Origin of the sequence: Rhizobium sp. SL42 (assembly GCF_021729845.1) — a bacterium.
Taxonomy (GTDB): domain Bacteria; phylum Pseudomonadota; class Alphaproteobacteria; order Rhizobiales; family Rhizobiaceae; genus Allorhizobium.
In genome coordinates this window covers 1,280,460-1,511,145 of sequence record NZ_CP063397.1, presented here as the reverse complement: position 1 = coordinate 1,511,145, position 230,686 = coordinate 1,280,460, and the positions used below count along the sequence as shown (strand labels likewise).

Below are 230,686 nucleotides of genomic sequence, written 5' to 3'. Positions count from 1 at the left end.
GGCGCCAAGCGCCAAGCCTATGGTGGGTTGAGAAGAGGAGCCCAGGGACGGAAGCGCGGTTTCGGCAATGCTATCCATGGCACCTTTTCTCGTGATCGATATCAGGCAGGCCTATAGGAAAAGAAGTACATTTTCGTGTCACCGAAGGTCCGTTCCTCGGTGAAGGCAAAAACCGGATCAACCGTGACCTGGACATCGCCGCGTTCCTCGAGAATGACCAGCGCACCCGGCGCCAGCCAGCCACCCTTGTGGGCGGACAGCAGAGCTTTCTCGCCCAGGCCCTTGCCATAAGGCGGATCGGCAAACAGCAGATCGAAGGGCTCGATGTTGTTGGAAGGCCCGAGATCCGTCGCATCACGGCGCAGGATACGCGCGCGGCCATGCAGGCCGAATGCGTCGATGTTTTCCCAAAGCAGGCTGCGGCCCTCGACGCTGTTTTCGACGAATAGCGCCGATTTGCAGCCGCGCGACAAGGCCTCGATGCCGACAGCACCCGTGCCGGCAAAGAGATCTAGAACACGCGTCCCGTCCAGGAGACCGGGATGGGCGTGCGCGAGAATGTTGAACAGGCTCTCGCGCGTCCGGTCGATGGTCGGCCGGATATCATTGGACTTGGGCGTGGCCAAAGAACGGCCACGGAATTCCCCACCGACAACCCGCATGCCGGCTTACCTCTTGCCCTTTGGCGGGCCAGCACGGCCGGCGCCCGAAGGCCTGCCTCCGGCGCCGCGTGGGCCGCCATCGGCACGCGTGCTTGGCGGACGTCCACCGGGCTTGCCGAAAGACTTGCCAGCGGGCTTTCCACCCGGCTTGCCGCCGAAGGATCTGCCCGCAGGCTTGTCGCCAAACGGCTTTGCGCCGCGCGGCTTGTCACCGAAGGGCTTTGCACCAAAAGGCTTTTCGCCGCGTGGACGGTCTTCACGAGGTCTGTCGTCGCGGGGCCTGTCATCGCGGGGACGATCCGAACGCGGACGATCACCAGCAGGGCGGTCGCCACGGGGACGGTCCGAGCCGAAACGTTCGCCGCGCGGCGCATCACTGCGCGCACTGTCGCCACGGGGGCGATCGGCGCGGGCCGGACGGTCACCACGATCGGGGCGATCGCCGAAATCACGGCGCGGGCCGCGGTCACCAGCATCGCGGCGCGGGCCGCGGTCACCGAAACCACCACGCTTCTCGCCGTCGCGGCTGTCACCACGACCACCGTCGCGGCCACCTGGCTTGGTGTCCGGGCCATCGGCGCGGATCCAGTCGCCGTCCTCGTCGCGGGCACGGCTCACCAGAACGCGCGGACCGGTATCGCGGTCGGCAAAATCCTTCCGCCCCTTGCTGTCGGGGTTGAAGCGCATAGACCCCTTGGTCGGCTTGCCATCCTTGCCACGACCATAGCGCTTGCCTTCCGGTGCACCTTCGCGACGGACGCGGGGCGCCTTGGCCTCCTCGCCTTCAACGGCAGCCTTCTTCTCGGCAACCGGACGGGCGCCGGGCGCCATCCAGACATTGGCGGTGCGGCTCTTCGGCGCCATCGGCGCGCGCTTCGGCTTGTCGCCAAAGCGGCTGGCTTCGTCGCGGGCACCAAAGCCTCGCTTTTCGCCATCGCGCTTGCCGGCCGGCTTGGCGCGGCTGTCATCGCGACGGGTATCAAGGCGGTCGAGCGCGCGTTCGCGCTTGTCGCCGGGCTTTTCGCTGAAACGCGGCTTGGCCGGACGCTCGTCGCGGCGCTCTTCGCGCGCCCATTCCGCCTTGGCGGGCTTGGCCTTGGCAACGACCTCATCGTCCTCGTCTTCGACAGCACCACCGTGGGCGAAGATCGGTGCGTCGAAATTCGCCTTGGCGTCCTCGATCAGGCGCGGCCCCAACTGGTCGCGCAGCATGCGGCCGCGGACTTCCTGGACATCACCTTCCGGCAGGTCGCCGAGCTGGAACGGGCCGTAAGAAATGCGGATCAGACGGTTGACCTCGAGGCCGAGCGCGCCGAGCACGTTCTTGATCTCGCGGTTCTTGCCTTCGCGAAGGCCCATGGTGATCCAAACGTTGTGGCCCTGCTTGCGGTCGAGCGTTGCGTCGATCGCACCATAGAGCACGCCGTCGACGGCCATGCCTTCCTTGAGCTTGTCGAGCGCCGGCTGATCGACCTCGCCAAAGGCGCGGACGCGGTAACGGCGCAGCCAGCCGGTGGTCGGCAGTTCGAGCACCCGGGCGAGGCCTCCGTCATTGGTGAGCAGCAGCAGGCCCTCGGTGTTGATGTCGAGGCGGCCGATCGACATGACGCGCGGAAGGTCTTCCGGCAGATTTTCGAATACGGTCGAGCGACCTTCCGGATCGGAATTGGTGGTCACCAGGCCGGCCGGCTTGTGATAGAGCCAGAGCCTTGTGCGCTCGATGCCGCGGATCGGCTGGTCATCGACCTCGATCTTGTCGGACAGCGTCACATTGACGACAGGGGTGTCGAGCACGGTGCCGTTCAGCTTGACGCGGCCTTCCATGATCATGCGCTCGATATCGCGGCGCGAGGCCACGCCAACGCGCGCGAGCAGCTTGGAAATGCGCTCGGGCTTCATTCCCTCCTCGCCAGCCGATGCGCCGGAGCGGGCTGCGCGTGCGGGGTTGATTTCGGTTTTGGCGGCCGGCTTGCGAGAGAGCGGCTTTGCGCCGCGATCAGAGGGCTTGCCCGCCGGTCGCTTGGACTTGTCTTTGAATGTCATTTGCTATTTGCCTGTGGTTTGGGCTGTCGTATCAGGTCGCGCGGCTCTGGTTAAGTGGAAAGTTCACGCATGACTAAGACAAACGGCTTCATGGACGCGGCTTTTGCCGAGGCGCACGCTGCCGGGGCGCGTGGCGAGGTGCCGATCGGCGCCGTCGTGGTCAAGGATGGCGCAATCATCGGGCGGGCCGGCAACGAGACGCGGGCGCAAAACGACGTCAGCGCCCATGCCGAAATCCTGGCGATCCGCCGGGCCGGAGCCATCGTCTGCGACGAACGCTTGGTCGATGCCGATCTCTATGTGACACTGGAACCGTGCACCATGTGCGCGGCAGCCATCTCCTTTGCCCGTATCCGGCGGCTTTATTATGCCGCGCAGGACCCGAAGGGGGGCGCGGTCGACAACGGCGTGCGGTTCTACGCGCAAGCCACCTGCCACCACCAGCCGGAGGTCTATTCCGGCTTTCGCGAGACGGAAGCGGCCGATTTGCTCCGGAGCTTTTTCCAGGAAAGGCGCGAGAGCTAGAGCAATTCCAGCGGAGGTGGGAACCGGCCTTGCGTCCTGAATTGCGTAAAATCAGAGAGATCGAGCATCGAAGGCGGCTGTGTTTTCGTCGGAAATGCTCCGGATTCAGTCGGCAGCAAAGGCCTTCAGCGCATCACCCGACAGACGGTAGCGGATCCATTCCGACTGCGGCTCGGCGCCGATCGCGTCATAGACCCGGATCGCCGGCTCGTTCCAGTCGAGCACGCTCCATTCGAAGCGGCCACAGCCCTTTTCGACCGCGATCTGCGCCAGATGACGCAACAGCCGCTTACCGCCGCCGCCGCCGCGATGGTCGGGCGAGACATAGAGGTCTTCGAGATAGAGGCCGTTGCGCGCCAGCCAGGTCGAATAACTGTAGAACCAGACGGCAAAGCCGGCCGGCTTTCCGTCAGCCTCGAGAATGGCAGCTTCGGTCACAGAACCATGGCCAAAGATCGACTGGCGAATGCTGTCTTCGGTCGCGGCCACTTCGTGACCGGCCTTTTCATAGACCGCGAGTTCGGTGATGAAGCCGAGAATGGTCGCAGCGTCGTCACGGGTTGCCGGGCGGATGGTGAATGTCATTGTGCCATATCCAGACGAAAAAGGCAGGTCGTTGCCGCCCTGCCCTGATCGAAGTCATCTTTGTAAATCTTATTGGAAGGGCTGCCACCAGGAGCTATTACTCTGCTGGGCGGCCTTGGCTTCCTTCTTGCGACGCTTCTGCTTCTTCAATTCCGGCTCGCCGAGATCGGTCAGCGCGGTTTCCTCAGTCTTGCGATACTCCGTCGGCGGATCCGACAGCAGGCGGCGCTGGTCGAGATAGGCCCCCTTCTGCAGCTTGCGGGCTTCGCGGAAGGCCTGCCACTTCTGGGTTTCGGTCATCGTGCCGGCTGTGCCGTAACCGGCGAGCAGCGGCGAACGGTAGTTTGGGTTGTCCGCATTCGCATCGGCCTCGGCAACGAGGCGCTCACGCGTCTGTTCAGGGGCTTCGACCCATTCCGGGTTTTCCTTGCTGGCCAGCGACTGCTGCGGCGCGACCAGGGTGGCCTGGGCGACAGACGGCGGCATGACCAGTTCCGGACGCGGATTGTATTTGGTGCCCTTGTTGGCAGGCTCCTTGCCACCGATCGAGACGGCAGAACCGACGTCATCGGCCAGCTGCTCGATCGCGGTCTTGTCGGTGCCATAGGTCGGGCTGCCGAGGCAGCCGGTCAGGCCGAGCGTTGCGCCCAGGAGACCCGCCACACCAAAGCCAACTCTGAACAGATATGCCGATTTCATGAATGCCTACCAGCCTCGCCGCATTTCGTTCTGTCTTGTCGAAATTCCCAGCGTGTCCGCTGACAGTAAATTTCGGCCATTTTCAGGCAGTTTTACCGGATGACCCGCCAAAGCGCAAACCATCCGGCAATATTTCGTCAGAGTGCTGCCGCCAGCTCGCGCAGGGCCTTGGCATCGCGGGCCGAGACATCAGGATAGTCGGCGTCGCTGCCAACGTCCTTGGTGATCCTCCACGAGCGGGCGCATTTCACACCCTCGGCAAGCTTCGGCTCGACCGAGACCCTGGTGCCGTCGTCCAGACGGAAAGCGTCCTGCGGGCCTTCGCCACCGACAACGGCGATATCCGACGTGATGCAGATCTCGGCAAAGTCTAGGCCTTCGAGCGCCGCCAGCAGGTCCGGATCGGCGACATGCACGACCGGGGCTGCCTCCAGCGACGAGCCGATGCGCTTGTCCTTGCGCTCGAGTTCCAGCGCGCCGGTGACGGCACGGCGGACGGTGCGAACCTTCTTCCACTTCTCTGCCACGGGCTCGTTCGACCATTCGGCCGGGATCACCGGGAACTGTTCCAGATGCACCGACACGGCATTCGGATCGCGCGACAGCCAGGCCTCTTCCGTGGTGAACGGCATCATCGGCGCGAACCACAGCACGAGGCTATCGAAAAGCTTGCGGATGACGAACAGGGCCGAGCGGCGCTTCAGGCTCGACGGCGCGTCGCAGTAGAGCGTGTCCTTGCGGATGTCGAAATAGAAGGCCGACAGCTCGACATTGGCGAAATCGGTGAGCGCACGGGTGATGCGCTTGAAGTCGAATTCGTCGTAAGCCTTTCGGACCAGCTGGTCGAGCTCGGCCAGGCGATGCAGCATCAGCTTTTCGAGTTCCGGCAGGTCGGCATAGGAGATCTCCTCGCCCTTGTCATGGGCGAGCGTGCCGAGCATCCAGCGGATCGTATTACGGATCTTGCGATAGGCGTCGATATTGGTCTGGATGATCGTCTTGCCGACGCGCAGGTCCTCGGCATAGTCGGACGACATGACCCAGAGGCGCAGGATATCGGCACCGGCATCCTTCATGATCGTCTGCGGGGCGGTAACATTGCCCTTCGACTTCGACATCTTCTCGCCCTTCTCATCCATGATGAAACCATGGGTGACGACGGCGTTGTAGGGCGCGCGGCCGCGCGTCGCGCAGCTTTCGAGCAGCGACGAATGGAACCAGCCGCGATGCTGGTCGGAGCCTTCGAGATAGACGTCGGCCGGCCATTTCAGGTCCGGGCGATCTTCCAGCGTGAAGGTATGGGTCGAGCCTGAATCGAACCAGACGTCGAGGATGTCGGTGACCATCTGCCACTTTTCGCCGTTGTGCCCATTGCCTAGGAAGCGCTCCTTTGCGCCTTCGGCAAACCAGGCATCGGCGCCTTCCTTCTCGAAGGCTTCGAGGATGCGGGCATTGACCTCTTCATCCTTCAGCACATTGCCCTCGGCATCGGCGAAGACGCAGATCGGCACGCCCCAGGCGCGCTGACGCGACAGCACCCAGTCCGGGCGGCCTTCGATCATGGCGCGCAGGCGGTTCTGGCCGCCGGCCGGAACGAAGCGGGTGTCGTCGATGGCGGACAAAGCGCGCGAACGCAGCGTCGTGCCGTCGCCGAAGTCCTTGTCCATGTAGACGAACCATTGCGGCGTGTTACGGAAAATGACCGGCTTCTTGGAGCGCCAGGAATGCGGATATTCATGCTTGATACGGCCACGGGCAAAGAGGCTGTTGGCCGCGATCAGCGCCTCCATGACGCGCTTGTTGGCGTCGCCCTTCTTGCCGTTGTCGTCGAGCACGCGGGCGGCACCGCCCTCGGCCGACGGGCCGAAGCCGGGCGCGTCTTCGGTGTAGAAGCCGGCATCGTCGACCGGGAACGGGATGGTCTTTTCCAGGTGTTGAGCCAACGGGGAGCCTTGGCGATACTCAATTTCCCCCTGAGCGATCTTTCGGTTCAATGTTTGAAATGCGGCATTGCTGTTCATCCAAACGTCAAAGTCTTCGCGACCATGCGATGGCGCGGTGTGGACAAAGCCTGTCCCTGCATCGTCGGTGACGTGGTCGCCGTCCAATAGAGGAACTGGGAAATAGTATCCCATGTCCCGCAAAGGATGCGCGCAGGTGATTGATGCTAGTTCTTCAGCCGAGACAGCCCGCAGCCGGACGAATTCGAGCTTGGCCTTGGCGAACGATTCCGGCGCCAGCTTGTCTGCGAAAATAAGCTTTTCACCCGGCTGCGGACCGAAATCGTTGGCGGCGGCCGTCACTTCATAGAGGCCGTATTCGACGCGCGGCGAATAGGAGATCGCACGGTTGCCCGGGATGGTCCAGGGGGTGGTTGTCCAGATGACGACGGAGGCATCAAGAAGATCCGTGATCTTGGCACCGTCGCGGGCCACGAAGAAGACCGGGAACTTCACCCAGATCGTATCGCTCTCGACCTCGTGATACTCCACCTCGGCTTCGGCCAGCGCCGTGCGCTCGACGACCGACCACATGATCGGCTTGGAGCCGCGATAGAGCTGGCCCGACAGCGCGATCTTCAGCAGTTCGCCGGCGATGCGGCTTTCTGCGTGGAAATTCATCGTCGTATAAGGACGATCGAAATCACCCTCGATGCCGAGGCGGCGAAATTCTTCCGACTGGGTGTCGATCCAGCCTTGGGCAAATTCGCGGCATTCCTTTCGGAATTCGTTGACCGGGACCTCGTTCTTGTCCTTGCCCTTTTCGCGATACTTTTCCTCGATCTTCCACTCGATCGGCAGGCCGTGGCAATCCCAGCCCGGCACATAGTTGGCATCATAGCCGCGCATCTGGAACGAGCGGGTGATGACGTCCTTCAGCACCTTGTTCAGCGCGTGGCCGATATGGATGTTGCCGTTGGCATAGGGCGGGCCGTCATGCAGCACGAACTTTTCGCGGCCGGCAGCGGACGAGCGCAGCTTCTTGTAGAGGTCCATCGACTTCCACTTGGCGGCCATCTCCGGTTCCTTCTGCGGCAGGCCGGCGCGCATCGGGAATTCCGTTTCCGGAAGATAGAGGGTCTTGGAATAGTCAAGCTTTTCAGGGGTATCGGTCATGATCTAGCCATTGATGGCGCGCCGGGAGGGCTGCGCTGAAAATATCTGGGACAGTCTTGAAGACGGTGACGCGCTCGGAAAGCGCCAAAAACCCGGACCCTCCGGCTGCTTTCAAAGCGCGCGGAAGGCCGGGCCTGTAATTCGGAGGGATATCTGCGTCCGTGCCCTTGTCATCGGGCGTTTGTCTATGTGTTTTTGCGGCAAATTGAAAGGGGGCGGGCGGAGGAATATACGCGCCGCCCCGTTGAACCGGTCGGTACCGCAGTCAGAGGCGCGGCGCGCCGGCACGTCGACCGCTCCAGCGATCGCTGGTGAAGGAACCCAGCTCGACAATATCGCTTTCGGATGCCCGGCAAATGGCACCCGGCTGTCGGTTGCACTCGCCGGCGGCAAAATGCAGCGCCGCATCCTCGGTGGCAAACAGCCCTCCCACCCTGCCCTCGCGATCATGCACGACCCACCAGCCGTGATGATCCCGACCCACAGTGAAGCGCGCGGCGGCCTGAACGTTCCAGGCTTTTTGATCAAAGCAACCCATGACAGTGAATTCCCGTTGTTCCGTGGTGTCCGTTGGTTCCTGAACGTCAGATTGGCCTGTGCATGCCACGCTCCTCCCGGAGCACGCCTCGCATGGGACCGGTCAGCAGGGACAGGGCATGCCGAATTTCCGCAACCACCGGCTCCTCCACCTGCGTCAACGGCAGGCGGACATCGGGGGCAAGCCCGAGCACGAAGGCCAAAGCCTGTTTGGTGGCGGCCACTGCCTGTTCGGCATCGATCGCCATGAAGAGCGGATAGAGCGTCTGCTGCAGGGCGCGCGCGGCCATCAGGTTGCCGCCGCGGAAGGCATGATCCATCGAAACGACCAGACGCGGCGCGACATTCGCAGCCAGCGAGAAGGTGCCATGGGCACCCATCAGGCCGAGCGCCAGTGCGGTGCGATCATCGCCCGAATGCAGCGGCATTCGGCAACGGTCCTGCTCCCTCAGCAACAACGGCCGGCTGACGTCGCCGGAATAGTCGGCAAATCCGATAACGCCAGGCAGGCGGGCGAAGCGCTCGAGCAAGGCGGGTGACACATCGATGGCGGTGTGACGCGGACGATTGACCACGATCAGCGGCAGATCGACCGCGGCTACCACGGCCTCGACATGGCGAAAAAGCCCTTCCTGGGTCGGCTTGCTGTAATACGGCAGAACCACAACGGCCGCGTCCGCTCCCAATGCCTGCGCCTCACGGGTGCGGGCGATCGTGCCTTCGGTCGCATTGGTGCCCGTGCCGACCAACACCGGCACCTTGCCGGCGGCGACCTCCACCGTGGTCGAGATCACGGCAGCGCGCTCGGTGTCGCAAAGAACCGGCGCCTCGCCGGCCTCGCCGCACACGACCAGACCGGCAACACCGGAGCGGATCTGCCATTCGATCAGCGTCTTCAGGCCGATGAGATCCAGTTCCCCCTGACGGAACGGCGTGACCAGATCGGTGAAGACACCGGTGATCCGCTGGAAAGAAAGGGTCATCGGGCCGAACTCCAGGCCGGGTTTGCCGCGATGAGTATAGCCAGCAGCATGGCGGCCGGTGCGTCGGCATGCACGGCCCTGAAACAGCGCTGCGTGCGCTCGCCCGTCTGGTCGGTACACATCACCTTGGCCCGGCAGAGCCAGACGCCGTGCGAACGCACGAGCCGTGAAAACTCGATCACCGGCGCCAATCGTCCGGCCAGAAAAAGCAAGGCCTCAAGCAGGGCGTCGCGATCCATCAACGCTGTGAAAACACGGAAATCCATCGAGTCACCACGCAGACCCGTCATCGGCTCCAGCAGCGGGATCGCGGCCCAGACCTGATGTTCGCGCAAAACCGGCGAGATCGAAATGCGCTTGGCGAGTTCATCCAGTCCACCGGTCTCGGCTGACGACTGGTGCCCACACGGCACCGGATTGTCCGTGTTTGCGGCATCGCGGGCAAACACGACAGGCAGGGAGTGGCGAGAACCGCCCGCCATCTCGTCGCGGCCAGCACACATCTCGCGCGGGGGGCTCGAAAGCACCAGTCCTGAAAATGCGCCGTTTCCAAGTCCCAATCTCATCGCTTCATTCCTCCTGGCCGCCGTCATGGGCTGCGGATGGGAAATTAGGTCGATGCAGATAAAGTCTCGATCTGGAAGTTCGGGGTCGGGTATAAAGAATTCATAAGGAAAGGAGCGTGGGCATCAGCGGAGAATGAGGCCGCTGCGGCAGAAAGAGAGCGAAACAGCTGCGTCGCTTCAGAACGCGATTTTTTCATCCAGTTCGCCGATCGGCCGGACGCCCGCGAGCAGCGCCCTCGCCTCCTGCTCGTCCTTCCTGATCTGGGCGACCAGCAGATCAAGGCCATCGAACTTCCATTCGTCGCGCAGGTGGCCGAAGAAGGAAACCGAACAGGTCTCGCCATAGAGATCGCCGGAAAAATCGAAAACGAAGGTTTCCAGCCAGGCGGCGCCGTTGTCGGTGACGGTCGGGCGGTAGCCGAAGCTCGCGACGCCATCACGGATCACGCCATCAGGACGGCGGAAGCGCACGGCGTAAATGCCGGCGCGCAGCGTCGCCTCCGGCGGAAGCTTCATGTTGGCGGTCGGGAAGCCGAGCGTGCGGCCAAGCTGGTTGCCCTTGACCACTTCGGCCTCGACGGTGAAGCGGTAGCCGAGCAGGCCAGAGGCCTCGGACACATTGCCATCGGCGAGCAGATTGCGGATGCGGCTGGACGAGACCACGTCGGCGCCTTCATCACGGAAGGCATCGACCAAGGTGACGCCGAAGCCATGGCGGCTGCCGGCTTCCATCAGGAATGCCGGTCCACCCTCGCGGCCCTTGCCGAAATGGAAATCGAAACCGGTGACGACCTCGCTCGCGCCCAACCACTCGACCAGGATGGAGCGGACGAAATCCTCGGCAGAGCGCTGGGAGAAGTCGACATCGAAGGGATATTCGATGACCGACTGGAAACCCATGGCTTCAAGTATGCGGGCGCGCAGAGGCGGCGGCGTCAGGCGAAAGACCGGCTTCTGCGGATTGAAGACCGAGCGCGGATGCGGCTCGAAGGTCAGCACGAGCGCCGGGACGCCGAGCATCTCGGCCCGCTCCAGCGCACGGCTGAGCACGGCCTGATGGCCGCGATGCACGCCATCGAAATTGCCGATCGCGATCACACCGCCACTGAGAGCCGAAGGCAGCGCTTCTTTCTTTTCGTTGCGATGGAATACGGTCATGACCTGTCAGCCTTATGCCAGACGCTGCATCCAGAATTTCGGCGCAGCGTTTTCGCGCGCGAGGAAGTCGTGCAGCGCGGGTTCGTCCGTCGTGCCCGTCGGCGAATATTCCGCCGCATGGATGCCGCCCGAAATATAGAGAAGGTCGAGGCCGGCATCGATGGCGCCGCGCACATCGGTCGGCATGCCGTCACCGATCGCCAGAACCCGGGACTTGTCGATCGCATCGCCGCGTGCCTGGCCGGCTGCGGCGAGCGTTGCAGCATAAATCGGCGCATGCGGCTTGCCGGCGATGCGGGTCTCACCGCCGAGCGTGTTGTAGTAGGCCGCCACGGCACCGGCGCAGGGGATCAACCGGTGGCCGCGCTCGACGACCAGATCGGGGTTGGCGCAAATCAGCGGCACCTTGCGGGCGACGAATTCGGTGAGCATCGCGGTATAGTCTTCCGGCACCTCGGTCTCGTCGTCGAAGAAGCCGGTGCAGACTATGCAATCGGCCTGATCGGCGGGCACCGCCTCGACATCCAGCCCTTCGAGCAGCGGCATGTCGCGCTCGGGGCCCAGCAGGAAGACCTTCTTAGGACCGGCCGCGATCAACGTGCGCGTGACGTCGCCGGAGGTGATGATCCTGTCATAGGCGGTATCGGCGACACCGATGGCGCGGAGCTGGGTGATGACGCCCGGCGCCGGACGCGGCGAATTGGTGATCAGGACGACGGTGACACCCGCAGCCCGCGCTGCCGTCAAGGCTTCCGAGGCAGCCGGAAAGGCATCGATGCCGTTATGCAGCACGCCCCAGACATCGCAGAGGATGACATCATAGTTCGCGGTGACGTCGCCTAGGGTGGAAATGCCGAGTGCCATGTTCATTCCTGACTTCAAGATCGTGTGGGCTGACATGGCAAAGGAAAGCCGGCAAGGCAAGAGCCTTGCCGGTTTCTTCGAGAAAATGACTGCCCGCGGCGCGGCTCAGGCGAGCATGCGCAGCGCCAGGCCAAGCAGCGCCGCAAGGACCAGCGTCCGTCCTATGCCCTGATGGAAGCGGAAGATCATCACGGCCGCAATAACGGCGACAGCCAAGGCCGCCAGATCGAGCGAGGTCCAGTCCGGCACGGGCAGCGACACATTCAGCCATGGAGCGAGAGGCCCGACCAATGGTCGTTCGAAGACGCCGACGCGGGCGAAGACGACATGCAGGGCAAACCAGACGGCGAGATTGAGGATGACGCCAACGACAGCGGCGGTGATCGCCGACAGGGCGGCATTCATCAGGCGGTTGCCGCGCAGCCGTTCGATATAGGGCGCACCGGCAAAGATCCAGATGAAGCTCGGAATGAAGGTCGCCCAGGCGGTCAGCGAGGCCCCGAGAAGGCCCGCCAGCAGCGGATCGAGCCCGCCGCCATGGCGAAAGCCGGCGAGGAAGCCGACATAGGAGAGCACCAGGACCAAAGGCCCCGGCGTGGTTTCGGCCAGGGCCAGACCATCCAGCATCTCGCCGGGCTTCAGCCACTGATACTGCTCGACCGCCACCTGTGCGACATAGGCAAGCACGGCATAGGCGCCACCGAAGGTGACCAGCGCCATCTTGGAAAAGAAGGCATAGAGATCCGGCAAGGCGGTATCGGCCGCCAGCAGCCAAAGGATCGGCAGCGGTGCCAGCCAGACGGCAACCCAGAACAGCAGCGTCAGCAACTGACGCAGCGCCGGCGGGCGGGCCTTCAGGTTCATGGGGGCAGGAACATCTTCTGTCGGGGTGATCCGGGCACGAACGAGGCCCGCGACCGCCGCCAGCAGGATTACCAGCGGAAATGGCAGCGACAGGGCAAACAGGGCGAGAAAGGCGAGTGCTGCGAGGATCCGGTGAAACGTGATTTTCAGCGCCCGCTTGCCGATGCGGATCACCGCTTCGATGACGACGGCGAGCACGGCCGCCTTCAGACCGAAGAAGAGGCCGGCAACGAGATCGGCCTCCTGATAGAGCGCGTAAAGCGTCGAGAGGCCCATGATGACGGCAAGCCCCGGCAGGACGAAGAGCAGGCCGGCGACGATGCCGCCGCGCACGCCATGCAGCAGCCAGCCGATATAGGTGGCCAGTTGCTGGGCTTCCGGCCCCGGCAGCAGCATGCAGTAGTTCAGCGCATGCAGATACCGGTCCTCGTCGATCCAGCGCTTCTCGTCGACACAGATGCGGTGCATCAGGGCGATCTGGGCGGCCGGACCGCCGAAGCTCAGGACACCGACACGGGCGAAGGCGGCGGTCAGTTCAGCAAAGCTCGGCGGCTGCGCGGCAGGCAGCGCCATATGTTCAGCGGTAGCGTTTGTCATTTCACTCCATCGCGCCCACCGCGCGTCACCCAATCGTGTTTTTCATCCATCGCATCGCGCGCCCATCTGTAATAGGCGTCATAGAGAAGCAAGCCCTGCTCCAGTTGCTGGAGATCCGAGGAATAGAGCCGCGACAGGCCGAGCGACACCGCCAGCAGACCGGCGGCCTGCGGCGCAAGATCGAGCCGGTTGGTATCGGCACCGCGCACGATCTCCCCTAGAGTTAGAAGTGCAGGCGTTTCCAGCTGGAATTCCGAAAGCATGGTGTCGAAGGTGCAGCGGTCGCCGCGATGGCTCCAGAACACGCCTTCCATATCGAAAGGCACGGCATTGAACCTGTCGGCAACGCCTTCGACCTCGGATGAGGCCACGAAGAGGAAGCGGGCGAAGGGATCGATGAAACGCCGGATAAGCCAGGGACAGGCAATGCGGTCGATCTTCGGCCGGTTGCGCGTGACCCAGAGTGACGAGCCGGCGCCCTGACCATCACCGAGCCGGTCGATGGGCACCTGCGGCAGGCCAGCCGCCGCCCAGGCAGAATTGCCGCCTTCCAGGACTTCGGCCGATATGCCGAGAAGGCGCAAATGGGCCGCGACGCCTTCGCTCAGCTTGCGCCCCTGGTGACAGACGACGACAACGGATGTGGGAGTGGAGGCGACTTGCGCCGCCCATTCACCGATCTGCCGGTGATCACGGCGGAAGGCGCCGGGAATGAGGAAGGGATGCGCCGCGACATCGTCGGCGATGCGGACGTCGACAATCAGGGGAGACTGGGATGAACCAAGCAGGCGAAAGAGCTTGTCGGCGGAAATTGCGCCATAGGGTGCCATGATTTGCTCCGTGACTTGAACCGGACGGATGCGAAATTGCGGCATGGCGCCTCATGGAGCTTTCGCGCACTCCACGACAGGAACCTCTCAAATTTGCAGGACGCTGTCAAACATCCCGGCATCGTTTCACCCGCCCGCTTGCCACCTTTGCTTGTTCACCTTCGCTTGTTCACCGGGAGTGCTTGTTCGCCAAGAGGCTGGCCACCGTTCACCGCTATCGGCAGGCCCGCTTTGGGGCCGAAGCTGCCGTTAATCATCTCTGCGAAAAGCTGGGGTTTCGATGCGGCCACCGTCATGCCCGGACATTGCAGTCGTGGCGTGTTCGGCATCTATAACGTCGCCAAGCCGAGACAGCGGATATTGCCGCGAAAAAGGCCGATCAACGCCTGCAGTATCGTCGCATTTCCGTGCACGATGGTCGGCGATCGAGGGGCACGGCGCGGCAATATTTTTTCGCCCCGTGCTTGACTCATCAGGGGCCTCTCCTTATCTCAACCTCGCTGGCACTCACCAAGAGCGAGTGCTAACAGTATCGATGCGGACCCGTTCTGCGGTCCGCGAATGTCATTTGATCGAGGGATTAGACAATGGCAAGCACAACTTTCCGTCCGCTTCACGACCGCGTTGTAGTCAAGCGCGTTGAATCTGAAGAAAAGACCAAGGGCGGCATCATCATTCCTGACACTGCCAAGGAAAAGCCGGCTGAAGGCGAAATCATCGCTATCGGCTCCGGCGTTCGCGACGACAAGGGCAACCTGGTCGCGCTCGACGTCAAGGTTGGTGACCGCGTCCTGTTCGGCAAGTGGTCGGGCACCGAAGTCAAGCTCGACGGCGTAGACCTTCTGATCATGAAGGAAGCCGACATCATGGGCGTTATCGGCTGATCAGCCGTTTCACCCTTCCCTTCTAGACAATTCACCAATGGGCTGATGCCCGGGAGTTTTGAAAATGGCTGCTAAAGAAATTAAATTCGGCCGCACTGCGCGCGAAAAGATGCTGCGCGGCGTCGACATCCTCGCTGACGCTGTCAAGGTAACGCTCGGTCCTAAGGGCCGTAACGTCATCATCGACAAGTCCTTCGGCGCACCGCGCATCACCAAGGACGGCGTATCGGTTGCCAAGGAAATCGAACTTGAAGACAAGTTCGAAAACATGGGCGCCCAGATGGTCCGCGAAGTTGCTTCGAAGACCAACGACATCGCCGGCGACGGCACCACGACTGCTACCGTTCTTGCCCAGGCCATCGTTCGCGAAGGCAACAAGGCAGTGGCCGCCGGCATGAACCCGATGGACCTGAAGCGCGGCATCGACCTCGCCGTTTCGGAAGTCGTCAAGGACCTCCAGGCCAAGGCCAAGAAGATCTCGACGTCTGAAGAAGTCGCACAGGTCGGCACGATCTCGGCAAATGGCGACAGCCAGGTTGGTCGCGATATCGCTGAAGCCATGCAGAAGGTCGGCAACGAAGGTGTCATCACCGTCGAAGAAGCCAAGACCGCTGAAACCGAACTCGAAGTCGTCGAAGGCATGCAGTTCGACCGCGGCTACCTGTCGCCTTACTTCGTCACCAACCCGGAAAAGATGATCGCCGACCTCGACGACGCGTACATCCTCCTGCACGAAAAGAAGCTCTCGAACCTCCAGGCAATGCTGCCGGTTCTCGAAGCCGTCGTTCAGACCGGCAAGCCGCTCGTCATCATCGCTGAAGACGTCGAAGGCGAAGCCCTTGCAACGCTCGTCGTCAACAAGCTGCGTGGCGGCCTGAAGATCGCTGCCGTCAAGGCTCCTGGCTTCGGCGATCGCCGCAAGGCCATGCTGGAAGACATCGCCATCCTGTCGGGCGGCACTGTCATCTCCGAAGACCTCGGCATCAAGCTCGAAACTGTCACGCTCGACATGCTCGGCCGCGCCAAGAAGATCTCGATCACCAAGGAAAACACCACCATCGTTGATGGTGCTGGCCAGAAGTCCGACATCGAAGGCCGCGTTGCCCAGATCAAGGCGCAGATCGAAGAAACCACGTCGGATTACGACAAGGAAAAGCTTCAGGAACGTCTTGCCAAGCTCGCTGGCGGCGTTGCCGTGATCCGCGTTGGCGGCTCGACGGAAATCGAAGTCAAGGAACGCAAGGATCGCATCGACGACGCTCTGAACGCAACCCGCGCTGCCGTTCAGGAAGGTATCGTTCCGGGCGGTGGTACGGCTCTGCTGCGCTCCTCGACCAAGATCTCTGTCAAGGGTGCAAACGACGACCAGGAAGCCGGCATCAACATCGTCCGCAAGGCGCTGCAGTCGCTGGTCCGCCAGATCGCCGACAACGCCGGTGACGAAGCTTCGATCATCGTCGGCAAGATCCTCGACAAGGACAACGACAACTACGGCTACAACGCCCAGACCGGCGAATTCGGCGACATGATCGCCATGGGTATCGTCGACCCGGTCAAGGTTGTTCGTACTGCCCTGCAGAACGCAGCTTCGGTTGCCTCGCTGCTGATCACCACCGAAGCCATGATCGCCGAACTTCCGAAGAAGGAAGCTGCTGGCGGCATGCCAGGCGGCATGGGCGGCATGGGCGGCATGGACATGATGTAATCAGACCATCAGGTCTGATTGCTGAACTGTCCGTGAAAGCCGCCCATCACCCAAGGGGTTCAGCGCGTCAAGCGCGCTGAACAGGCGGCATGGACATGATGTGATCAGACCGTCAGGTCTGACTACGGGACTGTCCGTCAACCGGTACAGCTTACAGAAAGGGCGGTCTTCGGACCGCCCTTTTTCGTTTCCTGGCGTCGCACTCCTGCGACATATTTCTGGATGTGCCGCTCCTTGACGTTCGGAAGACCAAAAAGGGATCTTGCCGGATCAGACCTTGATCCGTTAACCGTTTCCCCTTTAATTCCGCTGGCGCATCGCTTCGTGATTTACGCGATCGGTGAACAACCCCAAAATAAGCACACAACTTTTCAGAGCTGGAATTGACAAAGCTTACCCGAATATAAAAGATACCTTATAAAATCCAAGATTACATTTTCATTTTCGAACTAAAGCCACGCCGTCAATTTTCCGCAATCTTTAAATTATATTTTTCTAATATTTCATACCTGAAGATCAGCCAAAAAGGGAGGTGAATTCTCCTTTGGGAAGAACATGAGGCGTTTTCATGTGCTGTGAAACATGATATCCACCAGCCTATTCCTGCTGCCCCAGAATGGGACATGCGGGTATCAGTCGAAGCTGGCAGGGGAAGAGGCAGGCAAGACGAAGTCCACCTTGGTTCAGCGGACTCAGTTTCATTTACAACTCTTGCGTTATCGCAAGAAAATCGGTCGTTCGGCTCGCGTCATCGGGTCATTCGTATCTGAAATCGGAATGACGCAGGTGGGGACCTGAATTGTAACCTCCGGGCGAGTTGGATGGAGCGTAACGCGTCGGGGCGAAATGCGTTTCTGCCTGGGCGCCGGGGAATGAAGATCGGCAAGCATCAGGCTTGCTGGATCCGGCCATATCGCCGGAAGAGCCTTACGGGGAAGTTTGGCTCTGGAACAGACATTTGATCCGAGACTTATAGGGCCTTGTACCGGCTTTCGACTTGGGGACTACCTTGTTTAAGATTGCAAACGCAGATCTCGCCGCAAATTTCTCGTCACCCCTGCTCGAGGGCGAAAGTCCTTTGGGCGAACACGCGTCTCGTTTCGGTGTATCGGAAGACTGGACGGGTGACCTGACCAACGGGCTGTTGAAGCTCGGCGAAAAGGCGGCCCAGCTGCACGGGCTGGACGGCGCCGAATGCGGCTTGCTGACCATGATGCGTTGCTATGACCAGAGCGATCGTGGCCATATCTTGCGCCTGTTCGAACAGGCCGCCACCGCACCGTCGCGGTTCTGTTATTCCACCACCATCCTGTCCGGCAGCGCCCAGCGCCAGCCGGTATTCTGCATCGGCGAGTCCGGTGGCTTCGACGGCAATGACGGCGGCACGATCGTCGGACTGTTCATCTTTCCCCGTTTCCGACTGTCAGCGGCAAACAACGCCTAAGCATCTCCATTTCCGGCGCGATCGGCAGCACCCGTCATCCATACGGCAACTGCGGCATTTATTGTGGATGTTCGGGAAGACTGTTAGCGTCCGGAGGTCTGCGTGTTTTCGGCCTAGACACAGCCCTGAGCAGGCGCCACGGCGGACGACCAGGCCGGACGCATACAATCATTGTCTCTTATTTGTGAACGATCAGTCAATTGTCGTCAATCTATCGCATAACGGTAAAAACAGGCATCTAGAGGTCAGCTTTCTGAAGCCCACCTCGCCCGGGTTTCAGCGTCATCCATTCAAAGGAGTTCCCTCATGTCCAGCACCAACAACACCCTTCTTGTTGTCGCCCGCATCCTTCTTTCCTTCATCTTCATCCTGTCCGGCTTCGGCAAGCTGACCGATCCGTCTGGCACTGCCGGCATGATCACCGGCGCCGGCCTGCCGGCTGCGACCCTGCTCGCCTATGCCGCCGGTCTGTTCGAACTGGTCGCCGGCCTCTTCGTTCTCGTCGGCTTCCAGACCAGGCTGACCGCCTGGGCGCTCGCCCTGTTCTGCGTGTTCACCGGTCTCGTCTTCCATAGCGGCACCGTTGCCATCGAAGGCTGGCCGGAAGGCGCGCTCGGCTGGATCAACACCCTGAACCAGATCATGCTGATGAAGAATGTCACGCTGGCCGGCGGCTATATCCTGCTCGCCATCATCGGTGCCGGCGCTTATTCGATCGACGCCCGTCGCGGCGCGGCCACCGTCGCCGCCTAAGCTTTACCTGCCCTCCAGGCAAGACAACCCGCCGGACAATGTCCGGCGGGTTTTTTAGTTTGATAATTTTCGTTGTGTAGCTTGAGGCCGCCCCTCTACCCTACGGAGCGACAGCCGACCGCAAGGCAGGCTCACAGCACTCCGCGCACGGCCTCTATGATGCGGGCAACAGTCGGATTGCCGTCATGCTCGGGCTTTCGGGCGCGCACGAGGCAGGCTTCCGATTTCAAGATCACCCCATCCGACAGGATCTTCAGGTGATTGGCTCTGAGCGTCGAGCCGGTGGAGGTGATATCGACGATGATATCGGCTTGGCCGGCGGCAGGCGCCCCTTCGGTGGCGCCGAGGCTTTCGACGATGCGGTAGAGCTGGATGCCATGACTGCCGGAAAAATGCTGCTGGGTCAGGCGCCAGTATTTCGTGGCGATGGCCAGACGCCGGCCGTGGCGGGCGCGAAATTCGGCGGCGACATCGCCAAGGTCGGCCATGGTATCGACATCGAGCCAGATTTCCGGCACGGCGACGATCACGTCGGCATGGCCGAAGCCCAGGCGCGCGGCGATCTCGACACGGCTGTCGGCATCCGCCAGGCCTTCCCGGATCAGGTCTTCGCCGGTGACACCGAAATCAACCGTGCCATTGCCGATCTCGCGCGAGATCTCCGAGGCCGACAGATAGGCGATCTCAATATCGTCAGAACCTTCGACACGGCCGCGATAGGAGCGGTCATTACCGACCGCGACGATCTTCATGCCGGCGCGCTCGAAGATGGCCGACGAGTCTTCCTTCATCCGCCCTTTGGAGGGCAATCCGATGGTGATGGTCATCAGAGGCCTCTCTCGGTTTCGATGCGGTCCAGCCAGAGCGAGAAGCCGACGGCCGGGATATGGGTTTCGGCACCCAGCAGCGTCAACAGCCGGTCGAAACGGCCGCCGCCGGCGAGCACAGCCGGGCGACCTTCCGCAACAACCTCGAAGACGAGGCCGGTGTAATAATCGAGCGGACGACCGAAGGCCGCACGGTAGGTAATCGCGGACAGGTGAATGCCGGTCTTGGCAAGGGCGGCCACACGCTCTTCGAAACGCTGGACAGCGGCGCCGAGCTGCAGCCCGGCGGCATCGGCAAACCCGGCAAGGGCTGCGGTGGCTTCCGACAGTGGCAGTTCCAGCGACAGGAATTCACGCAGCAGCAGCAGAGCCGCGCCATCGAGCCTGGTTTCGGCAAGCGCCAGCTTTTCCTTCAGCCGGCGGGCGATTTCGATCGGGGTGCGGCTGGCATTGGTGAGATAACCGGTCGCCTGCATCGTCTCGTCGATATGGGCCACCAAGGCTGCTTCATCGCCGAGCGACAGCAGTTCGGACACTTCGGGATCAAGACCCGGCACCGCCGATGGCGTCGCCAGGCGTCGCAGCAGCTGATCGATCTGGGCCGGATTGCCGAACGCCTGGATCAGGCGCTTCTGCCAGCCCGCCGGCAGGCCGAGCGCCTTGACCACCGCCTCGAACACCGACTGGTCGCCAAGCATGACGGACAGACGCTTGCCGGGCAGCAGGCTGGTCAGAATCTGGACGCTGTCGGCGACAGCACGCGCATCGGCCGCGGCAATGCCGGTATTGCCGAGATCCTCGATGCCGGCCTGATAGAATTCCTGGGCGCCTTCGCGACGCTGGCGGAAGACCTCGCCGAGATAGGCATAACGCTTCGGCGTGCCGGTCGCGGTCTCGATATGGCGGAGACACACGGGAATGGTGAATTCGGGCCTGAGGCACAGGCTTTCGCCGCGCTCGTTCTCGGTCAGGAAGATACGGCGGCGAAGGTCTTCGCCCGCCATGTCGAGGAATGGGGCTGCCGGCTGGATCACCGGCGTATCGACGCGGGTCGTGGCGCGGGCGGCAAATTCGTCGAGCAGGACGCCGGCAAAATCCGGCATGTCGATCAGCGGCATGTTATGGCTCCTGCGGCGGGAGACCCCCCCCTCTGGGCTACCGCCCATCTCCCCCACAAGGGGGGAGAAGCCTCGGGGTAGGCGCTCGCGTCCACAGCAGAGCACAGCGATGGGGCGATCCCTGACGCAAAACACACGCGCCAAGCTGCCCCCTCCCCCTTGTGGGGAGGGCTGGGGAGGGGAAAAGCCACCCGCTCAGACATCAGGCACCCTTCACCCGACGCCGGTCTTCCGCCTGGGCGGCCAGGATTTCCTTCACCTTGGTCACCAGCTCAGCCTCAGGCACCACTTCCTGCGCCACGCGCGCCTCGCGCCATTCGGCATTGTCGGTGATCTCGCCGGAGAGGCGCTTGCCCTCGATCAGGTCCTTGATCTGCACCACCCCTTGCGCGCGCTCGTCGCCACCCTGGATGATGGCGATCGGAGAACCGCGACGGTCGGCGTATTTCAGCTGGTTGCCGAACTTCTTCCAGTTGCCCTGGTACATTTCGGCGCGAACGCCTTCGTTGCGCAGGGCCTGGGTAAAGCGCTGGTAGCGGCCCATGCTCTCGACATCGCCATCCATGACGGTGATCAGAACCGGGGCGAGCACCTGATCCTCACCGAGCTTGCCGAGGTTCTTCAAGGCCGTCATCAGGCGAGAGACGCCGATCGAGAAACCCGTGGCCGGCACCGGCTGGCCCATGAAGCGCGAGACGAGACCATCGTAACGCCCGCCGCCGCCGACCGAACCGAAGACGACTTTTTCGCCCTTTTCGTTGGTGACGTCGAAGGTGAGTTCGGCTTCGTAGACGGGGCCGGTGTAGTATTCGAGGCCTCGGACGACAGAGGGGTCGATCTTGATGCGGCCCGCGTCGTAGCCGGCGCTCTCGACCAGCCCGCCGATCATGTTAAGTTCCCCGACGCCTTCGGCACCCTTGGAAGTCCCGGCAACCAGATCAGCCAGTTCGGCGGCGCTGTCGGCGTAGTTCTTGATGCCAACGAAGAAGAGAACCTTCTCGATCTGCTCACCGATCAAGCCAGCACCCTTGGTAAAGTCGCCGCTTTCGTCTTTGCGACCTTCGCCGAGCAGAAGCTTCACCCCTTCCGGGCCGAACTTGTCGAGCTTGTCGATGGCGCGCAGCACGTTCAGGCGACGGCCGGCATTCTCCTCACCGCCGAGGCCGATCGCTTCCATCACGCCATCGAGCACCTTGCGGTTGTTCACCCGGATCACATAGTCGCCACGCTTGATGCCGAGCGCTTCCAGCGTGTCGGCCATCATCATGCACATTTCGGCATCGGACTGGACGCCCGGCGCGCCGACAGTGTCGGCATCGAACTGCATGAACTGGCGGAAGCGGCCCGGGCCTGGCTTCTCGTTGCGGAAGACATAGCCGGCGCGATAGGTGCGGAAGGGCAGCTGGATCTCGTTGAAATTCTCGGCGACATGGCGGGCCATCGGTGCGGTCAGGTCGTAGCGCAGCGACATCCACTGTTCGTCATCGTCCTGCAGCGAGAAGACACCTTCGTTCGGCCGGTCGCTGTCGGGCAGGAACTTACCCAGCGCGTCGGTATATTCGAACAGCGGGGTCTCGATCGGATCGAAGCCGTAACGCTCGTAGACCTCGCGGATGGTCTCCATCATCTGGTTGGCAGCGCGGATGTCACCGGCCTCGCGATCGACAAAGCCGCGCGGCAGGCGGGCCTTGAGTTTCTGCGGCTTCTTGTTCTTTTCGCTCATGATCACAACCGGATTTCTTCGTTTCAAAATGTGCCGGTGTCTTAGAGGATCAAGCTTTTGGCGGCAAGGGCGAAGGGTGGCAAAGGCTGGCGAAGAGTGGTTCGCGATGGTATATTGCGGCACGAAACCGAGGATCGGGGACATGAACGAGCGCGTGCTATTGGAGATACCTGAAGAAATGCAGCGGCTCGCACTGAAATATGCGACTGAGGCAGGCATGTCCCTGAACGCCTACATTCTGGAGACTTTGGAGCAACGCCTTGAAGATACATACTTCCTGAAGCGGGCAGAAGCCGTCATGGAGGCTCGCGAGCTCGGCGATGACAAGACCTATACTCTCGAAGAGGTCGTGAGCTCCCTTGGTCTGGACGCTTGAAATCGACGACAAGGCGCGCAAGCAACTCGCCAGGATCGCCCCCAGGGAGGCAGCGCGCATTCTCAGCTATTTAGAAAAGCGGGTGCTGTTCCTGGACAATCCCCGCCAGCTCGGCGATGCGCTTCAAGGCTCCCGGTTTGAACATCTCTGGCGCTACAAGGTTGGCGACTACCGGATCATCTGCGATATCCAGGATCACAGGTTGGTCGTGCTCGTCGTCGAGATCGGCCATCGCAGCCAGATCTACCGGTAGAGCATGATCCTTGAAGCCCTGAACTATGCCGCAAGCTGGCCGCTGACGATGCCGGCACATCGGCCTTTCGTTCGTTCCTCCGTCAATCTCTGGTCACGGGCCAATCGCTGCGCGAAACACTGGGCGGCGCATGAGGCAAACAGCAAGGCGGTGATCCTCGCGGCCTGCGACGGGTTGAGGCAGCGGCGAACGGCCGTGGTGCTCGGCTCGGGCCTGTTGCGCGACGTGCCGATCCTCGAGCTTGCCAACCGCTTCGACACCGTGGTTCTGGTCGACCTCGTGCACCTTGCCAGCACGCGGGCGTGGATCGCGACGAAGGGACTGAAAAACATCCGGCTGATCGAACGCGATCTCTCCGGCTTCGACCAATTGGCCATGGGGCAGAATCCCGAACCGCTCTCCTTCCTGCGCCAGGTGCCCTATCTCGATTTCGTCGTCTCGGCCAATCTGCTCTCACAGATCGGGACCGGCGCGCAGAAGCGGCTGGACGCCATGCCCGGCGATGCGATGCCCGCCGGTGTGATGCCCGCCGATGCGCTGGGCCGACTGATCGAAGCGCATCTCGACGGCCTTCACGATATCGCCGCGCCAACCTGCCTGCTGACGGATGTACGCTATACCGTGATCGACCGGACCGGGCATGAGCACGAAAGCGTCGATCTCCTGCATGCGGTGGCGGTGCCAGCCCATCAGACAAGCTGGGACTGGCCGGTCGTGCCGCTGGGTGAGGAAAGTCCGGACTATCAGGTCATCCACCGGGTTATCGCATGCACCACACCATGAGCCACGCCTTGCATTTGACCCAATCGCGCTTACCTTGTCAGCCATGAACATGATCATCCGCCTCATGCTTCTGATAGCAGCGCTGGCTTATGGTGCGATGCCGATCTCCGGAGCGGCAGCGATGGCTGTGAGCATGGCAGCGATGAGCGCGGACGTGTCCGGCAGTGACGGCATGGTCGTGGATCTGGGCCAACATGGCATGGTGACAGCAACAGCCGATCCGGATTGTCCGCATGCGGCCGCCGCTTCCAAGCCGATGGGCAAGGCGAACGGGGCAAAGATGATGCCAGGTGGACATTGCGCCGCCTGCGTGACACTGGCGCCCCAGATATCCTTTGCCGATGCCGGCAAACCTGCGCGGGCGGCGGAAGCGCCGGGCCTTTCTCCGCGGCTTTTCTCACGCACCCTTGCCCCTCAGGTGCCCCCTCCCCGCGGCTGATCGGTGATGTTGTGGCGGCCTGACCGCCAGACCACCATTCGATCATCCCGTATGAGAAAAGGGAAAAACCATGCTGAAGAATACCATTGCTGCGGCGTCTCTGGCGCTCTCTCTCAACTCCACGTTCGCCATCGCCCAGGACCACACGATGGATCAGAACCATATGACGCATCAGGACCATATGATGCCGATGGGCGATCAAAATATGCCGATGGGCGATGACGGCCCGTCATCGAAGGCTTTCAAGGCGGCCAATGACAAGATGCACGCCGACATGGCCGTGCCACTGACCGGCAATGCCGATGTCGATTTCGTCCGGGGCATGATCCCCCATCACCAGGGCGCGATCGACATGGCCCGGATCGTCCTGGACTACGGCAAGGATCCGGAGATCCGCAAACTGGCCGAGGGCGTGATCAATGCCCAGGAAGGCGAGATTGCCATGATGAAGGACTGGCTGGCCAAGAACGGTCAGTAGTTCCGTCCTCACACCGGGAAACATCGCTGAACAATCGCAATGGCGCGGCAACGCGCCATTGCTTTGCCGGAGTGGCAGGCTAATCTCTGGCGCATTCACATCCCGGAGGGCGCGATGTCCATTCGTCCGATCACCGTCGTCGGCTTTGACGCCGACGATACGCTTTGGCAGAACGAGCAGTATTATAAGCTGACGGAAGCGCATTTTCAGAGCCTTCTGTCGGATTTTGCCGAAGGCGAACGCGTTTCGGAACGGCTGCTGGAAGCCGAGAAGCGCAACCTTTCCCACTATGGTTTCGGCATCAAGGGCTTTACGCTCTCGATGGTGGAGACCGCGCTGGAGATCACCGAGGGCCGGGTGCCGGGCACGGTGATCGGCGAGATCCTGTCGATTGGACGCGAATTGCTGAGTCACCCGGTCGAATGTCTGCCGCATGCACGCGAGGCCCTGGAAGCACTTTCCGGCCACTATTTCCTCGTGCTGATCACCAAGGGCGACCTGTTCGACCAGGAGCGCAAGCTGGCACAATCAGGGTTGGGCGACTATTTCGACGCGGTCGAGATCGTTTCCGACAAGTCCGCGACCACCTACCGGCGGATCTTCGGCAAACATGGCGAGGGGCCGGAGCGGTCGATGATGATCGGCAACTCGCTGAAGTCGGACATCGTGCCGGCGATTGCCGCAGGCGCCTGGGGCGTGTTCGTGCCACACGAACTGACCTGGGTGCTCGAGCATGTCGACAGGCCAACCGAGGCACCGCGTTTTCGCGAGATTGCGCATCTGGGCGACGTTCCGTCCCTGATCGAAACGCTGGGTCAGTAGGAGCAACGATGCGAACTTTCGAAGACATCTGGTCGCTTGCCGTCGATCGCAAGGGCGAGGCGGAGGTGGAGGACGGACTGCAACAGCCGAAGTCGCGCGACGCGATTGCCGCCACGCCGGACCACCGTCTTCTGGCGACAATGACCCGATGCATCTTCCAGTCCGGCTTCAACTGGAAGGTCGTGGACGCCATGTGGCCGGGTTTCGAGGCGGCTTTCGACGACTTCGACATCGGGCGCTGCGCCATGCTGCATGACGAGGATTTCGAACGGCTCGTCTCCGACACACGGATCGTGCGGCATGGTCCGAAGATCAGGGCCGTGCAGCAGAACGCAGCCTTCCTGTCGGATGTCGCACATGAACACGGCAGTGCAGCGGCCTTCCTTGCCGACTGGCCGACGGAAAACTACATCGGCCTGCTGGACCTGCTGCAAAAGCGCGGCACCCGGCTGGGCGGCAATACCGGCCAGTATTTCCTGCGGTTTTCAGGCGTCGACAGCTTCATCCTGTCGCGAAGCGTCATCCACCGGCTGATCGCCGAAGGCGTGGTCGCCAAGGCTCCGACATCGGCCAAGGACAGGGCCGCTGTGCAGGCGGCGTTCAACCGCTGGCGCGAACAGTCCGGCCGTTCCCTGACGGAGATCAGCCGCGTGCTGGCGATGAGCATTGACTAGCCGTTACGGGCGCACGAAAGCTAGGCGCTTGTCTTCGATGCCCTGCCGGCAGCAGCATCCCTCGATATGGTCGTTGACCAGACCCATGGCCTGCATGAAGGCGTAGACGGTGGTCGGTCCGACGAAGCTCCAGCCGCGCTTCTTCAGATCCTTGGAAAGGCGTATCGAGGTCGGCGAGGTCGGATTGGCGCGCAGCGTCGCATAGTCCATGCGCGCCGGACGCTCGCTCGGGCCCGGTTCGAAACTCCAGAAATAGCGGGCAAGCGAGCCGAATTCGGCCTGCAAATCGATGGCATGGCGGGCATTGTTGATGGTCGAGACGATCTTTCCGCGATGGCGGATGATGCCGGCATCGGCCAGGCAGCGGGCAATATCGTCTTCGCCGAACAGCGCAACCTGGTGGAAATCGAATCCGGCAAAGGCGGCGCGGAAATTGTCGCGCTTGCGCAGGATGGTCAGCCAGGACAGACCGGACTGGAAGCCCTCCAGGCAGATCTTCTCGAACAGGCGGATATCGTCAGTGACCGGATTGCCCCACTCCTCGTCGTGATAACGGCGATAGTCATCCAGTCCGCCATGCCAGAAGCAGCGGACAAGCCCGTCCTCGCCGGTGATCAATCCTGCCTCGTCCGTCGTCATGCGAGCCTTCTCCCCCCTGCAACCGGTGCGTCGTATCTGGCGTTTACCATTTGTTCACGAAGATTCCAAACGCGGCGCTAACCCTGACGAAAGGTTTACGCGGCCGAACGCATTTTCATGAACGCTCGTTTACCAATTTGCGGGCATGGCGCTGGCACGATCCACGTCAGCAAGGCGCATGGTTTCATGCCGCCTTCCATTGTTTTCGGCCCCATGTAGCGAGTTGTCCGATGTCGAAGAAATCCATGCTGCTGGCGTTCCTTGCCAGCCTGCCGCTTGCGTTCCCGGTTGCCGCCAGCGAGCGGTACCAGAACCGTCCGCCGGTCATCGTCAGTCCTGATCTTTCTGCCCCGTGGGTGATGCAGCTGGGTGGCGTGCCACAGCAGCGGCAGCGGGCGATCGCACCGGCGCAGCGCCGCGCCACTCCCGTCTACCAGCGCCAGGTCCTGCAGCAGCAGCGCCCGGTGCAGCAACGCCAGCTCCGTCAGCAGCGCCGCACGCTTTTCGATCAGCCGGGCGCGGTTTCGCAGCAGCCTATGGTCCAGCAGGCGGCTGTTCGTCCAAACAAGCCGATCCGCACCCAGCTCGATCCGATCTATCTCCCGCAGATGGTCGCCTACGAGACCGAGCACAAGCCGGGCACGATCGTCATCGACACCAATAATCGCTTTCTCTACCTCGTGATGGCAGATGGGCAGGCCAAGCGCTACGGCGTCGGTGTCGGCAAGCCGGGTTTCGAATGGGCCGGCACGCACAAGGTGACACGCAAGGCCGAATGGCCGTCCTGGCACCCGCCGCAGGAAATGATCGAACGCGAAGCCGCCAAGGGCCACTATCTGCCGGCTTCGATGGAGGGCGGGCCGGAAAATCCACTCGGCGCGCGCGCCATGTATCTCGGCTCCACCCTCTACCGCATCCATGGCACCAATGCGCCCTGGACGATCGGCAACGGTGTCTCTTCCGGCTGCATTCGCATGCGCAATGAAGACGTGACCGATCTCTATGAACGCGTGAATGTCGGCACCAAGGTTATCGTGATGTAAAACACACACGCGGCAGGGATGCCGCCTGCGTTTCAGTTAGCACTTGCTTTGGGAGGGGAGTCGGCTAGGCTCACCTCCTATTGTTTTTCGGGGGACTATCCATGCAGACCAGCATTCGACTTCGTGCCACGGCCGCTTTACTTGCGGTCGCATTCGCCATGCCCTTGCCGGCCGAGGCCATCAACCTCAACCGCATCCAGACGACAAGCGACGTGACGCTGGTGGCGCAGCCGAAGCAGGTTCCGGAAAAGTTCAAGCGGCGCGCGGTGCGCCTGCAGACCAACGAGCAGCCCGGCACGATCATCATCGATACCAATAACAAGTTCCTCTATCTTGTCGAAGGCAAGAACCGCGCGCTGCGCTACGGCGTCGGCGTCGGTCGCGAAGGCTTCGGCTGGTCGGGCGTGGTGAAGATCGGCCGCAAGGAAGAATGGCCGACCTGGCGTCCGCCGGCCGAAATGCGCCGGCGCGAGGCGGCCAAGGGCCATATTCTGCCGGTCGTGCAGGAAGGCGGCGTCGACAATCCGCTCGGCGCGCGCGCCATGTATCTCTACAAGGGCGGCCGTGACACCATCTTCCGTATCCACGGCACCAATCAGCCCTGGACAATTGGCCTCAACATGTCGTCCGGCTGCATCCGCATGATGAACAAGGACGTCGAGCACCTGTATGAACGTGCCTCGATCGGTTCCAAGGTCATCGTCGTCGGTCCGGGCAATCGTCAGGGGGATGTAAGCTTCGAAGACCGCGGGATCGATTTCCTGCGCACCGTTTTCGGCGGCTGAATCATAGATAGCCGGCGTGGTGAAAACCCGTCACGACGGCTGAAACCGGATCATTTGATCGTGCAGAAAATCGGAGCCTCGTGCGAAACGATTGTTTCACGCGGGGCTTTTGTGTCTCCGGTCAGCCGTGCGACATTCAGGGCATAGCTTCCCTTGAAGCTTGGCTCCTGGTCCGAACGACGCTGGGTCAGGACAGACAGCTCGATCTGGGCCGTCGGCTTTTTTGCCGGAAGAAAGGCGCGGATCTGAAAGCGCATTTCCCGTCCGTCCATCCAGTATTGCTGGAGCATGTCGGAATTGATCTCGAACCGGCCAAGATCAGGCGGGGCGCCGGAGCCCTTGACCGCGGCAACGCCGCGAAAATGCACGAGTTTCTTGGGATCTTTCTTGCTGAAGCCGCTTTCCAGCGACATGTTCAGCACCGCGTCCGACGTGGCGCAATAGATGCGCCCAGCGGCATATGCCGGACCAGAGACCGCGACCAGGACCGCCAAGGCGAGAGAGGCCACCAACTTTAACATGCTTCCTCCTCGGGACTACACCGTCCCAGGTTCAGCATAACAGCAAGCACTTAATAATTTACGCCCTTGCCCGGCGATGGGCGTCGAGAGCAGCCGGCTTTTCTCCACCATAGGCCCAGTCGAGCAGTTCGACCGTGTGTACGACCGGAATGCCCGTGGCAGAGCCAATCTGGGTCAGGCAACCGATATTGCCGGCCGCAATCAGGTCCGGCTTCGTCGATTCGATGTTCCTGACCTTGCGGGCCTTCAGCCTCGCCGAAATGTCGGGCTGCATGATGTTGTAGGTGCCGGCGGAGCCGCAACAGAGATGGCCTTCGGGTGGGTCCTTGACGATGAAACCCGCTGCCTTCAGCAATTGCTTCGGTGCCATGGTCACCTTCTGGCCGTGCTGCAGCGAGCAGGCCGAGTGATAGGCGACGGTCAGGCCCTTCGGTGCGGATGTCGGCAGGTCGAGGCTGGCGAGATATTCGGTAACGTCTTTCGCCAGAGCCGAGACCCGCGCCGCCTTTTCGGCATAGGCCGAATCAAGGCGCAGCATGTGGCCATAGTCCTTGATCGTGGTACCACAGCCGGACGTGGTGATGATGATGGCGTCCAGCCCGCCGGTCGCGATCTCGCGACACCAGACATCGACATTGCGGCGGGCCGAGGCGAGCGCCTGTTCCTCGCGGCCCATGTGGTGCACGAGGGCGCCGCAGCAGCCCTCGCCTTGAGGAACAACCACCTCGACGCCGAGCCGTGTCAGAAGACGGATGGCAGCCGCATTGATGCCCGGATCGAGAACGGGCTGGGCGCAGCCTGTCAGGATCGCCACACGTCCACGACGTGCTGCCTGCGGCGCATGGCTTGCGGGCAGTGCCAGTGGCGAGGGGGGCGGTACGGTGACCGGGGCGAGCCGGAGCATGGCGGCAAACGGTTTCAGCGACGGCACGCGGTCAAACAGACCGGCCAGCGGGCGCCCAAGACCGGCGAGCCTCAGCGCCATCCTGAAACGGCCGGGATAAGGCAGGACCATGGCCAGAACGCCGCGGGTCAGGCGGTTCATCAGCGGGCGCCGATAGGTCTTTTCGATGTGAATGCGGGCATGGTCGACCAGATGCATGTAGTCGACGCCCGATGGACAGGTCGTTGTGCAGGCCAGACAGGACAAACACCGGTCGATATGGGTCACGACCTCCTTGTCGGCGGCTCGGCCGTTCTCCAGCATGTCCTTGATCAGGTAGATGCGGCCACGCGGGCTATCGAGCTCGTTGCCGAGCGTGACATAGGTCGGACAGGTCGCCGTGCAGAAGCCGCAATGCACGCATTTGCGCAGGATCGATTCTGCCTCGGCGACATGCGGATCGGCAAGCTGCTCGGCGGTAAAATTGGTCTGCACGTCGATCCTCCCGGGACGCGGCAGACGAGAGCGCCGCGAACGTCGCTCTCGTCACGCGCTTGTTTCAGACCCACCAACTGGCGGGACGTTCGATCGGCTGATTTGCCGAGACTTTCTGCAGGCCGATCACGCAGCGCACGACGATCCAGATCGCGGTAGCAAAGAGCAGGATCAGGCCGAAGAAGAAGATCGTCAAAATGGTCGATATCAGCGCATAGAGCAGACCGATCCAGAAGGTGCGGATGGCCCAGGTGTAGTGGCTGTCGATCCAGGCCGGGCCCTTGCCGCGGTTCATGTAGGCGATCACCAGGCCGATGATGCCGCTGATGCCGACGACAAAGCTGACAAGGTAGAGGCCGTAGACCAGCTGGGCGTTCAGCCGGCCCGGCGTGAACCAGCTTTCTGTCGATGAGGGTGTCGGCACTTGCGAATTCGGGTCGGTCATAGCGAAGCTCCTGGCGCCATCATTCCGGGATTGAATATCCCGTGCGGATCGAACTTTGCCCTGATGCGCTGCGAAAGCAAGGCGACAGCCGGTGATTGCGGCTCGAATGCCGGCGTAACGGCGCGAACGGCATCCGGCGCCCGCATCAGCGTGGCATGGCCGCCACCGAGCGTGCGGATGCCATGGCGCAGGACCACGGCTTCCGGGTCCGCCTCCATGCGCAACCAGATCAGGCCCCCCTGCCAGTCGTAGAAGGCATCGACGCCGGCGCGCAGGCGAAGGCCGGCGACCAGCTTCCAGCCCTCGGAGGGCGGCATGGATACGCGCCAGAGCGGCCGCTGCGATCCATCGGCATAAGGCGATACATCGCGGATTTCGCGCCACAGGCTTGCCGTCTGGTCGCTCGACAGCTGCGCGACGGCCCCTTGAGCAGACATGGCGGCCAGCAGTTTTTCGGCGCGCACGGCAACGGACGCGGCAAGCCCCTCAAGCCGCAAGACCGTGGCTGGGCCATCCGGCAAGGCGCCGCCGATGAAACGACCCGCCACGCTTTCAGGCAGATGTGCCGCGCCCGAGACTTCAACGGGCAGCGCCATGGCCACGGCCATCGCCCGTATGGCGGCCTCATCGTCGAGGCCCGACAGGACCACGGTCACAGCCGCCTTGGGCACAGGCAGGACCTTGAACGTGACCTCGGTGAGGAAGCCGAGCGTGCCATGGGAACCGGCCAGCAGCTTGACCAGATCGAGCCCGGTGACATTCTTCATGACCTTGCCGCCGGCCTTGATGACTTCGCCGCGTCCATTGACGAACCGCACGCCGAGCAGATGGTCGCGGGCAGCCCCCAAGGTGAAGCGGCGCGGGCCGGAGGCATTGCTGGCAAACAGGCCGCCGAGCGTCGGCTCGCCCGCGGTGCCCATCACGCCGCGATGGTCGATCGGCTCGAAGGCCATGCCCTGGCCGTTTTGCGCCAGCGCTGCCTCGATCTCGGCGACCGGCGTGCCGGCACGGGCGGTGATCACCATTTCCGCGGGATTGTAGGCGGTGATGCCGGTGAGGCCGGAAGCGCTGATTGGTGAGGCGCCGGTGACCGGATTGCCGAAACCGGCACGCGTGCCGCCACCGGATATTCGCAACGGCTCGCCACGTCCGGCATGGTCGCGGACGATGTCTGCGGCTTCGGTTTCGGTTGTCGGGGTCAGCATGGCAGGGGCTTTCGGGCAAAGCGACGTGTGATTGGCCGGTCGGCGTGGTGGGTGTGAATACCCCCCTCTGCCCTGCCGGGCATCTCCCCCTCGCGGGGGGAGATCAGTTGGAGCAGCGCCTTGCACACTTCAGACGCCGAAGACGCAAAGGAGCGCGTCATGCACCACGGTTGGCTCGATATAAAAGCATCACGGATTGCCAATCTCCCCCCTTGAGGGGGAGATGCCCGGCAGGGCAGATGGGGGCGCACCATCGAAGCCACCATTATCCCCTGCCCTCCAGCGGAAACACCTTGGATGGATTGAGGATCCAGGCCTCGTCGAAGGCGGCGCGCACCGCCATCTGCTGGGTGAGATCGACCTCGGCAAACTGGTGGCGCATCAGGTCGCGTTTTTCGATGCCGACACCGTGTTCTCCGGTCAGGCAGCCGCCGGCATCGACGCAGAGTTTCAAGATTTCCATGCCTGCCGCTTCCGCCCTGGCCGCATCCTCGGGGTCGTTGATATTGTAGAGGATCAAGGGGTGCATGTTGCCGTCGCCGGCGTGAAAGACATTGGCGACACGCAGGCCATAGTGATCGATGATCTCGGATGTCTTGCGCAACACATAGGCAAGCTGGCTGAGCGGCACCGTGCCGTCCATGCAGATGTAGTCGGCGATGCGGCCCGTGGCGCCAAAGGCCGATTTGCGGCCTTTCCAGATCAGTGCGGCTTCGGTGGCGGACTGGCATTCGCGCACCGTCTTCACGCCATGACGCTTGGCGATCTCGACGATCGACAGCAGCATCGCATCCATTTCGGCTTCCGAGCCTTCGACCTCGACGATCAGAAGCGCTTCGACATCGAGCGGATAGCCGGCCTTGGCAAAAGCCTCGCAGATCTCGATGGCCGGTTTGTCCATGAATTCGATCGCGACCGGCACGATGCCCGCACCGATGACGTCCGCGACACAGGATCCCGCTGCTTCGGCGCTGTCGAAGCCGAAGAGCACCGGACGGGCGCCTTCCGGCTTGGCGAGCAGACGAACGGTTGCCTCGGTGACAATACCGAGCTGGCCTTCCGAACCGCAGACGAGGCCGAGCAGGTCATATCCCTCGGCATCGAGATGCTTGCCGCCGAGATCGATCACCGTGCCATCGACCAGCACCAGCTTGACGCCGAGCAGGTTGTTGGTGGTGACGCCATATTTCAGACAGTGGGCGCCGCCGGAATTCATCGCGATATTGCCGCCGATGGTGCAGGCAAGCTGCGAACTCGGATCCGGTGCATAAAAGAAGCCATCGGCACCGACGGCGTCGGAAATGTTGAGATTGGTGACGCCGGCCTGCACGGTCGCCGTGCGATTGGCAAGGTCGATGTCGAGGATGCGGCTCATGGCCGACAGGCCGAGAACCACTGCGTCCTCCTGCGGGATGGCGCCGCCGGACAACGAGGTGCCGGCGCCGCGCGGGACGACCGGGATGGCATACCGATGGCAATATTTCATCACGGCCGCGACCTGGGCCGTGGTTTCAGGCAGGACGACGGCCAGCGGCCGGCGGCGATAGGCGATGAAGCCATCCGTCTCGAAGGGCACCAGCGCATTGGGCTCATGCACCAGACGTCCGGCCGGCACAAGCTCGGCGAGATCAGCAAGGATTTCCGCGCGGCGCGACAGGATCGCCGGCTGCGGAGGCAAAAAGGCGATGGCTTCGGACATCTGTTCTCCCCCTTACTCCCACCCTAGACGGGGACGACCGCATGCTCAACTCCGCTTAACTGGTATAATTTACTTACCACTTTAAATGCCGAACAGCAAATGCTATGCACTTATGACAATTTGGGAAACAATGGCACCTACTCATGACAAACCTCGGGGATCTTGAAGTGTTCGTTCGCGTGATCGCGGCCGGAAGCATGTCGACAGCCGCGCGCGATCTGGGCTTGTCGCCCGCCGTGGTGTCGAAACGCATCAAGCGGCTGGAGGACAAGCTCGGAACCCGACTCCTGCAACGCACGACGCGACAGATTTCCCTGACGGAGGCGGGCCAGGGGTTTCATCAGCGTGTCGTCACGATACTCGGCGGACTGGAGGAAGCGGAAGCCTTTGCGTCCGGCCGCTCGTCGGAGGTCAATGGCACGCTGAAAATCTCGGCGCCGACCTCGTTCGGCCGCATGCATATCGCGCCGCACCTGAAGCCCTTCATGCAGGCGCATCCCGATCTCGCGATCAACCTGGTTCTCTCCGACGAGTTCACCGACATTGTCGGCAGCGGATTCGATCTGGCGATCCGTATTGCCGAGCTGAACGACAGTTCGCTGGTCGCCCGCAAGCTCGCGCCGGTCCGCCGTGTTCTCTGCGCCTCGCCGGACTATCTCGCCGCGCATGGCGAACCGACGGCGCTGGAAGATCTCAAACGCCATCGCTGCCTGCCGGCGCACAATCATGAGGCCTGGCGGCTGGAGGGGCCGACCGGACCCGTCACGCTTCGGCCGGAGGGCATGCTGACGACCAATTCGAGCGAGGTGATCCGCGAAGCCGTGATCGCCGGGCTCGGCATCGCGCTACGTTCGACCTGGGATATCGGCCTGGAACTCAAGTCCGGGAAACTGGTTCAGGTTCTCCCGGGTTACGAAAGCTCGCGCAACGTGGCGCTGTCGGCGGTCTATCCCAGCCGGCAGTTCCTGCCGGCCAAGGTAAGGCTGTTCATCGATTATCTGGCCGAACTCTACGGACCAAACCCCTACTGGGATCGGTAAGCATCCACCTACATAACAGGGGCAAGGCAGGCGCTGCCCGACTTAAGGCCAGATACCCGGCACCGCGCTCCAGAAGCCATGCTTCTTTGGATGATTGCGGCGCAGGTCGTCGACGAAATCCTCATGATCCTTGAGCCTTGCATCGTCCGGCAGATGCGGTGCGATCCGGCCAAGCTCGACGAGGTAGCGGGCGGCATGGGGATAGGCGACGCCGATGCCGCGGCGGAGAATGTCGGTGATCAGCGTGCGGTAAAGGACCGTCGCCGCCAGGGGCTGCTGGTCTGCAAGAGCTTCTGCTGCCGGCGCCAGATCCTCGAAATAGCGACCTTCCCAGCGATGATCATGGCGCAGCACATGGGCCGCGGCCCGGTCAAGCCTCGGCCAGGTGACAAAAAACTCCAGGGCCGCATAGATGTCGCTGGCATTCTCGACCACGGCAAAGGCGCGGTCGATTTCATCGAATTCGGCGAAATCGTCGAGTTTCGACAGGTAGAGCTTGAGCACGGCAGGATCGAAGGTCTCGGAAAACTCGCGCCAGCGTAGCGCCTGGGCATCCTCGCGGCGCTTCAGCCGTTCGAGAATGTCCGCCTCCAGCAAGCGGCGCTCGCGGGCACCATATTCGGGACCGACGGAAACCAGCTCACCCCGGAACGGCAAGAGACGCAGGCCGTTCGGGCGCTGCTGCACCCATTCCAGCGCCTCCTGAAATCGTCCGGCTGAATGCAGGTGACCGGCCATTGCCAGCGTGTCGCGGCGGTTTTCCGGTTTGCCGTTTTCCAGCTTGAGCAATGTGTCGAGATCGCCCTGATGGATCGCCAGCGACTGCAAGAGATCCAGTGCCCCGAGCTTCAACGGCTCCTTGGGCAGGACTTCGTTCAACAGCGCCTTCCAGACGTCGGCCGCCGGTTTGGCGAGAACGCCGGTCAGCGCCGACAGGAAGCCGGTGTGTTCGCCGTAGCGATCGCGCAGCCGCAGCTTTTCGATCTGCGGCACCAGTAGCACCTGCTCTTCGGGCGCGATGGTTCCGATCAACTCGGCGGCGGCAACTTCGGCATCGTCGAAGACCTTCCACAGCCGCGCATTGTCCGACACCAGTCGCGCGGAAATCGGGAAGCGCAATGCCAGAAAACGCAGGATGCGCTCAGCGGCACCGGCCGGATCGGCAGCGCCGAGTTCGGAGAGAATGTTGCGTGACAGACCGGCGAATTCGATCGCCATGTCCTTGGCGCGGGCATTGTTGATGCGCGTTACGGCCTGATCATAGGTATCGAGGCGCTTGTCGAGCAGACGGGCCACTTCGTGCGGACCGGTTTCGCCCGCCAGCGCCGTCAGCAACCGCGCCTTCAGCGCCTTGTTGGCCGTCGCCTCCTCAAGCAGGATCTCGACCAGTTTGTCGAGACCAAGGCCGGACAAGCCCTTCTTGTCGAATTTTGCGCGTGTCTGCCTAGCCATCTAGTCCGCTTGTACCGTTCCTGCCGTTGCAGCCTATATCGACTGCCCGACAAGGACGGGCAAGCAAATTCGGCAGGACAAAATCCGGCAAGGCATTGGCATCGTTTCCGCAAGACAAGGGCTTTCAATGCCCGTCTTCGTGACTTTTCCGGACCCGCCGCACCACCCACCAAACACCGAGGACCGCAAACGGCACGGACACGCCGGTGATCACCGCCGGATCGAAGGGCAGGATATCGTGGCTGATCGCCTTGGCCGCATATCCGATCAGGCCGACGACATAATAGGAAATGGCCGCCACCGAGAGGCCTTCGACCGTCTGCTGCAGGCGCAACTGCATTTCGGCACGCCGGTTCATCGTGGTCAAAAGATCAGAGTTCTGCCGCTCCAGCTCGACATCGATCCAGGAGCGGACGAGGCCCGTCGCCCGCGACAGCTTGCGCGACAGGTTGGCCTGGCGCTCTTCGATCGACTGGCAGGTGCGCATGGCGGGTGCCAGACGCCGCTCGAGGAAGGAGCCCAGCGTCTCATGGCCCGGAACCGGGGTTTCGTCGAGCGTCTTGATGCGCTCGCGCACGATCCCGTCATAGGCGCGACTGGCACCGAAGCGATAGAGGCTGAGCGCAGCATTGGCCTCGAGTTCGGCGGCAAGACGGGTGATCTCGGCCAGCATCTCGTCGGATTCTTCGCGGGCATGGGCTTTCATGCGCTGAGTAACGGCCGTCAGTCCATCCTCGATGCGCCGGATTTCCGGCGACAAGGTCTGGGCGAGCGGCAGGCCGAGCATCGCCGTCGTGCGATAGGTCTCGATATCCAGCAGGCGCTGCACCAGCGCGCCGCGGCCGGCTTCGGTCATGCCGCGATCGATGACCAGGATCTGGGTCAGGCCGTTTCCGTCCTGGCGAAAATCGGTGAGCACAGCAGCCTGGCCGTTCTTCAATTCGCTGTAACAGAGACTGGCGGGATCGAACGCGGCCTTGGCCTCGGCAATTTCAGGGCCGTCCGGGCGCAGTTCCAGCCTGATGCCGGAAATCAGCGGACCCGGTGCGGTGAAGCCATCGCCGAAGGGATGAATCGGCACGTCGCCACCGAATTTTTCCGGCGCCGGACCATCCCAGAACCAGGTGGAAAATTCGGTGTGGCGCTCCCAGCGCAGGGTGCCCTGCCCCCAGGCCAGCTGGTGATGGCGGGCCTGGCGCTCCGGTGGCGCAATGCCGCGACCGCGCGACAGCTCGGCGATCGCGGCATGGTGCACGGCCGCGCCGCCATCCGTCATGAAAGCGAGCTGGAAGATTACCCGACCGGATTTGACCAGCGCATAGGGCCGCGCATGAATCTCGCCGAGCGCCAAGGCCCTGTCCGGCGCCAGCGGAAATGCAAAATCACCCTTCGCCACGCGTCCGTCTCCCTTGCGTCAGCCAAGACGTAGCAGCGGGAGGCACATCCGGCAAAGGCCCAATCGTCACAGCCTCAGCAAGCAACGGACGAGTGTCGCGTTTCCGCCACGAACAAAGTGGATCGATAATTTGACCAATTATGCTGCCGCTTGATAAAACGCCCCAAAGGAGACGCGGATGAGCGAGAAGGATGATGGGCTGTTCGCAGGGGTGAGCCATAGCCGGACGGCCGACGAAGTCGTGCACCAGCTGGAACTGCTGATCCTCGACGGTGTGCTTCGCGACGGCGACAGGTTGCCGGGCGAGCGCGACCTTGCGCAATCGCTCGACGTTTCCCGGCCGATCCTGCGCGAGGCGCTGAAAGAACTGGAAGCGCGCGGCCTGCTGGTCAGTCATCACGGCGGCGGCACTTTCGTTGCCGATATCATCGGCCAGGTATTTTCAAAGCCGATCACCGACCTGATTTCACGGCATGCCCGCGCGACCCGCGACTATCTGGAATACCGGCGCGAACTGGAAGGGCTGACGGCGGAGCTTGCCGCCAAGCGGGCGACGGAGGCCGACAAGGCGCTGCTGTCGCGGATCATCGACGATATGCGAAGGGCACACGCGATCGGCCAGCCTGAAGGCGAGCTTGCCGCCGATGTCGAATTTCACAACGCGATCGGCGAGGCGGCGCACAACGTGATCCTTCTGCACACGATGCGCGCCTGCTACCGCCTGCTGTCCGAGGGTATCTTCTTCAATCGCCAGGCCGTGTTCTCGCTTGCCAATGCCCGCGAACAGCTGCTCGAACAACATATCGCGATCCATGACGCCATTCTCGCCGGCGATGCGGTCATGGCGAAAAAGGCAGCTCAGGCGCATATCGACTTCGTCATGCAGGCAGCGGCCGAGACGGCCAGATCGGACGAGTGGAGTCGGGTTTCCAGGCTGCGCATGATCCGCCGCGAGGGCCAGCCGACGTCGCCCCGCAGCCAGCGCGCCGCGGCACAGGCCAAGCCGGAAAACGACTGATCCTAGCCAGATACCAAGCCCGGCTGCCTTTCCGCCGATCGGATTGCCACGTCCGATGGTCTTGCGGACGCTTGGATCACCGCCGCGGGGCCGCCAGCCAGCCTTGAGTTTTTTGTTGCTTATTTCAGCAACTTACGTCGTCAAATAATGACGCAAATGCATAATTCTGAAATTTTAATCTCACAACTTGGAACTTTTGCGTATGATGTGCGTTTTCAATCCGCTTCATACGAACACATTTTCTGAGTGGGGACCATGACAAAACATATCGACCCGCAGGAAACGCCGCGTATCGCGCTGGTTTCCACGCATGGCTACGTGGCCGCGCATCCACCCCTTGGGGCCGCCGATACCGGCGGACAGGTGGTCTATGTTCTGGAGCTTGCCAAAAAGCTCGCGCAGCTCGGTCATCAGGTGGATATCTATACGCGTCGCTTCGAGGATCAGCCGGAAATCGACATTGTCGACGACAATGTCCGCGTGGTGCGTATCCCCTGTGGCGGTCGCGACTTCATTCCGAAGGAATATCTTCATCGCCATCTGAACGAGTGGAACGAGAAGGCACTGCGCTTCATCAGGCGCGAAGGCCTGTCCTATCTGTTCATCAACAGCCACTACTGGGATGCGGGCGTTGCCGGCCAGCGCCTGTCCGAGGCCCTGGGCATTCCGCACATTCACACGCCGCATTCGCTCGGCATGTGGAAGAAGCGACAGATGGAGACCGACTATCCGGAGCGGGCCGACAAGTTCGAGACCGAATTCAACTTCAAGGAACGCATCCAGCACGAATTGATCGTCTATCGCAGCTGCCAGCTTGTCGTGGCGACCACGCCGATCCAGCTCGACATGCTGACGCAGGACTATGGCGTCGCCCGCAACCGCGTGCACATGATCCCGCCGGGCTATGACGACAACCGCTTCTATCCGGTCTCCAACGCGTCGCGGCAGATGATCCGCAACCGGCTCGGCTTCGAGGGTACGGTGGTACTGGCGCTCGGTCGGCTGGCGACCAACAAGGGGTATGACCTGCTGATCGACGGGTTTTCAGTGATGGCAAGCCGCATTCCTGATGCACGGCTCTATCTGGCGCTTGGCGGCGAAAACCTTGATCCACAGGAACAGAAAATCCTCGACGAGCTGCATGCGAAGGTCAAGCAATACGGGCTGGAAGAGCGCGTCGACTTCTCCGGCTTCATCGCCGATGATGATCTGCCGGACTACTACCGCGCGGCCGACATGTTCGTGCTGTCCAGCCGCTACGAACCCTTCGGCATGACCGCGATCGAGGCAATGGCCAGCGGAACGCCGACCGTGATCACGGTGCATGGCGGCCTGTTCCGGGCGGTGAGCTATGGACGTCATGCGCTGTTTGCCGATCCCTTCGACAAGGAGGATCTCGGCATTACGATGATGAAGCCGTTCAAGCACCCGCGGCTCTACGACCGTCTGTCGCGCATGGGCGCGCACAAGGCACGCAGCCTGTTCACCTGGACGGGCATCGCCCAGCAGCTGGTGGCGCTGGTCGAGGGGCGTCCGGTGGCGCAGGCATTGGAAGAAAGCGACTGGGCCGAACCATGGAACGACGGCGATTGAAACCGATCCGGCTTTTTTCATCCGATCTCGACGGCACCCTTGCCGGCGACTGCCGGTCGACGCTGGAATTTGCCAGGCTCTGGGATGCGCTCGATCCAAAGACCCGTCCGCTGCTCGTCTATAACAGCGGACGCCTGGTCGAGGACATCCTGGAATTCACATCAGAGGAAGGCCTGCCGTCCGCAGACTTCGTCATTGGCGGCGTGGGCACGATGATGCATGCGGCAGAGGATGAAACGCTTGCGCCACATTATTCCGGCGCGCTTGGGCGCGACTTCGACAGCACACGGATCGAAACGCTGTTGTCGGGCCTCGGCCACCTCAGTCGCCAGCCGGAACGTTTCCAGCACGGACTGAAATCGAGCTGGTTTCTGCACGATGCGACGACCGAAATGCTGGCGGAGCTGGAGCGGCTGTTGCAGGATGAGGGGCATTCCGCCCGGGTCGTTTATTCCAGCAACCGCGATCTCGACGTGATCCCGGTTCTGGCGGACAAGGGGCAGGCACTGGCCTGGCTCTGCCAAAGGCTGGCGATCGGGCTGGACGAGGTGGTCGTTGCCGGCGATACCGGCAATGATCGCGCCATGTTCGAGCTGCCGTGCGTGCGCGGAATCATGCCGGGCAATGCGCTTGGCGAACTCGCAAGCCTCGCGAAGGCCAATCCACATATCGTCCAGACGCAAGGTCGCTGCGCGGCCGGCGTGATCGAAGGCTTGCGTCATTGGCAGGTGCTTTGACTGCTCCTGCCTGGACTTGCGTGCAAACAACCAAACTTAGTCAGTTGCGTCATGACATGTCGCTTGACGGTGACCTCGTCTGGTCTGCAGCTGTTAGCAGAACGAATCTGTGTATTGACCTGTTGCTTTTGCTGCCACGTCTTCATCTTGTCGCGTTATCGTGTCTTATTCATATTAGAAAGTTAAGGTATAGGATTTTTGGCTATTTTGCGCCGTATGGCATCCGATCTGAAGCTCATGTTCCGCCGACCGCTCAGGCAGCAGTTCGCGGCGATATGCTTTCGGCTGCGCAAGAAGAACGGTGATCTCGAAGTGCTTCTGATGACCAGCCGCGACACCGGTCGCTGGGTAATCCCGAAGGGTTGGCCAATGGAAGGCAAGAAGGCCCATGCCGTTGCCGAACGCGAGGCCTACGAGGAGGCTGGCGTTAAGGGCAAGGCATGCAAGGAACCGATCGGCTACTATACTTATCACAAACGCATGGATGGCGGACTGAAGATCCTGTGCCGGGTGCAGGTTCATGCACTTCAGGTCAAGGACATGCTCGACGACTTTCCGGAAAAGGGCATGCGCCGGATGGAATGGGTGAACTGCCAGGAAGCGTCATCGCGCGTGCAGGAGCCGGAACTGAAGGTGCTGCTGCATACGTTTGAGCAGGACATGATCAACAAGGGTGCGGCGCGCAGCCGGATCAACGCCGCAGAATAAGGCCGAATAGGCCGTGACAACATTCTCCGCTTATTGAACCTCCGGCTTTTTGCGCTTACGCAAGGAGATCACATGCGCGGCCGCGTCGCCGGTTGGCGACCTGTGGTTCCGCACATATCCCAATGCCTCGGATGGCAAGACATCGGGTCATTCCATCCGAAGGAAAGCAGCACATGACCAAGCCCGACCTGAAACCGCCACCCAGAGCGCAGCCCAAACTGTCCAAGCCGACGTTGGACAAGGATCTCGACAAGATCACCTATGCCGAGGAAGCCGCGCAGCATCTGTCGCGGCGCGTGCTGCCCTTCGGCCTTGGCCTGGTGTTCCTGGTTCTGGTCATGGCGCTGGCCGGCATCTATGTCAGCGATCGTCCCGGCGCGGTGATCATGGTCGCGGCTGCCGTTCTCGGCGGCTACATGGCGATGAATATCGGCGCCAACGACGTGACCAACAACGTCGGCGCGGCGGTGGGCGCACGGGCGATCTCGATCGGCGCCGCGCTGGCGATGGCGGCCGTCTTCGAAATCGCCGGCGCCGTGATTGCCGGCGACACTGTGGTGATGACGATCTCCCGTGGCATCCTGGCGCCTGAAGCCGTCGGCAATCCACAAGACTTTGCAACCGCCATGCTTGTCGCGCTGCTGGCCGCGGCGCTGTGGATCAACCTGTCCACATGGCTGAACGCACCGGTCTCGACGACCCATTCCATCGTTGGCGCCGTCATGGGTGCCGGCATTGCAGCGGCCGGGATGAACTCGGTGAATTGGGGCGCGCTCGCCGGTATCACGGCAAGCTGGATCATATCGCCACTCCTGGGTGGCGGGCTGGCAGCCCTGTTTCTCGCTTTCATCAAGGAGTTCATCCTCTACCGGATCGACAAGATTGGTGCTGCCAAACGCTGGGTCCCGGTCCTGGTTGGCCTGATGGCCGGCGCGTTCACCCTCTACCTGACCGTCAAGGGCATCGGCCAGGTGTTCGAACTCGGACGCTATGACTCGGTGATCGCGGGTTTCTGCATCGGCCTTGGCTGCTGGCTCGTCGCCATTCCCCTGGTCCGCCGTCAGGCGGAAGGACTTGAGAACCGCAATCAGTCGCTGCGCAAGCTGTTTCGCCTGCCGCTGGTGATTTCCGCCGCCCTGCTCTCCTTCGCCCACGGCGCCAATGATGTTGCCAATGCCATCGGTCCGGTGGTGGCGATTTTCCAGGCGATCGGCGAAGATACCGCCACGGCGCGCATGGGGGCACCGATTTGGGCGACGCCGACCTGGGTGACGCTGATCGGCGCCTTCGGCATTGCTGTTGGCCTGTTGCTATACGGCCCACGCCTGATCCGCCTCGTCGGCACGCAGATCACCAAACTCAATCCTGTGCGGGCCTATTGCGTCGCGCTGTCGGCAGCAGTGACCGTCATTCTGGCCTCGTCGCTCGGCTTGCCGGTCAGTTCGACCCATATCGCCATCGGCGCCGTGTTCGGCGTCGGCCTTTACCGCGAATGGTATATCCGCAACTCGAAGCGCCGCATCGCATATCTGCGGGAGAAATTCGGCCATTGGGACGCCGAGGATGAACAGGTTGCCGAACGCGATCCGGATGAAGTCGGTCGCCGCCGTCTGGTTCGCCGTTCGTATTTCATCACCATGATCGCCGCCTGGAGCGTGACAGTGCCGTGTTCAGCCGGTCTGGCCGCACTGCTCTACGGTTCCATTTCGCTGATTTTCGGCCATATCTGAGGTTTTTCATGCGCGCCAACTACCGGATGCAGAGACTGTATGTCACCGCAGCACTCGCGGCTGGAGCCGGATTCGAGGCAACGCCCGAGCAGTTCAATTATCTGGCCAATGTGCTGCGCTTCGAAGACGGCGCGGAGGTGCTGGTCTTCAATGGCCGCCACGGCGAATGGCGTGCGACGGTCAGTTTTCCAACACGGAAGCGCATCCTGCTGACGCCCGTCGAAGAGACACGACCACAACCTGCCGATTGCGACCTGCACTTCCTGTTTGCACCGCTGAAGGTCGGCCGGATGGATTACCTGATCCAGAAGGCGGTCGAGATGGGGGCCGGCATCCTGCAGCCGGTGATCACCCAGCACGTGCAGGGCAAGATCGGTAATATCGAGCGGCTGCAGGCGAATGCCGTCGAGGCTGCCGAGCAATGCGGCGTCCTCGCCATCCCCACCGTCAGGCCGACGGTGAAGCTGAAGGACATGCTGGAGCGCTGGCCTTCGCAGCGGCGGATCATCTATTGCGACGAGGATGCCAGCACGCAAAACCCGCTGCCGGCCCTTGCCGCCATAACTGAGCGTTCGCTGGCACTGCTGGTCGGCCCCGAGGGCGGGTTTTCTGACGAGGAACGCCAGTTGCTGCGCTCTCTGCCCTTCGTTACGGCCATCCCGCTTGGGCCCAGGATCCTGCGCGCAGATACCGCGGCAGTCGCGGCAATGGCCGTCGTGCAGGCGGCGATCGGCGACTGGCGGTAAGCGGGTTTGCAAACGTCAATTTCAAGAGCATGCCGTTTCTCTTTTTTGAGCAGGCCTTGAGAGTTTTTCACTTGCACGCAACAAATTTCCGGTCCAATCACCTGTCTCTGTGGGCCTGAGCGCCCTTGCGACAAAGCCCAACAAGGTTACCTTCATGGCTCGTGACACGACCGACGATACACCCCTCGGCTCCATTGAGGACATGGCCGCCTATATGGCCGCCGGCTCCAAGCCGAAAGAGGCGTTCCGGATCGGTACCGAGCACGAAAAATTCGCCTTTTTCCGCGCCGACAACAGCCCGGTCCCCTATTTCGGCGATGCCAGCATTTCCGCGCTCTTGAAGGGCATGCAGGCAAAGCTTGGCTGGGATCCGATCATGGACGGTGAGAACATCATCGGTCTCGGCGAACAATCGGGTATGGGCGCGATCTCTATCGAGCCCGGCGGCCAGTTTGAGCTTTCCGGCGCGCCGGTGGAAACCCTGCACCAGACCTGCAAGGAATCGAACCATCACCTGGCGGTGCTGCGTGATGTTGCAGAGCCGATGGGCATCCGTTTCCTCGGCCTTGGCGGCAGCCCGAAATGGACGCTGGCCGAGACACCGCGCATGCCGAAGTCGCGCTACGATATCATGACCCGCTACATGCCGAAGGTCGGCAGCAAGGGTCTCGACATGATGTACCGGACCTGCACGATCCAGGTAAACCTCGACTTTTCGTCAGAAGCCGACATGCGCCAGAAGATGCGCGTATCGATGAAGCTGCAGTCGCTGGCCACGGCATTGTTTGCGTCCTCGCCGTTCACCGAAGGCAAGCCGAACGGGCTGGTCTCATGGCGCGGCGATATCTGGCGCGATACCGACAACCAGCGTGCCGGCGTCCTGCCCTTCACCTTCTCCAGGGATTTCTGTTTCGGCGACTATGTGCGCTGGGCGATCGAGGCGCCGATGTATTTCATCGTGCGCGACGGGCGCTATCACGATTGCACGCATGTCACCTTCCGCCAGTTCATGGATGGCGCGCTGAAGGGCGAAGTTGCCGAATGGGAGCCGACGCTCGGCGACTGGACCAACCATCTCTCGACGCTGTTCCCCGATGTGCGCCTCAAGCGTTTTCTTGAAATGCGGGGCGCGGACGGCGGTCCATGGCGCCGGATCTGCGCGCTTCCCGCCTTCTGGGTCGGCCTGCTCTACGACGATGCAGCCCTTGCCGCGGCAGACGAACTGACCGCCGGCTGGACCGTCGAGGACGTGATCCGGATGCGTGACACGGTTCCGGCACAGGGCCTCAAGGCTGCCGTTGCCGGCCGACCGCTTCTGGACGTCGCACGCGATGCCGTCGAACTGTCACGGCAGGGCCTGAAGTCGCGCGCGCGCCTGAATGGCGAAGGCCAGGACGAAAGCGTGTTTCTCGGCCCGCTGGATGAAGTGATCGCCAAGGGCACGACCCTCGCCGACGACTTGCTGTCGCTCTACAATGGCCGCTGGAACGGCCGGATCGACCCGGTCTTCGAAGAATACCAGTATTGATCGAGGGAACCGCAACAGGCCGCCTGCCTGGAACACAGGGCCGCTTTGGCAAAACCGGTAAAAACCGGTTTGCGCAGTGTTTTTTCCGGTTATAGTGCCGGAAGCCATCTGCACGTATCCGGGGAGAAAATTCCATGCTGCCACTGTTCGACATGATGCTTCAGGCGCAGAACGGGACGGCGATGGATGCCATGGCCCGGCAGTTCGGCCTTGCCCAGGAGCAGGCCGCCAAGGCCATGGCGGCGCTCACGCCGGCCTTTGCGTCGGGCTTCAAGCGCAGCGCCAGCAACCCCTATGACTTTTCCAACCTAATCTCGGCGATGACGTCCGGAAACTACGCGAAGTATTTTGAGGACATGAGTTCGGCATTTACGCCGCAGGGCGTGGCCGACGGCAATCAGGTGCTGCAGCAATTGTTCGGCTCGAAGGAAGTGTCGCGCGCGATTGCCGCGCAGGCCGCGCAACTGACAGGCATCGGCCAGGACGTGCTCAAGCAGATGATGCCCGCCATGGCAGACACCATCATGGGCGGCCTGTTCAAGCAGACGACCGGACAGTTTCCCGGCGCTGACGCCTTTACCAATTCGCCGATGAATAAGATGATGCAGCAATGGCTGGAAAGCACCGGCATGCAGCCAAAGCCGCAACCGCCGGCCAATATCTTCGACAACCCGTTCACCAAGGCATTCCAGGAAATGATGGGCGGGGCGAAAAAGCCCGAAGCCGCGGCGGGTGCCGGCAATCCCTTCTTCGACAATCCATTCGCCAAGGCGTTTCAGGACATGGCGACGGCCTATGGCGCCGCCGCGGGTGCAAAGCCGGCGGAAAATGCCGGCCAGCCAGCCAGGGAAGAACAGAAACCGACCGCAAGTGACGATCCGGCCAGCCTCACCGCCATGATGAACTCGATGTTCGACAGCGGACTTGAAGTGCAGAAGAGCTACCAGAAGAGCATGGAGCAGATCTTCGACAGCTATCTGGCCGCCAGCAAAGGCGAGACCGATGCCCCGCCGGAGAAAAAGGCGTAGCTTGCAACTCCTTGCCGCGCAATCTTGTTGCCCGGCCCCATCACATCGGAACCCTTTAAAAAAAGCCCGGCCTGAACGCGTTCAGGACCGGGCAAAATGCAGGGCTATTGGCTATCACCCTGCGGGGATGGGAGATGTCAGTCGGCGCGCACCCCGCGCAACGAATTCTCGGACCGGCGACGCGCAATGCGCTTCAGATGCGGCGAAGGATCGTCCGCATAGCTGACCAGATTGAGGACTTCGTGGATGTCGACTCGGCTTAGGCCGAGGTCATTCAAGAGCCTGTCATCCAGTTCAATCAGGCGGTTCGCAGCGCGGTGATTGCGTAGAGCAGAGCGAAGGGATCGCAGGCTCACCAGCCAGGCCGTAAGACGCGCGGCAAGCGTCGGCCTTGGTGTGACGAGGTCGAGGTCGAGGATCCGATCAGTCGTGCGCATGGTAATCATCCTTCCGATTTGGCACGAGAAAAAGCGTCCTTGCCGCAGGCGCGGAAAGGTCATGAGGTTGGGGGTTGAAACTGAGCGGCCGATTTCGGCCAATGCGATTTGCAAGACCGAGAATGTCGAAATGATATTGATCAGTCCAACGAATGTTTCTAATGATAAGCATCAACAACCCTTATGGATGCTTTTGTCATGTCGGCACCCCTCGATATCGATCAGCTTCAGACCTTCATTGCCATTGTCGATACCGGCAGCTTCACCAAGGCGGCCGGCCGCGTGTTCAAGACCCAGTCCGCGGTTTCGATGCAGATGCGTCGCCTCGAGGAGCGTGTCGGCAAACAGCTTTTCATCAAGGATGGCCGTGGCAACCGGTTGTCGGTCGATGGCGACAAGCTGCTCAACTACGCGCGCCGGATCATCCGGCTGAACAGCGAGGCGATTGCCGCCTTCGACGACAATCGGCTTGAGGGCACGCTGCGCATCGGCACGCCTGACGACTATGCCGACCGCTACATGCCGGAGATCATCGGGCGCTTTGCCAAGACGCATCCGAATGTCGAGCTCTATATCGTCTGCGAGCCATCGGTCGACCTCGCCGAAAAAATGGCCAAGGGCGAGCTCGATATCGCACTCGTCACCCACAATCCGCTGCTGCGCCAGTCGGATGTGGTGCGAACGGAACCTCTGTGCTGGGTCGGATCGGCCAACCATCCGCTGCGGGAAAACGCGCCGGTCCCGCTGGCCGTCGGGCGCCGCGACTGCCAGTGGCGGCAGCTGGCCTGTTCAGCGCTGGATGCGGACGGTCGCGACTACCAGATCCTGTTTACCAGCTGGTCGTCCACCGTGGTTGCCGCTGCCGTGCTTGCCGGCATGGCTGTGTCGATCCTGCCGGAATCGGCGTTGCGGACAGGCATGAAGGTGCTTACGGCTGCCGACGGCTTTCCGCCGCTGCCGCCGGTGCAGATCGGCCTGATGAAACGCCCCGGCCTGTCTACATCGCTGCTGAACGCCATCACCGACCACATCACCGCATGTCTAGACAACATCACGCCGGCGCAGGTGGAGGATGATCTGGAAGGCGAGCAGAAGGCATATTCACGCTTCTATCCGCGCCTCAGGGCCGGCAACATGATCCCCGGCTGGTAGGCTCCGGCAAGAGCCTAGAGGGCAAAAAGCGTCGCCTTGACGAATCTCTGCCACTGGCCAAGGTGGAGCTGCGCCTGTTCTTCCGGCAGCCCGGCAATGAAGCGAATGACCTCGCCGCTGGAGAGGATCTGCAACTTCAGGCTGGCGCGCATGCGCTCCTGATCATCGGCTGGGACCAGCTCTCCGAGATCGGCGAGAAAGGCCGTGATCAGTTGATCGTGATGGGACGTAACCAGCGCCTTCAGGTCGGGGTCCGACAATGTGGCCGCCCACATCGATAGATAGACCGGCTCCCTGCTGAATATCTCATGGAATTTTGCGAGTGCGACGACGGCACGTTCGCATGCCTCCTCGCGGGTCTTCACGCCACGAAATACCGTGGTGGTGGTTTCGCTGATCGACTTGGTAAAATGATCATGCAGCGCCCGGATGATCGCCGCCTTTTCCGGGAAGAACTGGTAGAGCGAACCAATGGGTATGCCCGCCCGCACGGCAATTTCGCTCATGGTCAGGCCCGAAATGCCCTTTTCCGTCAACAGGCGGATGCTTGCGGCCATGATGGCTTCCAGCCGCTGGATGCTGCGTTCCTGCTGGGGCTTCTTGCGCAAACGGATGCGCGATTTTTCATTGTGGTCGATCATCGACATTTCAACCGGTGTACCCACCGGCTCCCTTCAAACTCATACAAAGCCAATAAGCAACGCACCTGCCCAAAAGGTTAACGCAACCAATGCGGCATCCGCAATTGAGAGGGCAAACACAAAAAAGGTCAGCGCTGGCGGGCGCTGACCTTTTTCGCATCCTTTGGCCGAGTGTGTTCGGCCATCGGGACATTCTACAAATAACAACCTTGAGTACTCCCGGTGCTTGGCCATCTCAAAAGAGGGCGGCAAGCACCAAGCGAGCCATCACACCAGGTCGAAGCGGTCCGCGTTCATCACCTTGGTCCAGGCCGCGACGAAGTCCGCCACGAACTTTTCCTTGTTGTCGTCCTGGGCATAGACTTCGGCATAGGAGCGCAGGATCGAGTTCGAGCCGAGCACCAGGTCGACGCGGGTCGCCGTGTACTTGGTCGCGCCGGACTTGCGCTCGCGGATGTCATAGCTGTTGCTGCCGGTCGGGACCCAGGTATAGGCCATGTCCGTCAGGGTGTCGAAGAAGTCGGTGGTCAGGGCGCCAACGCGGTCGGTGAACACGCCATGGGCCGTGCCGCCGTAATTGGTGCCGATGACACGCATGCCACCGATCAACACTGTCAGTTCGGCAGCGGTCAGTCCAAGCAACTGCGCACGATCGAGCAACAGTTCTTCCGGGCTGACGACATAGTCGGTCTTCTGCCAGTTGCGGAAACCATCCGCGACCGGCTCGAGTACGGCGAAGCCATCCACATCGGTCTGTTCGGCGGTCGCATCGCCACGGCCCGGCGCGAAGGGAACGCTGATCTCGAAGCCTGCAGCCTTTGCCGCCAGTTCGACGCCAACATTGCCGGCCAGAACGATGACGTCGGCAAGACTTGCCCCGGTTTCCGTCGCAATGCCTTCGAGCACCGCCAGAACCTTGGCGAGACGCTGGGGCTCATTGCCTTCCCAGTCCTTCTGCGGAGCCAGGCGGATGCGGGCGCCATTGGCACCGCCGCGCTTGTCTGAGCCACGGAAGGTGCGGGCACTATCCCAGGCGGTCGCCACCATCTCACCAGCCGAAAGGCCGCTGTTGATGATCTTGGCCTTGACCGCGACGACGTCGTAGTCGGTGCGGCCGGCCGGGATCGGATCCTGCCAGATCAGGTCTTCGGCCGGAACATCCGGCCCGAAATAGCGGGACTTCGGGCCAACGTCGCGATGGGTCAGCTTGAACCAGGCGCGGGCAAAAACGTCCGAGAAGTGATCCTGGTCATCCCTGAACTTCAGCGAGATCTCGCGGTAGATCGGGTCAACCTTGAGCGCCATGTCGGCATCGGTCATCATCGGCATGACGCGAATCGAGGCATCCTCGACATCGACCGGCTTGTCCTGTTCGGCAATGGTGATCGGCGCCCATTGCGACGCTCCTGCCGGGCTGTGCGTCAACGTCCATTCATGCTTGAACAGCATGTCAAAGAAGCCGTTGTCCCACTTGGTCGGCTCGGTGGTCCAGGCGCCCTCGATGCCCGAGACGACCGTGTCTCGGCCGATGCCGCGACCCTTGGTATTCATCCAGCCGAGACCCTGGAATTCCGGGCCTGCAGCTTCAGGGTCGGCGCTGAGATTGGCTGCGCTGCCATTGCCGTGCGACTTGCCGATGGTATGGCCGCCGGCGGTCAGCGCGACGGTTTCCTCGTCGTTCATGCCCATGCGGGCAAATGTTTCCCGCATCTGGGCAGCCGTCGCCAACGGATCGGACTTGCCGTTGACGCCTTCCGGGTTGACGTAGATCAGCCCCATCTGCACGGCGGCCAGCGGGTTCGCCAGCGTTTCCGGCTTGGTGACATCGCCATAACGATTGTCGCTGGGCGCCAGCCATTCCTTCTCGTCACCCCAGTAGGTGTCTTTTTCCGGGTGCCAGATGTCTTCACGGCCAAAGGCAAAGCCGAAGGTCTTCAGGCCGGCGACGTCATAGGCCATGGTGCCGGCGAGCGCGATCAGGTCGGCCCAGGAAATCTTGTTACCGTACTTCTTCTTGATCGGCCAGAGCAGGCGGCGGCCCTTGTCGGTGTTGACGTTGTCCGGCCAGGAGTTCAGCGGCGCAAAGCGCTGGTTGCCGGTATTGGCGCCGCCACGGCCGTCGGTGACGCGGTAGGAGCCGGCGGCGTGCCAGGTGACGCGCGCCATCATGCCGACATAGGAACCCCAGTCAGCCGGCCACCATTCCTGGCTGTCCAGCATCAGGGCGCGCAGATCGGCCTTCAGCGCCTCGACGTCGAGCTTCTTCAGCTCTTCGCGATAGTTGAAGCTCGGACCCATCGGATTGGTCTTGGCGTCGTGCTGGTGCAGGATGTCGAGGTTGAGCGCGTTGGGCCACCAGTCCATGACGGACTTGCCAATCGCGGTATTGGCACCGTGCATGACCGGACATTTGCCGGTCGGTTTCGTATGTTCGTTCATATTGGCCTCCTGTTACTGCGTGTCGTGAGGCACAATCTCCCAATTGATCCATAATTCCCAATTGTATTTGATGGTATCTTCGATAAGGTAATCCTATCATGATTACCATTCGTCAGTTGCGCTATTTCGAGGCCCTCGCCACCACACTGCACTTCGGTCGCGCCGCCGAAATGGTGCATGTCAGCCAGCCGGCGCTGTCGACGCAGATCATGGAACTGGAGCGCCATCTCGGGGTCAAGCTGATCGAGCGAACCCGCGGATCAACCCTGCTGACGGCAAAAGGCGCCGAACTTCTGGCTCATGCAAGGGCGGTGCTCTCGTCGGTTGACCGGCTGGAACAGGCCGCCCGGCAAAACAGCGGAACACTCGAGGGCCTGCTGAGGCTCGGCATCATCCCGACGGTCGCGCCCTATCTCGTGCCGCAGGTGGTGCCCTATCTGCGGCGCATGCATCCGCTAATCGAACTGGAGCTCAAGGAGGCCGTCACGGACCGCCTGTCAGCCGACCTTGCCGAAGGGCGGATCGACGCGATGATCGTGGCGCTGCCGATCGAAGCCGAAAATTTCATCGATATCCACCTGTTCACCGACCGCTTCTTCATGGCCATGGCCGAAAACGACAGCGACGTCTTGCTGTCGCCGCTCACCGAGACGCAGGTCGATCTGGAACGCCTGCTGCTGCTCGAAGAGGGGCATTGCCTGCGTGACCAGGCGCTTGCGGTGTGCAAGGCCGCCAACCGACGCAGCCTGATCAATTTCGGCGCCACCTCCATGGCGACGCTGCTGCAGATGGTGTCGCATGACATGGGCATGACGCTGATCCCCGAAATGGCCGTCGAGACCGAGACCGGCCGCAACCACCTGCGCATCGTGCCCTTTGCCGAACCACAGCCGGCCCGCGAAATCGGCCTGGTCTGGCGTCGTTCCAATCCGCGCCGCGCAGACATGGAGGCCCTGGCGCATGCCATTATCGCCAGCCGGCGCGAGCCTTCGAAACCGCTATCGCGGGATGGTGGCACGGCACGGGTGCGGCCGATTTCGCCTCAGGACGCGGCAGCCCGCTTGTCGTGACGTTCGCGCGCCAGGTCGAAGATCTGGATGCCGTCCTTGGGCCGGCCGCGGTTGCGCCACCTGGAATGTTTGAGCGTGTAAGCCACATCGTCATAGCCGGCCTGCCAGTGCTCGTTGATCGAGCGGCGGGAGAATTCGACATCCATCGCATGGGTGGCATAGGCGGCGCGGCGATGGATCAGATGCACGATCGTGACATCGTATTCCTGGCCAATCGAACGCAGGATCTTCGCGTCCTCGTCATCGAGCAATTCCGGCGGCAGTTTTTCCAAGAGACGCTTGGCAGCGCGGCGGACCATCTGCTTTCTTGCAAAGTCATCGGTGTTCATACGGGTCCGGCTGGAATAGCGGATTTCTTTGACCCGGCTTTCCACCTCGAACTGATCCCTCGGCATATCGCCACGGGCGCTGAAGAGATCGACCTGGAAGATCTCGAGATCGCTGTTCGCCTCGTTGACCGATAGTACATGCTGCAACGGGGTGTTGGAGACCAGCCCGCCGTCCCAATAGAAGCGGCCATCGATCTCGATCGGGGCAAAGCCCGGCGGCAAAGCCCCGGATGCGGCAATGTGACGGGCGTCGAGCTTGGTCCTGCGGTTGTCGAAATAGGCGAAGTTGCCGGACTGGACATCGACGGCCCCCAGGCTCAGCCGCGTCGATCCGTCGTTTAGCAGATCGTAATCGATCAGATTGTCGAGCGTATTCATCAGGGGGTCGGTGTCATAATAACTGATCAGCGCCGCCGGATTGGCCGCGAGCTGAAACGGGGTATAGAGACGCGGCGAGAAAAAACCCGGGATACCGAAAAGAGTGCCGGTCATTGCGGCAATATCGTTGTTCACCCGGCGCAGGCTGCTCTCCTGATCACCGAAGGCAAAAATCGGGCTGGAGGAGACCATGTCCCAGAAGGCGCGGAGATTGCTGATGCGCCTGTCGCTTGGACTGCCGGCGATGATTGCGGCATTGATGGCACCGATCGAGATGCCGGCCAGCCAGTCTGGCTCAAGATCATGCTTGTGCAGCGCCTCATAGGCGCCGGCCTGATAAGCGCCAAGCGCGCCGCCGCCCTGAAAAACGAAAATGCGATTGCTGTCGGAATTGCGAACAGAATTGCCGGCGGTGGCGGACATGGGGGCTCGATATCTTTTGTTGCAACGCACCATATATAGAGATCAATCGTTTCCCGACCAGTGCCATCGGCGTAAAGCAGGTCTCCGGTTCGACCCTGCCTGGAACGCTGCGGAAATCGGTCACGACCTCCAGGCCGGGTGCAAAATGCGGCAGCCTTCCCAAAAGAGGTTCGACGCCGCCAACAAAGGCTTGGCCAAATTGCGCTCGAACTCCTAAGCTCGCGCCACATCTGTGTCATTGGGGAATACATGAACCTTCAACTGCAAGCGGGCCCCGGGTCCCGGACCATCCTTTCCTGGACACTGCTCGCTTTCGTCCTATGCGCTGGGCTGTCGCCAATGCCCGCTGCCGCAGACGAAGTCGAGGTGGACCAGCAGATCGAAAACCTGCTGGGCAATGCCGAGCTGTTCAAGGCAACGATCACCGACCTGCAGGCGCGGATCGCCGATGAAGATTCGATCGCGGTATCCGCTTTCATCGACTACCCGATCACGGTGAGGATCAACGGCAAGCGCAAGACGCTTCGCCAGGCGGAGGATCTCGAGCCGCTTTACTACGATATCTTCACGCCGGAGATCGCCGATATCATCGTCAACCAGGATTATGGCAGCCTGTTCGTCAACGGCGACGGCGTCATGTTCGGCAATGGCGAAGTCTGGATGAATGCGATCTGCCTCGATGACGGCTGCACCGAGACCGAGGCGCGGATCGTCACGATACAGGCCGCCGAATAAAATCGACCCGCTGGTGACAGCGAGTCGGCAGGATCAGGTCTGATCAGCAGGATGGCGCATTGGCGCCAATCGCCAGGTTGAAGTCTTCAGGCAGCGGGTGCAGTCACCGCTGCTGCGGCGGCGGTAGCCGCGATGCCCTTCGGCGAATATTCATTCAGCCCGAGCAGGAAGTTGATCTGCGGACGCGTCTTGACGAGGTCGTCGATCGTGTATTGCGACAGCACATCGAAGAAGGCATTGAGGGCCTTGCGCAGGGCCGAATTCAGGCCACAGCTGTCGATCAGCGGACAATCCACATCACCATCGTCCTCGAAACATTCGGCCATGGCGAAGCTGTCTTCCGTGACACGCACGACGTCGAAGAGGGTGATCTTGTCGGCGGCCCGACCGAGGCGCACGCCACCGTTGCGGCCACGCACGGTTTCCACGAGACCAGCCTTGTTCAGCGGCTGGAGAATCTTGAACAGGAAGAGCTCAGACACGCCATAAGACTTGGCAATTTCCGGAATCCGGCTCAGGTTTTCCTTGTTCGCCGCGCAGTACATGAGCATGCGCACTGCGTAATTTGTCTGCTTTGTCAAACGCATGCATGATTCCTCAGTTTCACTTGGCCCTTATATAGCGTCTTTTGTAGTTTTGAACAATTCCAAAATACTCAAGTTCTGAACTCACGTGATCGTGAGCGCAACCTAGCGCGATTGACAGGGGGAAGCAATTTATGAATATGACGGTCAAGTAATTTAACAGGGAGGCAAAACAATGACAAAAGCCCATTTCACCCGCCTTGCGCTGAGTGCCGTTTCCGCACTGTCGATGACCGCCGGCGCCGCACTTGCCGATGGCGAGGTCAACATCTATTCCTACCGTCAGCCCGAACTGATCCAGCCGCTGATGGACACCTTCACCAAGGAAACCGGCATCCAGACCAATGTGCTGTTCCTCGACAAGGGCCTGGTCGAACGCATCGCCGCGGAAGGCGCCAATTCTCCGGCCGACCTGATCCTGACCGTGGATATCGCCCGCCTGACCGAAGCCAAGGAAGGGGGCGTGACGCAGGCGCTGAACGACGAGCGGATCAACTCGCAGATCCCGGCGCAGTACCGCGACAAGGATGGCGACTGGTTCGGCCTGACCACCCGCGGCCGCGTCGTCTACGCCTCCAAGGAGCGCGTCAAGGAAGACACGATCACCTATGAAGAGCTTGCCGATCCAAAGTGGAAGGGCCGGCTTTGCATGCGCGATGCGCAGCATTCCTACAATATCGGCCTGTTTGCCTCGATGGTCGCCCACCACGGTGCTGAATATACCGAAAAATGGCTGGCCGGCGTGAAGGAAAACCTGGCGCGCAAGCCGGATGGCAATGACCGCAGCCAGGCCAAGGCAATCATGGCCGGCGAATGCGACATCTCGCTCGGCAATACCTATTATGTCGGCCTGATGCTGACCAACGAGAAGGATCCCGAGGAGAAGGAATGGGCTGCCGCCATCAAGGTGCTCTTCCCGAACTCCGGCGATCGCGGCACGCATGTGAACGTCTCCGGCATGGCGCTCGCCAAGAACGCACCGAACAAGGACAATGCGATCAAGCTGATGGAATTCCTTGCTTCGGATGAAGCGCAGGGCATCTATGCCGAGAAGGTGTTCGAATATCCGGTCAGCCCGAAGGCAAAGCCATCGGATATCGTTGTCGGCTTCGGGACGATCAAGCCCGACAGCCTGGCGCTGACCGATGTCGCAGCCAACCGCAAGGTCGCCTCCGAACTGGTCGACAAGGTTGGCCTCAACGAAGGCCCGAGCAAGTAAGCCGCGGCCAGGCATCGAACGAAAAAAGGGGCGATCTGACGATCGCCCCTTTTTCATGCGGTTAGGTTTCGACCGTCGACGCCTCAAGCGCGCGACAGCAACCCATATCGTCAGGGCGATTTGTTGCCGGAGAACTCTTTTGCATAGTCCTCGATTGCCTTGCGGCGTTCGCCGGTGCCGGGATGGGTCGACAAGAAGGAACTGTCATCCTGCATGGCGTATTTCTCTTCGATCAGCCTGAAAAACCGATTGATCGCCGCCGGGTCGCGACCGGCCTTGGTCATCAGTTCCACCGAGACACGATCGGCCTCGCTCTCGGCATCGCGCGAATAGGAGAGCGCCAGCAAGGCCGCGCCATTGGTCATGATATCCTCGCCGGCGCTGCCGATATCGCCGGCGATCAGCATGATCAGGCCCGCCGTACCCGCGGCACGATAGAGTTGACGCAAGGAATGTTCGCGTTCGACATGGCCGATCTCGTGGGCAAGGACGCCGGTGATCATGTCCAGGTCGCCGGCCGCCAGTTCGACCAGTTCATCGGTGATGACCAATGAGCCATCGGGCAAGGCGAAGGCATTCGGTCCGATCGGGCCACCCCGGCGAAAGTTCAGCTTGTAGCCTTCGACACCGCGCGCCGAGACGGCCGCGACGCTGGAAAAGGCGTCGCTGATTTCGCGGCGCTTGGTCTCCGGCAGATCGCTCTCGCTGAACACCGTCCTGTCGAGCGACAGCAAGGTGCCGCTTGCCATCCATTGCGTGACGACGGGCGGCGTGACCAGAACGGCGACCTCCACCAAAGCCGGCACGGCAAACCGATAGATCAGCCCGGCCAACAGGAAGATTGCCAGCACGACACCGATCAGGCGCGGATGGAAACGCTCCAGTTCATGGACGAAGCCGACGCGTCGATGGCTGCGAAGCCAGAGATCGACGGCATCATTGTCCTCGGTCTCGAAGAGAGACCCGTTGGCAAACGTGATGCGGCGCGGGATCCGGCCGACGCGGGCGGACACATCGACGCGGGACAGGTCGTTGACCGCCACCTGATCGCGCGCTTCACCGTCGAGGCTGACAAGCAGCGTCTTGCCGGTCGCCGACAGCGCGGCCGGAGAGGCAAGGCTGGAGCCCGGCGGATGCCAGCGGCCGCCTGCGATGCGGACAAGGTCAGAAGCCAAAATCGAACCCTTCGAGATCGAGATATTCCGCCGTCACGGCAGAACCGGACTGCTGAATGGAGGAGACAACCTCGCCCAGTTCGCCATCGACGACAATGCCTGAATGCGTAACCATGTAACGGTGCTCACGCACGGCGGCCCAGGGGCGCATCAGGCCGAGGGTCACGACCGAGACGACAAGGTTCGACACCAGGATCCAGAAATAACGCAGCCGACCGAGATCCGAAAACAGGTGATGGCGGGTATCGAGCGTCGTCGCGTTCATCACGACATTGCGCACGCCGACACGATAGAAGATCGCGGCAATGCCGAACAGCAGGAATGCGGGGATCAACACGCCATAGATCGCCATGACGATCTGGAGTGTCGGGTCGTCGTCCATGCCGAGGGCCGCGCTGTCAGACGTTGCGAAATAGGCGAGCAGGCCAAGGCCGGTGCCGAGCGCCATGCCGACCAGCATGATCAGGAAAGCGGGAAGCCAGACGCGGTACAGACTGCCGATCTTTGGATCGGTGGCGAAGAGGCGATCGCCGTAACGCAGGTTGTTGAAAATGTAGCGGTAGAGCCAGCGGCTGGCGAAGGGTGCCAGAATGCCCAGCGACAGCAGCGCGACAAGACCGCCGATGATGATGGCGACAAAGGCGCCCCAGGTCTTGCCGGTAAAGTCGAAGCGAATGTTGCGATAGCTGGTCACCCGGGCGTTGAAGCGCAGGCTTCGCATGACGATCCAGGGCAGAAGCAGCAGCATCAGCACGCCAAGCGCAATACCGACAAAAGGCATGAAGGTCAGGACGATATTGTAGATGATGATATAGGCGAAGACGATGGAGCGGCCGATGAAGATCTGCAGGCCGCGGGCGTGATATTCGAACGAGTGATCGTCAACGTAGCTGTTGCCATAGAAATAGCGGTTGCGGCGAACCTTGGCCCAGGCGGAATAGATCCCGAGGGTGACGATCGTCAGAAGAACATTGACGATCCAGATGCCGAAATACTCGCCAGCGCTGCCGCGGAAATCACCGCGCTTCAGGTTGGCTGCCCGTCCGAAGACTGCCTGTTGCATGAAATATCCCTCAAATGATCCTGGCCCAAGCGTCACCGGTCCCCCGACCGGGCCGTCCACGCCGTTCAAACCACGGCACCATGACATTCTCAAGTGCGCGATGACACGGCCCGCATCATGCAGACTCATATTGCCGACAGGAAAAAGGGGCGAAGAATAGTCCCCGCCCCTTTTTCAGGTTTTCCGCTGGATCGCTGCGCTTACTTCATCGTCGGCATGACGAATTCGGCACCGTCCTTGATGCCCGACGGCCAGCGGCTCGTGACCGTCTTGGTGCGGGTCCAGAACTTGATCGAGTCCGTGCCGTGCTGGTTGAGGTCGCCGAAGGACGAGGACTTCCAGCCGCCGAAGGAGTGGTAGGCGAGCGGAACAGGGATCGGCACGTTGATGCCGACCATGCCGATGTTGATGCGCGAGGCGAAGTCTCGGGCCGCGTCGCCGTCGCGGGTATAGATCGCGACGCCGTTGCCATATTCGTGCTTCATCGGCAGGTCGAGCGCTTCCTCATAGGTCTTGGCGCGCACGACCGAGAGGACCGGTCCGAAGATTTCGGTCTTGTAGATGTCCATGTCCGGCGTGACATTGTCGAACAGGCAGCCGCCAACGAAGTAGCCGTTCTCATACCCCTGGAGCTTGAAGTCGCGTCCGTCGACGACGAGCTTGGCGCCGGCCTCGACGCCACTGTCGATCAGTCCACGGATGCGGGCCTGGGCTTCCTTGGTGATGACCGGGCCGAGGTCGGCCTTGTCATCCGTGTAGGGGCCGATGCGCAGGCTCTCGACCATCGGGGTCAGTTTCTCGATCAGGCGGTTGGCGGTCTCTTCACCAACCGGGACGGCCACCGAGATCGCCATGCAGCGCTCGCCGGCCGAGCCGTAGCCGGCACCCATCAGGGCCTGGGCTGCCTGGTCGAGATCGGCATCCGGCATGATGATCATGTGGTTCTTGGCGCCGCCGAAGCACTGGGCGCGTTTGCCGTTCATCGCCGCCGTGCCGTAGACGTAGCGGGCGATCGGGGTCGAGCCGACGAAGGAGACGGCCGAGATGTCCGGATGCGTCAGGATGCCGTCGACGGCCGACTTGTCGCCGTTGACGACGTTGAGGATACCTGCCGGCAGACCAGCCTCGATCATCAGTTCGGCAAGGCGGATCGGCACGGAAGGATCGCGCTCCGAAGGCTTCAGTATGAAGGCATTGCCGCAGGCGATTGCCGGGGCAAACATCCACATCGGGATCATCGCCGGGAAGTTGAACGGCGTGATGCCGGCGCCGATGCCGACGGCCTGGCGGATCGAATACATGTCGATGTTCGGGCCGGCGCCTTCGGTGAACTCGCTCTTCGACAGATGCGGGATACCGATGACGAATTCGCAGACTTCGAGACCGCGAACGATGTCGCCCTTGGCGTCCTCAATCGTCTTGCCATGTTCGCGTGAGAGGATTTCGGCGAGACTATCCATGTTGTCGTTCAAAAGCTGGACGAACTTCATGAAAACGCGGGCACGGCGCTGCGGATTGGTGGCTGCCCACTTGACCTGGGCCGCCTTGGCGTTCTCGACGGCTGCGTTCAGCTCCTCGGCGCTGGCGAGCGACACTTCGCCCTGCACTTCGCCGGTGGCCGGATTGTAGATGCCCTGCTTGCGACCCGAAGTGCCGGCAACATGCTTGCCGCCGATGAAATGGCCTACCTGATACATGGGTGTCCTCCTGAATTGTTATGGAGGCAGTATGCGCTTTGATTTGCACAAATCAACGCGATGATTTACGCATCTGTTGTGCATAAATTAAAGCCATATTCCGGCATCGCGTCGTGTTCAATCCCACAAGGCTGCCTCGATCAGCGCCCGATGGGCCGATATGCCGGCCATCACACCGGCAGCACTGGCAAGCGTGGCGTTGTGCATCGGGCTCGCTGCATCGCCGGCGGCAAAAACACCCGGCACGCTGGTGCGCCCCATGTCCGCCTTGATGTGGAAGCCCTGTGGCCCTTCTTCCAGCGCAAGCCCAAGCTGCTCGGCAAGTGGCGAGGCGATGGCAACCCTGGATTGGGCAAAGAGGGCATGAACCTCGATCATGCGTCCGTCGGCAAGGCGGACACCCTGGAGGCCTTGCCCCTCGCCCAGCAGTTCGACGATGCGTTCGTTTTCCATCGTGACGCCGCGGGCGGTGAGCATCGCAATGTTTTCCTCATCGAATGTCACGCCCGGCTCGACAAACATGGTGGTCTTTCCCCAGTCCGGCAGTAGCCCGCCCTGATGCGCGGCAAGCGGCGACGAGGCGAGGATGCCGATCGGGCCGCCACCGATCTCGAAACCGTGACAATATGGGCAATGCAACACGCTTCGGCCCCAGCGTTCGGCAAGGCCCGGTATCGCCGGCAGCGTATCCTCGACGCCCAGCGCAAGCACAAGTACCGCGCTTTCGGCGCGCTCATGCCTTGCCAGTTCGAGACGGAAACCGCCGATATGGCGCTCTGCGTTTAACGCTTCGTCCTGCCAAAGAGTGAATGTCGGGTAACGGGCGAGCTGTGCCAGCGCATCGGCGCGGATGTCGGCCGGGCGGCGATTGTCCTGGCCAAGAAAGCCGTGTGACGTCGCAGCGAAGCGATTGCGGGGACGGCCGGCGTCGACCATCAGCACATGTTTTCGAGCGCGGACCAGTTGCATGGCGGCGGACAGGCCAGCGAAGCTTCCCCCGACAACGATCGCATCGAATTTCATGACTGCGCTCCATTTTTACGTATCTTTTAAAGTTACGTACTTTCATAAGTTACGAAACGGGCTGGCGTCAAGTGATGTAACTCCACTTGTTGCGTAAAGTGCTTTGCGCTAACTGATACGAGCTTAGAGCCGGAAGGATAAACCGATGCGAGGTGACACACGGCTGTCGCGCATGCTGCATGTGTTGATCCATCTCGACCGCCATGCCGACAGCATGACATCGGAGATGATCGCCAAGATGCTCAACACCAACCCCGTCGTCGTGCGTCGGACGATGGCGGGGCTGCGCGAGCGCGGCTATGTACAGTCGGAAAAGGGCCATGGCGGCGGTTGGCGACTGACGAAAGCGCTTGCCGACATCACCTTGCTCGACGTCTATGAGGCCCTGGAGCGGCCGGACCTCTTCTGCCTCGTCGCCTCGTCGGACCATGCCGGTTGCCTGGTCGAGATCGCCGTCAACGACGCGCTTGAGGACGCAAGGCGCGAGGCAGAGGCCCTGCTGCTTTCGCGTTTCTCGACGATCCATCTGTCGGATATCGCCGACAGTTTCGAAAACAAGCTCGCCTTGCTCGGGCTGGACAGCGGTTTGTCAGGGTCCCGACAGTGATGTAACAGTCGCTCGACCACACGCAGTCACTCCAAAGGACGCGGCATGAACTGGGACGACGTCCGTATCTTCCTCGCTGTGGCGCGCTCCGGCCAGATCCTGGCTGCATCGCGCCGGCTTAACCTCAACCACGCGACGCTGTCGCGCCGGCTGACGGCGCTGGAGACGGCGCTGAAGACGCGGCTGTTCATTCGCCGCACCAATGGCTGCGAACTGACGGCGGAAGGCGAGGCATTCCTGACCGCTGCGGAGCGCATGGAAACCGAAATGCTGGAAGTGCAGGCGCGCCTCGGGCGGACAGATGCGCGGGTTGCTGGCACCGTGCGCATCGGGGCGCCGGACGGGTTCGGCGTGTTCTTCCTGGCCTCGCGGCTCGGCGCGCTGATCGAGCAACATCCGGAGCTGAAGATCCAGCTGGTGCCGGTGCCGCGCTCCTTCTCGCTGTCGCAGCGGGAGGCCGATATCGCGGTGACGCTGGAGCGGCCCGACCAGGGGCGGCTGGTTTCGTCGAAACTCGTCGACTATACGCTCGGGCTCTACGCATCGCGGGCCTACGCGGAAACGCATGGCCTGCCGGCTACGGCCGAAGACCTGAAAAGCCATCGCCGCATCGGTTATGTCGAGGACCTGATCTTCACGCCGTCCCTGAACTTCACCGGCGAAGTGATGCGCGACTGGAATGCCGGCTTCGAAATATCCTCGGCCATCGGCCAGACGGAAGCGGTGCTGGCCGGTGCCGGGATCTGCATCCTGCATGCCTATATCGCGCGCCAGCATGACACTCTCGTCCGGGTGCTGCCGGAAGTCAGCCTGAAACGCGCCTACTGGACCACCTATCACGAAAGCGCGCGCGACCTGGCGCGCGTGCGCGCCGTGGTGCAGTTTCTGCAAGAGGCCGTCGAAGGGGATCGGGCGATCTTCAGCTAGCGTTTCCAGCGCGCATGAAGCCGCCTGCAAGGCGACAACGCCTGTTTTTCACGCCGGTGCGGACGCAAAAACCGCGACGTAGTTCTTCAGGTATTGCCAGCCCTCAACGGCAGGCGAGAATGGCGATGTCCGGCGTGACCAGGCCGCCGAAAAAGGCCGCCTCGGGCTTCGGCGCGATCGTGGCGGTACAGCGGCCTTGATCGCCGCGCACGATCAGCGGCCGATCCGGCGCGAAGCGAAAGGCGAGCGTCAGGTCGCGGTCGCGCAGCATCAGTTCCAGCCGCGCGCCATCCTGCAGCATTGCCGTGCCGGGAACGGCAAAGGCCATGCTCAGCACGAGATGCCCGCCCTCGATACGCGCGTCTGCGGCGATGGGTGCCGCGAGCGATACCTGTCTTCCGGCAAGCAGCATTTCGGTGAAGAAACCACGCGTGCCAAGGCTGGTCGTCATCTCGGTGGCCAGCGCCTGGGCTTCCTCGACATCCAGCGCGCCGTCGCGATCGGAATCGACGCGGGCAAGCAGCCTGGCGCTGGTTGCCGCATCGAAGGCGAGCAATTGCGCGATGCCCGCAAGCCGACCGGCACGGATGTCGAACAGCACACGCGCCGTCACCGCCATGTCCGGATGGGCAAAGGCAGGTGCTGCAAAGAGCAGGGTCGCGGTCGCGAGCAAGCCGGCCAAGACCGCGCGATGCGTCATCCTGAGGGTTGCGAGACGTCGAACGGGCTGCTTCACGGTGCGCCTCCGGTTGTGTCGAGCGCCGGCAGGACGGTCGCGATCCCGGCAGCGGCGCCCTCGCCCTGCAACACGGCAAAGGGTGGCGGCGTGAGGCTCTTGTCCCTGGCAGCCAGGTAGGCGCCACCGTAGAGTAGGCCGATGGCGATCATCCAGCTGGCAACGATGCGGCTTCCGGTCGAAAGCCAGGGCGGGTCGAAACGGCCGACCGGCAAGGCGATGGCCGCGACGAACCACAGTTGCGCCAGGAGTGCTGCGGGCAGATAGTGCGGCGCGTAGAGCGTCGGGTCGCCCAGCCGCGTCGCTATCGCGATGGCGGCACCCACGACGGGGATCAGCGGCACGGCGAGCCAGGGTCTTGCTGGACGTGGCGGAATCAGCGCCACGCCGGTCAGCACGCAGGCGAGCGGTCCCATCATGAACAGATTGGCTGCCGCCCCCGGAACAGGTGCGACCAACAGATAGACGTCTTCGCGAAACACCAGCCCGAGCAGGGCACCGGCGACAAGCAGCAGCACTGCTGCCGGCCAAAGCCGGCTCTCAGGCGGCGAAGGCAGCTGGCCAATCAGCAGGCCGAGCCCGAACAGCGGCAGGAGGCGTTCAGCCGTGCACAACCCGGCCAGAAGCCAGCTGCGGCCGGCGACGAGATCGAGCGCCAGCATTGAAAGCAGGCTAGTGCCGCCGACGGCCAGCAGCACCCATCCGGATTTTTGCATCGCCTTCCGCATCTGCACCATTCACACCGGGTCAACCGATATCAGGCGACGAGGAAATAGAGGCCGCCAAGGCCGATCAGTCCGCCCAGCGCACGCGACAGATTGCCTTCGCGCAGGCGCTGAAAACCGAGACCGACGGCGATGCCGGCCAGATGGATCAGGCCGGTCGCGACGACGAAGCCAATGGCATAATCGGCCGGATCGGTCGCATTGGGCAGTTCCGCGCCATGGGCATAGCCGTGGAAAATCGCAAAGACGCCGATGACCAGCAGGGCGAGCAGTTCCGGCGGGCGCCAGACCAGGGCGATGGCCGTGCCGAGCACGACGATCGACAGCGCAATGCCGCTTTCGACGCCCGGCAGCGGCACGCCGGCAATGCCCATCATGCCACCTGCGACCATGATCAGCGGGAAGGCGATCGGCAGCGACCACACCGAACGCCCCCCCATCTGCGCGCCCCAGAGACCGACGCAAAACATGGCAAGTAGATGGTCGAGGCCCGACAGCGGATGTTCGAAACCATGCAGAAAGCCGCCCGCCTCGCCCGTCAGGATATGGGCTTCTGCCAGACCCGGCATGGCAACAAGCACGGCGGCTGCGGCAAGGATGGACAGGCGGGAGCGGGAAACGTGGCGCGACATGAGTTCGGTCTCCGGAACATGGAAAGACTGTGGATCGACGGGTGAAGCACTTCGATTGCAAGCGGGGTCGCCTAAAGTGCGCCATTTCGCGGCTGTTGCACAGGGCGGCCGACGGGACCGCCGAGCGCTTTTGCCGGTATAGCCGCAGAGCACTTCGAGCCCTTACAGCACAAACGCAGCTTTGAGGCAAAAACGCGACGGCGACGGCAACGCATCAGGGCTTTGCCACACCTATAACCGAATCGCCGATGACGGTAGAGCAAGGGGCGGATAAAAGCCGCAAGGCCCCCTGCCCGCCTTCGACCGGAGACAATCATGAACCGCCCGTATCGACACGCGCAACGCGCAGCTATCCCGACCGGCCCGAGGCCAGCAGTGCTGCCGACAGGGTTGCCGAGATTGCTTCCGGCAGTCCTCCTGGCATTGCTCTTGTCCGGCCTGCCTTCGGTTGCCGAAGCGCATGTGATGGATGGGCCACTCGGCGGCTTCGGCAGCGGTTTCGGCCATCCGCTGGCCGGACCCGACCATTTCCTCGCCATGCTCGCCGTCGGGCTGTGGGGCGCGCAGATGGGCGGCCGCTCGGTATGGTCGCTGCCGGCGACTTTTCCGCTGATCATGTGCATCGGCGGCGTGCTCGGCATGCTGGGCCTGTTGCCGACGGAGATCGTCCAGGTCGGGATCGCGCTCTCCGTGCTGGTGCTGGGCGGAGTGATCGCGGCGGAATGGAAGGCGCCGGAATGGGCAGCGCTCGTGCTTGTCTCGGCCTTCGCCATCCTGCACGGCATTCCGCATGGCGTGCTTGTGCCGCGCGCCACCGACCCTGCGGCCTTTACCGTCGGTTTCGTCGTCTCGACCGGTGTCATCCATGTGCTCGGCATCGGCATCGGCTATGCGCTGAAACCGGTGCTTGCCGGCCGGCTTGTGCGCGGGCTCGGCGGCCTGATCGCCGCCTGCGGGATCTGGTTTCTGCTTGCGCCCCTGTTCGGCTGATTTCGCGGCTGGTCCCGTGACCGTTATCCGGAGCGTTGCTTGCGCGCGCGATTGCTGCGCTGCACCTGCGGGTTTCAGTTGACAAAACCGCCCGGAACCGCACAAACCACGGCTTCCGGATCATGTCGCAGCATGCGGGCATGGCCGACGGCATTGTCGAATTATCCAGCACAGGCTCCCCATGACCACAGATACCGCATTGCTCGACTTCACGATCTCGCCGAACGCCACGCCGATGGCGGAAGCCGATCGGCTGAAAGCGTTTGAAAATCTCGGCTTCGGCACGCTCTTTACCGACCACATGAGCGTGATACAGTGGGACATCGAAAAGGGCTGGCACTCGGCCGAGATCAAGGCACGCGGCCCCTTCCAGATCGATCCGGCCGCCAGCGTTCTGCACTATGCCCAGGAAATCTTCGAGGGCATGAAGGCCTATCGCACGCCGGACGGCCGCATCACCCTGTTTCGCCCGGAAGAAAACGCCCGCCGCTTCAACAAGTCGGCCGCGCGCATGGCGATGCCGGATGTGCCGGAGGAACTGTTCCTCAAGGCGGTCGAAGAGCTGGTGAAGATCGACGCCAAATGGGTGCCGGAAGGCGAAGGCAGCCTCTATCTGCGGCCGTTCATGTTTGCCAGCGAGACCTTTCTCGGCGTACGCCCGTCGCGCCAGTATATCTTCTGCGTCATCGCATCGCCCGTCGGCCCCTATTTCAAGGGCGGCGGCAAGCCGGTCACGCTGTGGGTCTCGGAAGATTTTACCCGCGCCGGCCCCGGTGGCACCGGGGCTGCCAAATGCGGCGGCAATTATGCCGGCAGCCTGCTGGCGCAGGCGGAAGCCACCAAGCGCGGCTGCGACCAGGTGGTCTTCCTCGATGCCGCCGAGCATCGCTGGGTCGAGGAACTGGGCGGCATGAACGTGTTCTTCGTCATGGATGACGGCACCGTCGTCACCCCGCCGCTCGCCGGCACGATCCTGCCCGGCATCACCCGCGCCTCGATCATCAAGCTTGCGACGGAAAACGGCCTCAACGTCGTCGAGCGCCCCTATTCCTTCGAGGAATGGCAGAATGACGCGACCAGCGGCAAGCTGCGCGAGGCATTCGCCTGCGGCACCGCCGCCGTCGTTGCCGCCATCGGCACTGTGCGCCATGCCGGCGGCGAATTCGTCATCGGCAATGCCGGCACCGGCATGGAGACCGAAAAGCTGCGGAACCAGCTGACCGGCATCCAGCGCGGCACCGTCGCCGACAGCCATGGCTGGGTGAAGGACGTCAAGCTGGCGTAAGCGGCTGGCGGGATTGGGAATGAGGGGAGCCCCGTCATGGCAACATGGCGGGGTTTTTTCGTTGGTGAGGCGAAGCCGGCCGCTCGCCCGTATTGTCAACGTGATACAATCATTGGGTGTATTTCAGTGATCATCATGTATCTTGGCGCGATGGCGCGCGCCATCTTCTGCATTTTTGTCAGGGGTAGCTGTCGCGCTTGAATTGCGCACATTTTTGTGCGCATACTCCTTCGGAGCGGCGGGATGAAACGCGAGCAGTTGCTGAGAGAGCTTCGCAAGCTGGCCAAGGATCAGGGCAGGCATTTCGAGGTGTTCGAAGACAAGGGTAAAGGCTCGCACTACCGGGTGAACTATGACGGCCGTTTTACGACCGTGAAGTCCAGCGAACTTACGCCCGGCTATGTGCGACTGATCAAGAAGCAGCTCGGTATCGAATAGCGTCTGCCCACGATCACCGACCAAAGAGCCTCATCGCGGCTCTCAAGCAGAAGAGTGCTCAGTTGATGCAATATGTCTATTTCGCAGAACTGGAAGCGGACCCCGATGGCGGTTTCCTCGTCACCTTCCCGGACGTGCCGGAAGCCATCACGCATGGCGAGAACAGGGCCGAGGCATTGGCCAGCGCCCGCGAGGCACTCAGCCTGGCTCTCAGGGGTATTCTGCAGGAAAGCCGTTCTCTGCCGCTGCCGGTCGCATCCAGCGGCGAGCCCGTCGCCCTCGACGCAGAAGACGCGGTGAAACTGGCGGTGATCCAGTCCTTCCGGCAAGCCGGCATCTCCAAACGTGAACTCGCCCGCCGCATCGGCAAGACCGAGAACGAGGCCCGCCGGCTTCTCGACCCCGACCACCGGTCGAAACTCGGCCCGCTGCAGGACGCGCTGCAGGCACTTGGCAAGCGGATTGTTGTGACGGTGCTGGAGGCAGCGTGAGTTGGTCTAGTAGCAACATTATGGGATAAGTCACATGGCACATGATCTGCATACTTTCATGGATCAGACTGCAGCTGAAATCGCGTCAGAGTACGACAGGATATACGCCAATGCCGCGAGCGATCCCGGAAGTGCGGGCGATGAGGGGGAGCTGAATTGGGCAGAGGTACTGAAGGGTTGGCTACCAGCAAACTATCATGTTGCGACCAAGGGAAGAATACTTGGTGCGAATGGGGAGCTATCGCCCCAAATTGACGTTGTCGTGCTCAAGCCGGCCTATCCTCTAAGACTGCGACAGAAACCTACTTGGCTCGCCGGGGGTGTTGCGGCCGCGTTCGAGTGCAAAAATACACTTACGGCGGCCAATATCAGGGATGCAGTCGAGCGATGCGTGAAGTTCAAAAGCCTATTTCCTGCACGTCAAGGCAGCCCATTTAAAGAGCTCAAGTCGCCGCTATTTTACGGTGTCCTTGCTCATTCGCATGCGTGGAAGGGTGCCGCGTCGAAACCAGAATTCAACTGTACAAAGACGCTTTCTGACGCCAGCGCTCTGGTTGCTCATCCAAGATTACTGCTCGACGCAATGTGCGTAGCTGACGTCGGCTTTTGGCAATGCAATTACATTCCAGCACAGCAAGACTTCTGGCTGGAGGGTACCAATGTCGCGCGTGGACCCATAGATCGAATGATGACGATGTTCACAGGGAGCACAGTCAACGCAAATCGCGACCGCAATGTACGATTTCAGCCTGTTGGCGCCCTAGTCCACAGAATTATGAAATCGCTGGCTTACGGCGACGTCTCCCTTCGAGACATTGCCTCTTACTATAGCGCCACCGGCCTTGAAGGAGAGGGAGAAGGCGCTATGAGACCGTGGGGCTTAGATGACGTGTACTCCTCCGCCGTCGCTCATCGTGTGCGAAGTGGATTGGAGGCAGTAAGTGTTCCCTGGGATGAATGGGGAATGCATTCGGGATTTTGATCGTATTTCGACAGCAGCACAGATCAAACAGCCGCACATATTGACAGAGATCTCGAAGTTCCAAATCCTCGGTCAAAATTCCGGTTTTACGCGGCTAGCTACAATGGACATGGAAAAATGGTACGGTTGGGGGGTCTCGAACCTCCGACCTCAGGTGCCACAAACCTGCGCTCTAACCAACTGAGCTACAACCGCACATGACCGCGTCGCTGACGCCGTCGAGGGGTCACATACGAGCAGACGGAATCTTTTTCAAGCCTTTTCTGCATTGTCTGTGAAAAGGACTGGGGGATGTGAAAAGGGCCGGGCACAAGCCCGACCCTTCAGAATTATTTCAGGCGATTATCGCGCCCGAGGCGTGGCTCAGGCGGCCTTGAAGGTCGACATGACCTTTTCGGCGGCGTCCTTGCCCGGCTTGGAGACGGTTTCGGCAACCTTCTTGGCGGTTTCCTGGATCGACTTGGCCTGTTCGACCGTCACTTCCGCCTGCTTGCGGATGAAGGAGGTCTGCAGTTCGACGAGTTCGGCAACCGACTTGACGCCGAGCAGCGCTTCCATGTGCGAGAGCGACATTTCGGCATTGGTGCGCAGCGCATCGATGGCCTTGAGGCCGATCTCGACAGTGCCGGCCTGGGCGGTCTGGACGGTGGCTTCCACGGTCTTGGTGGCTTCCTCGGTCGCGCTCTTCAGCTTGGCATAGGCATCCTTGGACTGGGCTGCGCCCTTTTCGGCGAAGTCACGGAAGCTTTCCTGCAGCTTGGACGGATCGAAGGCGGTGAAAGAGAAGATATCCTTGGTCATGATCGCATTTCCTCATCTGGTGGGGTTTTTGCGGACCCCTCTTTTGCACTGATATTGCTTATATAACACTGGGGATGGTGCATTGCAATATTATTGTGCACTGCAACACGAAAATTTTGATGCGAACATGCTTGCGGATTAACCTTACCTTCCGAAACAAAACCGCGTTGCTGGACCCCGAGGGTCTCGCTAGCTATTAAAAATCTGTTAATTTGTGCTCTGAAGGCAATGGAAACGACAGGTCCGCTGATGCCCGCCCAATACCCGTTCATCGATGTCGCCGTCCACGACAAGATCCGCCCGCGGCTTTCGCGCGGCGAGGCGCTGATGGTGTTTTCGCCGGGGCTGGAGCGGGTATTGTGGACCAATGGCGCCGGCGCGCGCTTTTTCGGCAACGCCTCGATCTATGATTTTCTCGAGGAAGGCCCCAACCGCAGCGACGTGACGTTTCGCCAGATCGAGGCGGCGGCGCGGCAATTGGTTAACACAGGCGACAGCCGCAACCTGATGCTGCGCGTCACGTCCGGTTTCCAGAAGGTGCCGGTGACGGCGCTGGCGGAGCTTGTCGAGATCCGCCGCGGCGAGCGGGTCGTGCTGGTGGCGATCCCGCCGATCGGCAAGACGGCCAGCCTCACGGACCTGGCGCAGGAGCTGATGGCCGGCTTCGACGATCCCGACACGCATATGGCGGTGTTCGACGGCGATGGCCAGGTGGTGGCGTCGTCCGGACAGTTTGCCGCCCTCGGCATCACCCCGCACACGGCCCGCACCCTGGTCAAGCTGACATCGAGCGAGAGCGACCGGCTGGTCAAGCGGCCGATCCCGACGGGCCGTGGCTATCTGCCGGCGGCGATCGGCAAGATCTCGGACACGCCGGCACTGCATCTGCTGTTTGCCGTCGAAACCATTCTCGGCCAGATGGACCCAAGCGCCGATTTTGCCGAGCCTGCCGCGCAGGCGCCGTCGTTGGAACAGCCGGCAGCGGGTCCGGTCGAGGAACCGGCAGCCGAGCCCCAGGTGGCTGACGTGGCCGAGGTGGCGGAAACGGACATGACCGTCGCGGAAGAGCCTGCGGCGGCACCGGAGGACATTATCGAGACCGAGACCCGCAACGGGCACGAGGCCGCGCCGGTGGCCAGCGACCTGAAGGGCGCCTTGGGGGACGACTTGGGGGACGACTTGGGGGACGACATGGCGAGCGATGTTGCCGGGCAACCGGACATCGCAGCCGAGGCGCCGGCCGCGACCGACATCGAGGACACAGCAATCCCCCAGGACGACCTGCCCGTCTTGGAAGACGAGTTGCCTGCCGAGGACACCGTTCCGGCGCTTGCGGAGGAACCGTCGCGCCAGGCGGCGCTGCAGGCGCTGCCCGAGGCCGATGCGGACAGCCGGATGGGCGGCTTCGCCTCTGCGCCATTCGACAGCGTGATTGCCGCGATCGGCACGATCGAGGAAATCGAGGTCTCGGCCGAGGATATCGAAGCCGACGCACTCGGCTCCGTCGAGAGCTATGGCGACGAACTGTCCGGCGACATTGCGGCTCCGGCTACAGCACCGGTTGCTGACGAGTCAGCTTCCGACATGCCTGGTGGAGACATCGTGGCGGAAGCGCAAGACTATGCGCCGGCCGAGGCCGCCGTGGAGGACGCCGCCGAGACTGTTGACGAGGACCTGCCCGAGCCGGTTGCACAGCCGGTGGTATATGCCGAGACCGCCGACACATCGAGCGACGTGACAGGCGACCTGCCGACCCACGCGCCTTCCGGATCGGCGACGGACATCGCGGCAGACGACGACGCGTCGCGCGAAGAGGCCGCTTTTGCCGAAGCTGTGGAAACTGCGGAACATTCCGGGGCACTTGCGTCGAACGATACGGCTTTCGTGCCCTCACCGGCGGACCTGCCGGGCGGCCCGATCGTAAGCGAACCGCCGCGCATGGAGATGACACCGGTCGCCGCCGAAGACCCTGAGGCTTCGCTCGACCAGCCATTCGTCTTCTCGCGTGAGCGCCGCGCCTCCCGCTTTGTCTGGAAGATCGATGCGGAGGGCCGCTTCAGCGAGGTCTCCGGCGAATTCGCGGAGGCTGTCGGCCCGCATGCGGCGGATATCAACGGCGTTGCCTTTTCCGACCTCGCCGCCCTGTTCAATCTCGACCCCGACGGCAAGATCGGCGAATTGCTGAAGAAGCGCGACACCTGGTCCGGCAAGACGATCTACTGGCCGGCCGAAGGCACCAGCCTGATGGTTCCCGTCGATCTGGCCGCCCTGCCGACCTATACGCGCAACCGAGATTTCGACGGCTTCCGCGGCTTCGGCATCGTGCGGGTCGGCGATGCGGTCGAGGATCCGAATGCCACCGGCCTGACTTTCGTGCCGCAGGCAGCCGGGGCCGCCGACACGCAAGCCACGCCTGAGGTTTTCGCAACCGAAACTGCCGACATCCTCGATGACACCGACGAGGACGAGTTCCGCGCCTATCGGTTCGAAGACGAAACGCCGGAATTCCTCGAAACGCAGGCCGAAGCGCTCGACGAGGCGCCGCAGGAATTTGTCCAAGCCGAAGCGGCGGACGACGCGGCCGAGGAACTGGCACATGCCGGCGACATCGATGGCGCCGAAACCGAAGATCAGCAGGAGAACGATCTTCCGGCCGGAGATACGGCAGAAGTGGTGAATGAGCCCAAAGCCGATGCCGAGGACCTGCCGAAGCCGCCAAGCCTCATCCCGTCCGCCCCGTTCCGCTCGGTCGAGCCGCCGGTGCTGCGCATCATGGAGCCGGTTCGGCCGGTCGTCAGGCCGGAGAAAATCGTCCAGCTGGAAGAGCGCCGCACGCGCATCCGTGACGGCCTTTCCCCAGGCGAACAGGCCGCATTCCGCGAGATCGCCCGCAAGCTCGATCCGATGGGCCTTCGTGCCAAGGTCGAAGAATCGCTGAGCGAAAGCCTGCAGGCCAAGACGAGCGAAATTGCACCCGAGCCCGAGGCTGACGACGTCACCACAGGCGCCGAACTGCCGGAAGCATCTTCGACACCTACAATTCTGGCAACACCTGCAATGCCGGCAGGCGAAGCCGATGCGCCGCGCGAAGAGCGCGCGCAGCCGACAGCACCCCTGCTTGAAGGCCTGCCGCTGAAGCGGGAAAAGAGCCTGACGGCCGAGATCGTCGACCTGATGCCGGTTGCCCTGCTTGTGCATGTCGGCGACCGGCTGATCCATGCCAATCCGGAATTCTTCTCGCTGACCGGCTACGCCTCCCTGGACGACCTCGAACAATCCGGCGGCCTCGACGCATTGATCCAGCGCCAGGATCTCGACACCAGCGGCGACCAGGCCGGGCGGGTCGTGGCCGTCCGGGCCGACGATACGCTGGTTCCGGTGACCGCGCGGTTGCAGTCGGTGCGCTTCGACGATGCCAGCGCGCTGATGCTGGCCTTGATCGTGCAGCCCGAAGCCACTCGCCCGGAGCCGGTCCACGCGCTGCCGGAGATGACAGCAGCCCAGGCTGGAGAGGCTGCGCGCCTCAGAGTCGAGGTCGAGGAAATGCGCTCGATCCTGGAGACCGCAACCGATGGCGTGGTGATCCTCGATGCGGATGGCGACATCCGCTCGATGAACCGCGCCGCCAGCGCGCTGTTCAATTTCGACGACATGGAAACACGCGGCAAACCCTTCGTCATGCTGTTTGCCCATGAAAGCCAGAAGTCGATCCTCGACTATCTGAGCGGCCTTGCCGGTCATGGCGTGGCCAGCGTGCTGAATGACGGTCGCGAAGTGATCGGCCGCGAGGCCTCCGGCGGCTTCCTGCCGCTGTTCATGACGATCGGCAAACTGACCTCGTCGAACGGCTATTGCGCCGTGATCCGCGACATCACGCAATGGAAGCGCACCGAAGAGGAATTGCGCAATGCCAAGCGTGCGGCCGAAACCGCCAATGCGCACAAGACCGACTTCCTCGCGCGGGTCAGCCATGAAATCCGCACGCCGCTGAATGCGATCATCGGCTTTGCCGACATGATGGCGAACGAACATTTTGGCCCGGTCGGCCATCCGCGCTACGGCGAATATGCCCATGATATCGTGCGCTCTGGCCGCCACGTGCTCGACATCGTCAACGACCTGCTCGACATTTCCAAGATCGAAGCCGGAGAAATGGATCTCGATTTTGCCGCGGTCGGCCTCAACGAGACCGTGCAGGCGGCCGTCTCGATCATCCAGCCACAGGCCAACAGCCAGCGCGTGATCATTCGCACGGCGCTGTCGCAGGCTGTGCCGAATGTCGTGGCCGACAGTCGCTCGATCAAGCAGATCGTGCTGAACATCCTGGCCAATGCCATCCGGTTCACGCCGTCCGGCGGACAGATCATCGTTTCGACGGCCTATGAAGCCAATGGCAGCGTGGCGCTCAGGATCCGCGACACCGGCATCGGCATGTCGCGCACCGAACTGGAGCAGGCGATGAAGCCGTTCCGCCAGGTCTCCACCGGCACCCCGCGCAGCCGCGGCGACGGCACCGGGCTCGGCCTGCCGCTGACCAAGGCCATGGTCGATGCCAACCGGGCGAGCTTTGCCATTTCGTCGGCGCCGAACGAAGGCACGCTGGTCGAGGTGAGCTTCCCCTCACCGCGCGTGCTGGCGGACTGAACAGGCGCGACAGCGGTCCAAGCATTCAGAAACCGGCTGAGCCGCATGCCTGTCTGCGGCGACCCTGGAAATGGTGGAGCGACAGGTTGCCGCGATGATCGGGAGGAGATCTCGCGCCTGCCGCTCCTTTGCGCCATCGGTACGGTGGCATGGATCGATCGGGACCGCCGCATCACGACCCGATCGCCACCGCCGATGGCTTAACGATTGCGATTGCGCCGACTGTCACGCCAGGCCTGTACGCGCAGGATAAGAGCGAGAATGAACGCTTGCATATCGGTATTCCTTCGCCAATGCTCCACAGGAGCGGCCGGGTGTGCCGACACGAGACCGATCGGGTGCCAATCCGGGAGGTGTACCGGTGGAGCCACCTGATGGATGCCGCCCTCGCTGCCGTGCCGCGCTCCCGGACGCAGGCCGGGAAGACATGGCGCACTGTTTCCCGCAGGTTGCAGACGTGATCAACACGCCGATCAAAGCCGCATAGTCATTTGCAGCTCCGCATAACTTTTGTTCGGTCATTCAACGGAACGGAGAAGCCGCACTATGGCGGGTCGCGGCCCTTCGAGCTGTCCTTGTCACGAAATGCTTTGTGCCGACCATGGCGTGTCCGTTCGCAAAGCCGTCAAGCGACGTCAGTCGATGCGCCGATGCTGTCCCGGCGACACACCAAAGCGGCGGCGATAGGCGGTAACGAAGTTGGAAAGTTGGCGGTATCCTACCATCCAGGCGACATGCTTCAAAGGGAGATAAGACCGCTCGCGCATCAGCCGATGGGCGGTTTTCATGCGCGCGTCCAGCAAAACCCCAAAGACGGTCATGCCATACAGTTGGCGAAAGGCGTGGTTGAGGCGACGCGGAGACAAGCGCACCTGATTGGCAAGCCCGTCCAGGCTGGGTGGGCAACGCAATTGCGCTATCAGCTGCTGATGGGCTTCACGGACGCGGGCAAGTTCGCGCGGGGTGAATGCCGCAGCGATCGGCGCTCCCTCCGCCAGGTGATCGAGCTGATGCGCCAGGAGTTCCATCGCCCTGCTCTCGCGCCAAAGGGCGCCCATGCTTCCCATGTAGACGGGGCTCAAGAGATCCTGCGCCAAGCGGGCCACCATACGGTTGCCTTCCAGCACCCGTGAAACAGGCAAGCGTCCATTGTCCAGCACGGCACGCACCAGCGGCGGAACCCCATCCTGCACTGCAAGCGCCTCCAACGCATCGGGTTCCAGAAGCAGTGTCACTGCACTCCAATGCTGGCCGGCCTGCAGATTATAAGCGATGTCACGTTCGGCGAGGCTGAGCAGAAAAGGACGCCCCGGCTCGTGCCAGACCTGCCTGGTATTCCCGCTCGCATCGATCGTGCCGGCACCATCGAGCATGGTGCCGAGAACCAGATTGCCGGCCGGAGAATCCCCTTGCGCCTTCAGGGTCCACGCATGGCTTGAACGGCCCCGCGAGCGATAGAGAGCGATACCCGGCCGCACCGGGACGCGCTCGATGAACCCGGCAAACGGCCCGTCGACGAACGAGATACGACCCTCGCCATCGAAGCCCTGAACGGCACTTCCGACTTCACTTTGCGTAATCCATGCCAGTTCATCCATGCATTCATCTCTCTGTGAACGGTGATGGAAAGAGAATGAGAGCGGCGATCCAGTCGATATAGTCTCGGGGAAAAAGATCCTGTCAACCAAAGCCCATGTGGTCTGGCCCTGCGTAGCCGGCCCCCAGATTGAGCAAGACAATACAACCAGTGGACGCAGATAGCGACTGCATTTTCGGCCGACTGCCATGCCCGGCGGCCTTGCATTTCTGGCAAGATCAAGGGAATACTTCGCCATCCGCGTGACTGGCGCAACAAGATGGAGCCCCATCGGGGAGCGCGGATCAACCGACCGCCGCGCGCCTGGGCAATTCCTCCCACAGTAGGACTGCGCCCATGTCCATCACCATGACGGCCACGCTTTTCAGCATTCTCGGCGCCATCGCGATCGGTGCGATGAGCCCCGGGCCGAGTTTCATCCTCGTGTCACGCCTCTCCGTCTCGCGCTCTCGTCTGCACGGTCTTGCCGCGGCGATCGGCATGGGTCTCGGCGGTGCGCTTTTCGCAACGCTTGCGCTCGCGGGACTGACCGCGCTGCTGCAGCAGGTGGCCTGGCTTTATCTGACGCTAAAGGTTCTCGGCGGCGCCTATCTCGTCTATCTGGGCATCCGGATCTGGCAGGGGGCACGCCTGCCTGTCGCCGATGCCGAAACCGGCGCCTATGAAGGACGCTCGGCCGGGCAATGCCTGGCAATCGCCTTCGCAACCCAGATCAGCAATCCGAAAACCGCGGTGGTCTATGCCAGCATATTCGCCGCCCTGATGCCGGCCAACCCGCCTGCTGCGGCGCTGCTGATCCTGCCTCCGGCGATATTCGTCATCGAGGCCGGCTGGTACGCCATCGTCGCGCTCGTATTTTCCGCCAGACGCTCACAGGCCGTCTATCTGCGCTTCAAGCTCTGGGTCGACCGCGTCGCCGGCGCGGTCATGGGCGCGCTCGGCATTCGGCTGATCAGTGAAAGCCTGGCCGCGGCCCGGAGCTGATTTCGGTGTGGTCAAGCCGGCCGTTTCCTTTGTCGGGTCTTTCCGCTAAAGCGTGACGCGTTGTTTCAGATTCGCTGAGTACGCCTTGGTCCTCGGTTTTGCGCATGTCGTTCTCGCAAAACCGCTGCATACTTTTGCGCTGCATGCTGTAGAGAACACCCAGTTTCGCTTTCGCAAGGACAGACAGATTGGCCTCTGACGTGCGCCCGATCGCCACCCCCAAGATGAAACCCGCCCGCAGCGGGATCGGTGCTGCGACCAAGGCGGCGCTGGTCGTTGCCGCCGTGGTCTTCATGCCGATCGCCGCGATCTTCGTCATCGGCTTTTCGGGCGATGGCGAGAACTGGCAGCATATGCTGATGAACGTGGTTCCGCGCGCCGGCTTGCAGACCCTATGGCTGCTGGCACTGACCGGCGCCGTGACCGCTCTCTTCGGCATCGGCACAGCCTGGCTGGTCGCGGCCTGCGACTTTCCGTTTCGCCGCTGGCTGTCGCCAGCCCTTGTGCTGCCGCTTGCCATTCCATCCTATCTGGCGGCCTATGCCTTCGGGGAGTTTCTCGACTTCACCGGGCCGGTGCAGACGCTCTATCGTACGATCTTCGGCTTCAGGACCGCGCGGGACTACAGTTTCTTCGACATTCGCTCGCTGGGCGGCGCGGTGCTCGTGATGTCTGCGGTACTCTACCCTTATGTCTATCTCGCCTGCCGCTCGATGTTCCTGATGCAGGGGCGTGCCGCGGCCGATGTCGCCCGGACGCTGGGCGCGGGACCATTGCGGGTGTTTGCCAAGGTGCAGATCCCGATGGCGCGGCCGGCGATCATGATCGGGCTGACCCTGGTGATGATGGAAACGCTGAACGATATCGGGGCGGTGGAATATCTCGGCGTGCAGACGCTGACGTTTTCGATCTTCGACACCTGGCTCAACCGCGGCAGTCTGGCGGGCGCCGCACAGATCGCCTGTGTCATGCTGATCTTCGTCGCCCTGCTGCTGCTGGTAGAGCGCCAGGCCCGCAAACGGCAGCGCTTTGCCAGCCATAAAACCACGGCCATCGTTGCCGATGCGGTGAGACTGAGGCTTGTCGGTGCACGCGGGCTCATGGCGGCTCTGTTTTGCGCCGTTCCGATCCTGGTCGGCTTCGTCATTCCAGTTGTCGTCATGGGCGGCTTTGCGCTGCGGCGTCTCGACGGCTTCCTCGAGCCCAGACTGCTCAAGGCCCTGTGGAATTCGGCGCTCGTTTCCTCTTCCGCGGCGGTCCTCACGGTCACGCTTGCCTTCGTCCTGTCCTACGCCGCCCGCACCGACCGATCGCGGCTGGCGACCGGGGCAAGCCGGCTTGCCGCACTCGGCTACGGCATTCCCGGCACCGTGCTTGGCATCGGCGTTCTGATCCCGCTTGCGGGGCTCGACAATGCGGTCGACGGCTTGCTGCGCTCGCATCTCGGCATTTCCACCGGGCTACTTCTGTCCGGCACCGGGTTTGCCATCGTCTACGCCTATACGGTGCGGTTCCTGACCATGGCGGAGGGAACGATGGACGCCGGCTTCCAGAAGCTTTCGCCGCATCTAGACATGGCGTCGCGCACGCTGGGTCGCTCGGGTCTGCAGACCTTGCGCGAGGTGCTGCTGCCCAATCTGCGGCCAGCCGTGCTCACGGCGGCACTTCTGGTCTTTATCGAGACACTCAAGGAGTTGTCGGCAACGATCCTGCTCAGGCCGTTCAATTTCAACACGCTTGCAACACTCGTCTACGAGGATGCCTCGCGCGGCATGGCACAAGACAGCTCCGTTGCCGCCCTGATCATCATCCTGGCTGGGTTGATCCCGGTGATCATGGTGTCGCGCTCGCTCGACGCGGGCAACTGACGGGCCGACCGGCCGGTCTGTCCCGGCATAAAAAAAGGGCGGCCAATGCCGCCCAGGAATTGATGCTGTTGAACCGGAGATAGAAGGCTATCAACATCATGTTTTCAGACCCCGATCAGGGCCACACCGCACAGTCATCGTGCGTCTCCAAGTTGGACCCATCTATGCCAACTGCCCCTTAACAGATCCCTAACGCATGGCGCCGTGCCACTACCCCAGAAATAGGGGGCTCATGCCGGCTAGGGACGTCAGGCGCACCAGAACCGGTCAATTCTTCAGGTCAGCCAGGTTGGCAAAGAGATCAAGAGCCTCCGGGTTGGCCAACGCTTCCTTGTTCTTCACTGGCCGGTTGTGCACGACTTCACGCACGGCAAGCTCGACAATCTTGCCCGACTTGGTCCGCGGGATATCCGCCACCTGGATGATCTTCGCGGGCACATGGCGAGGCGAGGCGCCGGTCCGGATCTTGGTCTTGATCTTCTTGTCCAACGCCTCGTCAAGGCTGAGCCCAGCCGCCAGGCGGACGAAGAGAATGACGCGCACGTCGTCGTCCCAATCCTGGCCGATGCAGATCGCCTCGACCACCTCGTCGAGCTGCTCGACCTGGTTGTAGATCTCGGCCGTGCCGATGCGCACGCCGCCGGGATTGAGCGTCGCATCGGAACGACCGTGAATGACCAGTCCGCCGTGCTCGGTCCATTCGGCGAAATCGCCATGGCACCAGACATTGTCGAAACGGTCGAAATAGGCGGCATGATACTTGGCACCGTCCGGATCGTTCCAGAACATCACCGGCATTGATGGAAAGGCCCTGGTACAGACAAGTTCGCCCTTTTCCCCACGCACAGGCCTGCCCTCGTCATCCCAGACATCGACGGCGAGGCCGAGGCCCGGCCCCTGGATCTCACCGCGCCAGACGGGTTTGAGCGGGTTGCCGAGCACGAAGCAGGAGACGATGTCAGTGCCGCCGGAAATCGAGGCGAGCTGCACGTCGTTGCGAATACCGTCGTAGACGAAGGAGAAACCCTCCGGCGACAATGGCGAGCCGGTCGATGTCATCAGGCGCAGGCCGGACAGATCGTGGGTGGTCTTCGGCGTGAAACCACCCTTGCGAACGGCATCGATGTATTTCGCCGACGTGCCGAAAACGGCAAATTTCTCCTGCGCCGCATAGTCGAACAGGACATTGCCGTCCGGATGGAAGGGCGAACCGTCGTAGAGGCAGAGCGTTGCGCCGCAGGCAAGGCCAGACACCAGCCAGTTCCACATCATCCAGCCGCAGGTGGTGAAATAGAACAGCCGGTCGCCCGCAGAAAGTCCGCAATGGAAGCGCTGCTCCTTCAGATGCTGCAAAAGCGTGCCGCCGGCGGAATGCACGATGCATTTGGGCACGCCGGTGGTTCCCGAGGAAAACAGGATATAAAGCGGGTGGGAAAACGGCAGACGGAGGTAGTCGATGTCCTTGACGGCATAAGCTGCCATGAACTGGTCGAGCGTGCGACCATCGGAAAGCGATGCGACCAGGGCCGGCGCGTCGCCCGCATAAGGCACAATCAGGACCGGCACTGCCAGCTTTACAGCCACGGCCTTGACCTTGTCAGCCACGTCCTGACGCTTGCCATTGTACCAGTAGCCGTCGCAGGCGATGAACAGCTTCGGCTCGATCTGGCCGAAACGGTCGAGCACGCCCAGTTCGCCGAAATCCGGCGAGCAGGACGACCAGATCGCGCCGATCGATGCTGCTGCCAGCATCAGCGCGATCGTCTCCGGCATGTTCGGCATCATGGCAGCAACCCGATCGCCCTCGGAAATGCCAAAATCGCGCAAGGCCTGCTGCAGCCGGGATACTGTCGCGGTCAGGCGCTGCCAGCTCCAACGCTCGGAGACCTTGTCCTCTCCCCGGAAAATCAGCGCATCGCCCTCGCCGGCCTTTGCCAGCAGGTTCTCGGCGAAATTCAGCCGGGCTTCGGGGAAGAACCTCGCCTTGAGCATGACATCGCCGTCAAGCAGGTCGACAGCGCCCTTGTCGCCCTTGACCTCGCAATAGTCCCAGACTGCCGACCAGAAGGGGCCACGCTGGCTGATCGACCAATCGTAGAACGCGTCATAGCCATCGAAGGCCTTGCCGCTGCGGTGACCGCACCAGGTGATGAAATCCGTCATGGGGGCCGATGCCTTGAAGGCTTCCGACGGCGTCCAAAGGGGCATAGTATCTGTCATGCAATCCTCCTCACATGGTCGATGTGTATATCATACCGCATCGCAATATAAAGGATGACCGGCCCTGCTGTTTGCACGGCTCCGCCAATTCCTGTATCGGGCGAGACTAGGCAATCACGGCTGGACGCGCCACCGCCTGAAGGATCTTGAATGTCCGAAATCCGGATGAGCAAAAAACTGCACAGCAGGCAACAGCCCGGTCGGCGCCGGCGCCGGTTGCTACGGCTCGTCATTGTGGTTTCCGCCGGTGTTATTCTCGCATCGGTACTGCTTCGCATCGCAGCGCCACACCTGATCTCCAGCAGCCTCGTGCGCTCGGCGATCGGATCGGCGGTCAGCGGCTGGACAGGGCATGACGTGACGATCGACGGGCCGCCGGTCATCAGCTTCTGGCCGGAGCCACGGGTGACGCTGACCGATGTCAGCGTGCACAAGCTTGACGGCGGCAGCGATCAATTGCTGGCAGAAATCGATGAACTGTCAGCCTCGTTCGGCTTCTACTCCGCCATCCGTGGCCAACCACAGTTCTCAGAATTTCGATTTGTCCGTCCGAGGATCAGAATCGAGCGCGACAGGGACGGCAAGCTCGATTGGAGCAACGAGGGCAGGCTGACCGCTGCCGTGCGCGACGCACACCGCAACGATGCCGGGCAGCAGACGATCGATCCCAGCCTGGACGCCGCGGTCGACAGCGTGCAGGTCGTCGATGGCGAGGTCACGCTGGCCGACGAAGCGTCAGGGCGGGAGTTCGTCGCCCAGGGACTGCAAGCGGACATCGACTGGCCACGGCTGTCCAGCGCTTTCGACGCCAAGGCATCCTTGAGCTTCGAGGGCCGGCCGGTCACGTTGCAGATCCAGACAGATTCACCTCTTATGCTTATCGGCGGCGACGTGGCGGATGTGGTTCTCGGGGTTGATGTCAAAGGTCTGAGCGGCCGCTTCCAGGGCAAGGCGAACCTGATGAAGGCTCGGCTCGGCGATGGCAGTCTCGAGCTCAATGCAACGGATGTCCCGGCATTTGCCGCCTTCAGCGGCCTTCGTCTTGCCGGCAGCGAGGATTGGCAAACCGCCTCACTGAAGACAAATCTCGTCACAGCGGCCAAGGAACTGCGGTTTGAAGACCTGTCCTTCCAGATCAACGGCAACAGTGGCGACGGTTTCCTCGCGCTGACGCAGCCGGACCAGACGCGTCCGACGGTAAACGGCACGCTGGCGCTTGACCGGCTCGACCTTGCCGGATTGCTGCGCGGTCTCGAAATCGATGTCGACGACAAGGCGGAAGCCCGTTTGCCGGGCTTTGTCGACTGGTTCGATTTCGATGTGACGGTATCGGCACGCACCGCGACATTAGCACCGTTCGAACTGACGGGTCTCGGCGCCAGCCTGATCGGCAAGGGGGACAGCCTGAAGCTGGTGATCGGCGATGCGGCGTTTCTCGGCGGTTCGCTGAGCGCCCGGTTTTCCCGCCCGGACTCTGCGATTGGCCAGGATGCGGAACTCAACGTGTCTCTCGAGGACATCGACGTTGAACGGCTGATGGATGGCCTGGCTCTGGACGGCACGGTGCCGGCCGGACAAGCCTCGGTCGATCTGGCGGCACGCCTGCCAAACGGTGGTCAGGCCGGTGGTCAGGCTAGTGGTCAGGCCGGCGGGCAGACAGACGGGAACGCTGGTGGGCTCAGGCAAAGCTTCGAGACCATGTCCGGAACGCTGCGGTTTCGCGCCGATGACGGGGTGTTGCGCAATTTTGATGCCGACGGTCTTCGGGCGATGGCCAAAGGGCACGCCTATTTTCAGCTCAGTGCGGCCGGCGATGCCGATTTTGCTTTCAGCCATTTCGACCTCACGGCGCGCTTCGATCATGGATCGGCCGAAATCGAGAAAGCCGAGATCGCCGGCAGCAGCGAAACACTGACATTGAGCGGGATTGCGCCCTTCACGCGTCAGGCGCTGGCCCTGCGGGGGGAACTGACCCCGATTGATGATGGCGACGCGAATGCCGACGAGTCTCTGTCATTCTTCATCGGCGGCGTCTGGTCCGATCCGGTGATTTCTCCGGTGCCGACGAATGCCCCGTCGCCCTCCGTCGCGCCACGCCTGCCCGCCAGTCCCGCGCCCTGAGCGATCAGGCCCAGTGCTTCCCATTGTTTCGGCAGTCGCTAAGATAGGCCGAATCAAGCGTGTCTGGGGGAACGGACGTTGCGGGGATTACTATCGGGATTGATAAAGATCGCGCTGGCGTCGCTGATTGCCGGCTCGTTCCTGTCGTTTTTCGGGCTCTCGCCGAGAGCCGTTCTTGACTATTTCGGCGTCACACCCGACGAGATCCACGCTGCTATGATTGCCGGGTTCGGCTGGGCCGCCCCGCGCATGCTGCTCGGCGCCATGATCGTCCTGCCGCTTTGGCTGATCACCTATATCCTGCTGCCGCCACGCGACTAGACGTGGCGGCATGGTCAGCCGGGGCTATGAAGTTGCCCGCGCCGCGACATGCTCATCGCGCTGGCGCTGCAGTTCCCTTTGCTTGGTGGTAAGGGACGCGATGATGACGCCGATGGTGACGATGCCGATCAGAATGGTGCAGACGGCATTGATTTCCGGCGTCACGCCGAGGCGCACCTGCGAATAGATCTTGATCGGCAGCGTCGTTGCGCCCGGGCCAGTGGTGAAGCTCGCGATCACGAGGTCGTCGAGCGACAGGGTAAAGGCCAGCATCCAGCCGGAAATGACGGCCGGCAGGATCAGCGGCAGGGTGATCTTGAAGAAGGTCTTGACCGGCGGGCAGCCGAGATCCTGGGCGGCTTCCTCCAGGCTGGTGTCGAAGGTGAGCAATCGCGACTGCACGACGATCGCCACGTAGCACATGGTGAATGTCGTATGGGCGATGATCACCGTGACCAGGCCGCGATCGACGCCGACGGCGACAAACAGCAGAAGCAGCGACAGGCCGGTGATTACTTCCGGCATGACCAGCGGCGCATAGACCATGCCGGAAAACAGCAGGCGGCCGGGAAAACGGCCGTAGCGCACCAGGGCGAGCGCGGTCAGCGTGCCCAGGATCGTGCCGAGCGATGCGCTTAGCAACCCCACCCTGAGCGTCACCCAGGCGGCATCCATCAGCCCGGCATTCGACCACATCTCGCGATACCATTTCAGCGAGAAGCCGCCCCAGACGGTGACGAGCTTGGAATCGTTGAACGAGTAGATCACCAGGATCAGGATCGGAATGTAGAGGAAGGCGAAGCCGAGGGTCAGGACCGTCGCGTCGAATTTACCCGATTTCATCTTGGCACCCTCCCCTCAGGCTTTCTGCTGCTGGTTCTGGAAGATCGCGATCGGCACGACCAGCATCAGGAGCAGAACGACGGCCACGGCGGAGGCGAGCGGCCAGTCACGATTGCCGAAGAATTCCGTCCACAGCGTCTTGCCGATCATCAGTGTCTCGGCGCCACCGAGCAGATCCGGGATGACGAATTCGCCGGTGATCGGGATGAAGCAGATCATCGAACCGGCGATCACACCCGGGATGGATAGCGGGAAGGTGATCTTCCAGAACGCTTTCCAAGGCGGGCAGCCGAGATCGCTTGCCGCCTCAAGCAGCGTTCCGTCGAGCTTTTCCAGCGCCGAATAGAGCGGCAGGACCATGAAAGGCAGATAGGAATAGACGATGCCGATGAAGACGGCGGTCTCGGTGCGGAAGATCTGCACCTGATCGTTCGGATCCATCAGGCCGAGCGAATGCAGCACGATGGTCAAAAGCCCCTCCGGCTTCAGGATGCCGATCCAGGCATAAACGCGGATCAGGAACGACGTCCAGAACGGCAGGATGACCAGCATCAGCAATGTCGGGCGGATGGTGACGGAGGCGCGCGCCATGGCCAGTGCCATGGGATAGCCGATCAACAGCAGAAGAAGCGTCGAGATCGTCGCGATCCGCAGCGAGGACAGGTAGGCGTTCATGTAGAGCGGGTCTTCGAGCAGGAAGAAATAGTTCTCGAAATCCAGCTGCGAGAGATAGTCGCGGATCGAGGCAAGGCCTTCGAAGACCGGCGTGTAGGGCGGCATGGCGATTGCCGTGTCCGACAGCGAGATCTTCACGATGATCAGGAAGGGTGCAACGAAGAACAGCACCATCCAGAGATAGGGAATGACGACGACCAGCCAGCGGGCCGGATCGGATTTGCTTGTCGAGACTGGTTCGGCCATGGTCGCCTCCTCAGCGGGTTAGGACAAGGCCGGCATCCGCCGACCAGGACAGCCACACCATGTCGCCGAAGGTGATCGGCCGGTCGACAAGGCGCGCGACATTGGCCTGGGCTGCACGGAACATGCGGCCGTCATCCAGCTTGACGATGAAAACGGAAAAATCGCCGAGATAGCCGATGTCCCAGACTTCGCCATGCAGGGCATTGCTCGAGATATCGACCGGCTGATCGAGCGAGATGCGCACCTTTTCAGGCCGGATGGCGAAGGCGACCGAATTGCCGGGGGATGCCGCGCAGTTCTGCTCCACGGCAACGGTTATGCCTTCGCAATCGACCTTGACGATATCGGTACCGGTTGTCGCATCGCGGCTGACCAGCTTGCCTTCGAGAATGTTGATGTCACCGATGAAGTCGGCGACATATCGGCTGTTGGGCGCTTCGTAGATCTCGGCCGGGGTTGCGACCTGGATGAGGCAACCCTTGTCCATGACGGCAATGCGATCGGATACCGTCATCGCCTCTTCCTGGTCATGGGTGACGATGAGGAAGGTCAGGCCGAGCTTGGTCTGGATGTCCATCAGCTCGAACTGGGTTTCCTCGCGCAGCTTGCGGTCAAGCGCGCCGAGCGGCTCGTCGAGGAGCAGGACCTTGGGGCGCTTGGCAAGCGAACGGGCCAGCGCCACGCGCTGGCGCTGGCCACCGGACAACTGGTTCGGCTTGCGCTTGGCAAACTGGTCGAGCTTGACCAGCTTCAGCATTTCGGCGACGCGCGCGTCGATCTCACCCTTGGGCAGGCTGTCCTGTTCAAGGCCGAAGGCGATGTTCTTTTCGACCGTCATGTGCGGGAAGAGCGCGTAGGACTGGAACATCATGTTGGTCGGGCGCTTGTATGGCGGCGTACCCGACAGGTCCTTGCCCTGCAGCAGGATGCGGCCAGAGGTCGGCTGCTCGAAGCCGGCCAGCATGCGCATCAGCGTCGTCTTGCCACATCCCGACGGCCCCAGCAGCGAGAAAAACTCGCGCTCGTAGATGTCGAGCGTCAGATTGTCGACCGCAACAAAATCACCGAAGCGTTTCGTGACATTTTCGAAGCGGATGAAGGGAACCGCGTCCGGATCGGTCCATGGTGAGAATTTACGCTTTACTGGCCCCAGAGATTTCGCCATCGCCCGATCCCGACTGTTTTGTTGCTCTTGCTTGTTGTGCTTGCTTGAAGTTCCGGCCCCACAAGAAAAAGCCGGGCGATTGAGGCGCCCGGCTGATGTTTCTGACCGTTAGCTGCCGGTCTTGATCTGGGTCCAGACCCGGTTGAGCACCCGCTGCTCCTTCGGCCCGTAGGGCGAGATGGTGAAGAGCTTCTTGACGGTCTCTTCAGTCGGATAGACGGACGGGTTCTTGATCACCGCCTCATCGAGCAATGCCTGCGAGGCAAGGTTGCCGTTGGCGTACTGGACATAGTTGGATGCCTTGGCGATCACGTCCGGCTTCATCAGATAATTGATGAATTCATGGGCCTCTGCGACATTCTTGGCATCCGCCGGGATCGCCAGATTGTCGAACCACATATAGGTGCCTTCCTTCGGGATCACATATTCGATCTCGACGCCATTCTTGGCTTCTTCGGCACGCGCCTTGGCCTGGAGGATGTCGCCAGACCAGCCGATCGTCAGGCAGATGTCGCCATTGGCGAGATCATCGATATAGGAGGACGAGTTGAAGGTCTTTACGAATGGGCGGATCTGGGAGTAGACCGCGCCACCGGCTTCGAGATCCGCGGTCTCCTTGCTGTCCGGGTCCTTGCCAATGTAGTTCATCGAGATCGCGAAGGTCTCGTCCGAGGCGTCGAGAATGTTGATGCCACAGGCCTTCAGCTTTTCAGCATTTTCCGGCTTGAAGATCGCATCCCAGCTGTCGACCTTGAAGTCGGCGCCCAGCGCTTCCTTGAGCTTGGCGGTATTGTAGCCGATGCCGGTGGTGCCCCACATGTAGTTGACGGCATATTCGTTGCCGGGATCGTATTTTGCCAGGCGCTCGGAAATATCCGGCCACATGTTGGAAAGGTTCGGCAGCTTCGCCTTGTCGAGCTTCTGGAAAACGCCGGCTGTGATCTGGCGGGCCAGGAACGGACCGGTCGGCACGACGACATCATAACCGGAGCCGCCGGCCAGCAGCTTGGTCTCCAGCAATTCGTTCGAATCGAAGACGTCATAGACGACCTTGATCCCGGTTTCCTTGGTGAAATCCTCAAGGACGGACTCATCGATGTAATCCGACCAGTTGTAGACGTGGACGACACGCTCCTGCGCCTGGACAGCCGATGCGATGAAGATCGTCGCGAGGGCCACCGACGCCGTACGAATGAAATGAGCCTTCATTTTTTCTCCTGTTCGAGCCTGGAGACCGAGGGTCCCGCATGCCATTCCCGTTGTTTTTTTAAGAGACTAGAAAGGAATTGGACGGGCGACAAGCGAAATTCTTCGCCGCTGCTAAGGCAAAATTGGGCCCGCCCGGAATTACTGGAAATCGAAGGCGCTCAATCCCGTGACCATTTCATCGAGCCCGAGCGGGCGCGTCAGAGGCGGCTCGGCACGCGACAGACAGCCGGAACGCTCGCACAACCGACAGGCCGTACCGATCGGAACGGGCGCAACCGCCGGCGCGCGGACGGCATCCGCATAAATCACTTCATCCGCCTGCGCGATGTCGCAGCCGATCAGCACAGCAGTGCGCCTTACGCGTTCGCCGAAACCCGCCTGCGGGCCCTCCAGCGTGCGCGAAACGGTCAAAAAGCCTGCGCCATCCGGCATCTGGACGTGATCGACCAGAAGCTGGGCCGGCTGGGCAAAGGCGACATGAATGTTGAGCTTGGGACAGAGGCCGCCGAATTTCGCCTGGGGAAAGCCCTGCGCGCCGCTGCGGCGGAAGCGGTTGCCGGCATTGTCCACCTCGAGCAGGAAAAACGGCACGCCCTGCGCGCCCGGCCGCTGCAGCATGGTCAGGCGATTGGCCGCCTGCTCGAACGATACATTGAAGCGGGCGCGCAGCACATCGACATCATAGCGGGCGCGCTGGGCCGCCGACAGGAAGGCACTGTAAGGCATCATCAACGCATGGGCCGCATAACGCGCCAGTTCGAAACGGCCGAGACGTCTCGCCTCGCCGGACGTCAGGGCCAGTTCATCCAGCGTCGTCTGGATCTCGTCATTCAACGCCAGCAGGCAGACTTCCATCGCCACCTCGCGCAATTGGTCGAAAGCCGACAGGCGCTCGGACAAAAACAGCCGCATGGAGTGGCGGTCGTAGCGCCGGCGCAAGGACGGCATGGCCTGCACCGGCAAGGCACGTACGACAATGCCATGCTTGTTTCGCAGCCAGGCCTTGAGGGCGACCGCGAGATCATCGCCGGCGACCAATCCGAGCGCCGCGTGAAATGCCTCGGCTGAATCCTCGATGCGGGCGTGAAAGTTTGCGCGCCTCTCGATCACCTCGCGCACTTCATCGGTCGGCAGCCTGGCGCCCGACAGCGAGGTCTCGTGTCCCTCGCGGGCCAGAAGGTCGGCGAGGTCGGAAAGCCGCGCCGCCTGCTCGCGGTAGGCGCGGTAAAGCTTGACGATGCCGTTTGCCGCGTTGGGCGCCGCTCCGGCGATCTCGATCAGCTCCTGGTCGCCGGGCAACTCGCCGGACAGGAGCGGATCGGCGAAGACCTCGCGCAGCTGGCTCGCCGTGCCCCCCGCCTCGCCCTGCAGCTCGTCCAGATCGACCTTGTAGACGGATGCCAGCTTCAACAGCAGCTGGACCGTCAGCGGGCGCTGGTTACGCTCGATCAGATTGAGATAGGACGGCGAGATTTCCAGTGCCTCGGCCATGGCCGTCTGAGTCAGCCCCAGACCATTGCGGATACGGCGGACACGCGGGCCGGCAAAGATCTTGTTTTCAGCCATTCGACAGCCCTTTTACAATATCCGACAAATCTTCAGTCCGATCAATGTTTACATAATTTACAATTTTACACTGCCGCTTTGTCAAAGACAAGACATCGTAACCTCTTTCAACGCGTTGATTTCATGTTTTTTCTAGCCTATTTGTGCGGCGCGATGTAAATCTAGTCACATCAACAGCGAGACAATTCGATCAAGATCTTGCATCGAGGAGTGGAAGGAAAAATACAATGACTGATTTTTACAATCTCGTTCCGAACGCACCGAAGGGCCGCTATGACGGCATCCAGCGCAGCTACACAGCCGACGACGTCAAGCGCCTGCGCGGCTCGGTCGAGATCAAGCATTCGCTCGCCGAGATGGGTGCCAATCGCCTTTGGAAGCTGATCCACGAGGAAGACTTCGTCAACGCGCTCGGCGCACTCTCGGGCAACCAGGCGATGCAGATGGTCCGCGCCGGCCTGAAGGCGATCTATCTGTCCGGTTGGCAGGTTGCCGCCGACGCGAACACCGCCTCTTCGATGTATCCCGATCAGTCGCTCTATCCGGCCAATGCGGCACCGGAACTCGCCAAGCGCATCAACAAGACGCTGCAGCGCGCCGACCAGATCGAAACCCAGGAAGGCAACGGCCTTTCGGTCGAAACGTGGTTCGCACCGATCGTCGCCGATGCCGAGGCTGGTTTCGGCGGACCGCTCAACTCCTTCGAGATCATGAAGGCCTTTATCGAGGCAGGCGCTGCCGGCGTTCACTATGAAGACCAGCTCGCGTCGGAAAAGAAGTGTGGCCATCTAGGCGGCAAAGTTCTGATCCCGACCCAGGCGCATATCCGCAACCTTTCCGCGGCCCGGCTGGCTGCGGATGTGATGGGTACGCCGACGCTGATCATCGCCCGCACCGATGCCGAGGCTGCCAAGCTATTGACGTCCGATATCGACGAGCGCGACCGGCCATTCGTTGACTATGATGCCGGACGCACGGCGGAGGGCTTCTACCAGGTGAAGAACGGCATCGAGCCGTGCATTGCCCGCGCGATCGCCTATGCACCGCATTGCGACATGATCTGGATGGAAACTTCCAAGCCGGACCTCGAGCAGGCGCGCAAGTTTGCCGAGGCGGTGCACAAGGTGCATCCGGGCAAGAAGCTCGCCTATAACTGCTCGCCGTCGTTCAACTGGAAGAAGAACCTGGATGACGCGACGATCGCCAAGTACCAGAAGGAACTCGGCGCGATGGGCTACAAGTTCCAGTTCATCACGCTCGCCGGCTTCCATCAGCTGAACTACGGCATGTTCGAACTGGCTCGCGGCTACAAGGATCGCCAGATGTCGGCCTATTCCGAGCTGCAGCAGGCGGAATTTGCCGCCGAGGTCAACGGCTACACCGCGACCAAGCACCAGCGCGAAGTCGGCACCGGCTATTTCGATGCGGTATCGCTGGCGATTTCCGGCGGCCAGTCCTCGACGACCGCGATGGGCGAATCCACCGAACACGACCAGTTCCGCCCGGCGGCGGAATAAATAAACCCCTCCCCACCCCCTCCCCACAAGGGGGAGGGGCCGGAGACCGCAGTGATCGATCTGCTCGAACAGACGCCTTGAGCCCGATGCTGGCAAGACCGACATTCCGGATTAAGCCCTCCCCCTTTGTGGGGAGGGTTTGGGAGGGGCCTAAAACCACGACCACCCATTCAACAACCCCGGATACAAGAGGAGAAACACCATGACCCCGCAGACACGAGTCAAAGAACGCGCAGAAGAACAGTCATCGGCCATGAGCACCGATCAGCAGGCGATGATCCGCATGCTGGCCAATGACCTGCACCGCCTGAACCATTCCATCATGAAGGCCGTCGATGCCGGCGTATCGGTCGAACTGGTACGCTCCGCCCGCCATCACGGCGGCGATGGCAACTGGGGCGACCTGCTGATCCCGGTGATTGTCACCCAGGGCACCCACGCCGCCTGATCCGACAACCGGCTACCGCCGCCCGCTTACCGCCTACCGTCCGGCCCTGACCTCCGGAACGGCTGCCCGCACAAGGATCGCCTCGGGGGAGGAGCGACGGTCGTTGTGCGGGCTTTTTACCATTCGTCACCACGGCCCCGCTTTTGACGGCCCTGCTTTGACGGCCCCCTAGTTCCGCGTTACTTTTGCAAGATTGCATGGAATGCTCTCTCGCTGCGGAGCCGAGACGATGAATATGCAGGATCGACCGGGCATGATCGGCTTTGGCCGCGATCGCTTCGACAAGCCGGTGCGTTTTCTCAACGGTCGCTTCGACTGCAAGGTTTCCGCCCGCGATACCGACGGTGCCCTGTGCATCATTGATACGTTCCGCGACAGCTGCGGCGGTCCGCCGCTGCACTATCACGCCCTGCAGGATGAATGGTTCATGGTGCTGGAAGGGGAGTTTCTGTTCCAGCTGGGCGACCAGCTGTTTCATGCGACAGCAGGCTGCTCCATCTTCGGACCGCGCATGGTGCCCCACAGCTTCCGCAACCTGACGGACAAGGCTCGCATGCTGCTGGTTTTCCAGCCGGCCCTCGACATCGAGACCTTCTTCAGCACCGGCGTCACGCTCCATCAGGCGCAGACGGACATGTTCGATGCCTTGAGCCTCGCCCATCATATCCACAATGTCGGACCGCCGCTGAGCCAGGCCCAAGCCGACGCCCTGCGGTCAACCGCCCAGCCGGAACCTCGTCCCGTCGAATAGTTCCCGATGCGCCTTGAACAGGCCCATCATGCGATCGACAACCACGCGGATCTCGGTGCGATGGCGATCATCATTGTTCATCACGATCCACTGGCGATGGCGCAGTTCGACAATCTCGTCACCCGCCCTCTGCAGCCGCGGCTCGAGATCGCCGACAAAACACGGCAGCACGGCGACGCCCGCACCCGCCAGCGCCAGATCCCTGAGCGAGCGCGGCCGATTGACGGTGGCGATGATCCGGTCCGGCGCCTGCTCATGCGGCCAGCGCAGATAGGCCGAAATGGCGTTTTCCCGATCGACCGCCAGCCAGCGTTCAGGTCCGGCATCGAAGGTGTTGCGGGCGCGGTAGGGTGCATAAGCGACCTCCCCGGCAAGCAAGGCCGCAAGGTTGAGTTCCTCCGGCTCAAAGGCACGCATGCCGATGTCGCTTTCCCGGTGCGCCAGGCTTGCACGCTGCTCGCCGATAAAGAGATCGATGCGAAAAGCGTCGCGCTCCTGGCGAATGGCCGGAAAGTTCTCCGCCAGCAGCCAGCCATTCCAGGTGCCGACCGCAATCCGCACCAGGGCATCGGATGCCTGCCCCCGACGCCAGATGTCGACTTTGCGCGATGCCGCTTCCAGCTCGCCCAGATGATCGAGCAAGGCCCTGCCGTCGCCGGTCAAGGTGTAGCCGGTCTGGCTGCGGTGAAACAGCGCGCGGCCCAGTTCCTCCTCCAGCGCGACCATGCGACGCCCGATCGTGGCAGGGCTCAGCCCGCTGGCCGACGCCGCTCCGGTCAGACCACCCAGCCGGGCGACGTGCAGGAAAAGCTGATAGGAATCCCAGGCTATGTTTTTCATGGATGAAAGACATAGCGCATTCCTGCGTGTTTATGGAGCTAAATTTAGCGGATAGATGAGGAGATGGATTGAAGAAAGAGGAGATCCATCATGGTCGAGATCTATGCGGCAATGGCCTTCGAAGCCGCGCGGGCGCGTCATGCGCGCAACCCCCGCCTCGAGGAAGAGGCCTTCTATCAGGCTTACCGGGAAAGCTGGTGGTCGCGCCTGAGACGAGGTTTCGGTGCCTGGCGGCAGAAACAGCCAGCCGAATTGTCGGCAGCGAAGCTTGACTGGTGCTGCGACGGACTGCCGGCCAAATGAATCGGCCCGAGTCATCAGTCATTCATTGCTTACATTACAGCCTGGATCGTCTCCGCGGCGGCAAGGCCGGCGCGGAGACGGTTTCCAAGATCAGACGCTGACGCGCCGACCTTCCTTGTCGGCCGACTTGCGATCGGCACCGTGTTTCTCGATGATCGCCTTGGCATCTTCCACAGAAATGCGATGTTTCTTGGCAAAGGCGATCGGCTCATAGGGTTTCTGCTCGGATGCAGAGTTTGTGTTCTTTTCGGACATGGATGTCTCCGTTCGTGCGGACTTTGGCGGGACGCCGAAGCCGGTTAAATCGTGTTGAATCGTGAGGAACGGGTCGGCCCAATCTGTCTGCGCTCTCTGCGCAGACGGCCGCCTTGACGTGTTCTCTATGTGGGAAGAGGCTGCGTCGTTTCAAGGATGATGACTTGGCGGGCGCAGCTTGTGCCCGCCCGCTTTCATCATCCGTCATGTGGCGTCTTCAACGAAGGCGCCAATTGCTGAATGTGTCAGTATTTGTTCTTGCGAACACTCTTGTTGCCGCGCGGGCCTGTCTGCACCGGTGTGCGGCTGCGGCTTTCCTCCAGCAATCCGCGCCAGCGCTCCAGACGGTCCGCGTCAAGCGTGCCGGTCTTCACCGCCGCCTGGACGGCGCAACCCGGCTCGTGGACATGGGTGCAATCGCGAAAGCGGCACGCCTCCGCCAGATCGGTGATGTCGCCGAACAGGGCTTCCAGGCCATCGGAAATATCGCTGACATAAAGGGTGCGGATACCGGGTGTATCGATCACCCAACCGCCTCCGGCAATGGCATGCAGCGAGCGCGCCGTGGTGGTGTGCCGGCCTTGCGCATCATATTCGCGGATGCCACCGGTCTTCTGCAGGCCGTCGGATCCGGCGAGCGTGTTGACCAGCGTCGATTTACCAACGCCGGAAGAGCCAACCAGCGCAACCGTCTGACCGGTGCCGCACCATGGCTTCAACGCTGCGATCGCATCTGCCGATTTGGCATTGAGCACGACGACGGACAAATCGCGCTGCAGGGCCCTGGCCTGCTGCGCATACGTTTCGGCGTCGGCAACGGTGTCGGCCTTGGTCAGCACGATCACCGGCACCGTGCCGGCCTGGTGGGCCATGATCAGATAACGTTCAAGCCGTGCCGGATTGAAATCGGCGTTGCACGAGGTGGCAATGAACAGCGTATCGACATTGGCGGCGGCCAGTTGCTGGCCATGCTTGAGTTCGGTGCGACGCTGGAGGACCGTCTTGCGGTCGAGGCGGCGGACCAGCATCTGCGTGAACGGATCGGCCAGAACCCAGTCGCCCACGGCGAAGTCTGCGGTGTTGACGTTCGAACCGATTTCAAGCTCCACCGGGCCATGCGCATTGATCGCTTCCAGGCGTGCACGATGAACGGAAGAGATGCGCCGGGGCGCCAGATCCATTTCGTCCGGCATGACCTGCGTGCTGAAAAAATCAGACCAGCCCAGCGGCTCCAGCGATGATGGATTGTTCGAACCAGTCACAGTCTTCGCATCATTCATAGCTCATCCCGATGTTTTGGCGCGGTCTTGCCAGCCAGTAATCAAGATAGGCCTAACGGCGATCCGATGGATAGCAACAAAAAAAGGCCAGGCAATCAGCCTGACCTCCCTGGGTAAACTTGCTTTCGACAGTGCCGGTACATCCGTGGTCAAAGGAAAGCAGTTTCCGATTATACAGCCTGCAGGTTGCAAGCAGACATCTTGCCCGACTTCTTGTCGCGCTCGAGGTCGAAGCCGATCTTCTGGCCTTCGACGATTTCGCGCATTCCGGCGCGCTCGACGGCAGAGATGTGAACGAACGCGTCAGCGTCGCCGTTGTCAGGCTGGATGAAGCCGAAGCCCTTGGTGGAATTAAACCATTTTACTGTGCCGGTGATCATGATGAACCCTTTCATAGCAGTATTGAGTAACCACAGTGCCGAAGCGCTGCGGATGGTGGTAGCGAATTTTGAAATGAAGGTTCGTTCAGGGCGCGCTCATAAAACGCGCGGTAACCAAAGCTCAGCAAGCAAAATATCGACAGGCCCGATATAGGCAAGCACACCGGCATTGTCAACTTTTAGTTTTTGCCAACCTGGTGATCGTCTTTTGATTGCATTAGCGATGAATACAATCCACCACATTGCCTCGACGCGCGTTGAGGCCTGCAGCCGACTTCCCCGATGGGAGAAATGCCGACTGCAGTGGCGCCTCGGACGCGATACCAAACCTTATTCCGCTTACGCCGCCCGCGCCGCGCCGGCTCGCTCGGTCTCGATACGGAATTGCTGCAGCAGGTCGCGCAACGCATCCGTCTGACCCGACAGATCCTGGGTTGCGGCTGTCGCTTCCTCGACCATGGCGGCATTCTGCTGGGTCATCTGGTCCATGCGCGATACGGCGCCGTTGACCTCCTGCAAAGCGCCGGACTGCTCGCGGCTGGTTTCGGCGATCTTCTCGACATGTTCGCTGATGGCGGAAATCTGGCTGCCGATGCGCGACAGGACTTCACCGGTCTGCTGCACATGGGTGGCACCACTTGCGACTTCCTGGGCAGAGCGATTGATCAGCCCTTTGATTTCCTTGGCGGCACCGGCCGAGCGCTGTGCGAGTTCACGAACCTCCTGCGCGACGACGGCAAAGCCCTTGCCGGCATCACCGGCGCGGGCGGCTTCGACGCCGGCATTCAGCGCCAGAAGGTTGGTCTGGAAGGCGATCTCGTCGATCACGCCGATGATGCTAGAAATCTGGCCCGAGGCTTCCTCGATCCGGCCCATGGCCGAAATCGCACTGCCGACAACGACCGCGGATTCATCGGCGTTCTTCTTGGCATCGCGCACCACGCCGTTGACACGCTCGGCACGTTCTGAGGCGGACCTGACGGCGACGGTAATCTCGTCGACGGCAGCCGCGGTCTCCTCGAGTGAGGCCGCCTGCTGTTCGGTGCGGCGGGCGAGATCGACGGCCGACTGCGCCATCTGGCGGCCGTTGTTCTGGATCATGTCCACATTGCCGGCGATCTGGCGCATGGTGTCGCGCAGGCGGGCCAGCGACAGGTTGAAATCGGTGCGCAGGGTTTCGAGACGGCCATGGAACCGGTCCTCGATCTCGAAGGAGATGTCGCCATTGGCAAGGCGTTCCAGTGCCTGGGCGAGCTTCGTTACGGCGTGGTCGATCTCGGCATCGAGTGAGCGCTTGTCGGCATCGTTGCGACGGCGCTCGGCTTCCGCCGCCTGCTGCTCGCGCTGGCGCTCCGCCTCCATTTCGATCTTGGTATGGGCATTGGTCTTGAAGACGCCAAGCGCGCGCGCCATCGCACCAATTTCGTCGCCGCGCTTGTCGCCGATGATGCCGGCTTCCAGGTCGCCTTCCGCAAGGCGCTGCATGGTGGCCGTGATGCGCGCGATCGGTCGCTGCAACGTCAGCACCAGTGCAAAGCCGCCGATGATGGCGACAACAACGCCAGCCACCATGGTCGAGATAGACAGGCGGTTGGCTTCCTGGCTTTCCGTGCCGGCCACATCTTTTTGCAGGTCGGCAAAGGCTGTCAGCGAAGCCCAGATCGTATCCATGGTCCGGCTGGCTTCGGCATAGCTTGCAATGCGGTCGGCACTGGATTTGACCAGCGTCTCACTGTCGGCTGTCAAGCCCGACAGGTGCGGGGTGATTGCAGCGGTCAGGCTTTCGTAAAATGCTTTGTCGGCGATGCTGCCGCCAAGCACGGCGAGATTGTCGCCGACCAGCTTGATCTGGCGCAGCAGCGGATCGCGCGCCTTGTCATCCTTGGCCATCAAGAAGGATGCTGTGATCAGGCGCAGGTCATAGACATCGGCGATCAGCATGCGGCTGCCCGACAGTACGTCGGCGGCCTGCACCGCGCTGGTTTCGACGGCGGCAAAGCGGCTGACGGCAAGCGCATTCTTCTCCATCGCGCTGGCCCGCAGGATGGCCTCATAGCCACGGAACTTAGCCAAGACCGAGCCGATGGCACGACCGGTCTCCAGGCTGGTATCACCGGTGGCCAGGCTTTGCTTCAATTCGGCGATCGTCGCCTGCAGGGTCTTGCCGAGGTCCTTGTGTTGGGGCGGAAGAGCCGTCGCAATCTTGCGCTGGGTCTTGACCAGTTCGGGCAGCGCCTTCTGCAAGACCGGGAATTGTGCTTCTGGCAGGCCAGCGGAAAAATAGTCTTTGGCGAGCGTGGCCATGAAGTTGGCGGCGGCGGTCAGGCGGTCTGCTTCGCGCAGCGCGCTCTTCGCATCGTTTTCACCCGAGACCACGGCGCGCTGCAATTTCTGCGCTTCGTCGGAGACACGGATCTGCTGGGCCATCAGGCCTTTCAGATGTTCGTTGATGCCGGTTGCGAGCTGAACTTCAGCCTGATGCAATTGCCACAGGCTGTCGATCTTCTGGTTGATCGCGCCGGTGCCGGCAATCGCTTCGTCGAGGAAATTGCGACCCACGCCATCCGCGCCGATTTCGGTGACGTTGACCTGCAGCGTGCCCTCCTGGGCAGACAGCTCCGCCAGCACGGCCGCGCGCGTTTCCTCCGACGTTTCGCTGAGGAAACGGGCCATCGTCGCGTTGACGTTTCTGAAGCCGTTGAGCGAACGCATGGTGCCGTTGGAGATCTCCATGCGCTGCTGCAACATGCCGGACGCATAAAGGCCCATCAGGCCGACGGCCGTGATCGACAGCACAAACGGCAGGACGAAGGCCATGACCTTGGTCGATATCGAAAAACGCGACAAAATACGATCGATCAACTTGCTTCCTCCAAGCAATTGCGACGCTTGCACGCCGACTTCCTCCCTGCCTGCAATCCATCGCCGCGCATCCTGACACAGCACACAGCGATTTTTCGGCAAGTCTCCATCGAAAAGCCTGCAACAAAAGTATCAAGACGAAGTTAAATGAGCGCGCGTGACCGTTTCATCAGCCGCGCACGGGTCCATATGCGCGCAGTCAAGAGCCGACGCGTCCGCAGGAACGGATGCGAAGCAGGGCTTGCGCCTGTGTCGTTGCTGCCAGGTGTTTGTGTTTCCGCGAGCACACGGGTCCGGCCTTTGCCGGCCGGGCGTTCATCTTGCTCCGGCAGCGATCAGTTGATCAGGCTGATGGCGAGGGCGGCCAGCGCGCTGGCGGCGTAGAGGCTGAGGATCGCGAGGTGGCGCAACCGGTCACGGTTGGCGTCGCGCGTGCGGGCAATGGCAATAGCGCGGGGTTTGCGATCGTGTCTGTTCATCAGCGCTGTCCTCATGGTGGGTCACTCGACAGGAAGCATGCCTTTCCGGGCTTGCCGGCCCGACGTCATGTCACGGATCCTTGAGGGGAGCCGCTCCGGCATTCGATCAGGATGGCGGACGCATGTTAACAAGTGCTGAATTATCATGCGAAGCTTGCGTGGATCGTTGCGGGAAACAGCGTGGCGCCGCCTGCCGCCGATTTCGCAACCTCAAAGGCTTTCGCCCGCCGCGTAACCGGATGCCCAGGCCCACTGGAAATTGTAGCCGCCCAACCAGCCAGTGACATCGACGCATTCGCCGATGAAATACAGGCCCGGCACATTCTTGGCCATCATCGTCCGGCTATCCAGATGACGGGTATCGACGCCACCAAGCGTGACTTCCGCGGTGCGATAACCTTCCGAGCCGGCGGGCTTGATCACCCAGCGGCGCAGATGCTGCTCGACGGCCGCCAAAGCCTTGTCGGACTGGTCGGCCAGCGGCCTGTCGAGCTTCAAACTGTCGGCTATATACTGGGCCAGGCGCTTGGGCAGGTGCTGGGCAAGCACCGTCTGGACCGCTTGGCGACCGTTTTCGCGTTTGGCCTGCTTCAGACCTTCAAGCACCGCGACATCCGGCTCCAGCGACAGGATGATCTCGTCGCCTTCGCGCCAGTAGCTGGAGATCTGCAGGATCGCCGGGCCTGAGAGACCGCGATGGGTAAACAGCATGGCCTCGCGGAAACTGGTCTTGCCATGGCGGATATCGGCGTCGACGGCAACGCCGGCGAGTTCGGCCAGATCGGCGAGCAGGTTCGGTTCCAGCGTCAGCGGCACCAGCGCCGGCCTTGTCTCGGTGACGGTCAGGCCAAACTGCTCGGCGATGCGATAGGCAAATCCGGTCGCGCCCATTTTCGGGATCGACTTGCCGCCACAGGCAACAACCAGCGACCTGGCCATGACCGTGCCCTCCGACGTCTGCAGGCGAAAGCCGTCGATGCCGTGTTCGACCGTGTCGATCGTGGTCGAGAGCTTGAGATCGACATGGGCAGACCGCATTTCTTCCAGCAGCATGCGGATGATGTCCTTGGCGCTGTCATCGCAGAACAGCTGGCCCAGGGTCTTCTCATGCCAGGCGATCTTGTGGCGATCGACCATGGCGATGAAGTCGTGCGGCGTATAGCGCGCCAGCGCCGACTTGGCGAAATGCGGATTGTCCGACAGGTAGTTCTTCGGACCGGCATGGATATTGGTGAAGTTGCACCGGCCGCCGCCGGAAATGCGGATCTTTTCGCCCGGCGCCTTTGCATGGTCGAGCAGGACGACCGAGCGGCCACGCCGGCCGGCGGTCAGGCCCGCCATCATGCCGGCCGCGCCTGCGCCAAGAATGGCGACATCATACTGCTTGGCCATATCTGGCTCCCGATCCACGTTGATGGCCTGTCTTTTCGATCGGGCCGCCAAAGTCAACGGTCCCCCCTCGCCAATTGGCAAAGTCTGGTTATGATGCTGGCATCAACAATCCGAACCGGTGAGACATGCCTCCTAAAAAGACAATGCTGAGACCCCAAGGCGCGGCAAAGAAAAAGGCGAGCATTCCCCCGGACCCCAGATCGATGCGCGGCGTTAGCAGCTGGAAGGAAGCGGCCGGATGGCTGCGTGCCCGCGGCATCGAAGACATCGAATGCATCACGCCCGATCTTGCCGGCGTGCCGCGCGGCAAGATGATGCCGTCGTCGAAATTCACGTCGAACACATCGCTGGCGCTGCCGTCCGCGCTCTACCGGCACACGATTTCTGGAGAATATCCCGAAGAAACTGGCAATTTCCGCTACGAGCCACGCGACAGTGACCTGAAGCTGGTGCCCGACCTTTCGACGCTGTCCGTCGTGCCATGGGAAACCGACCCGACCGCGCAGGTGATCTGCGACATCGTCGGCTCGACCGGCGAGGACGTGCCGTATACGCCGCGCAACGTGCTGAAAAACGTTGTGCGCATGTATGCCGATCGCGGCTGGAAACCGGTGGTCGCACCAGAAATCGAATTTTATCTCGTTGCCACGAATGACGACCCTGACTATCCGCTGCATCCGCCGAAGGGCCGCTCCGGCCGGGCCATCGTCAGCGGCCAGGGTTACTCGATTGCCGGCATCAACGAATTCGACGAACTGATCGACGACATCTATCACTTCTCGGAGAAGCAGGGTCTGGAAATCGACACGCTGATCCATGAAGAGGGGCCGGCGCAGCTTGAGATCAACCTGCGACACGGCGATCCGATCGAGCTTGCCGATCAGGTCTTCCTGTTCAAGCGCACGATCCGCGAGGCCGCCCTCAAGCACGGCATCTATGCCACCTTCATGGCCAAGCCGATGCAGGGACAGGCGGGATCGGCAATGCATATCCACCAGTCGGTGGTCGACATCGAGACCGGCAAGAACGTGTTCTCCAATCCCGATGGGTCCCCGTCGAAGGAGTTCTTCCAGTTCATCGGCGGCATGCAGAGCTTCGTGCCCAAGGCGCTGGTGATGATGGCGCCCTATGTGAATTCCTATCGCCGCCTGACGCCCGACATGTCGGCACCGGTCAACAATGCCTGGGGCTATGACAACCGCACCACGGCTTTCCGCGTTCCGGTATCTGACGCCGCCGCCCGGCGCATCGAGAACCGCCTGCCCGGCTCGGATTGCAATCCCTACCTGGCGCTCGCCGCCTCGCTCGGCTGCGGCCTGCTTGGCATCCTGAAAGATATCGAGCCGACGGCTGCCTCCGAAGGCACCGCCAACGAAGGTTCCGTCGATCTGCCGCGTGGACTGCTGGAGGCGGTGTCGCAGCTGGAATCGGACGATGCGCTGGCGGAAGTGCTGAGCGCCGAGTTCATCGGCCTTTATGCCGGCGTCAAGCGTGGCGAGTTCGAGACCTTCATGCAGGTGATCAGCCCGTGGGAACGCGAATTCCTTCTCCTGAACGTATAGGGAGCGCGTTGCATGGCATGGCAAAGTCCTATCGCACCCGGGCTGTCCTGGTATCAGGCCAGCGCCGGGGAGCGGCCGGAATATCCGGCGCTTGACGGGTCGACGAACGCAGATGTCGCGATTATCGGCGGCGGCTACACAGGCCTGCAAGCGGCCTATCATCTGGCGACACGCGGCGTTTCGGTCGTGCTGATTGAAGGCCATCGCTTTGGCGATGGCGCGTCGGGGCGCAATGGCGGCCAGCTCGGCACCGGCCAGCGCGCCTGGCCCGACGAAATGGAGCTGGAGCTCGGCTACGAGCGTGCCAAGGCGCTGTTCGACATGGCCGAGAACGCCAAGCAGCACCTGCTCAATTTTGCCGGCACGCATGGCATCGACATGGAATACATGCCGGGGCAGATGAATGTTTCGCACAAGAAGAGCTACGAGAACGATTATCGGCGCTCCGCCGAGATCATGGCCAGTCGCTACAACTATCCGCATGTCAGTTTCATGGACAAGGCCGAGACCGCCGAGCGCCTGGGTTCGGAGCGCTATTTCTGTGGCGTGCGCGATACCGGCACCGGCCATATCCATCCGCTGAAGCTCTTGATCGGGCTGGCACGCGTGGCGGCGGCTTCGGGCGCACGCATCCATGAAATGACGCCGGCCACGGCGATCCGCCAGAACGGCGGCAAGACAATGATCGACACACCGAAGGGAACGATTACCGCCGACAAGGTGCTGATCGCAACCAATGCCTATATCGGCAATTTGGAACCCATCACGGCGGCCCGGGTGATGCCGATCCGCTCGTTCATCGGCGCAACCGTGCCGCTCGACAAATTCCCGGATGTGATCCCGGGCTCGGAAGCCGTCGCCGACAGCCGCTTTGTCGTGCGCTATTTCCGTAAGAGCCAGGATGGGCGACTGCTGTTTGGTGGCCGCGAGGCCTATACGTCGGACAGCCCGCGCGACATTTCCACCCATATCCGGCGCCAGATCGCCGAGATCTACCCGTCGCTGAAAGACATCGAGATGACCCATGCCTGGGGCGGCTCGGTCGGCATCACGTTGCCGCGCAAGCCCTTTGCCCGCGAGGTCATGCCCGGCGTCACGTCGATCGGCGGTTTTTCCGGCCATGGCGTGATGCTGTCAAATTATTCAGGCAAGATGTACGCCGATTCGATTGCCGGAAACTCGAGCGAACTGGACCTGCTCAAGCAACTCAAAATCCCGCCTTTCCCCGGTGGCGCAAGGTTCCGAAGCCCGCTTCTGTTCCTCGCTCTCACTTGGTACGCGCTCAGGGACCGGTTCTAGTATGAAGGTTGCGTCCTGCCTGTCGGACCGGGGCGACAGCCTCGAGTGGGTTGCAACCGCTTTCGGGATCCGAGACTTTTCGGTGTCCCGCGGCTATCTTGAGGCCCATGGCATTCTGGTCGTGGCCGCGCAATGGCACGTCATTGCCAACCTGCCACATTATGCTGGCGCCATCGGAGGAATCCCGATCCGTGTCCCGGCGCGGCAAGCGCAACGAACAACTGCATTGCTGCGATCAATTGAATCCGAACAGGATCGAGGAAGTGATCCTCACGCGACCCGCTACCGCGTCTGGATTGCCATTCTCTTCATTGCACTGCTCGGTTTTGCCGCAGCACCGCCGTCATCTGGCCTGGTTATCAATGGACGTATCCAGACCCAACGCATGCCGCAAATCGATAAGTGAATGCAAATTCCATCTCTGCGGGGTGGCTTTTTTAAATCGATTAGATTACAAACCTGTCCAACTAACTTGCCGAGTGAGAGACGCCGTATGAGCAGCCAGATCATCCCCGTTGAACCTTTTGACTATGTCGTCTTTGGCGGCACCGGCGACCTCGCCGAACGCAAGCTGTTGCCGGCGCTCTATCATCGCCAGCTGGCCGGCCAGCTGACCGAGCCGACGCGCATCATCGGGGCCTCGCGCACGGCCATGACCGACGATGAATATCGCCAGTACACGCTTGCCGCGCTGAAGGAACATCTGAAAGCCGAAGAACTCGACGAGGCCGAGCTGGCGAAATTTCTCGCCCGCATCTTCTATGTCGCAGTCGACGCCAAGTCCGATCAGGGCTGGCCGCAGCTGAAAACCTTGCTCGACGCCGGCAAGGACATCGTGCGCGCCTTCTATCTCGCCGTGTCCCCGTCGATCTTCGGCGACATCGCCGACAAGATCCGCGATCACAAGCTGATCACCAAGTCGACCCGCATCGTGGTGGAAAAGCCGATCGGCCGCGATCTCGCATCGGCCCAGGCGCTGAACGACACGATCGGCAAGGTGTTCAAGGAAGAGCAGATCTTCCGCATCGACCACTATCTCGGCAAGGAAACGGTGCAGAACCTGATGGCGCTGCGCTTTGCCAATGCGCTCTATGAGCCGTTGTGGAACTCCGCCCATATCGACCATGTGCAGATCACGGTTGCCGAATCCGTCGGCCTCGAAGGTCGCGTCACCTATTACGACAAGGCTGGCGCGCTGCGTGACATGGTGCAGAACCATATCCTGCAGCTGCTCTGCCTCGTTGCCATGGAAGCGCCGTCGTCGCTCGATGCCGAAGCTGTGCGCGACGAGAAGCTGAAGGTTCTGCGCTCGCTGAAGCCGATCACCGGCGCCAATGTCGAGAAACAGACCGTGCGTGGCCAGTACCGCGCAGGCGCCTCTGCCGGCGGTCCGGTCAACGGTTATCAGGAAGAGCTGGAAGCGACCTCCGATACGGAAACCTTCGTCGCGATCAAGACCGAGATCAACAACTGGCGCTGGGCGGGCGTTCCCTTCTATCTGCGCACGGGCAAGCGCCTTGCCAGCCGCATGTCGGAAATCGTCATCGCCTTCAAGCCGATCCCGCATTCGATCTTCGGCGAGAGCGCAGGACGCATCGAAGCCAACAAGCTGGTCATCCGCCTGCAGCCGGACGAAGGCGTCAAGCAATGGCTGATGATCAAGGATCCGGGTCCGGGCGGCATGCGCCTGCGCCATGTCTCGCTCGACATGAGCTTTGCCCAGGCCTTTGAAGTGCGCAATCCGGACGCCTATGAACGCCTGCTGATGGATGTCATCCGCTCGAACCAGACGCTATTCATGCGCCGCGACGAAGTCGAGGCGGCCTGGAACTGGGTCGATCCGATCCTGAAAGCCTGGGAAGAAATCGGCCAGAAGGCGCAGGGCTATACGTCCGGCACATGGGGTCCGAGCCAGGCCATCGCGCTGATCGAGCGCGACGGCCGCACCTGGCACGAAAACGACTGAGACCGGGGATCGCGATGGCGCATCACATGCACACATTCGAAACGGGTTCGGCGCTGGCCGAGGCGCTGGCCACGCGCGTCACGTCCACGCTTTCGGCGGCGATTGCCGCCAAGGGAGCGGCAACCCTTGCCGTCTCCGGCGGCTCCACGCCGAAAGCGTTTTTCGAGGCCCTTTCCCTGAAGAAACTTGACTGGGCGAAGGTCAAGATCACCCTGGTGGACGAACGTTTCGTGCCGGCCGACAATGCAAGGTCCAACCATCTCCTGGTGGCCACACATCTGCTGAAGAACGAAGCGGCATCGGCAGAATTCGTGCCGCTCTACCGTCCGGAAGCAACGATCGAGGACGCGGCCACGGCAGCTTCCGGCATCGTTCCCGGCATGACGGAGCCCTTCGACGTCGCCATTCTCGGCATGGGAACCGATGGCCACACGGCCTCTTTCTTCCCCGGCGGCGATCATCTGGCGGCAGCGCTCGACCTTTCGAAGCCACGCCGGGTGATGACCATGGAAGCGCCTGGTGCCGGCGAGGCACGGCTGACCCTGTCATTCTCGGCGCTACAGGATGCGGGCCTTCTGGTCGTGCATATCGAAGGCGCTGAAAAGAAGGCGGTGCTGGACAAGGCGCTGTCCGGTACTGACGAGGCAGACATGCCGATCCGGGCCGTGCTTGAACGGGCTGCGACGACACCCGACATCTATTGGGCGCCCTGAGAGGCATGCCCTGCCCTGCCGGTTGAGGAGACCGGCAGGGCTTCATAACGACAAGACGATGACCGTTCGGACCTGTCGAGGTCCCCCGCGCGATGCGTACCCAAGGCGCTCGCGCCCAGTTGAGGAGCAACATCCGATGAGTGCAGATCGCCGTATCGAAGCCATAACCAAGCGCATTGTCGAACGGTCGAAGCCGACCCGCGAGCTCTATCTCGAGCGGACCCGCAAGGCGATCACCAAGGGTGTGCACCGTTCGACGCTGTCCTGCGGCAACCTTGCGCACGGCTTTGCCGTCTGTTCCCCCGGGGACAAGGCAGCCCTTGCCGGCGACGTCGTCCCCAATCTCGGCATCATCACCTCCTACAATGACATGCTGTCAGCGCATCAGCCGTTCGAGACCTACCCGGCCCAGATCCGCAAGGCAGCGGCTGAAGTCGGCGGTGTCGCCCAGGTCGCCGGTGGCGTTCCGGCGATGTGCGATGGCGTCACCCAGGGCCAGCCGGGCATGGAGCTGTCGCTGTTTTCGCGCGACGCGATCGCCATGTCCGCCGGCATCGGCCTCAGCCACAACATGTTCGATTCCACCGTCTATCTCGGCGTCTGCGACAAGATCGTGCCTGGCCTGATGATCGCGGCGTTGACCTTCGGCCATCTGCCGGCGGTGTTCGTACCGGCCGGTCCGATGACCACCGGACTGCCGAATGACGAGAAGTCGCGCATCCGCCAGCTCTATGCCGAGGGCAAGGTCGGCCGCGAGGAACTGCTCGAAGCCGAATCCAAGTCCTATCATGGCCCCGGCACCTGCACCTTCTACGGCACGGCCAATTCCAACCAGATGCTGATGGAGATCATGGGCTTCCACCTGCCCGGCGCGTCCTTCATCAATCCCGGCACACCGCTGCGCGACGCATTGACCCGGGAAGCGACCAAGCGGGCGCTGGCAATCACGGCGCTCGGCAACGAGTTTACCCCGGCCGGCGAGATGATCGACGAGCGTTCGATCGTCAATGGCGTGGTCGGCCTGCATGCGACCGGTGGCTCGACGAACCACACGATGCATCTGCTTGCCATGGCGCGGGCGGGCGGCATCAAGCTGACCTGGGAAGACATCTCGGAGCTTTCCGACATCGTGCCGCTTCTGGCCCGCGTCTATCCGAACGGGCTTGCCGACGTGAACCATTTTCACGCCGCCGGCGGCATGGGGTTCCTGATCAAGCAACTCCTCAAGGCCGGATATCTGCATGACGACGTGCGCACCGTCTATGGCCAGGGCCTGAGCGCCTATGCAATCGATCCGAAGCTGGCCGACGACGGCACCGTCAAACGCGAACCGTCATCGGAGACAAGCGCCGACCCGAAGGTATTGACGACCTTCGACAAGCCGTTCCAGTCGAACGGCGGCCTGAAGATGCTCACCGGTTCGCTCGGCAAGGCGGTGATCAAGATCTCCGCCGTGAAACCGGAGCGCCATGTCATCGAGGCGCCGGCGATCGTGTTCAACGACCAGCAGGAACTGCAGGAAGCGTTCAAGGCAGGCAAACTCGAGCGGGATTTCATCGCCGTCGTGCGCTTCCAAGGACCGCGCGCCAACGGCATGCCGGAACTGCACCGCCTGACCCCGCCGCTCGGCGTGCTGCAGGACCGCGGCTTCAAGGTTGCACTCGTCACCGACGGCCGCATGTCGGGTGCATCGGGCAAGGTTCCAGCCGCCATCCATGTGACACCGGAAGCCGTCGACGGCGGCCCGATCGCCAAGATCCGGGATGGCGACATCATTCGTCTTGACGCTATTGCCGGCACGCTGGAAGTGCTGGTCAATGCCGGAGAATTTGCCGCCCGCCCGGCCGCGACGGTCAATCTCGACGACAATGAATTCGGCATGGGCCGCGAACTGTTTGCCAGCTTCCGCCGTATCGCCGGACCGGCGGACCAGGGCGCCAGCGTCCTGTTCTAAGAAGCCGACCGATCATGGTGCAGGCCCGGCGCGGCCTGCACGTCTGTCCGGTCACTGGCAGGCTCCGGCGCCGCGATATCGGCTGCGATTTGGATCAAGCCCGCCTCAACGCGGCACCTTGGCAAACCCCTTGCCGAGGATCGGTCCGGTCGGGCGGCCGGTCGGGGAGCCGCCGAGCGGTTCGACGGTGATTTCATAAAGCTGCGCCTCCCGCGGTCCGGGCAGTCCGGGGCCTTCGACCATGACCGTGCGCCAGCTGTCGAGAACGCCGAGTGAGACCGGTCCCAAGTCCTTCGACGGCAGCGTCCAGACCTGCAGCGAGCGATCGGCGGGCACGTCGACATCAACCAGCGGTGTGACCCTTGCGGCATCATTGCCGAAATCCTCGATCATCACCACCGGCTGGCCCGCGTCATTCATGAGGATGGCGATGACCTGCGGATCAGGCTTGCTGGTCAGGGTGTAGTCAAGGCTTGCGATCAGCAGCGCGGATGCGGCGGTCGCCGCTAGTGCCATGCGTTTCCAGCGTCCGACCGCGCCAATCGCATTGTCGTTCGCCGGTGGAGCGGCGGGGGTTGCAATCCGTTCGTCCGGCGTGCCCGACTGAGCTGCATCCGGCTTCGCCAGACGGTTTTCGATGCGGGTCCATAGATCTGCCGACAGGCTGGTTGCCTTGCCCGCCAGATCGAGTTCGAGGAAGCGGTCGCGGGCAAGACCGACGGCCCGTTGCAGAGCGGCATCATCCTCCATCGCCGCTTCGAATGCCTGGCGGTCGGTCTCGTCCATCAGGCCGAGCACATAGGCATCGGCGCGTTCATCAATGTTCTGGCGGTCGGTCATGCCATGCACTCCCGCAATGCCAGGAGGGAGCGGCGGATCCAGGCCTTGGCCGTTCCGAGGGGAAGCTTCAACCGACCGGCGATCTCGCCATGGCTATAACCCGAGACATAGGCCATCAAGACGGTCTTGCGGCGCAGGGCATCCAGGCGCGACAGGCAGGAGCGCAGGCGGCTCGACTGGTCGAGGCCGTCGAACAGATCCGTGTAGAGACCGTCCTGTGCCTCGTCCTGCAGCCTTTCCAGACTTTCCGTGTCCGTCAGTTCCTCGCGACGTCCATCGCGAATTGCGTTGAGCGAGCGGCTCCTGACCACGGCATAGAGCCAGCCGCGGGCGGACCCACGCTCCGGTGCGTATTGCCCGGCTTTTCGCCAGATCTGCAGGAAGGCTTCCTGAACGATTTCCTCTGCCAAGTCGTGACGCCGCAGGATGCGTTCGGCGATCGTCACCATGCGAGCCGCCTCGCTCTGATAGATCACGGCCAGCCCCTTTCGGTCGCCGGCAGCACATGCCTTCAGCGCCGTCGCCAGCCGCTGTTGCGGATCCTCCATCCGAACTCCTTCTCGTCGTCTCTGCAAAGCGTAACGGTGCGACAGGCGAATGCAAGACCCGTCATGTGCGCCCTGCCGCCGATACTGCGCATACCCGGTCAAACCCATGTGTTCATCCCATCTACGCATGAGACACGGCGGCAGACGATTTGGATGCAGAAAAAATCCGATTGTGCTGCATCCAAACTGCATTGCCCGCGTGTCTAGGGTTCAGGAGGTGCCATTCCGGCGCCTTCCGGATCAACATATTCGGGAGAAGACCATGAAGACCTTGAGCATTCTCAGCCTTACCGCCGCCACCGCGCTGACCGCGTTTTCAGCCCATGCGGCGCCTGCCCTCGGGCTTGCCGGCGACAAGACCCTGGTCATGTTCGACACCGACAAGCCGGATGCGACAAAGACGATGGAGGTGACCGGCGTGACGAAACTGGTCGGCCTGGACTTTCGCCCCGGCACGAAGACGATCGTCGGCGTAACCTCAGATAGCGTCATCGTCACGATCGACCCCGCGACAGGCGCAGCAACGGAAGTCGCCAAGATGGACAAGCCGTTGACGATCGGAGCGGCGCCCGTGGTCGTCAATTTCAACCCGGCTGCTGATCGTCTGCGCTACATGACCGGCACCACGAACTATCGCGTTCATCCGGACACCGGTGCCGTCACCGTCGATGGCAATCTCGCCTTTGAAGAGGGCGACATGCACAAGGGCGAAGCGCCCAACACGGTGGCGGCCGCCTATACCAATTCGATGGGCAAGCCGGAAAAGACGGCGATGTACAATATCGATGCGACAATCGGCGCGCTGATCCAGCAGACCAAGCCGAATGACGGGACACTGAAGGCGATCGGCAAGCTCGGCATCGAAGGCATGCCGAAGACCTATGCTTTCGACATCCAAGCAACCGGCGAAGGCACGAATACCGCCTGGCTGGTGGCCGACAACAGCCTCTACACGGTCAATCTGGAAACTGGTGCCGCCACTAAGAACCTGACCGAAAAAGAATTGAGTGAAATCAGCCAGTTGTGATTCCTTCGGATTTGCTTAGGATTCGATGGAGACCGCAATGGGCTGGACTGATTTCACCCGTCGCCAATATGGCCGACGGACGGGGCGTTATGCAAGTGATCTGACGGACAGGGAGTGGTCGCTGATTGCTCCGTTTATGCCGATGCCCCGTAGGCTTGGTCGACCGCGCAAGACGGAATTGCGCGAAGTTTTAAACGCACTGCTATATATCGCGTCGACCGGATGCCAATGGCGGATGCTACCGAAAGATTTTCCACCCTATTCAACTGTGCAGGGTTACTTCTACGAGTGGCGGGCGACTGGCTTGTGGACGCGGATCAACCATCATCTCGTTATGGAGACGCGAGAGCTGGAAGGAAAGGAAGCCTCACCGACGGCAGGCGTGATAGACAGTCAGAGCGTCAAAACGACTGAAAGCGGCGGGATTGCGGGCTTTGACGCGGGCAAGAAGATCAAAGGCCGCAAGCGTCATATCGTTGTCGACACGCTCGGTTTGATGGTGGGGCTCGCCGTCCACAGCGCTGACATTCAAGACCGCGATGGTGCAGTGGCGGCTCTCAAAACCATCCTCAGACGCTGGCCTTGGCTCAGGCACATCTTTGCTGACGGCGGTTATGCCGGTCCGAAGCTGCGGGCCGCATTGCGCAAGGTCGCGAAGTTCACGTTGCAAATCGTCAAGCGAACAGACAAGGCAAAAGGCTTTGAAGTGCTGCCGCGTCGCTGGGTCGTGGAGCGCACATTCGCCTGGCTTGGCCGATGCAGACGACTGGCCAAGGATTGGGAAAAATCAATCGCTTCCGCTGAAGCCTGGATGCTTATCGCTCATATCCGCATTCTCACTCGGAGGCTCGCAAGGTACCATGCCTATTGAGGTCTTTTCGAGTCAGGCTCTAAGACCGGTGCGCTCGCCGGCGTCGAGATGCCGGTGCGTGCGATCACCGTGATGCCGGCAATGTAAAGCCGGCACAAAAGGATCCCTCGCCCTGCTGGGGTGGCGAGGGTCAGGGTGAGGGGCATGAGTTCAGCGCGTCGCAAGTTCGACGCTCGTCCCTCACCCGCCTCCCCTTCGCCAAGGCCCCTTCTCCGCGTTACGGGAGAAGGGTTCCTGCATTGGCTCAGCCGCGGATGAAGCCCAGGACATCGGCGTTGAACTTGTCCGCCTGCGTCTGGGCGAGACCATGCTGACCACCTTCGTAGACCTTGAAGATGGAGCCCTTGACCAGCTTGGCGGCCTTTTCAGCCGTTGCCTTGATCGGCACGATCTGGTCGTCGTCGCCGTGGATGATCAGCGTCGGCTTGTCGATCGCCTTCAGGTCGTCGGTGTAGTCGACTTCCGAAAACTCGCGGATGCAATCATACTGGCCCTTGATGCCGCCGGCGAGACCCTGCAGACGGAAGCTCTCGCGGAAGCCTTCGTTGACTGTGACGCCCTCGCGGTTGAAGCCGTAGAAGGGCAGCGTCAGGTCATAGTAGAACTGTGACCGGTTGTTTGCCGTGCCGGCCCGAATGCTGTCGAACACTTCCATCGGCACGCCTTCCGGATTGGCTTCCGTCTTCAGCATCAGCGGCGGAACGGCGCCGACTAGGACGACCTTGGCGACACGGGCCGAGCCGTGGCGACCGATATAGTGGGCCACTTCGCCACCGCCGGTCGAATGACCGATCATGACGATGTCCTTGAGGTCGAGTTTCTCGATCAGCTCGGCCAGATCATCGGCATACTGGTCCATGTTGTTGCCGTTCCAGGGCTGGTCGGAACGACCATGGCCGCGGCGATCATGGGCGATGACCCTGTAACCCTGCAGGCCGAAATACAGCATCTGGGCATCCCAGGCATCCGACGACAGCGGCCAGCCATGCGAGAAGAGCACAGGCTGCCCGTCCTTCGAACCCCAGTCCTTGTAGAAAAGGTTGGTGCCGTCCTTGGTGGTGATGGTGCTCATGATCAAATCTCCTGGGTTGGTAGAGGCGAATGAAGGGGTTGCGAATGCCGGGGCATTCACCAAAGCGAGGGCTGCGAATGCCGTTCCGGCCACCAGCGCGTCCCTGCGGGTGATGGAGAGTGCAGTTGAGTTTCGATCCGACATTTGGCAGCTCCTTTTTTGATTGTGTGCAATTTGATTGTGCGCAATCTATATCGTCAAATTTGTACGACTGTCAATTGCCATCAATTAAATGGTGCGCAATTTTTATCGACACCTGAATGCCCCCATAGCGGCGCGATCACCGGCCCGGCGCCAAGCTCCCTTGCAAGCAGGCTTGCCGGCAACAAAAACGCCCCCGACCGGGATGGTCGGGGGCGTGAATGAATGGTCAGGACGAAGGCAGAAGACGCTAGAGCATCGCCATGTATTTCGGCAGTTCGCGCATGCTTGGCACGACAACCAGCGTCTTCACGTTGCCGCGCTTGAAGGCATTGAGGAAGCGATTGTAGTCCTCGAACACGACGCAGCCGGAACTGTCACCGCGGCGGCGCAGAAGATAGGTATGCGTGAGGAAGCCATCGCGATTGTACATCCTGGAATCGCCGACCGGAGTCATGCGGATCGCCTCGATGCCATGAAAGCGGGATTCGCGCATGCGCAGGCTATAGACGTTCGGCGGGGTCGGACCCTGGTTCTTCATGTGCACAAACTTCGGTTTGTCGCGCATGTGGCCACGTCCCGAATGCGCCTCTAGCTTTTCGCCGTTCGGCATGTGAACCACGGCTTCGTCGATCACATAGACCGCGATCCGGCTACCGGCACCCGGAAGTTTCGATTTGCGGCTGAACAGGCCACCGGCACCATCATCGGTGGTGATCGGATTGTCCGGCTTCGCATAGGCCAGCATGCTGGACAGCGTTTTGGTCTTTTTCGGCTTGGCCGGCGCTGCAGGGGTCTCTGTGCTCAACGGCTCGACCACGACGGCCTTGGCCTTCGGCTTGGAACCAGGCATCGGACCATCGTCCGGCAGGGACTCGTGGTCCATGTCGGGCTCGGACAGCAATTCGACAAAGGGTTCCTCGCGCGGATCGGCAGATGCGACGACTTCGGCAGCGGTCGACGGACCGGCATAGCCGAGCGCCATGGTTGTGGAGACGGCCACGGGCGCCGGAATGGAAGCGGTCATCACCGGATCGACATCGTCGGCCGCAGAACGACGCTCATGCGCGACAGTGGCAAGACCGGCCTGCTGGCGCGTCGCCTCCGCCTCGACCAGCGCATTTCGCAACACGGCGATTGCCTGCGGATCGGTGAAGCTTTCGATGCGGGCGAGCAGCAGGCGATCGGACTTGTCGACCTCCGCAAGGCGCATGGCCGCCGGCAGCATCAGGAGACCGAGATGATCGGTCGCAGCGATCGCTTCGGCAAACCGGGCGCGCATCTTTTCAAGCGCCGCGTGCTGGGCATCAGCCTTCACGGCCTTGCGCGGGGTCAGCGTCTGCGAGAGCGCCAGTTCGGGTCGGGGCAGCGAATGGCCGGCCAGGACCGGCGCTTCGATGGCCGAACTGGACAGGCCCTTGACGATGGCGAGCGTCGCCATGGCCCAGAAGCCGCAAGCGAGACCGATGCCCATGATCGTCGGCATGCTGGAGCCGCGCTTCTTGCTGCGCGACTTTGTCTTCAAAACGGTGGTAGCATTGCCACCGGACACCAACTTGGTCGAGGACGCCATACTGTTACTCGCTACCGAACACACATGGCATCAATACGGCGATGCCAACACGCTTACAGGTCAGACAGCGGGATCGCCCGTTCTGTCGGATGCCCTAAAGAATGAAGAAGTTTGGTAACCAAGAGGTTTACGCGCCGATCTTTCTTGTCACATGGCGGGATGAATTTCGCTCACCCCGCCATCGGCCAGCGCATGACCGGCTATGCGCCGGACAAAGACTCAGACGGCGCGGGTCAGGCCACCATCCACCTTTATGTTCTGGCCGGTGATGTAGCCCGCCCCGGAAGAGGCGAGGAAAGCAACCGTTGCGGCGATCTCCTCGCTGGTGCCGTAGCGCTTCATCGGCACCCCGTCGCGGCGCTCCTCGGTCGCCGGCAGGCTGTCGATCCAGCCCGGAAGAACGTTGTTCATCCGGATGTTTTCCGCTGCATAGGTATCGGCGAAGATCTTGGTGAAAGCGGCAAGCCCGGCCCGCGCGACGGCCGAGGTCGGAAACATCGCGCTCGGCTCGAAGGCCCAGGCGGTCGAAATATTGATGATCACGCCCGCCCCTTGCGCCTGCATGATCGGCGTCACCAGCCGGGTCGGGCGAATGACGTTCAGGAGATAGACATCGATGCCCTTGTGCCAGTCTTCGTCGGAGATCTCGAGGATCTGAGCGCGTGGACCGTGGCCGGCGCTGTTAACCAGAACATCGACCCGGCCCCAGGCTGACATGGTGGCTTCGACCAGCCGCTTCAGATCATCGTTCGACTGATTTGAGCCGGTGACACCGATCCCGCCGAGTTCCCGGGCCAGTGCCTCCCCCTTGCCCGATGACGACAGGATCGCGACCTTGAAACCATCTGCGGCCAGCCGCCTTGCTGCGGCAGCTCCCATCCCGCTTCCGCCGGCAGTGATGATGGCAACCTTCTGTTCGGACATGACTATCTCTCCCTTTGTTTGCCGGGAGGATCATGAGCTTTGTACTCGATGTCCAGTCAGAAAAACTGAAGGCCGGTGCAGCTTGCGCCACACCGGCCCTCGATACCAAAAAGAAAGAGCGAGCCTACCAGCTGCGAACGTCGAGCACGCGGTCCCTGTGGGCCGGATGGGTGGAGAAGACGAAGATGCGATCGAGTTCCTTCTGGCTCAGCAGGCGCAGGAAGCGGATCTCGGCCGTGTTGTTGGAAAACGTCTTCAACAGGATGCTGCCGATCTTGTTGATGCGCGCATCCGGAATGTCGAAGTAGAATTGCTTGGGAAGATTGACCTGCGTGATCAGCGAGATGATCGCACCGCTCATCGAGATCCGGACGACGTCGCAACGGCGCGCGGCCATATGCGTCATGCCGTTCTCGGTATATTCGAGACGTCCCGCGTTCATCGTGTCTTCCATGCGATACCGGTTTTCCCGGTCGTACATGAAGGATTCTTCTTTTTTAAGAAAATGAGAGCCACTTGGCGCTGCCATTGTTCCTGTCCCTGTTTTTTTGCCGTTCTTATGAGGAAAAAGCTAGCAGCGACAGTTTAACAGTCGGTATTCCCGACCGCTCATTCCTGGGTGAAAAAAGGCCCTGTCGCAACTACGGCTAACAGGGCCTTACCAGTTTGATGGCAATAATTAGCCCCTACCGGCGATATGTCTGCCCGGCCGCGTCAAAAAGGTGCAGCTTCGGCTTGTCCGCGGAAAAGCGCAGCTTGGTGCCTTTCTTGACATCGACAATACCCGGCAGCTTGACGACGATCGGCGCGTCCTCGGCAGGCCCTTGGACGTAAAGCATCGTCACCTCGCCCAGCGCCTCGACAATCTCGACCAGGCCCTCGAAGAGGAAGGCATCGCCGGTGGCAATCGTGATGTCTTCCGGGCGGACGCCGAAACTTGCAGCCTTGCCCTTCTCGGAGGCTTGTGTAGCGATATCGACCGTCACTTCGCTGCCATCGCGGAGCTTCAAGCTGGTCGCAGCACCAGTCTCGAGGATGGTCGCCGGCAGGATATTCATCGCAGGCGAACCAATGAACTGGGCGACGAAAAGGTTGGCGGGGCGCTCGTAGAGTTCGAGCGGTGGGCCAACCTGCTCGATCCGGCCAGCCGACAGCACAACGATCCGGTCGGCAAGCGTCATCGCCTCGACCTGGTCGTGGGTGACATAGATCATCGTTGTGTCCGGCATCTGCTCGTTGAGCTTGGCGATCTCGATGCGGGTCGCAACGCGCAGCGCCGCATCGAGGTTCGACAGCGGCTCGTCGAAAAGGAAGACCTTGGGGTCACGGCAGATGGCGCGGCCGATGGCAACGCGCTGGCGCTGGCCGCCGGACAAGGCCTTCGGTAGGCGGTCGAGATAGGGGCCGAGTTGCAGGATGTCGCCTGCCGCGCGGACGCGCCGGTCGATCTCCTGCTTGCTCTCGCCGGCAATACGCATGCCGAAGGCCATGTTGTCGTAGACCGTCATATGCGGGTAGAGCGCATATGACTGGAAGACCATGGCGATGCCACGCTTTGACGGCGGGATATCGTTGACGCGCTGGCCATCGATCAGCATCTCGCCACTGGTGATGTCCTCCAGCCCCGCAATCATGCGCAGGAGCGTCGATTTTCCGCAGCCGGACGGCCCGACAAAGACGATGAACTCGCCTTGGCTGATCTCCAGATCGATGCCATGCAGGACCTTCACCTGCCCGTATGCCTTGCGAATGTCCTTGAGAACCAAGCCCGTCATTGTCTTCCTCCCCTTTTAGACATGACGCGCGAAATACGCGCCCCATGCCGGCAATTCTGCGTGGTTGCCGTTGATCTCACTTGCAAAACCATGGCCTTCGAGCGTGGCCCATTCACCAGCCGGAAGCGCGATGGCGCTTGCCTGCGGGCTCATGTTGAACAGGCAGAGCAGCTTTTCGTTGCCGAAGGACCGCGTATAGGCCAGCTGCGTTTCTCCGGCCGCATGGAATTCGATATCGCCCTTGGCGAATGCAGGATGCCGGCGACGGAAGGAAAGGAAGCGGCGGTAATGTTCGAGAACCGTCTCGTCCCTGCCGGCTTGCGTGTTCACCGAGCGCAGCACATGCTCCACCGGGATCGGCAGCCAGGTCTTGGCGGCTGTCGAGAAACCGGCCTGTGCCGCGTGATTGTCCCAGACCATCGGCGTACGGCAACCGTCTCGACCTTTGAATTCCGGCCAGAACTGAATGCCGTAAGGGTCCTGCAGGTCTTCGAAGGCAATGTCGGCTTCGGTCAGGCCAAGCTCCTCGCCCTGATAGATGCAGACGGAACCGCGTTGTGTGAGCAGCAATGCCGACATCATCTTGGCATAGGTGTCGCGGTCCAGCACGTCGGCGCCCCAACGGCTGATATGGCGAACCACATCATGGTTTGAAAACGCCCAGCAGGCCCAACCTTCCGGGGCGGCGGCGGCAAAATTGATCTGCGTCTGCTTGACCACATCCGGCGTCAGCGGTTCTGGCGCCAGGAACTCGAAAGCATAACACATCTGCATCTTGTCATTGCCGGACGTATATTCGCCGACGATCTCAAGGCCACGCTGGCTGTCGCCGACTTCGCCGACGGCGGCTATCGCCGGATATTCGTCGAGCAGCGCCCGGAAGCGCTTGAGGAAGGCGATGTTTTCCGGGCGGTTCTTGTCGTAGAGGTGCTCCTGGAAATTGTAGGGATTGACCGCCGGTGCCGTCGAGGCATTGCGGCGCTCAGGTGCCAGCGCCGGGTTGTCCCGCAGTTGCTTGTCGTGGAAGTAGAAGTTGATCGTGTCGAGGCGGAAGCCATCGACGCCGCGCTCCAGCCAGAAGCGGGTGGCGGCGAGCAGCGCGTCCTGCACTTCCGGATTGTGCAGGTTCATGTCCGGCTGCGAGGTCAGGAAGTTGTGCAGGTAATACTGCATGCGGGTCGGATCCCACTGCCAGGCCGAACCGCCGAAGATCGACAGCCAGTTGTTCGGCGGCGTGCCGTCCGGCTTCGGATCCGACCAGACATACCAGTCCGACTTCGCATTGACGCGGCTCGAGCGGCTTTCGACAAACCACGGATGCTGATCCGACGAGTGCGACATGACGAGGTCGATCATGACGCGAATGCCCAGGCGATGAGCCTCGGCGATCAGCCCGTCGAAATCGGTCAGCGAGCCGAACATCGGATCGACATCGACATAGTTCGACACGTCGTAGCCGAAGTCCTTCATCGGCGAGGCAAAGAACGGCGAGATCCAGATCGCATCGGCACCCAGTTCGGCAATATGATGCAGGCGCGCAGTGATGCCCTTGAGGTCACCGATGCCGTCGCCATTAGAGTCCTGGTAGGAGCGCGGATAGATCTGGTAGATCACCGCGCCGCGCCACCAGTCCTTGTCAGCGGTCAGCGTCGATTGCGTCGTAGAGCTCATGATAGTTCCTTATGCCGGTAAGTCGTTTTGCATGTCAGTTGGCGCATCGCAGGCTCAGCCACCCTTGACCGAGCCAGCGAGCAGACCCCGGACGAGGTAGCGCTGCAGGGCGAAGAAGACGCAGAGCGGAACGATGATGGTAATGAAGGCGGACGCTGTCAGGATTTCCCAGTTGCCGCCGCGCGAGCCGAGCAGGTTGACCAGGCGCCCGGTCAGGACAAGCTCGTTGTCGCCGGAACCGAGGAAGACCATGGCAATCAGCAGATCGTTCCAGGTCCAGAGAAACTGGAAGATTGCGAAGGATGCCAATGCCGGATAGGACAGCGGCAGGACGATCTTGATGAAGATCTCGAAATCGGAGGCACCGTCGACACGGGCCGATTCCATGATCTCACGCGGAAGACCGGCGATGTAGTTGCGCAGCAGGTAGATCGCGAGCGGCAGGCCGAAGCCCATATGGGCCAGCCAGATACCGACATAACCCTTGGCCGGGACGCCGAAGAAGGCACCGACGCCATTGTACATCTTCAAGAGCGGAATGAGCGACATCTGCAGCGGCACGACGAGCAGCCCGACAATGACCGCGAGCAGGATGGAGCGGCCCGGAAACTTCATCCAGGCGAGTGCGTAAGCAGCAAACGCGGCGACCAGGATCGGAATGATTGTGGAAGGAATGGCTACCGTGAGCGAGTTGATGAAGGATTTACCGATGCCTTCGGAATTCAGCACCGTCTGGTAGTTTTCCAGCGTAAAGCGCGGCGGGACCGCAGAGGTGAAGAAGATGCGGTCGCCGCGGGATCCTTCAAACGCCTTGGGCGATTCCAGGCGGAAATCGCCGTTTTCCTGCAGCGTCAGCTTGCTGCCGTCATTGCGCTCGGCAACGGCGCCGGGTTCGAAATCGGCCGGTTTGTTGATGTTGATGCCGAAGGCGCTGACGGTCCCGCCCTTGCCGTCGAAGACATTGCCGGCGATGACGAACTGGCCGTTTTCCTCGACCTGGGCGCTGGCCGGCGGCGCACGATAGATACCGTTCTGGCTGGAGGTGGTCAGCGCCGTCCACCAGCCGGACGCGACGATCTGGTCCTTGTCACGCAGGGACGAGATCAGCAGGCCAGCGGTCGGCAGCGTCCAGAGCGCGACCAGGAGCAGAACAGTGAGATTGACGACGATCGTCAGCGGCGAAAGCTTGGTGGCGTGCATCTCAGTGTCCTTCCATTTCGCGGCGGGCATTGCGGATGTTCCAGATCATGATCGGCACGACCATGATCATGATGACGACAGCGATGGCGGCACCCTTGCCGAAATCGCCGCCGCCGCGGAACATCCAGTCGAACATCAGGTTGGCGAGAACCTGCGTCTGCCACTGGCCGTTGGTCATCGCCAGGACGATGTCGAAGACCTTGAGGACGAGGATGGTGATCGTGGTCCAGACGACTGCGATGGTGTTCCAGATCTGCGGAACCTTGATCTTCATGAAGATCTGCCAGGGATTGGCACCATCGATGATGGCCGCTTCGATGGTTTCTTCCGGAATGCCGCGCAGCGCCGCCGACAAGAGAACCATGGCAAAACCGGTCTGGATCCAGATCAGGATGACCATCAGGAAGAGGTTGTTCCAGAACGGCAGCGCGATCCAGATCTGTGGATCGCCACCGAAGGCCACGACGATCGCATTGAGGATGCCGATCTGCTCGGAGCCGGCATCCCGGTAGTCATAGACGAATTTCCAGATGACCGACGCACCGACAAAGGAGATCGCCATCGGCATGAAGATCAGCGACTTGGCGATATTGCCCCACCAGATGCGGTCGGTCATGGCCGCGATGATCAGGCCGAACAGCGTGGCTGCGGCCGGAACGACAATCAGCCAGAGCATGTTGTTGTAGATCGACTGCCGGAATTCGCCATCCTGGATCATCCAGCGGAAATTGGCGAGGCCGACATAGTTCTCGCCGGATCGGTCGAGAAACGCATAGACCACCGAGGAAAACAGCGGATAGACCAGATAGACCGCGAGCGAGATCAGCGCCGGGCCGAGAAACAGCCAGGGGCGGACCAGCGCCGCCTTGCGCAGGTTTTCGGACGCGCGGGCCGTATCCGGAATGCGCGACGGAAAGATCATGTCCAGCAGCAGGTTCGACCCATAGAAGTAACCTATGGCTGCCGCGACACCGATCACGATCGTCAAAAATGCAAAGAATAGCTGTTCCACTTGCGTTCCCTCCCTTTACGGGGTCCCCCTCGCCAAAAGCACATGGCGCCGGACCGCAGGCATTTTTGTATATGTCGCCGGGCTCGTTTTTGCCGAGCCCGGCGATACTCCCTCTTCGGAGAGACTTACTTGAGGGCGTCCCAGGCCTTCTGGATCTCGCCGGTCACATCTTCCGCAGACTTGCCACCGGAATAGTCCACCATGCCGGTCCAGAAGGCGCCCGCGCCGATCTTGCCGGGCATCAGGTCGGAACCATCGAAGCGGAATGTGGTGGCATTAAGCAGAATGTCGCCCTGCTTGGCCATCGGGGCGTTTGCATAGGCATCCTTGTTGGCACCCTTGAACGGGGTCAGGAAGCTCGACTGCGCCATCCAGGTTTCATGCGCGATCGGGGTCTTCAGGAATTCGATGAAGGCGCGGGCAGCAGGGCTGTCCTTGGCGATCATCGCGAGCGTGCCGGCACCGAGCACCGGATTGCCGAGGTCCGCCTTTGCGGCATAGGGCGGCATGTAGAAGAAGTCCGCATCTTCGCCGACAACCGTGCCCTCAGGGAAGAAGGACGGGATGAACGAAGCCTGGTGGTGCAGATAGCACTTCGGCGGGGCGCCGAAGAGACCCTTCGGGCTGTCGCGGAAGTCGGTCGAGGCAACGGCCTTGGCACCACCATCGACAAACTTGTCATTGCGAGCGAACCAGCCGAATTCCTCGATCGCGCCGATGACGGCCGGATCGTTGAACTTGACGTCGTTGGTGACCCACTTGTCGTAGACATCCGCCGGCTGCGTGCGCAGCATCATGTCTTCGACCCAGTCGGTTGCCGGCCAGCCGGTCGCCCCGCCAGAGCCGAGGCCGATGCACCACGGCGTGCCGCCGTCGGCAACGATCTTCTCGGTCAGCGCCTTGAGGTCTTCCATGGTCTTGGGCACTTCATAGCCGGCGTCCTCGAAGTTTTCCGGCACGTACCAGACGAGCGACTTCACGTCGATCTTGTAAGGCAGTGCGTAGAGGGCCGCTGTTCCGTCCTTGCCCTTGTAGGTCGAGAGATCGACCCAGGACTGGCCGGCGGAATAGTTTTCAAGCAGCCAGTTCTTCGTCTCGTCGCCCAGCGGCGTCAGATGGCCCTTCGATGCGAGGTCGGCGATCAGGCCCGGCTGCGGCAGGATGGCGATGTTCGGCGGGCTGCCGGCCTGGGTGTCGATAACGATCTGCTGCTCGTAGTTCTCGGACGAGGAATACTGGACGTCGGCGCCCGTCGCTTCCTCGAAATAGGCAAAGATGCTCTCGAACAGAGCCTGGTCCTCGCCACGCCAGGGACCGAAGATGGTCAGCGTCTGACCCTTGAGGTCATTGGCCTTCTTGAACTCTTCGAAGCTGGCCCAATTGAACTTCGCGTCCTCGCCCGGCTTGAACTTCAACTCGGCGGCAGACGTCATCCCGGCAGCCAACGCAGCGGCAGCAACCGTGATCAAAAACATTTTCTTCATGTGATATACCTCCCATCACATATGGACGGCCAAACGTCCATTGGCTCGAAAGCCCCTTCCTCAAAGCGCTTTGGCCTACAAGTCATCCCACTCCCATCCCCGAAGAGTCAAGAGCTATCGCAAATTTGCTCCAAATAGTCGCAAAGCGCATCCTAAAATGGTGCAGGTGCGCGCAATTATGGCAAGTTCGCACTTGTCGCCCAAGCGAAAACTGCTGCATAGTCGAAGCGCTTTGAAATGCCGGAGGGAGGAAGAACCGGCGATTTCCCAGCGAGGGAGAGGAATTGCCTACCGTGAATCTCAAAGAACTGTCGCTCATGCTCGGCCTGTCGCAAACGACGATCAGCCGTGCCATCAACGGTTACCCCGAGGTCAACGAGGAAACCCGTCAACGCGTGCTGAAGGCAGCCAAGGAAACCGGCTACCGGCCCAACCGGGCTGCCCAGCGACTGGCCACCGGCAAAGCCGGATCGATCGGCCTGATCATGCCGGTTTCGCCCGATCATGCCTCCGATATCCATTTTGCCGAGTTTCAGGGTGGCCTGGCAGAGGTCGCGATCGAACACGACTTTCACTTCGTCATCATGCCGGCGCGGGTGGAGGACGAGCAGGAAGCGATCCGCTGGCTTGTGGCCAGCGGCAGCGTCGATGGCTATTATCTCGCCTATATGCGCGAGAACGATCCGCGCATCGCCATGGCGCAGTCCCTGTCCCTGCCCTTCATCGTGCATGGCCGCTCCTACGGACGCGCGACAGACTATGCTTTTCTCGACGTCGACAACGAAGGCGCATTCTATGATGCGACGCGTTTCCTGCTGCAGCTCGGCCACAAGCGCTTCGCGCTGCTGAACGGACCTGCCGACCTGGATTTTGCCTTCCGCCGGAAGCAGGGCACGGAAAAGGCCCTTGCCGAACAGGGACTGGCCCTCGACCCGGCCCATATCCGAAACACCTTCATGGGCGACGAGCAGGGTTATCGCGGCATGAAGGAAATCCTCAGCGGACCGCAGCGGCCGACGGCCGTGCTCTGTGCCAGCACCGTTCTGGCTCTGGGTGCCGTCCGGGCACTCAACGAAGCCCGCCTGAAGCTTGGGGTCGATGTGTCGCTCATCGCCCATGACGACGAATTGCCGCTGCTGAAACCGGAAAATTTCAGCGTCCCGTTGACGACCACACGCTCATCGCTCCGCCAGGCCGGCAAGCGCGTCGCCGAACGGCTGATCGCAATGATTCATACTGGTACGGAAATGCAGCAGCCGCAGCAGGAATTGTGGAAGGTCGATCTGGTCGTCAGGTCGTCGACAGGTCCGGCGCCGGCGAAAGACTGATCGCAAGTTCGATCCCTGGCCCGACCAAGATCAGAATGTCGGGGCCGTTTCGCCTGCGGCGCGATAGGCGGCAATCACGGTGTTTGCCATCAACATGGCGATGGTCATCGGACCGACGCCGCCCGGTACCGGCGAGATAGCGGCTGAGACAGACTTGCACTCGGCAAAGGCCACGTCGCCGACGAGACGGAATTTTCCTTCGCCACGCTCAGGTGCGGCAATCCGGTTGATGCCGACATCGATAATCGTCGCGCCCGGCTTGACCCAGTCCGCCTTGACCATTTCCGGACGCCCGACGGCGGCCACAAGGATGTCGGCCTCGCGGGCCAGGGCCGGCAGGTCCCTGCTCTTCGAATGGCCGATCGTCACCGTGGCATTGGCGGCCAGCAGGAGCTGAGCCATCGGCTTGCCGAACAGGTTGGAGCGGCCGATGACCAGCGCATTGAGGCCGGACAGATCGGATCCATGCACCTGGCGCACCAGGATCATGGCGCCGGCCGGCGTGCAGGACACCAGGCCGGTCCTGGTATCGCCAATCGCCAGCTTGCCGGCATTGACCACATGCAGACCATCGACATCCTTTTCAGGCAGGATCGACTGGATCACCGGATCGGAGTTCAGCGGCTTGGGCAAGGGAAGCTGGACGAGGATGCCATCAATGGCCGGGTCGGCATTGAGAGAGGCGACCAGCGCCATCAGGTCGTCCTGGGACGTGTCTTCCGGCAGCGTATGCTGGATGGAATTGAAGCCGCATTGCTTGGCCATCTTGCTCTTGGCGCCGACATAGGCATGGCTTGCCGGATCGTTACCGACGATCACGACGGCGAGACCGGGTTTGCGATGGCCGCGCTTTTCAAGGATTGCCGCCGCAGAGGTTACCGCGTCGACCACAGAAGCGGCAGCCGCCTTTCCATCAATCACCGTCGTCACTGTATCCGGTCCTCCATCGCTTTTCCGACAGGCTAGCGCGCTCGGGACGATGGCGTTGGCCTGTCTCCGTCCTATGCTGTCAAATTGCGGCATTTTGCAAGAGTTGCGGCAACGAGTTCGGTTCGCGCGATGCAAAACAGGAGGGCAATCCGCATTGCCCTCCTGTCTTCAAGCTGTGTATTTTGCGCGAGCGGGTGGCTCAGTGGCCCGAACCTGCCGCCGGCTCCTCGACCTTTTCGCCTTCGACGATCACGGTCGCGTCCAGAGGACCGCGGCTGTCGCCATCGGCTGCCTTGCGGGCAACCTCCTTGGAGACGTAGTCAAGCTGTTCGATGAGGACCTGGCTGACAAAGCCCTCGCCGAGATGGGCATTCATGTCGGTCTTGATCTTCTCGCGGAAGACAGCGACGTCAAATCCCTTGGTATTAGCAAGATCGACCATCTTGTTGCCGATCAGCAGGGTGAACAACTCATCGGTCATCAGCTCGGTCATCGGCAGTTCGACGCCGGTGATCTTCGCCTTGTCCATCATGAAGGACACGCGGGTGAGGAAGTAACCCGACACGCCGCCTTCCGAAATGACCGGAATGGTGATCGGCTCGCCCTTGACCAGTTCAAGTGCGGCCTTCTTTTCCTCGTCTGCGCTGGGGCCAGCCGGAGCCGTCGCCAGGCTGATGGCACCGTAGACGGCGCCGAGCGTGACGATGCAGACCCACAGACCAACGGCCAGAATCTTTCCCATCAGAACTCGCTATGCAGAAGGAACTGTTCCTGGGAATAGGTGCCGTCGCCATCGGCGTCGCGCACGGCATTCTTCAGGAGATCGGCCACGGCGCGCACGGCATTCATATGGGCTTCGACGCGGCGAATGTTGAGGGCGAGCTTCTTCTTCAGCGAATGCATCTGCTCGACATAGTTGACGGCGATTTCGCGCGGATCCGTCTCTCTGAACAGCATGGTCAGTTCATAGAGGCAACGGCTCTTGTGGGCATTCGACACCTTGAAATCGAATTCGCGATCCTTGCCGATCCGCTCGTTTTCATTGTCGATAATGCGTTCCAGACGACCAAGAACCGTCTTCACACGGTATTCGCTCGAAACAACTTCCATCATGTCACCTCAAAAGTATTCTAATTATTGTGCGGACTTCGTTTCAGCGGATGCGCCGAGCGTGCGCCGCTCCAGATCGGTCACCCAGCTCAGGGCCCGGCTCCGATCTCCCTCGTCCGTCTTGGCATTGGCGGTATCCTGACCACGGGTGCGGGCCAGGGCTTCGTTATACATCTGCTGAGCGATGCCGATGCCACCGGAATCCGCGATCACCGAACCCATCTGTTCGGCCATCATGCTCTTCCACATCTCACCGGCGTTGCCCTTGCCATAGACTTCCTCGCTGTCATCCGGCAGCATCGACTGGACGAAATTGGTCAGGTAGACCGCCTCGAAGTCACGGTAGACCTTCGGCGGCTCGCTGCTCTCGGCCTTGTCTGCGGCGGTTGCGCGGGCGTCGGCCGCGCTGGCCTTGTTCAGGATCTCGACAGCGTTTCCGAAACCTGCGCCCTTTTCGGCCAGGCTGGTCGCCAGGAAATTCGCACGGTTTGTCTTCAGCTTTTCCTGCGCTGCAGCAACTTGCGACGGATCAGCCGCGCGGACAACGTCCAGCACGAGATCGCTCGGAGGGGAAATGGCCACGATGACATCCTCGATATGTGTTCGGGGCGACTATCACTCGTGAAGCTTGCTGGAGGCTGGTGTGGCGAACTGCATGTCGATCAGGTCATAGATGGAATTGTCGTCTGCCTCGCGATCTTCGTGGTCACGGGCTTCCTTCATGTTCTCCTCCAGCCGGTCGCCTTTGGCGCGTTCACGCATGACCTTCATCTCCTGGACCTGCTGCAGGCCGTGGAGCTGCTTGTCCGTGTTCGACAGGCGATCGAAGCGGTCGGCATAGTTCTGCGCAAACAGGCGATGCACCGGCTCCAGCGAACCGATCGCATCCATCACCGCATCCATGGAGACCGTGTTTTCCTCGATGCGTTTGGCAGTCGTGCTCAGGTCGCTCTCCGCCATGCGTTCCATGTGGCGCTGCACGGCGACAAGGCGCTTCAGCTTTTCGGACTGTTTTTTCGGTCCCATTTCAGTGGTCCTCAGGCGCTGCCTAGAAGTCGAAGATCATTGGGAAGGACTGGGCGAACTGCATGACCATCGCAGCGATGGAGAAATAGACCAGCAGCAGTCCGCCAATCAGCAGGTAAGGCGTGGAAATGTAGAAGATCGGGATCTGCGGCGCGAGCTTGTTCACCAGGCCGACGCCCACGTTGAACATCAGACCGAAGATGATGAACGGGCTGGCCAGTCGCAGCATCAGCATGAAGGTCTTGGACAGCGTATCGCTCAGCGTGATCAACATCTTCTGGCTATCGGGAAAGCCGCCCAGCGGCATCACCGAATAAGATTCGACTAGGGCGCGGAAGACCACATGGTGGAAGTCCAGCATGAAAAGAAGCAGCAGACCGCCGAAGCTGATCAGGTTCGTCAGCTGGTTTTCGCTCGTATCTTCGATGACGTCGGCCGCACCCGGCGAATTGAAGCCGATGGCCATGGATGTCGCCGATCCGGCAAACTGCAGGCCGAGCACATAGAGCCTCGGGACGAGGCCATACATCGAGCCGATCAGCACTTCGGCGACAATCAGCTGGATGTAGGTATATCCGCCGCCGGAAACACGCGGATAGACCGTGTCGAAGAGGATCGGCAGCAAGGCCAGAGACATCGAGACCGACAACAACACCCGGATCGTCATCGAAATGCGCGCGGAGGAAAAACCCGGCAAGGTCATCATGCAGGCGCCAATGCGGCAGAAGACCGCAAAGAGTGCGAGAACGGTCCCTTCCGGGTCTGTTATCATGAAATGGAGCCCAGGATCTTAATCTCGATGCCCTTGGCCAGTTCGACGTGAGACAAAACCGGCAGCGTGGCGAACAAGCGTTCGATAATCATGCGCACATAGGACCGTGTTTCCGGCGAGGTGACAAGCACGAAAGGCAGCCCGCGGTCCATAAAGTCGCGGATAACCTGGCTCGCCTGCTCGCTGAACTCTTCGAGGCTGCGCGGATCGATGTCGAATTCGACGACTTCGCCCTTGGCATCGCGCTTCAGGGCCTGGTGGAAGACGAGGTCCCATTTCGAGCCCAGGCGCAGCACGCGCAGGACACCGTTGTCGGTCAGGTCGCCGCAGAGCTGCTGGGCCATGCGGACCCGAACATGCTCGACGATCTGTTCTGTCTTGCGCACATGCGGCGCAAGTTCCGCCACGGCTTCAAGGATCAGATGCAGGTTGCGGATCGAGACGCGCTCGGCGAGCAAAAGCTTCAACACCGCCTGCAGGCCCGAATAGGACATGTGCGACGAGCAGATTTCATCGGCCAGCTTCTTGTATTCCGGATCGAGGCGATCGATGAGGATCTTGACGTCCTTGTAGGAGAGAAGCTGCGGCAGGTTGTTGCGGATGACTTCGCTGACATGGGTGAGCACGACAGAGACGTTGTCGATCGGGTGGAAGCCTTCGCGTTTCAGTTCCTCGGTGAATGTTTCCAGGACGGAGACCGCCGGCATGCCGAAAGCGGGTTCGCGAATCTCGTCGCCGGGGACCTTGGGCTTGCGTCCTGAACCCGTGACAACAAGCACTTCGCCGACACGCAGCGCGTTCGAGGCGATCGTCGTCCCATGGATGCGGATCTGGTAGGACTTGTCCTGAATGGCAATGTCGTCGGTCACCTTGATCTCCGGTACGACGAAGCCGTACTGGCTGGCGAACTTCTTGCGCATCTTGCCGACGCGGAACGCCAGCTCCTGGTGGGCGCCGAGAAGACGGGTCGAAACCAGCTTGCCAAGCGCAAGCTCGATCTCCGCAGTCTTGAGGACAGACTTGACCGAGTCCTTTTCAGCTTCCTTGTTCTGGATGACCTTCTTTTCTTCCTGGTCGCGCTTGACCTTATTTTCGGCTTCCACCTGACGCGGAATGAACCAGGCACCAAAGGCCATCATGCCGCCAAGCGCCATGAACGGCACAAAGGGGAGGCCCGGAACGAGGGCGAGTGCGCACATCAGCGAGGCGGCAACCGACAGAGCGCGGGGATAGCCGCTCAGCTGGTTGACAACCGCTTGGTCAGTCGAGCCAGGCGTGCCGCCGCGCGAGACGAGCAGGCCCGCTGCCAGCGAAACGATCAGGGCCGGAACCTGCGAGACGATACCGTCGCCGACCGACAGCTTGACGAAGACGTCGGCGGCTTCGCCGATTTCCATGCCGTGGCGGAAGTAACCGATGATGATGCCGCCGAAAACGTTGATGCCGGTGATGATGAGGCCGGCGATAGCGTCACCGCGAACGAATTTCGAGGCACCGTCCATGGCACCGAAGAAGGAGCTTTCCTGCTCCAGTTCCTTGCGGCGATGCTGGGCTTCCTTCTCGTCGATGATGCCGGCGGAGAGGTCGGCGTCGATCGACATCTGCTTGCCGGGGATGGCATCGAGGGTGAAGCGGGCGCCGACTTCCGCGATACGGGTGGCACCCTTGGTGATGACGATGAAATTGACCGTGATCAGGATCATGAAGACGATCAGACCGATGACGAAGTCGCCGCCCATGACGAGATTGGAAAAGCCGGCGATAACGCCGCCGGCAGCGCCGTGCCCCTCGTGGCCATGCGACAGGATCACGCGCGTCGTCGCGATGTTCAGCGACAGGCGGATCATGGTTGCGATCAGAAGGATGGTCGGGAAGGACGAGAAATCAAGTGGACGCTGGATCCACAGCGAGACCATCAGGATCAGCACGGAAAAGGCGATCGAGAAGGCCAGTCCCATGTCGATCAGGAAAGGCGGGATCGGCAGAAAGAGAATGCCGAGAATAAGAACGATGCCAAGGGCAAATCCGATATCGCGTCCGCTCGGACTGACCTTCGGGATTACGAGTGCGGGAGGTTGCGCCATGTTCGTTCCATCTCTTCATGAGAAGTCATCCCGAAGCCAAGGCTTCGAGCAGTATCGGGAACAGACATAGAAGGCGAAGCTTGCGCGAGGGTGTCAGGAAGCGGTCGGATGTTTCCGCGGTCCGATCAGAAACCCGATTGAACGCGGGAAAAAACCATATTGGCAAAAAGGGAAATCTGCGCACCGGCAAACGGGGCGGTGATCCCGATGGTGATCAGGATAGCCAGGATCTTCGGGACGAAGGTCAGGGTCATTTCCTGGACCTGGGTCAGCGCCTGGATCAGCGCGATGACCACGCCGACAATCATGCCGGCGGCCACGGCGGGTCCGGACGCCATCAGGATGGTCCAGATGGCAGCCTGCATTATGTCGAGTGCGTCAGCCTCATTCATGAGACGGTGTCCTTCCGGAGCGGCGAATCAGGCCCTCCACTCCGGAAGGCTTAGCATTTTAGGTCTCGCTCGTCTCGGTATCGGTGTCCGTATCCGTGTCCGCCGCAGGCGGCTCACCGACACGAACGCCGACCGTGATCGGGATCTCGTCACCGTCTGTGGTGGTGGCAACCATGGTATCGGAATAGACGCGGACCGATTCGATGACACCGGTCGTCTTCTCGTCAGCGCTGGTGATGGTCTTGCCGATATAGTTCGAGGCGTTGGTCAGGGCGTTGCCGGTGATCAGGGTCTCGAGATTCGAGTTGGTCTGGATCGTCTGCTCGACCTGCGAGAAGGTGGCCAGCTGCGAGATCTGCTCGCTGGCATCCATCGGATCCGTCGGATCCTGGTTCTGCATCTGCGCGATCAGGAGCTTCAGGAAACTCTCGTAGTCCAGCGAGGCGGACGCCGAAGCGCTGGAAGCCGAGTTGTTGGTCGTCGTTGTCGACGTGGTGCTGGTCGTACTCGTGACTGCGTCTACCGCCATGGCGCGATCTCCTTGCGAATCTGTTCGATCGTCGCCGGGCTCATCTCATCGCTGTTCAAAATCCGGTCCTCGACCGCATAAAGCGAACGAATGGCCTTCAGTGCATCGAAGGCCCGCCCGGACGAGACCATGGCGTCGACACGCTTCAGTTCGGCGAGAATTTCTTCGTTCTGGAAGCAGTTCAGAAGCATGATGATGGACTTGCGGAACATCGCCATCGACTGTTCGCGACCCTCCGGATTGATCAGCATCATCTGCGCAATGAAATAGAGCTGACGCAGAGGTGTGGTGGCCTGGTCGGGCTGGAGAACGTGATTTTCCAGGAGGAAGGTCACGTCGTTGAGGAATTCCAAAGCAACCTTGCGGTCGACGCGAAGAACCGCTCCGTTGATAAAGATCCGTTCGCCCGACTTGAGCGAGATGCGCAAAGTGCTCTTCATTTAAGTCCATCCCTAATGATGGTTGTCACGTCTATGATGCCCTGGAAATTGTCTGACTGGCGCTTCCGTATCCGGTCGCATTCCTTCAAAATCCAAATCGCGATGGAGATCAGATTGGCGCGAACTTCGACAGCCAGCTGATTTTCGGGATGCTGCAGGTCCTCAATGAAGCGGACCCAGACCCGTCGGGTGTAGTAAAGCGCTTCAATCGCCTCGCGCGAATAGCTGGCCTTGAGTGCAGCCGCCCGCAGCAAATCAATCGTCCGATCCAGGGCCTGACGCTCGCGATCCTTCGCGTCGGCCACCCCATCTTCCATGATTTCGGCGTATGAAAACTGGTACATTCATTTGCCCTTCAGTTTTACTCAGTCCCTTTGATCATCAAAGGTAATTTACGAGACTCAGCGCCTGGATCTTGGCTGTCAGCGTGTAGGACGCCTCAACCATCGCCAGAAGACTATTGACCTTCGTCGACGCTTCGTAGGCATCGACTTCGATCTTGCTGGACAGACTTGTCTCGATGATATCGACCTGGATCTGCAGCGAGGCATCGGCCTTTTCGATCCGGTTTTCCGAAAGACCAAGCTCAGATCTGGTTTTGTTGATGCCGCTGATGGCCTTGCCAGTGTAGTCGATCGCCGAATTGATCGCCACGGTGACCGCATCGGCCGGCGCGCCTATATTCATCAGTTCCTGGGTTATGACCCCGGCGAGCGCGAAGTAGCGGAAACCGTTTTCGTTGGCGGATGCCGAAGTGTTGACCGTTTCCGACTGGGTAATCCGGCTCGTCATGACCTCGTCGGAGGCACTCGACCAGTCCGTCGTCCAGTCGGCGCCGGAATACATCGGCTCCAGGACGTTGGCGATGAAGTCTTCCATGCTCGGCGCGCCGCCTTCGGCGACGATCGTCGCCGTATCGGCCGTGCTGGTCGGCGCAAAACCGAAGTAGCTGGTGAAGGCATTGTCGAATGCCAGCTTCGCCGCCGACGTCTCGTCATAATCGGCAAGCGGCTGCACATCCGTGTTGATTCCTGAAAACAGGAACTCGCCGTTGATCGAGGAGTTGGCCATGTCGGTCATGGTGTCGAGCGAGCTCTTGACCGTGCCGATGGTCGTGCCGATCGTATCGGTATTGGTCGAACCCGAGATCGTGATCAACGACTGGTTCATTTCCTCGGCCGCCTTGGCAATCTGGCTCAGGGCCTCCTGCGAAGCAGACAGTCGCTGGGTCGCGATGCTGTTGTTGCTCAGGATCGAGGACAGGCGCAGGCTTTCGCGATTGAGATCGACCACCGTCGATGTCTTGCTGCCGAGTTCGGCGCCGATATCGGCAAAATATCCGGTGCTGACCTCCTGCTGCGCCTGCAGCAGATCGGTCTGTGCCTGCCGGATGGTCAGCCGCATGGACGTCTGTATGGAGATATTCGATACGCTCGAGGTCGACATCCTGGATTATCCCGCCATCTGCAGCACGGCTTCCAGCATCTCGTCAATTGTCGAGACGAGCTTGGCTGCGGCCTTGTAGGACTGCTCAACATCGAGCAGCAGAGAAAGTTCTTCGTCGAGACTGACTGCCGTTTTCGACGAATATGTCTGGTAGGTGCGCTCATAGAGCGCGCTCTTGTTGTCTCCTGCCGAAGTGGCAGTCGAACGATATTCCTCAAGCCAGCCGATCGAGTCGCTTGCAAAAGACAGCAGGCTTGTCGACGTGGTCAGGTCGGCATCCGCCGAAAAATCCCGGTCGGCGGACATTGCGTCGACATAGGTATTGATCAGATCGGTATAACCCGAGGCGCCGGCCGTGTTGTGAACATAGTCGGTGCCGTTGATGCCGCCATCGCGGATCAATGTGGGATCGCCGCCGGCGTCCGAACGCACGGCATCGTTGACGGTAATCTTGGCGGCCAAACCGGGTTCGACCGTTCCGGATGTCAGCGTGGTACCACCCGACCAGGTAAACAGGCCCGGAGCATCCGGCTGCCCACCCGAAGGATCGGTTTCCGCAAAAGCCTCAATCAGGCCGCGCGCCACTTCGTCGAGCTGCACCTGGAATGTAGGTGCAATGACGTCGCGCAGCTGGACCAGCGCGCTCAGCGTGCCTTGCCCGTCGGTATTGCCGCCGACGCCCGCACGGACCGGCGTGCCGTCGATATAGATCGAGTTTCCGGTGACCGATGCGTCGTAATTGTATTTGCGATCGAAGGTGACTTCGCGCGGGTCGGTTTCAAACAGCGTTGTGCCGTCCGAGGTGTAGAGCACCATGTCGCTGTTTTCGCGCATGTTGATGCTGACACCAACGATGCCGGAAATCTCCTTGACCAGCGTATCGCGGCGATCGAGGTAGTCGCTCGGCTCACCACCGGTTGCCGTCAGGCGAATGACCGAGTCGTTGACCGTCTTGAACTCGGCCAGCAGCTTGTTCAGGCTCTCGACCTGTTCGGCAATCTGGGCGTCGGTATCGGCGCGCAGCTGCTGGGTCGATGCCGTCGCATTGTTCAGAGAATTGGCAACGTCGATCGCATCGGTGACCACCGTGGAGGCGAGTGCATATTCGCCCGGTGCGGCTGCGAAAGACTGCAGGCTGCTCTGAAGGTTTGCGAGATAAGTGGATGTCGACAGTTCGTAATCGTTGCCGCCGAGCGCGCTGGAGATCGTTTCCAGGCCTTCCAGCAGCGTGCTTTGCGAACTCTGCTGCGATGTGGCGCTGGAGAACTGTCGCAGCAGAGCCATCTGCTGCGAACGTTCGTTCTGGACCATCGTCGCACCGTAAACGGTGTTGGTGACGACAGCCTGGCGCCTTACGTAATTCTCGTTTCCATCATTGGCGATGTTCGTCGTGAGCACGGAGGTCTGTTGCCCCGTGTTCCGGAAGATTCCCTGAGCAGTGCCAAGCGATGATGCAAGCGACATAAGGCTACCCTAACTTTTTCAGACTATCTCTTCAGGTTGACCAGGACTTCCATCAATTCGGAGCCGGTCTGGAATACCTTGGAGTTTGCAGTGTAGTTGCGCTGCGATTCGATCATCGCAGTGAGCTCTTCAGCCACGTCAACGTTGGAGTCTTCGAGAGCGCCGGAGATGATGCTGCCGAAGCCGCTGGAGCCGGCATAACCCATGACAACCACGCCGGAGTCGTTGGACTGGGTGTAGAGGTTGCCGGCAACCGGATTGAGGTTGTCGGGGCTCTGTACGCTAGCCAATGCGACGCGATAGGTCGGCACGAGGTCGCCGTTTTCGTAGGCCACCGACACCACGCCGGTGTCGTCGATTTCGTAACCCTTGACCTTGGAGGCGGCGTTGCCGTTGACCTTGCCGTTCTGAACGGAGAAGTCAGAGGCAAGCTGCGTGGTGCCGGCGATGCTCAAAGCGATATCCGGAACTTCTGCACCACCCTGGGTGAAGCCAGTCAGCGTCAGATCGGGAGTTGAAGTCAACTTGCCATCAACGTCAAAATCCAGAGTCTCACTCAGGATCGTATTGCCATCGGGATCTGTCGCCACGACATCCCACTGATTATCTGTCGCCGTCTTCGTGTACGTGAAGGTGACCAATCGGCTGGTACCCTGACTGTCGAAGACCTTGAGCGAGGTGGTCTTCGTATCGCCATCTACCGCCGTATTCGGCAGATTGACGGCAAGGATACCCGTATCAGATGCCACAGCAGAAATGCCGGAACCGGACAGATTGACCTCGGAGAGGCCGTCGAAGCCGTTGACGACGATCGTCGGATCGGCGGCGGAATCATATTCGTAGCCCATCAGTGTGTAGCCGGCCGAATTTTGCAGCGTACCGTCATCCTGAAGGGTGAACGCGCCAGCGCGGGTCAGGTAGTTGACACCGTCTTCGCCGGTAACGATGAAGAAGCCGTCGCCATTGATGGCAAGGTCCGTCGAGGAAGTGGTGTAGCTGAAAGTGCCCTGGCTGGAGATCGAATAACGGACATCCGTTTCGACACCGCCCGAATTATACTGGCCTGCAGTGCTTGGCAAAATCATCGATGAAAACTGGGTCGACGACTTCTTGTAGCCGACCGTGCTCGAATTCGCGATGTTATCGGCGACGGTACCAAGGCGGTTCGCCTGGGCATTCATCCCGGACACGCCGGTTCGCATCGTTCCGTAAAGGCTCATAATAAAATCCTCGCTTCAGTAGTCATCTCGGAGACTAGAAGATGGGCCTTGCGTGAGGCTGTATGACATATCGGTTGTCGTCCAATTTCATCCGACAAGCCGCCTCACGCACGCACAGGTCCGCAGGTTGCGACCTCAGTTCCAGTCGATGCAGTAACCAAGGAAACGCTTGGAATCGACAGGGTCGAAGTTGAGCTTCTTGCGAAGCTTCTTGCGCAACTTGGAGATATGGCTTTCGACGACGTTCTCTTCGACTTCCTCGTCGAAGATGCCGTAGATGGCGTTGAAGATCTGGGTCTTCGAGACGCGTCGGCCGCGATTTGCGACCAAGTATTCCAGGATGCGACGCTCGCGCCGCGGCAGAGGAAACACGTCGCCGGAAATTTCCGGATCGCGTCCATCGGAGAAAACCCGGATCGGGCCAATTTCGGTGAAGTTGGAAATTGCCTTCAGGCGACGGCGAATGGCCGCTGCCCTTGCCAGGATTTCGCGAGGATGGACCGGCTTGCGCACGACGTCATCGACGCCGCAGTCAAACAGCGCAAGCGTCGCTTCCAGGGACGGCTGATCGCTGACCGCGATCACCGGTGCCTGGGTTCTGTCCCGGATTGCCCGCGGCAGTTCCAGCGTGCTTTCGCCCTGACCGAGCAGAAAAGCCTCAACTGCCGCAATGTCGGAATCAGCCGCCGTAGTGACCCATTCCCCGAATTCCGCCGGATCAAATCCGGTGGATGGAATACCTTCCCGTCCAAATAGAGAAGTGTACCCGTCTTTCACGAGCTCGCGCTCATCAACCACGACGATCATTCAGCCGCCTCCGAATCAGTGTGGTGTTTCGATGCACTATGGGTACGAATCGGGGGATTCAGGGACAACTGGCGAAAGTTAATGATAGATATTAATAATTGATTAACGAATTGGTGCCGATTTGATCTATATATAGTGGGTACAGCCACTAGTCAGCACTATTTTTTAGTGGAAAAGTTAACGCAAGCTTCGCGCAAGCTCTTGCTTTGCCCCATTTGTCCGCAGTCTTGCCACAATTGGCAAATCGGCACTATTGTGGCTGTCAAACAACCAAAGATTGCTATTCACCGCAAAATTGACGCGCATTGGTCGTCCAAGTGCCATAGCCGGTGGCGACCAGATTGGCGATAACGCGACAGACATAGCGCTTTTGCGCCGGGTCATTGTTCGGCCCGGCATGATATCGGGCCACTGCCATAGTCCAGGTCTCGTGTCGATTGTGCAGCTTGCTGAGGAAGCGGGCGGCGTATTCGACGTTCTTCTTCGGGTCAAACATGGCCTGAACCGAGGTGAACTGGTCGCCATGAAAGTGCTGGTTGATCTGCATGCAGCCCACGTCGATCAGCTTGGCTCCCTGCCCGCGCGCCGCCTGAAACGCGCCAAGCGCTTCGTTCATGTCGCCCGAATAGACGGCCCGCCCCTCGACATTCATGGCATAGGGCTGAAGTGATCCCTTGCGACCAGTCTCGGTCAGACCGACAGAATAGAGGATGCCCTCCGGCACCCCGTATTTGGCCGCAGCAGCGCTGATTTCACGCTCGCAGATGCCAACACTGGCCGAGGCGCTAGATGTAAATGAGATCAGGACGAGTGCTGTCATCGGCAACACCCTGGTTGCCAGCTGGCTGAAGCGTCCTGTCATCCGTTATCCTCACCCTGTCGCTCGCAGCGTCACCGCGCGTCTGACGATCGCCACCGGCCTGGCGGCCCGACTGATCGGACGCCTGCTGTCCCGCCGCCTGGCCATTCTGCTGGCCATTGCCGCTGCTCTGGCTATCGGCACTGCGTTCGGCGGGCGCGACCTGAATGTTGACCTGAACCTGGTCGACCGTCAGTCCCTGCGCGCGCAGCGCCTTCAGGATCTCATCCTGATCCTTGGTTAGCTTCTGCAGCGCTGCATGGTTCTCAACGGTCAATTGAACCGAGAGTTCTTCGCCCGTCAGCTTCAGCGTCGCCGTCACGCTGCCAAGCTCGATCGGGCTCATCTGGATCTTCAGGGTGTTGACCACTTTGCCCTGGCTGGACTGCGTGGCGGCATTGGCCAATTCAGAGCCGGGCGACATGGCGCTGATCCACTCGCTGTCGCCGACCATGGCTGCGGTGATCGAAGCGGCGTTGGTGGTCGATACCGGCGCCAGGAAGCGGCGCGCATCAATGACGGTGACTGTTTCGACAGTCGAGGTTGCAGGCTCGCCGTCATCCCGCACCGACTGGGCGGCTTCGCTTCTAAGCGTCACAGGCTGTCCCTTGCCATCGGCACGAACGAAGCGAAACGACTGATCGCTTTCGCTTGCCTCAGTGCCACCAGTCTCTCCATCGCCGGGAGAAACGCCGTTTGCAGAGAGTGCGTCGACCATTTGTTCGCCATGGCCGTCGACGATCGCCTTGCCGCTCTCGCCGGCTTCGTGCGTCATGGCCTGGCCATTGGCCTGCTCGGCCCCAGCCCCCGCGGTCAGAAGCGACAGGACATCCCCGAGATCAGCGCTCTTGCCGTCCACCGTGGTACCGTCCTCGGTCGCCGAAACGTCGCTATCTGCCTCTGTGGTTTTCGCACCGTCCGACGCGGCAGCTTTCAGGCCGCCATTCTGCACGAGTGCAGCAATCTGGCTCTGATCGACGGAAGAAGCCTTGCCGTCGGTCGCGGCGTGCTCCTTCACCTTGCCCTTGGTCTTGTCCTTGCCCTCGACAGCCACGGCCTGCTGATCGACCTGCCCGGCAGCGCCATCCGTCGCTTTCGCCGAAACGGTCTTCAGCAGGCTTGCCTGAGACAGATCGATGATCGGACGCTTGGCGCGCGCGGTTTCGTCCGTTGCGGTATCTGTCTGATCGCCGCCGGAGGTTGGCTCCCCGGCAATTTCGCTGTCCTTCGCGTCGCCCTCTGCCTGGCGACCCGAACTCGACAGGGCTTCGGAAAACCCGCCCTCTCCAGATTTGTCGGCACGTCCGCCCGATGTCGCATGGGAGGCCGCTGTATCCGTCGTGGGGATCCTGGGTGCTGTATATGCATCCATCATGGTCATGGGCCTTCCTGCTTGAGAAGATCATCGATCGCATCCAACTTGGAGCGCCCGGTATCGACAAAGGTACGAACCGCCGGATCGAGATTGGCGGCACTGGCCGCGTCAGCTTCAGCCGAAACAGGCTGCGGCTCGGGCGCGGCGTCAGCGATTGGTGGTGCTGTCGGATCCTGCAATTCCGCATCATCCTCTGCTGCCGCCGTCGCCCCCACATCTGCATTCGCATCGGTTGTATTAGCGTTGGCTTGCGTCAGGCTTTCAGGCGGCGGTTCCGGTTTGCGCAGTACCTCCTTGGCAACGGCTTCCGCCGCCCGGCGTAGCGCCAGATCCTTGGGTGAAAGCGATTCAGCCGGAATGTTCATGATCGCCTGCATGGCGTCATCGACATTTTCCGTCGAGATGCTGGCGAGGCTGCCATAGAGATTGGCCAGCGCATCATCGCCTTCGGTTGCCCCGGACAAGGCCCTCGCCTGGTCTGCAGCCATGGTGGTCAGGTCCTTACGCCCGGCAATCGCCGCCTTGCGGGCAATGCGTAGATAGACCTCGCGCCGGCGATCATTGTCCATGTATCCCAGCGTTGCTTCGATATCCTCCCGCTTGATGACGTCGTAGTGCTCGACGACAAGCTGGACGAAGAGATCGGCAAACTGGCTGGCATACGGTGAATAGAGGTAGCGCCGCGCATAACGATTTGCATAACCACCTGCCTTGTCGACAATCTTCGCATCGACCGCGACCGCCAGCGAGCGTCGCAGGGCTGCCTCCTCGACGATCGTGCCGGGAGCAGTCAGCCGCGCCCAGTCATAGAATTTCAGCGCATCAACAGGGTCGCGCGTAATCGTCACATTGCCGGCGACCAGAGCAAGGTATGGCGCAAGGTCCGTATTGCGATATTCCTTGCTGATCTCGCCCAGGGACTTGGCAATGAGAGTGCCCTTGCCGCTCAGATACTTGCGCAGGCTATCGGTGATGCGATTGTCGAAATTGCCGTTGATGTCGCGCGCGACCAGGAATTCCAGCGTTGCCGGGTTACCGCCGCTCATGGCGTAGATAAGCGCCGCATCGACATTGCGTGGATCGTCGAAGATTGCCGGATCGGCGCCGCGCAGGCGTTCGTCGATGGTTCCCAGCATGAAGCGCTGCATTTCCGCCGCCGAGTGATCGCCCAGAACCACGGTGTCCTGGACAAACTGCAGCGAGCGCAGCATCTGGAAGGGCTGGATGGTATCCATGTCATTGGCACGCGCCGACACATTGCCCAGTGCGACAAGCGAAGCGAGTGCCAATAGCGAAATGGATAGCCTGCGGAGCGTCATTATCCCTGCTCCGCCTGAATCAGGATTTCAATGCGTCGATTGGCATCGGCCAGTGGGTCATCCGGCACCTGAAGGCGGCGGTCGGCAAATCCGGAGACCTGCTGCACGCGATCTTCCGTCAGGCCACCGCGCAAGAGCATGTAATAGGCGCTGTGGGCACGCGCCATCGAGAGGCGCCAGTTGTCGTTCTCGGTACCCTTGAACTGACGGCCATCGGTATGGCCACGGATAATGATCGATCCCGGCCGGGCCTGAAGCAGCTTTCCGATCTTCTCCATCGCCAGGACCATTTCGCGCTGGGGCACGGCGGAGCCGACGCTGAACATCGGCTGATCGCTCTGGTCGCTGATCGTGACCAGGAGGCCGCCTTCGGCCGGGGTGACGATCAGACCTTCGGCAAGCTTGCCGGATACGCCACCGATCTCGGCCTCTATCTGCGCTTTCAGCCTGTCGGCCGATGCCTGCTGGACTGCAAGGTCGGCCTCGGCGGTCATTTCGGACTTGCCGTCCTGCGGCTGCTCGGTCTTGCCTTCTTCAGGCTTGGCTTCCTTTGCGATTTCCGGCTGCAGCTGCGGCTTCTGTCCAGGCACGACCAGCGCCACCTGCTGGTCCGGCATTGTCGGATCTGTCGGTTCCTGCTGCTGCTGGATCTCTGCGGTTTGCGGCTCGGCCGGCGTCGTTGCATCGGTCGGCTTGCCGACCGGCGTATTGGCCGTCTGCACCTGCTGGGTCCAGAAATCCGGATCGAAGGGATCACGATAGGCTTCGCCGCCCTGGGCGCCCGTAGACGGACCGGAATCGGAGGCACCGCCCTCGCCCTTGGCGCTGACATTGGCCTGCTGTCCGACTTCCTGGGCAATCTCGGCCAGAACAGAATAGGGATTTTCGAAGAAATCGGCTTCGGAATAATTCGCCTGGTCGCCGGAGGTTGCCGTCTGGTCTTCGCCGGTCGCGGCAGCCGCACCCACGGTCTGCTCCTCGGCCTCGACTTTCGAGCGCTCCTGCTTCTGCTCGCCTTCAGCCTGATCGACAGGCTTCTTCAAACCTTTTTCGGTCGGCTTCTCGTCCGAGAGCTTGATCGGATTGAAATAGCTGGCAACGGAGGCCTTGGTCTCCTCGTTTGCAGCATTGACCAGCCACATAACGAGGAAGAATGCCATCATCGCCGTCATGAAGTCGGCATAGGCGATCTTCCAGGCACCACCATGGGCACCGTCGTGATCACCGCCGCCATGGCGTTTGATGATGATGATTTCGTTCTTGCCGTGGTGGTGATTCTCGTCGCTCATCCGATCACCTTCCTGAGGCTCGCCGTGAAGGCCGAAATACGCGTGACCAGTGCGGCCTCAGCAAACTCGGCGGATAGATCGAGATCATCCGCCTCGACATGGTGCAAAAGCCCGAGATGTTCCGGCATCTGGGTCGACAACATGGTAAACAGTGCCTTTGGACCCCGCAGTTCGATCACCCCGGCCTCGCCGGCGCTGATGGCTGTTTTCAACAGATGGGCGAGATCGCTGACGGCCTTCTCAGCAATGGCATCGGAAAACAGCGGAGCGAGAGCGACCGCCACCTGATCGCTGATCGCCAGCGAAAGTTCGTTGATGATGGCAGGCAGCTTTTCAGACAGCGCCTTCGACAGTTCCGCGCGATGCCGCTCCTCGAGTTCGGCAATTGCCTGGGAATGGGCGACTTCCATCGCCTGACGATCGACTTCGAAACGCTCTTCGGCGGCTTTTTCACCCGCCTCATGCCCCTCGGCATAGGCTTCGCGACGCTCGGCACCGAGGTCGACCGGCACGGGTTCCGGCAAGGCGGGAAAATCCATGTCGAACGGATCCGGTTCCGCTACGTCAAACTGCGCCGACATCGAAGGCGCCGGCGCGGGAGGCGCCGAAAAATCCTTCAAAAGGCGGGTCAATGGCATGCTCATCGGCGATCGCCTCCATCGGCGAAAATGACCGTTCGCGGTGAACGGCCATCGATCTCAGGCAGACTGAATTTCAAACTTGTCCGAACGCGCAGCATCATCACTTCCAATGTCGAGATCACCTTCGGATCGAGCCGGTCGCGGGCGCATCTGCCCACGGGTGCTTTGGCCGAAGCTAGGGTTTCAAACTTGCGCGAGGATGAATGCGAAGGACCGCGCCAGGATGATCGCGCGGCCCAGAAGTTCCATGCCGTGTAAACGGCGTATTCGACCATGGTGCCGTCGGCTGCGGTTATTCGCGGAACAGCGTGAGCAGCTTTTCGGCGCTGCTGTTGGCAATCGAAAGCGACTGGATGCCGAGCTGCTGCTGGGTCTGCAGGGCTTTGAGACGGGTCGATTCCTCGTTCATGTCCGCATCGACCAGACGGCCGACACCCTTGTCGATCACGTCCATCAGGTTGGAGACGAAGTTGTCCTGCATCTCGATACGGCTGGTAATCGCGCCAAGCGTTGCGGCAGCGTCGGTCAGCTGGCTGATCAGATCGTCGACGACGCTGATCATGTCATCAAGTTCTTCCGTCGTGGTGTCGACGTCGATCTCGATGGGATCACCGGTCGGTGGGACGACGGAGCCGACGTCGAGAAGATAGTATTCGCGCGCAGTGCCGGTCGGGGCTGCCAGCAGCGCATCGGCATCGATGGCCTTGGTCAGGAAGCCGCGGCTTGCGTCCTCCGTATCGATCAGGACGGAATCGGCCGTGTCGAAATCCAGCGTGGTGACCTGAACGCTGCCGTCTGCGCCGCGAACGAAGGACGAGACGACCTGCTTGGTGCCCAGTTCGTTGACATTCGTATTGTAGAGCCAGTTCTCACCGGAGAAGGACGCGGACTGGGCCGCGGAAACCAGCTGGTTCTTCAGCTGCTTCATTTCCTCGTTGATCTTGTCCTTGTCGACACCCGGCTCGCTTGCCGCGACCAGCTTGGCCTTGATCGAGGACATGACCTCGATGACGTTGTCGAGCGCGGTATAAGCGGTATCGACCGTGGCGGCACCCAGTCCGAGCGCATCGGAGACGGTGGACAATGCCGCGTTGTCGGAACGCATGGTGGTGGCGATCGACCAGTAACCGGCATTGTCCGACGCCGTCTCGACCCGATAGCCCGACGAAACGCGGCTCTGGGTGGTCTCCAGGTTCGTATCGATCGAGCGCAGAGTCTGCAGTGCCGCCATAGCGGCAGCGTTGGTCATGATGCTGGTCATTGGGGTGCCCTTAATCGTCAATCCAAAAGGCCGGAAACATACCGGTGGAAACGGAGGGGCATCATGCAGACCAGCATACCGCTGGTCCCCGTAACCATTAACAAATCGTTAACGGTGCCAGTTAACAAACGCGACCGCGATTTGGCAAGGTCGGAAATCCGCTTCGACGCAAAACCGCAATATTCGGCCAGCCTCACGCAAGGCACAAAAAAACCGCACCCATTTCTGGGTGCGGTTCATACCGAATACATCCGACTTGTCAGCGCGGGACGAAGTCGCCCCTAGCCAAGGCGCCCTTACTGACGGAAGAGAGTCAGGATGCTTTCGGAAGCGGTGTTGGCAATCGACAGCGACTGGATGGCGAGCTGCTGCTGGGTCTGCAGGGCCTTCAGGCGGGTCGATTCCTCGTTCATGTCTGCGTCAACCAGACGACCGATACCGGAGTCGACGGAATCGGTAAGCTTTCCGACGAAATCTTCCTGCAAATCGATACGTGTCGAGATCGAGCCGAGATCGGCAGCTGCACTCGTCATGGCAGCAAGGCCAGCGTCCACCAGCGTCAGGGCTTCCTGCATGTCAGTGGTGGCGAAACCGGTGATATCCAGAGTATAGACGGACATGGTCGAGACGAGACCAGCCGCAGCGTCGATTGTGCCAGCGGTACTCGGGTCAAAGTCGGTCGCGCTCCAGTCGGATGCGACTGTGCCAAGGATACCGGTCGTGTCAACGATAGCACCGTCCGCATCACCACCAAACAGAACAGTCATTTCACCAGCTGTCGTGGCGTCGAGCGTATAGGAGGTTGACGTAACGGCAACATTGTTGCTGCTGTCTCGGACGAAGCCGGAAATAACGGTTACGTCTTCGGGAGCGTTCTCGGTGTCAGCACCACCAGCAACCCAGTTTTGGCCACTGAAAGATGCGCCTTGAGAGATAGACATCAACTGCTGCTGGAGCTGGCTGATTTCTTCCTGAACCTTGTTTTTATCGACGCCCTCTTCGGTTGCCGTTACGATTTTTGCCTTAATTTCCTTGACGACTTCGATGGCACTGTCCATCGCTGCATAAGCAGTGTCGATCTTCGCCGCACCAAGGCCGAGGGCATCCTGCACGGCCGAGAGGGCCATATTGTCTGATCTCATGGTGGTGGCGATCGACCAGTAAGCGGCGTTGTCGGATGCATTGCCGACACGCAGGCCCGACGATACCCGAGCTTGTGTGCCTTCCATTGAGGCATCGATTGAGCGGAGAGTTTGGAGTGCAGTCATAGCTGCATTGTTGGTCAAAATGCTGGTCACTTTCGCGTCCCCTAAAAATGGCTAGTTTCTGGGACATCCCGGCTTGTCCGGGAACGATGGTCTTGCCTAATGCTATTAACCGCTTCTTCGTTTTGGTTAATCCATCGTTACTTGACCTTCATGTAATCCGGACATGGTTAATGCATGGTTAACACGCGCAGAAGATAAATAAAAAAGCCGCCCCGAAGGGCGGCTTTCCAAAATCGATATCTTGCTGTTGACCGAAAGCCTAGGCTTAACGGAAGAGCGACAGGATGACTTCCGAAGAAGAGTTGGCGATCGAGAGCGACTGAACAGCCAGCTGCTGCTGCGTCTGCAGAGCCTTCAGGCGGGTCGATTCTTCGTTCATGTCGGCGTCAACCAGACGGCCGATACCGCTATCCAGCGAGTCCGAGAGCGTGGAAACAAAGTCTTCCTGCAGTTCGATGCGAGTGGAGATCGAACCCAAGTCTGCGCCGGAGCTCGTCATGTTTGCAAGCGCCGCGTCTACCAGGGTCAAAGCTTCCGCCATATCGACGTTGGAGAAGCCGTTAATATCCAGGTTGTAGACTGACATGCCGGCAACAGCGCCCGTGGCACCGTCAACACCTGCGGTAGAGCTGTCGAAGTCTGTTGTCGACCAATCGCCACCGACGGTGCCGAGGATGCCGGTTGCATCGTCAATTGCACCGTTGCCATCGCCGCCGAACAGCATTGTCATGCTACCTGGGGTGTTGGCATCAAGCGTGTAGCTGGTGGTCTTGACGGAAACGTTGTTGTTGGCGTCGCGGACGAAGCCGGAAACGACCGTGACGTCTGCCGGAGTGGTGGCAGTGTCCGTACCGCCAGCGATCCAGTTCTCACCGCTGAACGAAGCGGATTCAGCGATCGACATCAGCTGGCCCTGCAGCTGCGAGATCTCTTCCTGAACCTTGGCCTTGTCGACGCCTTCTTCAGTCGCCGTTACGAGCTTGGCCTTGATTTCCTTCACGACGTCGATGGCGGCTTCCATACCGGCATAAGCGGTATCGACCTTGGAGGCGCCGAGGCCGAGGGCGTCGGAGACAGCCGAGAGGGCCATGTTGTCGGACTTCATGGTCGTTGCGATCGACCAGTAAGCTGCGTTGTCAGATGCTTCGCCGACGCGCTCGCCGGAGGAAACGCGCGACTGTGTTTCTTCCATGCCGCTGCTGATAGAGCGCAGGGTGGAGAGCGCCGACATTGCGGCGACGTTTGTCAAAATGCTCGTCATAGTAGTGTGCCCCTTAATGGCTGAATAGGAAGGGCATTCCGGTATCACCGGTAGGTGCGCACAGCGTCATGCCTGCTAACCGGCTGAATTTGAATGGTTAGCTCGCCCCTTCGATGCGTTCAGATAAACGCATGTTGGTTAACGAAGGCCTAAGGCAATTCGAAGGGAAGGCTGATTGCGATAATAATTTGCAATCTTCGCGTGCACGCGCGCGTAACAAAAAATGCTTAATAAAACGAAAAGGTCGCGTCTGTTTCCAGACGCGACCTCCGTAGCCACTTACCCGGTTCAGCCTCCGAGCAGTCAAGCTTTCCCTTCGCGCGCCTCTGGTCAGCCACCAAGGCATATCGGCGTCGGGACAGTTTGGTCGGCCCTCAAGGGCCGGCCCGTTCTTGCGATTAACGGAAGAGCGACAGGATGTTCTGCGAGTCGCTGTTGGCGATCGACAGAGCCTGGATCGCCAGCTGCTGCTGCGTCTGCAGAGCCTTCAGGCGGGTCGATTCTTCGTTCATGTCGGCGTCAACCAGACGGCCGATACCGGTTTCGACGGCGTCGGACAGCTTGTCGGCAAACTCCGACTGCAGATCGATACGGCTGGACAGCGAGCCGAGCGTCGCGCCGGCGCTGACCATGCTGGTCAGAGCGGTTTCAACGTCCGTGAGCAGGTTGTCGAGCGTGTCGGAGTCGGTGTCGTTGTCGATTTCGAAGCCGACGATGCTCGACGACGAGGCAGTGCCGTTCGCGCCCAGGATGCCGGTTGCTTCGTCGATAACGCCAGCTGCGTCAGCGCTGAACAGCATGTTGGTGTCGTCAAGCGTGATCGTGCTCGACTTGACCGTGACCGTGTTGTCAGCAGCGCGGACGAAGCCGGTGATGACAGTCACGTCGCCACCTTCATTCGCCAGCCAATTCTGGCCGTTGAACGAAGCGGATTCAGCGATCGAGGTCAGCTGCTCCTGAAGCTGCGAGATTTCTTCCTGGATCTTTTCCTTGTCGACACCCTGTTCCTTGGCGGCGACGAGCTTTGCCTTGATTTCCGTTACGACGTCGATTGCTGCGTCCATACCGGCATAGGCAGTATCAACCTTGGCAGCGCCGAGGCCGAGCGCGTCGGAGACAGCGCCGAGAGCCATGTTGTCGGACTTCATCGTGGTCGAGATCGACCAGTAAGCAGCGTTGTCGGAGGCGGATGCAACGCTCTTGCCCGTGGAGATCGCGTTCTGTGTCGCTTCCATGTTGGAAGAGATCGAACGCAGCGTGGAAAGAGCAGACATAGCATTGGTGTTGGTCAGAATGCTGGCCATGTTATTTTGTCCCTTAAAACAAGATACTATTGGGGACATACCGGACTGGAAATTACCGGCTACGACAGTTCGGCATCATGCCATTCGGTAGCGAATTTTTCGTCTACCAGACCCTTCGTGTGAGGACCAAACTGACCGTCAAGTATTGCCAACACCTTAACAAATTAGGGATCGATAAAGCTGGATAAATCCTTGGTAAACAACGCAGCAAGGGAAGTGGTAAACAATTCTCTAAGCGTCAGACGAAGGAGCGCACGAGGCTGCCGACGAGCAGGTTCCAGCCGTCAATCAGGACGAAAAACAGGATCTTGAAAGGCAGCGAAATCGAGGTCGGGGGCAGCATCATCATGCCCATGGCCATGGTGATCGTGGCGACCACCATATCGATGACGAGGAAGGGCAGAACGATCAGAAAGCCGATCTCGAAGCCACGACGGATTTCCGACAGCATGAAAGCCGGAACGAGCACGCGGTAGTCGACCTTGTCGCCTGTAACCGTGGCCTGGCCGCGTTCATTGGCGATATCGACGAACAGCCGCAGATCCTTGTCACGGGTATTGGCCGTCATGAAGGTGCGGAAGGGCTCGGCAATCAGCGCCACCGCCTCGGCCTCATTGATCTGGTTCGCCAACAGCGGCTGGACGCCGGTGCGCCAGGACTGATCCATGGTCGGTGCCATGACATAGAAGGTCATGAACAGCGCCATGCTGGTGAGGATCATGTTGGAGGGGGTTGTCGCAAGCCCCATGCCCGAGCGCAGGATCGAAAAGGCGATCAGGAAGCGCGGGAAGCTGGTGACCATGATCAGGATGCCAGGGGCAACCGACAGGATGGTCAACAGACCAAAGGTACGGATAATCCAGGCCGCCACCGACCCATCGATCGGCGTGTTGAAGATCTCCGTCGGAAACTGCTGCGCATGCGCAATTTCCGGCGCCATCATCATGACAGCGGCAACAAGGAAAAATCGAATCATTCGATCACAAACGTCCTGAACATCACCTTCGATACGCGCCCTTCGGAGCGTAGGTCAACACGCTCCTGGATGTCATCCTTGAGATATTGGAAGCCGCGCGGTCCTTCGACCTGTTGCAACGAGACGGTTCTGAGATAGGCCATGATGTCCTGATGCACGTCTTCGGCAATCTTGACGTCGGGCGCGCCGTTGAACATCAGGGCAAGTTCCAGCCGGATCCAGTTTTCCGACGGGTATGCGAGATTGGTCGTGATCGGCTCCAGCTGAACGATGCCATTGGCTTCGGTGGCAATCTTGGGAAGTCCCTCTTCCTTCTTTGCCTCGCCATGGCCGGCGGCCGGCGCGGCCTCGGCTGCCTTTGCCGCATCTTCCGACTGTTTCACCTGCGGTGCCAGCATGTTGCCGATGACCCAGCCGCCGCCGCCGCCTGCGACGGTCAGCACGACCAGCGGCACGAGCAGTGTCATGAGGCCGGATTTCTTCTTGCCTGTGGGCTCTTCGTTTTGTTCCATCGGACCTTGCCGTTCCTGCTCTGCCTTTTTGTTCCCGCCGTCAGAACGGCGAGAACAGATCGACTACCTGCTGGCCGACGGGCGGCTGCTGCACTTCGGTCAGGCGGCCGCGGCCACCGTAGGAGATGCGTGCCTCGGCGATGCGCTCGTAGGAAATCGTGTTGTCGGCATCGACATCCTGCGGTCGCACGATACCGGCGACGTTGAGAATGCGGATCTCGTGATTGACGCGCACTTCCTGCGAACCGCTGATCAGCAGATTTCCGTTTTCAAGGATACCGGTGACGACGGCTGCAACCAGCAGGGTCAGCTTTTCCGAGCGCTCGGTGGAGCCCTTGCCTTGGGTGCTGGTGTCGGAACCGGAGCTCAGGTCACCGGTGGTCGCCGGGATCTCGTTGCCGAACAGATCAACGGCCGTCGACCAGCTCAGACCGCTCGAATTGGTGCGGCTGCGATCGGTTTCGTTTTCGAACGACGCCTTGTCGTTGATCTGGATGTTTACCGTCAGGATGTCGCCGACGTTGAGGGCGCGGGCATCCTTGAACAGGGCCGACTGGCTGTCGCTCCACAGCGAATAGCCGCTGGCAGTCGCCTGCGGTTGCTTGGGATACAGGGCCATCTGCGGCGTCTGGCTGAAACGCAAGCCGGATCCGATCGGGCTCATCGCAGGTGCGTTGCCGATTTCCTTGACGGTCTGGCTCTGGCAGCCGGCAAGAAACAGAACAGCCAGCAATGCCGGGGAACGCTTGTTCATGATGGATCCTTCGACGTAGTGGAATCACCGGCACTCGACATGATCGCGGCGACCTTGGCGGCCTTGTCCGGCTGCATTTCAGTAAGGATGAGGCTCGACTGGCGCGGCGGCAGCTTCATGATGATCGCAGCAGCAAGGATGACATTCGTCTCCTCGAGCTGCGGTGCTGCCGCATCCGGCGCCATCTTCTTGTAAATCTCGATCAACTGGCCTTCGGCCTGCTTCATGAATTCGTTGCGGCGCGACAGCCAGTCTTCGTATTCGGCCCGGCGGGTTTCGAGAACCGCAATGCGGCTGTCGACATCGGCCTGCAGCTTTTCCAGTTCCTGCTTCTGCAACAGATAGCGCTGGTCGCGCGCGGCATCGGCGATCCCGGTGCAGAACTGCTGGATCTCGGCGTCGCTCGGGTTCACCGGCTGCTGCTGGCCGACGGCGTTGTCGGCAAACACCGGAAGGACGGCGATGGCGCCGACGATCAGGCCGTTGCGCAGGATCGGAGGCAGCGAGAGAAAATGCCTGGACTGTGTCATTGCAGGACAAGCTCCGCTTGTAGGGCGCCGGCGGACTTGATGCCCTGGAGGATGGCGATGATGCCGTCCGGCTTCACGCCGATGCTGTTGAGACCGCTGACGAGTGTTCTCAGGTCAGGACCATCGACGATCACGACCTTGTCGCCGGTCTTCTGCGTGATGATGTCGGTCTGTTCCTGCACCGCGGTCTCGCCGCGTGAAAATGGCTCGGGCTGGATGACCTGTGGCGTCTCCGTGACCTGGACCGTCAGCGTTCCGTAGCTCACGGCAACACGCGAAACACGAACCTCGGCGCCGATGACGATCGTGCCCGTGCGCTCGTTGATCACGACCTTGGCCGGAGAATCGGTCGCGACCACCAGATTTTCGACATCCGCCATCAGGCGGGCAAGATCGGCCGTGCGCGGCTTCTGGACGACCACTTCCTGGCTGTCGCGCGCCTCGGCGATCGGTGCGCCGTAGTTGGCGGCGGCATAGGCGTTGATCGTGTCGGCGATGCGCAAGGAGGTGGTGAAGTCGGGATTGCGCAGCTGCAGCACTAGGTTGACCGAATCCTTGAACTTGGATGGCAACTCACGCTCGATGATCGCACCGCCGGGGACGCGTCCGGAGGTGGTGATGCCTTCCTGCACGGAGGCAGCATCGCCTTGCGCATTGAAGCCGGACACGATGACCGAGCCCTGGGCGACGGCATAGATCTGGCCGTCGGCGCCTGTCAGCGACGTCATGATCAGCGTGCCGCCGCGCAGCGAGGTCGAATCGCCGAGCGAGCTGACATTCGCATCGATGCGGCTACCGGGGCTGGAAAAGGGCGGCAGGTTTGCCGTGACCATGACGGCAGCAACGTTCTTGGCGTTGGACTGGCCACCCTGGGTCGAGATGCCGAGGTTCTGCAGCATGGCGCGCATCGACTGATCGGTAAACGGCGAAGAACGCAGGCTGTCGCCAGTGCCCTGCAAGCCGACGATCAGGCCGTAGCCGATCAGCTGATTGTCGCGTCCCGACTGCAGGGATGCGATATCCTTGATGCGCGAATTGGCGGCAATGGCAGGCTCAAACGGCGTCAGCACCAGAGCCAGCACACACAGGGCAATCCGTGATGATGCAAACAACTTCATTTCGCCATCACCTGTACTGTCCCATCGGCCATGACCGTACCCGTGACGATCGTGCCGGAATCAATGTTGCGCACCTTGATGACCTCGCCGACCGTGGCATCGACCATGGGCGTGCCGGCGGCGCTGATCACCATGTTGCCAATGGCGAAAGTCAGACGAACGCTGGCACCGCGCTTGATGGCGAAGGCTTCGCGCAGGCCGCTGGTCGGAATGGTGCGGCCCGGCAGAAGCGTGCGCTTCGATACCATGCCGACAACTTCCGCCTTGGTGCGTGCATAACCGCCGGTCAGGTTGGGGTTGGTCACCTCGACCTCGTTGACCTGCGCGGCCGAGATGGTCTCGCCGGGATAGATGATCTGGGTGGGGACGACAGCGGTTCCCTGCGCAAGCGCCGCGCCGATGCCGATGCCCATGACGGATGCTGTGGCAAGCGCCACAGCCCGAACTGCATTCCCGATTTTCCGGCGAAACTTCATGTTTGCCTCCAGTTGCCTTACTTCAGGTTCTTGCTGACGATCTGAGCCATCTCGTCGGCGGTCTGGATGACCTTGGAATTCATCTCGTAGGCACGCTGTGCCGAGATCATGTCCGTGATTTCCTTGACGGAATCGACGTTGGACGATTCGAGGTAACCCTGCTTGATATAGCCAAAGCCCGGATCTTCCGGCACGCCGACGATCGCTTCGCCGGAGGCTGCCGTCTCGGCCACCAGGTTGTCGCCGAGCGGCTTCAGGCCGGCTTCGTTGACAAAGTTCGCGATCGTCAGCTGACCGAGATCGGTATAGTCGGAATCGTTGCCGATGCGTGCCTGGACCTGGCCGGTGCGGCTGATGACAACTTCGCTGGCATCCTGCGGAATGGTGATCTGCGGGGTGACGAGATAACCGTCGATGGTGACCAGCTGACCCTCGGCGTTCATGTTGAATGCGCCCGAGCGGCTGTAGAGGGTTGTGCCATCCGGCGATTCGACCTGGAACCAGCCGCGACCGACCAGCGACATGTCGAGTTCGTTGCCGGTCTGGGTCAGTTCGCCCTGCGTATGAATGTTGCGGACGGCAGCCGTCTGCACGCCGAGACCGATATTGGCGCCTTCCGGCACGATCGCCTGGTTGGCGCGGTTCGGCACGCCCTGGGCGCGTTCGGTCTGGTACAGCAGGTCGGTAAATTCAGCACGCGCCCGCTTGAAGCCGGTGGTGTTGATGTTGGCGATGTTGTTGGCGATGACTTCCAGATTCGTCTGCTGGGCGTCCATACCTGTCGCTGCGATGGCAAGAGCTCTCATGTGTCCGTTCCCTGCTTACTAAATCTGCATCTTCGTGATTTCGAGATAGGCGCTGACGATCTTGTCGCGGAAGGCGATCGCGGTCTGCAGCGATTGCTCAGCCGACATCACTGCGTCGACAACCTCGCGGGTGTTCGCCTTGCCGGTCATGCCATCGAACGAGGTCTGCTCGGCCTGCTTCAGGTTGCCGACGGCTTCGGTGGCCATGCTGTTGAGGGTCGAAAGAAATGTCTCGCCGGTCGACATGCCGGGCGTGAGGCCGGCTGTCGCAACACCCTGGGTCGACATGTCAAAGGTGGAGAGTTCGGTGGTCAGCGAATCCAGACCCATCGACTTGGAAAATGCGCTTACGCCGGAAATGGAATCAATCATTGCGAAGCCTTCAGCAGTGAGATGGTCTGGGAAATCATGTCGCGCGTCTGCTTGATGGTCTGCAGATTGGCTTCATAGGTTCGGTTGGTCTCGCGCATGTCACCCATTTCGATGAGCACGTTGACGTTCGGCATCTTGACGACGCCGCGTTCATCGGCGGCCGGGTTGCCCGGATCGTATTCCTCGATGAAATCGGACTTGTCGAAGCCAAGCTTCTCGACCTCGATCACCTGCGCGCCGGACACCTTGTCGAGCTCGCTGCCGAAGGTGATGGTCTTGCGGCGGTAAGGATCGGCGCCGGGAGTGTCGCCGGTCGAACGCGCGTTGGCGATGTTTTCCGAAACGATGCGCATGCGGGTGGACTGGGCTTCCAGACCACTGCCGGCAATTTTCAGGGCTGCACTTAAAGGATCGGTCATCAGCGTTTCACCGTCATCAACATCATGCGATGGAAGGAACTCATCAGCGAGGTGTTCAGCTCATGCTGACGCTTGATCTCGCCGGTCTTGGACAATTCTTCAGAGATCGCGACGGAGTTGCCCGATTCCTGGATGCCAATCTCGTCGTTGAGCTCGGACTCCTCGATGTCGATATTGTCGGCGCTGATATCGTTCGACGCCATATGACCGGGCTGGGTCACGGCCATGTGCTGTACCATCGCCGTATTGTCCAGCACTGCGCTGAACGGGGTGATGTCCTTAGCCAGATATTTGGGCGTGCTGGCGTTGGCGATATTGCCTGCCACAACCTGCTGACGCACCGAAAGCCATTCGGCCTGTCGGGAAGCCAGCTCGAACAACTGGATTGGGTTCATGGGCGTTACTCCGTCTTTTTACCACTCGGAGCCTAGGCCAGTAATCTTGCGTGGGACTTGCCCCACCCACACAAGTTTAGTTGTTCTGATATATATCGCCCTTGGAGGTCACGATGACCCATTTGCCGTCGCGTTGCTCCAGCGTCGCGACGCGGCTGTTGTCGGGCAGAATCGAACCAACACGCACCATGAACATGGTGCCGCCGTCCTCGATCAGCGCACGGCCGTTGGCGACATGCAGCAGGCGGAAACCGCTCTGGCCCGGAAACGGCTGGGCGGCACGCACATCCAGCCCCTGCGGACGCTCCTTGCCAAGCGTCGGCACGGTTGCCGTGACGATCTGATCTACAGCCGGGGGATTGCTGCCTTCGCCGGCGTTCTCGTCATCATTGTCGACCAGCGCCAGCGGCGAGACACTGAACACGTTACGGCCAGGCCCTTCCGGCAGGTCACGCGTGCTTTGCCAGTCGGCAACGCGAACACCGAACTTTTCCTCGTTGAAAAAGACATACCAGGGGAAGAAGGCAGCCGCGCAGGCCAGCGCCACGCCGGTCGCCGCCAGTACCCGGTCAACAGACGAGACACGTCGGCGAATGGGCGCCGGCCTGATCGGTGCAACGGGTTCATCGGCGTCAAAATCGGTCATGGTCATCCCCTCTGCCTCGCTCCGCCCTGCGCCCCTCCGGCTGCCGCTTTCAATGCACCGGCGAGATCCGCATAGGCATCGTTGGAGGGCTTGTCGCTCGGCAACTGTTTCAGCACTTCATAGATCACCGGCACCTGCTTGATCGCCATGTCGAGATCGGGATCGCTGCCGTTGCGGTAGCCGCCGATCAGGCGCAAGTCGCGCGTTTCCTCAAAACGATGGATCAACGCCTTCAGGCGCGAGACCAGCTTCTCCTGCTCGCCTGTCCAGGCCTTGCGCGCCAGACGGGAAATGGAGGTAAGCGGGTTGATCGGTGGATACCGGCCTTCGTCGGCAAGACTGCGATCGAGCACGATATGGCCGTCTAGAATACCGCGGACCGAGTCGGCGATCGGGTCATTGTGGTTGTCGCCATCGACCAGGATCGAGATGATGGCCGTGATCGTCCCCGCTCCTTCAGCCCCTGGACCCGCGCGTTCCAACAGGCGCGGAAGTTCGGTGAATACCGAGGTCGGGTAGCCGCGGGCGATCGGAGGTTCGCCGGCGGCCGTCGCCACTTCGCGGATCGCGTGGGCAAAGCGGGTAATGCTGTCGGCGATGAACAGGACATTTTCGCCCTTGTCGCGAAAATGCTCGGCAATCGTCATGGCCGTCAGCGGCGCCATCTTGCGCAGCATCGGGCTTTCGTCACTGGTCGCGACAACGGCGATCGACTTGGCCATGTTGTCGCCGAGCGTATCCTCGATGAATTCACGCACTTCGCGGCCACGTTCGCCGACCAGCGCGATTACCACCTTGTCGAAGGCATCGGCACGCGCAAGCATCGAAAGGAGCGTGGACTTGCCGACGCCGGAGCCGGCAAAAATGCCGAGACGCTGGCCAAGGCAGAGCGGCGAAAAGATATCGATCGCCTTGACGCCGGTGCGAAAGCCCTGATCGACGCGCCTGCGCGTCATGGAGGGCGGCGCCGTGGTGGCGATCGGGCGTCGCTCCTGGCCGGATGCCATGCCCGGTCCATTGTCGATCGGTTCGCCCAGCGCGTTGATGGTGCGCCCGCACCAGCTGTCGTCCGGCGCAATGCGGAAGGCACCCTTGCGGATGACCACGTCATGGATGCCGATCGGCTCGCCCGGCTCGATCGGGCAGACATAGGCGATATCCGGCTCGACGCGCACGACTTCACCCAGATGCACGCCGGTCGCCGACCGATGCGCGACGAATTCGCCCAGCCGGACATGGCGAGACAGGCCGGTCACCGTGTAGTGACCCGCCGCAATCGTCCGGACATGGCCGCCATGCGTTACCGAATATTCGGGCTTGGCATAACGGGTCGCCAGCGCCGACAGCTGGCTGAGCTTCGGGGAGAAGACGAAGGGGGCGTTCTCAGGCTGGGCCATTCTATTCCAATCTCAGGATCAGGCGCTGCCGCCGAGAATCTTGATTGCTTCGCTCATCGAGCTCTCGCTGCCGCTGATCAGCGCGCTGACGCTCTCAAAGGCGCGGTTGACCTGGATAAGCTGGGTCATCTCGCCGATGCCGTTGACGTTGGAATTCTCGACATAGCCCTGCATGATCGAGACTTCCGGATTGTCGACGACCGCCTGGGGCGCATCGACGGTGGTCACGCCGCTGTTTTCATAGCGCAGGAAGCCGTTGCGCACGTCGGCGGTAAAGACGCCGAGCTTCGCCACCTGGCGTCCGTCCTGCATGATTGCGCCATCCGCGCCCACTTCCGGCGGTCCGCCGGCACGGTTGAGCTGGATCGGCGCGCCGCCGGCGTCCAGCACCGAGTAACCCTTGGTCGAAACCAGCTCGCCGGTGTCCTTCATGGTGAAGCGGCCGTCGCGCGTCAGCACCTGGCCGATCGGCGTGTCGATGGCAAACCAGGCATCCCCCTTGATGGCAAAGTCGAGCACATTGCCGGTCTGCGCCAGTTCGCCGGTCTTGGTCGACAGATAGTCGTTGCCCTGGGACACGAAAGCGATCTTGGCGTTCAGGTCATTGCCGGTCTTGCTCAACACCTCGTCGAACTTCACCTCGGTCGAGCGGAAGCCGACCGTGTTCACATTGGCCATGTTGTCGGCGATCGTGGTCAGACGGCGCTCAAGCGCGATCTGCGAGGATAGCGAGACATAGATTCCGGATTGCATGTCATTTGCCTCCGAGCATCAGAGATGAAAGAACGCCATGGGTCCAACCTGACACGGGTCGAACCGGACACGAAAAGGGGTAGGCAAACTCCGGGCGCGGTCAGGATTGTCGTTCACCGCCAGGAACTTGCCTGATCGATGGGGCGCTTTGTGCCGCTGTCGACGGAGAGGCTGGTTGGTCATATACAAGGACAATCTCGACTGCGCGGACCACGGGATGCTTGCGTCCGTCAGCGCTCTTCTTGCGGCAAATGGCTTGCGCGAAGCTGTCTGGTGAACGGCCCCTGCAAAAATGGTTGCGCAAGGCATGCAATGCCGGTTTTGATTCAGCCTCACGCAAGGCACGGGCCGTATCGCTGAACCTGAAAAATAACGTTCAGGTGCGGGCAAAATGAATATCATCATCGGATTTGTAATTACGATTGGCTGCGTGCTCGGCGGGTTCATGGCCATGGGCGGTCACCTGGACGTTCTGGTGCAGCCGTTCGAATTGATGATCATCGGTGGCGCCGGCGTTGGCGGCTTCATCATGGCCAATCCCATGAAAGTGGTGAAGGATTCGGGCAAGGCGATCGGCGAGGCGTTCAAGCATGCCGTGCCGAAGGAGCGCGCCTATCTCGACGTGCTGGGCGTGCTTTATTCGCTGATGCGCGACCTGCGCACCAAGTCGCGCAACGAGATCGAAGCCCATATCGACAATCCCGAGGAATCCAGCATCTTCACGGCAGCGCCCAACCTGCTGAAGAACAAGGAACTCACTTCCTTCATCTGCGACTATGTCCGCCTGATCATCATCGGCAACGCCCGTAGCCATGAAATCGAGGCGTTGATGGACGAAGAAATCAACACCATCCTCTACGACAAGATGAAGCCCTATCACGCGATCACGGCCATGGGCGACAGCTTCCCGGCCATCGGTATCGTTGCCGCGGTTCTCGGGGTTATCAAGGCGATGAGCAAGATCAACGAATCGCCGGAAGTTCTCGGCGGCCTGATCGGCGCCGCACTTGTCGGCACCATGCTCGGCATCTTCCTGTCCTACTGCCTGTGCAACCCGATCATCTCGCAGATCAAGATGGTTCGCACCAAGCAGCACCGCCTGTACATCATCGTCAAGCAGACCCTGCTTGCCTACATGAATGGCTCGGTTCCGCAGGTGGCACTCGAATATGGCCGCAAGACAATCTCGTCCTACGAGCGTCCGTCGATCGACGCGGTCGAGCAGGAAATGATGAACCCCGGCGGCGGCGGTGAAAGCAAGGCGGCGTGATCATGAGCGAACCAAAACCACGAGATACATCTCTGCCGGTCATGGACCGGGCGCTGCTGGCGCGCCTGACCGGTGGGCTCGGCGATGCGAAGTCGCTGCAGCGGCTCTGCGCCGATTTCGGCCATCTGTATATCGAGTTCCTGCCCGACGTATTCCACAGCGAGACCGGACTTCATATCGACGTCCATTTCAACGGCCTCGAAAGCGGCCTGATGAACGACCTGATCGCCGATCTGGGTGACAATGTCGCGCTGGTCGACACGCAGCTGCGCAACTGGTCGCCGAATTTCGTCATGGCCTGCGGCAACAGCTTCATCATCACGCTGATGGAAAACCTGCTCGGTGCAATTCCCGAAACGATCCAGGAACCCATCCAAAGGCCGCTGTCGCAGATCGAACTCGATCTCTCGACAATGGTCTTCGACAAGATCGGCAACGTGCTGCGCTCGGGCGTCAATGCCCCGGGCGGCTTCGAACCGCTGATCGAAAAGGCTCACAATGCCGAGGATCGGCCGAAGCCGGAAGACGATCACATCGACGAATATGCGGTGACGATCAAGATGGGCGTCACGCTCGGTACGGTCGATTCTGAATTCTACCTTGTGGTTCCGCAGAAGGCGCTGCTGAAGACGGTCGTCACGGTGCCGAAGTCGAAGAACCAATCATCGCGGACGCGCAAGGAATGGCAGGACCAGATCGCCGAGCAGGTTCGCCGCTCGCAGGTCACGCTCGAAGCCAAGATCCGCCTGGAAACACTGACACTCAACACAATTTCGCGGCTTGTCGCCGGCGATGTCATTCCGTTCCAGGACAAGGGTGACGTCATGGTCGACGTCAGCGCCAATGGAAAAGAGATGTATCGCTGCGAATTCGGTCGTGCCGGCGACCGCTATACCGTCCGCGTCAAAGACAATGTGAGCAGCGAAGATGAAATTCTAAGACATTTGATGAGCTAAGCATTTTCGGCCGGGGTCCCCCCACGGCAGCTTGAGGCAAGTTTCAACAGGAATAATGAATCCATGGCTACGAAAAAGACCCCCAAGACGGAAGAAGACGCTCTGGCGATGCCGGGTTCCGATGCGGATTTCGACATGGCAGTCGATGACCTGCGCGGCGTCCTGAAAGCAGATGCCGACGGTACGCTCCCCGACATCGGCTCCGATTTCGGCGTGGACCTGAACGATTTCGGCGGCTCCAGCGATCCATTGGCCGCTTTCGAATCCGATTTCGGCGGCTCGTCCACGACCAGCGACCTGGGCGGCGCAGATGCGTTCGGCACCGATGACGCGTTCGGCGGGTCGAGCTTTGGTGGCGACAGCTTCGGTGGCGATTCGTCCTTCGACAGCGCTCCCAGCCGCAGCAGCCAGGAACCGGGCAGCGGCCTGAGCGCCAATATCGATCTGATCATGGATATCCCGATCGATGTCCAGATCGTGCTCGGCTCCAGCCGCATGCAGGTTTCAGGGCTCATGAACCTCGAGGAAGGCGCCATCATCGCGCTGGACAAGAAGATCGGCGAGCCCGTCGAGATCATGGTGAACGGCCGGCGCATCGCGCGCGGCGAGATCACCGTTCTCGAAAACGACGACACCCGCTTCGGCGTAAAGCTGATCGAAGTGATGGCGACCAAGACATCCTGACCCATGATGGGCCAGAGAGGACAAGACCATGATGGACTTTGATGATTTTGGCGGCTCCATAACCGGTAAACCGCTTTCCCAGGCCGACAAGGCAGCCGCCGTGCTGCTGGCCATGGGCAAGGGTGTTGCCGGCAAGCTGCTCAAATATTTTACCCAGGCGGAACTGCAGACGATCATCGCATCGGCTCAAACGCTGCGCACCATTCCACCGGATGAACTGCTGGAACTGGTCAACGAATTCGAGGACCTGTTCACCGAAGGTGCGGGCCTCATGGACAATGCCAAGGCGATCGAGAGCATTCTCGAGGAAGGCCTGACGCCGGAAGAAGTCGATGGTCTTCTCGGCCGCCGCACCGCCTTCCAGGCCTTCGAGGCATCGATCTGGGATCGCCTGCAGGATGCGGAGCCGGACTTCATCGCCAAGTTCCTGATGCGCGAACATCCACAGACCGTCGCCTATATCCTGTCGATGCTGCCGTCCTCCTTCGGGGCAAAGGTGCTGCTGAAGCTGCCGGACAGCCGCCGCGCCGACATCATGAACCGTACCGTCAACCTGAAGAATGTCAGCCCGAAAGCGGCGCAGATCATCGAGAACCGGGTCCACGACCTGATCGCCGAGATCGACGCAGACCGCAATTCGACGGGTTCGGCGAAGGTTGCCGAGCTGATGAACGAACTGGAAAAGAACGAAGTCGATACCTTGCTCACCTCGCTGGAATCGATCAGCAAGGAATCGGTCAACAAGGTTCGCCCGAAGATCTTCCTGTTCGAGGATCTGCTCGCCATGCCGCAGCGCAGCCGCGTCCTGCTGCTCAACGACATTTCCGCCGATATCCTCACGATGGCGCTTCGCGGCGCCAGCACCGAGATCAAGGAATGTGTCCTGGCATCGATCAGCCCGCGTTCGCGCCGCATGATCGAATCCGATCTGCAGTCCGGCACCACGGGGATCAATCCCCGCGAGATCGCCATCGCCCGCCGCGCCGTGGCGCAGGAAGCGATTCGCCTCGCCAATGCCGGACAGATCCAGCTCAAGGAGACGGAAGGCGAGAACCAGGCGGCATAAGCCCAGTCGCCATGCCGGCCCGGCGTTCGGGCTGCCCGTTGCAGCCAGGAACCGCTGACGGCCTGCGCCTCTGTTGAAAACCCGACAAATTGCCGCCCGCCGATTGAACAGCAATCGGCGGGCGGTTACGTTTCAGCCGGCCGCGATGATCGTGGCCGGACGGCACGTCTCGACGGCGCCGACTTCATCACACGGGCAGTGGATGCCTCCACAGGTCTGAAGGGCTGCGACGGTCATGTCTGACGATGAAGATAAAGACAGCAAAACCGAAGACCCAACCGAGAAAAAGGTGCGCGATGCGCACGAGAAGGGCAATGTCCCGATATCGCGCGAACTCGCGCTGTTTGCCTCCACGCTGGGATTCTATTTCTATCTTGTCTTCTTCCTGCCCGGCGGGATCGGTCGGCTTGGCGAAACGCTGAAGGACCTGTTCGAGCGGCCCGACCAATGGAAGATCGGAACGGCGACCGACGTGGTCTCGCTGTTCACCTATCTCGGCTGGGAAATCGGCGCGCTTTTGGCACCGGCCTTCATCCTGTTCATGGTGCTGGGCGCCGGCTCCAGCATCGTCCAGCATCTTCCGAGCTTCGTACTGGATCGGATCACTCCACAGGCCAGCCGCATCTCGCTTGCCAAGGGCTGGACCCGGATCTTCAGCGGACCAGGCATGGTCGAGTTCGGCAAGGCCCTGTTCAAGATCGTCATTGTCTCGGTGATCATGGTCTTTGCCTTGCGGCACGACTACTACGCGATGATCGATTCGATGTTCTCCGATCCGCAGACCATCTTCATCAAGTTTTCCGTCATCGTCAAAAAGATGCTGATCATCATTCTGCTGGCCACGGCACTGCTGGCGGCGGTCGACGTGTTCTGGACGCGGTACCACTGGTACGAACAGCTGCGCATGAGCAAGCAGGAAATCAAGGACGAGCACAAGCAGTCCCAAGGTGACCCCGTGGTCAAGGCGCGCCAGCGCTCGATCGCGCGGGATCGCGCACGCAGGCGCATGATCGCCAACGTGCCGCGCGCCACGCTTGTGATCACCAATCCGACCCACTTTGCCGTGGCGCTGCGCTATGTGCGTGAGGAAAACGAGGCGCCGGTCGTTGTCGCCAAGGGCCAGGACCTTGTCGCGCTGAAGATCCGCGAGATCGCCGGCGAGCACAATATTCCGATATTCGAGGATCCGCCCCTCGCCCGCTCCATGTTTGCGCAAGTCTCAGTCGATAGCGTGATCCCGTCGTTATTTTATAAGGCCGTCGCCGAACTCGTCCACCGAGTCTACGCGTCGAAGGCCCCCAAGAGACGGATACGCTAGCCACTATGAAAAAGTGCTCTTACACCACCCAGCGTGAACGTATTGTGGCAGAAGCCATCAGCCCCGTCGCAAGTGAAATGCGCCTGCTCGACGCAGCCGATCTCATCTCGCTTTTACGCTTTGAACTTTACGGGAATATTGCAGATCTCATTTCTTCGGCCGCGGAACTCTATTTTCATCCGGGCACCGTCAATTTTGGCTCGGGAGGGGAGTATCGGCTCGAATGGGGCGGTCCGCCGGAGATCGTGCTCGACCTCGAGATCAAGCCGCGCGACATCACGATCTATGCGCAACTCACCCTGACCAACGAGACCGCGGGGCTCGAGATCAACCATATCGCGTTTCATGAAACGGCCGGCGACCCGGACGCCAATACCCTTATGCTTGAACAGCGGTTGCGCGAAGCCCGCTTCGTCAAGACACAGGCCTCTCCGTTATACGGCTGAACCTGCGGGAGGTGATCAGGTAATATAGCCAAGGCGGATCGCCTTGGCGATCGCCTGGATCCGGTTGACCGAATCGAGCTTGATCGTTGCCGAACCGAGATAGGCGTTGACGGTATGGACCGAGAGGCCCAGCCGCTCGGCGATTTCTTCGCTGATGCGGCCATCGCCGGCCAGCTGAAGGCAAGCGATCTCACGCTCGCTCAGGGTTTCCGACGTCATCGCCTTGCGCTCATCGAGCGACAGGATATCGGTCATCACCTGATAGCAGCGGCTGTGTACGGACAGCACCAGTTCGCCCGGCAGATCCGCGCCACCGGCTGTCGGAAAGACGATGTAGCCATTGCCCACGGCACCCAGACGGACCGGAAACGCGATGCCGGAATACGGCAGCAGGCGGGCGTCGACCTGGGTGGTGAACGGGGTGAAATCCGAAGCCTCGATGAAACTCGATTCGTCGTCGGCACACCACATGAGCGGCAGCGTCGAGGCCTCGATATGGCCGAGCAGCGTGTCGCCATAGGCCGCGACAAAGGCGTCACGACCGCTGCTGAGGCCCGAACTCCAGTTTTCGTATTCCGCATCCAGGCGGCGCTTGTGCGGCAGGCTGGCGCCGGCGACGCGGAACGCGGCAAACCCGCGGGCGTTCAACGAACGCTGGAGCGAGACAAGCTTCGGGAAGATATCGGTGCGGGACGTGACAGGGCGCTGGCTGGACCAGGTCGCGTCTTCAAGAGTAGAACCGCCAGGTCTGTTTTGATGCCCCATGCCGCCCCCTCAGACGAGATTGTTTCTGACCGCATAGGCGATCGCTTCAGAACGCGTCTTTGTTGCCGTCTTGCGCATGACGCTGGTAATGTAGTTGTTGATCGTGTTGCGCGAGATCCCCAGGATCGTGGCGATCTCGTCACTGGTCTTGCCCTCGGCAATCCAGAACAGGCACTCAAGCTCACGTTCGGTCAGCTCGAAATCACGGTCGCTTTTCTGGCCCTTGTTGACCGACAGGCCGACAACATAGCCGATCAGCAGGCCCACTTCGCGCAGACGGTCGGCCGCAAGGACGTGATCCTGCGGAAACAGCAGCATCAGTGCGAGACGCGTGCGCCCGACATTGAGCGTGATCGAGCAATACTGGCGGCTGATCCCGTCCGGTACATGCACGTCATCGGGCAGGAGATTGTATTTCGGCTGCAGCACCGACATACATTTTTCAAGTTCGGTGGACTGCGAATAGGTCGTCGCCAATTCGGCGTCGAGGCGACGCACGAGATCGAAGGGCCAATCGGCCGCGACCACGAAGTCAAGGCCGTCTTCTTGAACCAGATCGTAGCGGGCGAGCAGATAGTGCGACGCGCCCAGATACTCGGTCAGCATGCGAAAACATTGGGCGAGATCACCGGATTGCCCGGGCGCCGCCAGTTTGTGGATCAGGATTTCCCTGGAAGACGAGCCCTGCGGAGGCTCAGCACGTGCGGGTGAACGCACTCTGCTTCCTGATCCCTCCGTTGTAAGCTCGGCATCCATATAGTGTAGCCCCTTCGAGGACGTGACATCCCAGCGAGAAGATCCACAGGCGCATTTCATCGGCTGAACCCGACTCAACGCTTGCCCTCATCTCACGGGCCTAACGAATCATGTTCATTTTAAAATATAAATAGTCAAAGATCACAACCAGTCACGGTAGATCCCCAATTAAAGCGAAGAGCCCATTGGGGAGATCGCGCTGTAATACTGCCGCGCGACCACCATAACGCAAAAACCGCGCCGGTGGGCGCGGTTTGCGTTTGTAGATCGATTTTCCTCAGGCCGCGTTTTCCACAGCCCATTTGCGGAGGATCTTGGCGGCGCGCTCCTCGGAGAGCTCCACCATGCGGGACAGGCGCCGCTCGGGACCTTCTTTGACGCGGCGGTTGAAGCCACCACCTGCGTCGTCGTCGAGGGTGAGCAGGTCGTCGGTGCTGTCGAAGCCGAAGTCGGAGCCAAAGCCGTCCATGAGCGAGCTTCCTGCACCGCCGCCCAGCGCCGGTGAGAAATCGGGCAGCTCGAGCCCTGCAGCCTGTTCGCCGATGTCGCCGGTCAGGGCAGCGGCACCACCGCCACCCGCGCTGCGGACCATCGGACGGATGCCCATCCAGACAATCAGGAAGGCGACGGCGACGAATGCAAGCGAGTTGATGATCCCGCCGACATTGCGGCTGAGGATTTCCATGATGCCAGGACCGCTGGCGGATTCTTCGAGCAGCTGGTTCTCGAGGAAATCCATGGCCGTCAGCGTGACGACGTCGCCGCGCGCCGGGTCAAGGCCGGAGGCCGAAGAAACGATCTTCTGCATCTCGGCAAGATAGGCATCGATCTTGGCCTGGTCGACCGGCTCGCCGACCATCTTTGCAATGCGGCCCTTGTTGACCACGACGGCCACCGAGATCTTTTCGAGCGTGTAGCTGTTGCGGACCGTCGCAACGGTCTTGCTGTTGATTTCGTAGTTGGTCTGCTCTTCCTTCTTGTCCTGCTCGTCAGACGATTCCGGACCGGCGCCACCGCTTTCCGGGGCGGCCTGGGGAATGTTCTGCTCGACGGTCGCTGCCGTATCCGACTGGCGCTGCAGGGATTTCTGCGCTTCCTTGGTGACGCGGACAGAGCGCTCGACGCGCGATTCAGGATCGTAGATGGTTTCCTGGATCTGCTGGCTGTCGGTGTTCAGCTGGGCCGTGACGCTGGAACGGAAGTTGTCCATGCCGAGGAATGGAGCAAGCGCCTTGTCGATGTTCTGTTCGATTTCCTGCTGCACCGACTGCACAACGCCGAGCGAGCGCGTTGCGGCGCCGCCCGTTTCGTCGCCGGATGCCAGAAGCTGGCCGGTCGAATCCAGAATCGTAACGTCCTCGACGTCGAGGCCCGGCACCGATGAGGCGACAAGATGGCGGATGGAGGCGGCGGACTTGCGGCCCGCATCGGACGCCGCTCGGATCATCACGGATGCCGTCGGCTTCTGTTCACCACGGCGGAAATTGCCGACATCCGGCATGACGATGTGCACGCGGGCTGCCGCGATACCGCTGATCTGCTGAATGGTGCGTGCGACTTCACCCTCCAGCGCGCGGACACGCGTCACTTCCTGCATGAAGGAGGTCAGGCCGAGGGAGCCGACATTGTCGAAAAGCTCGTAGCCGGCATTGGCGCTGTTGGGCAGGCCGCGCTCGGCGAGCAGAAGACGGGCCTTGCTGGTCATGCCGACGGGAACACGAATGCTCGCACCATCGGTACCGACTTCAAAATTCAGACCTGATTCGGCAAGCGCGATGCTCACCTGGTTCAAATCGACCGGTTCCAGGCCCACATAAAGCGTCTCGAAGGCCGGTTTGTTGACGTAAAGCGCACCAGCAATGATGATTGCGAATGAAACAAGGGCTACACCGCCCATGGCCAAAAGCTTCGTCTGGCCTAACGACCCGAAGTTCTTCAGCACCTGAAGTAATTGATTTAACAGATTCATTCTGTCTCGCACCATCAAAAAGAAAGGTTTGAGGGCTTTTGCCCTTGGCGAGACCATAGAAAGCGAAACTTGTGCGAGAGTTTCGCGAGGCTGAAATGCCGAATTCATTTCGGCTTAGCCAGAAGAAAGGGGGAAAATGCCTTGCCGGTGACCCGGTTCGGGCTAGAAGAAGTCGAAGTCGCCAGCCGCCTTGCTCAGCGGTTGGGAATGGCCATGGCGCAAACCGGCGCCCAGGGTTTTCTGCATTTCGGCAAGCTTGACGAGGCTGAGTGCCGTCGTCATGTCGATCATCCAGGCCGACGGGATCGATCCGGTGATCGTATCGATGAATTCGGCAAGGCCCCGGGTCTTCTGCACGGCGAGGTCGATGCCCTGCAGCACCTTGATGCTGTCGGAGGATTCCAGAACTTTTGAACCGCCCAGTTCCAAAAGCTGTGGCTCGACCCGCTCGATCAGATAGGCGACGTCATGCAGCTCGCTGACGATGCGCATCAGGATCTCCGGCAACGCTTCCTCGAGGCCCGCGACGTCGGCTTTGTTTTCGTTTTGCATCCGATTTCCAGTACTAGAAAAACTCGATTGAACTTTCCACCGGCTTCGACACAGGAACCGGGCGCCTTTCGAGCGCGACCGTCTTCTGTGTTTCCGCGCCCGTGAGCGGATACTGCCTGGCGCGGCCGCTGACCGGCCAGAACTCAAGCTTGCGGCCGTGGTCCCCGCCCGTTGATGAACCGACCACCCTGATCCCTTCGTCGCGCAGGAACTGGGTGGCAAAGGCTGCATTCTGCTCGCCGACATTGGAGAACGTCGCAATCGTCTTTGCGCCGCCGAATATCTTGGCTTCCAATCGATCGCGGCGCGCTCCCTTTTTCAGAAGGCCGTTGATCAGAAGCTCCATCAGATGGACCCCGTAGCGGGTGGCATCGCCGCCACCGGCACCAGGGACGGCCGAACCAGGAAGAAGGAAGTGGTTCATACCTCCCACTCCCGCATTCGGATCCCGAATACAGGCAGCCACGCACGAGCCAAGGATCGTCGACAAGACCACATTCGGGTCGTCGATCACCTTCCACTCGCCCTGAATTATATGGACGCGTTTAGCTGCACTGTCGTCGACCATTTTATTTCAATGCTCCGAATACGGCCTCGATCGCGGCCTTCATCTTTTCGATGGTGAAAGGCTTGGCGAGCACGTTGTTGGCACCCAGCTGGGCGGCCTTCTGCACCAGCGCACGATCGCCCTGCGCGGTGAGGATGATGAAGGCTGCCTTCTTGGTGTTCGGGTTGGTGCGAACGGCCTGAAGCAATCCGAGACCATCCATGTTCGGCATGTTGAAGTCCGAGATCACGAGATGATGAGGCTGCTGCTCCATGATCTTCATGCCCTGGACGCCATCGCCGGCTGCCGTGATCTGCTTGAAGCCAAGCTGGGTCAGGGCGTCCGACAGGAGGAGGCGACTGGTGACCTGATCGTCGACGATCAGAACTTTGATTTTTTCGGCTATGGACATTATTCGATACCTTCTTTTCGGGCGGCAGTTAGTTTGAGGATCTCCTCCCCAATGGAACCAAGCGGCAGCTGATGTTCGACGGCGCCCAGTTCGTGGGCGACGCGCGGCATGCCATAGACCACGCAGGTCTTTTCGTTTTGACCGATGGTGCGCGCACCGGCGTGACGCATCTTGAGAAGGCCCGAGGCGCCATCACGCCCCATGCCCGTCAGGATCACGCCAACGGCGCTTCGGCCCGCAAGTTCGGCAACAGAATCAAACAGAACATCGACCGAAGGCCGGTGTCCGTTGACCGGAGCCCGCTCGACCAGGCGGCAGCACGGTGCCGATGCATTCGACACCTGCAGATGACGCTCGCCGCCGGGGGCAAGATAGATCTTGCCGATTTCGAGCCTTGCGCCATCTGTCGCCTCTTCGACGACCGGGGCGCAAAGCCTGTTCAGGCGCTCGGCAAAGCTCCTGGTGAAGGTCGGCGGCATATGCTGCGTGATGACCGTCGGCGGGCAATTGCGCGGAAACTTCTGCAGCACCGCGATCAGGGCCTCGACGCCACCGGTCGAAGACCCGATGGCGACAATCTTGCGACCGACGCGGAAATCGGCTGTCGGGGCAGTGCTTGCCGGCTGGGCCTGCGGGGCCGGTGCATGCCGGTGCTGCGAGCGGGCCGCGGCCTTGACCTTTTCCGCCAGTTCGCCGAACGGACGCGCATCGCCCGGCACGGGCTTAGCGACGCAATCGAAGGCACCGATTTCCAGCGCAGCCAGCGTGGCTTCCGCCCCGCGATGGGTCATGGTCGAGACCATGATGACCGGCATCGGACGCAGCTTCATGATCTTTTCGAGAAATTCGAGGCCGTTCATGTTCGGCATCTCGATGTCGAGCGTCACGACGTCCGGGTTCAGCTGCTTGATCGCCGCGCGGGCTTCCATGGCGTCGCCGGCCTGGCCGACAACGCTGACATCCGGATCCTGACTGAGCACGGCCGTGATCAGGCCGCGCATGGTCGGGCTATCGTCGACGACGAGAACGCGTGCGGGATGACCCATTATTTACGCCCTCCCTGCTTGCCAAGATAGCGATAGGTGGTGATGCCGATATTGTCGAAATCGTTCTTCGGATCTCCCGAGACACGCTCCGAATGGCCGATATAGAGATGACCGCCAATCGGCAGCAGCCCGGCGAAACGGCCCCAGATCTTCACCTGGGTCGGCTCGTCGAAATAGATCACGACGTTGCGGCAGAAAATGACATCGAACTGGCCCTTGAACGGCCACTGCGACATCAGGTTCAGCTCGTTGAAGGTGATGAGGCGCTTGAGGCGGTCATCGACCTGAAACTTGCGGCGACCGTTGATTTCGGTCTCCTTGAACCATTGCTTGCGCATGGCGGGAGAAACCGTTTCAAGCGCCTGCTCGTCATAGGCACCCTGACGGGCAATGGCGAGGATCTTGGGATCGATGTCGCTTGCCAGGATCTTGAAATCATAATCGGCGGCATTGGGAAATGCCTGAAGCACCGTCAGCGCGATCGAATAGGGCTCCTGGCCGTCCGAGCTGGCTGCCGACCAGATACGGACACGGCCGCCGGCCTTCGCCCGTGCGATCAGTCCCGGAAGGACCTCGTCGCGCAGATGCTCGAAATGATGGTTCTCGCGGAAGAAGCGGGTGAAGTTGGTGGTCAGGTGCGAAAGCATCTCGCGCCGTTCCGCGGCACCTTCCTGCGAAGCGACAAGCTGACAGTAGGCGCGGAAACCCGACAGGCCGAGATTGCGGATATGCTTCGACAGCCTGGAATAGACCAGGGATGCCTTGGAATCGTTGAGGGCAATGCCTGCGTCCGAATAGATCATCGCTGCGATCTCATTGAGATCGCGACGGGTCAGCGGGTATTCACCGCTGGCCAGGACCTCGTCTTCAGATTGCCTTGATGAACTCATTGCAAATGTCATGCAGCCTCGCTTTCGGCGTCGGTAAAAAGAGCACCAAGCTCGATCAAGCAGATCATCCGCTTGTCGATCGCGAGAATGCCGCGGGCATATTGGCGTTCGAGGTCGGAGGAGATCTCCGGCGTCGGTTGTATGTTTTCCTCGGTCACCGTCAGGATGTCGGATACCGCCTCGACCAGGAGGCCGATGATCTTCGAGCGAACCTGCGCCACGATGATGACGTGGCGCGCGCTGGGCTCGACCGGCTTCATGCCGAGGCGTTTGGACAGGTCTATGATCGGCAGTACGGCGCCGCGCAGATTGATCACGCCCAGGACATACCCGGGCGAATGTGGCAGCGGGGTCGCGGGGGTCCACCCGCGAATCTCGCGCACCGACATTATGTTCACGCAAAACTCCTGCTCTCCGATCCGGAAGGCGATGAGTTCACGATTTCCTTCTGCAAGGCTTCTGACCGCATACGACATGAGACTATCCTGCGACTGCTAGTGACATTTCCTGCTTGAGGGACTGACCGCGCGAGGCGGCAACGACGGCATCCACGTCAAGGATCAGAGCGACGCGGCCATCACCGAGGATGGTTGCGGCGGCGATACCCGGAACATGGGTGTAGTTGGCTTCCAGCGACTTGATGACGACCTGGCGCTGTCCCTGGATGGCATCGACCATCAGGGCGCGCTGTCCGCCACCTTCCGATTCGACCAGCAGCGCCACGCCTTCGACAGGATTGGCCTGGGTTCCGCGGAAGTTCAGGATCCGGCCGACATCCACCAGCGGGCAGAAGGAATTGCGGATCGAGATCAGGCGCTGGTTGGCACCGAAGGAGTGGATGTTCTGCGCTTCCGGCTGCAGGGTTTCGACGATCGCGGTGAGCGGTACGACGAGCGTCTGGCCGGCAACCGTGACCACCATGCCGTCGAGAACGGCGAGCGTCAGCGGCAGGCTCATGGTGAAGGTCGAGCCGAGGCCCGGGCGCGAGGTGATCGAGATACGACCGCCGAGTGCCTGGATCGAGCGCTTGACCACGTCCATGCCGACGCCGCGGCCGGAAATGTCGGAGATCTTGTCGGCGGTCGAGAAGCCGGGCGCGAAGATCAGGTTGTCGATTTCCTCATCCGTCAGATTGGCATCGGCTGCGATCAGCTCGTTGTCGATGGCCTTCTGCTTGACGCGTTCGCGGTTGATGCCGGCGCCGTCATCGACCAGTTCGATGACGATACGGCCCGAACGGTGCTTCGCGGTCAGCTTGATCGTGCCTTCTGGCTCCTTGCCCGCGGCGGCGCGCTTTTCCGGGCTTTCGATGCCGTGGTCGACGGCATTGCGGATCATGTGGGTCAGCGGCTCGGCCAGCTTGTCGATGACCGTCTTGTCGACTTCGGTGTTTTCACCTTCGGTGACGAGGCGGATCGACTTGCCGACCATGTCGGCCACTTCACGGACGATACGCGACATGCGCTGGAAGACCGGCTTCACCGGCTGCGCGCGGATCGCCATGACCGAGTCCTGGATCTCGCGGGTGAGCTGCTGCAGCTCCTCGAGGCCCATGTTGACGGCAGACGTGCCCGTCGCATCATTCTCGATGACGCTCTGCGACAGCATCGCCTGGTTGATGACGAGTTCGCCCACCAGGTTGATCAGGCGGTCGACGCGATCGAGATCGACGCGGATGGTCTGGCCGGCGGCATTGTTGGCCTGAGCGGCGGCGGCGGCTGCAGCGGCAGCGGCGGCGGCTGCCGGCGATTCCTTCTTTTCCGCCTTGGCGGCAGCAAGCTTGCTGACACGGGTCGCGGTTTCGGCAGCATCGACAGCCGCATTGACCGTTTCGGCTGCAACCATTTCCGGGCCGTCGTCGAGCGCCGACAAGTCGAATGGTACGGGGATCATCGGCAGCTCTTCGGCGGCGGGCTTGGCCTGTTCCGCCTCGATCATCTTGATTTCGAGGTCACAGTCCCATTCGGCGAATTCGAACACGGTCCGAATGGCCTCTTCGCCCTTTTCCGGCTTGATCTGGATTTTCCAGGCGAAATAGGCTTCTTCCGGGTCCAGGTCATCGAGCGATGGCAGGCCGTCCATGATGCAGTTGATGCTCATCTCGCCGACGCGCGAGAGATCCCGCAGCAGGAGAGCGGCTTCATTGCCCTTGGAATACAGATCGCGACGCGGCTTGAAGCTGACCTCAAAGATCGACGGGGCCGGCTCTTCATCAGCGCCGAAGCCGTCGAAGGAGAAGGGAATCGGCTGGAAGCCGCTGTCGTCGGACGCTGCCGGCGCCTTGGCGACCGGGGCTGCAGGCGCAGGCGCCGGTGCAGACGATGCTGCCGGCATTTCGCCATGCGCCAGTGCTTCCAGTTCCTTGACCAGGCCGCTGGAGCGTGAGGAATCGACGCTGCCGCCATCGCGGGCCGCATTGGTCAGGTCGGCCAGCACGTCGGCCGACTTGAGCATGACCTTCATCACTTCCGGGCCAGGTTCGAGCTTGTTGGAACGAACGCAATCAAGTGTCGTTTCAAAGACGTGCGCGAAGGCCACCAGGTCATCTAGACCGAAAGCACCGGCACCGCCCTTGATCGAGTGAACCGCGCGGAACACGGCATTCACCGTTTCCGGGTCACGATCCCCGTCATTCATTTTCAGAAGACCGGATTCCAGTTCCGCGAGCTGCTCCTCGCATTCCTGGAAGAAGATCTCTTTGATTTCGTTCATATCCATAGGAGAAAATCCCGGCTTAGGCGGTTACACGCTCGATGGCATCGATCAGCTTGGTCGGATCGAACGGCTTGACGATCCATCCGGTTGCACCAGCCTGGCGCGCGCGGTTCTTCTTTTCCGCGTCGCTTTCCGTGGTCAGGACCAGGATCGGGATGGCGCGGTATTTCTCGTTCTTGCGAACGCCCTCGATGAAGCCGAAACCATCGAGACGCGGCATGTTGATGTCGGTGACGATAACGTCCGGATTGCAGTCTTCGAGCACTTCGAGACCTTCGATGCCGTCTTCGGCCTGGATGGTTTCAAAGCCAGCATTGTTGAGGGTGACCAGAAGCATGTTTCGGATGGTTCTGGAGTCATCCACAGTAAGCACTTTTTTCTTCATTGCCGGATCTCCTTAGCGAGCAGATGGTCGACGTTCACGCCAATCAGTTGAAGGGTCTTGAGAAAGGCCTCCGAGGCCTTGCCGAAAGAGAAGGGGTGCTTGTCAGCTTCCCAGGCCTTGGCCGCGGCCATCAGCACCTGAACACACTGGGCGCCGACACGCTCGACGCCGGAGGCGTCGATGGTGAGCGGAGCACCGCGCAAGGAGAGAATGTTCGCCTTCAGATTGGAGGCCTCGTTGAGGTCCAATACCGCCGCGAGTTTCAAACTCTTCTGTTGGCCTTTCTTGACTGCCATCATTTCTTTCCTTGTTTCACGCAGCCGCAGCTATCGTGCCGGTCCAGCCGGTAACCGGTTGAGAAATCCACCATTTGTTCGGAGACATTTGCCGCCTGAGCCTCTTGTGTAGCGCATGGTGGTAAACAATCCCCTCATCCTCCCAGCCCAGCAATCTGGACCGAAAAGCCGAAATCATCATCAAACAGTGCGTTGTCGACGTCATCTGTGTCACGGCCCCGCGGACCGGCCAGGGAAGCTGCTGCCGACGAAACGACAAGACGCGACGAGACCGGCTTTGACGGGCGAACCTGACGTTCGATGTGGAATTCGCGGATCGTCTCGCCGAGTTCGAGGATGACCTTGTGCAGGTCGTCCGAACTGCCGCTGGAGCGACGCGCGTGATCCGCCGTGGCGGAGACATCGGCGCCGAGAGCGGCCACGATGCCCGACACGCCGGCAAGGCCGGTCGCCTGGGCATCGGTCTCGCTGGCGATTTCCGAAACGGTGCCGCTGATGCCACCGACCTGGGTGACGATATCGGCAATGGCCCCCTGGGTCCGCGCGACCATGTCGACACCGGCGACGACCTGGTTCTTGGTCGTCGCCACCAGCGTCTTGATTTCGCGGGCGGCATCCGCCGAACGCTGGGCGAGCGCACGCACTTCCTGGGCGACAACGGCAAAGCCGCGGCCACTATCGCCGGCACGGGCCGCCTCGATGCCGGCATTGAGCGCCAAGAGGTTGGTCTGGAATGCAATTTCATCGATCGCGCCGATGATATGGCCGATCTGCTCGGCGGACGCCTCGATATCGGCCATGGCCGAAATCGCCTGGCCGACCACATGGCCGCTGGCCTCGACCGACTGGCGGGTGGCGGCAACCGACGCTTCGGCCTTGCGCGTCTTGCCGGCGCTGACGCGCACGTCGGATGTCAGGGCATCGAGTGCACGGGACGCCTCGCCCAGCCGCTCGGACTGGGCATCGGCACCGCGCGAACAGTCGCGTGCAGCAGAGACCATGGCATCGGTCGTGCCGCGGGCTTGCACGAGCTTGTCCTCCGAAGCCAGAAACGCGGTCTGCAGCTGTTCCAGCGCCTCGTTCATGCGCGAACCGAGGTCGGCATAGGCGTCCGGCACATCGGCACCGACGCGCACCGTCAGATCGCGCTCGGCCAGGCTTTCGATAATCGGGCCAAAAACGGCCTCAACCTCGGCACGATCACGCTCGCGTTGGGCTGCCAGGTCACGATGGTGCTTGACGCGTAGTTCGTTGAACCGCAGGGAAACGGCGATTTCGACATCGACCATGACCAGCCGCACGAGCGCACCGGCAAGGTCGGTGACTTCGCGATGGCGGCGGCGCGCGGACGGCAGCAGCCCCGAGCCGGCATTCTCGGTCATCACGGCCGTCAGCAGATGTTCGAGAACTACCGCGTGGCCGGCGATGTGCCATCTTGGGTCAAGACCCATGCGGCTTTCGCTGTCGGACAGAACCTTCACCCGCTCTGCGTAAAGCGCGTCGAAACGGGCATCCGTCAGCACATCCCAGTGCGAGGACAGGAGGTCATGGAAACGATCATATTGACGCTCGCTGGAAAAGGCGCGCGCGGCATCGGGAAATGTCTGGAGACGCTGGAAGAGATCACGTAGGGCCGTCTTCACTTGCGGCGAGAGCAGATGGCGGTTCTGGCGCAGCAGTTCGCGGTGGCTGTCATCGAGGCCGGCAAAACGCAAGCGTTCGCCCAGGCTGCCTGCCTGCGCTCCCGTTGTCCGTTCCGTCGGATTGACCTGACTTGCCATATTGCCCGTATTGCGGCGATCTCGAACGAGATCGCCCCCTTCTGGGCAGACCGATAGCGCGGTGGCTTAAACACGGATGCAAAATCATGGACCACGTCTGGAGGTCCGTCCGCATTCATGGCCAGCCGTCTTTCGAACTGCCTGCATGATTATTACAGACCGGGCCAAAACCGGTACGACGGGACGGCGTCATGCCCGAAGGAAACTCTTCCGTGAGTCCCACTCCGACGTGTTCAGCAATCATTATGGTTAATTCCTTGCCTGAAGGTTAATGAATGGTGGCCGCAGAACCGAATCCGCTAATATGCAGAAGAATAGCCTTGCCAGGTGTCGTAACTGGGCAGAGGCGTCGTAAACAGACCGAAGCTGCACACAGCGGCGAGGTCTGCAAAGCGCCGACACCGAGGAGTTTTGCAGGCGGGATGCACGTAAGAACCGCGACCAGTGTCCAAAACAGGGACACGCAAGACCGGGACTGCACGGCGGTCGCTCGAATCCCTGTTTGCGCCGGGAACCGTTTCCCCTCGCTGGCGTTACTGACATGTCTATCTCTCGCATGAACTGGACGAAGTGGAGCAACGCTGCGGTGCGAGGTCGCCGTTGCTGACTTCAGATGCCTGGCTTCGGCCCGCTTCCAGCGGGGTCGGTCTGTCAGGCTGTTCGTGATGACAGGTGAACGCGGCGGCGAGCGGAGAGAAGCCATGACCGACAATGATCCCGAAAGGCACCCCGACAGAGACAATGACTGGATTGCCCGCAGGGCTTACTCCCGATGGGAGGAGGAAGGTCGCCCGCACGGCCGCGACGCCGATCACTGGCATGCGGCACTGCAGGACTGGCAAACGCTGCAAGCCGCTTCCGACGGGACGACGAACAATGCCGGCCGGCGCATAGCCGAAGCGCAGGCCTCGGCGATCGAGGACAGCCTTGCGCCTTCCAACCAACCGGCCCGACCGGCCAGGGCCGTCAAAGCACCCAAGAGATGACGACCATGGGCGAAGCGGAAATCGGCATCGCTCTGGGGCGGGCACAATTCATCCAGCGCCTGCGCGATACGCATCAGATCGAGGGCCAGGCACGCCTTGCCAGGGGCGGCGTCCCGAATGCGGCGCTGCAGGTTCTTGCGGTAACCTCGGAGATCTACCCGCTGATCAAGACCGGCGGCCTCGCCGACGTCACGGGAGCCCTGCCCAAGGCGTTGTCGCGCTTCGGCATCGAAACCCATACGCTGGTACCCGGTTACCCTTCGCTTCTGGCACTGACGCGCCTGCATCCCCCCTTGATGGCGTTCGATGACTTGCTCGGCGAAAAGGCCATGTTGCGGCATCTCGACATCGACGGGCTCAGCCTGTTCGTCCTCGATGCGCCCACACTCTTCGAGCGCGACGGCGGCCCCTACGTTGACCCGGACGGTATCGACCACCCGGACAACTGGAAACGTTTTGCCGTATTGTCGCTCGCGGCAGCGGAGATCGCGGCGGGCGCCCTGCCCGGCTGGAAACCCGACCTCGTGCATTGCCACGACTGGCAGGCGGCACTGACGCCCGTCTACATGCGCCAGCTCGGAACGACCGTACCCGTGGTCCTGACCATCCACAACCTCGCCTTCCAGGGGCAATACTCGTCCACGCTCCTGCCCTATATCGGGCTGCCGCCGGAGGCCTATTCGGTCGATGGGCTCGAATATTTCGGTGACATCAGCTATCTCAAGGGCGGGTTGATGAGCACCGATCATATCACCGCCGTCAGCCCCACCTATGCGCGTGAAATCCTGTCGCCAGCCTTCGGCATGGGGCTCGATGGCGTGCTGAATGCGCGGCTCGACAGGTTGCAGGGCATCGTCAACGGCATCGACAACGATGTCTGGAACCCTGCCACGGACGGCTATCTGCCGTTTCGGTACGACACCAGGACACTCCGCAACAAGAAGCGCAACAAGGCGCTGCTGCTGGAGCGGTTCGGGCTCGAGCCGGGCGACGGGCCGCTGTTTTCGGCAGTGACCCGACTCACCTGGCAGAAGGGCATGGACATGCTGGCCGAGGTGGCGGATGAAATCCTCTATCGCGGCGGTCGCCTGATCGTGCTTGGCCAGGGCGATCATGACATCGAGAACGCATTGCAGGCCACGGCGGCCCGGTTTCCCGGGCGAATGGCCGTGTCGGTCGGCTATAACGAACAGACCGCGCACCAGATCCATGGCGGTTCGGATGCCATCATCCAGCCATCGCGTTTCGAGCCCTGCGGACTGACGCAGCTCTATGCGCTGCGTTACGGCTGCGTGCCGGTCGTGTCGCGCACCGGCGGCCTTTCGGAAACGATCATCGATGCAAATGACGCGGCGCTGACGGCAAGGGCCGCGACCGGGTTCCAGTTCCACCCGGTGCGACCGGAGGGGCTGCGTCATGCCCTGCGGCGCGCAGCCGATGCCTATGGCGACCGGCGTCAGTGGTCGCGGATGCAGCTGCAGGCAATGCGCGCCGACTACTCCTGGGATCGCAGCGCCGAAAGTTATGCGGACGTCTACGCAAGGCTGACCGAAAACCGCGTGCGATCGGTCCTCTGAGGACCGCGCAAGATCTGCCGGCGATCGCTCGCCTTTTTTGTCGCGGCCTACATCCAGAATTCCGGCCGATGTTCCTCGCCGGACGTTCGGTCGCGCAGCGCTACAGTCTGCTTGAGGGCCGCAATATCCTCGCTGAATGCCACAACGGGCTCCTGGGCGACCGCCTCCAGCAAGGCCTGATCGACCGCGCCATGGCGAAGCGCCATGCGCAGGGCCTCGCGCTTCTGCCGCTCGGCTTCCAGCTGCGCAGACAAGGCCATGATCAACCTGTCCCGCGGGTCGCTGTGGCGGCGCCAGCGTGGTGCGCGGACTTTGTCTTCCGTCGCATCAACCATGAATCTCTCCTTTCGCGCACTATTTCAGGCCGCCGATGAAACATTTGACCGCCGTCATTGTTCCCCTGCATCATCCAAGGCCACGCATCGTGGCAGGGAGGCGCAAGACAGATGCAAATAGACAACTCAATGATCGACACACAAATGATCGAGGGGCGGTTGAACGCCCATCGCGAGATCCTCATCTCGCTGCTCACATCAGCGCTGCTGCGGCCTGACAGCACGCTCGAATTGCTGCGCAGCCTGGAGGAAGAGGTGATGATGCACGATGGTGCTGAAGATCCGGGGCTGACCCCATCGGCAGGGATTGCCCGTGGCGGCGAGAGAAGCGACGAGATCCGCCAGATCCTCGAAACCGCCAGGGCTCGGGCCGAGGCGCTCAGCCGCCATGCTCAAGCGCAACGCGGCGACTGAACGGCCGTCTGGCGAACCTTTGTGACGGTGTTGCGCCACGAGCGCGTTTATCCGCGTGAGGCGGCCCGTTTCAACCAATCAGAAGGGCCGGGCATCTTTTCGCCGGGATCACAGGCGATCGGCTCGGGCGTGCCCAAGGGTATGCCCCTCGCCAGTCGCCTCTGCGCCGACGAAAATCTGCTCCGGCAGAATGTTTCAATCTAACCCGAAAAGGCTTTAGCTGCTGACGAATGCCTGCAGGGGCGCCACGAGCGACCAGCGCAGGCCTTCGGGATTGAAGTCCATGCTGACCTTGCCGCCAAAGGCGCTGGCGGCATGCCGCTCGACCACGGTAGAGCCAAAGCCGCGCCTGCTGGGCTCGGTGACCGGCGGACCGTTGATCTCCGTCCAGGTCAGTTCCAGCATGGGCTGCTCGGACTGCGCATCGAGGATCGTCCATTCCACGACGATCTTGCCTTCGAACGCCGAGAGAGCGCCATATTTCACCGAATTGGTGGCCAGTTCATGAAAGACGAGGCCGAGATTCTGCACGGCATTGGCATTGGCGAGCAGATCCGGACCGCGACGCGCGACGCGTTCGGTCGAGCCGACGACCGTCATCAGTTGCAGTTCAACCAGGGTCGACAGGGGAATGCCACCCCATTGCTGCTTGGCAAGGGCCTCGATCGATTGCGCAAGGCCGGCCAGACGTCCGCTGACGGCGCGCTGGAATTCATCGACATTGTCGGTTCCGCGTGCGAGCTGGCGCATCATCGCCTGGACCAGGGACAGGATGTTCTTCGTGCGATGCACCAGTTCCTGCAGGATGAAATGCGTGCGCTCCTCCGCCTGGGCGCGGTCGAAGGAGGCGTTGGACAGGGCAAATGCCACCTGGTTCGCCTCGAGGATCTTGGTGCGTTCGGGCGATACGATGTCGCCATGGCCGATGCGCTCGGCCATGGCGGCAATCTTGCGGATCGCCGAACGCAGCTGGTGGGCCGCCGTGAGGACCACGCACAGGCTCAGCGCCAGGAAGACCATGCTGCCGATCAGCAGGTTTTTCCATATGGTGACGAAGGAACCCTGAACGCTCGACACCGGTCCCCAGATCGCCACGCTCCAGGGCCAGTCGGCAACCTTGGAATAACCGAGCAGATATTGCACGCCGTCGCGGTAGATGATCAGGCTGTTGTTGGAGCCATGCATCAAGTCCAGCGAGCTTTGATCGAACTGGTCGCCGGATGGCCGGTTATCTGGTCCGCTCGACACGATGATCCGGCCATCGCCGTCCAGAAGGCCGGCCGTCCATCCTGGCGGAAGGTTGTCGGTCGACAAGAGGCTGGCAAGACTGGCCGCATCCTGCGTCAGCACGACGGCTGCGGCATCACTCGGCTGGGCAGGTTGCAGGGGCATCGTCAGGTTGATCACCCAGCGCTTGCTGGTCGCGCCGTAGAAGACGCCGGACAGTTCGGTTTTCCCGGAACGCAATGCCGATTGCAGCGACGCGATATTTGACATTCTCGGCAGCGCCGTGCCGAACGCCAGGCGTGTATTGAGAAGCTGGGCGCCGTCCATTCGAACAAGCAGGACATAAAGCGAGCTGCCCTTCAGGCTTTCCGACACGCGGCGATGAAAGGCCGCCAGATTGCCCTGCTGCAGTTCGGCGGAATTGGCGACCAGGGTCAGCGTCGTCGCCATGTCCGAGACAGCGCGCTCGACGTTGCGGCTGACGGTCTGCGCATCCTGGGCTGTCTCGAGCTTCAGGGACTGGAACTGACCGCGCTCCAGTTCAAGCAGCAGGAAGACGACAAAACCGAGCAGCGGCAAGGTCGAAAGCACCGCCATCATCGCCAGATAGGTGCCGATCGACGCCGTCGGGAAAAGCCGGCCGAAATAGCTGGTCAGGACTTTCATGATCTGGGCCTCTCCACCCCCGCCTGTGCCGGACTATGCAACCACAGACAAACACGGAGCAAATTTAATCGCGTCGAGGCGAACATAAAGCCGGGAGCTGCGTTAGACCCAGTGAAATTGAACCTGATGAAACACGAAGGATCGATGCGATGGTATTCAAGCCGCAGCGCTTTCATGACGACAATCCCGTCGCCGAAACGGAAAACCCGAACACGGCGCGGCTGGAGATGGCGGTCGCCAAGGCGCTTGCCGTCTCGCCGAGGCTCGATGCCAGCGAGCTGACGGTGGTTGCGAGGGGACGGGACATCGTTCTCAGTGGCCGGATCACTTCGCGTCGCGAGATCGATCGCGCCGTGGATATCATCATGTCCGTTCCCGGTGTGGAGAAGGTGACGGTCACGGTTGCAAGCAACGAGGCGCCGTGACCTCGATGGTTCGGGAAACGCCAAAAACCATGGCTGCGCCTGCAGCCATGGACTTGCCAACGAATGTTCGCGTCCGGAACGCCCCTCACTCACCCGCATCTCATCAGATTCTAGACTGCCGTTTCCGAACCGTTATTTCTGCACTGCCGCTTTCTGACCGGCCGCACCCGCGCCGCGCTGTTCGAATGCCTGCGACATGGCACCGATTTCCAGCATGCCGCCCTTCAGATCCTGCTGCCGGAAAATGAACGTCCGGCGCTTGCCGGTTTGCCGGTCCGTATGGGCCTTTGCTGCCTCTACCGCCAGACGATAGCTGGGATAGGCAGCCGACTGCACGCCGTCGGAGACAAAAACCCAGCCGTTCGCCTGGGGAACAATATCACAATACACCTGAGCCATGGCAAACTCCTCCTCATGTCCTGCAGAAACGCGCGCCGGTGGCAAAGGGTTCCGGGCCTCCGCAATTATTTTTTGCAGGCGTTGATCCCGGTGTCGCGACGATCTGCGCGGCTGAGATCCATGCGCTTGCCTCGTCGCGCCAGGAGGCTCCGGACCGCCGCGGCCGTGCGGAAACGTGCCAATGATGGCCAATGGCGAAGACGCGGGCGGGGCATGAATGGGACTATGACCGGAACCAATGTCGTCGGTCACGGATTGCACAGAGGACAGGCCGCGGTCCATGCCGTCATTTTTGGCATCCGCACACCTATGTACAGGAGGAAACAAGATGACGATGACGACAACGACAACATCGGGGACACCGATCCCGACACCGGCGGAAACGCCGCCGATGCCGGCTCCGGGCTGGACACCCGAGGTACCGGTCGAAGAACCGGCACCGGACCTGCTGCCGGACGAATGGCCAAACCCCAATCCGGACGAGACCCGCAACCCTCCTATTGTCGAGCCCGGCACGGGTGCCTAGGCGCAGGCACCGGGTGGCGGGTGGCGGGACACGAGAGATTTGTGGCAAGGACACCGTTGTGAACGGCCAGCTCGGACAACCCGTTCCGGGCATCAGCTCCAGACATCATTTCGGGGCCAGCATTTCCGCTCGGTCAGTTGCGCAACATCGGCCCGTGCCCGTCGGCCCGTCTGGGATATTTCCCACATGCCGGCGATGACGAGGAAAGCCACGTCCGCCTAAGCGTCAGCTTGCGCCGCGGCCCGACCACCGGTGCCATTGCTCCTCGCTGCCATGGAAGACATTGAGGTCGATCTTCTCCTTGACGCCATGCGACAGGCCCGAGCCGGAATACTGCCAGAAGATCCATTTGCGGCCCGGATAGACCTTGGACGGATGCTGGGCGACGGCGCGCAGCCAGAAAGGATAGTCGAGGAAGGCGTTGCGCAGATTGTCCTTGTAGAAGTCAGGCGCCGTATAGATCACCGGCCGCTGGCCATAGTGGCGCTCGAGCTTGTCCATGAAGACCTGCATCTTCTCGCGGACCTTTTCCGGCGACAGGCGGCGCTTGCAGCTCGACTCGCCATTATATTCCACGTCGATGACCGGTGGCAGCGCATCCGGATCGCGCGGCACGTTGCGGATGAACCAGTCGGCCTGCTCGCCGGCCGTGCGGCACCAGTAGAAGAAGTGATAGGCGCCGCGCTTGATGCCGGCCTCGTTGGAGCGCTTCCAGTTCTTCTTGAACATCGGATCAAGATGATCGCCGCCGTCGGTCGCCTTGATATAGACGAAGTTCGCCCCCTGGCTGCGCAGCTTCGCCCAGTCGATCTCGCCCTGCCAGCGCGAGACGTCGACGCCGTGAACCGGATAGTCGCGCGGCTTGGTCTTGCCGAAATTGATCGGCTTGGCATCCTTGAAACGGTGGCTGTAGATGCGCGAACGACCGGCATTGCCACTCTTCTGGCGCGGCGTTTCCTGGAGATCCTGCGGAAGCGGCGGCACGACCGGTGTGAGCATGGCGACCGGCCACTCGTTCGGCATCGGCATGCCGGCTGTCATCGTGCTTGTCGGCATCGTGCTGGCCGGAATCGTGGTGCTCGGCATCGTGCTGGCTGCCAGCGGCGCACCGCCGGGAATGGGGCCGGCCCAGGCGAGCGCGTCCTGATGTGGCTGATTGGTTTCGACGGCCGCCGGCGGCACGATCGACGATGTCACGTCCGACAGCGGAACCGGTGCCTGCTGCTGCGACACCGTCGCCACGGCGCTGGCCTGCGGCAGGGGCCTCGAGCCGATGGTCAGTACCTCGTCAGGCCCGGACGAGCGGCATCCGGCAAGGAGAAGGCAGCCGATCAGGATCGACGAGACAAGCTTCAAACGCATGACACAGGTACTCAACACTCAAGGCCAGCAATCCCCGAAAACCGGGTCTGCCGGGAAACACGGACACCAATTGCTAACAGAGTTTTACCGGGAAATGCTGAATGCAATCTTTACGAATGGCGAAGATGTCATGCGCATTGCAATCAGCGCGTCGGGGGATCGACCCTGCGGCGGGAATGGCGCGGTCGAGGTCCGCACCCTTCGCAAGCGTAACTGCGCAACACCCAACCGGCGCGCAGCCGGCTCGGTGTTGCAATTCAATCATCTGAAAAATGCTGCTGCACCCAGTCAACCGCGATCCCGTCTCAGTTTCCAGTTTTCCTGATATTGGGCATGCCTCTTGCGCCGTTCAGGCGGAGCATTCGCGATAGAAGCCCCAGAGATCAATTCAAAGGGATGCCAAAGCCCCCCTCAAAACTCCTCCCAATCATCATTCTTCAACGCGTTGTTGCCATGCGCGAGAACAACAACGGTTTTCTTCTGCTTCGTCGCCACGATTTCGGGATTTGCCACCCGAGCCCCGTGGTCCGATTGCGGCCTTGAAGAGGACGCTCGTTCGTACAGGCGCCTTGTCGAACTTGCAGCGCCCAGATCGAAGCGGCTGATCAGCTGACGCAGTCTTGCTGTTTCAGAGGAAAGGGTTGCACTTGCAGCACTGGTCTCTTCCACCATCGCCGCATTCTGCTGTGTCACCTGATCCATCTGGTTCACCGCCGTGTTGACTTCGCCCAGGCCAACCGATTGCTCGCGGGCTGACGTTGCGATGGCGTTCATATGCTGATTGACGTTGACGATGAAGCTTTCGATCGTCTTGAGAGCGTCACCCGTTTCGCTGACAAGCTTCACGCCGTTTGCCACTTCCTCGGTCGATGTGCGAATGAGGGACTTGATTTCCTTCGCCGCCTGGGCAGAGCGCTGCGCCAGCTCCCGAACCTCCTGAGCGACGACCGCGAACCCTTTCCCGGCCTCACCGGCGCGGGCAGCCTCGACGCCGGCATTCAAGGCGAGCAGGTTTGTCTGGAATGCTATCTCGTCAATGACGCCGATGATGTTTGCGATCTGGCTCGAGGACTGTTCGATACGGCCCATCGCGCCAACCGCATTGGCCACCACATTGCCGGAGCGTTCCGCGCTTGCCGTGCAGTCGGCTGCGGCTGTACGTGCCTCTTCCGCCCGTTTGGAAGCGTTGATGACATTGACTGTAATCTGATCGAGTGCCGCGGCGGTTTCTTCCAGGGAAGCGGCCTGCTGCTCGGTTCTCTTTGACAGATCATTCGTGCTGTTGCTGATCTCCCGACTACCGTCGTCAATCGAATCCGTCGACTGGGACACGGCTGCAAGAGTTTCAGCGAGCTGCTTGACGGCACGATTGAAATCTATGCGAAGGTTCTCGAACTCCGGAGCGAAGGGCGTGGAAAGCTCGATGGTGAGATTGCCGCTTGCCAGCTGTGAAAGGCCACCGGCCAAACCAGACGTGGCATCGGCCATCGCTTCTGTTCTTTTCCGGTCTTCCTCGGCACGTTTCGCTCTCTCTCCATCAGACAGATCTCGCTGGTGGCTTGCCTCCGATTCGAGGCGAAGGTTCGTGACGGCGTTGTTTCTAAAGACCTCGACGGCCGTGGCCATGGCGCCGATTTCGTCCTTGCGTCCAGCTTCGGCCAGTACGACACCGGTATCGCCCGCGGCAAGTCTGCGCATGATATCCGTCATTGCCACGATTGGCTTGCCGAGGCCGCGGGCCAGAACGATACCCATCACAATCGCAACAACACCGGTGAGTATCCCGCCGACAACAAGGGTGGCGACAGCGGTGTTGAAGGCGTTCTCGAGCTCGGCGTTTCGGGCCTCGGCCGACTTAAGTTCACTCTCGTTCAGCGCGGTCAGAATCTCACGAATCTTGGTCAATCGTGCCGTCTTGGCGATTGTCGACCGGGTCCCTTCAAGTTTCGCCGGATCCTTCGCGTCGGCAACGGCCGCCGCGACCTCGCTGTTGAATGTTGCTATGGCCGCGCGAAGTGGCGGAACAGACAAGGCGGCCCTCTCTGGCGAAAGCAGTCCTTCAAGCCCCTGGACGAGGGGCGGCACCGCATCTGCATATTTGGCCATCCGGCCGTGGAATTCGTCGTTGAGGCTGGCGACGTATCCGCGCATTGCGTTCTGATGCTCCACGAGGGTCGCAAGGATTTCTCCCGACGTCTTCAGAACGTTCTGCGTCTCGCTATTTTCCGCGTTCGCCGTCCTGATTTGCTGAAGCGAGTTCATGGCAACGGCACAGAATACGGCAACGATCACGAGAATGAGTGAAAACGCCACCAGCAGCTTTCGGGAAACTTTGAGATTCTTCACGGTCTATCCACGATTTATGATTTAGGAAGTCCTTATCTTTGCCGTATCACCGTTAATTTTCTGAAAATAGCCAGAAGTTGAATGGTCCAGCCGAACACCCATTCCGGGCATCACCCAGGACGCAGGCTCCGGCAGAAGAGGATCCGTGAGGCAGGTTGCTCGATAGCCAGAAAGAAGCCTCAGTCAGCCAGCGTCCGACTGCGGCTACCAGGAAGGGAGAAGAGGCTCCTTCAACTCTGGCCAACACAGCCCGAAGGCTTTGCCGCATGGCGATTGACACCAAAAATGACACCCGGAATGCACCCGGGCGCATCCCACGCCGACAAACGCAATGAGCGCCGGCACCGCAAAAACATGTATCTTGCTGAAGAAAAATGGTGCCCGGAGGCGGATTTGAACCACCGACACGCGGATTTTCAATCCAATTTTGTTGTCGCGAATTTGGTAGTTTACCTCGAAAGCGGCGTCAAACGTCCGATTGAATTTCAAGGACTTAGGTCAGAAACGTCAAACCTATTTCACGAGATCCGCGATCCCTTCTCCGTAACGGGCCAAGGAGCGGTTGGCAAGGCTCGGCCCGCGTGCCGGCAGGCGAACGCCCATCACCTTGCAGGTGACGGGAGGTACGCATGAGCCGCACGAGACCATTTCGGGATGTAAAGCTTCAATGGCTTCAGCAGCTCAGCTGCGACAAGGATCTAAGCGACAATGCGCGATCCGTGGCGCTCTACATCGTCACCACGCATTTGAACGGCCACACCGAGAAGGCGTGGCCGTCCTATCAAACGATTGCCGACGCGACCGGCAAGAGCGTCAAGACCATTCAGCGCGCCGTCCGGGAACTTGAGTTAAGCGGATGGTTCGAGGTCGAGCGCGGAAACGGCGTCGGGCACAACACGGAATATCGTCCCTCAGCGTCATCGACTCTACGCGCATCGCAGGCACGTGAAAAGACGGACAAAATTGTCACCCTTTATCCAGACAAAGGCGGTCAAAATCGTCCGGGAAGGCGGTCAGATCTGTCCAGCGAAGGGGGACAAATATGTCCACCAAACATAGAGAAAGAAATAATATATAAACCTAACCCGCGCGAGGACGCCCCGCCGCGCGTCGAGACGCGGCGAGCCGTCCCGCTCGTTTTCGTCGCCGAAACGAAGTCGGACCAGGTCGAGCAATGGCGCAATTGGCTGCAGCGCAGTGATCTCCCCTCGATGCAAGCTCTGGGCGTCCAGACGGTGAAAGCTGGGAGGCGGGGATACAGCTTGCCAGGCTACTGGCCGCCGGATGAGACCAGTCCGCATGCCCAGGAATGGATCGCCTTCTTCAACGATCGGCGGGACCATCTTGCCGGCGAAACCGTGTGGGATCTCAATCCGAATTTCCAAACAACCAAGTTGAGACCATTTTGGGCCCGCGCTGTGGGTGAGCTTGCGGCAAGCTGAGGTGCGTCGGCGCGGTATGAAGCCTCGTTGCAAGTCCTTCGACACAAAATCGGAAACTGAGAGGTGACTGCGAGAGGTTGAGGCTCAGGTCGATGGCATCACGAGGCCCCTCATGGAGCACCCCCGCCTACCTCCGTGAATATAATTCACAAAATGTGCAACAGGTGATAGGTTTTCGCTGATGGTGATGGATTCTCACCAAAGGGTCTGGGCCAAGTGATCCAGTTTCGCGGGACAACAGATGGGTGAATGGCCTACGCAGAGCGTGAATGACTTTCACGGGCGACCCTTGCCTGAGCGAGGCGAACCGGCGGGTTATGCTGCTATCATCGCGGCCTTCGACTTGATCATGCCCGCACCATCCCGAATGGCAGCGATTGCGGAACGGCACCACCCGGTCTCAACAGAGGCGTGGCTGATGCAAACGCCGCGCTATCGCCCGGAACCGGCGCTTGGCTCACATCTGGTTTTCGCTTTCAGATACGAAGGCATTGACCTTCAGGTCTTGTCCGCTCTCTTCAAAACCGTTGCCCCTGAAGAGATCGAGGCCATCATACGCCTGACCCCGACCGGTGCCTTTGCCCGCCGCCTCTGGTTCCTGTACGAATGGCTGACAAGCCGGCGGCTCAATCTTCCCGATCCTGGCAAAGTGAGAATGGTGCCGGTCATCGACCGGGACCAGCAATATGGTCTCACCGAGGGTGATCCGTCACCTCGACACAAGGTATTGAATAACCTTCCCGGCACACCTGCATTTTGCCCGCTAGTGCGGAAAACAGCAAACCTCGCCGCATTCTCGCAACAGGCACTTGGGGCGCGGGCGCGCGAGGCGATGGGACGCGTTCGTCCGGACCTGGTCGCGCGCGCTGCTGCATTTATCCTGCTCAACGACTCAAAATCCTCATTCGCCATAGAAGGGGAACAACCGTCCGGCCCAAGAGCGGCGCGTTGGGGCCAGGCCATATCGCAGGCGGGTGTCCGACCGCTCAGTCTCGAAGAGCTTGACCGTCTTCAGCGGATCGTCATCGGTGACGCCCGCTTCGTGCGCCTCGGTCTTCGTGATGAGGGTGGATTCGTCGGCGTCCATGACCGCGATACCAACTTGCCCATTCCCGATCACGTGAGCGCCCGACACGAGGATCTTGATAGCCTGGTCGGCGGACTGATTGCATTTTCCGAGCGCGCGACGCGGGGAACGATGGATCCGGTGGTGGCCGCAGCCTGCCTGGCATTTGGGTTTGTTTACATCCACCCGTATGTGGATGGGAATGGCCGTCTACACCGCTGGTTAATCCACCACGCGCTTGCCGCCGCATCCTACAGCCCACCAGGTCTCGTTTTCCCCGTCAGCGCAGTCATTCTGCGGAACATCGAACGTTACAGAGCCGTGCTGGAATCGTGGTCGGCGCCTCTCCTGCCCTTCATCGAATGGCGTCCGACGGCTGCTGGCAACGTTGAGGTCCTGAACGACACCGCGCCATTCTACCGATACTTCGATGCCACGGCACATGCGGCCTTTCTCTACGAATGCGTCGAACAGACTGTGAATCACGACCTGCCGCAAGAAGTTCGCTTCCTGCAAGCTTTTGATCTCTTCGCCGCCGAGCTTCAGGAGATCATCGACATGCCCATGGCCCAAGCCGAATTGCTGCACAAGTTTCTCAACCAGAATAGCGGCCGTCTCTCACAGAGGGCGCGCACAAAGGAGTTTGCCGCTCTAGACGATACCGAGGTCAAGCAGATCGAGACGCTCTACGCTAACTCATTCGAGCAAAACGGTCGGTGATGCCGGCGGCAGATCAAAATTAGATCTGCCGGAGAGCGTGTCTAGGTCGACGTCGCTAGTCTAAAAGTGCTGACTGTCGAATATCAGCAGAATTTGCCCTATTTTTTCGTTTTCGCGTTCACCCACCAAATTCGTTGCAATCAATTGGGGGTCAAATCCTGCGACAATCAACAAACAGCCATCACCGGCTCTACCCGAACCGCCTGATAACAGGTGCGGCAACCTGAATCGCTATAATCGCCATCCCGCCGACAACGATACCAAACACAGCCTGAACCGCAGACGTCGCGATCCATTGCAATGCACCCTGCAGGTAGGCGGAAGCCGAGCCGACACCGCCCGCTAACGTCTCGATCAGGTGTTCAGGTGCGTGAAAGCCCAGTTCGGCCATCCCATGAACAAGAATGCTTCCCCCGACCCAGAGCATGGCAGCGGTTCCGATCATTGCAAGGGCTTTCAGGAAAGCAGGGACGCCGGCAACAAGTCCACGTCCGACTACCTGCATTAAGCCGAGCGGGGAACGAGCAAGTGCCAGACCGACGTCATCCGCCTTTACGATCAGTGCGACGACACCATAGACCGCAACAGTGATGAGGATTCCGACGGATGCCAGGACGGCTGCCTGTGTGTAGATATTGGATAATGCGACATTGGCGAGCGTTAAGGCCATGATCTCCGCCGAGAGAATGAAATCGGTCCTGATCGCGCCGGAGACTTTCTGATCTTCCAGGGAAACCGGATCCATGTTGCCGTGCATAGCCGTCTCATGTTCATGAGCACTGTGCGGCATTACGACTTCGTAAAGCTTCTCCGCCCCTTCGTAGCAAAGATACAAACCACCCAGCATCAGCAACGGTGTGATTGACCACGGCGCGAAGTATCCAAGGAACAGTGCGGCCGGAAGCAGGAACAAGAGCTTGTTTTTGAATGATCCAAGCGCGATCTTTCCGATGATCGGCAGTTCGCGCGCTGGAGAGAGGCCGACCACATATCTTGGCGTGACTGCCGCGTCATCGATCACCACACCTGCCGCCTTTGCCCCTGCTTTTGCAGTTTGCGTGGCAACATCGTCCAGTGACGCGGCAGCAAGCTTGGCGATGGCTGCAACATCGTCGAGAAGTGCGAGAAGTCCAGTGGCCATGTGTTTCCCAATCTTTTCGGTCGGCAAAATTTCGGTGGCTGTTCAGTCTTTTCCAGAGGCGCGAGCAGTCCAGTCGGCCTCATCACCCCATGATGACATGTGGTACATAGCGGGCGAGATTGGCTGTAATCAACGACCTGTCCTCCCTGATACCAAGTCCGCAGGCTCTATCCCCGACGATCCAACTTCCCAAGACGGCATGACCGGCGTGACTCTTGAACAAGGGCGCGTATGCCTGGATCACCGATCCTTCAGCACCATAGTCCCCCGGCGCCGAAATAACCTCCTGTCCGGAACGAAACAGGTGCACGTTTTCACCCTCGCGCGACAGGAGTGGCTTGATCACATAGTCGCTCAGCGCAGTTGCTTTTGGATCGTCGGCAAAAAAGCTCGGGAGCAGATTGGGGTGATTTCGATGACGCCGCCAAAGCAACGGCAGAAGACCCTTGTTCGACAACACAGCCTTCCATGCAGGTTCTACGAAGACAGCGCTGTGTTCCACGAGTTGGGCCGCATAGGTCTCACGCAGCATGAACTCCCACGGGTAGAGCTTGAAGCAGCGCTCGATGACACGATTCTGCAGGTCGGCATATCGTCCCTGATCATCGACGCCGATCTCGCGAACATCAAGAAACTGGGCCCGATGGCCGGCCTGGATGGCGCAATCCATCAGGTAGACAGTCGTGCCCAGATCCTCGGCACTGTCGGTGATAGCCGCAAAATGGAAGATCCTGTCGCGCGAGAACTGACTGAACGCCTCGACCAGACACTCCTGCACGGAATTGAACTGATCCGTGCCTGGAGCAAGATTGCCCGCCGTAATCTGGTCTGTCAGCCAATTGAACTGAAAATAGGCCGTCTCGAACACGGAGGTGGGTGTGTCAGCATTGTACTCGAGCAGCTTCGCTGGTCCGCTTCCATCATAGGCAAGATCAAATCGACCATAGAGGTGGCGATCTTCCCTTTCCCACGAGCGACGCACAACATCCTGGAATTCACGAGGAATAGCCAGCTGATCAAGCGCCTGTTCGCTTCTCACGATATCGTCGACCAGATCCAGGCACATCTCGTGCAGTTCCTGGCTGGGCCCTTCAATCTCGCTCTCGATTTCCTCGAGCTCGAAACAATAGGCGGCGTCATCGACCCAATAGGGTTCGCCATACATTTCGTGAAAACTGAATCCGACGGCATTCGCCTTCTCACGCCAATCCGGGCGCGGTGGGATGGAGATGCGTCGCATGTCAGCCGCCCGAGAAGAAGTGACCGCCGAAGCCGTTGCGGCTTGCTGCATGTGTCTTCAGATTAAAGGACTTCACGCTCATGGGACCCGGAACGTCCAACGACCTTCCTCCCGCACTCTTCTTCACAATGGGTGTCACCATCTCTCCGGAGCGGGTACGGTAGATGGTGGTCGAGCCGTGCGATGCACCTTCCTCCTCTTCCTCCCTACGTCGGAACTTTTTGTAATCGTTGAGATCATCGATCCCTGACGACAGGACAAAGCCAGCCAACAAGGGGATGAATACGCTTTGGCCAGCCGGATTATTGGGGACCGAGTTTCCGACCTGCTCAATGCAGCCGCGAGGGCCATACTCCATCTCGCAGGCCACCATGTTCTTGTATCTCGGTGCCGTCGCGAGGTGGGCCAGTTTTGCGTCCTCGGCCGCGGCCCTGCAAACGGTGGGATCCATGTCGGAGGACAGGCATTGGTCGGCCGAGGCGAACACAACGGCTTCGTCCCTGGTGCAGGTGTGGAGCAGGAAGGCACTGGCCGCGATGGTGCCAACAGCGAGGTACGGATGGTCTCCAATCAGACGTCTACGCATACCGAAACCTCAATAGGTCATGCAGGCGGCATTGAGGATGCCGACGACGACGGCAATCCCGCCACCCCAGAGCCCGGCCGCGACGTTCCCGTCTGTGATCTTGCCGTGCAGGTCCTTCATGGTGAAGTTGGCGATATAGAATGCCAGCACCTGGATCACTATGCCTATCGCCGCCCAGACCACATAGTCCAACAAGCTGACTGAGTGTGCAGCGGCTGAAGCCAGCGGCAGGCTGAAGCCAATCAGAGCCCCCAGGAAAGCCACGATGGCCGCAAGGTTACCCTCTTTAATCAACTGGGTTTCGCTCTGAGGTGTCATACGGGTGTAGATCGTAGCAAAAGCCGCGTAGCAGCCAAGGCCAATGGCAAAGTAGGAAAGAAAGGCAGGCAGGCCTGCCACGTAATTTGTCACCTCAAAATCCTTCTTGAATCGCAGACGGTTTCCGCTGCTTGAAACATCAAACCAACCCGGAAACCAGGGCCTTCATTGTATTTTCATCGCTCTTTCATCGCCTCCGAGGTCACTTCGCTGATTGGCGAGAACAAGTATTCTAGAATGCGCCGCTGACCCGTCTTGACCTCGATCGAAACTGTCATGCCAGGAGACAAGGAAACCGACGCCCCGTCCACATCGATCGTGGATACGGTAGGACGGACAGTTATCGGAAACACCAAGTTTTGAGTTCGCTGCGCATTGCCGACCGGTATGATGCTCTGAAGATCCTTGGCCGGCTGTCCCTCCAATTGCTGGGCATCGGGTTCCGGAATAGCATCAGAGGCGACCGAGGTCAGAATGCCCGGAACGGTGCCATACCTGGTAAAAGGGAAGGCCTCTATCTTGAGCACAGCTGATTGACCAACGGTGACAAAACCGATGTCACGGTTGGGTAGATAGGCTTCAACCTCAAGCGCTGCGTCCGTTGGAACCACTCGCATGACCTCGGTTCCGGACGCAACAACCTGGCCCACCGTAGTGAGAGCGGAAGCCTGCACCGTCCCATCAATGGGACTGGTGATTGTCAGCGATTTCAGGCGGTTTCGTGCCCTCACCTGCTGTTGCTGCAATTCTTCCGACTGCTCCATGGCTTCGACCAGTTCTCGCCGTACCTCAGCGGCAAAGCTCGCCAGCGATTTGTCGGCTTCAGCGGTGATCGTCTGAAGGGCCGCCTGCGTTTCCAGCCGCTGGCCGCGAAGTTCGACGAGCGTTGCCTCCTCCTGCTGTTTCGCCTCCACTGCGTCCAGTAAACCGACCCTTGACCCCGCCTGCACCCTCGCCAGCCCCTCTCGCATGGCAACCTTTTGCTGCAGCGTTGCAACAAGCCTGGTCTGGACGCCAATCATCTCATCCAGGCGCGCGAGCGAAACCTTCTGCTGCTCTCCCTGAGCCTTCAGGCTCGCAATGGTAGAGGCCTGTTGTTCCAACTGACTGATATAGAGAAATCGTTCGCGCAACACGGTGGCTTCTGGCAGATCTCCTTCGAAAGAAATTGACAAATCAATTGGCTGCCGCACATCCCAGACGGATCCCCGAATCCAGCCATCGATCTTTTCCAAAATGGCCTGCCGTCGGGTGATGCCTGCTGCAAGAGACGAGAGTTTTGTATCAATCGCCCGAAGTTCGGCCTTTGCATCGGTTGCATCCAGCTCAACAAGGAGATCGCCTCGATGGACCCGTGCGCCATTGACGACCGGTATGGACGCTGTCTTCCCGGCTTCGATCGACTGAATCACCTTCACCCTGCCTTGGGGCTGTAGTTTCCCCTGCGCGGTCGCGACAATGTCGAAGGTCCCGAAGTAGCTCCAGACAATCGCCGATAGCGCAAAAAGGCAGATCACCCATATCAGACCAGCGCGAATGGGAGATGCGGGTTGCTCCAGGATTTCCAGCGCCGCGGGACGGAACTCCGTTTCGAGCCGCGATCGACTGACGGGCCTTGCAGGCCTAGGCTTTGTCGGAACTGTCGAATTCATGCTTGTGTCAACCCGCTCTGGAGTTTCCACAGATGGGCATAGAGGCCGTTCTCCCGCTCAAGCAGGACTTCATGCGTGCCCTCCTCGACTATCCTGCCGTCCTTGATCGCGATGATCCGGTCACAGTGACGAACGGTGGCAAGGCGATGTGCAATGATGATGACGGTACGGCCGCGCACGATCTCTCGCATGTTGGCGAGGATGATCTTTTCGCTTTCGTAGTCGAGAGCGCTGGTTGCTTCGTCAAGAATAAGGATAGGCGGATTGGTCGCCAATGCGCGAGCGATCGCGAGGCGTTGCCGTTGCCCGCCCGACAGGTTGGCACCTCGCTCCTCGATGTGAGTGTCGTAGCCTTTCGGCAGCTTTGAAACGAACTCGTCGGCCCCGGACAATCGAGCGAGCTTGATCGCGGCGTCGCGCGGCATCGCCGGATTAACGAGGCAGATATTGTCGTGGATCGAACGATTGAACAGCATGTTTTCCTGCAGCACCACGCCGATATTCGACCGCAGCCAGGCCGGATCGATCTGGCTGATGTCCTGCCCGTCGACAAGCACCTGTCCCTGGTTGGGAATGTAAAAGCGCTGAACCAGCTTGGTCAGGGTAGATTTTCCCGATCCCGAAGGACCGACGATGCCAATGACCTCTCCGGGCCTCACGGCAAGATTGACGTCTTTGAGGATGTCGGGACCGTCCGGTGAATAGCGGAAATTGACGGACTTGAAGCTGATCGCCCCCTTGGGCGGTGGCAGCATCACACTGTTTTCCGGGCGAGGCTCTTGCGGCGCGTTCAATATGTCAGCGAGCCTCGCCACTGAGATCTGCACCTGCTGGAAATCCTGCCAAAGCTGCGACAGGCGCAAGATCGGTTGGGAGACCTGGCCGGCGATCATGTTGAAGGCCACAAGCGAACCAACGGTCAGGTCCCCATTGATGACAGCCTGAGCGCCAAAAAGCAGGAGCGCCGCGGAAGTCAACTTGTTGATGTACTGGATGACATTCTGGCCCTTCGCGGAAAGTACGATCGCTGCAAATGATGAATGCACGTAGGCAGCCAGCTTCTCTTCCCATTGCGCGGCCACCACAGGCTCTACCGCTGCGGCCTTCAGGGTCTGAATGCCAAGTACGGCTTCGACCAGCATTTGCTGGCTTTCTGCGCCGCGATCGAATTTCTCATCGATCCTCTCTTTCAACGCAGGACGGACCAGAACGCCGACGGCGATGTAGAGCGGTATCGACGCCACAACGATCCAGGCAAGTGTCGAGGAATAGGCAAACAGCACAGCAATGAAGATCACCGTGAAGACGAGGTCGAGCCCGGAAAACAGCGCCTGGCCCGTGAGGAAACTGCGGATCGTCTCAAGCTCCCTCACTCGGGCAACCGTCTGCCCCGCCGGTCGTGTCTCGAAATACGTCAGCGGCAGGCTCAGCAAGTGCCGGAACAATCGTTGGCCAAGCTCGACATCGATGCGGTTTGCCGTGTGGGCCAGCGCATAGGTCCTGAGGTATTGCAGGATCACGTCAAAAAGCCCCACCGCAGCAAGCCCGATGACGAGCACGATCAGGGTCGAATAGCTGCGATGAGCAAGCACCTTGTCGACGGTCACCTGGAAGAACATAGGTGCAATCAGCGCGAAGATCTGCACAAACAGCGAAGCGACAAGCACATGCAAGAGCGGAGTGCTATAGCGCCAAATCGAGGGAATGAACCAGCTGAAGCCAAATTTTTTGGGCGCTGAGCCGGCTCCTCCGACACGACGCTGCACAAGCATGAAGCGCCCGCGCGTCAATTCCAGAAGCTCGTTTGTTGTGACGTTTCTTGCGCTAAACGATATCGGATCAATCAATCGGCATGATCCATCGGGGTTCATTCCGCCGAGCACGGCAAAGGATCCTTCGCCAATCACGGCAATGGCAGGAACAGGAAGGACAGAAATCCGTTCGGCCTTGCCAATCCGGTGGAATCGCGCCTTGAGCCCGAGGGATTTGGCAGCGCGAAGGATTTCGTCTTCGCCAGCGAGATGGTCCAGTGCGAGCTGTCGGGACAGATGGTCCGGTCGTGCCGCAATGCGATAGTAGCCAGCGATGGCGCAAAGCGCCGAAAGGCCGGTATCTGCTTGTTGGTGAAGCTTAAGATCGTGACCAGTCATCTACACACACACACACACACACACACACACAAACCCCACCAGGTGCGCGGCACGTGGTGGGGTGTATTTGTTTCCAGGAGAACTATGTCAGTTCCATCAAGCCGTGACACCCTGCCTCGACGGAGTGAATGCGAAAGTCGCGTCGGCGGCCAGATGCTTCAGTCCGTCCATGGTCTCGTAGGTGCTGGTACCGGTGATGGCCGAACCATCGGCGAACGTAATTGCGCCTTCGGTGCTCGGCAGAAGATTGAAGAGCTTGATGCCCGCTTCCGACATGCTCCGCAGTTCGCCAGCGTCGCTGACGCCGTTCTGGTTGAGATCCTGCCAGATGCGGAACTCGTTCCAGCGGGTATCATGGGAATCCAGAACATTGTCGCCATTGGTATCGAACGCGATCCGCAGGCCCTCCAGGTCAGAAACCGGGTTTTCGTCGGTATCGGCCGGCCACATCGAAAACGCGATTTCGCGCGCCTGATCGATACTGCCATCAGATCCGGCTGAACCGTCAGCGGCGAGATCGATCACCAGCAATCCGTCACCGGGACCTACCCAGGCGGTCGTGTCAGCTGAGCCGTCACCGTCCCAGTCAAACCGGACCCCGCCCACGGATGTATTTTCCGTGATCGAAACCTGCCCGTCGCCGTCCAGATCAACGACGATAGGCCGGCGATTGGGATCTTCAGTTTTTCTCGTATAGGTCCCGTTGTCGTACCAGATTTCCGTGCGAACTAAGCTTAACGCCTGATAGTACTGCGTCTTCTTGATCCAGGTTTGATTGTTCAGCGCGTCATACGTGTGCCTGTAGTAATTTACGGGATTGTTTTCGTAGATAACTTCCCGCGCCAATACCCCATTGGACTCGTAAAATTTTATTCCCTTTGAATAACCTTGGGTGTTGTCCGTATCGAAATAATTCACGTCACGGGTGTTGTTGTCATTCAGGATGCTTTCTTCAAGTAGCCTGTTGCTGGAATCATAGGTTCGCACAATATTCTTCCAAGAGGCGGCATTGTTGACGTCGAATGTAGCGTCTGAACGGCGACCGTTGTCGTAATTCATAACTTCGAACGTCGCCTTCCCCGCTGTGTCATAACGCGTTTCAACACTGGACCAAGCTTGGCTGTTCGCAGGGTCGAACAGGTATCTGACCGATGTCCCGTTGTCATTGTCCTGATAGACCCCGATCTGGCGGCCTGCCTTGTCAAAGTTCTGAACGTACTCTTTCCAGGTCTTGGCATTCGCAAGGTCGTAGGTGGTGACCCATTTCGTGCCATCGTCCATGAATTGCGTCTCGGAGAGTTTTTGCTCCGATGCGTTGAACACCTGCTCGATGCGAGTCCAGGCTTGAGCACCAAGCGCATCGAAATGCGTGGCAGCTTTTATCTTGCCTTCAGCGGTGAAGGTCTCCAAGGACGAAATCGCACCATTTGTCGCCTGGTACCGCGTTCGCGTCGCGGTGAGGTCGGCTTGCCAGACATACGCCTCGATCTTTCGGTTTGATCCATCGAGCGTTTCGCTGGAGAGCAGATTGCCCAGCGCATCAATCTTCGAGGTCTTGGTCTCTGTGACGGCCCCGGCGGCACTTTTCTTGATTGCCACCTTTTCCACCGCGCCATCGACCATGGAAGTGGTGGTGATGATGGAATCAATCACACCATCATTTTGAGTATCAGCGCTCAAAACACTGACACGCCCGTCATGGCTCTGGGTCAGCGTTCCATTCGCCTTGACGGTGCCATTGGCGTTGGTTTCAGTAATTGTAGTGACAGTGCTGCCATCGATCTGTGTGACGGCTGTAGCCGTGACCTCAAACACGCCATTTCCGTCAATATCCATGCGGATATTGCGCGTCATGCCGTCCACTGACACCGTCGTCTCGATCTTCGTCGGGATCGTGTCGCTCCAATAGATCTCACCGACCCGGATCTCGGAAGATGCTTTTGCCGCGGCATTGTTGGTGACGGTGGTCTTGCGGATGCCGGAGGGAAGGAGCTCTTCTCGAACCGTCTGATCGGCGGTCCCATCGCCATTCACATCGGTGCTCTCAAGCCGCAACGTGCCATCCGCACTGACGGTTTCTTCCGTCCTGGATTTGACCGCATTCGTGGTGGCGTTGACAACCGTGGTCACGACCTTTGTACTGCCATCAGCAAAGGTCTGGCGGTCAATCGTTTTCTTGAGGTCGAGGACACCGTCGCCATTTTTGTCGGTATCAATGACTGTCCGCAGGCCGTTGGCGCTCGTTATAGAACTGACAGAGGACACCACGTTACCGGTCGATCCGTACGTGGTCTCAACCAGGGACACGCGACCGTCGGCAAAGCGGGTTTCCACTTCACGATGGTCAACGATACCATCGCCGTTGCGATCGCGTAAAATCGCCGTAGTGCGGCCATCTGCAGTCTTGTCGACAGTCTCGCTCTCGATAAGCTGACCGCCGGCATTCTTGACCGATTTAACGGTCCTGGAACTACCGTCAGCTAGGAGGGAAGTCACGATAGAGGTTGTCCGCGCAACCCAGCCAGCGACATTGGATGTCTCGGCGACTGAAGTGTTCAGACCGTCCTTTGAGACTGTCGTCACCCGCGAAGAGATCGTAGAACCGTCCGGTTTCGTGGCGGTTTCGGATCTCGTCTTGCTGCCATCGGCATTCAGGACAGTCACATCCGTCAATGTCTGATCGAAGGTGCCGTCACCATTGAGGTCGGCGCGCTCCGTGATCGTCAGGCCGTCGGCGGACACTTTGTGTTCGTCGATGCGCGTGGTGACGCCATTCGTCAGCATCCGATCAGTCGTCACCCGCGAGCCATCGGCTCCAAGGACGATCAGACTTGTTCGAGACAGACCGAACGTGCCAGCGCCCGTGTCGTCCCATTGCTTTGACGTGGTCAGACCATCGCCCGACGTGGTGGTAACGGTCTTGCCCTTGAGCTGCCAGGCACCGCTGACCAAGGATTCCTGCGTCATCGTCGTGCGCGAGCTGCCATCAGCCAACGGCTCGGACTTCGAGACGACGCGCGTCTCGTAGGTACCGTCACCATTGCCGTCGTAGAGCGTCATGACGGTCAGTTCATCAGCGCTGGTCGTCACGAGCTTCGCGGCCGATACGGTGCCGTCCGTCTTCAAGTTCTGATGGAGCGTGGTCGTCGTGCCATTGTCGAGGCCCGACTCTGTGATTCTGTCATCAAGCTTGCCGTCACCGTTGATGTCTCGCGTCAGGATAGTCGAGTTTCCATTGCCGGCTTCAGAAAGGGTCTGCGTGCTTTCCAGACTGCCATCCGCCTTCCGGAAGGTCTCGGTGGTCACCTTGCCGCCGTCCTGCGCAAGCACTGTCAGCCGTTCATGCGATCGTGTCGTGGCACCGGTGGCGTCGCTCCAGATCGTGTTCGACTGGAGACCATTGCCGCTGGTCGTCGTAACCGACCGTTCTACAAGCGTCGATGTGCCGGAATACTCAGTCCTCGTGACCCGTTGCGAACCATCAGCAAGGACTTCCGTCTTGGCCGATTTGGTGCGATCGGTCGTTCCGTCCCCGTTGCTGTCAATCGCCAGCACTGTTTCGAGGCCATTGCGACTGACGGTTTCTGTGGCTGTGCTGATGACCGCGCCAGATGCGTTTCGTCCTGTGGTGGTGGTCCGGACAGAACCGTCTGCCAGCACCTCACGAATGCGGATCTCATCAACATTGTCATCGCCGTCTCGATCCAGCGAGCTTGTGACCGATTTGCCGTTTGCAGATGTCTCGACGGTCTGCACTGACACCAATGTCTGATCCTGCGCGCGGACCTGCTGGGTCTCAACCACCCCGCCATTCGCCAGGAGCTGCTTTGTATTCTGGACCGTCCGGTCGATATCACCATCACCGTCAAGGTCGCTCGCAACAAGGCTCGCCAAGCCATTCGCACTCTGGGTGCTGGTCTTGACGCTTGTGGTCGAGCTGCCGGACTTCTGTGTCACCGCCGCCGTGGTCGAACCGTCCGCATTCAGCGTTGTTTCCGAGCGGGTGCTGACGTCCACAACGCCATCACCGTTCAGATCGCTGGAGGCGATGACCAACAAGCCATTGCCATTCTGACTGGTTACATCCTCCCGCAGGAGCGTCCCGTCACCAGCTATTGTCCGTTTCGTCGTGGTCTTGCCGCCGTCCACGCCGAGGACAATTGCAGTCGAAATGCGGCTGTCAACGGTCCCATTGCCATCGACATCCTGCGTCGTCGCCTGAACTAGGCCATTGGCGCTCGTCGTCGTCTGCTTGCTTGAGACAACCTGCCCGAGATCGTTCAGGATCTCTTCGGTGGTGGTCTTGGCGCCATCAGACGCCGTTTGGCTGACCTGGCGAACATTCGCCTGCCCATCGCCATCGACATCCACCGTGCGCGTAACCAGCAGGCGATCATGGCTCGTCACGATCGTTTCGCCGGACAGCAGCGAACCATTGCCGCTACGGGTCTCGATGGTTCGCGTCTGGCTGCCGTCAGAACCAACCACCGTGCTGTCCAGGAGATCGCGATCATGCTGGCCATCGCCGTCGCTGTCAGCCTGAGTTCGGATCACCAACCCATTGGCGCTTTCGGTGACCACACTCCGCTGTAGCAGCGCATTGCTGCCGCTTCGCTGCTCGACTGTCTGCTGTGCGCTGCCATCTGCGTTCTTGACAGTCGTCTCCGTCAGGATCTGATCGTCAGTCCCAAGGCCATATCGATCGTTGCGAACGATTGTGGACAGACCGTCGACGCTTGTGGTCGAAACGGACTTCGAAAGAAGCGTGCCATCCGCAGAATAGCTCTGGCTCGTCTGAACCGTCTGGCCGTCAGCCGCCTTGGCGACGCTTGTCACCTGCTCGAACAATCCGTCACCATCGCCATCGATGGACTTTGACCCTGTCAGGCCGTCCGCGGCCCGCACAGTCACGGTGTTCGATAGCAGTGCGCCACTAGCACTATGCGTGGTCACCGTCTGGGTTCTCGATTGATCCGCGGCAATCACTGTCACATCGGAGACGACGCGATCAAAGACACCATCGCCGTCCGCGTCGGTGGAAACCACCTTGTTCAAGCCGTCGCTCGATACTGTCGTGGAAGACATGGAAACCAGCGAGCCGTCGCGAGCCTTCGTCTGCTCCACAATCTCGGTCGCACCAGAGGTCGCATTGCGGGTCGTGACACCGGAAATGCTGCGGTCGAGCAGTCCGTCGCCATTCAGGTCGGCGGCTTCTGACCGGACAAGGCCATCCGCCGAGATAGCAGCAACGGTTTCCGTAAGCAGGTCGCCGTTGCCGGCATGTATGTTGTCGCGCTTGGTGATCGATCCGTCTGCGTTTTTGACCGTCTGCGATGTCACCGAACGCTCATAGGCCAGGTCGCCGTCGAGATCGATACTGTCCGTGCGGCTCAACCTGTCGCCGGAGAATTCGGTGCGCTCCGAGGAAACAACCGAGCCGTCAGCCGCCTTCTTCGAGATCGTGATCGTCAGGCTTCCATCTACCGAGGTCTGCTGCGTCTCGCTCTCTGTCGTGAACCCGCCGCCCAACTGATCGCGATCGATCTGGATCAATGTGCGATCTACACTGGTCTGTGTGACCGTTGAGCCAATGAGCACGCCGGCGCCATTGCGGGACGTTTCCGTGCGGCGTTTCGTGCCATCCGTCAGAAGCTCGGTCACATCCGTTAGGACGCGATCGATGACACCATCGCCATCGTTGTCGAAGCGCGTCCTGACGGTCAATCCGTCAGCGCTGGTGGTCCGCACCGTTTCGGAAGCCAGCGAACCATCCTTGTTCAGTGCCTTCGTGGTCAGCACCGTATTCTGGTCAGCATCGACCGTCGTCGAAGTGCTGACCGCATATCCATTGGCGTCGATCATCAACGACGCCGTTGCAGTCTTGCCCGTGGTTCCGTCGGTTCTGGTAAATGTCGCCTCACCGTCGATCGAGGAACCGTCGGCAAATTCGTAACGCGTCTCGTCGGCAACCAGGGTCAGTGACTGGATACCGAGCTCGGCGAGCGTTTTCATCACAGTCGTGCCGTCCGGCATGGTCACCATGACCTTGAACTGCAGCCAATTGGCATCGCCGGAATCGAGAAGGCCATTGCCATTGGTGTCGAACACCTGGCGCAGCGCTTCCATGTCGCTGTCGGCCGAAGGATCCCAGTCCGTTAGTACCACTTCCTTGCGGTTGGATATCTTGCCGTCGCTGTCGGCATCAAAAACCAGGACACCATCGCCAGTTCCTGCCCAGGCTGCGCGATGCTGGTAGCCGTCCCCGTGGATGTCGAAAAAATGGCTACTATCATCAAGCTTAGTGATGGTCAGGCCGTTGCCATCAAGGTCGAGTAAGATGGGCTTTGCTTTAGACGTTTTCGCCGGAGACCTAATCCCCTCAACAACAATTGTCGGAAGCACCGTTGAGTATGGATCAGGACCTCCTCCTCCCCCTCCTCCACTGTAGTTCCACCCCCTGTGTTTGTTCAGATCGCCTCTCTCCTTCCTCTCTTTCTCCTTGTCGCCGAACTTAGATCCTGACCCCGATCCAGACTTTCCAGTGAGTGATGATACATCCAGTGTCGTCATCCTGGGAGCGCTGACAGAACCTGCTTCGACTGCCGTCGTCGTTGTGTAAGCGGTTGTATTGAGAATGTCGGTGTGATGATACGAAGTGGTCGGTTCTGTCAAACTCGGTCCAACACCTGCAGCCCCCCCGTAAAAGTTGGCCTCCGCATTTTCACGATTGATGGCTCTCAGAGCCGCATCTTCGCCAACGTTGAGCTCCTCCGCGCTCAAAAGCACGTCAAGCAATGCTCCCCCCAACACCGTTCCAACCAGAGCATTTACTGTGCGGGCAGAGACACCAACAACCCCTCCGAGAACGCGGCTTTCGGATAGCCCCATAATATTGCCCGTGAGCGTAACAATCGAACTACCCACAACGGCGCGCGTAACAGATTCGTTTGCCGCAACAACTCTCGCAAAGAATTCTGCGGCGCCCGCTTTTGAGGCCGCCGAAAGGGAGACGCCGTTAATTGTATTGATTTTTGTGTTGTTAAGTATTTGAGGAAGCTCGATTTGGCCGAAAACGCGGGAGATGGTAGTATTCTTACCAACGAACAATTTTATATCACCAGACAAGGAAGCCGCAAACTCTTTTGATGCCTGCCCCCACAATGACTTATCTGTTGCCTCAAATAGTATAGCCTCAGCTTGCTTGGACGCCGCCTTAGCGTCGACGCCTTGATCCAATAAAATGTTCTCTATCGCAGAATATACATTTGGATCGCTAAGAAATATTGCTCGAGGGGTGTGATCAATTATGTTCAATCCACTCTCTACAGCGAACTGGGCATAAGAAACGCCCTCGACAAAACTTCCCGAGTAGAGCGCCCCACCCGTCCCTTTGGCCGTAGCGGGAAGTCGGGATGCAATACGATAGATTTCCTCGATGGAGTCAGCATTCTGAAGAGCTGCGACAGCAGACTTGATGTCCGTCATAAAAAAACTCGCTTCTTAAATTAAAATAAATAATCTACGGTACGATCGTAATCCAGCCTTCAAAAAACTCAATTTTAGTGTTTTTCTGAATCTCAGGGCGGATCGAGAATAGATTCTTCTCTGATTTTGCCAGCTTATTCTCAATGACAATTTGTATTTTTTCTGCGGCAGCCTTCTTGAATGAATAAACAATTGGACTTGGCCACTCACTATCCTTTCCAAAAGTCCTAACTTCAACGGTGTAATCAGTATTGTTATCTGCGAATTGGATAGTGCACTCGCCAAATACCTTCACATCTCCAATTGTTACAATGAACGACTTCCATATTTGATCGTCTTCGTAGGTTCGACTCAAAAAACTTGAGCGCCCCCTTTCGACGGATAGACTGTCGACATCCACATCTTCAAAAACAAACATTCTTATATGTCAGCAGAATTGCTGACCCTCCTATTCTTGCACCCACAACAGGGAGTCCGACATCTCTCGATGTAACTTCAGATGTCCCCAATTTCATGAAACAAGTAAAGTGATGCGGCATCATTTTCACGTTAAAATTGTTGCCGCCTCTGACTCGCCAGAGCAGGCACGCGGCACAGCCGCGTTGCTTTTGCCGCTCGCCTTGATCTATGCCGGAGGCTCGCGCACGGATCTGGCGCGACTGCGTGTCGAGTTTCAGCAGGATTTGAACTGAACCGCCCCGGGTTTGCCGGAGACCCCAACTCGTGAGAAGTAGGGTCTATGACAAGCAAGACGACGAACAAATTCTCTCCTGAAGTTCGTGCCCGCGCCGTTCGGATGGTGACTGAGCATGAAGCCGAACATCCCTCCCGCTGAGCAGCGGTATCATCGATAGCGGCCAAGATTGGTTGCTCGGCGCATACCGTCCATGAATGAAGAAGGCCGAAGTCGACAGCTGCAAGCGTGCAGGTTTGCCGATTGACGTGGCGGAGAAGATGAAGGCCCTGTAACGGGAGAACCGCGAGCTCCGTCAGGCGAACGAGATATTGCGCAAGGCGTCAGCTTATTTCGCGATGGCGGAGCTCGACCGCCCACGGAAGCGATGATTTCCTTCATCGACGAACACCGCTCGGTGCTCGGGGTCGAGCCGATCAGCAGGCTGCTGCCGATTGCCCCGTCCACCTACTATGAGGTTATCGCCAAGCGCACGGACGTGGACCGCCTATCGGCCCGCGAACGGAATGATGTTGCCATGAAAGTCGAGATACGCCGGGTGTTCAACGAGAACTTCCAAGTCTACGGAGTGCGGAAAGTGTGGCGACAGTTGCAGCGAGACGGCTTCGATATCGCTCGCTGCACCGTCGCAAGGCTGATGAGAGTGATGGAGCTTCAGGGTATCATTCGTGGCAAGCCGATCAAAACCACTGCATCGGACAAGTCTGCCCCGTGTCCGCTCGACCGCGTCAATCGCCACTTCAAGGCTCCCGCGCCGAACATGCTGTTGCTATCCGATTTCACCTATGTCGCGACCTGACAGGGCTTCGTCTCTGTGGCCATCGTCATTGATGCCTTCGCCCGCCGTACCGTCGGTTGGCGGGCAAGCCGAACGGCCCATGCGGGCTTTGTGCTCGATGCCCTCGACCAGTCGCTTCATGATCGGCGGCCAGTTCGCTATTCTGAACGGCTTGCGGAGGCGGGCATCGAGCCGTCTTTCGGAAGCGTTGGCGACAGTTACGACAATGCTCTCACTAAGCCGATCAACGGTCTTTACAAGGCCGAGGTCATCCATCGGCGAGGACCATGGCGCAACTTCGAAGCCTATGACGGTGACCGAGAAACCATGCCAGAAAACCCTGGCCCAGCACACGATTAGTATCTGGGCCCTCTTATTGCCTGAGTAGCGCCTTGCGGACGCGTCAGGAATTGCTCCTGAGACGTTATTTCAACAACAATGATTGACGCGCGTCAATGTTGACGCATCTTGATGCACCCACACTTCCCCTTGCATTTCGAGCTGGTCCACGAGTGCCTCCCCACCTTGGGGAAGTTTTTTCGTTTGGGTTTCGCGGTAGCCCTTGAAAGACAAATGCTGAAGAAACGCCGAAAACTGCCTCGCAACATCTCCGCCGCATAGAACAAACTATGACCCAAACGTCCCCGGCCCTGACGGTCTAATGTAGTGAGCCCAACGGCAATTCAGCTGACTTGCACCCCCTCAAACCACAAATCGCACCCCTTCAAAGGAGTAAAATTTGATGTCGAATAAAGCATCACATAGAATATTGGATACACTTTTCGACATCACTTGCATTTGGGCCAGCAATATGATGTTTTAAACGACATCAAAAAAGCAAAACGATGCAGAAATAGACATCGATGAAATATGAAACCCAAGAGATCGCGAACCGACTTCGGGAAACCAGAGAAGCCAAGCATCTCAGCCAACGCGAGTTGAGCCGTTTGGCTGGCGTCCCGCAAGCGCAGATTTCACGGATCGAATCCAACAACGTTGATCTACGCCTATCGAGCCTGGTGGCGATGGCCAGTGCGCTTGATCTGGAGATCGTCTTGGTACCGCGCAAGGCGATGCCTGCGATCAAATCAATCACGCGCCAAACGACCGATCGCACCGTCATCCAACCGCCGGCGATCAAAAAAGAAATGCAGCAACTGCAAAAGGCAATCCGCGCCCTTCAGATCGAAGCGCCGACGCTTCCAGAGCTGGATGACCTACGCAAAGCCACAGCGTCCATCCAGCGCCTGCAAATCGATACGCGGTTCTTGGACAATCTCCGCACCCTGCGGCATACCATCGAACGTGCTAATATCATGGATCAGTGGAAGGGCATATTCGAAGCGGCCAACAGCATGAAAGCCCTCCGCAACCAGATAGCCCATTTCGGGTCGAGAAGCGAACAACGCAGCGCCAACCGTCCAGCCTACTCCTTAGATGAGGAGGACGACGATGCCTGATGTCTCTGTGCTCAGCGTACGCCTCTATGGCGAAGAAATCGGTACGATCACCTATGTCGGAGCCGAAAAAACGCTGTTCGCCTTTAGCGATGCCTATGTGGAAAACCCCGAAAGGCCGACCCTCGGCCTTCAGTTCAAGGATGGCTTCGGCGAGCTGATCACGGATTTCCGGCCATATAAAATCAAGCTGATGCCCTACTTCTCGAACCTTCTGCCAGAGGGTCATCTGCGCCGGTACTTGGCTGATAAAGCAGACATCCATATTGACCGCGAGTTCTTTCTCTTATGGGTGCTCGGGCAGGACTTGCCCGGAGCTATCACCGTCGTCCCGGCAGACGGCGAAGAATGGCCGGACGAGGCGCACAACATCCTGGAAGGGAAAGCCGCGAGAGAAGCCGCCGAAGATGCCATGCGCTTTTCATTGGCGGGTGTGCAGCTCAAATTCTCTGCAGTTCAAAGCGCTAGCGGCGGGTTAACTATTCCCACAACCGGCGTCGGCGGCAATCGGATTGTAAAACTGCCCTCTCGGGAATTTCCAAACGTCCCGGAGAACGAATTTTCGATGATGAGCCTTGCCAGGCTGGTAGGGATCAACGTGCCCGCAATCGGGCTGATCGATGTGCGATCGATCGACAATCTGCCGGACGGGATTGAGAAGATCGGACAGCAGGCCTTTGTCATTGAACGCTTTGACCGCAACGAGGATGGCAGCGTCACGCATATCGAGGATTTTGCGCAGGTCTTTAACGTCTATCCCGAGAACAAGTACAAGAAGGCCAGTTACCGCAATCTGATATCGGTGATCGCGTCTGAATCCGATCAGGAAGATGTGGCCGAATTCATCCGTCGCCTGACGTTCAATGTCCTGATCGGCAACGGCGACATGCACCTCAAAAACTGGTCGCTCATCTATCCTGATCGCCGAAACGCCCGCCTCGCTCCGGCCTATGACTTCGTATCCACGATCCCGTATATCGCGAACGACAGGTCCGCGCTGACCTTCAGCAGGACGAAAGAGTTCACCGGATTTACGTTGGACGAGCTGGCCCATCTGTCTGCAAAAGCCAAGCTGCCCCGGAAACTCGTGATCGACACAGCCAAGGAAACCGTCGCGCTATTTATGGAACGATGGGAGACCGAGAAGACAAATCTCCCCATGCGCCAGGATGTTATCGCGACCATCGACAAGCATCTGCCGACTTTGTCGATTGTCACCGGCAAGGAGTGAGAAGATGCGGCCTAAGCCGCATCCTACTGGGAGGAAAACACCGTGGGCTTACGGCGTTGACGGCGACCGCTACGAAGCAAATGAGAAAGTGTCGACCTGGCAGCTCAGCCTGAAAACAGAACGACGGAGATATTCGTGGTCTCCCACTCGCTGGATTACTAACATATGTCGGTCTACGTGGAAAAGCAGATACCGCTCCGTCCGTTCAGGCATTCGCGCTCGATAGGTCTTGAACCAAATGGAACGCTGGCCCATTGTCTCTCCACCGCGGGCTAACGGTCGTTGTTTATGGATGTCTCGGCGGGACACGTTCAAGTGCACTCCCGCCTACTCCTCAACCATAGCTCGGGCTAGCTGGTCTGCCAGCGGCTTCAGAAGATAAGACATCGCCGTTCGCTGTCCCGTCTTGATGAACACCTCGACCGGCATGCCCGACAGCAGGGTCAGGGGCCCAAGCTTGGCCAATTCCTGTGCCGAAATGCGGGCGCGGATCGAATACCAGGCCTCTCCGGTCTGCGGATTGGTGACGAGATCCGCCGCGACGGTTTCCACCTTGGCGAATACTTCAGGGGTCGTACGTTGGTTGAACGCCGAGAAACGTAAGACAGCGTCCTGCCCGGGATTGACCTGGTCGATATCGGCCGGCTGGATGCGGGCCTCGACAACGAGGCTGTCGTTGATCGGCACGATCTGCATAACCGTCTCGCCGGGTGCAACCACGCCGCCGACCGTATGCAAAGCAAGCTCGTGCACGATCCCTGCCTGTGGCGCGCGGATCTCTATCCGTTTCAGTTCGTCCTTTGCCGTTACCTGTTGCTCTTCGAGCTCAGCCAACTTGTTGTCGACATCCCTGAGCTCGGTGATAATTTCGGTTCGGCGATCTTGATCGAGTTGCAAAATCTGGAGCTCCGTCTCTGTGACACGCGTGCCGGCCCTGGCAATCTCGGCAATCAGCTGGCCCCGCTCCCCGTCGAGTTGCGCCTTGAGCCGTTCCAGTTCAGCGAGACGATTGAACTGGATCAACTGCTGGCCGCTAAGGCTACGCACCCGCACGAGTTCCTGTTCGACCCAAGACAACTCCTGTTCCTTCGCCCGAAGCCGTACCGTCAAACCATCCGTCTCCTGGCCAATCTGGCCGATCTGCTGGCGCAACTGACTTTGCTGGCTTTGCAGCGTTTCGCGTCTAGCCGAGAACAACGCCACTTCAGCCTGGAGATAGGCTTGGCTTTCCACGGACCGCGCCTCGCTGATGGTCATCGGTACTGTGACGCTACCCAGTCCGTCACGTTCAGCCACCAACCTCAACCGCCGTGCCGTCAACTGATCGATCTGCTTGGTGACGATCGCCAGATTGGCGCGCGTAATGGTATCGTCCATGCGGACCAGCAGATCACCGACATCGACGCGCGCGCCATTCCGCACCAAAATCTCGCCCACGATGCCCCCTTCGCGGTGCTGGATCTTCTTCACATTGCCGTCCACCACCACAAGGCCATGACCGATCACCGCGCCGGAAAGACTAGCGGTCACGGCCCAGCCTCCAAAACCTAAGACAAGAAGAGCCATGGTGGTAAAGGCTATCAGGGAATATGTCCGGATGGACCTCGTGATCGGTGTGATGGTTTCTCTGTTCGTCATTTATCGGCCACCGCCCGCATGGTGGTTTTACGCAGGACCTCGTCGCGCGGTCCAAAAGTGACCATCGCGCCCTGAGCTACGACTAAAACGTGATCAACGGCTGCGAGAGCGCTTGGGCGATGGGCAACGACGATGACTATCGATCCCGACTCCCGCAGAGCGATCATGGCATTTGTCAGCGCTGTTTCACCGTCTGCATCAAGACTGGCATTGGGTTCGTCGAGCACGATCAGAAACGGTTTGCCGTAGAGCGCCCGAGCGAGACCGATACGTTGCCGCTGGCCGGCCGACAGGATGGCGCCGTTCGCGCCAATTCGCGTGTCATAGCCATCGGCCATGGACAATATCATTTCATGTACGCCGGCGAGCTTCGCCGCCTCGATGATCTGCTCGGGTTGTGCGGTGGGGAAAAAGCGGGAGATGTTTTCCGCGATCGTGCCGTCGAAGAGCTCCACGCCCTGCGGCAGATAGCCAATAGCGGGACCGAGTGCCTCAGATTCCCATTGGTCGAGTTCTGCGCCGTCGAGGCGGACGCTTCCCCTGGCCGGCGGCCATATGCCGACGAGCGCCCGCGCGAGTGAGGACTTGCCCGATCCGCTCGGCCCGATGATGCCAACACCCTGCCCCGCAGTGACCATGAAGGTGATGTCGCGTATGATGGGCGAGGTAGAGCCGGGCGCCAGAACGGTCAGGCCGGCAACGCCAAGAGACTTCTCCGGCCTCGGCAGCGCCATGCGGGTGTCATCCTCCCGAAACTGCTCAAGCAACGTATAAAGGCGATCGCGGGCCTGACGCGCATTGACGAAGCCGCGCCATTGCCCGATCGCTTGTTCGATTGGGGCTAGCGCCCGCGCCGTCAGAATCGACGCGGCAATCATGGCACCGGGAGACGCAAGCTGATTGATGGCAAGCCAGGCCCCTAGCGCCAGGACAGCCGACTGGAGTGCCAGCCGGAAGATCTTTGATGCCGTCGCGAAGGTGTTTGTCGCATCGCCAGTTCTTTGCTGCTCGGTAAGATAGTCGGCATTGGCCTCACGCCACCGGGCTGCATAGGCGCCGCGCATGCCCATTGACTGAAGCGCCTCCGCGTTGCGCCGGCCAGCCTCGAGGAATTCAGTCCGGGCGGAGGAGAACTGTGCGATACGCCTCATCGGATCGCGCAGAAGGAATTCGCTGGTGATGGTAAGAGCAAGTAAGACCGCCGCGCCGGCTATGGCGAGCCAGCCCAGAAGCGGATGAAACAGGAAGAGAATGCCAACATAGAGTGGCAGCCAGGGCATGTCGCATATAGCGACCGGCCCGGGACCACCCATAAACTGCCGGACCTGTTCCAGATCCCTGACCGGCTGCGAAATCGCTTCCTTCCGCGACATGCGCAGCGGCAAGACCATCACGGCGCGGAACGTCGCATCGCCGAGGTCCTCCTCGATCCGCTGTCCGACACGGGTCAGGATGCGGGAGCGCAGAAGTTCCAACACGCCGAGGAACAGGTAGAGGCCGATAGCAAGCAACGACAAGGCAACCAACGTCGGTACACTGCGGCTCGCGAGCACACGATCATAGACCTGCATCATAAATAGCGGTCCAGTCAGCATCAGCACGTTCGTGACCGCACTCACAGCGGCAACAGTGATGAAGGTTGACCGCACCTTGCGGAGCGCAGTGGCGACCAAAGGTCGCCGCTGCGCTGTACCTAAAGATTTCGTCTGCATTCAGATCATGCCACGAACCGGAAGTCGTCCTGATGCAGACTGACAAGGTTGACATTCTTGAGCGTGATAGAATGGCCTACATCGTAGTTGATGACCGTATCGCTGCCAACTTGTGCTGCGGCTGACAAGACTGCCTCGAAATCAGCAAACAGCCGGTGATCCAGAGCCAGCACATCGTCAGAACCGGATCCGGCCACGAAATCTGTGATCGTGTCTGCGCCGAAGTTTGGTCGAAAGACGATACTGTCGTTTCCTGCGCCAGTTGTGATGATGTCATTGCCTGACAACGCGTAGAAAGAGTCGTTGTCGGCGGATCCGACCAACGTGTCGTTCCCACCAGTTCCGACAACGGGTGCCAATAGCCCCGCGTCCACGAACTGGAGAAGGGAAGAGCGGCCTATGGACGTTCCGTCCACAAAATCAATCCTCTCGATACCATCAAGAGCCGTTTCGGAGCTGAATTGGTCTGCGACCGTGATCACATCACCGGTTCTGAGATCGGTGACACGTAGATCGGTTCCCGATCTAGCCAAGAAAATGTCGGAAGAACTCAAATCGTCAAATCTGAGGGAATCACTATCGCCGGCAAGCGATGCATCATCATAAATCTGATCACTCCCCTCACCGGACAGGTAGATATAGGTATCACTCCCCAGTCCGCCGTGCAGGAGGTCATCCCCGAGCCCGCCGATCAACTGGTCGTCGTTCGTTCCGCCATCCAGAACATCGCCACCATCGTTGCCAAGGAACATGTTCTCCCGATCGTCGCCGACGATGTAATCGGCGAACTGCGTACCCATGATGCGTTCGATTGAGTTGTAGGTATCTCCAGCAGCATCGCCCGACGTTCCGCCTGTGCTGATATCCAGTATGATGGCCTGCGTTGACGCGCTGTAGTCAACTGTGTCGAATCCATCTCCGCCTAGAAATGTCTGCGCTGCGCTTGACGAACTGAATTGATCGTCATTGCTGCTTCCTGTTTCAGTGACGTTCTGGGACGCAACAATATCTATCCGGTTCAGAAAACTGCCGTCAGCGAATTCAATGCGCTCAATCCCCTGATAGCCGCCTGAGCTCGTATACTGGCCGTCGACTGTAATATGCTGGTTTCTGCCGAGCAAATCTATCCGAAGTGCCGCACCCTCGATCGTAAACCTGACATCGGATTGGAGTAGATCGACAAATTTCAGGACGTCGAATTCGGTAGCGATATTATCCAAGTCTTGGATCGTGTCGCTGCCGTCGCCGGAAGAATACGAATAAGTATCACTGCCGGCGCCGCCGTTGTAACGATCATCACCCAGACCGCCAGCGAAAGTATCATTGCCGCTTGTACCACTCAGTACATCATTACCTGCCGTTCCCCTGATGATCCAGGCCGCCTGCGTGATCTGTTCCCGGTTCCATACAGTGCCATCCGCGAACTCGATCTCATCAAGACCCTGACCGACAGTTGCTCGGTTCCACATCGCGCCTTCGTCGAGAATTAAATGTCCAGTCGGAACAATCTTGATCGTGATGTCAATACCCGTGACGCTCAACTCAACATCCTCGGGATTGATACCATTCAGTACCAAGCGGTCCGTCTCCGTCTTCGAGTGGGATCCGTCGAAAATGATATCGTTGCCGTCACCCAGATTGTAGATGAAACGATCGTTGCCGTTCGCTCCTCCGCCATTGGCTGCCCCGCGTGCGTTAGCAGACTGGAGCAAATCGTCACCGAGTCCGCCGAAGAAGGTGTTGTTGTCACTCTGACCGGCAACGAGGCTATCGTTGCCAGCCGTTCCCCTCATCCAGGCCGCTTGTGTGATTTGGTCCCGGTTCCACACAGTGCCATCCGCAAACTCGAGCTCATCGAGGCCCTGACCGACAGTTGCTCGGTTCCACATCGCGCCTTCGTCGAGAATTACGTGTCCTGTCGGAACAATCCTGATCGCGATGTCAGAACCCGAGATGCTCACCTCCACATCCTCGGGGTTGATACCATTCAGCACCAAGCGATCCGTCTCTGTCTTCGAGTGGGATCCGTCGAAGATGATATCGTTGCCGTCACCGAGATTATAGATGAAACGATCGTTGCCGTTCGCTCCTCCGCCGTTGGCTCCGCCGCGTGCGTAGGCAGACTGAAGCAAATCGTCACCGAGTCCGCCGAAGAAGGTGTTGTTGTCGCTTTGGCCAGTCACCAGGCTATCATCGCCGACGGTACCCCTAATCCAAGCATTGTCCCGAATATAGTTCCGATCCCATGTGGTGCCGTCTGCAAAGGTAATGTTCTCAATACCCCACGCCTCCATCGGCGACCGGAATTGCCAGTCGATCGTGATTCTTGCGTTGTCAGGAATCACATCAACGAACAGCGTGTCGCCAATCCTTGAAAGCTGCACATCATCCGACTCTAGATCCAGAAGCTTGAGAACGTCAGTTTCCGAAGTGGCCCCGGAGTCTTCCACGATCCTGTCGCTTCCGTCGCCACGAGCATAGCCATAGCTGTCGCTGCCAGCCCCGCTATTGAACCTGTCATCGCCAAGACCACCGATGAAAGAATCGTTGCCACTCGTTCCAGAAAGCGTGTCATTCCCAACAGTGCCGGCGATGACAACATTACTCAGGAGATATGTGTCCAGGCTCCAGTCGTTTCCGCCCAGGGCCGTCCCATCGGCAAAGGAGATGCGCTCGACTCCACCAGCTTGGTTGTATTGGCTTTTGAGGGTGACGGTTTCCCCAGTTTGCAGAACACGAATGAGAACATCGCTGGTATTTCCGATTGCCCGTTCGAACCTGATATCCGCAAGGTTGAGATCGGTTAATGCCAGCGTATCGACGTCCGTCCCCGAAGTGACTTCGGTGATGACGTCGCTGCCGTCCCCAAGGCGGTATACGTACGTGTCGCCTCCCGCCAGTCCGTTCAGGGCGTCATTTCCCAGTCCGGCCCGGATTTCAGCATCTGCACCAGCGGTGCCATTGATTGTGTCGTTGCCGTCCGTGCCGCCGACATAGACAATGTTCGCAATCATCTCCGTTCGGGACCATGCCGTCCCATCAGCAAACACGATCTTCTCGACGCCCTTTTCACTGGAGCCATCAACTGTATCCCTGATCAGGATAGACCCCGCGTGACCGGTGCCCGGAAGATTATCGGAAATAAATACTGTAAGGTCATTGCCGTTCCTCACGATAGTTATCTCGCCGGCATTGATGTCGGCGAAGACGATCTTGTCGGCAGAACCATTGTTGCTGGCCTCAGTGATGGTGTCGTGGCCGTCGCCACGGGCATAAACATAGGTGTCGTCCTTGGCGCCGCCGTTGATCGTGTCGTTGCCGAGACCGCCGTCATAGGTTTCCGCAGTGTTGAAGCCGGTGATGGTGTCGTTGCCGTCAGTCTGTCGGGCTGTGATCGCAAGCGCCCGGATAGTTGCGGCATTCCATGTCGTGCCGTCAGCGAACACGATGCTCTCGACACCGCGGCCGTAGTAGTCGTCCAGCGTCTCTTTCAGCAGGATCGAACCACCGTCGCCGGCCCCTGCCGCGCTTTCGGCAATCGTAATCGTCAGATCAATGCCGGAATAGGAAAGGCTGACATCACTGGCATTGATGTCGGCGAAGACGATCTTGTCGGCAGAACCATTGTTGCTGGCCTCAGTGATGGTGTCGTGGCCGTCGCCACGGGCATAAACATAGGTGTCGTCCTTGGCGCCGCCGTTGATCGTGTCGTTGCCGAGACCGCCGTCATAGGTTTCCGCAGTGTTGAAGCCGGTGATGGTGTCGTTGCCGTCAGTCTGTCGGGCTGTGATCGCAAGCGCCCGGATAGTTGCGGCATTCCATGTCGTGCCGTCAGCGAACACGATGCTCTCGACACCGCGGCCGTAGTAGTCGTCCAGCGTCTCTTTCAGCAGGATCGAACCACCGTCGCCGGCCCCTGCCGCGCTTTCGGCAATCGTAATCGTCAGATCAATGCCGGAATAGGAAAGGCTGACATCACTGGCATTGATGTCGGCGAAGACGATCTTGTCGGCAGAACCATTGTTGCTGGCCTCAGTGATGGTGTCGTGGCCGTCGCCACGGGCATAGACATAGGTGTCGTCCTTGGCGCCGCCGTTGATCGTGTCGTTGCCGAGACCGCCGTCATAGGTTTCCGCAGTGTTGAAGCCGGTGATGGTGTCGTTGCCGTCAGTCTGTCGGGCTGTGATCGCAAGCGCCCGGATAGTTGCGGCATTCCATGTCGTGCCGTCAGCGAACACGATGCTCTCGACACCGCGGCCGTAGTAGTCGTCCAGCGTCTCTTTCAGCAGGATCGAACCACCGTCGCCGGCCCCTGCCGCGCTTTCGGCAATCGTAATCGTCAGATCAATGCCGGAATAGGAAAGGCTGACATCACTGGCATTGATGTCGGCGAAGACGATCTTGTCGGCAGAACCATTGTTGCTGGCCTCAGTGATGGTGTCGTGGCCGTCGCCACGGGCATAAACATAGGTGTCGTCCTTGGCGCCGCCGTTGATCGTGTCGTTGCCGAGACCGCCGTCATAGGTTTCCGCAGTGTTGAAGCCGGTGATGGTGTCGTTGCCGTCAGTCTGTCGGGCTGTGATCGCAAGCGCCCGGATAGTTGCGGCATTCCATGTCGTGCCGTCAGCGAACACGATGCTCTCGACACCGCGGCCGTAGTAGTCGTCCAGCGTCTCTTTCAGCAGGATCGAACCACCGTCGCCGGCCCCTGCCGCGCTTTCGGCAATCGTAATCGTCAGATCAATGCCGGAATAGGAAAGGCTGACATCACTGGCATTGATGTCGGCGAAGACGATCTTGTCGGCAGAACCATTGTTGCTGGCCTCAGTGATGGTGTCGTGGCCGTCGCCACGGGCATAAACATAGGTGTCGTCCCCGGCGCCGCCGTTGATCGTGTCGTTGCCGAGACCGCCGGAAATGATGTCTGCTGCGCTTGTTCCTGCAATCGTATCACTGCTGGCAGTACCAATGTGGCTCAACACGAGATTCAGATAATCGGCACGTGTCCAAATGGTACCGTTAGCGAAGACGATCTGCTCAATGCCCCGCTGATATGCGCCAGCCAACGTATCCTTGATCAGGATTGAGCCACTGTCACCCGCCCCTATTTCGCTTTCAGCGATGACGACCTTCAAATCAGAACCACTACGTACCAACGTCACGTCTTCGGGATTAACGCTGGCGAAAACAATTCTGTCGCCTTGTCCCCAATAGTCCCCAGTCTCAATAATCGTGTCATGACCGTCCCCGCGTGCATAGGTATACGTGTCGTCGCCGCCATTGCCCGTCAGGACGTCATCACCATGACCGCCGTTGAGAACATCGCTGCCGTCAAAGCCCGCGATGTCATCATCACCATCGGTTTCACCGCCCAATAGTGCGGTTCGAATCGCGCCAATTGTCCATACCGTGCCGTCATCGAAAACAATACTCTCGATGCCTCGTTCCCTATACTCATCGAGACTGCCAGCCACCAGCACCGTTCCACCGTCACCGGCGCCATCAGCACTTTCGGCTATAGAAAATAGAAGACCTGCCGCAGAGTAACTAAAGCTGACATGTGCGGGACTTACGTCGACAAAATACAGCGTGTCAGCGGCACCCCAGTAATCCGAAGCTTCGTTGATTGTGTCGTTTCCATCACCTCTGGCGTAAATATAGGTATCGTTACCGTCACCACCTGTCAGAGTGTCATCACCAAGCCCGCCATTGATAATGTCGTCGGAGCTGAAGCCTGTGACCACATCATCGCCAGCACTTTCCATCTGCCGGATCAGTGCGGCTTTAATTTCAGAAATGGTCCACACAGCGCCATCGGCAAACTCGATCTTCTCCACGCCGGTGTCGAAGTAATTGCGCAAGGTGCCGATCAGCAAGACGGAACCTCCGTCATTCGCACCTTCATCGCTTTCAGCTATCACCACGGTAACATTATCGCCATTCGCAATAAAACTGACTTCGTCAGAATTTATATCCGTGAACTTCAGCTGGTCACTACTCCCGCCCACCATGGGTTCGCTGATTGTATCGTGCCCATCTCCTCTGGAGTACAGGTAGGTGTCGCTCCCTCCCAGGCCATCGAGGTTGTCGTCGCCCAAGCCACCTTCAATTGTATCCGAACTGTTGTTGAAACCGACGACAGTGTCGTCTCCGGACGTTTGTGCCTGAGTGATCGCCATTTCTCGCATGTCCGCCGGCGCCCAAACGGTTCCATCGGCAAACACGACTTTGTCCACACCAGTGTCGAAATAATTGCGCAAGGTTCCATTGAGACGAACAGAACCACCGTCACCGGCACCTTCGGTGCTTTCCGCAATGACGAGCGTGACGTCATCTCCGTCGCGTGTGATGCTCACGTCATCGGGATTTATGTCAGTGAAGACCAGCCGGTCGTTGCTGCCTCCCTGCATCGCATCATTGATGACATCGTGGCCACCACCCCGCGAATAGGTGAAACTGTCGCTGGAGGCTGTGCCGTTCATGATCTCGTCAGCATTGGTACTGGTCAGCAGCATGTTGCGGATCTGGAGGTAAGTCCATTCGGTTCCATCCGCGAAAACGACCTTGTCGACCCCTGTGTCGAAGTAATTACGGACTGTCCCGTTCAATCGAACTGACCCACCGTCACCCGCGTTTGCGCTGCTTTCGGCGATCACCAGCGTGACATCATCCCCGTCGCGAACAAGGCTTACCTCGTTGGAGTTGATATCAGTGAAGACGAGTTTGTCGTTGCTGCCCCCCTGCATCGGATCATCAATGATATCCTCGCCATCCCCGCGAGCGTAAACATAGGTGTCGCTCCCCCCTTTGCCATTGAGAGTATCGTTGCCAAGACCACCTTCGATTGTCTCCGAATTGTGGTCGAATCCAACGATAGTGTCGTCCCCCGATGTCTGCGCCGATGCGACGGCCATAGCGCGCATATCGCCGTGAGACCAGGTCGTACCATCCGCAAACACCACATATTCAATGCCGGTGTCGTAGTAATTTTGCAGCGTCTGATTCAGTCTGACCGAGCCACCGTCCGCAGTTCCTTCAGCGCTCTCGGCAATGACAAGAATCACATCATTGCCGTCGCGAACGAATGTTACGTCTTCCGGATTGATGTCGGTGAAGACCAGCTTGTCGTTCGCGCCCCCCAACATCTCGTCGTTGAATATGTCGTTTCCGCCGCCGCGGGAATAGATGAAGACATCGCTGCTTTTCGTGCCATTGAACGTTTCATCGGCCGAGGTGCTGACCAGCAGAGCATCCTTCATCTGCCACCACATCCAGACGGTACCATCCGCAAAGACAATTTTATCGACGCCGGTGTCATAGTAGTTCAACAGCGTTCCGTTCAGGCGAACCGATCCGCCATCTCCTGCTCCGACACTGCTTTCGGCGATGATGAGCGTGACGTCGTTCCCATCCCGGACCAAAGTAACGTCGTCTGGGTTGATGTCAGTAAAGACAAGCTGGTCGTTCGATCCGCCCAGGATCGCATCATTGATGATGTCATCCCCGCTACCGCGGGAATAAGTGAAGGTGTCGCTTCCACCAAAGCCGTTTATTGTTTCGTCGGCGGCCGTGCTGGTCAGCAACTGCAATTTTATCTCTTGCTTGGAAATGCTGCTGCCATCGGCAAACTGGAACTCCTCGACGTCCGTCTGGTCGAAGGGCCAGTAATGAAATTCATTTCGGATAAGAAGTGTTTCGCCGGATTGGGTCAGGGTGATCAGAAGATCTTCACCGTCATCCCCGGCTCGCGTGAAATCGGTCTCTGCAAGCGTCACTCCCTCTCCAAAGACCACCCTGTCGTCTTCCGGACGTGTGACGATGCGCCATATTTCTTCAATGATATCATGCCCGTAGCCCAGCCCGAATATGTACGTGTCCGAACCATCTCCGCCGTATAGGACGTCGTCACCAGCCCCGCCGTCTAGCGTATCGTTCGAGAAAAAGCCGGTGATGATGTCGTCGCCGTCTGTTTTCGCCTGCAGCAGATACTGAGCGCGCAAATATGCCGCAGTCCAAACGGTACCATCAGAGAAGTGGAACTCGTCAACCTGGTCCGGGTGATAGTTGATGGCATTGTAGTCGGTTTGATTTTTGAGCGTCAGCGTCTCACCCGTGGCCGTTAAGCTGATAACGAGGTCGTAGGCATTTGCGTTTCGCGTTATCGCAACATCATCAGCAGTGATTTCGCCTTGGAAGAGGACCTTGTCGGCGTCGCCGCCGCTGAGAGCGCCGAGGTTTCGTTCGTAGATAGTGTCATTGCCGTACGCGTAACCAAACAGGTAAGTGTCGTCGCCGTTGCCTCCGGACAGGAAGTCATCCCCTGCACCTCCAGAAAGCACGTCGTCAATGGCAAAGCCGTGGATCGTATCGTTACCATCGGTGGCAGCCTGCTGGAGAACCCATGTCGCTATGTCCTGCCAGGACCAGATGGCTTGTGACCCGTCCGTGAATTTGATGGTTTCAATTCGATCAAAAAAAACGTTACCGAAGACACCCGTCGCGGCATAATCATACTGATTTCTCAGAGTGACACTGTCGGCGGTGCCCGCGAATGAGAGCACGATAGAATTGTCGTTTTCCGGATCTCGTCCGAGGACGATGTCCTCGGCATGAATATCCGCCGAAAATACTAGCGTGTCCGAAGTTCCCGACAGAATGTTCGTCATATTGTCTTCGATGATGTCATGCCCATCACCACGGGAAAAAACATATGTGTCGGACTCGTTGCCACCGGAGATGTAGTCGTCCCCTTTGCCGGCGCGAAGAACATCCTCCCGGCTCATGCCATAGAGTACGTCATCCCCGTCCGTCGAATATTGATCCAGGATCAAGTCAGCTACCTGATCCGATGTCAGGCTTGACCCGTCATCGAATGTGAACAGGGAAATCTGATACTGACGCCACGTGCCATAAACCCCGGTGTAGGTGGCGTCGTACTGGCCCTGGATGGTGATGCTGCCCTCGATCCCATCCTTGAACCCGACCATAATGTCACTGGAGTTTCCTTCCCTGGAAAAGGTCAGGTGACCGATCCGGATACCGCCAAGGAACTGCAGCATGTCCATGTCATTGCGGAAACTGTTGTTTTCCAGATCAATGATCGTGTCGTTGCCATCACCCAAGCTGTAGCGGTAGATGTCCGTGTCACCTGCGCCCTGCAGGATATCGTCTCCGCCACCACCCTGTAAAACGTCCACATCCGCAGTACCAATGATAGTGGTCGATGCATCATCGATCTTCGAAACCTGCTCGGCAATGTCGACCTTGTTCCACAACGAACCATCCGCAAAGATGATTTGATTTACGCCGTAGTCGAAAGAGGCATCACCAATCATCGACCCGGGCCAACGCCCCTCGAACTGATTTGTGATCCGAATGGAAGCGCCCGTCGCCTTGTCCGTCAGGATCAGGTCGATTCCATCTCTTGTCGCCTCAATATCTGCAGCACTGTGGCCAGAGAAACGGATCGTGTCGACGTCGGAACCAAGTGCTCCATCATTGTCGTAGATCGTAACCGAACCGAAATTGCGACCGATCACGTAACTGTCGGCGCCCGCCCCGCCCGATGCCAAGGTCTCGCCTCCATCGATGATGAAGAGATCAATGTCAGAGGTCCCAGTCAGCTCGCCCGCGCCGGACACGATAATGTCCTGTGGCACACCGAAAGCCTGCGCGAACTGCTCAATGGTAACGCCACCAGCAGCCTGCTCCACCGCATGCAGCATATTCTGGACCAGGAACGAATAGCTCACCTGCTTGGCAGAACTGCCTCTTGAATAGTCCGCCAGGAACACATCGAAGAAGGGCTTCCATCCCTGCAATTCAGTAAATGCATTGCCCCCAGTTTCAGCGTCATTCAATACGCTATCGAATACGTCCGACAGCTGATGTCCATCTGCGCTCCGGAACTGGTCTTTCGCGGCGTCATAGACGATGCTGTCAAAGTGATGCGACAGCGGGCCGCTTTGAACGGCAAGCCTGACCGCAAAGAGATTGAGCGTCCCTTCCATTTTGGACAGAAACTCATTGACCGCGTTGTAACCGCCGCTGGCCGAATCGGGCTTAACAAAGAACGGCTGCAGAGACTCTCCGATCAGGCGCTCATAGAATGCGAAGTCTTCTGCGGCGATATCAGTGAAGCTGAAACCGGCAGGCAGGCTGTGGTCAGCCGCGCTGCTGAGCGCACTCGACCAGGATGAACTGCCCTGATGATAGATCCGGACATAGCCGTCCGGTGACGCATACTGCAGATATCCAACCGTCTTTCCGCTCGCGTCGACTGTAGACCCGGCTGCCACACTGACCGCACCATCTTCAGCCAGCGAGCCGATCAATGCAGAAAGATCCGTCCGCTCGTCGATCCCTGCGCCATATGCCCCACCTAAGGAAACAATCACCCCGGAAGCGAAGGCGAACCGAGCGCCTGGGCTAGTTTCGTTCGCAAAGTCCCCAAAAGCTTGGCCGGACTGGGAGAAACCCCAGACGTAATCTACGACCTTGCCGGATGCGTCCTTGACGACAACCAGGTCTTCATAGGCATTCTGGGATACGACCCCCGTTGTCACCTGCCCATTGACCTTAACGGGTGATCCTTCCGCCCAGGCGCGCAGGATCGGCTTGATCTCGTCACGCAGGGTCGCAAGGTCGTTGGACGACAGATTGTCCAGCGTCGTGCGGACCGTGGTCTCGCTCGCAGGTCGCAGGCTCATGGCTTCATGCAGAGCGACGAGCGTTCCATAGCCCTTGAGGTTCGCCAGATCGAGCACTGAAGTCGAGATCGCGATCGGTTGACCGACATAGGTCGTATTCTGGTTTTCAACCTTGAACGAGACATCCGCCACAGTCCTCACGGTCCCGTCGGAAAGTGTGTAGCTTGAGACGCGATCGATCGTATTGCCTGCCACTACCTGACCGCTGGCGCCCTGGCCTTGCCCAGGGATGGCGATAGACGCGATCCCCCATTCGCTCACCGACTTGAGTTCTCCGAGATCGGTAGCATGGTTCTCGTTGCGATCCTGCCAGACCATCAGCCTGTCGAAACGGTCATTCGCATCGACATCACCGTCACCGTCGAAATCCGCGAGCCCGTTATCGCTTGCGTCGATCACGCCGTCCGCGTTTCCATCGAGAGCCGATAGAGCTCCAAATCCAGTCACGCCACCACCGCCGAACATTTCGGCGGCACTGTTGATCTTTCCATCACCATTGATGTCGCGGACAAGGATACCGTCGTCCTTGCCGACGAAGCCGGTCGCCTCCGCATAAAGATCATTATCGGTGTCGAAGCGCGCCTTGGAGTGATCGAGCGAAGTGAGCTCGACCCCATCGCCATCCAGGTCCAGAACCAGCGGATCGGTATTGCCGAAACTGGCTTCACCCGTAATGGTCTTCATGTAGTAGCCAAGAAGCTCGAACAGCCCGGCACCGACAAACGACACGGTGCCCTTCTCGTCACCTGTCAGGTCGAGTAACCTCGAAGACGTGATCGTGTATTCGATGAGGCTGATATTACCCGCACCCGTAGCCCAGCTGGTTCCCGCGCCATAAGTCGCAGCCCAGTTCAGCACGTACATTTCGGCGGCCTTACTCTGCGGCACGCCATTCTCATCGATATAGGTGACCTTCCAGAAGGCGTTTGAGATGACCAATTCACCGGCGTCGTTTAACCCATACGCGGTTCCGTATGCGCCCCAGGCACGGGGATCCTCGGAGACGGAGTTTCGCATGCCACCGTAAAGTGTGATGATCCCGGCCAGGGTTATCCGGTCGTCGTTGCTAAGGTCCGCAATCGCAACGCCGTCTGAGAGCCAGATCTTGTCGTCACCCGCGCCCGTCTCGATGATCGACCCAAACTCGGCATTGATCAGCACGTCGTCGTGGTCCGTAAGCTTGATCCTGTCGGCCCCGACAATCTGAAGCGCATCGTTGTGACCTAGCGCGCCTTTCGCGGCGTAGTCGGCGACGGTCAACAATTCGTCGTCCCAGCCCGCCCACTGGAATACGCCTTCAAGCGAGCTGACCTGCTGCCGCTCGGAAGTGACACCGTTTAGATAGTTGATGCCATGCGAAAGGCCCGAGTAGTCCGCGACATCCACCTTGGTCATGAATGCATCGGGAGCAAGCGTCTCGCCGTCCGGCAATTCGCTTTCGACACGCCCCGATTTCCCCATGTCGATCAGGATGGCCGCTTCAAGCGCGTCGTCCGTAACGAGGATCTCATCAGCGCGATCAGAGAGCTCAATTTTCTCAATGCCGATCAGATGGTCCGTGCCGCTGCTGCCACTTGCGAGGTCCGTGACGGTAAGCTTGATGGCTTCGGAGCCTCCGAGTTCCGGAGTTACTCCGATGTCAGTCACACGCACGCCCTGCTCTTGAATGGCGCCCTCATCCTCCGGCGTCTCAGGGTCGTCTTCGGCCAGATTATCGACGGTATAGCGGACGACGTCCGTCTCATCGCCATTGAGCAGCCATTGCCGGAAGTTGGTCACAAGCCCGGTATACTGGCTGCTGCCGATATAGACGTCGTCTTCGTTCTGGCGTCCATCCATTTCGCTGCGTTCGGTAACGGAGTCGACAAACAGGTCGGAACCATCCCCTCCTAGAAGAAGATCACGCCCCAGCCGACCATAAATGACGTCATCGCCATCAGCGCCCGCAATCATATTGTTCTGGCTGCTGCCGTGAATGGTGTCGGATGCGTCGCCGGCGACATACAGAGCGGTATGGGTCGCATCGAAGCCAGAGGCCAACTCCGGCAGGGTGAGATTGATGGGACCCTGCGCAAGGTTGAACTCCACCGATCCAATCGCCTTTGTCACGGAGAATTCCGTGTCACCGCCGGCATAAAGTTCCTGCATCGCCTTCTTGATGGTTTCCGCGTCAAGACCGGAGCTCGCTTGGTCGAGCAGATCCTCGACAAGCGTCCCGAGCCCCAGGATCTCGACATCCGCAGCGCCAGCGTCAGCGCCAAGCTTCCACAGATCCTGATTGACCGAAAGCTTCAGGATGACGGCTGACAATCCACTATTCGTCAAATTGCCATCAAGGTCACTCAATGCAATCACGCCTTCTAGGGGATCGAAAGGCTGATCCTCGCCTTGATAATCGCGATAGTTAATCCCCCTGTTCGCCATCAGGCCAGCGAACTGCACGACGGCTTGCAGCAGGCCCGGCATCGCGTCCTCAAGCGTTTCAGACACCTTGCCGGCTGACACCAGGCTTCCCAGCTCGTCAGCGTCGCCGAACATCGCGCGGATGCCGGTGTTGCCAAACACATAGCCGTAACCAGCATCAGCGCCCGCCGAGCCGCTGTCGAGCGCGGAATAGGCAATGGCCGTCATCAGCCTATCACTGAGGTCGCTACTGCCGGCCAAGTTGCCGAACTCAGCACTTGCGCCCACCTCATCGCTCAGCAACGCATCCCAGAGTAGCCTCCCGATCGTATGCCATTGGGTGTAGGGATGATAGCTTCCGGAGTTTTCGCTACCGACATCCTCGGCGAACATGACGATGGTCAGCATCGACATGCTATGGAGGGTCAAAGGATTTTGTAGCAAGCCGCCGTGGTTCTGAAGCTCAGTTACCGTGGTTTGCTGTTGGAAGGTGTAGCGAAGCGGGGTGAGCAGCTCTCCAAAAATGGCATAAGCTTTGATCTGCTCATTTAAAAATTCACTGCCCAAGGAGCCCCACGGTGTTAAACCGTTGAAGTAGTCACCCCAGATCGACAGCATCAGTGCATACTCCGCCTGATCGGCAACTGAAGAGCTTGTCGCCAAATCGTAGAGCTTGTTGGCACCGGCCTCGAATGTCATGTTGTCAAAGATGTACGCATCCTGTCCATAAATGGACGCAATGAAGCCCGCCAGTCCGCCACCCAGAGAGTGGCCGGTCAGGATGACGTTCGAAGAACGGGGATCTGACGCCGTAGTGCCCGTCACGGCCTGAAAAAATTCCGCAGCAAGCCATGCCTGATCATTGTAGGGATATCCCGCCCCAAGGCCATAACCGTTCAAGGCATCTTGAAGCAACATGTCGGCGTTCGTACCGCGGTATGAAATCACGGTCTGACCGTTCCAGTCATAGGCGACGGCGTAGAAGCCGGCGGCCTGCCAAGCTTCGTACTCAGCTGGTGTTAGGCCTGATGCCTCATGATCTTTAATCTCAGCGTCGCCGACTTTGGAGCCGTCCAAAACAATTCCTGCATCATATTCTCTATTGTAGGCGTCCATTGAAAGTATAGACATGAAAAGGTCGTTGGAAATAGACATGTTTAGCCTTTCTTAGCCTTTAAATTCAGGGAAATGCGTCAGGAGCCCACTGATAGCTCGTCGACTTTCAAGCGGAAGCCTCAACCAGCCAGGACGCTCCATCACGTTGCGGTCTCGCAACCACCCCAGCACACCCTCCACCTTGCCCTCGGTCACCGGCTCCTCGGTGATCGACAGGGTGATGGCATTGAGCCGGTATCCGGGACCGAGTATGGCGGCGAGATCGCCGGGACTGACGCGGCGAACGCTGGCCGGGTCGTTGATGTCGTCAAAGGTGACGAGCAGCGGATAATCTTCGGGTGCCAGGCTGCGGGTCTCCGTGATCGCGACCAGTCGGTCGAGCGCCGCGACATAGTCGTTTCGCAAACCGGGCTTGAAGTCCGGCCCGGCAAAAACCTGAACTGCGGTCATGGCCGAGTAGTCCTTCAGCAAGGCAAACAAGTAGTGTCCAGGCTCAAGTTCCAAAACGACGGCTTCGCCTCTCAGGCTGCCGAGACCCGGCCCGCCGCCGCTATCGCCGATCTTGAACCATGTGGGCGTCATGCTCCAGCTTGCTTCGGTAACGGCACTCGCTGCCTGAATGCCTCGAGGGGTCTCTACCTCGATGGTCAGTTTCTGCTTCCAGGACCACCACTTAAAACCGAAAAGCTCTCCCTCATGGTAAGCGTAGACGGTAGTCCCCAAGGACAATACCAAGAGCGTGAGAACACCAACGACAAAGGATCTCATCGCGAAAACCTGCGATCGACAGTTCCGAGGAAGCGCAATGGAAAAAAATCTGGTGCTGGCCACCAAAATCGACCAATTCCGTGTTCCGCAACCTCATCCTGCAGGGCTGGTGCGCACGTTTGTGACGTAACGCTGAGCCTCGTCTTGACAATCGCAAGCGTCAGACTGATTGCTTCACTAGAACCAGTTGGATCTGTCGTGACCCCTGATATCCCCAGCTCTCGCATCACGTGGCCTCCCTCCGCGAATGGAGTAACAGCGTCAATTTATCGTCGGGGACGAGCTAGCCTCGGAGCCTTGCGCACCGGCAGACACCAACTGCTTCAGCACCTCACGATCCACCAGTTGCGCAACAAGCGGATGAATGCTGACCTGCTCACTCTTCGCGACATGATTGAAACTCTTCAGCACCATCGTTGCCATTTCCCGCGTCGGCGCGATCACATCCAGCAGCCAGACCTTCTCGCCGCTCTTCCACTCCGACGGTTTCAGGCGTACCGGGAAAGCACCCGCCTTGATCTGCTCCTTGAGCTTGACCTCAACCTCTTCCGAGACACTGGCCCAGATTGCAATCGCAGCAGGTGCCAGGGCGGCCTTCGGATCCGAATCGCCTGCAGGCTTGGGAGATGCAATGGCAATGCAGTCACGCGCCAGCGGATCAACGACCAGATGAGCCAGGTCGGCGAGCGTTTGGTGCCGGTAGCGAGGCACCGAACTCATGGCCAACACAACCTGACCGAATGAGGAATGGATCGCAGTCTTGATGCCGGCGAGCTTTTCCAATGCTTCCGATGATAGTTCGGTCTTTGCGACTGCCTCGCCAGCGACGTCCGACATAATCCCTCCTTGAAAAATCGTAGATGAAACATTGCGCGAACTATAATAGCCGACACAACCATCGCGAGGATGAGCAATGGGGCATCTGCTGTCAAGCTATTGCCAATCCCGGTCGAACGAACTGTGACATCCGCCACGGCAGCAAGCGTGTCGGATACGTTCCCTGTGCTGGCCCAGTGCGAACACTCGGACCGCGACGTCAATAATGACCTACCATAACCCGCCGGTTTATACGGCCGGCGCGAGCGCGGTCACCCGTTCATCGCTCACCATCCAAGAGATCGGCCAAGAGCCGCAATTCCCGCGTTTTAATCAGCCCGTCCCCAAAACGAAAAGAACCGCATAGAGGTCGGAAATGTGCTGCTGCGACAGGCGCGCCCTGGGAGGAGCAGCGGGCTGAGGCTTTGGACGGTGCAAGGCATGCTAACTTCGCCTCTATGGAAGGGCTAAGGTGCGCCGGGGCGCAGCGCGTCGATAGCACTTCGGTTCATCACCACAACATGTCGTGACCATCGACATATCCTCGGGACACGTCGTCCAAACAAGGATTAAGCGACATGAGACTTCGCCCTTATCTGCCATACGACGGCCTCCCATTAACGTGCGTCAATGTTGACGCAGCCAATTCTCGGCGCAAGGCTCACACGCCTGCTCGATCCATCAGCTCCTTCAGCGCCTCGGGGTACGACATCCGGTTTTGCTCGCAAAAAATCAAAAAACGATTGAAGGTCGTGATCGGCGGCCGGATGTTGAGATTTGCAGACGGCTCCGACGGCTTGCGCCGCGTCAGCTTCTGGATTGGCTCGCGCGCTATGAAACCGTGTCGTTCACCAACCTCGTCGATCCTGGCATCAGGAATCCGCGCTGGCGCCTCCGTATCAGGAGTAATGTTGGCAAGCTTATCGCCAAAACCAAGGTTCTTCCCGCTCATGCCGCAACCCTCGCATCAATGACCAGATTGACCAATTCCTCAGCCAGCCGGAACGCATTATCCCGTGCCGCCGGCAGGCCATTCACATTGCGCGGATCGAGTTCCTCTAGATCCTGCTGGTAGAAGAACATCGCTTTGTAGGCGGACCGCTCATTCAGATGATTCCGAAACATCGGCACCTCGCTTGCCTTCAACTGCGCGGTGATCTGCGTTTCCAGTTTTGACGCGATCGCCGGCGACGTCCGCGTGAACAGCACCCTGTAGGGAATGGCCTTCTCAAACGCCTGCTCTTCCTCACGGATAAGATGGATGGCTCGTGCTGCGAGTTCCGCATCTGGCGGGCTCGCCTGGATCGGGATGATCACGAGCTGCGCCCGAGCGAGCGCACGAGACATCAGCCGGCTGGCGGTTCCTTCCAGATCGACGAACACGAACTGGTACTTCTTGCGGTACTCATCAAGCTTGCTGGTGATCGTGCTCTCAGTGATCCCACCATCCACGATGACAGGGTTCTTAGAATTCCCTGCCCTCCAGCCCTCGATCGCCCTGTTCGGATCACAGTCGAGAATGACGACACTGGCGCCCTGCTGCGCAAGCGACGTGGCAAGCACGAGGGCAGCTGTAGACTTCCCCGCCCCACCCTTGGGGTTTGCTACGGTGATCACTGGCATCTGCAGTCTCCAGTCTGAAACTCATCAAAAGGCATCAACATGCGTCAGAACCCGTTATCATTCTTTATAACGCGTCACAATGCGTCTGCATCAACGTGCGTCAACGTTGGCGAATTTTCCAGTGATATATCCCAGCCGGAGCGGTGCAGTCATGTGAGCTCGTGAGCAGAGGACCGGCCCGATCTGCTTGCCAGGACTGAAACCAAGCAAAACGTCGTGGACTGAGGCCATTACAAACCATCGAAACCGACCCTTACGCGCCAAAAGCACGAAGGTATCGACCTCCGGCGGCCCTCGCCTGGGCCGGCCCCGACGCGACGGCACGCGGCAATGAGCGGGGAAAGATGTCGACCAGATCAGCCAGCGGCCTATCGAGCGCTATAACGCCGTCGCCCGGGCGACAATCGTCCCGCCGGCGAATACCGCGTGCAGGCTGAAGGACGCCGACCACGAGACCTGAACTACCTCATCACATCCCGAGTCCGAGGGTCTTAGTCTGCGTGCGGGTGAGCTCATATCTGCGCGTCAATTCAGCCCTGTCCGCATGCAGACACATTCGGGCAACGTCGCGTAGCCGGGCGATATCCGCCACCGCCTCCGCCATCAACCGCGCCGGCTCGATATCGCGCAGATCACGGCGGCCAAACCGTTTCTCCACGGCCGCTACGACTTGCCTCGCCTCATCGAGCGCCTTCCGGCCCTCCGGCGTCTCAACCAACTTTTCCAGGACCTTTGCCCGCTCGGATCTTTCAGTAGAATCCAGCTGCTTCAGGATCGCCTCGCTCCTTGGCGAAAGCCCTGGTATCTCGATCACGTCCTGCTTCTCGCGCTTCCATAGCTCTGACTGATACGCGTCCGAGACCCGTCTTTCCCAAGAGTTGCTCAGATGCTCTACCTGCATGCCGAGACCGACAGCAGCCCGCCGCGCCCGCTTGCGTTCCACGTCATCACCCAACAACCCTGCCCTGCCCCTGAGCTGCCCGAACTCCTGAGGCGTTCCAGCAATCGCCTGCGCCAAGCCGACGGCGTCAAAGCCCTTCATTTGAACTTCCTTGGCGATTAACCGGACAAAATTCTCAGGATCGGCATAAACGCGAGACGCAACCGATCGCACGCCATCCAGATCCTGCGGCAAATGCCGCCTCGCTTGCTCCTGCGCCACCTCTTCGACGCCGATTGCATAGTGGGTGACCGCTGAAACCAGTGGCTCGATCCTGGCCAGCTGCGCATCTTCCCTATACGCGCTCCCCGTAACCTCAATCTGCCCTGAAACATTGGAGGGCAGACGATCGGCGGGCGAGCGAACGCGCTCACCCAAAGCGCCGTAGTGAGCCGCTGGCCGATCATCGGCCCGGTGCGCCTGCCTGCCGACAAAGATCTGGCTTGGCATTCCAAGGCCCTCCGACAGGCCACGCCTTGCCGCAAAGCTATCGGTGTAGTCGAGCACGCTTTCCTTGGCGCCTGAGCGCCCCATGCTGGTGGCAAGCGCCGCGACGTCCTTCATCTCGTCACGCCCGACATAGAGGTCAACCTGATCACGATGGCGCGTCATCGCCACATAGGTCAGGTGCCGGTCCATCGTACCGGATGCCAACACGAAGGCGCGGTCAACGGTGGCCCCTTGCGACTTGTGGATCGTAGTCGCGTAACCATGATCAAAAGATTGGTAACTATTGACGGGTATTGAAACCAGACGGACCCTACTCGGTCCGGCGCCGTCGAGCCGAATTTGTATTGCGTCCGGCTCGACTGCAACCACTGTCCCCAGCATGCCATTCTTCACACCGAGATCACGGTTGTTTTCCAACAGCACGATCCGATCGTCAGGTGCAAAACACCGCTGGCCAATACTGGTCTGGTAGGCGACCTCCCGGCCCAATGAACCCTGATCTTCCTCACCGCGCGCAAGTTTTCCCTGCTCTTGGAGCCCGGCGCGGATATCAGCATTGATGGCAGCCACATCGACGCGACGATGGGCAAGTGAGATGCGAGAACCGCGTCCCCGTGTCTCAAGATCAGCAAGGTAATCCCTGACCAGCGCGACCCGCGCCTCATCGCGATCGCCAGCAAACCGGACATGACCACGATCGGCATAGGCTGAGAGACCGTCGCCGGTGCGATGCGTGGCAAAGGCAACGGAAGCCTCACACTGCCAATCTTGCTTCTGCCTGCGGATGTCGGAGAGTTCGACAGCTCCGATCCGCTCGGCGATTACCCTGAAGGGAGAGCCAGCTCCAATTGCCTGCAACTGTTCATGGTCACCAACGAGGACAAGTTTTGCACCGCGTGCCTCGACCTCTGCAACGAACTTTCCAAGCTGCCTGCTGGACACCATGCCGGCCTCGTCGATGACGAGCACATCGCCTTTTCCAAGAAGGCCACGGTCACGCTGCCAGCGATGTTCCCAAGACGCCAAGGTGCGCGAGGCAATACCGGAGGACTCTTCCAGCCCCTCTGCCGCCTTTCCGGCAAGGGCGGCCCCATGAACCCTGTACCCCTGTCTCTCCCATGCATCGCGCGCAGCAGCCAACATGGTCGACTTGCCCGCTCCGGCAAAGCCGATCACGGCAGCGATCTGTTCGGGCCCGGTGACATGCCGGATCGCAAGACGCTGCTCATCGCTCAGGCCGCCCACCGGCAACATTAAAAGCGGTTTATCTGTGGATGACGCAGAAGCACTCCGTTCAACTGTCCGCGAGCCCAGGCCTTCTGTCATTGCCCTGATGGCCTCGTCCTGTAGCCTCAGCGCCTGATCGACATGATGTCGGTTAACGCCATGGCCGGAGTGTTGCCCCATGCGGTCGGCACTCGCGGCCATGGCGTGCTCGATCTCCAACATTTCCCGCGTCGTGTAGCGGGCAAGCTCGCTTGTCGTCTCCTTGCGCAATTCCACCAATGCGGATGATGCCATCACCGCGGCAAAGGCGTTCTGGAAGCGTTGCGGTTCGTCGATATAGCGATGCAGCGCTCGCGCCACATCATGGCGGTCGAATACGCTTTTCTCACCGGTAATCAGGGTCAGCACCTGTTCCGGTTTTCGGCGGATCAACTCCTCATTGCGCCGCGCCGCTTCCACATCGATCCGTGTGCGGGAAACGGATCCTCCTCGCCTGTCGATCTCTGAGGCATGCACACCCATATGCTCGGTCGGCTCGATCTCGAGACCGCGTTCCAGATGCGAGCGATGATCAATCCTCACCTCGTGTCCTGCCCGCATCAGTGCCCGGTTGGCATGCGTCTCCCAGGCCTGGCGGATCTCGCGCAGCTGCATCTGTGACGTCGGCAGGTCGTGGTTCAGCAGCCACTTGTTTTCCCGCTCGATAAGGGTCTTCTCCCCCAATCCGTCGGGCCCGACCGTCCGCGTCGTCATCATCACATGGGCATGGATATTGCGGATGTCGCTCTCACCACGCGGCACATGAATGGCGAAGTCGACGGCCGCCCCATGCCGATCGGCGAGGTCATGGGCAAAAGCCCGCACGAGTGCCAGTTGCTGATCGGCATTCAGCTCGTGCGGAAGCGCGATCTCGAACTCCCGCGCCAGCCGCGCATCGCGGCGCTTTTCGGCAAACTCCGCCGCATTCCACAATACCGATCGGTCGAGCGCCCACCTCGCATCGATGCCTTCTGGAAGCACTATTTCAGTATGCACGACGCCGGTCTTTCGGGTGAAGTCATGCACCAACCCGTCCCGCTCATTCACGATCCGGCTGGCAGTTCTGTAGGCGATCGCCGCCACAGCACTTCTGCCGCCGCTGCGAGCCACCGGCTTCATGCTGCAATGGTAGATCGCCATTCGCATCTCCCAAACCTGTCGCTAACGACAGGAGCGCTGAGTAGCCCCGCTACTCGTAAGTGCGCCTTTGTTCATTTCTGTCGCTTTGCTCCCTGCATTCGGGATCAAGCCAGTGGCGATCTCAACTAACAGAAATGGCAGTACCGCGTGCGGATACGCTGTGTAGTCTGGCTCGCACAATCGGGAGAGGAAAATGAGGGAAGCGGAATGGATCGCAAATCGATCGCTCTACGCATTGCGCAACTGGAAGAACGAAAGAAAGCATTGAAGGCGCGGCTCGGCAAACAGGAACGCGCCCAGGACACGAGGCGTAAAATTCTCCTCGGCGCATTGGTTTTGCATCACCTTGAGAATTCCAACGACCAGGATTTCTCACACCGCTTGCTCCACTGGCTGCGCAGGGAACTTCCCGGCTTCCTGGCCCGCGATGGCGACAAGCTCCTGTTCGACGATATTCTCTTGCCCCAAACCCGGGGCGAGGATCGTGGTCAGGCGCAACCGGAATGAAGATCGCTTCAGCGCGACATGCGCAAGAAATGGAAAGTAGCACCGAACCGATGGCGAGCGGCCGAGAGAAACCTTACCAACACACATCATCCAGTTCCGGTGTTGGTCGCACGCCACCCTTGGTATACGGTCACGCAATTGATAGACCCCATTACCAACAGCCCTTCATAGCAGCCAGCCTGCGGATCGTTGCCCGCCCATGATGAAGTCCTCTCTCGATCATATGCCGCTTCGCAAGCAACGCGAGCTTGGCCGCGTCCTGGAGATCCTGCACGAGGAATTCGAGGACGCGCTGAAAGAAGGATCGGCCGAATTCAAGAAACGCGGCAGGATCCTCAAGATCATCCTGTTCGGATCCTATGCCAAGGGCGGATGGGTCGACGAGCCGTTCACCATGAAGGGCTACCGCTCCGACTTCGACCTTCTCGTCATCGTCAACAATCGCAAGCTCTGCGAGTTCGCCGACTACTGGTACAAGGCAGCTGACCGGCTGAACCGCGACGGAGCGATCGAGACGCCGGTGAGTTTCATCGTCCATTCGCTGCGCGAGGTGAACACCTATTTGAAGGAAGGTCAGTACTTCTTCTCGGATATCCGCAAGGAAGGCATCGTGCTCTACGAGCTCGACGACGAACCTCTGGACGAGCCTAGGCCACTCGATCCTGT

The 230,686-nt window shown here is 60.3% G+C and carries 205 protein-coding genes, 1 tRNA gene, 1 pseudogene, 1 riboswitch and 1 other annotated feature (2 of these 209 only partly in view); of the genes and pseudogenes, 72 read left to right on the top strand and 135 right to left on the bottom strand.

Annotation, left to right across the window (positions count from 1 at the left end):
- The 3 genes in view from IM739_RS07000 to IM739_RS06990 are tightly spaced (at most 23 nt apart) and all read right to left on the bottom strand, a layout consistent with a single transcriptional unit that may run on beyond the window.
- On the bottom strand, positions 1 to 78 hold the 5' end (the start) of the coding sequence (locus IM739_RS07000; protein WP_237370465.1) for a patatin-like phospholipase family protein. Its footprint begins 801 nt before the window's first position; only the first 78 of its 879 coding nucleotides appear in the window; it begins with the start codon at positions 76 to 78; its stop codon lies beyond the left edge, outside the window.
- Between the two features lie 23 nt (positions 79 to 101).
- A complete protein-coding gene (rsmD, locus tag IM739_RS06995; protein WP_237370464.1) occupies positions 102 to 662 on the bottom strand; it encodes a 16S rRNA (guanine(966)-N(2))-methyltransferase RsmD in 561 nt (186 codons plus the stop codon).
- Positions 663 to 668: 6 nt separating this feature from the next.
- Positions 669 to 2,705 (bottom strand): pseudouridine synthase, encoded by a 2,037-nt coding sequence (locus tag IM739_RS06990; protein ID WP_237370463.1) that lies wholly within the window; start codon positions 2,703 to 2,705, stop codon positions 669 to 671.
- A gap of 69 nt (positions 2,706 to 2,774) precedes the next feature.
- Here IM739_RS06990 and IM739_RS06985 point away from each other — a divergent pair, with 69 nt between their 5' ends.
- Positions 2,775 to 3,230, top strand: a complete 456-nt coding sequence (locus IM739_RS06985; RefSeq protein WP_237370462.1) for a nucleoside deaminase — start codon at positions 2,775 to 2,777, stop codon at positions 3,228 to 3,230.
- Positions 3,231 to 3,335: 105 nt separating this feature from the next.
- On the opposite strand, the gene IM739_RS06980 is transcribed toward IM739_RS06985, so the two are convergent.
- The 10 genes from IM739_RS06980 to IM739_RS06935 form a co-directional block, all read right to left on the bottom strand.
- Positions 3,336 to 3,815: a GNAT family N-acetyltransferase gene (locus tag IM739_RS06980; RefSeq protein ID WP_237370461.1), complete on the bottom strand. Its 480-nt coding sequence runs from the start codon at positions 3,813 to 3,815 to the stop codon at positions 3,336 to 3,338.
- 69 nt (positions 3,816 to 3,884) lie between these two features.
- Positions 3,885 to 4,514, bottom strand: coding sequence for a hypothetical protein (locus IM739_RS06975; RefSeq protein WP_237370460.1), 630 nt, complete (start codon positions 4,512 to 4,514; stop codon positions 3,885 to 3,887).
- A 137-nt stretch (positions 4,515 to 4,651) separates the two neighbouring features.
- The gene (gene ileS, locus IM739_RS06970) at positions 4,652 to 7,630 is read right to left on the bottom strand and encodes an isoleucine--tRNA ligase (protein WP_237370459.1); all 2,979 of its coding nucleotides are present in this window, start codon (positions 7,628 to 7,630) and stop codon (positions 4,652 to 4,654) included.
- Between the two features lie 265 nt (positions 7,631 to 7,895).
- Complete coding sequence (locus IM739_RS06965; protein WP_237370458.1) at positions 7,896 to 8,168, bottom strand: hypothetical protein; 273 nt, start codon at positions 8,166 to 8,168, stop codon at positions 7,896 to 7,898.
- 46 nt (positions 8,169 to 8,214) lie between these two features.
- A complete protein-coding gene (gene dapA, locus IM739_RS06960) occupies positions 8,215 to 9,150 on the bottom strand; it encodes a 4-hydroxy-tetrahydrodipicolinate synthase (protein ID WP_237370457.1) in 936 nt (311 codons plus the stop codon).
- The gene (locus tag IM739_RS06955) at positions 9,147 to 9,716 is read right to left on the bottom strand and encodes a hypothetical protein (RefSeq protein ID WP_237370456.1); all 570 of its coding nucleotides are present in this window, start codon (positions 9,714 to 9,716) and stop codon (positions 9,147 to 9,149) included. Before IM739_RS06955 ends, dapA begins: the two co-directional genes overlap by 4 nt.
- 177 nt (positions 9,717 to 9,893) lie before the next feature.
- Positions 9,894 to 10,874, bottom strand: a complete 981-nt coding sequence (locus tag IM739_RS06950; RefSeq protein WP_237370455.1) for a bifunctional riboflavin kinase/FAD synthetase — start codon at positions 10,872 to 10,874, stop codon at positions 9,894 to 9,896.
- 12 nt (positions 10,875 to 10,886) lie between these two features.
- Entirely contained in the window at positions 10,887 to 11,738 is an 852-nt protein-coding gene (locus IM739_RS06945) for a TIGR01459 family HAD-type hydrolase (RefSeq protein WP_237370454.1), read from the bottom strand.
- Between the two features lie 105 nt (positions 11,739 to 11,843).
- The gene (gene chrA / locus IM739_RS06940) at positions 11,844 to 13,199 is read right to left on the bottom strand and encodes a chromate efflux transporter (protein WP_237370453.1); all 1,356 of its coding nucleotides are present in this window, start codon (positions 13,197 to 13,199) and stop codon (positions 11,844 to 11,846) included.
- Entirely contained in the window at positions 13,196 to 14,029 is an 834-nt protein-coding gene (locus IM739_RS06935) for a chromate resistance protein ChrB domain-containing protein (protein WP_237370452.1), read from the bottom strand. Before IM739_RS06935 ends, chrA begins: the two co-directional genes overlap by 4 nt.
- 587 nt (positions 14,030 to 14,616) lie before the next feature.
- Here IM739_RS06935 and groES point away from each other — a divergent pair.
- The 4 genes from groES (at position 14,617) to IM739_RS06915 (ending at position 18,815) form a co-directional block, all read left to right on the top strand.
- A complete protein-coding gene (groES, locus tag IM739_RS06930) occupies positions 14,617 to 14,913 on the top strand; it encodes a co-chaperone GroES (RefSeq protein ID WP_007597533.1) in 297 nt (98 codons plus the stop codon).
- A 64-nt stretch (positions 14,914 to 14,977) separates the two neighbouring features.
- Positions 14,978 to 16,618, top strand: a complete 1,641-nt coding sequence (groL, locus tag IM739_RS06925) for a chaperonin GroEL (protein ID WP_007597531.1) — start codon at positions 14,978 to 14,980, stop codon at positions 16,616 to 16,618.
- Positions 16,619 to 17,627: 1,009 nt separating this feature from the next.
- Positions 17,628 to 18,062 (top strand): hypothetical protein, encoded by a 435-nt coding sequence (locus tag IM739_RS06920; RefSeq protein ID WP_237370451.1) that lies wholly within the window; start codon positions 17,628 to 17,630, stop codon positions 18,060 to 18,062.
- Between the two features lie 306 nt (positions 18,063 to 18,368).
- Positions 18,369 to 18,815, top strand: a complete 447-nt coding sequence (locus IM739_RS06915) for a DoxX family protein (protein ID WP_237370450.1) — start codon at positions 18,369 to 18,371, stop codon at positions 18,813 to 18,815.
- A 131-nt stretch (positions 18,816 to 18,946) separates the two neighbouring features.
- On the opposite strand, the gene hisG is transcribed toward IM739_RS06915, so the two are convergent.
- The 3 genes from hisG to hisS form a co-directional block, all read right to left on the bottom strand.
- Positions 18,947 to 19,642: an ATP phosphoribosyltransferase gene (gene hisG, locus IM739_RS06910; protein ID WP_237370449.1), complete on the bottom strand. Its 696-nt coding sequence runs from the start codon at positions 19,640 to 19,642 to the stop codon at positions 18,947 to 18,949.
- Positions 19,642 to 20,760 (bottom strand): ATP phosphoribosyltransferase regulatory subunit, encoded by a 1,119-nt coding sequence (locus IM739_RS06905; RefSeq protein ID WP_237370448.1) that lies wholly within the window; start codon positions 20,758 to 20,760, stop codon positions 19,642 to 19,644. Before IM739_RS06905 ends, hisG begins: the two co-directional genes overlap by 1 nt.
- 202 nt (positions 20,761 to 20,962) lie before the next feature.
- A complete protein-coding gene (gene hisS / locus IM739_RS06900) occupies positions 20,963 to 22,483 on the bottom strand; it encodes a histidine--tRNA ligase (protein ID WP_237370447.1) in 1,521 nt (506 codons plus the stop codon).
- Positions 22,484 to 22,625: 142 nt separating this feature from the next.
- Between hisS and IM739_RS06895 the strand changes: the two genes are divergently transcribed.
- The 7 genes from IM739_RS06895 (at position 22,626) to IM739_RS06865 (ending at position 26,308) form a co-directional block, all read left to right on the top strand.
- On the top strand, positions 22,626 to 22,859 hold the full coding sequence (locus IM739_RS06895; RefSeq protein WP_237370446.1) for a DUF6290 family protein: 234 nt from the start codon (positions 22,626 to 22,628) through the stop codon (positions 22,857 to 22,859).
- The gene (locus IM739_RS06890; protein ID WP_237370445.1) at positions 22,843 to 23,112 is read left to right on the top strand and encodes a type II toxin-antitoxin system RelE family toxin; all 270 of its coding nucleotides are present in this window, start codon (positions 22,843 to 22,845) and stop codon (positions 23,110 to 23,112) included. Before IM739_RS06895 ends, IM739_RS06890 begins: the two co-directional genes overlap by 17 nt.
- Positions 23,113 to 23,115: 3 nt before the next feature.
- Positions 23,116 to 23,895, top strand: coding sequence for a hypothetical protein (locus tag IM739_RS06885; protein WP_237370444.1), 780 nt, complete (start codon positions 23,116 to 23,118; stop codon positions 23,893 to 23,895).
- A 64-nt stretch (positions 23,896 to 23,959) separates the two neighbouring features.
- A complete protein-coding gene (locus IM739_RS06880) occupies positions 23,960 to 24,334 on the top strand; it encodes a hypothetical protein (protein WP_237370443.1) in 375 nt (124 codons plus the stop codon).
- A gap of 70 nt (positions 24,335 to 24,404) precedes the next feature.
- The gene (copM, locus tag IM739_RS06875; RefSeq protein ID WP_237370442.1) at positions 24,405 to 24,812 is read left to right on the top strand and encodes a CopM family metallochaperone; all 408 of its coding nucleotides are present in this window, start codon (positions 24,405 to 24,407) and stop codon (positions 24,810 to 24,812) included.
- 114 nt (positions 24,813 to 24,926) lie between these two features.
- Positions 24,927 to 25,634: an HAD family hydrolase gene (locus IM739_RS06870; RefSeq protein ID WP_237370441.1), complete on the top strand. Its 708-nt coding sequence runs from the start codon at positions 24,927 to 24,929 to the stop codon at positions 25,632 to 25,634.
- Positions 25,635 to 25,642: 8 nt separating this feature from the next.
- Positions 25,643 to 26,308, top strand: a complete 666-nt coding sequence (locus IM739_RS06865; protein WP_237370440.1) for a DNA-3-methyladenine glycosylase I — start codon at positions 25,643 to 25,645, stop codon at positions 26,306 to 26,308.
- A 3-nt stretch (positions 26,309 to 26,311) separates the two neighbouring features.
- Here the strand turns inward: IM739_RS06865 and IM739_RS06860 are convergent, their stop codons facing one another.
- On the bottom strand, positions 26,312 to 26,947 hold the full coding sequence (locus IM739_RS06860; protein ID WP_237370439.1) for a DNA-3-methyladenine glycosylase I: 636 nt from the start codon (positions 26,945 to 26,947) through the stop codon (positions 26,312 to 26,314).
- A gap of 230 nt (positions 26,948 to 27,177) precedes the next feature.
- On the opposite strand from IM739_RS06860, the gene IM739_RS06855 reads away from it, so the two are divergent.
- Complete coding sequence (locus tag IM739_RS06855; RefSeq protein ID WP_237370438.1) at positions 27,178 to 27,990, top strand: L,D-transpeptidase; 813 nt, start codon at positions 27,178 to 27,180, stop codon at positions 27,988 to 27,990.
- 101 nt (positions 27,991 to 28,091) lie between these two features.
- Entirely contained in the window at positions 28,092 to 28,775 is a 684-nt protein-coding gene (locus IM739_RS06850) for a L,D-transpeptidase (RefSeq protein ID WP_237370437.1), read from the top strand.
- A 50-nt stretch (positions 28,776 to 28,825) separates the two neighbouring features.
- Here IM739_RS06850 and IM739_RS06845 read toward each other — a convergent pair whose 3' ends face one another.
- The 5 genes from IM739_RS06845 to IM739_RS06825 form a co-directional block, all read right to left on the bottom strand.
- Positions 28,826 to 29,296 carry a hypothetical protein gene (locus IM739_RS06845; protein ID WP_237370436.1) on the bottom strand — a complete coding sequence of 157 codons (471 nt, stop codon included), beginning with the start codon at positions 29,294 to 29,296 and terminating at the stop codon, positions 28,826 to 28,828.
- Between the two features lie 58 nt (positions 29,297 to 29,354).
- Positions 29,355 to 30,674, bottom strand: coding sequence for a glycolate oxidase subunit GlcF (gene glcF / locus IM739_RS06840; protein WP_237370435.1), 1,320 nt, complete (start codon positions 30,672 to 30,674; stop codon positions 29,355 to 29,357).
- Between the two features lie 64 nt (positions 30,675 to 30,738).
- A complete protein-coding gene (locus tag IM739_RS06835) occupies positions 30,739 to 31,119 on the bottom strand; it encodes a DUF4870 family protein (protein ID WP_237370434.1) in 381 nt (126 codons plus the stop codon).
- On the bottom strand, positions 31,116 to 32,324 hold the full coding sequence (glcE, locus tag IM739_RS06830) for a glycolate oxidase subunit GlcE (RefSeq protein ID WP_237370433.1): 1,209 nt from the start codon (positions 32,322 to 32,324) through the stop codon (positions 31,116 to 31,118). Before glcE ends, IM739_RS06835 begins: the two co-directional genes overlap by 4 nt.
- Before the next feature lie 265 nt (positions 32,325 to 32,589).
- On the bottom strand, positions 32,590 to 34,023 hold the full coding sequence (locus IM739_RS06825) for an FAD-linked oxidase C-terminal domain-containing protein (protein ID WP_237370432.1): 1,434 nt from the start codon (positions 34,021 to 34,023) through the stop codon (positions 32,590 to 32,592).
- A 143-nt stretch (positions 34,024 to 34,166) separates the two neighbouring features.
- Between IM739_RS06825 and IM739_RS06820 the strand changes: the two genes are divergently transcribed.
- Positions 34,167 to 35,063: a LysR family transcriptional regulator gene (locus IM739_RS06820; protein WP_237370431.1), complete on the top strand. Its 897-nt coding sequence runs from the start codon at positions 34,167 to 34,169 to the stop codon at positions 35,061 to 35,063.
- Positions 35,064 to 35,105: 42 nt separating this feature from the next.
- On the opposite strand, the gene IM739_RS06815 is transcribed toward IM739_RS06820, so the two are convergent.
- Positions 35,106 to 36,515, bottom strand: a complete 1,410-nt coding sequence (locus IM739_RS06815; RefSeq protein ID WP_237370430.1) for a DUF6880 family protein — start codon at positions 36,513 to 36,515, stop codon at positions 35,106 to 35,108.
- 124 nt (positions 36,516 to 36,639) lie between these two features.
- Entirely contained in the window at positions 36,640 to 37,911 is a 1,272-nt protein-coding gene (locus tag IM739_RS06810) for a DUF3422 family protein (protein WP_237370429.1), read from the bottom strand.
- Between the two features lie 178 nt (positions 37,912 to 38,089).
- Here IM739_RS06810 and IM739_RS06805 point away from each other — a divergent pair, with 178 nt between their 5' ends.
- The 8 genes from IM739_RS06805 to IM739_RS06770 all read left to right on the top strand — a co-directional run bounded on the left by IM739_RS06805 (position 38,090) and on the right by IM739_RS06770 (position 46,999).
- A complete protein-coding gene (locus IM739_RS06805; RefSeq protein WP_237370428.1) occupies positions 38,090 to 38,929 on the top strand; it encodes a FadR/GntR family transcriptional regulator in 840 nt (279 codons plus the stop codon).
- A gap of 255 nt (positions 38,930 to 39,184) precedes the next feature.
- Positions 39,185 to 40,522 carry a glycosyltransferase family 4 protein gene (locus IM739_RS06800; RefSeq protein ID WP_237370427.1) on the top strand — a complete coding sequence of 446 codons (1,338 nt, stop codon included), beginning with the start codon at positions 39,185 to 39,187 and terminating at the stop codon, positions 40,520 to 40,522.
- The gene (locus IM739_RS06795; protein ID WP_237370426.1) at positions 40,519 to 41,259 is read left to right on the top strand and encodes an HAD-IIB family hydrolase; all 741 of its coding nucleotides are present in this window, start codon (positions 40,519 to 40,521) and stop codon (positions 41,257 to 41,259) included. Before IM739_RS06800 ends, IM739_RS06795 begins: the two co-directional genes overlap by 4 nt.
- Positions 41,260 to 41,475: 216 nt before the next feature.
- Positions 41,476 to 41,967, top strand: coding sequence for an NUDIX hydrolase (locus IM739_RS06790; protein WP_442981100.1), 492 nt, complete (start codon positions 41,476 to 41,478; stop codon positions 41,965 to 41,967).
- A gap of 173 nt (positions 41,968 to 42,140) precedes the next feature.
- A complete protein-coding gene (locus IM739_RS06785) occupies positions 42,141 to 43,697 on the top strand; it encodes an inorganic phosphate transporter (RefSeq protein WP_237370424.1) in 1,557 nt (518 codons plus the stop codon).
- Between the two features lie 8 nt (positions 43,698 to 43,705).
- A complete protein-coding gene (locus tag IM739_RS06780) occupies positions 43,706 to 44,443 on the top strand; it encodes a 16S rRNA (uracil(1498)-N(3))-methyltransferase (RefSeq protein WP_237370423.1) in 738 nt (245 codons plus the stop codon).
- 154 nt (positions 44,444 to 44,597) lie between these two features.
- Positions 44,598 to 45,971, top strand: a complete 1,374-nt coding sequence (locus IM739_RS06775; protein ID WP_237370422.1) for a glutamate--cysteine ligase — start codon at positions 44,598 to 44,600, stop codon at positions 45,969 to 45,971.
- A gap of 134 nt (positions 45,972 to 46,105) precedes the next feature.
- Positions 46,106 to 46,999 carry a DUF937 domain-containing protein gene (locus IM739_RS06770; RefSeq protein ID WP_237370421.1) on the top strand — a complete coding sequence of 298 codons (894 nt, stop codon included), beginning with the start codon at positions 46,106 to 46,108 and terminating at the stop codon, positions 46,997 to 46,999.
- A 137-nt stretch (positions 47,000 to 47,136) separates the two neighbouring features.
- Here the strand turns inward: IM739_RS06770 and IM739_RS06765 are convergent, their stop codons facing one another.
- Positions 47,137 to 47,436: a DUF1127 domain-containing protein gene (locus tag IM739_RS06765; RefSeq protein WP_237370420.1), complete on the bottom strand. Its 300-nt coding sequence runs from the start codon at positions 47,434 to 47,436 to the stop codon at positions 47,137 to 47,139.
- A 198-nt stretch (positions 47,437 to 47,634) separates the two neighbouring features.
- Between IM739_RS06765 and IM739_RS06760 the strand changes: the two genes are divergently transcribed.
- Positions 47,635 to 48,588 (top strand): LysR substrate-binding domain-containing protein, encoded by a 954-nt coding sequence (locus IM739_RS06760; protein WP_237370419.1) that lies wholly within the window; start codon positions 47,635 to 47,637, stop codon positions 48,586 to 48,588.
- Between the two features lie 14 nt (positions 48,589 to 48,602).
- Here IM739_RS06760 and IM739_RS06755 read toward each other — a convergent pair whose 3' ends face one another.
- A complete protein-coding gene (locus IM739_RS06755; protein WP_237370418.1) occupies positions 48,603 to 49,229 on the bottom strand; it encodes a TetR/AcrR family transcriptional regulator in 627 nt (208 codons plus the stop codon).
- Positions 49,230 to 49,496: 267 nt separating this feature from the next.
- Complete coding sequence (gene katG / locus IM739_RS06750; protein ID WP_237370417.1) at positions 49,497 to 51,668, bottom strand: catalase/peroxidase HPI; 2,172 nt, start codon at positions 51,666 to 51,668, stop codon at positions 49,497 to 49,499.
- A 98-nt stretch (positions 51,669 to 51,766) separates the two neighbouring features.
- Here katG and IM739_RS06745 point away from each other — a divergent pair, with 98 nt between their 5' ends.
- Positions 51,767 to 52,738, top strand: a complete 972-nt coding sequence (locus tag IM739_RS06745) for a LysR substrate-binding domain-containing protein (RefSeq protein WP_237370416.1) — start codon at positions 51,767 to 51,769, stop codon at positions 52,736 to 52,738.
- Here the strand turns inward: IM739_RS06745 and IM739_RS06740 are convergent.
- Positions 52,711 to 53,868 carry a DUF3734 domain-containing protein gene (locus IM739_RS06740; protein WP_237370415.1) on the bottom strand — a complete coding sequence of 386 codons (1,158 nt, stop codon included), beginning with the start codon at positions 53,866 to 53,868 and terminating at the stop codon, positions 52,711 to 52,713. The two genes, IM739_RS06745 and IM739_RS06740, sit on opposite strands and share 28 nt — an antisense overlap.
- Positions 53,869 to 54,207: 339 nt before the next feature.
- On the opposite strand from IM739_RS06740, the gene IM739_RS06735 reads away from it, so the two are divergent.
- Positions 54,208 to 54,603, top strand: a complete 396-nt coding sequence (locus IM739_RS06735; RefSeq protein WP_237370414.1) for a hypothetical protein — start codon at positions 54,208 to 54,210, stop codon at positions 54,601 to 54,603.
- Between the two features lie 86 nt (positions 54,604 to 54,689).
- Here the strand turns inward: IM739_RS06735 and rirA are convergent, their stop codons facing one another.
- Complete coding sequence (gene rirA, locus IM739_RS06730) at positions 54,690 to 55,190, bottom strand: iron-responsive transcriptional regulator RirA (RefSeq protein WP_237370413.1); 501 nt, start codon at positions 55,188 to 55,190, stop codon at positions 54,690 to 54,692.
- Positions 55,191 to 55,416: 226 nt separating this feature from the next.
- Between rirA and IM739_RS06725 the strand changes: the two genes are divergently transcribed.
- Positions 55,417 to 56,406, top strand: a complete 990-nt coding sequence (locus IM739_RS06725) for a Fe(3+) ABC transporter substrate-binding protein (protein WP_237370995.1) — start codon at positions 55,417 to 55,419, stop codon at positions 56,404 to 56,406.
- A 110-nt stretch (positions 56,407 to 56,516) separates the two neighbouring features.
- Here the strand turns inward: IM739_RS06725 and IM739_RS06720 are convergent, their stop codons facing one another.
- The 4 genes from IM739_RS06720 to IM739_RS06705 form a co-directional block, all read right to left on the bottom strand.
- A complete protein-coding gene (locus IM739_RS06720) occupies positions 56,517 to 57,581 on the bottom strand; it encodes a M48 family metallopeptidase (RefSeq protein ID WP_237370412.1) in 1,065 nt (354 codons plus the stop codon).
- On the bottom strand, positions 57,571 to 58,644 hold the full coding sequence (locus tag IM739_RS06715; RefSeq protein ID WP_237370411.1) for a YjgN family protein: 1,074 nt from the start codon (positions 58,642 to 58,644) through the stop codon (positions 57,571 to 57,573). Before IM739_RS06715 ends, IM739_RS06720 begins: the two co-directional genes overlap by 11 nt.
- A 200-nt stretch (positions 58,645 to 58,844) precedes the next feature.
- On the bottom strand, positions 58,845 to 60,341 hold the full coding sequence (locus IM739_RS06710; RefSeq protein ID WP_237370410.1) for a CoA-acylating methylmalonate-semialdehyde dehydrogenase: 1,497 nt from the start codon (positions 60,339 to 60,341) through the stop codon (positions 58,845 to 58,847).
- 117 nt (positions 60,342 to 60,458) lie between these two features.
- Positions 60,459 to 61,364: an NAD(P)/FAD-dependent oxidoreductase gene (locus IM739_RS06705; protein WP_237370409.1), complete on the bottom strand. Its 906-nt coding sequence runs from the start codon at positions 61,362 to 61,364 to the stop codon at positions 60,459 to 60,461.
- Positions 61,365 to 61,509: 145 nt separating this feature from the next.
- On the opposite strand from IM739_RS06705, the gene IM739_RS06700 reads away from it, so the two are divergent.
- Entirely contained in the window at positions 61,510 to 61,971 is a 462-nt protein-coding gene (locus IM739_RS06700) for an Rrf2 family transcriptional regulator (protein WP_237370408.1), read from the top strand.
- Positions 61,972 to 62,016: 45 nt separating this feature from the next.
- Positions 62,017 to 62,898, top strand: coding sequence for a LysR family transcriptional regulator (locus IM739_RS06695; RefSeq protein ID WP_237370407.1), 882 nt, complete (start codon positions 62,017 to 62,019; stop codon positions 62,896 to 62,898).
- Between the two features lie 103 nt (positions 62,899 to 63,001).
- Here IM739_RS06695 and IM739_RS06690 read toward each other — a convergent pair whose 3' ends face one another.
- Genes IM739_RS06690 through IM739_RS06680 form a run of 3 tightly spaced genes read right to left on the bottom strand, consistent with a single transcriptional unit; the run spans position 63,002 to position 64,991 of the window.
- Positions 63,002 to 63,634 carry a DUF1007 family protein gene (locus tag IM739_RS06690; RefSeq protein ID WP_237370406.1) on the bottom strand — a complete coding sequence of 211 codons (633 nt, stop codon included), beginning with the start codon at positions 63,632 to 63,634 and terminating at the stop codon, positions 63,002 to 63,004.
- Positions 63,631 to 64,350: a hypothetical protein gene (locus IM739_RS06685; protein ID WP_237370405.1), complete on the bottom strand. Its 720-nt coding sequence runs from the start codon at positions 64,348 to 64,350 to the stop codon at positions 63,631 to 63,633. The genes IM739_RS06690 and IM739_RS06685 overlap by 4 nt, the downstream gene beginning before the upstream one ends.
- A gap of 41 nt (positions 64,351 to 64,391) precedes the next feature.
- Entirely contained in the window at positions 64,392 to 64,991 is a 600-nt protein-coding gene (locus tag IM739_RS06680) for a HupE/UreJ family protein (RefSeq protein WP_237370404.1), read from the bottom strand.
- A gap of 315 nt (positions 64,992 to 65,306) precedes the next feature.
- On the opposite strand from IM739_RS06680, the gene IM739_RS06675 reads away from it, so the two are divergent.
- From IM739_RS06675 to IM739_RS06655, 5 genes are all read left to right on the top strand, one after another.
- A complete protein-coding gene (locus IM739_RS06675; RefSeq protein ID WP_237370403.1) occupies positions 65,307 to 65,981 on the top strand; it encodes a HupE/UreJ family protein in 675 nt (224 codons plus the stop codon).
- 181 nt (positions 65,982 to 66,162) lie between these two features.
- Complete coding sequence (locus IM739_RS06670) at positions 66,163 to 67,266, top strand: branched-chain amino acid aminotransferase (protein ID WP_237370402.1); 1,104 nt, start codon at positions 66,163 to 66,165, stop codon at positions 67,264 to 67,266.
- 243 nt (positions 67,267 to 67,509) lie between these two features.
- The gene (locus tag IM739_RS06665) at positions 67,510 to 67,704 is read left to right on the top strand and encodes a hypothetical protein (protein ID WP_237370401.1); all 195 of its coding nucleotides are present in this window, start codon (positions 67,510 to 67,512) and stop codon (positions 67,702 to 67,704) included.
- 65 nt (positions 67,705 to 67,769) lie between these two features.
- Complete coding sequence (locus IM739_RS06660; protein WP_237370400.1) at positions 67,770 to 68,195, top strand: type II toxin-antitoxin system HicB family antitoxin; 426 nt, start codon at positions 67,770 to 67,772, stop codon at positions 68,193 to 68,195.
- A 34-nt stretch (positions 68,196 to 68,229) separates the two neighbouring features.
- Positions 68,230 to 69,177, top strand: a complete 948-nt coding sequence (locus IM739_RS06655; RefSeq protein WP_237370399.1) for a DUF6602 domain-containing protein — start codon at positions 68,230 to 68,232, stop codon at positions 69,175 to 69,177.
- 118 nt (positions 69,178 to 69,295) lie between these two features.
- Here IM739_RS06655 and IM739_RS06650 read toward each other — a convergent pair.
- A tRNA-His gene (locus IM739_RS06650) sits at positions 69,296 to 69,372 on the bottom strand.
- 168 nt (positions 69,373 to 69,540) lie between these two features.
- Positions 69,541 to 69,978, bottom strand: coding sequence for a phasin (locus IM739_RS06645; protein ID WP_237370398.1), 438 nt, complete (start codon positions 69,976 to 69,978; stop codon positions 69,541 to 69,543).
- Positions 69,979 to 70,206: 228 nt separating this feature from the next.
- Between IM739_RS06645 and IM739_RS06640 the strand changes: the two genes are divergently transcribed.
- Positions 70,207 to 74,622, top strand: coding sequence for a PAS domain-containing sensor histidine kinase (locus tag IM739_RS06640; RefSeq protein WP_237370397.1), 4,416 nt, complete (start codon positions 70,207 to 70,209; stop codon positions 74,620 to 74,622).
- 635 nt (positions 74,623 to 75,257) lie between these two features.
- Here the strand turns inward: IM739_RS06640 and IM739_RS06635 are convergent.
- Positions 75,258 to 76,220 carry a helix-turn-helix transcriptional regulator gene (locus tag IM739_RS06635; RefSeq protein WP_237370396.1) on the bottom strand — a complete coding sequence of 321 codons (963 nt, stop codon included), beginning with the start codon at positions 76,218 to 76,220 and terminating at the stop codon, positions 75,258 to 75,260.
- Between the two features lie 231 nt (positions 76,221 to 76,451).
- Positions 76,452 to 76,535, top strand: a riboswitch (ZMP/ZTP riboswitch).
- Positions 76,536 to 76,555: 20 nt separating this feature from the next.
- Here IM739_RS06635 and IM739_RS06630 point away from each other — a divergent pair.
- Both IM739_RS06630 and IM739_RS06625 read left to right on the top strand, forming a co-directional pair.
- Positions 76,556 to 77,203, top strand: coding sequence for a LysE family translocator (locus IM739_RS06630; protein WP_237370395.1), 648 nt, complete (start codon positions 76,556 to 76,558; stop codon positions 77,201 to 77,203).
- A gap of 224 nt (positions 77,204 to 77,427) precedes the next feature.
- Positions 77,428 to 79,071, top strand: coding sequence for an ABC transporter permease (locus IM739_RS06625; RefSeq protein ID WP_442981123.1), 1,644 nt, complete (start codon positions 77,428 to 77,430; stop codon positions 79,069 to 79,071).
- A 267-nt stretch (positions 79,072 to 79,338) separates the two neighbouring features.
- Here the strand turns inward: IM739_RS06625 and IM739_RS06620 are convergent, their stop codons facing one another.
- Positions 79,339 to 81,291, bottom strand: a complete 1,953-nt coding sequence (locus tag IM739_RS06620; RefSeq protein WP_237370394.1) for an acetoacetate--CoA ligase — start codon at positions 81,289 to 81,291, stop codon at positions 79,339 to 79,341.
- Between the two features lie 165 nt (positions 81,292 to 81,456).
- Between IM739_RS06620 and IM739_RS06615 the strand changes: the two genes are divergently transcribed.
- Positions 81,457 to 83,412 (top strand): AsmA family protein, encoded by a 1,956-nt coding sequence (locus tag IM739_RS06615; protein ID WP_237370393.1) that lies wholly within the window; start codon positions 81,457 to 81,459, stop codon positions 83,410 to 83,412.
- Between the two features lie 99 nt (positions 83,413 to 83,511).
- Positions 83,512 to 83,733, top strand: a complete 222-nt coding sequence (locus tag IM739_RS06610) for a DUF6460 domain-containing protein (RefSeq protein WP_237370392.1) — start codon at positions 83,512 to 83,514, stop codon at positions 83,731 to 83,733.
- A gap of 24 nt (positions 83,734 to 83,757) precedes the next feature.
- Here IM739_RS06610 and IM739_RS06605 read toward each other — a convergent pair whose 3' ends face one another.
- From IM739_RS06605 to IM739_RS06585, 5 genes are all read right to left on the bottom strand, one after another.
- Positions 83,758 to 84,576, bottom strand: a complete 819-nt coding sequence (locus tag IM739_RS06605; protein ID WP_237370391.1) for an ABC transporter permease — start codon at positions 84,574 to 84,576, stop codon at positions 83,758 to 83,760.
- Between the two features lie 15 nt (positions 84,577 to 84,591).
- Complete coding sequence (locus IM739_RS06600; protein ID WP_237370390.1) at positions 84,592 to 85,497, bottom strand: ABC transporter permease subunit; 906 nt, start codon at positions 85,495 to 85,497, stop codon at positions 84,592 to 84,594.
- A gap of 10 nt (positions 85,498 to 85,507) precedes the next feature.
- The gene (locus tag IM739_RS06595; protein ID WP_237370389.1) at positions 85,508 to 86,662 is read right to left on the bottom strand and encodes an ABC transporter ATP-binding protein; all 1,155 of its coding nucleotides are present in this window, start codon (positions 86,660 to 86,662) and stop codon (positions 85,508 to 85,510) included.
- A 108-nt stretch (positions 86,663 to 86,770) separates the two neighbouring features.
- Positions 86,771 to 87,871 carry a polyamine ABC transporter substrate-binding protein gene (locus IM739_RS06590; RefSeq protein WP_237370388.1) on the bottom strand — a complete coding sequence of 367 codons (1,101 nt, stop codon included), beginning with the start codon at positions 87,869 to 87,871 and terminating at the stop codon, positions 86,771 to 86,773.
- Between the two features lie 138 nt (positions 87,872 to 88,009).
- Complete coding sequence (locus tag IM739_RS06585) at positions 88,010 to 89,437, bottom strand: helix-turn-helix domain-containing protein (protein ID WP_237370387.1); 1,428 nt, start codon at positions 89,435 to 89,437, stop codon at positions 88,010 to 88,012.
- A 227-nt stretch (positions 89,438 to 89,664) separates the two neighbouring features.
- Here IM739_RS06585 and aceA point away from each other — a divergent pair, with 227 nt between their 5' ends.
- The 3 genes from aceA to IM739_RS06570 all read left to right on the top strand — a co-directional run bounded on the left by aceA (position 89,665) and on the right by IM739_RS06570 (position 92,153).
- Positions 89,665 to 90,954 (top strand): isocitrate lyase, encoded by a 1,290-nt coding sequence (gene aceA, locus IM739_RS06580; RefSeq protein ID WP_237370386.1) that lies wholly within the window; start codon positions 89,665 to 89,667, stop codon positions 90,952 to 90,954.
- Between the two features lie 202 nt (positions 90,955 to 91,156).
- Positions 91,157 to 91,402: an SMc00767 family acetate metabolism repressor gene (locus IM739_RS06575; protein WP_237370385.1), complete on the top strand. Its 246-nt coding sequence runs from the start codon at positions 91,157 to 91,159 to the stop codon at positions 91,400 to 91,402.
- Positions 91,403 to 91,631: 229 nt separating this feature from the next.
- Positions 91,632 to 92,153: a cupin domain-containing protein gene (locus IM739_RS06570; RefSeq protein WP_237370384.1), complete on the top strand. Its 522-nt coding sequence runs from the start codon at positions 91,632 to 91,634 to the stop codon at positions 92,151 to 92,153.
- Here IM739_RS06570 and IM739_RS06565 read toward each other — a convergent pair.
- Positions 92,118 to 92,993: a LysR family transcriptional regulator gene (locus IM739_RS06565; protein ID WP_237370383.1), complete on the bottom strand. Its 876-nt coding sequence runs from the start codon at positions 92,991 to 92,993 to the stop codon at positions 92,118 to 92,120. The genes IM739_RS06570 and IM739_RS06565 overlap by 36 nt on opposite strands.
- Before the next feature lie 90 nt (positions 92,994 to 93,083).
- Between IM739_RS06565 and IM739_RS06560 the strand changes: the two genes are divergently transcribed.
- Entirely contained in the window at positions 93,084 to 93,296 is a 213-nt protein-coding gene (locus IM739_RS06560; RefSeq protein WP_237370382.1) for a hypothetical protein, read from the top strand.
- Between the two features lie 90 nt (positions 93,297 to 93,386).
- On the opposite strand, the gene IM739_RS06555 is transcribed toward IM739_RS06560, so the two are convergent.
- The 6 genes from IM739_RS06555 to IM739_RS06530 all read right to left on the bottom strand — a co-directional run bounded on the left by IM739_RS06555 (position 93,387) and on the right by IM739_RS06530 (position 99,944).
- On the bottom strand, positions 93,387 to 93,551 hold the full coding sequence (locus IM739_RS06555; RefSeq protein ID WP_237370381.1) for a hypothetical protein: 165 nt from the start codon (positions 93,549 to 93,551) through the stop codon (positions 93,387 to 93,389).
- 245 nt (positions 93,552 to 93,796) lie between these two features.
- Complete coding sequence (gene rsgA, locus IM739_RS06550) at positions 93,797 to 94,831, bottom strand: ribosome small subunit-dependent GTPase A (RefSeq protein ID WP_237370380.1); 1,035 nt, start codon at positions 94,829 to 94,831, stop codon at positions 93,797 to 93,799.
- A 170-nt stretch (positions 94,832 to 95,001) separates the two neighbouring features.
- Positions 95,002 to 95,211 carry a cold-shock protein gene (locus IM739_RS06545; protein ID WP_007597196.1) on the bottom strand — a complete coding sequence of 70 codons (210 nt, stop codon included), beginning with the start codon at positions 95,209 to 95,211 and terminating at the stop codon, positions 95,002 to 95,004.
- Between the two features lie 339 nt (positions 95,212 to 95,550).
- Complete coding sequence (locus tag IM739_RS06540) at positions 95,551 to 98,073, bottom strand: methyl-accepting chemotaxis protein (protein ID WP_442981099.1); 2,523 nt, start codon at positions 98,071 to 98,073, stop codon at positions 95,551 to 95,553.
- A 335-nt stretch (positions 98,074 to 98,408) separates the two neighbouring features.
- Complete coding sequence (locus tag IM739_RS06535; protein WP_237370379.1) at positions 98,409 to 98,552, bottom strand: hypothetical protein; 144 nt, start codon at positions 98,550 to 98,552, stop codon at positions 98,409 to 98,411.
- 210 nt (positions 98,553 to 98,762) lie between these two features.
- Positions 98,763 to 99,944: an NAD(P)/FAD-dependent oxidoreductase gene (locus IM739_RS06530; protein ID WP_237370378.1), complete on the bottom strand. Its 1,182-nt coding sequence runs from the start codon at positions 99,942 to 99,944 to the stop codon at positions 98,763 to 98,765.
- 125 nt (positions 99,945 to 100,069) lie between these two features.
- Between IM739_RS06530 and IM739_RS06525 the strand changes: the two genes are divergently transcribed.
- From IM739_RS06525 to edd, 6 genes are all read left to right on the top strand, one after another.
- Positions 100,070 to 101,506 (top strand): glutamine synthetase family protein, encoded by a 1,437-nt coding sequence (locus IM739_RS06525; RefSeq protein WP_237370377.1) that lies wholly within the window; start codon positions 100,070 to 100,072, stop codon positions 101,504 to 101,506.
- Positions 101,507 to 101,518: 12 nt separating this feature from the next.
- Complete coding sequence (locus tag IM739_RS06520; protein ID WP_237370376.1) at positions 101,519 to 102,805, top strand: NAD(P)/FAD-dependent oxidoreductase; 1,287 nt, start codon at positions 101,519 to 101,521, stop codon at positions 102,803 to 102,805.
- 1 nt (position 102,806) lies between these two features.
- Positions 102,807 to 103,211 (top strand): hypothetical protein, encoded by a 405-nt coding sequence (locus tag IM739_RS06515; RefSeq protein ID WP_237370375.1) that lies wholly within the window; start codon positions 102,807 to 102,809, stop codon positions 103,209 to 103,211.
- A gap of 87 nt (positions 103,212 to 103,298) precedes the next feature.
- On the top strand, positions 103,299 to 104,771 hold the full coding sequence (gene zwf, locus IM739_RS06510; protein ID WP_237370374.1) for a glucose-6-phosphate dehydrogenase: 1,473 nt from the start codon (positions 103,299 to 103,301) through the stop codon (positions 104,769 to 104,771).
- A gap of 14 nt (positions 104,772 to 104,785) precedes the next feature.
- Positions 104,786 to 105,484 carry a 6-phosphogluconolactonase gene (gene pgl / locus IM739_RS06505; RefSeq protein WP_237370373.1) on the top strand — a complete coding sequence of 233 codons (699 nt, stop codon included), beginning with the start codon at positions 104,786 to 104,788 and terminating at the stop codon, positions 105,482 to 105,484.
- A gap of 136 nt (positions 105,485 to 105,620) precedes the next feature.
- Positions 105,621 to 107,438: a phosphogluconate dehydratase gene (gene edd / locus IM739_RS06500; RefSeq protein ID WP_237370372.1), complete on the top strand. Its 1,818-nt coding sequence runs from the start codon at positions 105,621 to 105,623 to the stop codon at positions 107,436 to 107,438.
- A gap of 105 nt (positions 107,439 to 107,543) precedes the next feature.
- On the opposite strand, the gene IM739_RS06495 is transcribed toward edd, so the two are convergent.
- A complete protein-coding gene (locus IM739_RS06495) occupies positions 107,544 to 108,278 on the bottom strand; it encodes an anti-sigma factor (RefSeq protein WP_237370371.1) in 735 nt (244 codons plus the stop codon).
- The gene (locus IM739_RS06490; RefSeq protein ID WP_237370370.1) at positions 108,275 to 108,826 is read right to left on the bottom strand and encodes a sigma-70 family RNA polymerase sigma factor; all 552 of its coding nucleotides are present in this window, start codon (positions 108,824 to 108,826) and stop codon (positions 108,275 to 108,277) included. The genes IM739_RS06495 and IM739_RS06490 overlap by 4 nt, the downstream gene beginning before the upstream one ends.
- A 262-nt stretch (positions 108,827 to 109,088) precedes the next feature.
- Here IM739_RS06490 and IM739_RS06485 point away from each other — a divergent pair, with 262 nt between their 5' ends.
- Together IM739_RS06485 and IM739_RS06480 are read left to right on the top strand one after the other, a co-directional pair.
- Entirely contained in the window at positions 109,089 to 109,853 is a 765-nt protein-coding gene (locus IM739_RS06485; RefSeq protein ID WP_237370369.1) for a DUF4394 domain-containing protein, read from the top strand.
- Positions 109,854 to 109,890: 37 nt separating this feature from the next.
- Positions 109,891 to 110,724: an IS5 family transposase gene (locus tag IM739_RS06480; protein ID WP_237368160.1), complete on the top strand. Its 834-nt coding sequence runs from the start codon at positions 109,891 to 109,893 to the stop codon at positions 110,722 to 110,724.
- Positions 110,725 to 110,968: 244 nt separating this feature from the next.
- Here the strand turns inward: IM739_RS06480 and IM739_RS06475 are convergent, their stop codons facing one another.
- The 9 genes from IM739_RS06475 to IM739_RS06435 all read right to left on the bottom strand — a co-directional run bounded on the left by IM739_RS06475 (position 110,969) and on the right by IM739_RS06435 (position 121,576).
- Positions 110,969 to 111,796, bottom strand: a complete 828-nt coding sequence (locus IM739_RS06475) for an alpha/beta fold hydrolase (protein WP_237370368.1) — start codon at positions 111,794 to 111,796, stop codon at positions 110,969 to 110,971.
- Positions 111,797 to 112,187: 391 nt separating this feature from the next.
- The gene (locus IM739_RS06470) at positions 112,188 to 113,510 is read right to left on the bottom strand and encodes a tlde1 domain-containing protein (RefSeq protein ID WP_237370367.1); all 1,323 of its coding nucleotides are present in this window, start codon (positions 113,508 to 113,510) and stop codon (positions 112,188 to 112,190) included.
- A 219-nt stretch (positions 113,511 to 113,729) separates the two neighbouring features.
- Complete coding sequence (locus IM739_RS06465; protein ID WP_237370366.1) at positions 113,730 to 114,434, bottom strand: SDR family oxidoreductase; 705 nt, start codon at positions 114,432 to 114,434, stop codon at positions 113,730 to 113,732.
- A 124-nt stretch (positions 114,435 to 114,558) separates the two neighbouring features.
- Entirely contained in the window at positions 114,559 to 114,963 is a 405-nt protein-coding gene (locus tag IM739_RS06460; RefSeq protein WP_237370365.1) for a hypothetical protein, read from the bottom strand.
- Positions 114,964 to 115,120: 157 nt separating this feature from the next.
- Positions 115,121 to 116,209 (bottom strand): ABC transporter ATP-binding protein, encoded by a 1,089-nt coding sequence (locus IM739_RS06455; RefSeq protein WP_237370364.1) that lies wholly within the window; start codon positions 116,207 to 116,209, stop codon positions 115,121 to 115,123.
- A 15-nt stretch (positions 116,210 to 116,224) separates the two neighbouring features.
- The gene (gene bglA / locus IM739_RS06450) at positions 116,225 to 117,880 is read right to left on the bottom strand and encodes a beta-galactosidase BglA (RefSeq protein WP_237370363.1); all 1,656 of its coding nucleotides are present in this window, start codon (positions 117,878 to 117,880) and stop codon (positions 116,225 to 116,227) included.
- 54 nt (positions 117,881 to 117,934) lie between these two features.
- Positions 117,935 to 119,080, bottom strand: a complete 1,146-nt coding sequence (locus IM739_RS06445) for a carbohydrate ABC transporter permease (RefSeq protein ID WP_237370362.1) — start codon at positions 119,078 to 119,080, stop codon at positions 117,935 to 117,937.
- A 1-nt stretch (position 119,081) separates the two neighbouring features.
- Entirely contained in the window at positions 119,082 to 120,092 is a 1,011-nt protein-coding gene (locus IM739_RS06440) for a carbohydrate ABC transporter permease (protein WP_237370361.1), read from the bottom strand.
- Positions 120,093 to 120,217: 125 nt separating this feature from the next.
- Positions 120,218 to 121,576, bottom strand: coding sequence for an ABC transporter substrate-binding protein (locus IM739_RS06435; protein WP_237370360.1), 1,359 nt, complete (start codon positions 121,574 to 121,576; stop codon positions 120,218 to 120,220).
- Between the two features lie 293 nt (positions 121,577 to 121,869).
- Between IM739_RS06435 and IM739_RS06430 the strand changes: the two genes are divergently transcribed.
- Positions 121,870 to 122,904 (top strand): LacI family DNA-binding transcriptional regulator, encoded by a 1,035-nt coding sequence (locus IM739_RS06430; RefSeq protein ID WP_237370359.1) that lies wholly within the window; start codon positions 121,870 to 121,872, stop codon positions 122,902 to 122,904.
- Positions 122,905 to 122,934: 30 nt separating this feature from the next.
- Here the strand turns inward: IM739_RS06430 and IM739_RS06425 are convergent, their stop codons facing one another.
- The 22 genes from IM739_RS06425 to IM739_RS06320 form a co-directional block, all read right to left on the bottom strand.
- The gene (locus tag IM739_RS06425) at positions 122,935 to 123,834 is read right to left on the bottom strand and encodes a bifunctional methylenetetrahydrofolate dehydrogenase/methenyltetrahydrofolate cyclohydrolase (RefSeq protein WP_237370358.1); all 900 of its coding nucleotides are present in this window, start codon (positions 123,832 to 123,834) and stop codon (positions 122,935 to 122,937) included.
- A gap of 199 nt (positions 123,835 to 124,033) precedes the next feature.
- Complete coding sequence (locus IM739_RS06420) at positions 124,034 to 124,576, bottom strand: flagellar basal body-associated FliL family protein (protein ID WP_237370357.1); 543 nt, start codon at positions 124,574 to 124,576, stop codon at positions 124,034 to 124,036.
- Positions 124,576 to 124,944, bottom strand: a complete 369-nt coding sequence (locus IM739_RS06415) for a hypothetical protein (protein ID WP_237370992.1) — start codon at positions 124,942 to 124,944, stop codon at positions 124,576 to 124,578. Before IM739_RS06415 ends, IM739_RS06420 begins: the two co-directional genes overlap by 1 nt.
- Positions 124,945 to 124,968: 24 nt before the next feature.
- Entirely contained in the window at positions 124,969 to 125,526 is a 558-nt protein-coding gene (locus IM739_RS06410; protein WP_237370356.1) for a rod-binding protein, read from the bottom strand.
- Between the two features lie 33 nt (positions 125,527 to 125,559).
- Positions 125,560 to 125,970, bottom strand: coding sequence for a hypothetical protein (locus IM739_RS06405; protein WP_237370355.1), 411 nt, complete (start codon positions 125,968 to 125,970; stop codon positions 125,560 to 125,562).
- A gap of 22 nt (positions 125,971 to 125,992) precedes the next feature.
- Entirely contained in the window at positions 125,993 to 126,742 is a 750-nt protein-coding gene (gene fliR, locus IM739_RS06400) for a flagellar biosynthetic protein FliR (RefSeq protein WP_237370354.1), read from the bottom strand.
- Complete coding sequence (gene flhA / locus IM739_RS06395; RefSeq protein ID WP_237370353.1) at positions 126,739 to 128,826, bottom strand: flagellar biosynthesis protein FlhA; 2,088 nt, start codon at positions 128,824 to 128,826, stop codon at positions 126,739 to 126,741. Before flhA ends, fliR begins: the two co-directional genes overlap by 4 nt.
- A 125-nt stretch (positions 128,827 to 128,951) precedes the next feature.
- Positions 128,952 to 129,218: a flagellar biosynthesis protein FliQ gene (gene fliQ, locus IM739_RS06390; protein ID WP_007597140.1), complete on the bottom strand. Its 267-nt coding sequence runs from the start codon at positions 129,216 to 129,218 to the stop codon at positions 128,952 to 128,954.
- Between the two features lie 58 nt (positions 129,219 to 129,276).
- Positions 129,277 to 129,747 (bottom strand): flagellar hook assembly protein FlgD, encoded by a 471-nt coding sequence (flgD, locus tag IM739_RS06385; RefSeq protein ID WP_237370352.1) that lies wholly within the window; start codon positions 129,745 to 129,747, stop codon positions 129,277 to 129,279.
- A complete protein-coding gene (flbT, locus tag IM739_RS06380) occupies positions 129,738 to 130,187 on the bottom strand; it encodes a flagellar biosynthesis repressor FlbT (RefSeq protein WP_237370351.1) in 450 nt (149 codons plus the stop codon). The genes flgD and flbT overlap by 10 nt, the downstream gene beginning before the upstream one ends.
- Positions 130,184 to 130,531: a flagellar biosynthesis regulator FlaF gene (gene flaF / locus IM739_RS06375; protein WP_007597135.1), complete on the bottom strand. Its 348-nt coding sequence runs from the start codon at positions 130,529 to 130,531 to the stop codon at positions 130,184 to 130,186. Before flaF ends, flbT begins: the two co-directional genes overlap by 4 nt.
- A gap of 37 nt (positions 130,532 to 130,568) precedes the next feature.
- Positions 130,569 to 131,633, bottom strand: coding sequence for a flagellar hook-associated family protein (locus IM739_RS06370; RefSeq protein WP_237370350.1), 1,065 nt, complete (start codon positions 131,631 to 131,633; stop codon positions 130,569 to 130,571).
- Positions 131,634 to 131,639: 6 nt separating this feature from the next.
- Positions 131,640 to 133,097 (bottom strand): flagellar hook-associated protein FlgK, encoded by a 1,458-nt coding sequence (gene flgK / locus IM739_RS06365; protein WP_237370349.1) that lies wholly within the window; start codon positions 133,095 to 133,097, stop codon positions 131,640 to 131,642.
- Positions 133,098 to 133,120: 23 nt separating this feature from the next.
- Entirely contained in the window at positions 133,121 to 134,317 is a 1,197-nt protein-coding gene (locus IM739_RS06360) for a flagellar hook protein FlgE (protein ID WP_237370348.1), read from the bottom strand.
- A 135-nt stretch (positions 134,318 to 134,452) separates the two neighbouring features.
- Positions 134,453 to 135,124, bottom strand: coding sequence for a transcriptional activator Rem (gene rem, locus IM739_RS06355; protein ID WP_237370347.1), 672 nt, complete (start codon positions 135,122 to 135,124; stop codon positions 134,453 to 134,455).
- A gap of 280 nt (positions 135,125 to 135,404) precedes the next feature.
- Positions 135,405 to 135,944 (bottom strand): transglycosylase SLT domain-containing protein, encoded by a 540-nt coding sequence (locus IM739_RS06350; RefSeq protein ID WP_237370346.1) that lies wholly within the window; start codon positions 135,942 to 135,944, stop codon positions 135,405 to 135,407.
- Entirely contained in the window at positions 135,910 to 137,364 is a 1,455-nt protein-coding gene (gene fliK / locus IM739_RS06345; protein ID WP_237370345.1) for a flagellar hook-length control protein FliK, read from the bottom strand. Before fliK ends, IM739_RS06350 begins: the two co-directional genes overlap by 35 nt.
- Entirely contained in the window at positions 137,361 to 138,677 is a 1,317-nt protein-coding gene (motC, locus tag IM739_RS06340; RefSeq protein WP_237370344.1) for a chemotaxis protein MotC, read from the bottom strand. The genes fliK and motC overlap by 4 nt, the downstream gene beginning before the upstream one ends.
- Positions 138,677 to 139,966: a MotB family protein gene (locus IM739_RS06335; RefSeq protein ID WP_237370343.1), complete on the bottom strand. Its 1,290-nt coding sequence runs from the start codon at positions 139,964 to 139,966 to the stop codon at positions 138,677 to 138,679. The genes motC and IM739_RS06335 overlap by 1 nt, the downstream gene beginning before the upstream one ends.
- Positions 139,963 to 140,610: a GTPase gene (locus IM739_RS06330; RefSeq protein ID WP_237370342.1), complete on the bottom strand. Its 648-nt coding sequence runs from the start codon at positions 140,608 to 140,610 to the stop codon at positions 139,963 to 139,965. Before IM739_RS06330 ends, IM739_RS06335 begins: the two co-directional genes overlap by 4 nt.
- A complete protein-coding gene (locus IM739_RS06325; RefSeq protein ID WP_237370341.1) occupies positions 140,607 to 140,882 on the bottom strand; it encodes a hypothetical protein in 276 nt (91 codons plus the stop codon). The genes IM739_RS06330 and IM739_RS06325 overlap by 4 nt, the downstream gene beginning before the upstream one ends.
- A 17-nt stretch (positions 140,883 to 140,899) precedes the next feature.
- A complete protein-coding gene (locus IM739_RS06320) occupies positions 140,900 to 141,868 on the bottom strand; it encodes a flagellin N-terminal helical domain-containing protein (protein WP_237370340.1) in 969 nt (322 codons plus the stop codon).
- Positions 141,869 to 141,931: 63 nt separating this feature from the next.
- Between IM739_RS06320 and IM739_RS06315 the strand changes: the two genes are divergently transcribed.
- Positions 141,932 to 142,153 (top strand): hypothetical protein, encoded by a 222-nt coding sequence (locus IM739_RS06315; protein WP_237370339.1) that lies wholly within the window; start codon positions 141,932 to 141,934, stop codon positions 142,151 to 142,153.
- 11 nt (positions 142,154 to 142,164) lie between these two features.
- Here IM739_RS06315 and IM739_RS06310 read toward each other — a convergent pair whose 3' ends face one another.
- From IM739_RS06310 to flgF, 16 genes are all read right to left on the bottom strand, one after another.
- Entirely contained in the window at positions 142,165 to 143,166 is a 1,002-nt protein-coding gene (locus tag IM739_RS06310) for a flagellin N-terminal helical domain-containing protein (RefSeq protein ID WP_237370338.1), read from the bottom strand.
- 235 nt (positions 143,167 to 143,401) lie between these two features.
- Positions 143,402 to 144,397: a flagellin N-terminal helical domain-containing protein gene (locus tag IM739_RS06305; RefSeq protein WP_237370337.1), complete on the bottom strand. Its 996-nt coding sequence runs from the start codon at positions 144,395 to 144,397 to the stop codon at positions 143,402 to 143,404.
- 398 nt (positions 144,398 to 144,795) lie between these two features.
- A complete protein-coding gene (locus IM739_RS06300; protein ID WP_237370336.1) occupies positions 144,796 to 145,701 on the bottom strand; it encodes a flagellin N-terminal helical domain-containing protein in 906 nt (301 codons plus the stop codon).
- A 238-nt stretch (positions 145,702 to 145,939) separates the two neighbouring features.
- Positions 145,940 to 146,677, bottom strand: coding sequence for a flagellar type III secretion system pore protein FliP (fliP, locus tag IM739_RS06295; RefSeq protein WP_007597113.1), 738 nt, complete (start codon positions 146,675 to 146,677; stop codon positions 145,940 to 145,942).
- The gene (locus IM739_RS06290) at positions 146,674 to 147,189 is read right to left on the bottom strand and encodes a flagellar basal body-associated FliL family protein (protein ID WP_237370335.1); all 516 of its coding nucleotides are present in this window, start codon (positions 147,187 to 147,189) and stop codon (positions 146,674 to 146,676) included. Before IM739_RS06290 ends, fliP begins: the two co-directional genes overlap by 4 nt.
- A gap of 40 nt (positions 147,190 to 147,229) precedes the next feature.
- Positions 147,230 to 147,943: a flagellar basal body L-ring protein FlgH gene (flgH, locus tag IM739_RS06285; RefSeq protein WP_237370334.1), complete on the bottom strand. Its 714-nt coding sequence runs from the start codon at positions 147,941 to 147,943 to the stop codon at positions 147,230 to 147,232.
- Positions 147,940 to 148,473, bottom strand: a complete 534-nt coding sequence (locus IM739_RS06280) for a MotE family protein (protein WP_237370333.1) — start codon at positions 148,471 to 148,473, stop codon at positions 147,940 to 147,942. The genes flgH and IM739_RS06280 overlap by 4 nt, the downstream gene beginning before the upstream one ends.
- The gene (locus IM739_RS06275; RefSeq protein ID WP_237370332.1) at positions 148,470 to 149,591 is read right to left on the bottom strand and encodes a flagellar basal body P-ring protein FlgI; all 1,122 of its coding nucleotides are present in this window, start codon (positions 149,589 to 149,591) and stop codon (positions 148,470 to 148,472) included. Before IM739_RS06275 ends, IM739_RS06280 begins: the two co-directional genes overlap by 4 nt.
- A complete protein-coding gene (gene flgA / locus IM739_RS06270; protein WP_442981098.1) occupies positions 149,588 to 150,067 on the bottom strand; it encodes a flagellar basal body P-ring formation chaperone FlgA in 480 nt (159 codons plus the stop codon). The genes IM739_RS06275 and flgA overlap by 4 nt, the downstream gene beginning before the upstream one ends.
- A 17-nt stretch (positions 150,068 to 150,084) precedes the next feature.
- Entirely contained in the window at positions 150,085 to 150,873 is a 789-nt protein-coding gene (flgG, locus tag IM739_RS06265; protein ID WP_007597103.1) for a flagellar basal-body rod protein FlgG, read from the bottom strand.
- 18 nt (positions 150,874 to 150,891) lie between these two features.
- Positions 150,892 to 151,245 (bottom strand): flagellar hook-basal body complex protein FliE, encoded by a 354-nt coding sequence (locus tag IM739_RS06260; RefSeq protein WP_237370331.1) that lies wholly within the window; start codon positions 151,243 to 151,245, stop codon positions 150,892 to 150,894.
- Positions 151,242 to 151,664: a flagellar basal body rod protein FlgC gene (gene flgC / locus IM739_RS06255; protein WP_007597101.1), complete on the bottom strand. Its 423-nt coding sequence runs from the start codon at positions 151,662 to 151,664 to the stop codon at positions 151,242 to 151,244. Before flgC ends, IM739_RS06260 begins: the two co-directional genes overlap by 4 nt.
- A complete protein-coding gene (flgB, locus tag IM739_RS06250; RefSeq protein WP_007597100.1) occupies positions 151,664 to 152,059 on the bottom strand; it encodes a flagellar basal body rod protein FlgB in 396 nt (131 codons plus the stop codon). Before flgB ends, flgC begins: the two co-directional genes overlap by 1 nt.
- Before the next feature lie 76 nt (positions 152,060 to 152,135).
- Positions 152,136 to 152,705 (bottom strand): flagellar protein, encoded by a 570-nt coding sequence (locus IM739_RS06245; protein ID WP_237370330.1) that lies wholly within the window; start codon positions 152,703 to 152,705, stop codon positions 152,136 to 152,138.
- 2 nt (positions 152,706 to 152,707) lie between these two features.
- A complete protein-coding gene (gene fliI / locus IM739_RS06240; RefSeq protein ID WP_237370329.1) occupies positions 152,708 to 154,102 on the bottom strand; it encodes a flagellar protein export ATPase FliI in 1,395 nt (464 codons plus the stop codon).
- Between the two features lie 18 nt (positions 154,103 to 154,120).
- Positions 154,121 to 154,855 carry a flagellar basal-body rod protein FlgF gene (gene flgF, locus IM739_RS06235; protein WP_237370328.1) on the bottom strand — a complete coding sequence of 245 codons (735 nt, stop codon included), beginning with the start codon at positions 154,853 to 154,855 and terminating at the stop codon, positions 154,121 to 154,123.
- Between the two features lie 391 nt (positions 154,856 to 155,246).
- Between flgF and motA the strand changes: the two genes are divergently transcribed.
- From motA to IM739_RS06205, 6 genes are all read left to right on the top strand, one after another.
- Positions 155,247 to 156,125, top strand: coding sequence for a flagellar motor stator protein MotA (motA, locus tag IM739_RS06230; RefSeq protein WP_007604216.1), 879 nt, complete (start codon positions 155,247 to 155,249; stop codon positions 156,123 to 156,125).
- A 2-nt stretch (positions 156,126 to 156,127) separates the two neighbouring features.
- Positions 156,128 to 157,081, top strand: coding sequence for a FliM/FliN family flagellar motor switch protein (locus IM739_RS06225; RefSeq protein ID WP_237370327.1), 954 nt, complete (start codon positions 156,128 to 156,130; stop codon positions 157,079 to 157,081).
- Between the two features lie 63 nt (positions 157,082 to 157,144).
- Positions 157,145 to 157,765, top strand: a complete 621-nt coding sequence (fliN, locus tag IM739_RS06220) for a flagellar motor switch protein FliN (protein WP_237370326.1) — start codon at positions 157,145 to 157,147, stop codon at positions 157,763 to 157,765.
- Between the two features lie 28 nt (positions 157,766 to 157,793).
- Positions 157,794 to 158,831, top strand: coding sequence for a flagellar motor switch protein FliG (gene fliG / locus IM739_RS06215; RefSeq protein WP_237370325.1), 1,038 nt, complete (start codon positions 157,794 to 157,796; stop codon positions 158,829 to 158,831).
- Positions 158,832 to 159,066: 235 nt separating this feature from the next.
- Positions 159,067 to 160,149 carry a flagellar biosynthesis protein FlhB gene (gene flhB, locus IM739_RS06210; protein ID WP_237370324.1) on the top strand — a complete coding sequence of 361 codons (1,083 nt, stop codon included), beginning with the start codon at positions 159,067 to 159,069 and terminating at the stop codon, positions 160,147 to 160,149.
- A gap of 5 nt (positions 160,150 to 160,154) precedes the next feature.
- A complete protein-coding gene (locus IM739_RS06205; RefSeq protein ID WP_237370323.1) occupies positions 160,155 to 160,595 on the top strand; it encodes a hypothetical protein in 441 nt (146 codons plus the stop codon).
- Positions 160,596 to 160,610: 15 nt separating this feature from the next.
- On the opposite strand, the gene visR is transcribed toward IM739_RS06205, so the two are convergent.
- From visR to IM739_RS06140, 13 genes are all read right to left on the bottom strand, one after another.
- Positions 160,611 to 161,360 (bottom strand): transcriptional regulator VisR, encoded by a 750-nt coding sequence (gene visR / locus IM739_RS06200; protein WP_007604209.1) that lies wholly within the window; start codon positions 161,358 to 161,360, stop codon positions 160,611 to 160,613.
- Positions 161,361 to 161,369: 9 nt separating this feature from the next.
- Positions 161,370 to 162,116 carry a helix-turn-helix transcriptional regulator gene (gene visN, locus IM739_RS06195; protein ID WP_442981097.1) on the bottom strand — a complete coding sequence of 249 codons (747 nt, stop codon included), beginning with the start codon at positions 162,114 to 162,116 and terminating at the stop codon, positions 161,370 to 161,372.
- A gap of 277 nt (positions 162,117 to 162,393) precedes the next feature.
- The gene (fliF, locus tag IM739_RS06190) at positions 162,394 to 164,085 is read right to left on the bottom strand and encodes a flagellar basal-body MS-ring/collar protein FliF (protein WP_237370321.1); all 1,692 of its coding nucleotides are present in this window, start codon (positions 164,083 to 164,085) and stop codon (positions 162,394 to 162,396) included.
- 162 nt (positions 164,086 to 164,247) lie between these two features.
- Complete coding sequence (gene cheT / locus IM739_RS06185; protein ID WP_007604203.1) at positions 164,248 to 164,637, bottom strand: chemotaxis protein CheT; 390 nt, start codon at positions 164,635 to 164,637, stop codon at positions 164,248 to 164,250.
- 13 nt (positions 164,638 to 164,650) lie between these two features.
- On the bottom strand, positions 164,651 to 165,205 hold the full coding sequence (cheD, locus tag IM739_RS06180; RefSeq protein WP_237370320.1) for a chemoreceptor glutamine deamidase CheD: 555 nt from the start codon (positions 165,203 to 165,205) through the stop codon (positions 164,651 to 164,653).
- Position 165,206: 1 nt separating this feature from the next.
- A complete protein-coding gene (locus IM739_RS06175) occupies positions 165,207 to 165,596 on the bottom strand; it encodes a response regulator (protein WP_237370319.1) in 390 nt (129 codons plus the stop codon).
- The gene (cheB, locus tag IM739_RS06170; RefSeq protein WP_237370318.1) at positions 165,596 to 166,642 is read right to left on the bottom strand and encodes a protein-glutamate O-methylesterase CheB; all 1,047 of its coding nucleotides are present in this window, start codon (positions 166,640 to 166,642) and stop codon (positions 165,596 to 165,598) included. Before cheB ends, IM739_RS06175 begins: the two co-directional genes overlap by 1 nt.
- Entirely contained in the window at positions 166,642 to 167,544 is a 903-nt protein-coding gene (cheR, locus tag IM739_RS06165; protein WP_237370317.1) for a protein-glutamate O-methyltransferase, read from the bottom strand. The genes cheB and cheR overlap by 1 nt, the downstream gene beginning before the upstream one ends.
- Complete coding sequence (locus tag IM739_RS06160) at positions 167,541 to 168,008, bottom strand: chemotaxis protein CheW (protein WP_237370316.1); 468 nt, start codon at positions 168,006 to 168,008, stop codon at positions 167,541 to 167,543. The genes cheR and IM739_RS06160 overlap by 4 nt, the downstream gene beginning before the upstream one ends.
- A gap of 4 nt (positions 168,009 to 168,012) precedes the next feature.
- The gene (locus IM739_RS06155) at positions 168,013 to 170,250 is read right to left on the bottom strand and encodes a chemotaxis protein CheA (protein ID WP_237370315.1); all 2,238 of its coding nucleotides are present in this window, start codon (positions 170,248 to 170,250) and stop codon (positions 168,013 to 168,015) included.
- A 16-nt stretch (positions 170,251 to 170,266) separates the two neighbouring features.
- Entirely contained in the window at positions 170,267 to 170,632 is a 366-nt protein-coding gene (gene cheY1 / locus IM739_RS06150; RefSeq protein ID WP_007604188.1) for a chemotaxis response regulator CheY1, read from the bottom strand.
- The gene (locus IM739_RS06145; protein ID WP_007604187.1) at positions 170,629 to 170,928 is read right to left on the bottom strand and encodes an STAS domain-containing protein; all 300 of its coding nucleotides are present in this window, start codon (positions 170,926 to 170,928) and stop codon (positions 170,629 to 170,631) included. Before IM739_RS06145 ends, cheY1 begins: the two co-directional genes overlap by 4 nt.
- Before the next feature lie 134 nt (positions 170,929 to 171,062).
- On the bottom strand, positions 171,063 to 172,709 hold the full coding sequence (locus tag IM739_RS06140) for a globin-coupled sensor protein (protein WP_237370314.1): 1,647 nt from the start codon (positions 172,707 to 172,709) through the stop codon (positions 171,063 to 171,065).
- A 701-nt stretch (positions 172,710 to 173,410) separates the two neighbouring features.
- Between IM739_RS06140 and IM739_RS06135 the strand changes: the two genes are divergently transcribed.
- Both IM739_RS06135 and glgA read left to right on the top strand, forming a co-directional pair.
- Positions 173,411 to 173,695: a DUF2934 domain-containing protein gene (locus IM739_RS06135; protein WP_237370313.1), complete on the top strand. Its 285-nt coding sequence runs from the start codon at positions 173,411 to 173,413 to the stop codon at positions 173,693 to 173,695.
- 125 nt (positions 173,696 to 173,820) lie between these two features.
- The gene (gene glgA, locus IM739_RS06130) at positions 173,821 to 175,272 is read left to right on the top strand and encodes a glycogen synthase GlgA (protein ID WP_237370990.1); all 1,452 of its coding nucleotides are present in this window, start codon (positions 173,821 to 173,823) and stop codon (positions 175,270 to 175,272) included.
- Positions 175,273 to 175,319: 47 nt separating this feature from the next.
- On the opposite strand, the gene IM739_RS06125 is transcribed toward glgA, so the two are convergent.
- Positions 175,320 to 175,607, bottom strand: coding sequence for a hypothetical protein (locus IM739_RS06125; protein ID WP_237370312.1), 288 nt, complete (start codon positions 175,605 to 175,607; stop codon positions 175,320 to 175,322).
- A gap of 129 nt (positions 175,608 to 175,736) precedes the next feature.
- Between IM739_RS06125 and IM739_RS06120 the strand changes: the two genes are divergently transcribed.
- Complete coding sequence (locus IM739_RS06120) at positions 175,737 to 176,021, top strand: hypothetical protein (protein WP_237370311.1); 285 nt, start codon at positions 175,737 to 175,739, stop codon at positions 176,019 to 176,021.
- Positions 176,022 to 176,237: 216 nt separating this feature from the next.
- Here IM739_RS06120 and IM739_RS06115 read toward each other — a convergent pair whose 3' ends face one another.
- The gene (locus tag IM739_RS06115) at positions 176,238 to 177,914 is read right to left on the bottom strand and encodes a sensor histidine kinase (protein WP_237370310.1); all 1,677 of its coding nucleotides are present in this window, start codon (positions 177,912 to 177,914) and stop codon (positions 176,238 to 176,240) included.
- Positions 177,915 to 178,063: 149 nt separating this feature from the next.
- Here IM739_RS06115 and IM739_RS06110 point away from each other — a divergent pair, with 149 nt between their 5' ends.
- Complete coding sequence (locus IM739_RS06110; RefSeq protein WP_237370309.1) at positions 178,064 to 178,339, top strand: BON domain-containing protein; 276 nt, start codon at positions 178,064 to 178,066, stop codon at positions 178,337 to 178,339.
- A gap of 132 nt (positions 178,340 to 178,471) precedes the next feature.
- Here IM739_RS06110 and IM739_RS06105 read toward each other — a convergent pair whose 3' ends face one another.
- Positions 178,472 to 178,738: a hypothetical protein gene (locus IM739_RS06105; protein WP_237370308.1), complete on the bottom strand. Its 267-nt coding sequence runs from the start codon at positions 178,736 to 178,738 to the stop codon at positions 178,472 to 178,474.
- A gap of 328 nt (positions 178,739 to 179,066) precedes the next feature.
- Between IM739_RS06105 and IM739_RS06100 the strand changes: the two genes are divergently transcribed.
- Positions 179,067 to 179,264: a hypothetical protein gene (locus IM739_RS06100; RefSeq protein WP_237370307.1), complete on the top strand. Its 198-nt coding sequence runs from the start codon at positions 179,067 to 179,069 to the stop codon at positions 179,262 to 179,264.
- Between the two features lie 225 nt (positions 179,265 to 179,489).
- On the opposite strand, the gene IM739_RS06095 is transcribed toward IM739_RS06100, so the two are convergent.
- Positions 179,490 to 180,626: a glycoside hydrolase family 25 protein gene (locus IM739_RS06095; protein ID WP_237370306.1), complete on the bottom strand. Its 1,137-nt coding sequence runs from the start codon at positions 180,624 to 180,626 to the stop codon at positions 179,490 to 179,492.
- Here IM739_RS06095 and IM739_RS06090 point away from each other — a divergent pair.
- Entirely contained in the window at positions 180,625 to 180,951 is a 327-nt protein-coding gene (locus tag IM739_RS06090) for a hypothetical protein (RefSeq protein WP_237370305.1), read from the top strand. The two genes, IM739_RS06095 and IM739_RS06090, sit on opposite strands and share 2 nt — an antisense overlap.
- Before the next feature lie 86 nt (positions 180,952 to 181,037).
- On the opposite strand, the gene IM739_RS06085 is transcribed toward IM739_RS06090, so the two are convergent.
- On the bottom strand, positions 181,038 to 182,972 hold the full coding sequence (locus IM739_RS06085; RefSeq protein WP_237370304.1) for a methyl-accepting chemotaxis protein: 1,935 nt from the start codon (positions 182,970 to 182,972) through the stop codon (positions 181,038 to 181,040).
- A gap of 629 nt (positions 182,973 to 183,601) precedes the next feature.
- Here IM739_RS06085 and IM739_RS06080 point away from each other — a divergent pair.
- Both IM739_RS06080 and IM739_RS06075 read left to right on the top strand, forming a co-directional pair.
- Positions 183,602 to 184,414 (top strand): helix-turn-helix domain-containing protein, encoded by an 813-nt coding sequence (locus IM739_RS06080; RefSeq protein WP_237370303.1) that lies wholly within the window; start codon positions 183,602 to 183,604, stop codon positions 184,412 to 184,414.
- Positions 184,415 to 184,655: 241 nt separating this feature from the next.
- Positions 184,656 to 186,200 (top strand): Fic family protein, encoded by a 1,545-nt coding sequence (locus IM739_RS06075; RefSeq protein WP_237370302.1) that lies wholly within the window; start codon positions 184,656 to 184,658, stop codon positions 186,198 to 186,200.
- Positions 186,201 to 186,390: 190 nt separating this feature from the next.
- On the opposite strand, the gene IM739_RS06070 is transcribed toward IM739_RS06075, so the two are convergent.
- The 8 genes from IM739_RS06070 to IM739_RS06035 all read right to left on the bottom strand — a co-directional run bounded on the left by IM739_RS06070 (position 186,391) and on the right by IM739_RS06035 (position 201,190).
- Positions 186,391 to 187,341 (bottom strand): DUF808 domain-containing protein, encoded by a 951-nt coding sequence (locus tag IM739_RS06070; RefSeq protein ID WP_237370300.1) that lies wholly within the window; start codon positions 187,339 to 187,341, stop codon positions 186,391 to 186,393.
- 82 nt (positions 187,342 to 187,423) lie between these two features.
- Positions 187,424 to 188,581, bottom strand: a complete 1,158-nt coding sequence (locus tag IM739_RS06065) for a glutathionylspermidine synthase family protein (protein WP_237370989.1) — start codon at positions 188,579 to 188,581, stop codon at positions 187,424 to 187,426.
- 1 nt (position 188,582) lies between these two features.
- Positions 188,583 to 189,167, bottom strand: a complete 585-nt coding sequence (locus IM739_RS06060) for a DUF1190 domain-containing protein (RefSeq protein ID WP_237370298.1) — start codon at positions 189,165 to 189,167, stop codon at positions 188,583 to 188,585.
- 9 nt (positions 189,168 to 189,176) lie between these two features.
- Entirely contained in the window at positions 189,177 to 189,578 is a 402-nt protein-coding gene (locus IM739_RS06055) for a DUF350 domain-containing protein (protein WP_237370296.1), read from the bottom strand.
- A gap of 83 nt (positions 189,579 to 189,661) precedes the next feature.
- Entirely contained in the window at positions 189,662 to 191,137 is a 1,476-nt protein-coding gene (locus tag IM739_RS06050) for an HlyD family type I secretion periplasmic adaptor subunit (protein ID WP_237370295.1), read from the bottom strand.
- Complete coding sequence (locus IM739_RS06045) at positions 191,134 to 193,287, bottom strand: type I secretion system permease/ATPase (protein WP_237370294.1); 2,154 nt, start codon at positions 193,285 to 193,287, stop codon at positions 191,134 to 191,136. The genes IM739_RS06050 and IM739_RS06045 overlap by 4 nt, the downstream gene beginning before the upstream one ends.
- Before the next feature lie 96 nt (positions 193,288 to 193,383).
- A complete protein-coding gene (locus tag IM739_RS06040) occupies positions 193,384 to 200,772 on the bottom strand; it encodes a hypothetical protein (RefSeq protein WP_237370293.1) in 7,389 nt (2,462 codons plus the stop codon).
- A gap of 34 nt (positions 200,773 to 200,806) precedes the next feature.
- Positions 200,807 to 201,190 (bottom strand): hypothetical protein, encoded by a 384-nt coding sequence (locus tag IM739_RS06035; protein WP_237370292.1) that lies wholly within the window; start codon positions 201,188 to 201,190, stop codon positions 200,807 to 200,809.
- A gap of 321 nt (positions 201,191 to 201,511) precedes the next feature.
- On the opposite strand from IM739_RS06035, the pseudogene IM739_RS06030 reads away from it, so the two are divergent.
- The 3 genes and pseudogenes from IM739_RS06030 to IM739_RS06020 all read left to right on the top strand — a co-directional run.
- Positions 201,512 to 202,556 (top strand): annotated as a pseudogene (locus IM739_RS06030) (IS3 family transposase); the annotation flags it as partial.
- Positions 201,792 to 201,908 (top strand) — a sequence feature (AL1L pseudoknot). (Overlaps the previous pseudogene by 117 nt.)
- 551 nt (positions 202,557 to 203,107) lie before the next feature.
- A complete protein-coding gene (locus tag IM739_RS06025; protein ID WP_237370291.1) occupies positions 203,108 to 203,704 on the top strand; it encodes a helix-turn-helix domain-containing protein in 597 nt (198 codons plus the stop codon).
- Positions 203,697 to 204,932, top strand: a complete 1,236-nt coding sequence (locus tag IM739_RS06020) for a type II toxin-antitoxin system HipA family toxin (protein WP_237370290.1) — start codon at positions 203,697 to 203,699, stop codon at positions 204,930 to 204,932. The genes IM739_RS06025 and IM739_RS06020 overlap by 8 nt, the downstream gene beginning before the upstream one ends.
- A 327-nt stretch (positions 204,933 to 205,259) precedes the next feature.
- Here the strand turns inward: IM739_RS06020 and IM739_RS06015 are convergent, their stop codons facing one another.
- The 8 genes from IM739_RS06015 to traA form a co-directional block, all read right to left on the bottom strand.
- Complete coding sequence (locus IM739_RS06015) at positions 205,260 to 206,570, bottom strand: HlyD family type I secretion periplasmic adaptor subunit (RefSeq protein ID WP_272911330.1); 1,311 nt, start codon at positions 206,568 to 206,570, stop codon at positions 205,260 to 205,262.
- Complete coding sequence (locus IM739_RS06010) at positions 206,567 to 208,282, bottom strand: type I secretion system permease/ATPase (protein ID WP_237370288.1); 1,716 nt, start codon at positions 208,280 to 208,282, stop codon at positions 206,567 to 206,569. The genes IM739_RS06015 and IM739_RS06010 overlap by 4 nt, the downstream gene beginning before the upstream one ends.
- Before the next feature lie 5 nt (positions 208,283 to 208,287).
- Positions 208,288 to 222,549 (bottom strand): calcium-binding protein, encoded by a 14,262-nt coding sequence (locus tag IM739_RS06005; protein ID WP_237370287.1) that lies wholly within the window; start codon positions 222,547 to 222,549, stop codon positions 208,288 to 208,290.
- Between the two features lie 12 nt (positions 222,550 to 222,561).
- Positions 222,562 to 223,278, bottom strand: coding sequence for a hypothetical protein (locus IM739_RS06000; RefSeq protein WP_237370286.1), 717 nt, complete (start codon positions 223,276 to 223,278; stop codon positions 222,562 to 222,564).
- 261 nt (positions 223,279 to 223,539) lie between these two features.
- Positions 223,540 to 224,115 carry a toxin-activating lysine-acyltransferase gene (locus IM739_RS05995; protein WP_237370285.1) on the bottom strand — a complete coding sequence of 192 codons (576 nt, stop codon included), beginning with the start codon at positions 224,113 to 224,115 and terminating at the stop codon, positions 223,540 to 223,542.
- 640 nt (positions 224,116 to 224,755) lie between these two features.
- Positions 224,756 to 225,046 carry a hypothetical protein gene (locus IM739_RS05990; RefSeq protein ID WP_237370284.1) on the bottom strand — a complete coding sequence of 97 codons (291 nt, stop codon included), beginning with the start codon at positions 225,044 to 225,046 and terminating at the stop codon, positions 224,756 to 224,758.
- Positions 225,043 to 225,717: a ParA family protein gene (locus IM739_RS05985; protein ID WP_237370283.1), complete on the bottom strand. Its 675-nt coding sequence runs from the start codon at positions 225,715 to 225,717 to the stop codon at positions 225,043 to 225,045. The genes IM739_RS05990 and IM739_RS05985 overlap by 4 nt, the downstream gene beginning before the upstream one ends.
- Positions 225,718 to 226,186: 469 nt before the next feature.
- On the bottom strand, positions 226,187 to 229,513 hold the full coding sequence (gene traA / locus IM739_RS05980; RefSeq protein WP_237370282.1) for a Ti-type conjugative transfer relaxase TraA: 3,327 nt from the start codon (positions 229,511 to 229,513) through the stop codon (positions 226,187 to 226,189).
- Between the two features lie 207 nt (positions 229,514 to 229,720).
- On the opposite strand from traA, the gene IM739_RS05975 reads away from it, so the two are divergent.
- Together IM739_RS05975 and IM739_RS05970 are read left to right on the top strand one after the other, a co-directional pair.
- Positions 229,721 to 230,020, top strand: a complete 300-nt coding sequence (locus IM739_RS05975; protein ID WP_237370281.1) for a mobilization protein — start codon at positions 229,721 to 229,723, stop codon at positions 230,018 to 230,020.
- A gap of 199 nt (positions 230,021 to 230,219) precedes the next feature.
- Positions 230,220 to 230,686: the 5' portion of a nucleotidyltransferase and HEPN domain-containing protein gene (locus tag IM739_RS05970; protein ID WP_336886406.1), read on the top strand. It continues 460 nt past the right edge of the window; 467 of the gene's 927 nt are visible here — the first part of the coding sequence; it begins with the start codon at positions 230,220 to 230,222; the stop codon falls past the right edge of the window.

What these genes read in the sequence shown, in the direction of transcription:
- IM739_RS06760 (WP_237370419.1), top strand. Translation starts at nt 47,635, where the DNA reads ATGTCGGCACCCCTCGATATCGATCAGCTTCAGACCTTCATTGCCATT.
- IM739_RS06145 (WP_007604187.1), bottom strand. Translation starts at nt 170,928, where the DNA reads ATGGCAGTCAAGAAAGGCCAACAGAAGAGTTTGAAACTCGCGGCGGTA.
- IM739_RS06765 (WP_237370420.1), bottom strand. Translation starts at nt 47,436, where the DNA reads ATGCGCACGACTGATCGGATCCTCGACCTCGACCTCGTCACACCAAGG.
- flgA (WP_442981098.1), bottom strand. Translation starts at nt 150,067, where the DNA reads ATGAAGTTTCGCCGGAAAATCGGGAATGCAGTTCGGGCTGTGGCGCTT.
- IM739_RS06965 (WP_237370458.1), bottom strand. Translation starts at nt 8,168, where the DNA reads ATGGGTTGCTTTGATCAAAAAGCCTGGAACGTTCAGGCCGCCGCGCGC.
- fliN (WP_237370326.1), top strand. Translation starts at nt 157,145, where the DNA reads ATGGCTACGAAAAAGACCCCCAAGACGGAAGAAGACGCTCTGGCGATG.
- IM739_RS06040 (WP_237370293.1), bottom strand. Translation starts at nt 200,772, where the DNA reads ATGACGGACATCAAGTCTGCTGTCGCAGCTCTTCAGAATGCTGACTCC.
- fliF (WP_237370321.1), bottom strand. Translation starts at nt 164,085, where the DNA reads ATGAATCTGTTAAATCAATTACTTCAGGTGCTGAAGAACTTCGGGTCG.
- IM739_RS06665 (WP_237370401.1), top strand. Translation starts at nt 67,510, where the DNA reads ATGAAACGCGAGCAGTTGCTGAGAGAGCTTCGCAAGCTGGCCAAGGAT.
- IM739_RS06350 (WP_237370346.1), bottom strand. Translation starts at nt 135,944, where the DNA reads ATGACAGCACTCGTCCTGATCTCATTTACATCTAGCGCCTCGGCCAGT.
- IM739_RS06435 (WP_237370360.1), bottom strand. Translation starts at nt 121,576, where the DNA reads ATGAAGAAAATGTTTTTGATCACGGTTGCTGCCGCTGCGTTGGCTGCC.
- katG (WP_237370417.1), bottom strand. Translation starts at nt 51,668, where the DNA reads ATGAACGAACATACGAAACCGACCGGCAAATGTCCGGTCATGCACGGT.
- cheY1 (WP_007604188.1), bottom strand. Translation starts at nt 170,632, where the DNA reads ATGAAGAAAAAAGTGCTTACTGTGGATGACTCCAGAACCATCCGAAAC.
- IM739_RS06465 (WP_237370366.1), bottom strand. Translation starts at nt 114,434, where the DNA reads ATGTCCGAACAGAAGGTTGCCATCATCACTGCCGGCGGAAGCGGGATG.
- fliR (WP_237370354.1), bottom strand. Translation starts at nt 126,742, where the DNA reads ATGATAACAGACCCGGAAGGGACCGTTCTCGCACTCTTTGCGGTCTTC.
- flbT (WP_237370351.1), bottom strand. Translation starts at nt 130,187, where the DNA reads ATGAAGAGCACTTTGCGCATCTCGCTCAAGTCGGGCGAACGGATCTTT.
- IM739_RS06660 (WP_237370400.1), top strand. Translation starts at nt 67,770, where the DNA reads ATGCAATATGTCTATTTCGCAGAACTGGAAGCGGACCCCGATGGCGGT.
- IM739_RS06700 (WP_237370408.1), top strand. Translation starts at nt 61,510, where the DNA reads ATGCGAGGTGACACACGGCTGTCGCGCATGCTGCATGTGTTGATCCAT.
- IM739_RS06470 (WP_237370367.1), bottom strand. Translation starts at nt 113,510, where the DNA reads ATGGCGTCCTCGACCAAGTTGGTGTCCGGTGGCAATGCTACCACCGTT.
- IM739_RS06680 (WP_237370404.1), bottom strand. Translation starts at nt 64,991, where the DNA reads ATGTCGCGCCACGTTTCCCGCTCCCGCCTGTCCATCCTTGCCGCAGCC.
- IM739_RS06370 (WP_237370350.1), bottom strand. Translation starts at nt 131,633, where the DNA reads ATGTCGACCTCGAGCGTATCGAATATCTCCATACAGACGTCCATGCGG.
- IM739_RS06460 (WP_237370365.1), bottom strand. Translation starts at nt 114,963, where the DNA reads ATGGCAGCGCCAAGTGGCTCTCATTTTCTTAAAAAAGAAGAATCCTTC.
- cheR (WP_237370317.1), bottom strand. Translation starts at nt 167,544, where the DNA reads ATGACATTTGCAATGAGTTCATCAAGGCAATCTGAAGACGAGGTCCTG.
- IM739_RS06745 (WP_237370416.1), top strand. Translation starts at nt 51,767, where the DNA reads ATGATTACCATTCGTCAGTTGCGCTATTTCGAGGCCCTCGCCACCACA.
- rem (WP_237370347.1), bottom strand. Translation starts at nt 135,124, where the DNA reads ATGATCGTCGTGGTTGATGAGCGCGAGCTCGTGAAAGACGGGTACACT.
- IM739_RS05985 (WP_237370283.1), bottom strand. Translation starts at nt 225,717, where the DNA reads ATGCCAGTGATCACCGTAGCAAACCCCAAGGGTGGGGCGGGGAAGTCT.
- IM739_RS06445 (WP_237370362.1), bottom strand. Translation starts at nt 119,080, where the DNA reads ATGCACGCCACCAAGCTTTCGCCGCTGACGATCGTCGTCAATCTCACT.
- IM739_RS06630 (WP_237370395.1), top strand. Translation starts at nt 76,556, where the DNA reads ATGTCCATCACCATGACGGCCACGCTTTTCAGCATTCTCGGCGCCATC.
- IM739_RS06110 (WP_237370309.1), top strand. Translation starts at nt 178,064, where the DNA reads ATGGTATTCAAGCCGCAGCGCTTTCATGACGACAATCCCGTCGCCGAA.
- flgC (WP_007597101.1), bottom strand. Translation starts at nt 151,664, where the DNA reads ATGACCGATCCTTTAAGTGCAGCCCTGAAAATTGCCGGCAGTGGTCTG.
- IM739_RS06530 (WP_237370378.1), bottom strand. Translation starts at nt 99,944, where the DNA reads ATGGCCAAGCAGTATGATGTCGCCATTCTTGGCGCAGGCGCGGCCGGC.
- IM739_RS06565 (WP_237370383.1), bottom strand. Translation starts at nt 92,993, where the DNA reads ATGAAAAACATAGCCTGGGATTCCTATCAGCTTTTCCTGCACGTCGCC.
- IM739_RS06560 (WP_237370382.1), top strand. Translation starts at nt 93,084, where the DNA reads ATGGTCGAGATCTATGCGGCAATGGCCTTCGAAGCCGCGCGGGCGCGT.
- fliQ (WP_007597140.1), bottom strand. Translation starts at nt 129,218, where the DNA reads ATGAATGAGGCTGACGCACTCGACATAATGCAGGCTGCCATCTGGACC.
- IM739_RS06850 (WP_237370437.1), top strand. Translation starts at nt 28,092, where the DNA reads ATGCAGACCAGCATTCGACTTCGTGCCACGGCCGCTTTACTTGCGGTC.
- IM739_RS06815 (WP_237370430.1), bottom strand. Translation starts at nt 36,515, where the DNA reads ATGGCTAGGCAGACACGCGCAAAATTCGACAAGAAGGGCTTGTCCGGC.
- IM739_RS06490 (WP_237370370.1), bottom strand. Translation starts at nt 108,826, where the DNA reads ATGGAGGATCCGCAACAGCGGCTGGCGACGGCGCTGAAGGCATGTGCT.
- hisG (WP_237370449.1), bottom strand. Translation starts at nt 19,642, where the DNA reads ATGACCATCACCATCGGATTGCCCTCCAAAGGGCGGATGAAGGAAGAC.
- IM739_RS06835 (WP_237370434.1), bottom strand. Translation starts at nt 31,119, where the DNA reads ATGACCGACCCGAATTCGCAAGTGCCGACACCCTCATCGACAGAAAGC.
- IM739_RS06120 (WP_237370311.1), top strand. Translation starts at nt 175,737, where the DNA reads ATGATCGACACACAAATGATCGAGGGGCGGTTGAACGCCCATCGCGAG.
- motC (WP_237370344.1), bottom strand. Translation starts at nt 138,677, where the DNA reads ATGACGCTCCGCAGGCTATCCATTTCGCTATTGGCACTCGCTTCGCTT.
- IM739_RS06955 (WP_237370456.1), bottom strand. Translation starts at nt 9,716, where the DNA reads ATGAGATTGGGACTTGGAAACGGCGCATTTTCAGGACTGGTGCTTTCG.
- visN (WP_442981097.1), bottom strand. Translation starts at nt 162,116, where the DNA reads ATGGATGCCGAGCTTACAACGGAGGGATCAGGAAGCAGAGTGCGTTCA.
- IM739_RS06865 (WP_237370440.1), top strand. Translation starts at nt 25,643, where the DNA reads ATGCGAACTTTCGAAGACATCTGGTCGCTTGCCGTCGATCGCAAGGGC.
- flgD (WP_237370352.1), bottom strand. Translation starts at nt 129,747, where the DNA reads ATGGCGGTAGACGCAGTCACGAGTACGACCAGCACCACGTCGACAACG.
- zwf (WP_237370374.1), top strand. Translation starts at nt 103,299, where the DNA reads ATGAGCAGCCAGATCATCCCCGTTGAACCTTTTGACTATGTCGTCTTT.
- IM739_RS06035 (WP_237370292.1), bottom strand. Translation starts at nt 201,190, where the DNA reads ATGTTTGTTTTTGAAGATGTGGATGTCGACAGTCTATCCGTCGAAAGG.
- IM739_RS06935 (WP_237370452.1), bottom strand. Translation starts at nt 14,029, where the DNA reads ATGGCACCCTATGGCGCAATTTCCGCCGACAAGCTCTTTCGCCTGCTT.
- IM739_RS06360 (WP_237370348.1), bottom strand. Translation starts at nt 134,317, where the DNA reads ATGAGCCTTTACGGAACGATGCGAACCGGCGTGTCCGGGATGAATGCC.
- IM739_RS06050 (WP_237370295.1), bottom strand. Translation starts at nt 191,137, where the DNA reads ATGAATTCGACAGTTCCGACAAAGCCTAGGCCTGCAAGGCCCGTCAGT.
- fliK (WP_237370345.1), bottom strand. Translation starts at nt 137,364, where the DNA reads ATGACCATGATGGATGCATATACAGCACCCAGGATCCCCACGACGGAT.
- IM739_RS06080 (WP_237370303.1), top strand. Translation starts at nt 183,602, where the DNA reads ATGAGCCGCACGAGACCATTTCGGGATGTAAAGCTTCAATGGCTTCAG.
- IM739_RS06300 (WP_237370336.1), bottom strand. Translation starts at nt 145,701, where the DNA reads ATGGCCAGCATTCTGACCAACACCAATGCTATGTCTGCTCTTTCCACG.
- flgK (WP_237370349.1), bottom strand. Translation starts at nt 133,097, where the DNA reads ATGTCGCTTGCATCATCGCTTGGCACTGCTCAGGGAATCTTCCGGAAC.
- flgB (WP_007597100.1), bottom strand. Translation starts at nt 152,059, where the DNA reads ATGAACCCAATCCAGTTGTTCGAGCTGGCTTCCCGACAGGCCGAATGG.
- IM739_RS06020 (WP_237370290.1), top strand. Translation starts at nt 203,697, where the DNA reads ATGCCTGATGTCTCTGTGCTCAGCGTACGCCTCTATGGCGAAGAAATC.
- IM739_RS06005 (WP_237370287.1), bottom strand. Translation starts at nt 222,549, where the DNA reads ATGTCTATTTCCAACGACCTTTTCATGTCTATACTTTCAATGGACGCC.
- IM739_RS06065 (WP_237370989.1), bottom strand. Translation starts at nt 188,581, where the DNA reads ATGCGACGCATCTCCATCCCACCGCGCCCGGATTGGCGTGAGAAGGCG.
- IM739_RS06525 (WP_237370377.1), top strand. Translation starts at nt 100,070, where the DNA reads ATGCCTCCTAAAAAGACAATGCTGAGACCCCAAGGCGCGGCAAAGAAA.
- IM739_RS06260 (WP_237370331.1), bottom strand. Translation starts at nt 151,245, where the DNA reads ATGATTGATTCCATTTCCGGCGTAAGCGCATTTTCCAAGTCGATGGGT.
- IM739_RS06605 (WP_237370391.1), bottom strand. Translation starts at nt 84,576, where the DNA reads ATGAAATCGGGTAAATTCGACGCGACGGTCCTGACCCTCGGCTTCGCC.
- IM739_RS06330 (WP_237370342.1), bottom strand. Translation starts at nt 140,610, where the DNA reads ATGAGCATGCCATTGACCCGCCTTTTGAAGGATTTTTCGGCGCCTCCC.
- flhA (WP_237370353.1), bottom strand. Translation starts at nt 128,826, where the DNA reads ATGGCGCAACCTCCCGCACTCGTAATCCCGAAGGTCAGTCCGAGCGGA.
- groL (WP_007597531.1), top strand. Translation starts at nt 14,978, where the DNA reads ATGGCTGCTAAAGAAATTAAATTCGGCCGCACTGCGCGCGAAAAGATG.
- IM739_RS06895 (WP_237370446.1), top strand. Translation starts at nt 22,626, where the DNA reads ATGAACGAGCGCGTGCTATTGGAGATACCTGAAGAAATGCAGCGGCTC.
- IM739_RS06125 (WP_237370312.1), bottom strand. Translation starts at nt 175,607, where the DNA reads ATGGTTGATGCGACGGAAGACAAAGTCCGCGCACCACGCTGGCGCCGC.
- IM739_RS06175 (WP_237370319.1), bottom strand. Translation starts at nt 165,596, where the DNA reads ATGTCCATAGCCGAAAAAATCAAAGTTCTGATCGTCGACGATCAGGTC.
- flaF (WP_007597135.1), bottom strand. Translation starts at nt 130,531, where the DNA reads ATGTACCAGTTTTCATACGCCGAAATCATGGAAGATGGGGTGGCCGAC.
- IM739_RS06475 (WP_237370368.1), bottom strand. Translation starts at nt 111,796, where the DNA reads ATGAGCACCATCACCACCAAGGACGGCACCAACCTTTTCTACAAGGAC.
- flgH (WP_237370334.1), bottom strand. Translation starts at nt 147,943, where the DNA reads ATGAACAAGCGTTCCCCGGCATTGCTGGCTGTTCTGTTTCTTGCCGGC.
- IM739_RS06845 (WP_237370436.1), bottom strand. Translation starts at nt 29,296, where the DNA reads ATGTTAAAGTTGGTGGCCTCTCTCGCCTTGGCGGTCCTGGTCGCGGTC.
- IM739_RS06790 (WP_442981100.1), top strand. Translation starts at nt 41,476, where the DNA reads ATGGCATCCGATCTGAAGCTCATGTTCCGCCGACCGCTCAGGCAGCAG.
- IM739_RS06705 (WP_237370409.1), bottom strand. Translation starts at nt 61,364, where the DNA reads ATGAAATTCGATGCGATCGTTGTCGGGGGAAGCTTCGCTGGCCTGTCC.
- IM739_RS06155 (WP_237370315.1), bottom strand. Translation starts at nt 170,250, where the DNA reads ATGGATATGAACGAAATCAAAGAGATCTTCTTCCAGGAATGCGAGGAG.
- IM739_RS06820 (WP_237370431.1), top strand. Translation starts at nt 34,167, where the DNA reads ATGACAAACCTCGGGGATCTTGAAGTGTTCGTTCGCGTGATCGCGGCC.
- glcE (WP_237370433.1), bottom strand. Translation starts at nt 32,324, where the DNA reads ATGCTGACCCCGACAACCGAAACCGAAGCCGCAGACATCGTCCGCGAC.
- IM739_RS06685 (WP_237370405.1), bottom strand. Translation starts at nt 64,350, where the DNA reads ATGCAAAAATCCGGATGGGTGCTGCTGGCCGTCGGCGGCACTAGCCTG.
- IM739_RS06855 (WP_237370438.1), top strand. Translation starts at nt 27,178, where the DNA reads ATGTCGAAGAAATCCATGCTGCTGGCGTTCCTTGCCAGCCTGCCGCTT.
- dapA (WP_237370457.1), bottom strand. Translation starts at nt 9,150, where the DNA reads ATGACCCTTTCTTTCCAGCGGATCACCGGTGTCTTCACCGATCTGGTC.
- IM739_RS06485 (WP_237370369.1), top strand. Translation starts at nt 109,089, where the DNA reads ATGAAGACCTTGAGCATTCTCAGCCTTACCGCCGCCACCGCGCTGACC.
- IM739_RS06245 (WP_237370330.1), bottom strand. Translation starts at nt 152,705, where the DNA reads ATGACCGATTTTGACGCCGATGAACCCGTTGCACCGATCAGGCCGGCG.
- IM739_RS06325 (WP_237370341.1), bottom strand. Translation starts at nt 140,882, where the DNA reads ATGGTCGAATACGCCGTTTACACGGCATGGAACTTCTGGGCCGCGCGA.
- IM739_RS06800 (WP_237370427.1), top strand. Translation starts at nt 39,185, where the DNA reads ATGACAAAACATATCGACCCGCAGGAAACGCCGCGTATCGCGCTGGTT.
- IM739_RS06225 (WP_237370327.1), top strand. Translation starts at nt 156,128, where the DNA reads ATGAGCGAACCAAAACCACGAGATACATCTCTGCCGGTCATGGACCGG.
- IM739_RS06070 (WP_237370300.1), bottom strand. Translation starts at nt 187,341, where the DNA reads ATGGCCACTGGACTTCTCGCACTTCTCGACGATGTTGCAGCCATCGCC.
- ileS (WP_237370459.1), bottom strand. Translation starts at nt 7,630, where the DNA reads ATGACCGATACCCCTGAAAAGCTTGACTATTCCAAGACCCTCTATCTT.
- IM739_RS06205 (WP_237370323.1), top strand. Translation starts at nt 160,155, where the DNA reads ATGAAAAAGTGCTCTTACACCACCCAGCGTGAACGTATTGTGGCAGAA.
- IM739_RS06825 (WP_237370432.1), bottom strand. Translation starts at nt 34,023, where the DNA reads ATGTCCGAAGCCATCGCCTTTTTGCCTCCGCAGCCGGCGATCCTGTCG.
- IM739_RS06135 (WP_237370313.1), top strand. Translation starts at nt 173,411, where the DNA reads ATGACCGACAATGATCCCGAAAGGCACCCCGACAGAGACAATGACTGG.
- rsmD (WP_237370464.1), bottom strand. Translation starts at nt 662, where the DNA reads ATGCGGGTTGTCGGTGGGGAATTCCGTGGCCGTTCTTTGGCCACGCCC.
- IM739_RS06600 (WP_237370390.1), bottom strand. Translation starts at nt 85,497, where the DNA reads ATGGCCGAACCAGTCTCGACAAGCAAATCCGATCCGGCCCGCTGGCTG.
- IM739_RS06640 (WP_237370397.1), top strand. Translation starts at nt 70,207, where the DNA reads ATGGAAACGACAGGTCCGCTGATGCCCGCCCAATACCCGTTCATCGAT.
- IM739_RS06735 (WP_237370414.1), top strand. Translation starts at nt 54,208, where the DNA reads ATGCCCGCTGCCGCAGACGAAGTCGAGGTGGACCAGCAGATCGAAAAC.
- IM739_RS06880 (WP_237370443.1), top strand. Translation starts at nt 23,960, where the DNA reads ATGCTTCTGATAGCAGCGCTGGCTTATGGTGCGATGCCGATCTCCGGA.
- IM739_RS06645 (WP_237370398.1), bottom strand. Translation starts at nt 69,978, where the DNA reads ATGACCAAGGATATCTTCTCTTTCACCGCCTTCGATCCGTCCAAGCTG.
- flgG (WP_007597103.1), bottom strand. Translation starts at nt 150,873, where the DNA reads ATGAGAGCTCTTGCCATCGCAGCGACAGGTATGGACGCCCAGCAGACG.
- IM739_RS06305 (WP_237370337.1), bottom strand. Translation starts at nt 144,397, where the DNA reads ATGACGAGCATTTTGACAAACGTCGCCGCAATGTCGGCGCTCTCCACC.
- IM739_RS06950 (WP_237370455.1), bottom strand. Translation starts at nt 10,874, where the DNA reads ATGACCGTATTCCATCGCAACGAAAAGAAAGAAGCGCTGCCTTCGGCT.
- IM739_RS06595 (WP_237370389.1), bottom strand. Translation starts at nt 86,662, where the DNA reads ATGGCGAAATCTCTGGGGCCAGTAAAGCGTAAATTCTCACCATGGACC.
- hisS (WP_237370447.1), bottom strand. Translation starts at nt 22,483, where the DNA reads ATGAGCGAAAAGAACAAGAAGCCGCAGAAACTCAAGGCCCGCCTGCCG.
- IM739_RS06715 (WP_237370411.1), bottom strand. Translation starts at nt 58,644, where the DNA reads ATGCAACAGGCAGTCTTCGGACGGGCAGCCAACCTGAAGCGCGGTGAT.
- IM739_RS06570 (WP_237370384.1), top strand. Translation starts at nt 91,632, where the DNA reads ATGAATATGCAGGATCGACCGGGCATGATCGGCTTTGGCCGCGATCGC.
- cheD (WP_237370320.1), bottom strand. Translation starts at nt 165,205, where the DNA reads ATGGTCGACGACAGTGCAGCTAAACGCGTCCATATAATTCAGGGCGAG.
- chrA (WP_237370453.1), bottom strand. Translation starts at nt 13,199, where the DNA reads ATGACAAACGCTACCGCTGAACATATGGCGCTGCCTGCCGCGCAGCCG.
- IM739_RS06320 (WP_237370340.1), bottom strand. Translation starts at nt 141,868, where the DNA reads ATGACCAGCATCATGACCAACGCTGCCGCTATGGCGGCACTGCAGACT.
- IM739_RS06770 (WP_237370421.1), top strand. Translation starts at nt 46,106, where the DNA reads ATGCTGCCACTGTTCGACATGATGCTTCAGGCGCAGAACGGGACGGCG.
- copM (WP_237370442.1), top strand. Translation starts at nt 24,405, where the DNA reads ATGCTGAAGAATACCATTGCTGCGGCGTCTCTGGCGCTCTCTCTCAAC.
- IM739_RS06945 (WP_237370454.1), bottom strand. Translation starts at nt 11,738, where the DNA reads ATGGCACTCGGCATTTCCACCCTAGGCGACGTCACCGCGAACTATGAT.
- cheT (WP_007604203.1), bottom strand. Translation starts at nt 164,637, where the DNA reads ATGCAAAACGAAAACAAAGCCGACGTCGCGGGCCTCGAGGAAGCGTTG.
- IM739_RS06480 (WP_237368160.1), top strand. Translation starts at nt 109,891, where the DNA reads ATGGGCTGGACTGATTTCACCCGTCGCCAATATGGCCGACGGACGGGG.
- IM739_RS06775 (WP_237370422.1), top strand. Translation starts at nt 44,598, where the DNA reads ATGGCTCGTGACACGACCGACGATACACCCCTCGGCTCCATTGAGGAC.
- IM739_RS06695 (WP_237370407.1), top strand. Translation starts at nt 62,017, where the DNA reads ATGAACTGGGACGACGTCCGTATCTTCCTCGCTGTGGCGCGCTCCGGC.
- IM739_RS06575 (WP_237370385.1), top strand. Translation starts at nt 91,157, where the DNA reads ATGACCCCGCAGACACGAGTCAAAGAACGCGCAGAAGAACAGTCATCG.
- IM739_RS06000 (WP_237370286.1), bottom strand. Translation starts at nt 223,278, where the DNA reads ATGAGATCCTTTGTCGTTGGTGTTCTCACGCTCTTGGTATTGTCCTTG.
- IM739_RS06805 (WP_237370428.1), top strand. Translation starts at nt 38,090, where the DNA reads ATGAGCGAGAAGGATGATGGGCTGTTCGCAGGGGTGAGCCATAGCCGG.
- IM739_RS06990 (WP_237370463.1), bottom strand. Translation starts at nt 2,705, where the DNA reads ATGACATTCAAAGACAAGTCCAAGCGACCGGCGGGCAAGCCCTCTGAT.
- bglA (WP_237370363.1), bottom strand. Translation starts at nt 117,880, where the DNA reads ATGAGCTCTACGACGCAATCGACGCTGACCGCTGACAAGGACTGGTGG.
- IM739_RS06280 (WP_237370333.1), bottom strand. Translation starts at nt 148,473, where the DNA reads ATGACACAGTCCAGGCATTTTCTCTCGCTGCCTCCGATCCTGCGCAAC.
- IM739_RS06025 (WP_237370291.1), top strand. Translation starts at nt 203,108, where the DNA reads ATGAAATATGAAACCCAAGAGATCGCGAACCGACTTCGGGAAACCAGA.
- IM739_RS06860 (WP_237370439.1), bottom strand. Translation starts at nt 26,947, where the DNA reads ATGACGACGGACGAGGCAGGATTGATCACCGGCGAGGACGGGCTTGTC.
- fliP (WP_007597113.1), bottom strand. Translation starts at nt 146,677, where the DNA reads ATGATTCGATTTTTCCTTGTTGCCGCTGTCATGATGATGGCGCCGGAA.
- IM739_RS06885 (WP_237370444.1), top strand. Translation starts at nt 23,116, where the DNA reads ATGATCCTTGAAGCCCTGAACTATGCCGCAAGCTGGCCGCTGACGATG.
- IM739_RS06555 (WP_237370381.1), bottom strand. Translation starts at nt 93,551, where the DNA reads ATGTCCGAAAAGAACACAAACTCTGCATCCGAGCAGAAACCCTATGAG.
- IM739_RS06275 (WP_237370332.1), bottom strand. Translation starts at nt 149,591, where the DNA reads ATGAAGTTGTTTGCATCATCACGGATTGCCCTGTGTGTGCTGGCTCTG.
- IM739_RS06160 (WP_237370316.1), bottom strand. Translation starts at nt 168,008, where the DNA reads ATGTCGTATGCGGTCAGAAGCCTTGCAGAAGGAAATCGTGAACTCATC.
- traA (WP_237370282.1), bottom strand. Translation starts at nt 229,513, where the DNA reads ATGGCGATCTACCATTGCAGCATGAAGCCGGTGGCTCGCAGCGGCGGC.
- IM739_RS06725 (WP_237370995.1), top strand. Translation starts at nt 55,417, where the DNA reads ATGACCGCCGGCGCCGCACTTGCCGATGGCGAGGTCAACATCTATTCC.
- IM739_RS06415 (WP_237370992.1), bottom strand. Translation starts at nt 124,944, where the DNA reads ATGGAAGTTGTTTCGAGCGAATACCGTGTGAAGACGGTTCTTGGTCGT.
- IM739_RS06100 (WP_237370307.1), top strand. Translation starts at nt 179,067, where the DNA reads ATGACGATGACGACAACGACAACATCGGGGACACCGATCCCGACACCG.
- IM739_RS06905 (WP_237370448.1), bottom strand. Translation starts at nt 20,760, where the DNA reads ATGCCGCTGATCGACATGCCGGATTTTGCCGGCGTCCTGCTCGACGAA.
- IM739_RS06710 (WP_237370410.1), bottom strand. Translation starts at nt 60,341, where the DNA reads ATGTATCAGGTAGGCCATTTCATCGGCGGCAAGCATGTTGCCGGCACT.
- IM739_RS06405 (WP_237370355.1), bottom strand. Translation starts at nt 125,970, where the DNA reads ATGGGACCGAAAAAACAGTCCGAAAAGCTGAAGCGCCTTGTCGCCGTG.
- IM739_RS06755 (WP_237370418.1), bottom strand. Translation starts at nt 49,229, where the DNA reads ATGATCGACCACAATGAAAAATCGCGCATCCGTTTGCGCAAGAAGCCC.
- IM739_RS06090 (WP_237370305.1), top strand. Translation starts at nt 180,625, where the DNA reads ATGACACAGGTACTCAACACTCAAGGCCAGCAATCCCCGAAAACCGGG.
- pgl (WP_237370373.1), top strand. Translation starts at nt 104,786, where the DNA reads ATGGCGCATCACATGCACACATTCGAAACGGGTTCGGCGCTGGCCGAG.
- IM739_RS06520 (WP_237370376.1), top strand. Translation starts at nt 101,519, where the DNA reads ATGGCATGGCAAAGTCCTATCGCACCCGGGCTGTCCTGGTATCAGGCC.
- cheB (WP_237370318.1), bottom strand. Translation starts at nt 166,642, where the DNA reads ATGGGTCATCCCGCACGCGTTCTCGTCGTCGACGATAGCCCGACCATG.
- IM739_RS06740 (WP_237370415.1), bottom strand. Translation starts at nt 53,868, where the DNA reads ATGTCCGCCACCGCCGGCAATTCTGTTCGCAATTCCGACAGCAATCGC.
- IM739_RS06675 (WP_237370403.1), top strand. Translation starts at nt 65,307, where the DNA reads ATGAACCGCCCGTATCGACACGCGCAACGCGCAGCTATCCCGACCGGC.
- IM739_RS06975 (WP_237370460.1), bottom strand. Translation starts at nt 4,514, where the DNA reads ATGAAATCGGCATATCTGTTCAGAGTTGGCTTTGGTGTGGCGGGTCTC.
- fliI (WP_237370329.1), bottom strand. Translation starts at nt 154,102, where the DNA reads ATGGCCCAGCCTGAGAACGCCCCCTTCGTCTTCTCCCCGAAGCTCAGC.
- visR (WP_007604209.1), bottom strand. Translation starts at nt 161,360, where the DNA reads ATGGGGCATCAAAACAGACCTGGCGGTTCTACTCTTGAAGACGCGACC.
- IM739_RS06655 (WP_237370399.1), top strand. Translation starts at nt 68,230, where the DNA reads ATGGCACATGATCTGCATACTTTCATGGATCAGACTGCAGCTGAAATC.
- IM739_RS06985 (WP_237370462.1), top strand. Translation starts at nt 2,775, where the DNA reads ATGACTAAGACAAACGGCTTCATGGACGCGGCTTTTGCCGAGGCGCAC.
- flgF (WP_237370328.1), bottom strand. Translation starts at nt 154,855, where the DNA reads ATGCAATCCGGAATCTATGTCTCGCTATCCTCGCAGATCGCGCTTGAG.
- IM739_RS06420 (WP_237370357.1), bottom strand. Translation starts at nt 124,576, where the DNA reads ATGGGAAAGATTCTGGCCGTTGGTCTGTGGGTCTGCATCGTCACGCTC.
- IM739_RS06620 (WP_237370394.1), bottom strand. Translation starts at nt 81,291, where the DNA reads ATGACAGATACTATGCCCCTTTGGACGCCGTCGGAAGCCTTCAAGGCA.
- IM739_RS06545 (WP_007597196.1), bottom strand. Translation starts at nt 95,211, where the DNA reads ATGATCACCGGCACAGTAAAATGGTTTAATTCCACCAAGGGCTTCGGC.
- IM739_RS05975 (WP_237370281.1), top strand. Translation starts at nt 229,721, where the DNA reads ATGGATCGCAAATCGATCGCTCTACGCATTGCGCAACTGGAAGAACGA.
- IM739_RS05995 (WP_237370285.1), bottom strand. Translation starts at nt 224,115, where the DNA reads ATGTCGGACGTCGCTGGCGAGGCAGTCGCAAAGACCGAACTATCATCG.
- IM739_RS06870 (WP_237370441.1), top strand. Translation starts at nt 24,927, where the DNA reads ATGTCCATTCGTCCGATCACCGTCGTCGGCTTTGACGCCGACGATACG.
- rsgA (WP_237370380.1), bottom strand. Translation starts at nt 94,831, where the DNA reads ATGAATGATGCGAAGACTGTGACTGGTTCGAACAATCCATCATCGCTG.
- aceA (WP_237370386.1), top strand. Translation starts at nt 89,665, where the DNA reads ATGACTGATTTTTACAATCTCGTTCCGAACGCACCGAAGGGCCGCTAT.
- IM739_RS06585 (WP_237370387.1), bottom strand. Translation starts at nt 89,437, where the DNA reads ATGGCTGAAAACAAGATCTTTGCCGGCCCGCGTGTCCGCCGTATCCGC.
- IM739_RS06615 (WP_237370393.1), top strand. Translation starts at nt 81,457, where the DNA reads ATGAGCAAAAAACTGCACAGCAGGCAACAGCCCGGTCGGCGCCGGCGC.
- IM739_RS06515 (WP_237370375.1), top strand. Translation starts at nt 102,807, where the DNA reads ATGAAGGTTGCGTCCTGCCTGTCGGACCGGGGCGACAGCCTCGAGTGG.
- IM739_RS06670 (WP_237370402.1), top strand. Translation starts at nt 66,163, where the DNA reads ATGACCACAGATACCGCATTGCTCGACTTCACGATCTCGCCGAACGCC.
- rirA (WP_237370413.1), bottom strand. Translation starts at nt 55,190, where the DNA reads ATGCGTTTGACAAAGCAGACAAATTACGCAGTGCGCATGCTCATGTAC.
- IM739_RS06290 (WP_237370335.1), bottom strand. Translation starts at nt 147,189, where the DNA reads ATGGAACAAAACGAAGAGCCCACAGGCAAGAAGAAATCCGGCCTCATG.
- IM739_RS06045 (WP_237370294.1), bottom strand. Translation starts at nt 193,287, where the DNA reads ATGACTGGTCACGATCTTAAGCTTCACCAACAAGCAGATACCGGCCTT.
- IM739_RS06075 (WP_237370302.1), top strand. Translation starts at nt 184,656, where the DNA reads ATGGGTGAATGGCCTACGCAGAGCGTGAATGACTTTCACGGGCGACCC.
- motA (WP_007604216.1), top strand. Translation starts at nt 155,247, where the DNA reads ATGAATATCATCATCGGATTTGTAATTACGATTGGCTGCGTGCTCGGC.
- IM739_RS06495 (WP_237370371.1), bottom strand. Translation starts at nt 108,278, where the DNA reads ATGACCGACCGCCAGAACATTGATGAACGCGCCGATGCCTATGTGCTC.
- IM739_RS06780 (WP_237370423.1), top strand. Translation starts at nt 43,706, where the DNA reads ATGCGCGCCAACTACCGGATGCAGAGACTGTATGTCACCGCAGCACTC.
- IM739_RS06455 (WP_237370364.1), bottom strand. Translation starts at nt 116,209, where the DNA reads ATGACGGGCTTGGTTCTCAAGGACATTCGCAAGGCATACGGGCAGGTG.
- IM739_RS06915 (WP_237370450.1), top strand. Translation starts at nt 18,369, where the DNA reads ATGTCCAGCACCAACAACACCCTTCTTGTTGTCGCCCGCATCCTTCTT.
- IM739_RS06115 (WP_237370310.1), bottom strand. Translation starts at nt 177,914, where the DNA reads ATGAAAGTCCTGACCAGCTATTTCGGCCGGCTTTTCCCGACGGCGTCG.
- fliG (WP_237370325.1), top strand. Translation starts at nt 157,794, where the DNA reads ATGATGGACTTTGATGATTTTGGCGGCTCCATAACCGGTAAACCGCTT.
- IM739_RS06625 (WP_442981123.1), top strand. Translation starts at nt 77,428, where the DNA reads ATGAAACCCGCCCGCAGCGGGATCGGTGCTGCGACCAAGGCGGCGCTG.
- IM739_RS06335 (WP_237370343.1), bottom strand. Translation starts at nt 139,966, where the DNA reads ATGAGCGACGAGAATCACCACCACGGCAAGAACGAAATCATCATCATC.
- IM739_RS06590 (WP_237370388.1), bottom strand. Translation starts at nt 87,871, where the DNA reads ATGAAGGCTCATTTCATTCGTACGGCGTCGGTGGCCCTCGCGACGATC.
- flhB (WP_237370324.1), top strand. Translation starts at nt 159,067, where the DNA reads ATGTCTGACGATGAAGATAAAGACAGCAAAACCGAAGACCCAACCGAG.
- IM739_RS06535 (WP_237370379.1), bottom strand. Translation starts at nt 98,552, where the DNA reads ATGAACAGACACGATCGCAAACCCCGCGCTATTGCCATTGCCCGCACG.
- IM739_RS06015 (WP_272911330.1), bottom strand. Translation starts at nt 206,570, where the DNA reads ATGACGAACAGAGAAACCATCACACCGATCACGAGGTCCATCCGGACA.
- IM739_RS06785 (WP_237370424.1), top strand. Translation starts at nt 42,141, where the DNA reads ATGACCAAGCCCGACCTGAAACCGCCACCCAGAGCGCAGCCCAAACTG.
- IM739_RS06980 (WP_237370461.1), bottom strand. Translation starts at nt 3,815, where the DNA reads ATGACATTCACCATCCGCCCGGCAACCCGTGACGACGCTGCGACCATT.
- IM739_RS06105 (WP_237370308.1), bottom strand. Translation starts at nt 178,738, where the DNA reads ATGGCTCAGGTGTATTGTGATATTGTTCCCCAGGCGAACGGCTGGGTT.
- groES (WP_007597533.1), top strand. Translation starts at nt 14,617, where the DNA reads ATGGCAAGCACAACTTTCCGTCCGCTTCACGACCGCGTTGTAGTCAAG.
- IM739_RS06635 (WP_237370396.1), bottom strand. Translation starts at nt 76,220, where the DNA reads ATGGATGAACTGGCATGGATTACGCAAAGTGAAGTCGGAAGTGCCGTT.
- IM739_RS06010 (WP_237370288.1), bottom strand. Translation starts at nt 208,282, where the DNA reads ATGCAGACGAAATCTTTAGGTACAGCGCAGCGGCGACCTTTGGTCGCC.
- IM739_RS05990 (WP_237370284.1), bottom strand. Translation starts at nt 225,046, where the DNA reads ATGAGCGGGAAGAACCTTGGTTTTGGCGATAAGCTTGCCAACATTACT.
- edd (WP_237370372.1), top strand. Translation starts at nt 105,621, where the DNA reads ATGAGTGCAGATCGCCGTATCGAAGCCATAACCAAGCGCATTGTCGAA.
- IM739_RS06060 (WP_237370298.1), bottom strand. Translation starts at nt 189,167, where the DNA reads ATGCGTAGACGTCTGATTGGAGACCATCCGTACCTCGCTGTTGGCACC.
- IM739_RS06095 (WP_237370306.1), bottom strand. Translation starts at nt 180,626, where the DNA reads ATGCGTTTGAAGCTTGTCTCGTCGATCCTGATCGGCTGCCTTCTCCTT.
- IM739_RS06140 (WP_237370314.1), bottom strand. Translation starts at nt 172,709, where the DNA reads ATGGCAAGTCAGGTCAATCCGACGGAACGGACAACGGGAGCGCAGGCA.
- IM739_RS06315 (WP_237370339.1), top strand. Translation starts at nt 141,932, where the DNA reads ATGCAGACCAGCATACCGCTGGTCCCCGTAACCATTAACAAATCGTTA.